The following is a 230,686-nucleotide window of genomic DNA, read 5'->3' as shown; positions in this document are numbered from 1 at the left end:
GGAAGAACCCGACGTCACGGTATCAGCTAACTCAATGAAATTAGACTCACCCGAGTTGTAAAAAATCATATCTTCAGATAAACGCGACAGATGAAGCATGGAGATAGACGCAACAGAGAGCAGCTCCATCACATGATCACGATCTGAGACCGAATCCAAACTGTTTCTGGTGGCACGACGGAAGCCAAGGTTATGAGCAAGTTGCTCACGATCCATTGGATAAGCCGTACCCGCCAATGCACCAGAACCGAGCGGACAGGTATCTAAACGTGTAATGGCATCGCTCAAACGAGAATAATCACGCTCAAACATTTCAACATACGCAAGACACCAATGCGCAAAGGTGACTGGTTGAGCACGCTGTAAATGCGTGTAACCTGGTAAAACGGTTCCTTGGTGAGCTTGAGCTACCGAAACCAACTGACTTTGTAGTTTGTCTAATGTAAGTAGTAATTGATGGCCTTGCTGTCGACACCACAGTTTTAAGTCGGTTGCGACTTGGTCATTACGAGAACGTCCTGTGTGCAGCTTCTTACCTAAGTCACCCACCTTGCCGATAAGTTGCTGTTCCACCCAGCTGTGAATGTCTTCAGCATCCGATAATAGAATTTGCTCAGGATCTTCCATCACTGCCAATTTCAGTTCATTCAAAGCAAGCTCTAGCTTCTGCTGCTCTTCCTCTGAGATCACATCCACTGAGCGCAATGCTTTTGACCAGGCAATAGAGCCTACGATATCTTGCTCCGCTAAACGGTAATCGAAACGAAGTGAATCGTTGAACTGCTTAAACCGTGTATCTGCTGCTTGACTGAACCGTCCGCCCCATAATGCCATTGTGCTTCTCCTAATTGCTCAATTACGACTACTTACTCAGTGCTTAAAGATGATCTTATTATTTTTTGTTTTCGTTCAAAGCACGGATACGACTGGATAATGAGTAAAGACGAATAAACCCACCAGCATGACTTTGGTCATACACTTCGTCTTCGCCGAACGTGGCAAACTCTTCTGAATATAGACTGTTATCAGAACGCTTTTGAACAACCGTTGCCTGACCTTTATAAAGCTTCACCACCACTTCACCATTCACGTCTTTGGCTAATTCCGCAGAAGCCGCCAAAATAGAATTACATAGTGGTGTAAACCAACGACCATCATACACAAGGTGCGATGCCTTCAGCCCCAACTCTTCACGGAACTCATAAGCACTTTTATCCAGAACCAATTGCTCAACGGCACGCAATGCTTCCATCATGATCGCACCCCCAGGTGTTTCATAACAGCCACGAGACTTCATGCCCACTAACCGGTTTTCTACGATATCAATACGACCAACACCGTGTTTCGCACCTTTTTCATTGAGATAAACAAGCGCGTTGTATGGCGTCATGGTCTCACCGTCAACGGCAACGATTTCTCCATTTTCAACTTTCAAACTAACCAGCTCAGATTCATTCGGCGCTTGCTCCGGATCCACGGTCCATGCCCAGCAATCTTCGTTTGGTGCATTCCAAGTATCTTCCAGAACGCCACCTTCTGTTGAGATGTGCCACGCATTTGCATCACGAGAATAAATTTTTGTGAGTGATGCTGTACAAGGAATATTGCGCTCAGCAAGGTAATCTAAGCACTCTTCACGGCTAACCAAGTCCCACTCACGCCAAGGCGCAATCACATGAAGATCAGGGGCAAGAGCGGCAAACGCACCTTCAAAACGAACTTGATCGTTCCCTTTACCCGTACACCCATGACACAAGGCATCGGCACCCACTTCACGGGCACATTCCACCTGAGCCTTTGCAATAATAGGACGCGCCATTGAAGTGCCTAATAGGTATTTACCTTCGTACAATGCCCCAGTTTTTAGTGTAGGAAAGATATAATCGGCAACCATTTCTTCTTTTAAATCGGCGATGTAACAAGAAGAAGCACCCGAGGCGATGGCTTTTTCTTCGATGCCTTCTAATTCCTCTGCCCCCTGACCCACGTCGGCAACAAACGCCACTACTTCACAATCATAGTTTTCTTTTAACCAAGGAATGATCACGGATGTATCCAGACCGCCAGAATAGGCAACTACCACTTTATTTACGTTAACTTTGCTCATTGAACTTCTCCTGTGTCCGCTCCGACGGTCTCTTTCCGCGCGGGCATAAATCTATTTATTATTAAAACTTGTCATCAACTTAAACTAAAAACTGAGTTCCGATACTGCTACCAGAAAACAATGCACTCAGCTTTTCTGGGTATCGCCATGTCGCCACTTCAATCGGGCGACCTAAAGCGTTGGCCGCATCCAGCGCCGCTCTTACTTTGACGATCATGCCGTCAGTAATCACACCGCCTTTAATTAATTCTTCAGCTTGGCTGCCATCTAGGCTTGGTAATAATTTGCCTTTACCATCGAGCACACCACTCACGTCCGACAGTAAGACCAACTCCGCATCGAGCGCCGCGGCAACCGCGACGGCAGCTTGATCGGCGTTCACGTTCATCATCTGGCCTTCATCTGTTAACCCGATTGAGCTGATGATTGGCACCGCACCAGTTGCGAGGATTGCTTGAAGTAGACTAGAGTTACCTGGTGTGGCACTGCCCACCGCACCAAGCTCTGGGTCAAGTTCAGTTACTTTACATAGGCCGCCATCAGCAAGGCTTAGACCAATGGCATTTACACCATTTTTGATCGCTTCACCCTGCAACATTTTATTAGCCGTCCCCGCTAGAGCACCGGCAATAAAAGGAATTTGCTCATAAGGCGTAACACGTAAGCCCTCTTTTTTTACGGTTTCGAGCTGCATCTTTGTCATCAGCTCATCCACTAAGTACCCACCACCATGAACAATTACCAATGGACGCTGTGCCGACTGCTGGTACTGACTAACAGCGCCAAAAAATTTACCTAATGTTTCAGTGCAAGACAGAGCTGCACCACCTAATTTCACTACCAAAGGAAGCTTACTCATCAGATTCTCCTTACCTTACACTAAAGCCGTTAATACAGGAAAGCCGTACCGTATATTTATGCATTGCATTGCTTGGCTAGAAGCGCCTTTCAAAAGATTGTCGATGGCCGATACCACAATCAGGTGTTCACCCTTCACTTTCCAGCCAATATCACAAAATGGCGTTTGAACTACATTTTGAAGCGAAGGCATGGTCTCTACTGAGAGGCGCACTGCGGATGCATCGGTATAACTGCTCTCAAAGGCTTGCTGTACCTGTTCTTGAGTCACACCCGCCGCTAATTTCGTGGTAATCGTGGCTAAGATGCCACGCTTGAAGTTGCCAAGGTGAGGCGTAAAAATCACATCACAACCTAAATGCGCGGCAATTTCTGGCTGATGACGATGGTTGAATACACCGTATGGCTGCAAGCTCACTTCACAAAAACTATTGGTAACTGAAGCTTTACGGCCAGCACCAGAAACACCACTGGTTGCATTAATAACAGGCCATTGATTTAAGTCTAATAATTGATTATCCACTAACGGCTTTAAAGCCAGTTGTGAAGCGGTAGGATAACAGCCAGGAACCGCAATCAGTTGTGCTTCTGCTATCTGTTTTTCATTCCATTCAGCAAGGCCATACACAGCTTTATCTAACCAATTGCTGTGCTGGTGCTCAAAACCGTAAAACTCATCATAAAATCCGTCGGTCTGAACTCTGAATGCCCCGGATAAATCAAACACAACACAGTCATTTTCAAGAAAAGTTGGCGCTAGGTCATGGCTAACTTCATGAGCTGTAGCCAGCAATATAATGTCACTTTGCTTCGCCACTAACTCCACATCCACAAGAGGCTGCAAAGGTAAATCAACCAGCCCCTTTAGGTTGCCATGCAACTCACTGATCGCTTTCCCCGCATCAAGGCTGTTGGCCGAAACGAACAAACCTGATAGCGTAAGCTCTGGATGTTTATTCACCATGATGGCTAACTCTGCGCCGGTGTAACCGCTAGCACCGATGATTGTCGTCTTTAACATAGTCTTTCCGTATTTTTTTGAATTTGATTTATTCTTTGAAGATGACTGCTAGTCATTACTCGTTAGCAGTGGTATTTGAATGTGCAGAGGGCCTGCACCAAGCGAATTAGATGCGGCGTCGTCGGAGAGAATATAAAGCTATGTGCTTCGCTTGGTTCATGATGAGAAATCCTTTACTTCATTTATCTATAAAATGATTAGCTATTACGACAAATCAATATATATTAGATTTTTATGCATTAATTATGCGTTAATATGTGTTTTACAGAGTAATAGAGCCTCTGTCAACAGTAGATGTGAGATAAAATGAAAATTCCAGGTTTTATAGATGTATATAAAGGTCTGATCTCGACCTCCTCTATCAGCTCCACTGACAGCAGCTGGGATCAAAGCAATGAACAAGTAATCAGTAAACTGGCTCAATGGTTTACTGATCTGGGTTTTGAAGTCGAAATAGAACAAGTGGAAGGCGGTAAACAAAACCTCGTTGCCAAGATAGGCAGTGGTGAAGGCGGTTTATTACTGGCAGGCCACACCGACACCGTTCCTTTTGATGAGGGTCGCTGGAACTATGACCCACTGTCTCTCAGCGAAGATAATAATCGTTTTTATGGTCTAGGCACTGCCGATATGAAAGGTTTTTTTGCCTTTATATTAGAAGCCGTTAAAAAGGTGGACTGGAGCAAACAGAAAAGGCCACTATATGTTCTAGCCACTTGTGATGAAGAAACCACCATGCTGGGCGCTCGTCACTTTACAGCCAATACACTGATTCAACCGGATTATTGCATTATTGGTGAGCCCACTAGCCTAGTGCCTATCCGAGGCCATAAAGGTCATGTTGCGAATGCCATTAGAATTACCGGAAAGTCAGGTCATTCATCGGATCCTGCTCATGGCGTGAATGCACTGGAAATAATGAATCAAGTGATGTTTGCGTTGATTGGATTAAAAGACAAACTCATCAAACAGTATCATCACCCAGGGTTTTCGATTCCCTACCCAACTTTAAACCTTGGTCACATTCATGGTGGTGATAGCCCTAATCGTATTTGTGGCTGCTGTGAACTGCACTACGATGTGCGCCCATTACCGGGCATTAGTTTAGATGGGTTAGACAATCTATTAAGAGAAGCTCTTAAAGAAGTAGAAGCGCAATGGCCTGGCCGTATTGAGATATCGTCGCTGCATACCCCAATTCCAGGCTATGAATGCAACACGGATAGCCCAATAATTACCGGCGTTGAAGACATTTGTCAGCGTAATACCGAAACTGTTAACTACTGTACTGAAGCGCCTTTTTTACAACAGTTATGCCCCACATTGGTACTTGGTCCAGGCTCCATTGAACAAGCTCATCAACCCGATGAATTCCTTGCTTTTGAGTTTATTGATCCTACTGTTGATATTCTCAGTAAGCTAATGAATAAATACTGTTTTTAGAATAAATAACACTCAAAGATCATAGTAAATTAGGTGCCTTTCACCATAATGTCATTTAACGATGACAAACATATTTGGACACAATATTCTGAAACTTATTTTCACCATAAGCAGTTCACAAGAAGAAGATTCAGGGTATTGTGGTTTTGTTTCATAACAAACAACTAGATTTGACGTAGAGGCAACAATTTCGATAGATTATTGGTCTGCGTAAGCACATTGGATGTAGTAAATTTACGATATGGGATGCGATTATGAATGAAAAATACGCCGCTTTGAAGAGCAACGTTAGTATGCTGGGCCGACTGCTTGGCAATACCATCCGCGATGCTCATGGCGAGCCATTATTAGAAAAAGTTGAAACCATTCGTAAACTGTCAAAAGCAGCACGTGGCGGCAGCAAAGAAGATCGGGACTTGCTTATCGAGGAAGTGAAAAACCTTCCAGATGATCAGCTAGCTCCTGTAGCCCGCGCTTTTAGTCAGTTCCTCAACTTAACAAACATGGCAGAGCAGTATCATACAATCTCTCGTCACTGTGAAGAGCACGTTTGCCAACCAGATGCCATCAGCTCACTTTTCTCAAAACTGACTCAAAACAACGTAAGTAAGCTCGATACAGCGCAAGCAATCCGTGATCTAAATATTGAATTAGTACTGACCGCACACCCAACAGAAATTGCGCGTCGCACCATGATCCATAAGCTAGTTCAAATCAACAAATGTTTATCTAGCCTAGAGCTTACCGATCTCTCTTATTCTGAGCGTCAAAAAACAGAGCGCCGTCTAGAGCAATTGATTGCCCAAGCATGGCATTCAGATGTAATCCGTAAACAACGACCGACCCCGCTTGATGAAGCGAAATGGGGCTTTGCCGTTGTAGAAAACTCATTGTGGAAAGGGGTTCCTGAGTTCTTACGTGATTTTGATGACAAACTAAAAACCCACGTTGGTGAAGGCCTACCAATTGACGCGAAGCCTGTTCACTTTTCTTCATGGATGGGGGGCGACCGTGACGGTAACCCGTTTGTAACCTCTACCATTACTCGTGAAGTGTTATTACTGTCTCGCTGGAAAGCAGCCGATCTTTACCTAAACGACATTCAAGAGCTGATCAGCGAACTGTCGATGGTGAAATGCAATGACACCGTACGTGCACTGGCAGGCGATGAACACGAACCATACCGCGCGATCTTGAAAGGCGTTCGTACTCTTCTAGACAACACACTTGAAGAGTTAGGTGGGCAAATGAAAGGCAAACCCGCCTCCAATGCTGAAATCCTAACGTCGGTGGATCAACTGTGGGAACCTCTACTTGCTTGTTACCAGTCGCTGCATGAATGTGGAATGGGTATCATCGCAGATGGCTCACTACTTGACTCACTGCGCCGTGTTAAATCTTTTGGCGTACACCTTGTTCGCTTGGACATTCGTCAAGAAAGCACACGTCACTCGAATGTCCTGTCTGAACTCACCCGCTACTTAGGCATCGGTGATTACGATCAGTGGAGCGAGCAAGATAAGATTTCTTTCCTCGTCAACGAACTCAGCTCAAAACGCCCGCTGCTTCCTCGCGACTGGGAACCGTCTGCGGAAGTAAAAGAAGTTTTAGACACCTGTAAAGTTGTCGCTGAGCAACCACGTGAAGCGTTAGGCTCTTACGTGATTTCAATGGCACGCACCGCATCTGATGTCCTTGCGGTTCACCTGTTATTACAAGAGTCAGGCTGTAAGTTCCGCATGGATGTTTGTCCATTGTTTGAAACTCTGGATGATCTGAATAATTCAGAAACCGTGATCAAACAGCTACTGGATATTGACTGGTACCGTGGGTTCATTCAAAACTTCCAAATGGTCATGATCGGTTATTCTGATTCAGCCAAAGATGCTGGCGTAATGGCAGCAGGTTGGGCTCAGTACCGAGCGATGGAAGCACTCGTTGAAGTCTGTGAAGAAGCCAATGTTGAACTCACTCTGTTCCATGGCCGTGGTGGTACCATTGGTCGTGGTGGTGCACCTGCGCATGCCGCTCTATTGTCTCAGCCACCAAAAAGCTTAAAAGGCGGTCTACGAGTCACTGAACAAGGTGAAATGATCCGCTTTAAACTTGGCCTACCTGACGTTGCGGTAAACAGCTTCAATTTATACGCAAGCGCCATTCTAGAAGCGAACCTACTGCCACCACCAAAGCCAAAACAAGATTGGCGTAATCTGATGGAAAGCTTATCGGACGTTTCTTGTGACGCTTACCGTAATATCGTTCGTGGCGAAGAAGATTTCGTTCCTTATTTCCGTGCAGCAACACCGGAACTTGAGCTGGGTAAACTGCCTCTGGGTTCACGTCCTTCAAAACGCAATCCAAAAGGTGGAGTCGAGAGCCTACGAGCCATCCCATGGATTTTCTCTTGGAGTCAGAACCGCTTAGTACTTCCTGCTTGGTTAGGTGCTGGTGAAGCTATTCAACATTCTGTAGATAACGGCCACCAACAACTGTTAGAAGAGATGTGCCGTGAATGGCCATTTTTCTCAACTCGTTTGGGTATGCTAGAGATGGTATACACAAAAACCAACGTTGGGATCTCTGAATACTACGACCAGCGCTTAACGGATAAATCACTGTGGCCACTGGGCGATCGTCTACGTTCTCAGCTACAAAAAGACATTAAAACTGTCCTCAACGTTGAAAATAACGATCATCTAATGGAACGTGACCCATGGGGTTCTGAGTCTATTCGATTGCGTAATATCTATGTTGAGCCATTGAATATGCTGCAGGCAGAGCTATTGTATCGTACCCGTCAGCATGAAGAGCTTGCACCTGAAATGGAAGAAGCTTTGATGGTTACCATCGCTGGAATTGCAGCAGGAATGCGTAATACCGGATAAAGCAGTAGATTATACTACAAATAATCAAAAAAGCCGCTGATGCGGCTTTTTTATTGGAATGAGTTCGCTTAATATGAGATTTATCAATTTTTATCACCTAAATTAAGCTCTATTCTACAATTTGCTTATAAATTGATATATCCTATTAATATCAGCTGGCGCATAAAAACGTATTATCAGTAACAAATCTCATATATATCACTATAAAAGTGCGATACAGCACTGTGATTGCGGCTTTGGATTTGTAGTTTGTCTGGTAATGCTAGGTGATCATAACAGTGTAGGCATGCTAGGTGCTGAACCAACGCAATAACAAATAAGTGACAAAGAGCACGAAGGTCGCGTTTAACTGGTTATGTTTTTAATTTTTATTATATATACGATTGGATAGAAGAAATGTCACTACCACATGTCATTTTAACCGTGCTTAGCACACGCGACGCAACTGGTTACGATATAACTAAAGAATTTTCATACAGCATTGGCTACTTCTGGAAAGCAAGCCATCAGCAAGTGTATCGTGAACTAAATAAGATGGCCAAAAATGGCCTAGTTACCTGTGTACTAGAACCTCAAGAAGGCAAGCCTGATCGTAAGGTATATTCCATTACCGAGTTAGGCCGAGAAGCTTTATTTGGCTGGTTCCAAGAATCCACACAGCACCCAACAATTCGTGATGAGTTCTCAGCTAAATTATTAGTTTGTGGTGTTCACAATTCAGAGCCAATGCAACAACAGCTGGCTGCTCTTATTGAAGAATCTCATGCAATGATGGCTCACTATCATGAATTAGAGAAAGTGCATTTTTCTAACTACAAAACATTAGATCGTCAAGCTCGCTTAGATCGTCTAACGCTACGTCGTGGCATCCACAGCCGCCAAGCGTGGATTGATTGGGCTGAAGAAGTACTAGCAGAACTCAAAGAGATCGATGGCCCAGAAAGCAGCGTAGCTCTTTAAAACTAAATTTTACAGCTGTAAAAAATAACAAAGCCGCAGTATGACTACTGCGGCTTTTTTGTTGTAAGAATAAAGCGAGCATACTGCTTTTGCCTTACTCCCCTGATGGACGTACACCAAGAGTATGACAAAGTGCGTAAGTATGTTCTGCACGGTTCAGGGTGTAAAAATGGAAATCCTTCACTCCTTCACGGCTTAATACACGAACCATATCAATCGCTTGACTCGCACCAACCATTTGACGAGTTACTGGATCGTCGTCTAGCCCTTCAAACTGCTGCGACATCCACCCAGGGATCTTAACGTTATTCATGTTGGCAAAACGAGAAGCTTGCTTAAAGTTAGAAACAGGCAAAATGCCAGGAATAATTTCAACATCAATACCTGCCGCCACACAACGGTCACGGAAGCGCAGATAGCTTTCTACGTCAAAGAAAAACTGAGTAATGGCACGGTTTGCCCCTGCATCCACTTTACGTTTTAAGTTGAGTAAATCCGCTTGAGCACTTTTAGCTTCTGGGTGAACTTCAGGGAAAGCCGCAACGGAAATATCAAAATCATGTTGAGACTTTAGTAATTCAACCAAATCAGATGCATACATCTCTGGTGTACCGCCACCAGGTGGAATATCACCACGTAGGGCAACGATGTCTTTAATACCGTTCGCCCAATAGTCGTTAGCAATACCAATCAGTTCTGAGCGGCTCGCATCAATACACGTTAAGTGAGGAGCTGCAACCAACCCCGTTTGATCTTTGATCTCTTTAATAATGGAGTGAGTACGGTCACGCTCACCAGAATTGGCACCATAAGTAACCGATACAAATTTAGGCTTTAGTGTTTTTAAACGGTGAATGGAATTCCACAAGGTTTCTTCCATTTTTTCAGAACTTGGCGGGAAAAATTCAAAAGAAACATTGATGTTACCATCTAGCTCTGCGATGTTTTGATTAAGCGCATCCAGCTGGCTTGCGTGTGAATATCCCATACCTACTCTCCCTGTGGCAACGCCACTAAAACCCTACATTCAATTCCAAGACATCCATTTAGACGTCTATATGTCTACAGGATGTATTTTATGCTATTCAATGTCAAGCTATCGAACATGAATTTTTCTCAAGTTAATGATGAAAGGAATTCAAACAAAAAAGCAGTACCTAATAGCACTGCTTTTCATCAATAATTGTAGTGTAGAATCTGTTAAAGCAAGCTAGCAACTCGATTTAAATCCGACTGTATCGCACCAGCTGTTACTTCTTTACCTGCACCAGGTCCACGTATGACCAATGGATTATCACGATACCAACGGCTTTCAATCGCAAAGATATTATCGCAAGGTAATAAATTCGCTAGAGGATGCTCCTCAGGTAGCGCTTCTACCCCTACTGTGGCTGAACCGTCTTTCGATAAACGAGCAATATAACGTAGTACCTTGCCTTCCGTTTTCGCCTTAGCAAGCCTCTCTGCTAGTTGTTCGTTCAGCTCTTTACCCTGCTCAAGGAAATCGTCTAGGCTAACCTGCTCTAATGCAGCAGGAACCAAAGACTCTACTTTCACTTGCTCAGGTTCGATCGCTAAACCAGCTTCACGAGCAATGATCACCAATTTGCGCATCACATCAGAGCCACTTAAATCTTCTCGAGGATCAGGCTCAGTGAGACCTTGTTGCCACGCCAGATCAACAAGCTGAGTAAATGGCAGATCACCATTATATTGCTGGAATAACCACGACAACGTCCCTGAGAAAATACCGGATAACGACATAATCTCATCGCCACTCTCACGCAAATCTCTTACGGTATGGTTAATTGGCAGCCCTGCCCCTACAGTAGCATTATAGAGCCAATAACGGCCTGTTTTCGTAAAGGCGTCCTGAACCTTGTGGTACTCCTTACTTGCCGCCGAGCCTGCCACTTTATTTGCTGAAATTAAATGCAAACCATGTTCAGCAATGTCACTGTACTGAGCAGCTAATTCAGCACTTGCCGTTACATCAAGTAATACCACATCATCATAACCGTCCTGGCTTGATAGTTCTGCAAGCCACTCATTAGGTTCATGTTCGACAGCTTCTTCATTAAAGTTTGCTAGCGCCTGTTGTGGATCAATACCATTCGAATCTAACCAGTAGCGTTGACTGTCCATCACCGCAATCAGAGAAAAACTCATCCCATGACGCTTTTCCAGCTCTTCACGCTCTTTTGCAAAAAGCTCCAGCCAGCTGCTCCCGATATTCCCTTTGCCACATAATGCAATACCCACCCGCTTTTGCGCTTGGAACAAACTGCTGTGAATAGCTGAGACTAAATCTGCAGTATCGGTTTGACGTAAAATCGCGACTAAGCTCAGTTCAGACTCTGATTCAGACACAAACTCCACTGGGCGATTTTTCAGCTGATGGTAAAATCCATGGCAATGAATCGGGTTATTCACCACACCAGCACCGACAGCCGCGACCATCGAATAACCTTCTTTTAATTTAATTTCGGCACTAATGGCTGCGTCTTGCAACAATGACAACGCACAATTCACCACCTCAGAAGTATAAGCTAATAAAATGCAGCCTTGATCGGCTTGGGCCTCTAGAGCTAATGGCTGTAGTTGAGCACGTGTTAATAGTCGCTGCACGTCTGTTTGGATACGCTCAAAGTCATGACCTTTGCCAAAGTCGAGTTTAATCAAAAGCACATCATCTAATGAGGTAATGATTTTAGCACCACGGCCAGACGCTAATACACGTTCAATGCGCGTCGAACCAGACTCGGGTTGATAGCTGCAACGCAAACTTAAATCCAACACACTCTGAGCAACTGGCTGTAAAGTGCGGCTGTGTAACACAGGGGCAGCTAAACGTGCGAGTTCACTCGCTTCATCTAACCGCAGTAAAGGAAGCAAACAGGCATCACTGACTTTACGTGGATCAGCACTGTACACACCCGCGACATCACTCCAGATAGTGACACGGGAAACTTCGGCTAAAGCACCAATCACAGTGGCAGAATAATCAGAACCATTACGGCCAAGTAAGACCGTCTCGCCCGCTTGGTTACGTGCCATAAACCCAGTAATAACCACTCGATGATGAGAGTGCTGTACTAAAGCTTCTTTCAGCAATGGCCACGAACGTGAACGATCAACCTCTGGCTGAGCCGCACGTTCTGCACGTAAAAAATCACGAGAGTCCATGGATACAGCTGGTAAGCTCGAATGATTCAACAAAGCAGAAAGCAAACGGGCAGACCATACTTCACCATGACCAAGAACATCGGAGCGAGTAACTTCATCCAGCGGTGATGTCAGATTAGAGAGCGTCGCTAATTCCTCATGGAGCAAGGTAACTAAAGGCTCTGCTTTTTCTGCTGGTAATAGATCTTCAATGAGCTCTTGCTGATACTGACGTAATGACTGCAAGCACTCATGGGCTAGACGGCCGTCTTTTTTCAGTAAATCCATCCACTCAATAATGCGGTTGGTGGTATTACCCGCTGCGGATACCACAACCAAGTCATCATCGTGGGAATACTCAGTTAAGATGGAAATAACACGACGATAGCACTCTGGGTTTGCTAGGCTACTGCCACCAAATTTATGTAACTGACGCAAAGCTTCAGAGGATGGGTTTACATGCAACGCTGACTGAGTCATTTACGCCACCTCCGCCGCTTTAGCAAAGGCTTGTTCTAAATCCGCGATCAGATCACGGCTGTCCTCAAGACCTACCGATAAACGTAATAAGGTTGGCGCAAGGCCAGCTTCAGCTTGAGCTTCATCAGACATGGCACGGTGTGTCATGGAACCCGGATGAGCAATTAAACTTTCCACTCCACCTAATGATTCCGCTAGCGAGAAGTGCTTTAACTCTGTCACTAACACTTTCAGCTGCTCCAGGCTACCTGCAAGTTCAAAACTTAACATGGCACCAAACCCCGCTTGTTGGCGCTTCGCTATCTCATGCCCTGGGTGCTCCGGTAAACTTGGGTGGTAAATGGTACCAACTAGAGGTTGATTTTGTAGGCACTTAAGTACGGCCATTGCGTTTTCTTCATGAATGCGCATTCTTGCGGACAGTGTGCGAATACCACGCAGTGTCAGATAACTATCAAACGCAGTACCCGTTGAACCTATGCAGTTCCCCCACCACGCGAAATCTTCTGCATGTTCTTGAGTTTTTGCAATTAAGACACCTCCAACAACATCGGAATGGCCATTAATGTACTTTGTAGTGGAGTGCAGGACAAAATCAGCCCCTAGTAATAATGGCTGCTGTAGAACAGGGGAAAGGAACGTATTATCCACCGCAACTAAAGCACCCACTAACTTGGCTTGCTGGCAAATTGCTTCAATATCCACCACACGCACTAGCGGGTTTGACGGTGTTTCTAACAGAATCAACTTAGGTTTCAGTGCAAGTACTTCAGCCAAAGCTTCTGGATTGGATTGATCCACAAACTTGACTTGAAAATCGCCTTTACGCGCACGAGTATCAAATAAGCGATACGTGCCACCATAACAATCGTGAGGAGCAACGATCAGATCATCTGGGCCAAGTAACGCAGAAACCATCAAGTTCAATGCCGCCATACCGCAATTAGTGACAACTGCCCCCGCACCTTGCTCAAGATCAGACAATGCTTTTTCCAATTGAGCACGTGTTGGGTTACCAGAACGTGCATAATCATATTGAGGTACATCACCAAATTCAGGAAAACTATAATTGGTAGATAAATAAATAGGTGGCACTACGGCATTGTGTTGTGAGTCAGATTCGATACCAGTACGAACTGCGATAGTAGCGGGTTTCCTGTCGCTCATAATTTCCCTTCCTTATTCTCAAGCAGTGACTTAAGCTTGATGACATACAATTAGCCTCACTTTAAACCCCTCGAAACAAGACGTCAACACTTCTAGACGTCTATATGTCTTTGCTTATGGCGGTAAATCCCGCTAAAATCCACCTTCATCAATGTGGATAATCTATCGTGACTTGCGGTGAGTTATCCAGATTGGAAAGATACCCATTAATTGAAGCTCAAAAGGTGAAGCATGGCAGACTGGAACGGCGAATATATCAGCCCGTACGCCGAGCATGGTAAAAAAAGCGAACAAGTAAAAAAAATCACAGTATCGATCCCGCTTAAAGTGCTGAAAGTACTCACTGATGAGCGTACTCGCCGTCAGGTGAATAACTTACGTCATGCCACAAACAGTGAGCTATTATGTGAAGCTTTTTTGCATGCCTACACAGGTCAGCCATTACCTACTGACGAAGACATGCGTAAAGACCGCCCTGATGATATTCCAGCAGAAGCAAAAGCATTAATGACCGCAATGGGCATCGAATTTGAAGCCTTTGCAGACGAAGAAGAAGAAAAATAACCGTCTTAGTCACGCTTGCTGATAAAGAATACATACAAAAAAACCGCATCCTAGAATGCGGTTTTTTTATAAAGCAATACATGAGCTAATGATTAGCTTTCCATGTAGTTTTTTGGCATCTCGATGCGAGCAACACCTGAGTCCACAGCAGCTTGTGCGACGGCTTTAGCCACACGTGGTAATAAGCGTGGATCCATTGGTTTTGGAATAATGTATTCCATACCAAACTCTAGCTTATCAACACCTGCCGCTTCAAGAACAGCCGCTGGTACTTCTTCTTTCGCTAATTGGCGAATAGACTCAACCGCTGCTAACTTCATTTCATCATTAATTTCGCTTGCTCGTACATCTAGTGCGCCACGGAAAATGAATGGGAAACAAATAACATTATTAACCTGGTTTGGATAATCAGAACGGCCAGTACCCATAATTAAATCTTTACGAACTTCGTGTGCAAGTTCAGGTTTAATTTCTGGATCTGGGTTTGAACATGCAAACACGACTGGTTTATCAGCCATTAGTGCCAACGCTTCAGCCGGTAATAAATCTGGGCCAGAAACACCAAGGAAGATATCAGCGCCTTCGATCACATCTTCTAATGTGCGCTTATCAGTGTTATTTGCAAATTTTTGTTTGTGCTCATTGATGTCTTCACGACGAGTGTGGATCACACCTTTACGATCCAACATATAGATTTTTTCACGCTGAGCGCCACACTTAATCAATAGTTCCATACAGGCAACTGCCGCTGCACCAGCACCTAAACATACAATTACAGACTCTTTTAAGTCTTTTCCTTGCAGTTCAAGCGCATTCAGCATACCTGCTGCAGTGACAATAGCAGTACCATGCTGATCATCATGGAATACAGGCACGTCACAACGTTCAATCAAGCGACGCTCAATTTCAAAACAATCTGGTGCTTTGATGTCTTCTAAATTGATACCACCAAAGGTATCAGCAATGTTCGCAACCGTGTCAACAAACTCATCAATCGTACGGTGCTTAACCTCAATATCAATAGAGTCTAAGCCAGCAAAACGTTTAAACAGCAATGATTTGCCTTCCATTACTGGTTTAGATGCTAATGGGCCTAAGTTACCTAAACCTAGGATAGCGGTACCATTCGAAATCACCGCAACCATGTTGCCTTTCGCGGTGTACTTGTAAACGTTTTCTGCATTTTGTGCAATTTCACGTACCGGCTCAGCCACACCCGGGCTGTATGCTAGTGCAAGATCTTCGACCGTATCAGCAGGCTTAGTCAGCTCTACTGAAATCTTTCCTGGAGTTGGGTACGCATGATAATGAAGGGCTTGTTGACGAAAATCTTCAGACATAGTGGTTTAATCCTGAATGCAAAGGGTGTTCAGTTGGGTAAGGTACAAAATAATAGTTGATGTGCGTCGAAGATCCTAGCTCAGTATTACTGGTCAAGCCAATGTATTTTCGAGGGATGTAGCAAAAAAATTCAGATGGGGAAAATATGAGAATTGAAAAAACAAAAAGGGGTGCGATTGCACCCCTTTTTTTGGAATTCTTGGCAGAATTATTTTTTGCCCAGCATACCAAAACGCTTGTTGAAACGGTCAACACGACCACCAGTATCAACGATACGTTGCTTACCAGTGTAGAATGGGTGACATTTGTCACATACGTCTAGGTTGATTGTTTCTTTACCTAGAGTTGAGTTGAACTCAAACGTGTTACCACAAGAACATTTTGCAGCAACTGATTTGTATTCTGGGTGAATACCTACTTTCATGGGAAAACCTCTGGTTTAGGCCGTGTCGCCATCCGATTCTTAGCCGAACACCACACGTGATTTAAAATAGAATTACTAAAATCAAAAATTACACTTTAGTAAGGCGCAGTATAGTAATGAAACATGCCTCTCGGATCAACCAATCTGATACTTTTTTCGCCACTTTGCTGCAACTATTTTTCCCATGTAGACTACCTGCTCTGATCACAGGTTATTAAAGTCTGGTTATATGTCGTATTCTATTGCCCGCGTTGCTCTTCCGGTTCCACTCGATAAGTGTTTTGATTATAAAATAAAACCTGAACAGGCCCCGGTTATTGGCGGGCGAGTCAAAGTACCTTTTGGCCGTCAACAACTCATTGGCATTGTTACCGAGCTGACTGAGCACTCTGACTTTCCAATTAACCAACTTAAACCTCTGACTCAAGTTTTGGACCTACACCCCCTATGGCCAACCAACTTATATAAGCTGTTAAAGTGGAGCAGTGATTTTTACCAGTACCCTTTAGGTGATGTGCTCGCTAATGCCATGCCTACTTGGCTTAGAAAAGGCAAAGAGGCCAATTTTGCTACCTTAAAAGAGTGGCAACTTACCGAGCAAGGTAAAGAACAAAATATCCAGTCTTTAACTCGTGCTCCTAAACAGGCCAAAGTATTAACCTTACTGCGTAATGGTGCTCGCGCTCACGAAGAATTACTGGCTGAAGAAATCAGCAGTACCACTTTAAAAGCAGTTCAAGAAAAAGGCTGGATTGTAGAACAACAGCAACAAAAAAAAGCCACGTTTTGGCAACGTACTTTTGAAGTTCAGGAAGAAAAACCGCAATTAAATGCCGAGCAAGCTATTGCTGTGGCTACGGTAAACTCCAACCCTAATTTTGCGTGTTATTTATTAGATGGCGTTACGGGCTCAGGAAAAACAGAAGTCTACCTCAACCTGCTTGAACCAGTGCTAAAAGCGGGTAAACAAGCTTTAATCCTTGTCCCTGAAATTGGTTTAACGCCTCAAACCATTAATCGCTTTAAACGTCGATTTAATATACCCGTTGATGTGATCCATTCAGGCTTAAACGACACCGAACGTCTTCATTCATGGCTATCTGCACGAGATAATCACGCTGGTATCATCATTGGTACGCGCTCCGCGCTCTTCACCCCCTTTACTAAACTGGGCATTATTATTGTTGATGAAGAACACGACGCTTCTTATAAACAACAAGACAGCCTGCGTTACCATGCACGTGACTTAGCTGTAATGCGTGCGAATAATGAAAATATTCCGATTATTTTAGGCTCAGCAACACCAGCCCTAGAAACCCTTCATAATGCTCAAACGGGTAAATATCACCACTTGCAACTCACCTCGCGAGCTGGGGTTGCGGTAGCGGCTCGTCATGGTGTGCTCGATGTTAAAGGCTTATATCTAGAAGGTGGGCTCTCTGCCCCTATGATCGCTCAAATGCGCAAACACCTAGAAGCGGGCAATCAGGTCATGTTGTTCTTAAACCGCCGAGGCTACTCGCCAGCATTAATGTGTCATGAGTGTGGCTGGCTGGCCGAATGTACCCGCTGCGATGCCTATTATACGTTTCATCAAAGCAGTGGCGAAATCCGTTGTCATCACTGTGGCTCACAACAACCCGTTTTGCATCAATGCATGGGCTGTGGCTCAACACAGCTGATCTCTGTTGGCGTCGGCACAGAACAACTCGAAACCTTGCTGCAACAGCTCTTTCCTGAATACAAAACCATTCGAATCGATCGAGACAGCACTCGCCGAAAAGGCACTCTAGAAAACTACCTTGAAGCCATCAAAAAAGGCGAGTATCAAATCTTAATTGGTACTCAAATGCTGGCTAAAGGGCATCACTTCCCCAATGTCACCCTAGTTGGGCTCATTGATGTCGACAGTTCACTGTTCAGCAGCGATTTTCGAGCTCCAGAGCGCCTGGCTCAGTTATTCATTCAAGTTGCTGGCCGCGCTGGCCGAGCAAGCAAACCTGGCGAAGTGATCTTACAAACTCACCACCCTGAACACAGCCTATTACAAGGGTTAATCCATAAAGGCTACGACTACTTTGCCCAGAGTGCCCTCATCGAAAGAAAGCAGGCTCTCTTGCCTCCGTTTACGTATTTAACCCTGATTCGGGCGGAAGCCAATAATGATCAAATGGTGGAAGAGTTCTTAAGGCAAGTCCGAGGGATTTTTGAAACCAACCCTGTGTATGATGAACACACCCCAGTACTTGGACCTATTCCAGCACCGTTGGCACGACGTGCCGGGAAATACCGTTGGCAGTTACTTTTACAGGCCCCAAACCGCCGCATCATGCAAACCCTGTTACGCAGCGCTAAGCCCGCCATTTTATTGTTACCACTAGCAAAAAAAGTACGTTGGTCACTGGATATCGAGCCTCAGGACTTAAGCTAATGGCCAAAAAAAAGTATCAATGTGAGAGAAATCCCACTTTTAATGTAATTTTTGTTAAATCGACCGTATTTTATCCTTAATTTAACGCATAAAATATCTGCTCTGATTATGACGTTATCGTTTGCTTATTCTCAAAACTAATAACAAGAGAGAACACAAAAAAGAGGAATTTATACTATGGCGACAATGAAGGATGTTGCCCAGCTGGCAGGTGTATCGACGGCAACCGTATCGCGCGCGTTAATGAACCCTGAAAAAGTATCCGCTTCTACCCGTAAAAGAGTAGAAGATGCAGTACTCGAAGCTGGCTATTCACCAAACTCATTAGCCCGCAACCTACGCCGCAATGAATCGAAGACCATCGTTACTATTGTTCCTGACATCTGTGATCCTTACTTCTCGGAGATCATCCGTGGTATAGAAGAAGCAGCCAAAGAAAACGGCTACTTAGTTCTACTCGGTAACAGTAGCCAACAGCATCAAACTGAGAGTTCCTTAGTTAACCTTGTTTTCACGAAACAAGCTGATGGCATGTTGCTGCTAGGCACCGATTTACCATTTGATGTCAGTAAACCTGAGCAAAAGAACCTGCCACCATTGGTAATGGCCTGTGAATACGCACCAGAACTTGAATTGCCTACGGTTCATATTGATAACCTCACAGCCACATTTGAAGCGGTTAACTACCTAACCCAAATGGGGCATCAGCGTGTGGCACAAATATCAGGCCCTGACACCGCCGCTCTGTGCCAGTTCCGTCATCAAGGCTATCAACAAGCAATGCGACGTGCTGGAATTACTGTTAACCCTAATTATATTGTCAATGGTGACTTCAGTTTTGAAGGCGGTGCCAAAGCCATTACCAGCCTGATGTCATTAGCTGAGCCACCAACAGCCGTGTTTTGTCATAATGACATCATGGCAATTGGTGCGATGCAACAAGCCAAGCGTTTAGGTCTACGCATTCCTCAAGACTTATCCATTGTGGGATTTGATGACATCCAATTTGCTCACTACTGCGAACCAGCTTTAACAACGGTGTCCCAGCCTCGCTATGAGATTGGCCGCCAAGCCATGTTAATGCTACTGGAGCTGCTAAAAGGCAAAGAAGTCCGTGCCGGATCTCGTTTGTTAGACGCTAAATTGATGATTCGCGACAGTGCTGCACCACCACGCAGCTAGTCCATCGCCACTCCTACTTCACTTTTCATATTAAATGAGATTTGTAACAAACAATTTTGCGCTAAGACTAGCCAGACTTAGCGCAACTGATTTACCATATCGTTTTCCAAAAACTCATTTAAAGAACTATCGTGGCCACTAAAGATTACGTTAAACGCGGTCGCAGTCCGAAAAAGCCGACCCAAAAGAAAAATTATCAAGACAAAAAATCGAGCCAAATGCCATGGAAAGCAGGTGCCGTTGCCCTTCTTCTCATGGGTGTATTTGGTTATGGTCTCTTTTTTCTAAGTAATGAGCCGGCACCAGAGCCTGTGCAGCCTGTCGAAGTCACTCCCGTCACTGTGCCTGAAAAGCCCAAAAAGACCGATCCGCTGCCTCCCCTCCCTGAAGAAAAATGGGAGTACATGAAAGAGCTGCCGGACAAAGAAATTAAGGTAGAAGCAAAAGAGCAAAAAGCCCCTGAAATCCCTTACATCATGCAATGTGGCGCTTACAAAACACGTGCTCAAGCTGAAGAACGTAAAATGGACATTGCTTTTCAAGGGTTAAGTAGTGAAATCCGTAAAAAGGCCAATAGTAGCTGGTATCGAGTGGTACTGGGCCCCTACCCATATAAACGCCAAGCTGAAAAAGATCGCCACAAACTTCAGCGCGCTAAAATTGAACCTTGTGCCATCTGGAAAGACAGCTAAGTGCTTCAATAAAAGTAACATATAGAAAAAGCAGGGTCTGAAAAGGCTCTGCTTTTTTGTCACAAAGATTCACGCTTTTTCTCTTATTTTCCTATCATCTGTGTAGGAGATGGAGTTGAAAAACTCTCAGCCGCCCCCAGATAGTAAGTAATATCGGTTCTGGCAAACGTGCCAGAGTGACAAAAGAGGTTTAACCCGTGACTACAATCGTATCTGTACGCCGCAACGGTAAAGTCGTTATTGCTGGCGATGGCCAAGTATCACTTGGTAACACGGTAATGAAAGGCAATGCTCGTAAAGTTCGTCGCCTATATAACAATAAAGTACTAGCAGGTTTTGCTGGCGGTACTGCCGATGCCTTCACTCTATTTGAGCGTTTTGAGCGTAAACTTGAAATGCACCAAGGCCATTTAACCAAAGCTGCCGTCGAGCTGGCCAAAGACTGGCGCAGTGACCGCGCACTTCGAAAACTGGAAGCCTTACTGGCTGTGGCCGATGAAACCGCGTCTCTTATTATTACTGGTAACGGTGATGTGGTTCAGCCTGAGCACGATTTGATCGCCATTGGCTCTGGCGGCAATTTTGCACAAGCTGCTGCAACCGCATTATTAGAAAATACCGAGCTTGACGCTCGCACTATCGCAGAAAAATCACTTAACATTGCCGGTGATATCTGTGTATTTACCAACCATCAGCATACTGTCGAAGAACTTGACAGCAACGCTAAGCAATAGGATGCCACTATGTCTGAAATGACTCCTCGCGAAATTGTTCATGAACTTGACAGCCACATCATCGGTCAAGACAAAGCTAAGCGTGCCGTGGCGATTGCTCTGCGTAACCGCTGGCGTCGTATGCAGCTGCAACCAGAGCTGCGTGCCGAAGTAACACCAAAAAACATCCTAATGATTGGTCCAACGGGTGTGGGTAAAACAGAAATTGCTCGCCGCCTTGCAAAACTGGCAAACGCCCCCTTTATCAAAGTCGAAGCAACCAAGTTCACGGAAGTGGGCTACGTTGGTAAAGAAGTGGAAACCATCATTCGCGATCTGACTGATGCAGCGATTAAAATGACGCACCAGCAAGCGATGGAAAAAGTGCAGTTCCGCGCAGAAGAGCTGGCTGAAGATCGTATTTTAGATACGCTATTGCCACCAGCTCGCGATGCTTGGGGTCAAAATGAAGCGGGTGAAGAAAACTCAAATACTCGCCAAACTTTCCGTAAAAAGCTACGCGAAGGTAAGCTAGACGACAAAGAGATTGAAATTGATGTAGCAGCCCCACAAATGGGCGTGGAAATCATGGCTCCTCCAGGCATGGAAGAGATGACCAACCAGCTACAAGGCATGTTCCAGAACCTTGCCGGTAACACCAGCAAAAAGCGTAAGATGAAAATCAAAGATGCGCTGAAAGCCGTTACCGAAGAAGAAGCTTCTAAACTGGTTAACCAAGAAGAGCTAAAAGAACAAGCAATCTTCAACGTTGAGAACAACGGTATTGTTTTCATCGATGAAATCGACAAAATCTGTAAACGTGGCGAAAGCTCAGGCCCAGATGTGTCTCGTGAAGGGGTACAACGCGATTTACTTCCTCTTGTGGAAGGTAGCACGGTATCCACTAAGCACGGTATGGTAAAAACAGATCACATCTTGTTTATTGCCTCTGGTGCATTCCAAGTTGCAAAACCATCGGATCTAATTCCTGAATTACAAGGCCGTTTACCAATTCGTGTCGAGCTAGAGCCATTAACTAGCCACGACTTCAAACGTATCCTGACTGAGCCTAATGCTTCTCTAACTGAGCAATACATGGCGCTAATGGCGACTGAAGAAGTCAGTGTTGATTTTTCAGACGATGGTATTAATCAGATCGCCGAAGCTGCATGGCAAGTAAATGAAACAACCGAAAACATCGGTGCTCGTCGCCTTCACACTGTTATGGAACGTTTAATGGAAGAAATTTCCTTTGACGCCACAGACAAGGCAGGCAGCACATTAACTGTCGATGCCGCTTACGTGAAATCGCGTCTAGGTGAATTAGTTGAAGATGAAGATCTAAGCCGCTTCATTCTATAACCTTGTTCATGACCGAACTTAAAGGGCTCAAAGTGCTTTAAGTTCGGTACATTTACCCCGATGAGATCAAAGCTTCCTTCATTTCTTTCAATTCCTCTTGATTCATATTTGCTGTCCTCCTGCTAAACAGGAATAATGATTTTATAGTCCTTCACTCAAAAGGCCTGAAATGAAATCAGCTTCACTTTCTATTTGGCTTGATGCCGCACGACCAAAAACACTACCTCTGGCTCTCGCCTCCATCGTTACTGGCAGCGCTCTCGCTTACTGGCAAGGCCATTTTTCGCTCTCCATTGCCATCATGGCACTCATTACTGCCATTTTACTGCAAATATTATCCAACCTTGCTAATGATTATGGTGATGCAATAAAAGGCACAGACAATGACGAACGCCTTGGCCCCACAAGAGCGATTCAATCTGGCTTAGTCTCTAGCCAAGCCATGAAAACCGCCATGGTCATCAATATTTCACTGACCATCATCAGTGGTTTAACACTCATAGCTCTTTCATTTACCAGCACCGCAGACATCATCAGTTTCATTGGCCTTGGTTTATTGGCGATCGTAGCCGCCATTGCCTATACCGTAGGCAACAAACCCTACGGCTATCGAGGACTCGGCGATTTATCCGTCTTAATCTTTTTTGGCTGGTTAGGTGTGGCGGGTAGCTACTATCTTCATACAGGCCAACTGGATCTTGCGATTCTTCTGCCTGCTACAGCCTGTGGCCTACTTGCGGTGGGTGTACTAAACATCAACAACTTAAGAGATATAGACAACGATCAGGCATGCGGAAAAATGACACTGATTGTTCGCATGGGGCCAACTTGGGGGCGAAAATATCATCTATCCCTGCTCTTTGGTTCCATGCTGTGTTTGAGCGTATTTATTAGTGGTCAATTTACTTCACCACTGGCTTGGCTCTTTTTGATCGCCAGCCCTTTATTACTCAAACACGCCATCGCTGTATACAACGCCCCTGATGGCCAAGCAATCCGCCCAATGATGCCTGTGATTGTTCAATGTGCACTATTAACTAACTTATTGTTTGCTATAGGGCTAATATTAGGCTGATACCCAATAGTAACGACTTACTCAATATTGTTTTTGGTCATTGCATTGCCATATCAGCTGGTTATACTTTCATCATGCTAAAAACAGTAGCACCCAATTTTTCGCCACAGAAGAGTTAGAATATGGAATACAACACCTCAGAGCTATGCGATGTTTATTTTGATCAGGTTGATGTTATAGAACCAATGTTCAGCACTTTTGGTGGTCGGCCTTCTTTTGCAGGCAAGATAACGACAATCAAATGTTTTGAAGACAACGGCTTAATTGCCTCAACGCTGGAAGAAGATGGTGAAGGCCGTGTACTTCTGATTGATGGTGGTGGGTCGCTGCGCCGTGCTCTTATTGACGCTGACTTGGCAACACTCGCAGAAGAAAATAATTGGGAAGGTTTGGTGGTTTACGGCTGTGTACGTGAAGTCGATGTCTTAGAAGAGTTAGATTTAGGCATCCAAGCCTTAGCTTCAACCCCAGCAGGGTCAACACAGAAAAGCATTGGTGACATCGATGTTGCTGTCAATTTTGGCGGTGTGACCTTTTTAGCAGAAGACTATATTTACGCCGATACAACTGGCGTGATTTTGTCACAAGAACCACTTCTGGTGGGTGATGAAACTGAGCAAGATTAACGCTTAACTGCTCAGTAAATTCGTATTATCTTCACATAAAAAAACAGAGCCATTTGGCTCTGTTCTATTATTCTACGTCGTCCATTTTACCTAAAAGGTTACGAACGCGAGCTTGCCATGCTTCGTGATCAGTACGTAGCTGCTGGTTTTGCTCTTCTAAGTCAGTGCGGCTGCTTTTTAATTCTGCAGACTCAGCAGAAAGTTGCTCGTTTTGCTCTTTCAGCTCTTCAACTTCCATTTGTAACAGTGAAATGGTATCTACTGCCATTTGCACTTTAGCTTCTAGCTTTTCTAATACTTCTAAAGACATCTCGGCCACCTGTTATTAATTACGGACTCAGTATAGTTTTCATCACTACACCCCTTCAAGCCCTATTCTACCTAGCCTGAGCAAGACTATCACTCACTTGTTGTTATATCTGTATCATTTGAACAAAAATCAATCAGCGTTCACATTATCTCGCTCAACTACCTAAAGTTAGCTTGCTATAAGCACAATTTTCCCTCTCTCAAAAGTAAGAAAAATCGTTCTTTTTCACTTTGATAACAGGTGAAATAAACCTATCCATTTTTGCGTAATTTTTCATTTAACAAACCTAAAAAATGGGATCTCATCCTATTTTACATCCTTGTTTTACATGATAGTTTAAAGGCTGATCGTATCTCTCTTGGAGAAATCCAAGACTTTGCTTTATTGGCAATCCGACCTAAATTCAGGTCGGATTTTTTATATCTGTCATATCGTAGTCACGCCTTCCTATTTTCCTTAACAATATTGCATAGCTACTGACTTTATCCTCCATCGCACTGTCTTCCCCAAACAAAAGGCAAACGTTTACTATTTTATTATGATAGAATTTGCGCCGAATTTTTGAAGCTACTTTTTTGTTTGGAGCAAGCATGAAACGCGATTTAGCAATGGCCTTTTCCCGTGTCACTGAAGGGGCAGCACTAGCAGGTTATAAATGGTTAGGCCGTGGTGATAAAAATGCCGCAGATGCCGCTGCTGTTGAAGTAATGCGAATCTTGCTAAATAAAACCGAGATTGAAGGTGAGATTGTTATTGGTGAAGGTGAGATCGACGACGCACCAATGCTGTACATTGGTGAAAACGTTGGTGTTGGCGGTGATGCAGTTGATATTGCTGTAGATCCAATCGAAGGCACACGCATGACAGCCATGGGACAATCTAACGCGCTAGCCGTACTCGCTGCGGGTGAAAAAGGCAGCTTTCTAAAAGCCCCAGATATGTACATGGAAAAGTTAGTCGTCGGTCCTGGTGCAAAAGGCAGTATTGACCTGACTCTTCCACTGGAAGAAAACTTAAAGAACATCGCTAAAGCACTAGGAAAAACACTGGATACTCTGGTTGTCACCACCCTAGCAAAGCCTCGCCACGATGCCGTGATAGCTCAAATGCAAGCCATGGGAATACGTGTGTTTGCTGTGCCAGATGGCGATGTTGCCGCATCAATTCTCACATCGATGCCTGACAGTGAAGTGGATGTCATGTACTGCATTGGCGGAGCACCGGAAGGCGTAGTGTCTGCTGCCGTTATCCGCGCACTGGACGGTGACATGCAAGGCCGACTTCTCCCTCGCCATGAAGTAAAAGGTGACACAGAAGAAAACCGCACCCATGGCGAACTAGAACTAAAACGCTGCGCTGAAATGGGCGTTGAAGCCAATAAAGTATTAACCATGTCAGACATGGCACGCAGTGATGATGTGGTGTTTGCCGCAACAGGTATTACCAAAGGTGATCTACTGGAAGGCATTACTCGCCAAGGTGACATCGCGACAACAGAAACTCTGTTGATCCGTGGTCGCTGCCGCACTATTCGCCGAGTGAAGTCCATTCACTACCTAGAACGTAAAGATCCTGAAGTGCGCGACATCGTATTATAAGCTCTTTTGCCTTAATCATTTACCCAAAGCACAGCGCCTCTGCTGTGCTTTTTTGTTGACCCTTCTAATATTTCCAGTCGAATTTATTTAATTGATTAAGTAAACCCGTTGCTTTATTTACTAAGCTGACTACATAATTAAATAGTTGAAGTAGTGATGGGTATGTAATGAAAACGATTGACCGTATTCTGTATAAGCTAAAACGCGAAGGGGCAACCACAGCGAAAACGCTATCAGAAGATCTGAACATGACGACCATGGGAGTTCGCCAGCATCTGCAAGGATTAGAAGAAGATGGCTTGGTAGATTTTCACGACATTAAGGCCAAAGTCGGTAGACCAACAAGACATTGGACGCTGACAAAACTCGGTCACGGCCGATTCACCGATGGTCACGGTGAACTCACCATCAACTTTATTGACTCAGTACAAACTTTATTTGGAGAAGAAGGTCTAAATAAAGTAGTAACCCGCCGAGAAGAACTTACACTTAACCAATACCAAGCGGAATTGTCTGGCAGCAGTAACCTCAAAGAAAAATTGGAAACCCTCACTCTGTTACGAGAAAAAGAAGGCTACATGGCCGAACTCACCCACACAGAGCAAGGCTACGTACTCATCGAAAACCACTGCCCGATCTGTAATGCAGCAAAACGTTGCCCCGCTTTATGCAAGTCTGAATTAAACATCTTTCAACAATTATTGGGTGACACACACAGTGTAGAGCGCACTGAACACATCGTCGAAGGTCAACGTCGTTGTGCTTACCTAATTCAGGAGAATGCAATAGGAGAGTAAAATGGCAAATTGGATCCCTGCGCAAGTACTTGAAAATAGACATTGGAATCAAGACTTATTCAGTTTAAAACTGCGTGCTGATATTGAACCCTTTACAGCTGGGCAGTTTACTAAGCTGGGTTTGGAAATGGATGGAAAGGTGATCCAACGGGCATACTCTTTTGTCAACGGCCCAAATAGCGATATAGAAATTTATGCCACCCGGGTGGCCGATGGGCTGCTTTCCCCCAAACTACATCAACTGGAACCTGGCAATCAGATCCTAATTAATGCCACAGCCTCTGGTTATTTCACTCTCAATGAAGTACCTGAAGGCGAACACCTCTGGCTCCTAAGCTCCGGTACTGCACTTGGCGCCTTTCTTTCCATCTTAACCAGCCCTGATATTTGGCAACGCTTTCGCAAAGTTGTATTGGTTCATGCAGTGCGATTCAGCTCCGATCTAAGTTATCAAGCGGAGATCGAACAGATCAAAAAACAGCACCCCGATCAGCTCATCGTTCAGCCCTTTGTCAGCCGTGAGCCTGCGCCAAATACCTTAACTGGCCGCATTCCTCATGCCTTAGATGATGGGCTACTTGAGCGCAGTGTTGGGCTAACTATCTCACAACAAAGCCAGTTTATGTTGTGTGGTAATCCCGATATGGTGCGCGATACCCGTGCGGCCTTAGAACGTAAAGGTTTGAAGAAGAACCTACGTAAAGAGCCAGGCCATATCACCATGGAAAACTACTGGTGATAGATTAAATACTAAACCTCTCCTATTGCCATTTTTTGATCTACGCTTACAAAGAGTCAATGAATTGACTCCTTGTAAGCTGTTAAAGGAGATCAAAATGGCGATCCGGATCATAGAGCAACATTTACCCCCTTTTGATGAACTCAAACGGTTGGCAGAAGAATCCCCAGAAAAACTTGAAGCGCTTAGAAAAGAAATGAGCGATGAAATGATCAATCACGCACGGGAAGAGATGCAACCACGATTACGGGCGCAGCAAAGCCATATTGATCGGGTGATCAGCCGTTGTAAAAATGCCAATCACATTAATGTGGTATTAATGCAAGAGCTCAGTAAGCAGGTCGTGAAATTCTCAGATGCCATCCACAACCCACTCGACTGCTACCAAGAGGCAGATGTTACTCCCTTCCCATGCCGTTATCACAGTCAGGGGTAATCAATACGACTGAAGCTAAGATGTCGTAAAACTCAGTTCTTAAAAGCTAATTCTTAAAACTTAGTCCTTTACGACAGCTTCGCCATACTGGTTCGCTTCCGGCTTCCCTTTCAAAAAGCCACATTCAATCAAGATCCATGCTCCACACACTAGGGCCACTAACGACACAGCAGACTCAAGGCTTGTCGGCTGATACGTCATGCCCATAGGCGCAGAAGTAGGAACCAAGACACGACCAGCAAAAAGCGGCACATTCAATAATAGCCACCAGCTTGATTTATTACGATCATGCCAACGTTTTGCTTGTACTGCCATGTCTGGGTACATTAGCGCTAACGCAGCCAGAATCGACAATACTTTTGCACCGCCGCCCGCCATGTTGGCCAACGCCATCGCACCAGCTAACACGGCATAATAAATCAGTATCCACAACCAATAACGAGAGCGATTAATTCGGCCACTAAACGAGAACAACCATTGCTTCTTTGTCATACTACTTTCCAATTAAAACGATTATCCAAAGTGTACCAAGTTACCTATAGGCTCATACTGAATAAATGCCATTAATTAGTGACTTTAAGGAAGCAATCTTTATCCATGTCTCTGATGTTCACTGTTAAGCTGTCTATGTTACTGGCTTGCTCTGTTAGAACTGCCATTAAACGACGACTCAAATCCCGCTTCTGCTCAGCCGTTCTACCCGATAACAATTGAAAATCAATATGGATAAAATCGGCGTCATTGCCCTTCTCCCCAATCAACCAAGAGTGGTAACGATGCCCACGAGATTTCACAGAGTCCACATCAAATAATCCACACTCTAATACGCTCTGATGCAAATCCTCTAATAAACCTTCAATGTTGACACGTTCACCAACAGAGTTGGAATATTCCATTACTAAATTAGGCATAACATTCCCTCGAATTAAGACTGCCCTACCATACCGAAAGCTGCGGATGAGATGAAATTACAATGATGATTTTTTATCCGAGATCACTACCTTACTGAAAATGCTGGCTCAAATATGGAAGATTCCGATTTTTCTAACACTTAGGGTTCCCTTTTTTGACTGAAAAAGGTACAACCAGACACAATAATGATTTCGAACACGAAAAAAGCAGCTACAATCTGTTATATTTTTACGTAATCTCGCTAATTTATTTACATTAATTTGAATTGGAGAAAATCCTATGCGTCATCCTGTAGTTATGGGTAACTGGAAACTAAACGGCAGCAAAGAAATGGTTACAGCACTTCTGAACGGCCTAAACGCTGAACTTGAAGGTGTAAACGGTGTTGACGTTGCAGTTGCTCCACCAGCGCTGTACATCGACCTTGCTGAGCGTTTAATCGCTGAAGGCGGTAACAAGATCATTCTTGGTGCTCAAAACACGGACGTAAACAACAGCGGTGCATTCACTGGCGATATGTCTCCAGCAATGCTAAAAGACTTCGGTGCTTCTCACATCATCATTGGTCACTCTGAGCGTCGTGAATACCACGCTGAGTCTGACGAGTTTGTAGCTAAGAAATTTGCATTCCTAAAAGAGAACGGCCTAACACCTGTTCTGTGTATCGGTGAATCTGAAGCTCAAAACGAAGCTGGTGAAACTGAAGCAGTATGTGCTCGTCAAATCGATGCAGTGATCAAAACTCAAGGTGTTGAAGCACTTGAAGGCGCTATCATCGCTTACGAACCAATCTGGGCTATCGGTACAGGTAAAGCAGCAACAGCTGAAGATGCACAGCGCATCCACGCTTCTATCCGTGCTCACATTGCAGAGCAAAGCGAAGAAGTAGCGAAAAAAGTTGTGATCCAATACGGCGGTTCTGTTAAACCAGAAAACGCAGCATCATACTTCGCACAACCAGACATCGATGGTGCTCTAGTTGGTGGTGCAGCTCTAGATCCTAAAGGTTTCGCAGCGATCGCGAAAGCAGCAGCAGAAGCGAAAGCTTAATTTCAATATAGAGCCAAGGGTTCTCCGTTGAAATGATTGCAAAGGTCAACTTAGGTTGGCCTTTTTTGTTGTCACCGTTTAAGTATTCTTTACAAACAAACATAAAAAAGGCCAATCCGAAGATCAGCCTCTTATCAAAATTTATATTCTAGACATCAAGCTTAGAATAATTGCTCAGCCATTTTGTATAACTCAGTTTTCACCGGACGACGCATGTTTTCAATAGCATCAATGATGTCATGGTGAACCATTTGCTCATTTTGAATACCAACACAACGACCACCTTCACCTTCAATCAGAAGCTGAACCGCGTAGTTACCCATGCGAGACGCAAGAATACGGTCAAATGCTGTTGGCTGACCACCACGTTGAATGTGACCTAGAACCGTCGCACGCGTTTCACGACCGGTTTCCGCTTCAATGAATTTAGCCAGTTCATTCACATCTGTCATAAGCTCAGTAATGGCAATAATGGCGTGTTTTTTACCTTTTGCCATGCCCGCTTGAATTCCCTCCAGCAGTGCTTTTTTATCTAAGCCCACTTCAGGAGTAATAATGTACTCACAACCACCCGCAATCGCAGACATTAGAGTTAGATCACCACAATGACGACCCATCACTTCAACAATAGAAATACGTTGGTGTGAAGAAGAAGTATCACGTAAACGGTCAATAGCATCAATCACAGTATTCAATGCTGTTAGGTAACCAATCGTGTAATCAGTACCTGCTACATCGTTATCGATTGTGCCAGGTAGACCAATACATGGGTACCCCATTTCAGTCAGTTTTTTCGCACCCATATACGAACCGTCACCACCAATCACAACCAGTGCTTCGATGCCGTGTTTTTTCAAGTTTTCGATCGCTTTTTCACGAACTTCAACTTCTTTAAACTCTGGGAAACGTGCTGAACCTAAGAAAGTACCGCCTTTGTTGATCACATCAGATACACTTGAACGATCTAACTTCTCAATACGATCTTCAACTAAACCTAAGTAGCCGTCGTAAACGCCGAACACTTCTAAGCCTTCAGACAATGCTGTGCGAACAACACCACGCACTGCTGCATTCATACCAGGTGCATCGCCGCCACTAGTTAAAACACCGATCTTCTTAATCATGGTTACCCTCTGAGTATTGGGAATTGACAATATCAAATCCGTTGTGAGTGTCAGGTTCCCCCTCCCGACCGCAATCTAGACCACCTAAACTGCCCCACTAAAACTGTAACTTTCTTACTTATGTAGGAGTATTACAATTTTGCTAAAAAACTTTGTTGATTCATATCACAATCGACAGCGACTTTCGCCTTTTTGTCGAAAAAAACACCAAAAAACACATTTCTGTTATTTTTTGTTACAAGTTCAGCTGATCTTTCTCCGAGTTTAACACGACCGAGATGGGATCTTGATGAATTATAATGTCGGAGCTGGGAAATGCGTGTAATAAAGCCACTTCAACTTCATCCGCAATGCGATGTGATTCAATAAGACGCAGCTGATCGTCTAATTCTAAGTGTAATTGAATAAAGCGAACTGGCCCGGCTTGCCGAGTACGTAATTGATGCACACCCAAAACCCCATCAATCGCAACAGCTGTTGAGCGGATTTGTTCCAGTTCATGATCTGGTAATTGACGATCCAGTAACAATTGAACCGCGTCATACGCCATTGTAAAAGCACTATAAAGAATATAAATACCAATCAATATGGCAAAAATAGCATCCGCTTGCATCCAACCATACCAGCTCAGCATCAACGCCACCATAATGGCCCCGTTCATTAATATATCGGATTGATAATGCAAAGCGTCAGCGGCAATGGCCTGACTGCCCGTCTTTTTCACCACCCATTTTTGAACAATCACCAAAAGAGTCGTTAGCACCAACGCAAATACACTGACAGCGACACCATATTGTGGCTCAACCACATCTTGCGGCCGAAACAAACGCTCAACACCGTTTAATAATAAAAAGCACGCCGAGCCAGAAATAAACGTCGCTTGAGCCAAAGCCGCTAATGACTCAGCTTTACCATGTCCAAACGTGTGCTCTTTATCCGCAGGTTGCAGCGCATAACGTACCACAAATAAATTCGTCACCGACGCGGCCATGTCCAATAAAGAATCGACAAGAGAGGCTAATAAACTCACAGATCCGGTATGCCACCATGTGGCTAGCTTAGCCAGCATCAAAATGGTCGCAATCACCGTGGCAAGCCAAGCCGCCATAGTAACTAAATGTGCGTATTGCTTTGTCATTAACTCACTACAATTCAAACAAAAGTTACTTTGAGTATAGCGAGCAAAAATGACAATAAATAAACGAAAGAAAAGAAGCTTAGAAATAAGAAAGGCCAGCATCACTGCCAGCCTTGTTAGGTTCTAAATCAGCCCTTAGCTATCTTTACTGTTTCTTTCTGCCATTTTCGCTTGGCACGCCGCCAGCTTTTCTGATTTTAAATTTTGTAACTCGGCTTTTTGTTCCGGTGTTAACACACTCAGCATCTGGTGGCGCTTTTCAGCCATTGCCACACGGTGTTCAACCTGCTGATTTGCCATTTGCTGCGCTAAATCTCGTACTGCGGCTTCATCAAAATTTTCAGCCAACAATAAGCTTTCCATCTGAGCACGTTGTTCCATCATTTCTGGCTTATGCTCACCGCGGTTAGCTTTCATTTCCGCTTTATCGGCTTTACGAAGTTCTTTTAATTCCGCTTTTTGTTCATCTGATAAGTTAAGCTGGCGGAAAATATGCTTACCACCTTGCATGCCACACATGCCACCACGCTTATCTTTACCACCGTGATGGCCACCATTATCACCAAACGCAAGCGCAGAAGCTGAACCAAGAGCTAGAGGAAGAGCAATAGCGCAAAGTAGAGTTTTTTTGAATGTATTCATAATCGTATTCTCCAGAATTAGATAGCAAACTTAATGTCTTCATTGCCCTGATTGGCAGCGATGAGTTTAGAATAGCGAGCCCTAAGTAAAGCGGTGTATTGAAAGCGTAAAGCAACGTAAAGCTATAATATTCTCATGGTATTCACTCTATCCATTCGCGATACTTACCCTGTCTACCTAACCGGAAACTCCCATATCAATAACCAGAGGCACAGTGATGGCAAAGATTTTATTAGTTGATGATGATGTTGAGCTAACTGCTCTGCTGAAAGATATTTTAGATATGGAAGGCTTTGAAGTAACCGAAGCCAATGATGGAGAAGCCGGGTTAGCAGCGGTCTCCGATGACATCGACCTCATCTTATTAGACGTTATGATGCCAAGAATGAATGGCATGGATATGCTGCGTAAATTACGTGAAAACCACCATACCCCCGTACTGATGTTAACGGCCAAGGGTGAAGAGATCGATCGTGTGATTGGTTTGGAGCTCGGCGCAGACGACTACTTACCAAAACCCTTTAGCGACCGCGAACTATTGGCTCGCATCCGCGCCATCCTACGTCGAACCGGCTCAACCACACAGGAAAACAATTCTGACAGCTTAACCTATCAAGACATTGAAGTGTTCCCAGGCAGACAAGAAGTGTACTGCAATAAGCAGCTGCTAGATTTAACCAGTACCGAAATCGCTTTATTGAGCTATTTTGTGCAAAACCCAGGGAAAGTTGTATCCAAAGAAGATCTCAGCCTCGATGTATTAGGAAAAAGGCTGGCTCCCTTTGATCGTGCCATTGATATGCACGTCTCTAACTTGCGTAAAAAACTCCCAGAAAAAAGTGATGGTAAACCACGTATAAAAACCCTACGTGGCCGAGGTTACTTATTTGTTGAGGAGGCCTAATGCGCCGACTTCGTTTTTTCTCAAGCTTATATGGCCGAATCTTTGCCATATTTTGGTTGACCTTATTACTGGTTTTACTCGCGGTGTTGGCCGCACCACACTTTGATCCTAGAGCTCAGCACACCATCGCACCAGAACACATTGCGCGCATGAAAGAAGCTGCGAACTCTATTTCAGAGCAATACCAAGGGCCGGGGGATATTTACCAAAAAGTTCAGCAGATTACGGAGCACAGCCACAAGAAAAAAGGCATGTTTAAGCTCTACTTTACCAGCAAAAAAGGTGAGCTTCTCAATAGCCAAGAACGTAACCGCAGTAAGGCGCTGCGCAACTTTATTACCGTCTCAGACGATCCCGTGCAGCCAAAACAAAAACTCTATGGCCGCTGGATGATGGCTGGGCCATTTGAAGTCAGACTGGCAGAGCAAGATGTTCTAATGTACGTCGGTCGACTATGGCGAGAGCCACCACCGTTTTTGATTAAGATTTTAGACAGGCCGTTCCAATTACTACTAGTAACCATGCTGGTGAGTACTCCCTTACTATTATGGCTAGCCTGGGCACTGAGCCAACCTGCCCGTCGGTTGCAACAAGCCGCGACTCGGGTTGCGCAAGGTCAGTTTGAAACAGACCCCAACTTAGAAAAAGGCACCAGTGAGTTTCGTCATGCTGGAGCCAGCTTTAATCAAATGGTGCAAGCACTGAACACCATGATTTCAGGTCAGCAACGATTACTGTCAGACATCTCGCATGAACTCAGATCCCCACTCACTCGACTGCGCATGGCAACCGCCCTTGCCACTCGCAAGCAAGGAGAAAGCAGCGAGCTTAGCCGTATTGATACTGAAGCTGAGCGATTAGAAAAAATGATTTCTGAGCTGCTAGAGCTATCGCGCATGCAAATCAATAGCCATCAAGACAGGCAAAAAATCGATGCCCATACCTTATGGTTTAACATTCTGGACGATGCTCAGTTTGAAGCTGAGCAATCAGGGAAAAAGCTCAGTTATTCCGAGCCAAAAACGTGGCCACTAATGGGTAACCCTAATCTACTCATGAGTGCGGTAGAAAATGTGATCCGTAATGCCATTCGCTACGGTAATGATCGCATCGAAGTAAACTTTAGTGAGCTTAATAACCAGTTAACCATCAGTGTTGATGACAACGGTGAAGGCGTGCCAGAAAGTGAACTAGAAGATATTTTCAGGCCTTTTTACCGTGTATCGACAGCTCGTGACCGAAGCAGTGGCGGCACAGGACTTGGCTTAGCCATTACTGAAAATGCCATTAGGCAACACAGTGGCACCATCGCAGCGTCAAAAAGCCCGCTCGGAGGGCTAAAAATGACCATCACTCTGCCTTTAAGCAACGATTAGTACGCTATCTTTTACATGATATGAATCACAAAAGAGCTCCGATTTGCATTGGTGGGCTCTTTTTTATGCACTGAATCCAAACCCCTGGATAAGACATGGTTGATATTGATAATTATTATCAATTAATATTGATGAAAACAGGGAGAACATCATGACACATACTTTTCCAGAACTACCTTATGCGTATGACGCACTAGAGCCTTATATTGATGCCAAAACAATGGAAGTGCATTACGGTAAACACCATCGCACTTACTACGATAAATTCATGACGTCGATTGCAGGCAGTGAACTAGAAACACAGTCGCTTGAAACCATTTTTTCATCCATTTCTACTCAACCACCAGCAGTACGAAACAATGGCGGCGGCTACTATAACCACATTCTGTATTGGCAGTGCATGTCGCCAAATGGCGGGGGCCATCCAACAGGCATGTTAGCCGAAGCCATCAACACTCACTTTGGTGACTTTGATAGCTTCAAACAAGCGTTCAGCGATGCGGCCGTCAATACTTTCGGCTCAGGCTTCGCGTGGCTTGTTGTAGTTGAAGGCCGCTTAGAAATCGCGTCAACAAGCAACCAAGATAACCCGCTCATGGACGTCAGCGCTGTGCAAGGCCAACCTATTTTGGCACTGGATGTATGGGAGCACGCTTACTACATCAGCTACCAGAACCGTCGCCCTGATTATATTGATGCTTGGTGGAACGTGGTAGATTGGGATGCCGTGGCTGATAACTTCCACAACGCCTTAAACTGATCCATGATCATTCGCTGAGATCCAAACCGATCTCAGCGAGCCTCTGCAATTTATAATGACTTGGGTATAATAGCGCCACCATACTTACCAAGATGATGATTATGTTTGATATTGCCCTATACGAGCCAGAGATTGCACCTAATACCGGTAACATTATCCGCCTATCGGCCAACTGTGGTGCGAGACTTCACTTAATTGAACCATTAGGATTTGATTTAGAAGAAAAGAAGCTGCGCCGAGCTGGATTGGACTATCATGATCTCACCCATGTAAAACGCCATAAAGATTTTGCATCATTTCTTCAATACGTCGAAGGACGCCGTATTTTCGCCTGCACAACCAAAACAACAGGCCATCATACAGACGCTAAGTTTGAACAAGGTGATGTACTGCTGTTTGGCCCAGAAACCCGTGGCCTGCCAGCAGACTTAATTGAAAGCTTACCAATGGAACAACGCATTCGTATTCCAATGATGCCAGACAGCCGCAGCCTGAATTTATCAAATGCAGTGGCTATTATTTCGTTTGAAGCATGGCGACAAATGGGTTTTAACGGCGCGGTATAAAAAGATCTTAAGCAGAGCAACAAACTCGTGCTCTGCTTCTTGAGCGGTTAAAACATACCTAATTGGTCATTTTAAATCCCATCGCCGCCAATGAAGGTTTGGGATCGCCCGTTAAACTGCTGGTCCATATCAAGCGATGGCTTATCAGTACTAGGACGACCAACAATTTTTGCTGGCACACCAGCTACTGTTGTATGCGGAGGAACAGCTTGAAGCACCACAGAGCACGAACCAATTTTCGCTCCCTCTCCTACTTCAATGTTTCCTAAAATTTTCGCACCGGCTCCAATCATGACACCTTCTCGGATCTTAGGGTGACGATCGCCGCACTCTTTACCCGTACCACCTAAAGTCACGTCTTGTAAGATGGAAACATCATCTTCAACCACCGCCGTTTCACCGATCACAATACCTGTTGCGTGATCAAACATGATCCCTTTACCTATCTTTGCAGCAGGGTGCACATCCACGTGGCAGGCCACTGAGATTTGATTCTGAAAATAGGTTGCTAAGGCAATACGTCCTTGCTTCCACAGCCAGTTTGCGACCCGATAACCTTGTAGGGCGTGATAGCCTTTAAGATACAGTAAAGGAATAGAGTACATCGCCACCGCAGGATCTCGATTCACTGTCGCACAAATATCACATGCCGCTGAATCCGTAATCGAACAATCCGATCCAAACGCTTCTTCAACAATTTCACGGACGGCCATAGCTGGCATAGAAGCAGTGGCTAATTTATTCGCGAGAATATAACTCAGCGCCGCAGCTAAGGTATCGTGCTTGATGATAGTAGCGTGGTAAAAACTGGCTAACATAGGCTCTTGTTCAGATTGCTCTCTCGCTTCCCGAACAATGGCTTGCCAGACTTTATGTTTTCGGCATTCCTTCACTGTCAGTAATCCTTGTTATCTCTTCATTGCTTATGTTTTATTATTTTAATCATTCGACACGAACCCAAATTCCGTCTGGGATATTATCGCTCTTTATAATCTACTCTGAATTATTGATAAAAACAAAAATGCGGACTCATCGCCCGCATTTTTAATATCAATCCACAACACAATTTACACTGATTCGTCTTTTTTATCGCGAGCCAATAAATCTTGTGCCGCTAAACGCACGTCTTTATCTTGATACAGTACTTGATAAATTTGCTCAACAATCGGCATTTCCACGCCCATACGCTCAGCTAATAACCACACTTCTTTGGTGTTACGGTAACCTTCAACTACCTGACCAATTTCCGTTTGTGCTGTATCAACATCTTTGCCCTGACCAAGCGCCAAACCAAAACGGCGATTACGAGATTGGTTATCAGTACACGTCAGCACCAAATCACCAAGACCAGCCATCCCCATAAAGGTTTCCGTTTGTGCACCAAGCGCGGCACCTAAACGGCACATTTCAGCAAGACCACGAGTAATGAGTGCCGTTCTTGCATTAGCACCAAAACCAATACCGTCAGACATACCCGCACCAATCGCAATAACGTTTTTAACCGCACCGCCCAACTGCATGCCCGTAAAGTCATTATTGGCATACACGCGGAACGTTTTGCTGCAATGGATTTTATCTTGCAGATCGCGCACAAACTGACTATCTGGAGAAGCAACAGAAATGGCTGTCGGCATACCTGAAGCCAGCTCTTTAGCAAACGTAGGTCCAGAAAGAACAGCTAACGAATATTGCTCACCCAACGCTTCTTTTGCCACTTCTTTTAGCAAGCGACCTGTTTCAGGCTCTAACCCCTTGGTTGCCCAACAGATACGAGAATCTGAACGAAGAAAAGGCTTTACATTTGTAAGCACTTCACCAAATACATGGCTTGGCACTACCACCAATAAATCTTGGCTTGCTTGAACCGCTTGCTCCAGATCAGAGGTCATGATTAAAGAAGGCGGAAAATCAATACCAGGTAAAAACGCTTCATTAGAACGATCGCTCTCAAGCTTGTTCATATGCTCTGGCTCATGGCCCCAAAGAAGCACCTTAGCACCATTACGCGCCAATGAAATCGCTAAAGAGGTGCCATAAGAGCCAGCACCTAATACCGTCATGGTAATGTCAGAATAGTCTGCGTGAGTGGTCATAAATACTCGTTATTCGCTTATCGGTAGCAACCTAGCAATTACGCTTCTGGCTGTGCTTCACCGTTTTCTTGAGTTTGGTTTTGTAGGTAGTTCATGAACAAAGCATCAAAGTTAACTGGCGCAAGGTTCAGTTGTGGGAACGTACCTTTAACAACTAGGCTAGAAATTGTTTCACGTGCGTATGGGAATAGGATGTTCGGGCAGAATGCACCTAGGCAATGCGCAAGTTGTGGTGCTTCCATGTTACCAACTGTGAAGATACCACCTTGTTGAACTTCACATAGGAATGCCGTTTCTTCTTCGTTTTTCACTGTTACTGTTAGACGAAGAACCACTTCGTAAACACCTTCGCCCAGTTCACGACTTTGCGTGTCTAGATCCAGCTTAACATCTGGGTTCCACTCTTTTTGGAACATGTTTGGTGAGTTCGGTGCTTCGAAAGACACGTCTTTAAGAAAGATACGTTGAATTGCAAAGTTCTGTTGGTTCTCTTGAGTTGCTGCTTCAGCCATAACGCTAAAATCCTTGTAATTAGAGTAAATTAATTGGCTACAGGTTAGCTTAGCTAATAAAACCTGCATGGGTGATCACCTGATTACGTGTAGGAAATCACACCAAATCCGATTGTTCGCTGACTTTTTATTCGTTTACTTCTAGTGTGGCGTTATTTTTTCTTACCACGAACCAAAGGCATATTGGCTTCATTCCAAGACACTAGGCCATTTTTAAGAAGGTTTACGTTTTCAAAGCCCGCTTTGTTTAGCAGGTTAGCACTCTCTTGCGCTGTCTGGCCTGTCTTACATACTACGATAATTGGGGTTGCTTTGCTTTTTTCAAGCTCACCGAACTTTTCTTCTTTAATTTCACTTGGCAAAATGTGAACTGCGCCCGCAATATGCCCACCTTTGAATTCATCTTTGCTGCGAATATCAACCACAATGCCATCTTCACGATTCATTAACTGAGTCGTTTCTGCTGGAGTGATCTCTTTGTAACCAGCCGTTTTTTGCTTAACGATGGACATAATCAAAGCAGCTAAAATACCAACCCAAACTAAAGAAAGAATCGGGTTCTGTGTAAAAAACTCAATGTACTGTTGCATATCTTCCGCTCTATACGCTATGGCCTAAAATAAAGGATTCTGAGTATACCGAAGCACGTTGGCAAGTACAGCGACAAAAGGTAATAACCCGCCTTGCTTCACTCTGTTTTCGCCTCAAAAAAAGCCATATTCCTGCTAAGAATCACATTCAAGACCACACAAAACACCAGTTGGTAGTAAACTTTAAACAGTTTGTTAAGTCTATTTTTGTAAAAAGGTAACAAACAGTTGCTCACTTTGTTTGATCTTACCCTACTGTTTAAGCTAAAAAGTGTAGTAAAATTACGCTAATTTAGATTTTTGATTACTATTTGATTTGACGAGAGGTCACACTATGTCAGCTAAGAAGCCTATGGCTCTAGTGATTCTTGACGGTTACGGTCACCGTGAAGACAACCAAGACAATGCAATTGCAAATGCAAAAACACCAGTAATGGATGGCTTAATTGCTAACAATCCAAATACGCTAATTTCAGCGTCTGGTATGGATGTTGGTTTACCTGATGGTCAAATGGGTAACTCCGAAGTAGGTCACACAAACATTGGTGCTGGTCGTGTTGTATACCAAGACTTAACTCGCATCACGAAATCTATCGCTGATGGTGAATTCCAACAAACTGAAGTGCTTGTTGCTGCCATGGACAAAGCCATCAACGCTGGCAAAGCGGTTCACATCATGGGCCTTATGTCACCAGGTGGCGTTCACTCTCATGAAGATCACATCTATGCTGCTGTTGAAATGGCAGCTGAGCGCGGCGCGGAAAAAATCTACCTACACTGCTTCCTAGACGGCCGTGACACGCCACCACGCAGCGCGGAAAACTCACTGCAACGCTTCCAAGATCTCTTTGCTAAATTAGGCAAAGGTCGTGTGGCTTCTCTTATCGGCCGCTACTACGCAATGGATCGCGATAACAACTGGGATCGCGTACAAAAATCTTACGAATTATTAACCGAAGCAAAAGCAGAATTTACGTTTGATACTGCCGTTGCTGGCCTTGAAGCTGCGTACTCTCGTGATGAAAACGATGAGTTTGTTCAAGCCACTGCAATCCAAGCAGAAGGCCAAGAATCTGCAGCGGTCGTTGATGGCGATGCGGTGATTTTCATGAACTACCGTGCTGACCGTGCTCGTGAAATCACTCGTGCTTTCGTAACTGACTTCGCAGGTTTTGAGCGTAACGTATTCCCAGCCGTTGATTTTGTGATGCTGACTCAATACGCAGCAGACATTCCTCTTCTGTGTGCCTTCCCACCTGCATCTTTAGAGAACACGTACGGTGAGTGGCTATCTAAAGAAGGTAAAACGCAGTTACGCATCTCTGAAACAGAAAAATACGCACACGTTACTTTCTTCTTCAATGGCGGTATTGAAGACGAATTCGAAGGTGAAGAGCGTCAACTAGTAGCGTCTCCAAAAGTAGCAACTTACGATCTACAACCTGAAATGAGCGCACCAGAGTTAACTGAAAAACTGGTTGCTGCCATCAAATCTGGTAAGTACGACACCATTGTTTGTAACTACCCGAATGGCGATATGGTTGGCCACACAGGTGTTTACGAGGCAGCAGTTAAAGCGTGTGAAGCCCTCGATGAGTGCATCGGTAAAGTCGTTGATGCCATTAACGAAGTTGACGGCCAACTGCTGATCACAGCGGATCACGGTAACGCAGAAATGATGATCAACCCTGAGACGGGTGGCGTTCACACTGCACATACTAACCTTCCTGTTCCTCTGATTTATGTAGGTAACAAAGAGTTAGAATTAAAAGAAGGCGGTAAGCTGTCTGATTTAGCACCAACCATGCTTGAGCTAACAGATACGAAAATCCCTGCAGAGATGACTGGTCAGGTGCTGTTCAATCTGAAATAATCTTCCCCTATGCGGGATACGATTATAAACCTACCAAGTTCTATCCGCGCCAGTGCCAAACGCACTGGCGCTTTGTTATGCCTTCTATTTGCAACCGTCCACAACCCAAGTTATGCAGCAGATGCAGAGCTCAGCGGTGTAAAACAAGAAATTTCACGTCAACAAGATCAGCTAAGCAGTAAAAAGAAACAACTAAATAAATTGCAAGGTGATCTAAAAAAACAAGAGCTGGCGATTTCGTCCACAGCCAAACAAATCCGCACCGCAGAAGCAAACCTACGTAATGTCAACGCAACGATCTCGGATCTTCAACAACAACAACAAGAATTAGAGCAACAACGTTTAGGGCAACTTGAACTACTAAAAGAGTTACTAACAACCCACTACCTCACCCAACGCAATAACAACTTGGCAAATGTTCTAAGTGGGAACGATGTAACCACAATGGAGAGAATGAACCAGTATTCTGGTCATCTAGCCAAAGCACGAGTCGCTATTGTTGCAGAGCTAGACTCCTTAACTGAACAATTAAAAGAAAAAGAACAAAGTCTTACTCACAAGAAATCAGAACAAAATGCTCTACTTGCCAAACGTAAAAAAGAAAAAAATAAGCTATTAACAGCTCAGAGTAAACGTAAAAAAACCGTCTCAAGCATTAAGAAAAACATCTCTGATGATAATTCCTACCTAAATGAATTACAGCAAAATGAAAAACGCTTAAAAACAGAAATTGCAAAAGCAGCCAAAATCCCGGCAGTACAAAAAGTGCCAATGGATGGGCTAGGAAAAAGAAAAGGCAAGTTGATCTGGCCACTCTCAGGCAAAACACTGCACAACTTTGGCACTAAGCAAACAGGCCGTTTAACCTGGAAAGGGATGGTGTTAAGCAGTGATTATGGAAAACCCGTAAAAGCGGTTTATTCTGGAAAAGTAGTGTTCGCAGATTATTTGCGAGGTTATGGCCTGTTGTTGCTTATTGACCACGGAAAAGGCGACATGACACTCTATGGTTACAACCAAAGCCTCATGAAACAAGAAGGTGAGCTAGTGCAAGCAGGTGAAACCATTGCATTGGCAGGTGATACTGGCGGACAAGATCAACCCTCACTGTACTTTGAGATCAGAAGAAACAGTAAAGCTCAAAACCCCAAAAAGTGGTTGAGGAAGTAATATCATCAGCCTTCTTGGAAGGCCATTTTGCAATGGCCTTCCAAAACACCATAATTCCTTCAATAATTCTAAATCTAGACGGTGGCATTTTGAGAAATCAATAAGAAAGAAGAGCATAGCTTTCCTTGCTCTTTAACCTGCCTTAGCTGAAGTATCTTGGCAAATTTCAGAAGCTTGTTTTCCTGCTTCTTTCCAAACTAAATCGCCTATTCCATCACTAGGGTTAAAACCAGTTGGCGTATCTAATAAAATACTCCTAATTTCTTCATGATCAAACTCATGACAAGCTTGATCTAACCTAGCTAAAACTTCTTCATATTCTTCATAAGATAAAAAGCTCTCATTGGCAGTCATAATTCGTTCGTGAGCTGTTTTTCCTACATTGTCTCCAATCAATAGCTCTTCAAACAGCTTCTCACCTGGGCGTAAACCTGTACATTGGATTTCAATATCACCATGAGGATTATCTTCAGACTTTACTTCCAAACCAGATAACTGAATGAGATTTTCAGCTAAATCGATAATTCTAACAGGCTCCCCCATATCCAATACAAAAACATCACCACCTTTACCCATAGCACCAGCCTGTATAACTAACTGCGCGGCTTCAGGTATTGTCATGAAATAGCGGATAATATCTGGGTGAGTGACTGTAATTGGTCCACCTTCTGCAATTTGGCGTTTAAATAATGGTATCACCGAGCCAGATGATCCTAGCACATTACCAAATCGAACCATGCAAAAGCGAGTTGCAGTATTTTCCGCTGCTAATGCTTGCAAGGCCAACTCAGCCATTCGTTTGGTTGTCCCCATTACATTTGTTGGCCGTACTGCTTTATCTGTAGAGATAAGAACAAAAGACTCAACTCCTGCTTCAATAGCAGCCTGAGCTGTATAATAAGTTCCGTAAATGTTATTACGAACACCTTCAACAACATTATACTCAACTAAAGGCACATGTTTGTAAGCAGCAGCATGATACAAGGTTTGTATTTGAAAGCTTTGCATAACCGCAGTTAGTCGATGTTTACGTTGTACAGATCCTAAAAGAGGAACGATTTCTATATCCAAATCGTTTTGAATAACATATTCAGATAACTCTTTATCTATTTGGTAAAGACCATATTCAGATAACTCAAACAATACTAGCTTTTTAGGTTGTTGATTGACAATCTGCCGACATAATTCGGAACCAATAGAGCCTCCTGCTCCAGTGACCATGACAACTTTATCTCGAATATTCGCTTCCATCAAAACCTGCTGAGGAGCAACCGAGTCTCGCCCCAACAAATCTTCGATCGGAACATCACGTAGTTCATCAATACTGGCATTACCACTGACAATATCACTCATACTCGGGACTGTAAGTACTTCAACAGGAAAAGGAACTAAACTATCAATAATTTGTTTTCGTTCAGCCCTACTAGCGCTTGGTAAAGCAAGTAAAACCTTATGAACATTACGCTTGTGAATAATCCCTTCTAGCTTATTAGGAGAATAAACTGACAGACCTTGAATAATAGTACTTTTTAAGGTTGGATCACTATCTATAAATGCTTGAACCTTATATGCTTCACTATGCCTGAGCGCAAGCGCAAGCTGCCTACCGGAACTTCCTGCACCATAAATAATAACTGACTCCATTCCCTTTGCATAAGATTTTGCCACTAAAACTCGAACAATTAATCGTGAGCCGCCACATAATAAGCATAAAAAAGCACCATAGATAATAGGTACTGTACGAGGCACATTAGCACTAAAGTAATACGACAGTAGAGCAACTGAAACCGCTGAAATTAACGCTCCAAGTGATACAACAAATAGCGCATGGAAAGTTAAGTATCGTAGTATTGCCCGATATAGGCCTAGACGAGTAAATACAAGTAAGGAAATAGTTAAAGTACCAGAAAATACATACCAACTTTCTTGATCATTAAAGGGTTCCATATTACCCAACCGAACCCAGTAAGCGATCCAGAATGCAATGGAGATAAAAAGTGTATCTATTGCCAGGCTAATCAGGCGTTTATAAATACGAGGAAGAGACCAAAAAAAATTTAGATGTTCCATAACTACTTCTATAATTAGCGAAAGTTAGTACTTTTAGTTTTAAAATATTAACATTCCCACCAACAAGATTCACATTAGCAAATCTGAGAACCTTCTTTTTTGAAAAAAGGAGTACATAGTGAAAATACAATAAACCTATTTACTCTTCACTGCATCACCAGAGCCACTGCCCGTAGCTGTCATGACTATATACTTGAAATAGTTTTTCAAATTTAATGTATCAATCATTTTCTTATCCGTTCTAGCTAGTAACTTAGGGGTAGACATATCTATATTTTGTACTTGGGACAAGCCAGTAATACCAGGTAAAACACCATATACACCTAATGCATCACGCTCTTTAATTAGCTCCTCTTGATTAAAAAGATTTGGACGAGGACCGACTAAACTCATTTCCCCTTTCAACACATTAACCAGTTGTGGCAACTCATCTATTTTTGTTTTACGAAGGAAAGTGCCTAGTTTTGTAATCGAAGAGTTACTTGCTAGATGACTAGCCACAGATTCTGTTTCCACTTTCATTGTTCGAAACTTTATCAACTTAAATGAGCGTTTATTTCTACCAACTCGATTCTGAACAAAAATAGGAGAACCAGTATCGAAGAAACCTAAAATTACTGTTATAAGTAAAATAGGCCATAGAAATAATAAGCCTAAAAAAGCGATACAAAAATCTAAAATACGAATCATTTTTTACTCACTGAAATATAAGACATGGCTTGCTCCATTGTATATGGCGCTCTCCACCCTAGCACCTCTTGCGTGCAAGAAGAATCAACTTCTAAATTACCAACTAATTGCTCAATCATTGTAGACTTACCCACCACCTTCGCGGCAAACCGCATCACTGCAACAGGTACTGGCAACTGAGTAATATTTTTACCTAAGCCTTTCGCAACAGCATTAGTAAACGTTTTAATAGATACAGACCCACCACTATCCGACGCTAAAAAAGTACGACCAGCAGCATCTGGATGTTTCGAACAAACAATAAGTAAATCAGCAAGGTTCTGTACTGCTATGAAGTTGCGTTTATTATTCACTATTCCAAATGGCAGACACGGAACCTTTTTTATTAAGTTAGATAACAAACCAAAATTACCCGGAGCATTAGCTCCATAAACTAAAGTAGGGCGAATAATTACTAACTGCATCCCAGTATCACGTGATATTTCCTTCAACCCAAGCTCCGCAGAGTACTTTGATTCTGCATATATATTATGAGGACTTGGGGAAGATTTAGAGGAAAATGGTGCATTAGTAGAGGGACCATTAACACCAATAGAACTTACAAATACAAAGCGCTTAACTCCAGCTTTGGCGGCTTCTCTTGCAAGATGTAGCGTACCATCGACATTAACTCTCTGATAATCTAATTTACCATATACATTAGAGTGAGCTAACCCCGCTAAGTGAATAATTGAACCAACATTTTCAAATGCACCGATCCAAGACGTTTTCCCATCCAGTTTATCAATTTGGAAAGCAGAATTAAAAAGAGCTAATTTACCACTACGAACTACTGGCTTTAGTAAGGTAGAACACTTTAAAACCTCTCGACCAACAAAACCACTGGCTCCTGTCACTAATGTTATGCTTTCCATAGAGTCAAACGCCTAATTGAAATAAGAGTTAATGCTATTGAAAAGTATATTTTTTCATTACACTTTCTTCGACAACGGGCCCCCATACATGCTAATTTAAGTAAACTAAAAGAGTCCCCTTTTTTTATCATCTGAATAGGTAGATCATTCTGTTCTAAAAAATCGGCCTGTTCTAAGACCTTAGAGAAAGCATCTCCTCTAAGAACCTTTTTAACTCTAGATACAATAGCCTTAAAGCCAGTATTTGCCCCGACTTCATTACTCTCATGTTGTCTATATAGCATTAACGGTTCAGAACCAATATACCAATTATATCCATTTGAACGGGCAAAGCTGTAACAAAACCAGTCATGCAACCACAGAGAATCTAACTCAAGTATTTTATTACTTAAGGCCTTTTTAATATCTAATGCCAAAGATTTTGTAAGTACAAATGTGCAGCCTGGGCCTGCAGATTCAAACAAATAGTCAAATTCAGATTGAGGAGAATCTTTAGCAATGAGTAGCTTTTTACCATCCTCCCAGAAAGCAGTTACATTGCCAGAATATGCATCAGCACCATTCTTTAACATCAATTGAATCGAACTATGAATCTTATTTTCCAACCAAATATCATCTTGGTCAGCAAAACTTACATAATCATATTTAGAAAAATCAACATCTAACAGTAAACGAAAAAAGTTTCGTCCTGCACTACCAAAACATTGTCCATAAGCCAGCATATGAATATTCGAATATCTATTCGTATATTCTTGAACTATCTCTAATGATTTATCCGTTGAACGGTCTAAACTAATATAAAGATCAATGTCTACATCCGACTGCGCTAAGATAGAATCAAATTGATCTTTTATATGAGCCTCGCCATTATAAGCAGCCAGTAGAATACAAACCTTCATCACAACTTAGGAGCCATATGTAAGCTAACACCACACGAGTCTTTTTCGGAAAGAGTTGGGGCTTGAGTGAATGGCCATTCAACTCCGATACTACTATCATCCCAAGCAATTGATACTTCGGCACTTGAGTTATAATAATCTGTACACTTATATACAAATTCAGCTTCATCACTGGTTACATAAAAACCATGAGCAAAACCTTCTGGCACCCAAAGTTGCCGCTTATTATCTGCCGAAAGAAATTCACCAACCCATTGGCCGTAAGTCGGCGAGTTTTTCCTTATATCAACGGCTACATCAAACACTTCACCAGAGATAACACGAACCAGTTTTCCTTGGGTGTTTTCTGTTTGATAATGCAGCCCCCGCAAAATTCCTTTTTTTGATTTTGAATGGTTATCTTGTACAAAAGATGTTGGCTTACCCGTTACAAGCTCTTCAAACTTCTTTTGCTGCCAGGTTTCCATAAAAAAGCCACGTTCATCACCAAACACTGTTGGTTCTATAATTTTTACAGCAGGAATTCTTGTATCTATCACTTTCATATTATCGTCCTGTATAAGCTTTAATATTTTCTAATGCTGCCTGCCAGTCACTCGCTTTTATCGAAAAAGCTCTACTAATTTTATCCATATCTAGCTTTGAGTTACTCGGACGCTTGGCGGGAGTTGGGTATTGAGCAGTCCCGATACTAATTAATTTGGGGGGAAGATTGATAACATTATGCTTTTCTGCTGCGCCAAAAATAGCTTGCGCGAATTCAAACCAACTCACGTATGGAAAACCAGAGAAATGGTAAACACCATACTCCACACTACCTTCTGCCACCACCGCTTCAGCGATCTGTATTAGAGCTGCAGCAATGTCTCCCGCGTACGTCGGACCACCACACTGATCACCGACAATGCTAAGTTCATTTCTATCTGTCCCCAAACGCAACATGGTTTTGACAAAATTATTACCATTCTCTCCAAAGACCCAAGCAGTACGAAGAATAATATGCTGCTCACAGTTTTCTATAACTGCTAATTCACCTGCAAGCTTACTTTCACCATAAACTCCTTGTGGGCTTGTTATATCACTTTCGTAATATTCTCCAACTTTATTACCTTCAAACACATAATCTGTTGAAATATGCAGGATAGCTGCACCTACTTCTTGCGCTGCACTTGCAAGATATTTAGGTCCATCTCTATTTATTGCATAAGAAAGCTCAACTTCACTTTCCGCTTTATCGACAGCTGTATAGGCTGCAGCATTGATAATAATTTCAGGCTGAAACTCATGCACCATAGAGCGCACTGCCTCTTGGTCTGTGATATCTAAATGCTGTTTATCAAGAGACAATACTGTCGTATTTACTCTCTTCGATAATTGAGTAACAAGACAGTGGCCAACCTGACCATTGCAACCAGTAATCAATACACGCATTAGTTAACAGCCTTCTTTTGACGCTCATTCACAAGACGATTCAAGTACTGACCATATTCATTTTTCATCATTGGCTTTGCAAGTGCTAATACATCTTCGTCACTTAACCAACCATTGCGCCAAGCAATCTCTTCTAAACAAGCAACCTTTAAGCCCTGTACATTTTCAATGGTTTGCACAAAAGAAGATGCCTCATGGAGACTTTCATGAGTACCAGTATCCAACCAAGCAAAACCACGCCCTAATAATTCAACACTTAGAGAACCCAGCTCAAGGTACATTTCATTAAGTGTAGTAATCTCAAGCTCTCCACGATGAGAGGGCTTAACTCTTTTTGCCAATTCAACAACACGATTATCGTAAAAATAGAGACCTGTCACTGCATAATTAGACTTAGGCTTTTCCGGCTTTTCTTCTATCGAGATTGCCTTCATGCGGCTATCAAACTCCACTACGCCGAAGCGCTCCGGATCTTTTACTTGATAACCAAAAACTGTAGCGCCAGATTCACGGGATGCCGCATTCTTTAATGTCTGTGAAAAAGACTGCCCATAAAAGATATTATCGCCTAACACTAAGCAAACGGAGTCATTACCAATAAACTCCTCCCCAATAAGAAAAGCTTGTGCTAAACCATCAGGACTGGGTTGAATAGCATATTCAAGGTTAATACCAAAATCGGAACCATCACCTAGCAAGCGCTTAAACCCTTCATTATCTTCAGGTGTAGTGATAATTAAAATGTCTTTAATACCGGCAAGCATCAATGTTGAGATAGGATAAAACACCATTGGTTTATCATAAATAGGTAACAGCTGCTTTGATACTCCACGTGTTAATGGGTATAAGCGTGTACCAGAGCCGCCAGCCAAAACAATCCCTTTCATTATTTGACGCCCTCATTTGATACACCCAAGCGCTCACCGGCATAAGAACCATCTAAGACACGTGACCACCATTGCTTATTTTCCAAATACCATTTAACAGTTTTACGAATGCCCGATTCAAAAGTTTCCTCTGGTTTCCAGCCTAATTCACGCTCGATTTTTGACGCGTCGATTGCATAACGAACATCATGCCCTGGACGATCTGCTACATAGGTAATTAAGTCTTGATAATAGGCAATACCTTCGGGTTTATTAGGCACTAACTCCTCGAGCAATGAACAAATTGTCTTAACAACATCAATATTGGCTTTTTCATTATGACCTCCAATATTGTAGGTTTCCCCAACTTCACCCTCCGTCACTACCTTATATAAAGCCCGGGCATGATCTTCCACATATAACCAATCTCGGATTTGCATACCATTACCATAGACAGGTAACTGCTTGCCATCTAAAGCATTAAGAATCATTAACGGGATAAGTTTCTCAGGAAAATGATAAGGCCCATAGTTATTTGAGCAATTAGTTACAATCGTCGGAAAGCCGTAAGTCCGTTGCCAAGCACGTACTAAATGATCACTTGAGGCCTTAGAAGCTGAGTATGGACTTGATGGCTCGTATGACGTTGTCTCTGTAAATAAATCATCCGTACCTTCTAAGTCACCATAAACTTCATCTGTTGAAATGTGATGGAAACGAAAAAGCTTTTTTTTATCTTCCGCTAAGGAACTCCAATAAAAGCGTGCCGATTCTAAAAGGGTATAGGTGCCTACAATATTAGTTTCAATAAACGCAGCAGGGCCATCAATAGAACGGTCAACATGGGATTCAGCTGCCAAGTGCATAACAACATCAGGCTTATGTACGGAAAAGACCCGATCCAGCTCTGAACGATTACAAATATCAACATGTTCAAAAATGTAACGTGAATTAGAATCTATTTCTGTAAGAGACTCAAGGTTTCCTGCGTACGTTAAGCTATCGACATTGACAACTGAATCACTAGTACTATTAATAATATGACGAATGACAGCAGAGCCTATAAACCCTGCACCACCTGTTACTAATACTTTCATCGATTTACTCTACTCAATATTTGATAATTAAACCATGATCGCTAAAAGGTCATTTGTCTTAGCTTCCATTAGTCTAGAATTTTGTTTTACTTCGAGATTTAAGCGTAATAGCGGCTCAGTATTAGACTTACGCAAATTGAAGCGCCACTCGCCCATATCTAGGCTAATACCATCGGTATAATCAATATCTAAAGCTTGTTCCTCATAGATAGATAATACTTTTTCTATCACTGCATCTGCATCTTTGACTTTTCGGTTAATCTCTCCTGGTGATGGATAGGCAGCCATACGAACTTTAACCAGTTCCGACAATTTTACTTTTTTAACAGAAAGCAATTCGGTCACTAGCAGCCACGGGATCATTCCTGAGTCACAATACGCAAAATCACGGAAATAGTGGTGAGCACTCATTTCTCCGCCATACACTGCATCTTCTTGACGCATACGCTCTTTGATGAATGCATGGCCCGTTTTCGACATAATAGGTACGCCACCAGCAGCTTTAACTATATCAATGGTATTCCAGCTTAAACGAGGATCATGGATAATTTTTGCGCCTTTATGCTTCTGAAGAAAGGCTTCAGCTAGCAAGCCTACGATATAATATCCTTCGATAAATTCGCCGTTCTCATCAAATAAGAAACAACGGTCAAAATCGCCATCCCAAGCTATCCCCATATCTGCCTTGTATTCAATAACAGCTTTTGCCGTATCACTTCGACACTCTGGTAATAATGGGTTTGGGATACCATTAGGGAAGTTACCATCTGCCTCATGGTGAACCTTAATAAATTCAATCGGAATATTAAGTGCTTGAAAACGAGTTTCAATTTCATCAATCACGTGACCTGCTGCACCATTACCCGAATTCACCACCAATTTCATTGGCTGAATATTATCAGGCGCAATATAGGTCATTAAATGATCCACATAAGCAGTAAGATTCGATTTTTGGTTTAAGGTTCCACGAACTGTAATATCAGGGAAGTCATTTTCCTCCGCCAAACGCTGAATCTCACGTAGCCCTGTATCACCACTAATTGGCTTGGATTCCTCACGAACTAACTTCATACCATTGTAATCCATTGGATTATGGCTAGCCGTTACTTCAATGCCACCATCAAGCTCAAGATCTTTGGTGGCAAAATAGATTTCTTCGGTACCTGTCACGCCAATATCAATAACGTTCACACCAGAATCCATTAAACCTGTAGCTACAGCTGACTTAAGCTCTTCTGAAGTTAAACGAACATCCCCACCCACAACTACCGTTTTAGATTGATCAGCTTCCGGTGATAGATGTAAACCAAATGCACGACCTATACGATACGCAATATCAACATTCAACTCTGTGCCTAGCTGACCACGAATATCATAAGCTTTAAAACACGTTAATTTTGTCATGTTATACTCTTACTTATCATCCAAGCGACCGTAACGGTCTTCAAAACGCACAATATCATCTTCACCTAAGTAGCTCCCCGTCTGAACCTCAATCATCTCCAATGGGATTTTCCCTGGATTTTCAAGAGCATGAATAGTGCCAAGTGGAATATATGTTGACTGATCTTCTGTAACTAAAATCGTTTCTTCGCCATTGGTCACTTTTGCTGTGCCTGATACGACAATCCAGTGTTCAGAACGATGATGGTGCATTTGGATAGACAACTTTTCACCCGGCTTCACCGTAATTCGCTTCACTTGATCTCGTTCACCAACATCAATCGAATCATATTTACCCCAAGGACGGTAGACTTCACGATGCAACTTATGCTCACTACGATCACTCTGTTTTAAGTGATTCACAACGGTTTTAACATCTTGCACTCGAGATTTATCAGCAACCAATACTGCGTCTTTAGTCTCTACAACAATCAAGTTATCTACACCAACGGTTGCAATCAATTTGTTGTCTGCATGTAAGTAGTTCCCTGTCGAGTTCACCGCAATCACATCGCCTTTGGTTACATTATCATCATTGTCTTTTTCAGATACTTCCCAAAGCGCTGACCACGATCCTACATCACTCCAACCTGCATTCATTGGAACCACTGTCGCGTGTTGCGTTTTTTCCATTACTGCGTAATCAATCGAATCATCTGGACACATTTCAAATTGCACTTTATCAACACGCACAAAGTCCATATCTGCTTGTGCACCCGAGAGTGCCTTTTCACATGCGGCTAAAATATCAGGACGATGCAACTTAAGTTCTGCAAGATATTGCGACGCTTTAAACATAAACATACCACTATTCCAGTAGTAATCACCTGAGATAAGATAAGACTCAGCAGTAGTTAAATCAGGCTTTTCGACAAAACTGTCCACCTTAAAGCCTAACTCACCGCCTTCTTGCTGCTCACCGCTTTTGATGTAACCATAGCCAGTTTCCGGTGCTGTCGGAACGATCCCAAACGTCACTAACTGCCCCGCTTCAGCATAGGGTAAGGCCTGCGCTACAGATGCTTCAAACTCAGTCACATCTTCAATTAGATGATCAGCCGCTAATACAAGCAAAATAGGATCCGAACCGTCAGCTTCCTTCAAGGTTTGAAGGGCAGCCAAAGCAATAGCTGGAGCGGTATTACGGCCAACTGGCTCTAAAATAATACCGGAATGAGAGAAGCCAGCTAATCGTACTTGCTCAGCGGCAATAAAGCGATGTTCTTCATTACAAATCAGCATCGGAGCCTGATGCTCAATACCAGAAAGGCGAGCAAAAGTCTGTTGTAACATCGACAGGTCATTGGCAATTGTCAAAAACTGCTTTGGGTATAGCTCACGAGATAAAGGCCATAAACGACTGCCTGTTCCGCCAGCCATAATAATTGGGTGTATCATATTAATTCCGTTATTGTTATCTTCTAAACGTACATTTATTAGCCTTGAAAATACCATTTTGTATGTATGTGTACATTAGAAGATTCAAGAAGAGTGGCTTGCTCAAACCACTGATAAGTATCATGTTGTTCATTCATGGGCAATAATAAGTCATTTTCGCTCACAACCAAATGGTAAGCGATAGCCACATAATGTGTACCAAAAGCATCACCAAAAACATTATCATCATAAAGGTGCGTATACGGCCCTTTTAACTCAGCTTGCTTAATAGAATAACTTTTGCCTAATTCATTCAGTGTCAGACGTTTAAAAGCTTGCTCTATTGTCTCACCCTTTTGAATCCGGCCACCAGGCACAAACCAGTATCCCTGAGCAGGCTTATTAAGGCGCTTACCCAACAAAACTTGCCCTTGTTCATTTTCTACCATCAAATCAATAGAAACTAAAGGCGCACTTGCAATCACCGTTGAGAACGTGCTTCGCTCTAAAAACATAAAATGCTCAAGTAAACGATATAAAATGAAAAAAGGTGTACTGTCCTTGCACACCTCTTAAACTAGGCAAGAATTACTTTCTGAAGTTATTTTGGTTTTCTAGAAACCATTGGTAAGTATCTCTCAGACCATTTTCTAAAGTAATCGATGCTGACCACCCTAATCTAGCTAAACGTGATACGTCCATCAGTTTACGTGGTGTACCATCTGGCTTAGTCGTATCAAAAACAACTTCTCCTTGATACCCAACGACTTTTGCGACAGTTTCTACTAATTCACGAATAGTACAATCAACACCTGTGCCAACATTAATGTGGCTCAACATCGGTTGAGTGTTCGCTTGATAGAGATCCTGCGATAAATTCATAACGTGAATACTAGCCGCCGCCATGTCATCCACATGTAGAAACTCACGCATAGGCTTACCCGTTCCCCACGCGACTACTTGCGGCTGTTTTTCCAACTTAGCTTCATGAAAACGGCGGATTAAAGCTGGAATGACATGCGAATTTTCAGGGTGAAAATTGTCGTTCTCACCATACAAATTAGTAGGCATCACAGAACGATAATTACGACCGTACTGGCGGTTGTATGATTCACACATCTTAATCCCGGCAATCTTAGCAATCGCATAAGGCTCATTGGTTTCTTCTAGTATCCCCGTTAATAGTGACTGTTCAGTCATAGGCTGCTCTGCAAACTTAGGGTAGATGCATGAAGATCCTAAAAACAGCAAATCCTGAACACCGGATATATGAGCCGCGTGAATTATATTATTCTGAATAGTCAAGTTCTCATAGATAAACTCAGCAGGATAGGTGTTATTCGCAACAATCCCCCCTACCTTAGCAGCAGCTAGATAAACTTGATCAATACTATTATCAAAAAAGAAATCAGATACGGCTTGAGTATCCAACAAATTCAATTCATCACGATTGCGAGTGATCACTTCAATACCAGGCTCAACAGAAAGCTGCCTGACAATTGCAGAACCTACCATACCACGGTGGCCAGCAACAAATACACGTTTTAGCGTAGTAGACATAACTGTTTAGCTCTCTAAAGAAATAGAAACGTCGAAACCACTCTCTTTAAGTAACGCGTGCTGCTTAGCCTTTTCAAAATCACAGCGAACCATTTCCGCACACATTTCTTCCACAGTAATTTCTGGCTCCCAACCCAGCTTAGCTTTTGCTTTAGAGGGGTCCCCTAACAAAGTTTCCACTTCAGCAGGGCGGAAATAACGAGGATCCACTCGAACAACCACATCGCCAACATTCAACGCTTGAGCACTCTCACCCGTGATAGATTTTACAGTAGCAATTTCATCAACACCCTCACCAGAAAATTCCAGTTCAATTCCTAACTCTTTCGCCGTCATACGAACAAACTCACGAACTGAAATTTGCTTACCCGTGGCAATAACAAAATCATCGGCTACTTCTTGCTGAAGCATCATCCACTGCATACGAACATAATCTTTCGCATGCCCCCAGTCACGAAGCGCATCCATATTACCAAGATACAGACAAGTCTCTAAACCTTGAGAAATATTAGCAATAGCACGGGTAATTTTACGAGTTACGAATGTTTCACCGCGGCGAGGTGATTCATGATTAAATAAAATACCATTACATGCATACATACCATAAGATTCACGGTAATTCACCACAATCCAGTACGCATACATTTTCGCGACCGCATAAGGAGAGCGAGGGTGAAAAGGCGTCGTTTCACGCTGAGGGATTTCTTGCACTTCACCATACAACTCTGACGTAGAGGCTTGATAAAACCTGGTTTTTTTCTCCATCCCTAGAAAACGAATAGCCTCTAATAAGCGTAAAGTACCAATTGCATCCACATCTGCCGTGTATTCTGGACACTCAAAGGAGACTGCAACATGGGACTGAGCGCCCAAATTATAAACTTCATCCGGTTGCACTTCTTTCAAGATGCGCGTTAGATTAGAAGTATCTGTTAGGTCACCATAATGGAGAAAGAAATTAGGATTATCTTCATGGCGATCTTGGTAGATATGATCTACACGCTCCGTATTGAAAGAAGAAGAGCGGCGCTTAATACCGTGAACCTCGTAACCTTTCTCTAAAAGAAACTCAGCTAAGTAAGAGCCATCTTGGCCAGTAACACCTGTGATTAGCGCAATTTTACGATTCATTAAATATCCCATTAAATCAATAGATTTCTAAAAAGAAATAACTTATAGCGATGTTTCAGATTAAGTAGAGTTAGAAAGGTGGTTGTCTAACGGAGACTAAGCACTGGCTATAACAATATATTTTTACCACTTTCATTACTTAGGAGCCCTTCAAAAGAGCTTGTCTTTACTATAGTTAATATGCGTTATCTTTACCTAAAATCAGATTGTAACATATAAATACAAACAAAAAAAAAAGCAATATATCAAATTGATAAAGGCTAAGCTCTCTTCAAAACCTTTGTTATAATTATTCGTCGTACGTACTTTAAATACATATAAGGCCACAAAAATGCAAAATCCATAAAACTGATTTGTTTACGCATTAATGCATCTCGCAAATTTAGTAATTCACCAGAGAACATTTTTGATAAGTTAGCTGATAAACCTGATTCACCGAAATGCCTTTTACCACCACCAGTTATAACTAAATCTTGATTCAAAACATAGATCTTATAGCTCTCTAATATCCTTAACCATAAATCCCCATCTTCCCCATACTTCCTTCTTTCATCAAATTTATTATCATGTAAAACTTTAGATGACATCAAAACTGTTGAAGTTTGCGGATACCATTTAATTAATAACTGTTTAGCGTTTAGCGTAAATAATTTTTCTTCTTTCTTATCAAAATATGGGTAAATTTCGCCATTTCGATTACACCCAATAAAACTAATGTCAGCATTTTTTTTTATTTCATCCATTTGCTTTTCAAGCTTTAAAGGTAACCAAACATCATCAGAATCTAACAGTGCAACCCATTCTCCCTTTGCCTGCTTTATTCCAGCATTTCTGGCAGACGAAACACCGGAATTTTCCTGATTTATTAAATTAATAATCACATTTTTAGATGTATTATGACGAATGTAATCTTTAACTACCTGTTCGGACTGGTCTATAGAACCATCATTAACAATGATTACCTCTAAAGGACCTTGATACGTTTGTTTCAAGACTGAATCTAGCGCAGAAGATATTGTGCTCTCTGCATTATACATTGGTACTACTATAGAAACTTCTATGTCAGTTATATTATTAATCATAATCAAATATTTATCTTAAATTTAACATATTGTCCGATATGTATATTAGATAGAACTTCCTTACCTTATATAAATTAAAAACAAAATATCAATAATTTACTTTATCTTCCCTATCATATTCTAATCCAGTCTTTTGGTGTTAAGTCCTTAGTATCATTTCCTCTTATCCAAACTTTAGGAGCGATCACTAATTTATCTTCATTTGAATTAAGAAAAGCTCCCCACCAACTAAAGCTGCTATTTGCAAGAATATTACTGTTGCACATACTCATTAATTGCATATCACGATAAGAAAGCTCACCACTATTCCAATCAACAAATTTAACGTTATCGAAAGTTAAATTTTCTCTGCACCAATCTATATCATTTGAAAAAACGATAAAAATTGGATTTTTTATTTTTTTTTCTACTTCTAAGATAGCTTTCTCATAATATTCTATAGAGCACAATCCCCCTAACGATTTATGATTTGAGTAATCTCCCCTTCGAACGTGAATAGAAACAGTCCTAGCCTTATTATCTTCTAAAAAAGAATTCATAGACTTATTTTCAAATTCATTAAAAGGTGGAAAATTAAATGTGTCTTTGACTATATTTTCTATAGAATAAAAATATTTATAGCTTTGCCAATAGCCAAGATAGTAATTACTATCTCCTGCATTACCATATAGTTCAGGGTTAAAACTAAATTGATTTTCTTTTAATTCAATGATCTCACTTTTTTTTCTAGGGAGTAGTCTTCTCATTATTCTAGAATATAAACTATAACCCACTTGTGATAAGCTGCTAACTTCTTTCCGACTTGAGTAATCTGGAGATACATTAAAAATTTTTTCTAACTCAAAGCCATTATGGAACTCTTCAGAATCAAACCATGAAAGATCAACTTTAACATCTTCATTTTTATACTTTTCCTTTAATGACAAATAAAAAGCAAATTGGAACATTTGATTTCCTAATCCACTATTTATATTAACTATTTTCATTCTATCACCTCCCAATAGTTTATATTCACTCATGTTGAATATTTCCAGAGTATTCCCTTTTATCTATTATTGATAAATTAAAATCATTCTAAAAATATAATTTACTTGTTTTTTCTTTAAATAAAGCTCCATTACAAATAAAAAATGAAACTATTATCATCATAGGAATTATACCAATGACGGACTCTAAAAAAGGATTTGAGGCAGAAACTAGAAGTACAGACAAATGTACATAAAAGAGAATTTGTAATGATATATTTTTTCGATACTGGAAACAGATGTAAAATGGGAATAGTATAAAAAAAGTAACCATAAATATCATCCCTATAATTCCATACACAATAAACCAGTAGATAAAGACATTTTCAAGCATTGAGTCAACACGCCCTTCTATCGATATAGATTGCCCTAATCCTTGCCCCCAAATGCTTATATTGTCAAATACAAAGAGAAATTGATTTAATTTAACTTCAATCGAAACACTTTTTTCTAGCAAAAAGTTGTCATACAAACTTATAAAATAATCGTAATATATAAAAAATATAGCGAAAATAACAAAAATAAGGATACTTCTAAAATATTTATACCTTAGGCTCATTACAATTAAATAAGAAAATATAATTCCAAATGTAATAGAAGAAAGAATATTGAAAAACAATAAAGAATGAACTAAAATTTTAACTTTTCTACTTTTATTTTCTACATAAAGAAACACTAGAGGAAATAAAAACAAATATAAGTCAAGAATACGGTACTGGCCAAACAGCTCATGAACAACTAAATCCATCCCATTTAGAATATAATTTGAAAACAATCCTCCTAATAAATTCATATTTAAGCTAATCATCCCAACAATAATTAGCTTAACTACGAAGACCTTTGACATGCTATATAACAAACGCTCCAAAGGGGTAGATTCTAGTATTCTTATCAAGCCAAATATCAACACAAAATATATAAGGTACCGAGTATTATTAGCCAAATAAGAAGGGTTAACGCTACTAAAAACCAAAGGAGACAATGTATAGATAAGTATAAATATATATAATATCAATACATAAAAAACGCCTTTTAAGTTATTTAGTAAAACAATAGATAACAGTGATGATATAATAACAAAAGGACGTGTTATTATAACCCAATCTGAAGGGAGAAGGTTCGTAAAAACAATAACAGAAAACATTGCAAGAAACGAATAATAATATAAATCCGTTAATTGCAATGTCATTATATTAGGCCCTTTATGTCTCCGAGCTAAAGGAACTATCACCGCATTCTATCTTCAATCATATTTACATACGACACTAAATGTTCAACATTATGGCCTAGTAATTTTTTTATTTTAATTTTAAGCCTGTTAAGCTTAATCTCAACTTTAATAAACTTATCAAAATCTAGGTTATACTTTGAAAAATAATAACGTGTACTTAATAACCATTCATTAAATCTCAAGTCATCAACCACTGTTGTATGCCCTTCTAGGTGAATAATTGGTTTATTGAAAATCCTTACTTTACCACCAAGCCGTTTAGTTAAATCTGGTTCTTCATTACATAAAAATATTTTCTCATCAAACATCCCTGCTTCAATAAAATCATTCTTCCTAACTACAAAGTCTGCTCCCCATGGAAAAATAAGCTTTGATAGCATACTAAATTTTAACACAAAAAAGTAAAGTAGCTTTAATGGGATAATGAAATAAAAATAGTTATATTCAGGAAATAGTGCAAATGAATTATTTACTTTACCGTCTCTTCCAACTAACTTGAAACCAGCTGCAGTGAGAGTTTCATCCTCAAATTTATCAAGGATGTATGAAAATACAGGCTCAACTAAAATAGTATCAGCATTTAAAATTAAAAGTAGCTCTCCATTAGAAGCTTTAACACCAATGTTATTACCTTGCCCAAAGCCACCATTTTTTGGGTTATGAATTAATTTTATATCTAAATCTAACTTTAAGTCACTTACAAAATCGTTAATTTCAAAGACCGGAGAGTTATCTACGATTAAAACCTCCAAACCACTTCCAATATCATTATATTTTTCAATTGAATTAAGACATTCTTCAATAACTTCAATGCTATTGTACGTCACAATTATTATTGATAATTTTTTATTCATACTTCCTCCTCCCTTAATAAATGTTTTTTATCAGACAGGATATAATTTTCTAGTTTTTTATACATTATTTGGTTATCAATCGGAACTTTATTGTAGTCAATTATTTTTTTAGAGAATCTATCATAGTCAAACTCTCTTCCTATATAAAACCTTTCTCCACCCAACTCCAAATCATCCGAGTAGCTATCAAGCAAAACGAAATCATGATATAAAACCTTATTGACCATTTCTTTTTGGTTCTTACCTAAAAGCTCTAAACTTTCTATACCTGTTCTCATTAGTTCTTCATACAGGTCTTTACTTCCCGGCTCAACAGTAAAGCCAAAACCACTATATGGAGGTTGAGCGGCTAATACTACTGGCTTACCTTTATAAGCAAATTCTTGCCCAATAGTTCCACCACATGTAACAACCACATCAAAATAATTTAATATTGTTAAATTATGAACATCTTCTTTTAATAAAAGATGCTCACAGTCCAGATCTTTTAGAATTTTATTAATAACACCTTTTTCATTATAAAGATCAGCTGAAGGGTGTTCTTTGATTAAAAAGTTAACCTTTTTATTTTTCTTTAAATTTTTAATAGTATTCACTAGCCAATGCTTGTAATCATCATAGATCATACCTGGGTATGAATGAGGAGCATCACAAAATATATGGCTCATAACAACCACAATCGGAAGATCTTTATTTAATCCATATTGCTTTATTATATCAAGTTTATTGTAGACGGTTTTATCATTTGAAAATGCCTTTAACACATCATGATGCTCTAAAGATGCACCAAACCTCTTTGAGAAATAAGACTCAAGATAATTATCAATAAAATTATTATCTAGAGATTTTAAAACTGCCATATCCGGTTTTCTATCATGGTTTTCAAAATCACCTTTATCTATATATCTACACATAGAAAAACCATTCAAGTTAATTGGAGTAATACACTCTATATTATTATGTCTGGCTAATTCAAATAGTAAACCACATCTATAGACATTATCACCTAAAACAATAACTTTTACTTTTTCATTTTCTATAATTTTTTTAAAAAAATAAAAGTAACAAATTTCCAGAAGAAGTATCTTTCTTACTGGAAGTGTCATTTTATTTATCTCGGGTATATATAACGCTTTTAATATAGCATCATATATATGATGCCCTACTTTATACCCATCGATCTCTAAATTGAGTAGGTCTTTTTTGTTTCTTATAGAAATCATAGTTTTTAGGATAGGTACAACACTTATCGCTGATGATTTAAAGAAAGAAAAGAGATCACCTACAACCGTATCATTCATTGAATTTATCAATGAAAATCTTTCTTTTTTACCTCTCAGGCCCGTTATACAAATAGGCTTTAAACTTTTTTGCTTGGCAATTGTTAAAGCAGTTTTTGATATCCCATATATCATCTCAGGCTCTGAGTAAAACATCTCATATAAAAGACAACCATTATCATCATCTTTTTTATTAACGTCCGACCAGAATAATCTATTTGATTCAACCATCTTAAGAAACAGATTACTCATCATTAATTACATCTCCACTATTTAGAAGTTTTTTAAATTCAACAGATGTTTTTGAAAGCTCATCAAAGTCACCAGAATCTACAATTGAGCCATTTTTAAATACAAATATTTTATCGCAATCTTTCACTGTCGTGAGTCTATGTGCAATTGTCAGAACGGTGTGATCCTGTTTATCATTAAGGTATTTTATAAACTGACGCTCTGTATTATTATCAAGTGCACTAGTAGCTTCATCTAACAATAGAATATTCTTATTCGCGTATAAACTCCTAGCAATTGCCAATCTTTGTTTTTGACCACCAGACAAGTTACTCCCATTTTCACCAACCATAGGATTCCCATTACCAGTAATAAGTTCTTTTAATTGTGCACCCTCAATAGCTTCCTTTAATAGTTCTTTATTTTCATTTTCACTAAAAAATAAAATATTACTTTTAAAACTTCCATCAAGTATAAAGAAATCTTGTGAAACCACACCAACTAACTTAGTAACATTGACATTTTCTAAAGTTTTAAATTCATTCTGATCAATAGTGATTACTCCACTAGAAGGGGATGTTAAACCTAGAATAAGATCAAATAAAGTACTTTTACCACTTCCCGACTGACCAACAAATCCATATTTTTTATTCTTTTCAATTTTAAAACTTAAGTCATTCAAAGTATTAATATCATTACCCGGATATTTGTATGATATACCTCTAAATTCGATTTCTTTTTTAAAGTCATTTACAGTGCTTTCATATTCATATTTATCACCTATATCCAAAAATAATTTCTTAAATTTTTCTGACTCACTGCCAAAATATCTTATCTGAGCTAATGCCCCGAGTAATTTTGTAAGACAAGGAATAGTTCTCAAACCTACAAAAGCAAAGATGATTAAGTTCTGCATGACTGAGGCAATAGGAATATCCATAAAAAAGACATAAAAAAGATACAATATAATTCCTAGTGCCGTGATAGATTCTAAAACAACTTTAGGGACATATATAATAGTACCAAACTTTGCGTATATATTTACGTATGGATTTGCTTTTTTTTCATACTCATCAATTACATTTTTCAATACATCATTATTACGAATTTCTCGGTAACCATTGAGAGCTTCTGTAGCAGACTTGGTAATATCATGCATGACATCATCTCGTTGCTGCCCATAAAGAGATATATTTTTTGTAACTGATTTAAATAACCAACCAATAATTAAAATAGAGAATATTAAATATGTAACATTGACAATACCAATATAAAATGAAAGAAATACAATAATAGAAATTAAAACAAAGGTTTCTGTGAAAAGCTGTAAGATATTAAATGTACATAGAGATAAATAAGCACTGCTGCTTACAATATCTTTCAAATAATTTGAAGTATCTTTATTTTTAAATTCCGAAAACTTTAAAGACATGCTATGTGACAATATATCTACTGACAAATCCTTAAACATTTCATTAACAAAAATCTGCTGCTTAAATATAATTAGTAGTGTTGATACTGCTTTAATTATATAAAATGTCACTAGGCCAATAAGCATAAGAAATATAGCACTATATTCCCCCTTTAAGTTTAATAACTCATTAATGATAACAATGTACTTATTATTATTAAACTCACTTGGTTCAGATAGAGCATTTATTACAGGAATCAATATCCCTAAGCCTATCAATTCGAGCATCGAAAGAATAAACATTAATACTACAAGAGATACAAATTCTCTTTTTTTATTAATCAATAGAATTGAAAAAACATTTTTTACTATTTCTAACACTAGTAGATCCTTTTAAATAAAAATTTAATTTTTATTTATTTTGGGGAGTTTATATCTCTTTTAAAATTTATTCTTATATAAATAAAGAATTAAGATAAAGGCATTTCTTTAAATTTAATGGAGCTAAAATACTTTTATAACCATAAAAATTGAAAATTCATCATGAAAGTGATAGATTCCTTTCATGATGATATATAATTTATGATTTATCAAAATAAAAAATGATTAAATTTATACTATAATATTTTATAGCTTAGTAAATTAACCTTTTAATGCTTAAGTCAAAGGCTGTATTAATAAGAGCATACTATTATTAATTGCTAACAACACTCCTTAGGTGTTATGCTCTTTAACATACTGAAGAGTTCTTTCATAATCTTCAATATAGTCCATCTCAGCCCAAAATATTCCCTTTATATCCTCAATATAAATAAGATTTTCGTTGGGAACATTATTGTATATAACATTCTCCCACCATAAGTCATTTTCTTCTTTCAATTCAACTAAATCTATTAAGCTTTCCTTGAATGAGTTTATCATACTACCACTTAAAAGCCCGACTCCAACATACTCTCCTGTCGTCTCTTCTATTGATAAATCTTTTCCGTATTTTAAAAGATGATTACCTTCATAGTTAAAACGGTAATCTGCATCGATGATTCGACTGCTATCTGCTAATAATATGCTGTTATTAGATTTATTCTTGTTGTCAATTAATCTCGACAATGCTTTTTCTTCAAAAAATAAATCTGCATTTAAAATAATAACATCAACTTTAGTGTCTAATTCTTTCCTAGCAAACCAAAGAGAAGCAATAGAATTAGTAACTCTATAAAATGGGTTTTTATAAAACTTAATATTTTCATCTAACTGATCAATTATCAGTTCCGACTTATAGCCAACTACTACAGAAATATCCTCAACGCCAAACTTCCTTAATAGCTGACATGTTCTTTCAATAAGAGTTTGCCCATTAACTTCAAGTAAGCATTTCGGTTTTCCATCAATATGTCTTGATATACGACTACCAACCCCAGCTGCCATTAATATTGCTTTCATATTTCCATACCTTTAGTAATGCTTTCGAGTTCTCTAACTAAAATATCTATATCTTTTTTAGTTTGATTTCCCATATGAGAAACCCTGAAAATCTTGCTTTCTAATTCCCCTCCAGAGGGCGCTACAAATATGTTTTTCTCATTGAGCCTATCAACAATATCACGTGCATTTAGCCCATTCCCAACAGCAACGGAAGTCATCGCATTCGGCATACTGTTGGAATATTCGCTAAATGGAAGATTTTTACTCACCAGTTGCTCACGGAAATATAAAGCTAATTCTTTAGCTCTTTTTATATAATAGACATTTCCATTTTTAGACCAAGAATCAAAAAATGCATCCAATTGCAACATGACATTAATTGATGGTGTGAATGGCATCTGCCCTCTTTTCATATCATTTAGATATAATGAAAAATCAAAATATAGCGGAACTTTATTATTTATATTGATGCGTTTTATCATTTTTTCACTTAAAATAATAAAAGACATACCCGGATGTAGACCAAATGCTTTATGAGAACTTACAATCAAACAATCAATATTATCACGACTAATATCAATCTCATCAGTAATAGCCATACTTATAGCATCAACAATAAAACTACATTGACTCTTCTTACAAAGAGATCCTATTTCTTCTAAGTTATATAAGACACCAGTTGTCGTTTCGTGCCCGTTGACAATTACATTATCAATACCCTCAAAATTCAGGCCTTTAGGTAAACTAGCATCCCCAGAAACAAGATTAACACTTTGGGTGTTTTTTTCATGCCTATTTAATATGTCAATGAATCTTTGCGAAAAGCCGCCACCATTTATAACTAAATTTTGGTGATCTCCCTTTACTAAATTAAGTATAGAGGCTTCCATTGCTGCTGTACCAGTAGCACTAAGAAAGATAATATCTGAGTTAGCTCCAGCATTAAACATTGATAGCATAGACTGCTTGCATTTTAACGTGAGTTCTGAAAAATCCTTAGTTCTAAAATATGGAAGCTCTTGATTCAGTACATTTATAACGGAATCTTCCATAGGTACAGGCCCAGGGGTAAAGTTATAAAACTTCTTATTCATTTATTTTTTCCAAATCAAAGCAATCATCTTTCCAATCACCTTTATATGTTTTAGGTGTTTTCCAGTCAGGTCCATACCTAACTACTAACCATTCTTCTATATGGCCTGGAATAAAGTAATCATGATTATCATAATTAAAAATACTCAAATCATTAAAATATTTTTCATCTTGTGCTCTTAAAAAACCCTGCTCTGAAAAATTTTCATACTTTTTCCCATTTTTATACCAGAACAATATATCAAATATAATATTTTCGTCATTATAAAAAACAACTTGTTGTGTTAATCCAAAATTAGTAGCAATTCTTCCAATAGAATAACCATTTTTTTTGAATTCATTTTTTATTTTATTTATTTCTTTTTCATTAACATCAAAAACATCAACATCGATATCATTATCATGAGCAATAAAAGCCCCCTCTCTATATAGGCCAAGCACAGTACCATCCGTTAGCCGGTATTTTAAATCAAGTTTTGACAATATATCACAGCAATTATTCATCACACGATAAGCCCCCTTTGGTAGTGGCTTATTAATATCAAACTTAAAATAGTGGTATTCATTGAATTTATTGCTAAATAAGCATTTTATATTAAATATAACTTTATGTATTATTCTTTTTATCATTAAACACACCTGATTTATATTATATCGTATAACAAAATTTTATTGTAAAGTATATTCTTAGTTAATTTTCTTTTCCTTTCCGAGGAAGAAACTAAACTTATAATTCAATATAAAAATCACAATAGGTAAAACAGTAATACAAAGGATAAAAGATTGTATAGTTTTTCCAATTTCACTTGAATAGTTAATACCAATCTTTGGTAGTAGCCCCATGAATAATGAAATTATAATAGTATGGGTACCTAAAATAATTAAGGAATTCTGGCCAAAAAATGATAGCACAGAAGATTTTTTGATAAAGTTTGATAATGATATTACCATACACACACCAATAACGCCTTGGATGTATAGCATGAGCAAGTTCCCATACTCTCTATGAGACATATTCACTAGCTCTGAATATTCGATTAAGAATAATGATATTCCAAGAAAGACCAAAAATGATATAAGCCCAAATGAATTATCACTTAAAGTATGTTTTTTTGTCACATTTCCCATATGATAAAATAATAATGCTACAAACGCGACATCAGCACTAATAGGGAGGTATATATACGGGTAGAAGCTCATCTGATAACCAATTAGAACAACTATTACTATTATAAGCTCTACATATCTTCTAGGTGTTTTCCTATATATCAGATTATAAATATTTTCTAAAAAAAACAAGCAAGGTAAGAACCATAAAGTTATATTAAACATCCACTTATCATAACCATTTGCGTAAAAAATCCCAACCCATTTATTGATTGAGTCATCTGTTGTAATATTTATTGAATGACTAAAATAACCAATGAAAAAATATAAAGATAAAGACGTAATTGCGAAGAAAAAATATGGCTTAATTAATGTATTAAATCTAGTTTTAATTAATTCGTTTGTGCTTCTTTCTTTATAGAACAAGCCTGACATATAGAAAAATAGTGGGATATGAAATGAATATAACCATTTATGTAGAGGCGTACCAGATATAAAACAATGCGATATTATTATACATATAATCCCAATTCCTTTTGCTATATCAACTTTTTCTACCCTCATCCTATTCCCTTCCTTGTATAGTAATAGAATAACCGCATAAAATATATACGGTTATTCCCTTCCTTGCATGGTAATAAAATAACCACATAAGATATATGTGGTTATTTTATAAAGTCCGTATTATCTAACTGGAATATTGTTTTTTCTAAGCGCTTTGTTGCAATCTTGAGGCGTGTAATCAGTAAAGTGAAAAATACTAGCTACCCCAACTCCTGAAACTTTAGTTTCTGCAATAAGAGCTGCATCTGAAGGTGAGCTTATACCACCAGCATATATTACAGGAATTGATACGATATCTGAAATGTATTCAGCAAGAGCAACACTTCCCCCTTGCATCATTCCATCTCTGCTAACATTATTAATTATTAATTCCCCTGCACCTAAACTTTCTACAGTCTGCATCCAATTAGATAAACTTAAGTCGTGAATTATTTCTCCACGACTATATATTAAAAAGTCACCATCCTGTTCTACAACATCAATAGATATAGTGATACATTGTGACCCAAATATGGCTGAAGATTCTTTAATAAAGTCTGGGTTATCTATAGCATAAGAATTAATAGCTACCTTATCCGCTCCTTTAACTAAAAGCCCTTGAATATCTTCAATTGTTTTTATGCCACCACCAACAGTTAGCGGCATAAAGCAATCTTGTGCAATTTCAGCGATAGTAAATTTATCTATCGCTCGACCTTGCTTCGATGCATCAATATCTAAAAGAATTAATTCATCAACATTTCTCGTATTATATGTTCTTGCAACCGTAATAGGGCTTCCAAGATTACGTCGTTGTTCGAAATTTATGGTTTTAAGGACCGAAAAACCATCTAATAATACCATAGGGATTATGCGTTTTCTTAACATAATTCGATAAAATTCCGTATAAACTTCAGCCCTACAGACTGACTTTTTTCAGGGTGAAATTGAGTACCATGCACATTCTTTTTGTTCACATACGCAACTATATTTTCACCATAATCTGTATAAGCTACATTAACATCTTGTGTATCATTAATTCTCATTGAATAACTATGCACAAAATAAAAGCAACTATTTTCTTCGATATCATTAAATAGACGTAAAGTTCCAAAATCAACATCATTCCAACCCATATGGGGAACAATGAGGGTATTATTCATACTGTCTATTTTTTTTACCACAGCATCAATATAACCTAGTCCTGGAGAAAGATATCCTTCATCACCTGACTTCGCTAATAATTGCATACCAACGCAGATTCCTAATATGGGAATTTCATCTTCAACAACATATTTATTTAAAGCATCAGCAAAACCAGAGTTAAAAATTCTTTCTGACGCAGCAGAGAAACCACCAACTCCAGGTAAAATGATTTTACTCGCTCCCAAAAGTTGTTCAGGCTCTGTAACTAACTCATAATCAAAGCCTAAATGAGAAATAGCTTTAGTTATGCTACCTATATTTCCAACTTTTAAATCAATAACTTTCAGCATACCTAATTTACTCTGGGAAGAATTTCCTAACCAAATTACCTTTCGAGTCTTTAATCAACTCACCTGTTTCTTCATCTCGTGCGAACAACATCTTGTTAGTAAAACGATCTAAGTTATCAAAGAACTCTTTTTCTGAAATATCTAAATATTCTAAAAAGTCAGGTACATACTTCATAGGTACTTGGCCTTCACTTGACTCTTTCAGCGCTTTAATACCTTCTTCACGAGTCATACGACCAGCTCGGATTTCTATACAAATTTGATCAGTTGCGCGTCCATACCCATATTTAATAAACTTCATATAATCATGTAAACCACCGATATACTTACAATCAAGGTTTTCAATATCATTATATGCACCCTCTACAGGTCCATCAGGGTTCTTATTCCACCCTAGACTACAACAAAGATCTACATTTCGTTTAGAGTCCCATTTTTCAAAGTATCCTAGAAATAGTCCAGTTACACCAACACGCCTAACATCTTCATCTGAAGGGTAAATTAGTGTTTTAATTGTATTTAATTCAACCCCATCATGAACAACATCAGAAAGCCTATGCCCACTCATCTGAAATTGTTCAAGCCAATTTCTATCTAAATAATTATTATCTTTTTTAGTCGCAGGGCCGCCGTATTCAAATTGGGAGTTTTCCCCCCAAATAAGCAAAGGAATATTATAATTTACAGCAACACGTACTGGCGCTGTAAATATTCCAATATGCTCAGGCCAACAGCAGTCACCAAGCTTAAAAAAACCAATACGGACAAGCTCTTTATAGTTCTTTCTATTTCCTGATATTTGTATGAGATCGAACCCTTGATCTCGTAAAAAGTTAAGGTTTTTTAGGCCAACTTCGGTAAGCTCACAAGGTGTATGAGTGACACATAATGGATTCATACCATACTTATCACGCATTGTAATTGCCTGATAACAACTATCTTTTCCGCCACTTACTGGAATAATACAATCGTATTGACTGCCATCTTTACTTCTGTATTTTTCTAATAGCGCCTCAAATTCTTTTTCTCTGGATGACCAATCTATATCATTATGTTTTTCATCAGCAGAATAACACGCATCACAAATACCATCTTTAAATACTTGTTCAGGCCGAGTCGTTGGCATAATACATTTTTTACAATACTGCATAATAATAACCTTCTATTTAATAGAGCTTAGCGCTAAAGCTGTGCCTTTTACTAAATCAATTTTCGCTTTTTTACCTAGTACGTCTTCATAGTACTTTGGAGCTAAACCAAAGCCAGGCCGGATACTTCGGATATTTTCAGAAGTTAGTACTTCACCAGCTCGAATATCTTTCACTACATACAATGAACGACGAAATTTCACATTTCCTTTTTCTGCTTCTGTTCGTTCATAATTAACCTTCCCCATCGCTTGCCAAGCAGTTTTCGAATCTTTGCAAAGTGCTTTAAGCTCATGAGGCTCAAGTGAAAAACTATCATCAGCGCCACCACCATTACGATCCATTGTCACATGCTTTTCAATCAAGCATGCTCCCAATGCCACAGATGCTATCGCTGTTGCATTGTCGATAGTATGGTCAGATAGTCCAGAAAGTACACCAAAGCGCTCCGAAATATCAACAATTGTCTTCAAATTATACTGTTCAGCTGGAGCTGGATAACCGCTCACGCAATGCAATACAACTAGCTCTTGACAACCATTTTCTCTGGCGGTTGTAACAGCTTCTAAAATTTCTTCCTCATTAGCCATCCCCGTTGAGATAATCATTGGTTTACCAGTTTGAGCAACACGTTTTATTAAAGGTAAGTCAATTACTTCAAAGGAAGCTATTTTATAAGCAGGAGCATCAAGATCTTCTAATAATTCAACAGCCGAGAAATCAAAAGGTGAACTAAATATTGTAATATCTAATTCTTTTGCTTTTTCAAATAATGGTTTATGCCACTCCCAAGGCATATGTGCCCCTTTATACAACTCATACAAAGTTTGACCATCCCAAAGGCCACCGTGAATCTGAAATTCTTCAGAATCACAATCCATTGTGATCGTTTCATGTGTATAGGTCTGTAACTTAATTGCATCAGCTCCAGCCTTTTTGGCTTCTTCCATTATTTGGAATGCACGATTGATATCGCCATTATGATTAGCCGATAACTCAGCGATAATATACGGTGGAAATTCCGGACCGATTTTGCGGCCTTCAATGGTAATAAATGGCTTCATTTTTGCCTCAATAAATTGGTTTTCGAACGTAATTTTCGTCATCGACTTGTTGGTAGCAAGCTTTCTGGAAAAGCCTGTGAGAAGCGACATTAGCCTTTAAAACTGTTGCATGTAAAGTGACATCTGGATGAATTGCATCTATTGCTTTAAGAGCTTTAAACGCAATACCTTTGCCATAGCTATTTGGGTCAATAAATATTGAAACTAGATAATGTCCCGATCTTACTCTATCTAAACGCACTGACCCCAACTTATAGCCATTTGCTTTATCCATAACCATATAAAAGTAGTCAGAAGCAGATTGCAGCTTTTTAGACATCCACTTTTGGTGCTCCTGCCACGTAGGAATTGCGGGAGTTAGTGCGTGTTTTCTAGTTTCTGGATGACATTGCCAATCATAAACTTGCTTTATATCTTGTGATGAAGCTCTTTGCAGAGCAACATTATCTAATTCATAAGCAAAAAGATTTTCAATTTCATAAACAACCCTTCTTACGCCTCGCCCATCACACAGAGTAAGATTAGCCTTTTTGAAAGTTTCCCAACACTTTAACGTAGTCTCATATCCTTTAAGGAGATCTTTGGCAATTCTACAAATATCGACTTTTATTGACGCACCATGCTCGACAAGTTGCTCACAAATCATCTTTTGATTGTCTGCAAGAGGGACAATTAAGTTAGGTAATCCTAAACAAGCACGCTCCCAACTCGTCGTACCTGGCGCTCCAATTGCTATATCATGACTCAACATTAAGCTTGCCATATCAGATACAAACTCTATATGAGTGACATTCCCCCGTTTTTCGCACCAAGCTGTGACTTTTTGAAAATGGGGAGCTCTTGGCGACAGCAAGACCGTGAACTTTGCCTCAATTTGATTATGTAAGGCTTCTAGCACCTTTAGAGTAGCATTAGGTGAATCTATCCCGCCCATCGACACGAGTACGTTAGGTACATCACTCGTGAATGTTCTTGAAATTGCCCGTTCTCTTTTATTAGAGAAACTATGCTGTAATAAAGCATAGCTACTCCCAGTTAATACTCGTGCAAATGATTTTCGATAATCTAACTCCGAACGACCTAAAGTTTGATCTAGAATTAAGTCAGCCTTGTGATATCTCGCTAAATCATCAATGGCGAACAATCGACAGTTAAGAGATTTTATAATAGTGCTTTGCCACTCTTGCCCAATAGCATAATGATCCGTAATGACAAGATCAGCATGGGTTATCGTTTTGAGAAAATCCCTTGCATCTTCAGACACACTCTTCTGAAGCCAAGATACATAATCAATATCAGTTGCAGGCTCTATTACTGTTTTCGGTTCTGGGAGAGTGACAACATCGAAGCCTCGTTTACCAATAAAGGAGCGCATATCACCTTTTAGCGGTGTACACGCAAAGAGTATGTCATAACCCTTACGTTTCAGTTCATCAGCAAGAACTAAACATCTCATGACATGACCGCTGCCAATCAATAGAGACGAGTCGACACGGAAAACAACCTTCATGGTTTACCTTCACTATATTATTGAACAAGCTTCAAAGCAGAAAATAAGGATTCTGCTAATTCCCAATCTTCAGGCGTATCAATATCCTGAACTCGTTTTCGCGGTAGAAGTACCGCTTTAGAGTGTGGTGAGAATATAGAAAGTTTCTTCAAAAATGCGTCTCTCTGCCCCCAGTAAAACTGACCAGCATCATGATAAGCTTCTTCAAGATCTTGAGACCTGACCTGCTCATTTTCTGGAGAAAACATAGATACTGAACCATGTTCATTCAGTTTAATGGCTCTCTGAATTGGAAACGGAAAAGAGGTAGCACTAAAAGCAAACTGAACATCACCCCCTTTAAGTAATTGATAGCCTTTTTGAAGATCTTCGGGCAAAACAAATGGAGCGGTCGCATATAAACAACAAACAACTTCGACATCCCACCCTTCAGTTTCACACCAACGAATCGCGTGCTCCATAACATCCATGGTAGTTGCATAATCATCTGATATTTCAGCGGGACGTAAAAAAGGCACTTCCGCACCGTGCTCTTTTGCTACATTCGCAATTTCAACATCATCTGTAGAGACAATAATTTTGTCAAAACACCCCGATGCAGCCGCAGCCTCGATCGAGTACGCTATCATGGGTTTACCATGAAACAGCTTAATGTTTTTTCTGAGGATGCGTTTACTACCACCACGAGCGGGGATAACTACGATGTTCATTAACCACCCCGAAGAATGTCAGTAAGCGTTTGAACTACTTTATCTTGCTGTTCTTCACTCATGCCATGAAACATAGGAAGTGAAATGGCCTCGCGATAATAGTGCTCAGATTCAGGGAAGTCCCCTTCAACAAATCCCATGTCTTGATAGTATGGCTGAGTGTGAACTGGGATGTAATGAAGGTTTACTCCAATGCCTCGTTCACGTAGCGCATCAAACACTTGGCTGTGCGTCAAATCAATCTCATCTAATCGTAAACGAATCACAAACAGGTGAAGCCCAGAATATGTATTTGGTAACTGATATGGTAAGACCAAAGGCAAATCAGCAAGCTTCTCGTTATATCCATCAGCAAGCTTATGGCGAGCAGCCACAAAATTCTCAAGGCGCTTCATTTGACTTACGCCTAAGGCTGCTTGTAACTCAGTCATTCGGTAGTTAAAACCTAAATCAACTTGCTGATAGTACCAACCACCATGAGATTCCCCACGCATTAATTCAGGATCTCGTGTAACGCCATGACTACGCAATAAAGCCATTTTATCGGCAAGCGCTTTTTGGTTCGTTAACGCTGCACCGCCTTCAGCCGTTGTCACTATTTTCACAGGGTGAAAACTAAACACGGTGATGTCTGAATGTTCGCAATTCCCTATCGGTTGGCTCTGATATCGCCCACCAATCGCATGCGAAGCATCTTCAATGACTTTAAAGCCGTACTCCTTTGCTAGCTTGCCAATGGCAGCCATATCGCATGGTTGACCACACAAGTGCACAGGGACAACAATTTTAGGTAGCTTATTCTCTGCTTTTGCTTTAATTAACTTATCTTCAAGGCGCTTCGGACACATATTGTATGTGTCTGAATCAATATCAACGAAGTCTACTTGAGCTCCACAATATAAACCACAGTTAGCTGATGCTACAAAAGTAATTGGAGAGGTCCACAGCCAATCTCCCTGCCCTAACCCCAAAGCGAGACAAGCAATGTGTAACGCAGATGTCGCACTATTAACAGCAAATGCATGGTTAGCACCAGTGTGCTCAACAAGCGCCTTCTCAAAAGCAGGAACCTGAGGCCCCTGAGTTAAAAAATCCGAGTTTAAAACATCAAGAACACTCTCGATGTCTTGCTGACTGATATCTTGCTTACCGTAAGGAATCACGATTCTTCTCACACTGTAAAGTTTGGATCTACGTGCTCTTTAATAAGCTCACGTAAGCTTTCAATAGTTTCCCACTCCGTATTTGTACCTGAGTTGTACTTAAACCCAAATGGTACTTTCTCCGCTTTGTGATGTTCCATATACTCAGATTCAGTATAAGTAAATGATACTGAAGGCAAAATAGCGTAATAATGGCCTAAGTCAATAGTATTCAAAGAATCAGTATCAGTGATCATTTCTTCATGCAACTTCTCACCTGGGCGAATACCAACGACTTTAGTTTCACAATCTGGAGCCACTGCTTTAGCAATATCTAAAATTTTGTACGACGGAATCTTAGGAACGAAGATTTCTCCACCTAGATGGTTTTCAAGCGCGTACATCACCATGTTTACACCATCTTGCAAAGATATATTAAAGCGTGTCATTTCTTCATGGGTGATAGGTAATACGCCCTCTTTTTTCTTATTCATAAAGAAAGGAATTACCGAGCCACGAGACCCCATTACGTTACCATAACGTACAACACTAAAACGAATATCTTTAGAACCCTTAATATTATTCGCTGCAGTAAATAGCTTATCTGATGCCAATTTTGTAGCACCATATAAATTTATCGGTGCACAAGCTTTATCTGTGGAAAGAGCAACTACATCTTTTACACCACATGCTAATGCTGCACTAATTACATTTTCGGCACCATCTACATTCGTACGAATACATTCTGTTGGGTTATATTCAGCGGTATCAACTTGCTTGATAGCTGCAGCGTGAATTATCACATCTACGCCTTCACAAGCTTGTATCATGCGATTACGGTCGCGTACATCACCGATAAAAAAGCGTAATTGAGGATAATCTTTGTGCGGATATTGCTGTTTTATCTCAAACTGCTTTAGCTCATCACGAGAAAAAATAATGATTTTTTTTACTTCAGAGTAGCGCTCAAGGATTGTTTTAATGAACTGCTTACCAAATGAACCGGTTCCACCTGTTATTAATACCGTTTTATTGTTTAGCATATATTATCCAGTCAAGTTTATTTCATTTCTCATTTAAATAGCATATGAAGCTAATTTGAGACACATCATATATATTTTAAGGTAGTCGATTTCTCTAGCTACCTTATTAAGGTTAAATTCTATTTCATAAAAATCTTGTCTTTATCTCGAAGTAGTGACTCTATTTTTCTTTTCGAAACACAAACCTTAATAACACAATCGCTATACTAATAAATCCACCTAGCAACGATGCAACAACACACATCAATGCTCGTTTAGGGCCCTCTTTTTCCTCAGGAACGACTGCAGGATCAATTATTTTAAAAGCAAACTCACTCTCAACTTCAGCTAACATTAAGTTCTTCGTTTGTTCTTCTATTAATTGAAAAAATACGGACCTCATATCTGAAACATTTGTTTTTTCTAATTGTTGCTCTAAGTAACCAATATTTCTCTTGGTCTCATTAAGCGATTTATCCTTCATCCAAGCATTTAAATCCCTAACTAACAATTCAGCCCATTGCTGCGCTACCACAGGGGAAAAATGTGTAATTGATAGAGTTACTAGACCACTGTCTTTAGATTCTTTAGTCTTTAATATTTTTTTGAACGCTTTATAAGCTTCCCAATCACTTGGATTAGCCAACTTTCCAGATTTAACAGGACGTACCCATACTTTCTTATCTACATCATACAGCTCTGAATTAATAATCAAACCAGACTGTTGATTCCATTCACGACTTGCCATCAACGGTACAAGCAAATCATGCTTCGCAATAAAAGCATTCACAAACTGCCGAGAGTTAAGGACTGCTAACGCCATATCTTTGTTATCTGTACCACCACTACCTAAGTTGATTCCCGCTAATGAAGCTAAACCTCCAAATTGTGCAGCCATGGCAGCCATACCACCTTTACCACTGTCACTAGAAGATGCCAACACTACATCAGCTTTATAAGTATTAGGCAGTGAAAGAGAGTAAAATACACTAGAAATAGAAAATATAGATGTAATAACAATTATTAGCCACTTACCTTTCCATAATGCAGAAATTAATTCACGTAAGTTAATTTCACCATAGGAAGAATGAGAGTAATATAAAGCTTGGGGTTGATTCAAATCTTGATAAGGTTTTTGATTCATAATTTATTCTAAGGAGTAAACATAAAAAGAGTTAAAAGAAAATAAGAGCAGAGCTAAAGCTCATACTCTTATTACCTATTGCTATTAATCTTTCACCGCACTCCACGCAATACCTATCTGGTATAAAATCTGTGTTGCTGAAGTTAAGGCACTTAAGCCATCAAGGTAATCAGTATCGATTGGAACAATAATTGTGTCACCAGGTTCTAATGGCTTACTGTTACGACTAAACCAAAAAGAGTTGTTAGGCAACATCACAGAACCATCAGCACGAATAACATAAACCCGATCAGTGTCAGCTTGTTTTTTAGTACCACCTGCACTATTAATATAATCTTCTACTGTCATACTATCACTAAATATATGACTAGATGCAAACTGTACTTCCCCCATAACCGAGATGACTTTATTTAATGATGGAATATATAACTTATCACCATTTTCCAGCATTAAGTCGGCTTTATCATTTCCCTTAAGAATCTCGGGCAAATTAAGAACCATACGCCCTAAAGCTTGAGCACTTGCTAATTCATCTGCCACATCCATTGCCTCTACAGGGCTACTAGCATAGGATGCCGATGATGTCTGACGACGTAGAGCTAAACTTGCAATCTCCTGTTTAAGTTGCATATTTAGCATTTTTAGACGTTGCTCTTCTTGTAAACGTAATTTTACTCGACTAAATACAGCTCCTTTAGGGTAAGCAAACTCAGTTAAACCACCAGCTCGCTGAATTACATCATCAATAGTTTCACCACGCTGGAATGTATAAGTACCGGGAAATACAACTTCACCTTGTAATTCAACTTTTTGTTCATCACGCCACTGAGGCTTAGTAAACACATGCAATCTATCTTTAGACACTAAAGATAGATTGGCACCTTCTTTATCATTTAAGATATTATCTAATGAAATGTTTTTATGATTAAGACGTAATTTACCACCATCAAAACCTGCACGAGTTAACTCAGCTACAGTAATATGTGCTGACTCAACTAACCCTCCTGCAGCAACAATCAAGTCTTGAATATCACCATTATCAACCAGTGGATAAATCCCTGGATACTTAACAGCACCAGTCACTTCTACAATTTGAACAGCCTTACCTAAACTCGCTTGTGCTTTTAAGCGCTCTATAAGAGGGGCTAATAACTTTTCTCTACTATTTCTTCTAACTAGCTCTGTTGTCGCAACATCTTCAAGCTGACCTAATTTTAATTTACTAACTTCATTCGTTTCTTCAACGAGAGCCCCTGTTGCATTATCATAACGCTCTCGCTCATCAACTACTGAATTACCATGCTCTAAGCGTAGCTTTTCCATTTGAGCTTGCTGAGTTTCTTGCTCTTTTTTCAACTCTTTTGCTGAATTTGCTTTGTCACCCAACCAATACTCTTGGTCAAAACCATTATTAAATACAAATAACTGGTCACCTTTTTCTAGAGTCAAGTTATCTTTTGAGCTATTTCTAGTAATAGCAGTACCCAAATTAAACTGAAGCACTTTAATTTCACGATTAACCCCAATTTCGCGAACAACTAAAGCATAGTTTAAGTCCGCATTTGGCATTAAGTCTGTATTGACTGATGTGATTACATCACTAATTTTCATTCCTGGAACAAACTGGTAAGCCCCTTGCCTAACAACTGAGCCTCGAACTGCTACAGCATTGCTAATCAGATTCGAACGCTGATTAACACGAATTTCATCTCCATCTTTAATAATAAAGTTATGTCCAGCTTGAGTTGATAAGTCCACCGACTTGATCACAACCCCTTTATCCGTCAAACGACGAACTGTCACTTGCTGGAGATAAGCATCCGCATCGGTTCCACCTGCATTTGCAACCAATTGCCCTAATGTAGACGTACCTTTTAATTCATAAATTGCAGAACGCTTAACCGCTCCGTCAATGATAACTTCTGCACCTTTTGTTGGTACAAATAAAGTATCACCAGGTAATAAGCGAAGATCGCTTTGCGTATCCCCCTTTAACAGAAGTTGATACATATCAACCTCTTTAATCAGTCGACCATTACGCTTTAACTGTACTTTACGAAGACTACCTGATTCTTGGATACCACCAGCAGCAATCAATGCTTGCGTTACTGTAGTCAGTCCATTGACATTGTACGCACCTGGCTGAGCCATTTCGCCAACAATATAGATTTGCATCGTACGCATGCTGCCCATAGATACATCTACGTCTATACCTATAATTTTTTGCTTAATCGTTTTAATTAAGCTATCCCGCAATTGTGAGAACGTTTGACCTGCGACATTAATGGGTCCGAGCTGAGGGTAATTAATCACACCTTCTCGATTAATTACAAGTGAATGCTGCGAGCTCTCTTTTCCATATACTTGTACTTTAATCTCATCACCAGGAGCGACTACATAATCATTCGGTACAGGTAAATCATCTATTGGAGTAAAGCTCGTAGGCTTTCCTGAAAAAACATCATACCCAAATGCCTGTAACTCTTTTACCTCTCTAGGTACCTCACTACTAATGCTTCTTTCTTCATAAGAGTTAACCCTTTCTGGTGGAGTTGTTGGTTTTTTTTCCTGCTTTGAAGCTGAAGGTGACCCAGTTAAAACGCTAATATCAACACCATATTGTTTAGCAAGCATCTCTTGTTGGGATTTAGGAAGGGCTTGAAACTGCTGAATTTGAGCTGGTGTTGGATTGAACGCCTGTACTGAATAAGAGATAAGCACGCCTATAGTAGCAAGCGCAATTGTGGATAACTGAATTCGTTTTGCCATGAGGGTTAATGTTCACTTATTATAAATCAAAAATGAAATACAGAACGGCTATGCTTATAAGGCTCTGTATTCTGTATTCTGTATTCTGTCTAGAATCTCAAATCGTATCCTATCCAAAATTGACTATTGCTTTCTTTAAGAGCTGATACTTTTCCTATTCCAAAGTTCAACTTTCCTTGCTGAAACGGCATGGTGTAGTTTGCTTGTAAAACGTCATATTCGGATACCCCTGTAATAACATTTTCTTCATAATTCGCCCCGATAAGACTTAAGTTATGATCATTACTAAATTGAAGATATAACGATGCCGATACACTATTTCCGAATAAATAACTATTACTACTCTTTCCTGAATGATTTGCTGGATATTGAGCACCCGCATTTGGCCACTGATTAAGCTGCCACTCATCAGTTATAGTTTGTTTTTCTAAAGCAAGCCGTAGAGATTGCCTTGAAAAAGACCACTGCCCATCCCAGCCAATCAGCCTGGCACCGAGTTCACTACTTTTATCAGTACTTGCAAATTCACCATAAACACCATGATAAATTTTACTCTCTGAGGATAATGTTATCGAAGGTAAACTCACACGAACGTCACCACTTAGTTGCTGTTCACCATCACGAAAGCGATTTGTATCAGACCAAGCCTGATAGCTTATCCCTAAAGACAATATATTTAGAGGTCTCGCAACCAACCTACTACTCCATTGAGAATCACTAGTGCGACTGTCTAATTTTGCAATAAAGGTTTCTACATTCCAGTACCCCAGAAAAATATTGTCTCCACCTTGATAGCTCGCTCCCAGAGATGGTAATGGTCGGCTTGTTTGGCTTAAAGTTAAATTATGCTGCCAACCTTGCCCCCACCAACGATCTAACGCACCGACAGTCAATAACCAACTACCTGCATTAAGAGTCAGATAGCTACCATCCCAATTCAACTGCTCTGTGTCTTCAGTGTGTTTATCTAGCTGCTTACTATAATTACTTGAAAGGCGAAAAGAAAAGTCATCATCAAGATGCTCATAACTACTATATAAGCCCCATTCATCTTTATTGCTGTTACCATAACCACTATCTAAAGGAATACGGTTTCCGTATACTGCTTTAAAACGCTTATTTCCACGGTTAAGTTCGGCATTCGAAAGGGCATGACGTAAATGATAGTAAGCTTGTTTTTCAGATTCCGATAATGCCTCTAAATTAATGGCTTTTAGCTCATCAGAGAAAGCAGACCAACGTAGAGGATAATGATTGATTGGTGCGGTGATAAGACCAGCGTCTGAGAGAAGCTGAAGATCAGAGCGAAGGTACGCATCATCAGCCTCTAACCAAGGCGATGAATGAACTGTAGCCGAAGCGACAAATAACAGCCAAGCTGAGTATGGCAAAGTCCTTTGCAACACAATACACCCGAAATAATAAAGCGGAGAGAGGAAAGTGCAAATTTCACATGCTACCGCCCAGAGGTTATGTACGCATCCCCATAGCGCTAGAAATTCATTTGACTAAAACAGAGCATGGACTATACGTTTTTTTTATTCGCATGTTAAGCCTTCTATACGACATATTTCAGGTACAAAGCACCTACCTGTTTATAGTACCTGAAATTCATCATTTTAACTATATTAACAATTTACTTTCACTTATTACCCGCTTAAACTTTAGTTGGGTATCTTTTACCCTACATCGATGTGAAAATTTTAAAAGGATTCAACATGAAAAAGACTGCAATTGCTCTAGTAATGGCAATGTTTGCTACTTCTGCAATAGCTGCAACGGAAGGCTCTGCTAGCTCAACATCTGCAGCTTCTGGTGGCGCTTCTGGCTCAGCTGCTGGTACTGCTGGTGCTTCTACCGCGGCAGCTGGTGCAGCAACGACTACTGCGGTAGCTGTTGGTGCAGCAGCGGCTGTCGCTGTAGTTGCTGTTGCTGATTCAGGTTCAAATGACAGCACAAGTAGCACTTCAAATACTAACTAATCACAATACTGTTTAGTTAGTACTTCAAAGCAACCGCTCTCGCGGTTGTTTTTTTATACAAGCCTCATTGCCTGCTTGAATGTTTACCCCTTACATCATTCATTACAAGCCACTGTAACCAATTAGTCCTTTTGTGGAAATTTCATGTTCACTTCTAAAATAATACCTATTTTACTCTCCCTCATTCTGATGGGATGCACTCAAAAAGTTTCTGATGTTAATGCCACGATTCATGAAGCAATATTTGGCTTTGATGATATAAAAGTGACTAAAGCCACAATCAATGACTCCCCCTACGCTAGTAGTTATGTTCGTATTGGCAATGGACCACAAATTTTCATGGTGTTAGCCCTTGTCGAAAATGGGCAACAAAAATGGTTATCATCCGATAAGGCAATGCTTGTGACTGAAAACGGTAGGATTGTAAAGACACTAGCTCTTCCACAAGATAATCTCGCCAAAATCAGTACAAAAAATAGCACCAACCCGGATTTCCTTTCCCAGCTGACACCACAAACCGATCTCAAAGCATACATAGCCAATAATGATGCTAAAGCATGGAAAACAACTTTTGACTGGATGCCAAATTACCGTTACGGCTACCAAGCAAATATTACATGGGCCTATCAATACGAACAATTGGTCAAGTCTGAAGCATGGGAAAAGCAAGCTCACTATATTATAGAAACAGTCTATTTCCCCTCTTTAAATGAACAGTATCAAAACCACTTTTGGTTAGATGTCAAGACCAATCAAGTAGTAAGAAGCATCCAATACCTAGGTCCTGGAATGGATAGAATCGAAATGACTATTTTAAAACCGTATGGCGAATAAGCGACACCACAGGCATCTACGCAGTCTTTTAATCTACATAATTTAAGTCGAATTCACATTATGAAAAAACGGATATTGGCTACCTTTATTAAGGTGAGCATCAGCCTACTAACACTACCATCAATATCTACACAGGCGACACAACAGCACCTCGATGTACTATTAGTTAACCAGAAACTAAAGCTAGAATATCCAGCGCCAGCACGATTAGAACAGGTGGTATCAGATATTCATAGTAATACTCAAAGTTCACTTTACTGGTTAGGCACACAATTATTTGATGAATCAAAACAACATACGATCGATACAAAAAAACAATATGTTTTAGAACAGCTATCACAGCTAAAAGCCCAAGAACCAGAATTAATTGAAAGCATCAAAAAGCTAGAATCTCAGTTGCTTTTGGCGGAGTTTAAAGATCGTCAGTTTATTTCATTGGATCACGATGTCATACGTATTTCAGAAAAAGCAAACCCTTTACTCAAAGGCAATTTTTCCTTTTACCTAGAAACTAGACCAGAAACGATTTCAATCACTGGACTAACAAAAAAGAGCTTACAAGTCCCATTTATAGAACATGGTCAAGTTTCTGACTACCTAGTTCTTGAAGAAGTAAAAGAAAATTTACTTTCAGAAGCTAACAACAGCTTTGTCTATATAATTCAACCAGATGGTAACATTATCGAAGTTCCATACACATACTGGAATAAGCAGTCATTCTTTTTAGCTCCTGGGAGCATAATCTTTATAGGTTTTAATTCCCTAACTCAGAACTTTTCTAAATTAAATGCTCAAATTGCCCAGTTACTGCGTCATAAGGTGAATTTATAATGTCTATTCGCACCACAGACTCTAAGCCACTCTTTAAATTCTCATTAATAACAAGCCTAATAGCCTACTCACTCTCTGCTCACAGTAACGAATTTAACGACGTAAGCCTAGCGCCTTCACAAACCGACTTTGGAGGCGTTGGTCTAATGCAAATGCCCTCAGGGCGTATGGCTCCTGAGGGTGCATTTAATTTGGGTGGCACCTTGAATAATGAATACCAGATGTATTCAATTTCCTTACAGCTACTTCCTTGGTTTGAAAGCACCATTAGATATACTAACGTTCAAGACTTGCTCTATAGTGATGATCCAAGTTTCAGTGGCTCAAATAAGCTTTCAGATAAAGGGATTGATTTTAAAATTCGACTATTAGAAGAAAGCTATTGGATTCCAGAAACTTCTGTTGGCTTTCGAGATTTTGGCGGAACAGGTATTTTTGATGGTGAATTTGTTGCAGCTACCAAGCGTTTCAACAATCTAGACTTTACCTTAGGCATAGGCTGGGGCTATATCGGCCAAAGTGGAAATATAACAAACCCATTTTGTAAGGTTTCGGATAAATTCTGCTCTCGACAAGATGGCTTTAAAGGTTCAGGAGGTGGCGTAGATTTTGAGCGCTGGTTTGCGGGCCCTTCAGCTATCTTTGGTGGTATTGAGTACCAAACACCATATCAGCCACTACGGCTGAAAGTAGAATATGATGGTAATGATTACTCTAGCGATTGGCCACAAATTAGAGCAGGTCAAGATATGACTCAGCATACCCCTTGGAATGTAGGCTTACTCTACAGACTGGGGAATTGGGGGGATATCAAGGCAAGCTACCAACGTGGTGATACATTAACCCTTGGTCTTAACCTTACGACTAACTTCAACCAAATGAAAGCCATCTGGAGAGATGAAAAGAAGCCGGAATATAAACCAGAACCAGCTCAACATACTGCATATGTGGATTGGGATAAAGTAGCGCATGATATTGAAAAAAACGCAGGTTATAAAGATGTCACTGTTCACACTAATAATAGTGAAATAACAATAACTGGTAAGCAGATAAAATATCGTGACCGGAATGAGGCTCATGAGCGAGCTGCCACAGTACTTGCTAACTCGCTCCCAAGCTATATTAAACAATACCGTATTATTGAAATTAACCAAGGACTAGAAACAACCGAAACGGCCATTGATGCAGATAAATTTAAGCAAATTGCTAATCAAGAATATATCAATGCACGGATGATTGATGCAACGAGTATTTCTGAGCCTCAAGCACCTTCAGGCCAAGAAGTTGCCAATAAAAAAGAACGCTGGGATTACAGTATATCACCGACTTTATCTCAATCTTTTGGCAGTGCCGAAAACTTCTATCTCTACAGTATTGGGTTAAATACCGCAAGTAATTACTGGTTATCTAACAACTTAGAAATTAGTGGTTCTATTTACTTCAACCTTGCTGATAACTATGACGAATTTAACTATATTATCTCCTCTAACGGAGCAAGTGCTGGAACGCCTCGTGTAAGAAGTCTATTCCGATCTTATGTACATGATAACCCCGTTCGCATGAACCATTTACAACTAACTTGGTTCGAACAATTAAGTGAAGAGTTTTATGCTCAAGCGTATGGCGGCTATTTGGAAATGATGTTTGGTGGTATCGGTTCAGAAATCTTATATCGTCCAATGAATACCAACTGGGCGGTAGGCCTTGATATGAACATAGTCAAACAGCGTGATCCTGATAGTTGGTTTAACTTTTTTGAAGAAGACTTTCAACGAAGTGAAGAAGATGGCCGCATCTATCAAGTACTCACACAAGGAATGACAGGCCACTTAACTGGTTACTACATGCCTCAGTGGGGCTTTTTAGAAAGTACATTATTAAAAGTCAGTGCAGGCCAGTTCTTAGGAGGAGATAAAGGCGCTCGCTTTGATTTTTCTAAACAGTTTAAATCTGGTGTAATTGCAGGGGCTTATGCAAGCTTTACTAATCTAAGTGCAGAGGAGTACGGTGAAGGAAGTTATACGAAAGGTTTCTACGTTTCAATTCCGTTCGACATCATGACCGTTAAACCAAGTGCCAACCGAGCTCAAATTAATTGGCAACCGTTAACACGTGATGGTGGGCAAATGCTAGGAAAGCAAAACCATTTATTTGAAATAACTGATTCACGCTCCCCTTGGTATGGCCGCCCTAACCAAGTCAAATAATCATAGTGACTTGGAGGGAATGACACTTTCCCTCCAAATCCTTCGCCTAAGAAGTTAAGTTTTGCTGGTAATGGCGCTCTAGATCCAATATTTGCGAGCGCCCTTCTTTCGTCGCAATAGTCCGAAACACATTCAGCATTTGAATAACCCCCTGATAAATAACACTCTCGGTTACTTTAGTATTCGGGGACATTGCCGTTTGATAACTGATCCAGCAAGAAGAGACCAACTTTAATGTATTGGTCATAGCCTCAATTTCATCATCGGCCAATTCAATCAAACCTGAAGATCTAAAATTGAACATAATCGTAATCAAGTTTTCATGTAAATGCTGTTGAGCTTTTAAGTACTTTTTTTGAAGTTCTTCATCACGACTTAAAATATCCGGTAAATTCGCATAGAAAAACCGATAGTTCCACATAAGCATAAAAATAGAATCAAGATAGTCAATCATCACCTCAGGACGAGCATCTCTCTCGCCAGTTGGTTGAAATCGAGTTGCTAGATCTTGTGCATACAAATCAAAAATGCATTGGATAATCTCTTCTTTGTTTCGAAAGTGATAGTAAAGATTACCAGGGCTAATATCTAAATGAGCTGCTATATGATTGGTTGTGACGTTTCTTTCACCTTCTTGGTTAAAAAGTTCTAACGCCGCATGAATGATTCTGTCCCGAGTTTTCATGTCTATCTATCACCGTTTATGCAATGAATATTCAGTGTACCTGAAATATGATCCTCCTGCGAGTTCATCCATTATTGTGAACTCGATGAGGCAACGCTTTCCTGATACAATCACTAAACGCTTAATAAGACTAGGTACAAACAATGATTATCGTAACTGGCGGTGCTGGAATGATTGGTAGCAATCTTATCAAAGCACTCAATGATTCAGGTATTAATGACATTCTAGTTGTTGATAACTTAAAAAATGGCAAGAAGTTTAGCAACCTTGTAGATTTAGACATCACTGACTACATGGATAAAGAGGACTTTCTGACTCAAATCATGGCTGGTGATGATTTTGGTCCTATTGAAGCGGTTTTCCATCAAGGTGCATGTTCAGCGACCACAGAGTGGGATGGTAAATACATGATGCTCAACAACTATGAGTACTCAAAAGAGCTACTTCATTACTGTTTAGAGCGTGAAATTCCCTTCTTATACGCCTCTTCTGCTGCAACTTATGGTGGTCGTGATCATGACTTCATCGAAGAACGTGAGTATGAAGGCGCACTCAATGTCTACGGTTATTCCAAACAACAGTTTGATAACTATGTACGACGCCTACAACAAGATGCGGAAGATCATGGTGAAACCCTTTCCCAGATCACAGGTTTCCGATACTTTAACGTTTACGGACCACGTGAAAATCACAAAGGCAGCATGGCCTCTGTCGCTTTTCATTTAAATACTCAAATCAATAACGGTGAGAACGTAAAACTCTTTGAAGGTAGTGATACTTTCAAGCGTGATTTTGTCTATGTTGGCGATGTATGTAAAATGAACCTATGGTTCTGGAAAAACAGCAAGTCGGGTATTTTTAACTGCGGCACTGGTAATGCAGAACCTTTTAAAGAGGTCGCAGATGCAGTGCTGAAGTTCCACGGCAAAGGCAAGATAGAAGAGATCCCATTCCCAGAGCATTTGAAAGGCGCATATCAAACCTTTACGCAAGCTGATTTAACAAAAGTTCGCGCTGCTGGCTATAAAGAAGGCTTCAAATCTGTTGCTGAAGGCGTAGCCGAGTACATGGCGCATCTAAATAAATAATACGCAAGAAACTAGGCAGAGCGTTACACTCTGCCTATATAACCATACTCTTACGCAGCCTAAGCGGTAGCTTCATTTAATACTTCAGTAATTAAAACAATTATGGCCAAACAAAATATCTTACATATCTGTTTATCACATGGTTGGGGGGGGCTAGAAATGTACCCTCTGCGTATTGGAAAAGAGTTCCTCAACCAAGGCTACAATGTATATGGGTTGTGCCTAGCAAACTCCCGAGTTGCTGAAGGCATGAAAGAAGCAAAAATCGATACGTTTGAAGTAGAAAATAAAAACAACCTGCTTCTACAACTTCCTAAACTCAACCGCTGGCTAAAAGAGAATCGTGTTGATGTGATTCATTGCCATAAGTCAGGTGATGTTGTTGTTGCAGCCCTTCTAGATGTTTTGAGTTCCCGTAAAATCATTTTTACTGAACATATGGGAGTCACTCGCCCTAAAAAAGATCTCTATCATCGCTGGGTTTACTCGCATGTGGATCAAGTTCTTTCTATTAGTGATGAAACCTATAAACGAAATGTTAACGCTCTTCCCGTTCCACTAAATAAAATTCAACGACTGTGGCTGGGTACAGAAATGTATACGCCGATTGAATCAAAAGAAGAAATAAAGGCCATAAAAAAAGAACTCTCAGTTCCTGTTGATGCAGACGTTGTGGGTGTCACTGGCCGTATCGCACGCGGGAAGGGGCAAGGCGAACTTCTAGATGCTTTTATTTCTCTGGAACACAAATACCCTAACCTCCACCTATTAATTGTTGGTGGTCTCACGGTAAAACAAGGCTCTGAAGATGAATTTGTTGCACAGCTCCAAGCAACAGTAAAAGAACACAATTTAGAAAACAGGGTACATTTTTCAGGTTTTAGATCCGATACTAAAAGAATGTATGCTGCGATGGACATTGTATGTTTGCCATGTCATCACGAAGCGTTTGGCTTAACCGTGATCGAAGCGATGGCAGCAAAAAAAGCCATCGTGGGAGCCAATACTGGTGCTTTACCAGAGATCCTAGAAGACACGGCTCAGCTATGTAGTCCGCTGTTACCAAACGAGATCGCAGGTGCTATTGAGTTTTATCTAAACAACCCTCAAGCTCGTCAAAAAGCTGCCGAAAAAGCATATGCTAGAGCAACAGATGAGTTTTCAATGCAGACTCACATCAATAAGTTATCATCTATTTATTCAATAATTAGTAATGACTGAGGTCCAGTAATGTTCTCTTTATTAAAACTTCGCTTAAGGAATAAAATCAGAGTAAAGAAGCATAATACAATGTCTATAAGCCCTCACTCAAAAGTAAAAAACTGCAAGATACTCATTAAGGGGAGGAACTGCCACCTAATTATTGATGAAGGTGTCAATATCAGAGGTTCCTTTATCGAAATAGATGGTGTTGATTGTACAGTTCATATATCTAAAAACTGTATTATTGGCGAAAGTTGCTATCTATCTGCTCGAGAAAGAAATACCTCATTAACTTTAGGTGAGGGTTGCATGCTATCTCGCAATATAAAAGTCATGACCAGTGACGGACATGATATCTTAAAAAATGGCCAACGGATCAACCCTGCAAGATCAATTACTATAGGAAATAATGTATGGCTAGCAGATAATGTCACCATACTCAAAGGAGTCAATGTAGGTGATGGTTCTATCGTAGGGATAAACTCAACCTTAACGAAATCTATTGATAAAACTTCTATCGCGGTAGGTAACCCTGCAAAAGTTGTATCTAAAGAGTGCACATGGGCACATCAGCTTTCTTTCTGACATCACATAAAAAGAGTATTTCCTGTGTTCTTTCAAAAAACTGACTTCCCGATCCACAAATATATATATGGTTTATTACTTACTTTAGTCATCTCCACAGCTGTATCTAAAACAGGCATGAACCTTCTGAGTCCCATTTTAACAATCTACTCATTATCCTTTTATTTCAGTCATAAGAAGTCCCTACCTCCAGTAATAAGTACTTTATTTATTACCTGCTTCTCTATCTACGCTTTGGGCACTATAGGCAGCTACTTTGGTCACACTGATATCAATGATGTCATAGAATTTGCAAGAAAAAATACGTTTCTATTGATACTCCCTTTACTTGCTGCTTTTCTTTCTAATAAACAAAATCGAAATATAGCTTGCTATTCATTTCTAGCTGCCTGTACGTTTTCAGCTCTATATGGAATATACATATTTTCAATTACCAATAACTTCGATATAAACATAAGGGTGAATGGCTTTTTAGAATACTCTAGACATACCAATGTCATGTTATGTGGTATCGCTATAGGATTATCATATCTAACCGTACAAACACTTAATCAAAAAGCAAAAGCCGCTATAGTAACTTCTATACTACTTTGCCTTCTCAGTATGGTCATTTCAGGCACTAGGGCTGGATATCTTTGTCTGGCGATAATGATACCCGTGGTATTATGCGTACAGTACCGCCGCTATATCCCTCATGTCGCAGTCTCCTTTACCGTTTTATTCTTGTTATTATCTGTAATACTTCCCCAACAAGTACAACACGTAACCAGCCGTATCACTTCTATTGGAGATACTGAAAAACATATATCTAATATGGCTCGAATAACTATGTGGAAAGGTGGAGTTGCATACATTGAAAGCCAATCTGAAAACAGTTTCTCTAAATTTTTGTTCGGTTCAGGAATGGAAAACTCTGAAGCCTCATACCACAATTACCTCGATACGCTTACTAAAGTAGAAAAGAAAGCCTACCAGGGTGTTGACGGGAGGTTCTACGGCGGCTCAGATTTCCACAATTCGCCTTTAGATCTAACTATAAAATCAGGGGTTATCTATTCCATAATTTTCATTATTGGCTTAATCATAATTAGCTTCTTTAGCCTCAAGAAAGATTACCAAAGTGATCCTTCAACTAGGGCAATATTTTATTACTTAGTCGCTTTTTATCCACTTGTTATGTTCTATACCATGTTCCAAGATTATTCGATGATAGCCACATCCGTCGCATTAGCTCTGATCTTAGGTCGCTACATAGAACTATCCCAATCCCCTAAACAAGTGCAATAATTAGAAAATATTGTCCGCCGGAGTTAGTGGCATAACACCCATACTGCTAACTCTGGTATAGTTTCTCACCTAACTTGAATAACTGAATGCCACAATGAAAATCCTAATTATTGGGCCATCTTGGGTCGGTGATATGGTGATGTCACAGTGTTTATACATCACCATCAAACAGCAATACCCTGAAGCAATAATTGATGTTATGGCTCCTGGTTGGTGTAAACCTATTTTGGAACGAATGCCCGAGGTCAATCGAGCAATTGAAATGCCTCTGGGACACGGCCAATTTAACTTGGGGCAGCGCTATCAGTTAGGAAAATCGTTGAGAGCCGAAAAATATGATCACGCTTATGTTCTGCCTAATTCAGCAAAATCAGCGCTTATTCCTTGGTTTGCAAAAGTTCCACAGCGTACAGGTTGGAAAGGTGAGATGCGCTATGGTCTATTGAATGACTTACGAAATAATAAAAAATCGTTCCAATACATGATTGAACGTTATATCGCTTTAGCCCATCCGAAAAAAGAAATGACGGGATCTGGTTGTTTAGGTGACTTAGAAAATCTCCCCTACCCAACGTTATACATTGACCAAGAACAACAAGCTAAGGCACTCAAGAAGTTTGGGCTTGAGCTTGATAGAGATGTGATAGGTTTATGCCCTGGCGCTGAATTTGGCCCAGCCAAACGCTGGCCAGATCAACACTATGCAACAATAGCTAATGAAATGATCAATAAAGGCCACCAAATTTGGCTATTTGGTTCAGCTAAAGATCGAGAAGTAACAGAGAAAATTAAGCTTGCTGTCGAAAGCAATAATCAACAACATGTGTTCAATTTAGCGGGTGACACTAACTTAATTGAAGCAGTGGATTTATTAGCTGCATGTCATACTGTAGTAAGTAATGACTCAGGGTTAATGCATGTGTCTGCAGCGGTAGGTTGTAATATTGTCGCGGTCTATGGCTCAAGCTCGCCTAAATACACTCCGCCATTAAGTAAAAATGTCAGCATAGTGCATACAGACATTGATTGCCGACCATGCTTTAAACGTGAGTGTCCTTTTGAACATACAAACTGCTTAGTTGAACTACAACCTGAAAAAGTACTAGAACATCTGAATCGTTATCTATCAGAAAATAGAAATTAAGGATACTAACGCATGTATAACATGAAGCACCTGTGGTTTGAAAAAGGTGCCTACGCAAACAAACGCGCCCGACACTTTGTCGCTAATGATTTAGAACCTAATAAAATCCAACGTATAGCGGTGATCCGTCATGCAGCGTTAGGTGATCAAGTGATCACAAGACCCTTTCTTATTGAACTGAGAAAATTTTTTCCAAACGCTACCATTACACTAAGTGTAATTTCTAACTATCAGTATGGTATGCCATCTGATCTTGCCGATCGTGTGCATGTAACCCATGGCTCTGATAAGAAAAAAGACATCACTTTCAGCCAAAAGATAAATAATTTCAAAGAGCTAGGTGATCAAGATATTATCTTTGATTTAGCCGCGACTAACCGCTCTTATTGGCTGACAAAACTCACGAAAGCCAAACTAAAAATTGGTTTTCCTTATCGACCTCTGGTTTCCAAATTACTGTATGACATTTGTGTCTTGCGCTCAGACTTCACAGCTGAAGTAGAAACCATGCTGAACATGCTGCGTATTTTAGGGCACAACCCAGAGCAGCCACTGGACTTTGCTTACCCAGATCACAGACAGCTCCATAACAAGAACTCTCCTTATATTGTGTACTTTAATGGTGCCTCACAAGAACGTAAAATGTATCCATTTGATAAGATGCGTGACACGCTAATTCAAGCGAGTACAGAGCTTCCAGAATATCGTCACATTTATTTAGAGGGCATCAACGATAATGAAAAAGCCTCTTTTCTAGGTGATTTAAGTACTCATAAGAATATTGAAATCCAAGCATCAATGCCCTTAGAAGACCTAAGTACCTACTTAGCGAAAGCCACTGCTGTTGTATGTACGGATACTGGAATACGAAACTTTGCTATTTCCACCCATACACCAACCATCGGTATTTTTTACGCAACGGTACCATTTCGATATACACCGAAAGTAGGTAATCATCATATTGTCATGACACCTGACGCAAAAATCCCCTCGCCCGAACAAGTAGTTACAACAATCATTAGAGCAATTAAGGATAACTAGTGAAAAAGCTCATCATTGATTTAGATAGCACCATCACACTTGGTGATACAAACGACTATAAAAATGTTTCACCTAACTTAGCCCTAATAGCTCAAATGCACGAATATAAAAAACAAGGCTTTGAATTGGTGATTAGTACCGCACGTAACATGCGAACTCACAAGGGTAATGTAGGAAAAATTAACGTACATACTCTACCAATCATCTTAGAGTGGCTTGAAAAACATAATGTCCCTTATGATGAAGTCTTAGTCGGTAAACCTTGGTGTGGACATGAGGGTTTCTATATTGATGATAGAGCAGTGCGACCAAGTGAGTTTACTCGTCTTTCTTTTGAAGAAATTACTGCCATGTTACAAGCTGAAAAAGAAAAGATAGCTAAAACATGTTCTTAATTGCCTCTGCTGCTTATTGCAGTTCTGAGCTGCAATCTGAATTTGGTTTACTGCCCCCCGCCTTTTTGCCCCTAGGTAATAAAAGGCTTTTTCAACATCAAATCAGCAGAGTTCCGGCAGGTAAAAAAATATTTTTATCACTACCAGACTCTTACCAAGTGGCAGAGCATGATAAAGCTTGGCTAGAAGAACACGACGTGACACTACTTTTTTTACCAGAGCAATTATCACTGGGTGAATCTTTAGTTGCTGCTTTCAATCTAATGGATAGCAGCAAAAGTAATGATTTAACACTATTATTTGGTGATACGTTACTACTGGATAATCCCACACAAAAAAACTGCCTTGCTATTAGTCATGTTGAAGACAATTATCGTTGGGCTGTGATCAACCACAACCACAGTGAATGGGTAAGCGAAAGCAGTACAACATCAGAAAATAGTAACAGTATGGTGGTCAATGGCTATTTCAATTTCTGCCAGCCTTCTGCATTAATAAAAGCTCTTATCTCTTCACGTTGGAACTTTATTCAGGGGCTTAATCTATACCACCAGTCTGTTGGCTTAACAGAAGTGAAAGTCGATGATTGGCTCGATTTTGGCCATGTCCATACCTACTTTCATTCAAAAGCCAAATTCACAACCCAGCGCGCCTTTAATGAGTTGGCCATCACGCCAGAGCAGGTTTTCAAATCAGGTAGCGATAGACAAAAAATCGCGGCAGAGTCCTATTGGTTTAATTCTGTCCCAGCTCCTATACGCCGATTCCTACCACAATTACTTGGCCATGGCTGTAATAGCGGAAAACATCACTACCAACTCGAATACCTGCACCACACCGCGCTAAACGAGCTATTTGTTTTTGGTGAACTCCCTGTTGGAATTTGGAAAAATATTCTAACCAGCTGCTTCTGTTTTATTGATGCTTGCCAGAACCATTTATCACCCGAAGACGCAAAATATTCGACTTTAAATAGCTTATTTAATAAAAAAACAAACTCTCGACTTGATGATTTTTGCGCAAAAAAAGCTCTCGATAGAGCTAAAAAATGGGCATTTAATGGCACCAAAGAGTATTCCATTAATGATTTATTAAAACTTAGCCAAAGCAACTTACCAAATGAATCACACACAATCTCCGTCGTACATGGTGATTTCTGCTTTAGTAACATTTTATTTGATTTTCGTACTTCAACCATAAAAACCATAGATCCAAGAGGGCTGACATCAGCTGGAGAGATCTCTATTTATGGTGATATTCAATATGATATTGCCAAACTAAGTCATTCCGTCGTTGGGCTTTATGACTGGATCATCGCAGGTTATTACCAATTAGAACACAGCAACTATCGGCTAAACTTGACACTTCCGAGTCAAGATCAACATGACAAAATCCAAGCTATTTTTTATCAACTAGTAAAAGAAAAGTATCAGCTAGAGCCACACCACCTCCTTGCAATGCAAATTCAGCTGTTCTTATCTATGTTGCCACTGCATGATGATGATAATACTAGGCAATTTGCGCTACTTGCTAATGCGTTTAGACTTGCCCAACAACTACAAGGACAACAAGTATGATCGTAATACCAATGGCTGGCATGAGCTCCCGTTTTTTCAAAGCTGGTTACACATTGCCGAAGTACCAGTTAGAAGCACATGGAAAAACCTTATTTGAGCATGCAGTAGGAAGCTTTGAGCATTATTTTGATAGCCTTCCATTTCTCTTCATTGTTAGAGATGCTCTCGGTACACCCGCGTTTGTCGAACAAATGGCGAAAAAAATCGGTATTAAGCAATACCATCTAGTAACATTAGAAAATGAAACCCGTGGCCAAGCTGAAACTGTAACGGAAGGCTTAAAAAACCTCGATAGTTATCAAGGCCCTATCACTATTTTTAATATTGATACTTTCCGTCCAGGCTTCGTATTGCCTGATCATACGAAAAGCTGCGATGGCTACCTAGAAGTGTTCCAAGGCAGTGGGGATAACTGGTCGTTCGTATTACCAGAAAACAAACAGACAACCAAGATTACCGAGACAGCGGAAAAAAGAGCAATTTCAGATCTATGCTGTACAGGGCTGTACCATTTTCACAATGCAAAAGACTACTTAGAGGCTTATCAGCATTACTTAGAAAGGCCTGAACTCTGGGAAAAAGGAGAGCTGTATGTGGCACCTTTATATAATCACCTAATCAAAAAGGGGAAAAATATTCATTATCATCAAATCTCTCGAGAAGACGTGATCTTTTGTGGAGTTCCAAGTGAATATGAGGAGTTCAAGAGGAAACCATTAAAATAAAAATGAACTAAAAAACTCAATAAATTATTATATACAGCATCGGTTAAGCTAAAATTTGAGATAGTAACAATGGAGACTCATATACTTAGCTTCATTTGTGTAGCCTAACTATAGCTCACACCTTATTACTGACAACCTAATAATCAAGAATAACCAATGAAATTAGAAGTAATCCTTGGTGCATACAATGACAGTGATGTACTAAATGTAGTCTTACAGGGATATATGAATCAAAATGATAGTGACTTTTCTATCTGTATTGCTGATGATGGTTCAGGGCCTGAAATAAGAAAACTTGTAGAAAAGTTCTCTAATTTAGGACTCGATATCCGTCACGTGTGGCAAGAAGATGATGGTTTTAGAAAAAGCATTATTTTAAATAAAGCCATTGCAACAAGCCAAGCTGATCGTATTATTTTTTCTGATGGAGATTGTATCCCTAACCCGTACTTTATTCATGACCATCGTGTACTAGCTCATCCGAGTAAGATAACTGCTGGGCCAAGAGTCATGCTAAATAAAAAACTTACCGATGACTTGAAGAATGGCAGTAAAGAAATTTCATATTTATATAATACATTTAAACTTCTTTTCCTTTCTCTATTTAAGCAACTATCTAAACCAGAGCAAATTTTTCGCTTTCCAAGCTTAATTCTTCCTCTAACAAAAAAAATAAAAAGAATAGGACCTTATGGGGCCAACATGGCTATAAGTCGTGAAGCTCTTCTTAAAGTAAATGGCTTTGATGAAGACTACCTAGGTTGGGGTGGTGAAGATACTGACTTAGTTATTAGGCTTAATATGCTTGGGATAAAATCCGATGGTTACATAGGTAGAGCAGCTTTATATCATATGTATCACCCAAGTAGAGCTGTTGACGACGGTGATAAAGAGAGAGCTACACTCAAAAAAAATAAAGAAGAAAATAGGGTTTTATCCTGTACTAATGGATTAGATAAATACCTAACCTGATATAAAAAGTATGAGCAGCTACCTAATTCACATATATAGGTAGTTGCACACACTTGCCCTTCCTCCCCCAATCCAAGATACTGCTCATATCACTTTTAACTTCCCTATTAATTTATGTTCTATCGAGCCCTGTATTCGTGTTTACTTACTCTCATTGCCCCTTTTTTTCTCTATGGTCTCTATAAGAAAAAAGAAGGTAAACCAGCCTTTGGTTCTCGGTGGAAAGAACATTTTGGCATCACACCAACCTTACCTCCAAGTGAGACACAACCTCTATGGATTCATGCAGTGTCCGTCGGTGAAGTCATCGCAGCGATTCCGATCATCAGGGCCATAAAACAACAAGCACCCGAGCAACAAATTCTAGTAACAACCACAACCAGTACAGGCGCAGAGCAAGTAAACAAACTCGGTGACTTGGTCGAACATCGCTACATGCCCCTCGACTTTGGTTTTTCTGTTAAAGGCTTTCTTAAAGCCACTAACCCAGCTCAAATGCTAATCATGGAAACTGAACTTTGGCCAAACACCCTAAATACAGTAGCAAAAGCAAATATTCCAATTACCGTGATGAATGCTAGATTGTCTGAGAGATCATGTCAGCGCTATGCCAAACTCAAGAGCATTTTTCATCTATTATCAGACAACCTAAATCAAGTGCTTTGCCAACATGAAGATGACGCAGAACGATTCATTCGTTTAGGTATGTCAAAAGGCAAAGTGCATGTCACCGGCTCTGTAAAATTTGATATCGAAGTGAACACTGGCATCAAAGAAAAAGGGGAGGAATTAAGACAACAGCTGGGATCTGAGCGGCCGATTTGGATAGCTGCCAGTACCCACCAAGGGGAAGATGAGCAAATACTGCAAGCGCATCAAAAACTCCTAAAAACGTCTCCTGATGCTCTTTTAATTTTAGTGCCTCGCCACCCGGAGAGGTTTAAACCTATGGCAGCACTTTGTCAGAATGAAGGCTTTCGCGTTATCACTCGAACAAGCAACATGGCGATTCAATCAAATACGCAAGTTTACCTCGGTGATACCATGGGAGAAATGCTGATTTTAATCCAAGCTGCTGACATCTGTTTTATGGGTGGTAGCTTAATTGGCAATAAAGTCGGGGGACATAATTTACTGGAACCGGCCGCATTAGGTAAACCCACCATTACTGGTCCAAGCTACTTCAATTTTGCTGATATCACCAAACAGCTGCTCGATGTTAACGCAACATCCGTTTGCCAAAACAGCGATGAGCTTACCGGCCAACTGCATGAATTATTTGAAAATCCGGATCAAATAAAGCAACAAGGTAAATCAGCTCTTGCTGTGGTGGAACAAAACAAAGGGGCAATAGCCAATACGTTAACGTTCATTCTTTAATGAAGTCGCAGCATATTGAAAAACGCTAGCTCTGATTGTTATAACCAGCCATCAGAGCTTGCCAATCTTGTTCTTGCCACTGAATCTGCCGCTTACCTACTTCTTTAACAAAAGAACGTTTTAAGCGAGCTAGATTCTCTTTTTTCCAACTATCACCACTCTGTTTACCGCACTTATCAAAATCTATCAGCCAAACAGTTTCCTTATCATCCAGTAAGATATTATGACTGTTCAGATCGGTGTGGCATACCTGTAAATCATGCATTTTTCGTATCTGCTGGCCGATCGCGTTATATACCGATGTGGGTAAACTCTGTTGCTGTAAAATCGCAACTAAATCCTTAGCATTAGCGACTTTTTCAGAAAGCAGATCTGCTTGGTAGCTCATGGCCTTTTTCACTGCTTTAGCCGCAATAGGACGAGGGACATTGACCCCAGATACGCTCAGTTCCTGTAATAACTCAAACTCTTGATAGCTTCTCGTTTTCTTCCAACCCAAAAAAAGATAGTGATCATCCACCAAACGGCCAAATAGCCCACCACGACGATAATGTCTCAACGCCGCTTCCAATACTTGAGTTTTTACGAACCAAGTCGTTCCTCGGCCTGTCGCAGAACCAATCACCTTACCGCTCTTCTGCCAATACTCAGGTTCAAAACAGCATTCCGCTGGCTCTTTCAGTAACGCTTTGTTATACCAGATACGCTCATTCTTATTCTTGATTGTTTTCATGAGTACTCACAATAAATATCTAAGGTGCTCTCTACACTAAGAGAGCATTTTACATTCATACCCCTCAACTGCATAATCCATGTTGTTTTTCCATTAATGACAACGGCATGCCATGGCTTTATTTTCTACTGCACCACACTCTCTTTGTATTTTACGCCTCTCTGCCATTGGTGACGTTTGCCATGCCATTGCTGCCGTACAAGCCATTCAAAAACAGTGGCCAACCACAAAAATCACTTGGATTGCAGGTAAAGTGGAAGCGCAGCTACTACAAGACCTGCCCAATATTGAGCTGATCACTTTTGATAAAAAAGCAGGCTTCAGTGGCATGAAAGCCGTTTGGGCACAATTAAAAGGTCGACGTTTTGATGCCCTTTTACACATGCAACTAGCACTTAGAGCAAGCCTATTAACTTTAGGCATCAAAGCCGACTACAAAATAGGTTTTAACCGAAAACGCGCCAAAGAAGGGCAATGGCTGTTTACAAACAAAAAAATTCCAGACACTCAATCGCATCATGTACTGGACAGCTTTTTCTCATTTATTGAGTATTTAGGTGTACAAAAAACGCCACCGCAATGGCACATTCCTCTCTCTCAATCAGAATTAAACTTTGCCTATGAATACATCCCGCACGGGCAAAAAACCTTAGTTATCTCACCCGCTGCAAGTAAAGATGAGCGTAACTGGTTAACATCACGCTATGCGCAGTTAGCTGACGCCGCTATCGAGCAAGGCTATAACGTACTTTTATGTGGCTCTCCCGCAGAAAGAGAAATCAAGCTAGGGCAAGAAATCACTAAGTTAATGAAAAATAAAGCCGTTAACTTGATTGGAAAAACAACCCTAAAGCAACTGACAGCCTTACTTCACCACGCTCAAGTGGTCGTCGCCCCAGATTCTGGGCCAGCACACTTAGCAACAACCCAAGGTACACCTGTCATCGGTTTATATGGTCATAGTAACCCTAAACGTACAGGACCATATTTAAGCTTAGATCGTGTTGTCAGCGTGTATGAGCAACATGTTCAAGAACAACATAACAAACCACTGAGCGAACTTCCTTGGAGTACAAGAGTAAAAGGAGAGCACGTAATGAAAGACATTCAATTAGAACAAGTGCTCAATCAGCTTAGTCGAATCAACTAACCTAATTTCGGACAATATTATGCCAACCCCTAAACCAACTCTTGCTGTGGCGTTAATCGTAAAAAACGAAGCCAAAAACCTAAAAGCTTGTTTAGAGACCGTAAAAGACTGGGTCGATGAAATCGTTATTTTAGACTCGGGAAGTCATGATGAAACGGAGCAAGTGGCTCGCCAGTACACCAACAAGTTTTTTGTCAATGAAGAGTGGCCTGGGTTTGGTCCTCAGCGCCGCTTAGCACAAAGCTATGTCGAATCAGACTTTGTTTTATGGCTAGATGCCGATGAGCGAGTGACTCCAGAGCTAAAACAGAGTATTGAAAACACATTATTAGCACCGCAAGAAAATACTGCCTACACCATTTCTCGGCTAAGTTGGGTGTTTGGTCGTTACATTCGTCATTGTGGTTGGTATCCAGATCGGGTGGTACGCCTGTACCCGACTAAACTCACTCAGTATGATGATGCCCTTGTGCATGAGAAGGTCGAATTATCGAAAGAGATTGCCGTCAAACCACTGCAAGGGGATGCTATTCACTATACCTACAATGATTTGCATCATTACCTAGTTAAATCAGCCGGATACGCAAAAGCATGGGCTGAGCAAAGAGAAAAACGCGGTAAAAAAAGCAGTATCAGCCAAGGCATTGTACATGCGTTAGCCTGCTTCATTAAAATGTACATTATCAAAGCAGGCTTCTTAGATGGCAAACAAGGCTTTTTACTGTCTCTGCTTTCTGCTCACTCTACTTTTGTGAAATACGCTGATTTATGGATCAAGACCAGCACTGAGCCAGCCAAGGATTAATCGTTTCTGCCGCCTTATCAATGTCGATAAGGCTCATGTCCACTTCACTTTCTTTACCAGCTGGCGGGCAAAACGCAATGTGCCTGCCTTCCGAGTTTATTGGTAACCAACGAAGCGGTGTAGACGAACGTTTATTCGGAAAAAAACCAACCGTAGGCACATCTGCGGCTGCTGCAATGTGCAATGGCCCTGTAGACCCCGCCATGAATGCATCTGCGCAGGCAATAGAGCACGCAAAATCAGCTAACCCTTCATTTTTATCATACACAACCGCAGTTTTGCCTTTTTGTACTATTAGCTGATGTAGTTGCTTCGCCTGCTCTTCTTCGCCGGGGCCAGCCGTTAAGACACATTCGAAATCCTGATCAATGGAGCCAATCAAATCTGAATATTGATCTAATGATAAGTTATTGGCAGATCCACCACTTCCAGCGTGAACAAAAACCCAAGGTTTGGATAACGATAAACCTAAAGCTTCTGACAACTTTTGTTTTTGCTCTACTTTCTGTTCAAAATTGAAGACCAAGTAAGGCGTTTTTGGTTCAACAACCTCAATTTTTTGCTCAATTAAGAAGGCACGTATCAAATCCAAATTATACTGATACTCTGGCTTTTCTGACCGAGAGCGACGCTGTTTCACTCGTCGGTTATATAACACTTGGGCAAGCTTAGTTGCTGGTGCCAAACGATATGGGATCCCAGCTTTCCACACCAGTTTTGCATTGTAGGTCGTCGAAAAAAGGTTGATGGAGGCATCAAAATATTGCTGCTTAATATCCTGCACAAGCTGATCTTGTGCTGCTTTATTGCCTTTTTTCGTCGGATCAAGCATGACTTCATCAATCCAAGGGCAAAGCTTAGCTAATGCCGCAGTATAACTGGGAACAAGAGCAGTAATATGGCAATCAGGGATCGAGGCTTTTAACATGGCAAAGCTTGGCCAAGCCAGCATAAAGTCGCCAATCTTATCATTACGGATCACCAATATTTTTTTCATTAATCATACCTTTCTGGGTCGAAAACACCCTCATAATACTGGATCCACGCCAATTCGCTAGCTCCGCATCACAATTTCCCTTTATTGATAAAGGTGTTTCAAAGTAAATTTTGATAACATAAAAACATCGAGAGAGTAACCGAGGCCGCGCTGTGTCAAAATCAACACACACCCGGGTAATTTACCCTGGTACTTTTGATCCCATTACCAATGGGCATAGTGATCTTATCGAGCGTGCAGCCAAAATGTTTGATCAGGTTATCGTTGGTATCGCCGCCAGCCCAAGCAAAAAGCCCATGTTCGACTTAGAGCACCGAGTGCGTTTAGTGAAAGAAGTGACCAAGCACCTTGATAATGTCGACATTGTCGGTTTCTCAGGTCTTCTGGTCGATTTTGCCAAACAATACAATGCTAACATTCTTGTCCGTGGTTTACGCGCAGTCTCGGATTTTGAGTACGAATTCCAGCTAGCAAACATGAATCGTCGTTTAATGCCAGAGCTTGAAAGTGTGTTCTTAACCCCAGCAGAAGAAAACTCATTTATCTCCTCGACAATCGTTAAAGAAGTAGCTCTGCACAACGGTGACGTCAGTAAATTTGTCCATCCTCTTGTTGCCACAGAGCTTCAGAAAAAACATACCTAGCCCATAAAGGAACTCATACTGATGCCGCTACAACCTAATAACAACAGAGTGGCCAGTACATTTTAAACACTTCTATTTTTGCTTGCTATATAGAGTGTTTAACAGGAAAAAACATGAAAGCATTTGTATTAACCCTAAAAGGCTGCGATGAGCGCCAACAGCTCACCACAGACATATTACACAGCGCAAGCGTCGACTTTGAGTTTTTATACGGCGTTGATGGAAGAAAAGGAGAACACCCTCTTCTTAAACGTTACAACGATAAAGAGTTTCAATTTAATTGTGGAAGACCAGCCGCTCTAGGAGAAATTGGCTGTTACGCCAGCCACTATTTAGCATGGCAGAAATGCGTAGAATTAAATGAACCCATATTAGTTTTTGAAGATGATCTTTCGATAGAAGATGGATTTCATTCTTCAATTGACTACTGCTCAGAGCTTATAAAAAAACATGGTTTCATTAGAATGGAGAGCACTGAAACTAACAACAAATACTATACAGTTAACAAATCTGATCACTTTTCTCTTATAAAGTATTTGAAAGTTCCACAATGCGCTACCTGTTACGCCATCTCTCCGCAAGTTGCCAAAACCTTCATTAAACACAGTCAAAGCTTTAACTATCCTGTCGATGTATTTATCCGTAACACTTGGATTCACCACCAGCCTATTTTTGCAGTACAACCTGCTCTCCTTTACGGTGGTGAACTGGAGTCTGTAATTGGGGACCGCCATCGAACGGGACGAAAAAACTATGTTGTAGCTGTAATGAAAATAGTGCGGAAAATACGTTCTATGATCATGAATGGCATTAGAAACCTTATCCATTACCCATCTTGGCCAATAGCAAAATAATCAAAAAAGGCTGCACACCATGCAGCCTTCCTATCTCTAATATTCAATATTAATCAGGTAAAAACTGACAATGAGCACAAAAGACCGTTGCCCGTTGGCCTATTTTTTCTTCTTCCAAAAGTGAGCCGCACTCAGGGCATGGCTGATTTTTTTTACCATACACTTTAAGCTCTTGGGCAAAATAGCCCGGCTTACCATCTGCTTGAGTAAAATCTTTAAGGGTTGTGCCACCTTGCTTAATGGCTATCGTTAATACTTTTTTTATTTCATCTAAAAGTACACTCAATTGCGTTTTTGAAAGCTTGCCCGCAGGTGTTTTTGGGTGGATTTTGGCACTAAATAAAGATTCGTTCGCATAAATGTTGCCCACACCAACAACAACGTGATTATCCATAATAAATTGCTTCACCACGACGCGCTTTCCTTTCGCTCGCTCAGCAAAGTACTCAAGATTAAAATCATCGCTCAATGGCTCAGGGCCAAGCTTACTCAGCACATCATGGGATTGCCCAGCTTCACACCATAACCATGCCCCAAAGCGACGAGGGTCGTTGTAACGAAGGGTAGTACCACTAACCAGCTCAAGGTCAACGTGATCATGCTTATCTGGAGACTCACGCATCGGTAATACCCGCAAGCTACCTGACATTCCTAAATGAACAATCGCAGACCCGCTTTCCGTTTCAATCAACAAGTACTTTGCCCGGCGAGAAACTCCGGTGATCTTCTGACCAACCAACCGTTGTAACTCTTCAGGAATAGGCCAACGTAGCTTAGGCTGACGAACATGAATCGCTTTAATCGTTTGTCCAACTAAATGAGGGGTGATCCCCATTCGACTTACTTCAACTTCCGGTAATTCTGGCATGGCTCTTATCGATAACTAAGACTTAAGGGGAAAAAGATAATCTTTATCCACTGACACAGCAAGCCACTCCCCTTGCCAATTTTGCATTAGCCAAAACTGAGGCATTTGGTAAATTGTCAAACGGGCAGGCTCCTCAACATCATCGAACCAAGCTTCAACCGTATTGGGAAGAGGGAGCTGAGGTTTTAACAAAGCCATTGTGTCTAAGTCCACAGGGGTTCCCATTAATGAAGTCCAACGCAATAAAAGTTCATCAGCGTCGACATATAATGGCTGATCTGAAATCCAAACGCCGCTACTTTTATCTAAGCTAAAGTCAGCAAAGTGAATTTGATTCAATGGCGTGGATTCTGGCAGAAGATATAATAAAGCGAAATCAGGCTCAGAAGAGAGATGCTGCCTGATCACCTGAGGTAATTGAATAACACCAATAAAAACGATAATCGAAATAATCAGTGTGTTATTCCATCCTTTACGAGATAACTTCATCAAATCCTTCTTTAAACCAATAGCAATACATCTATCTCTATGGTAGCAAGGCTTGAAAGTTTAAGCGAAAACTTATCTTCGTATTAAATTACAGGTATAAAAAAACCCAGCACAGGCTGGGTTTTTTAAGAAACAATGAACCAATTACTTGATTTTAGCTTCTTTGTACATAACGTGCTGGCGAACAACTGGATCATATTTTTTGATCTCCATTTTGCCTGGCATGTTACGTTTGTTTTTGTCGGTAGTGTAGAAGTGACCAGTACCAGCAGATGATACTAATTTGATCTTCTCACGAATGCCTTTAGCCATTCTCTAAATCCTCTTAAACGTTCTCGCCACGGGCGCGGATATCAACAAGAACAGCATCGATGCCTTTCTTATCAATAATACGCATACCTTTAGCGGTAAGACGAAGTTTAACGAAACGCTTTTCGCTTTCTACCCAGAAACGATGAGTTTGTAGGTTCGGCAGAAAACGACGCTTGGTGGCATTTTTTGCGTGTGAGCGGTTGTTACCAACTGCAGGACGCTTACCAGTTACTTGGCATACTCGGGACATTGCTGTCTTCTCCAAATCGTTTCAGCTCGATATCACCTTGGTGGCACTACACCACAATGGAAATTTTTCTCTTAAAAATCCCATTTCAAGGCTATCAAAGGTCGCGCATTATACTAAGTAGAACCCCATTCCTCAAGCCCGAAGCAATCCTTTTTCATGGATTTTTTGATCTTTTTTTCGTCGAAATCAAATCCAGCCTCGTTCTGCGAAGGAAACTATCTCACCATCACCGATGATAAAATGGTCTAAAACTCGAATATCGACCAAGGCAAGGGCGTCTGAAATTCGCCGTGTAATACTTCTGTCCGCTTGGCTTGGTTCGGCAACCCCAGACGGGTGGTTGTGAGCTAAAATTAGAGCGGCTGCATTCACTTCCAGTGAGCGTCGCACCACTTCCCGAGGGTACACACTGGCAGCATCAATCGTGCCTTCAAATAACACTTCATCACTCATCACTCTGTTTTGATTATCCAAATACAGCACATAAAACGCCTCTCGTCGCCTATCTCGCAGCACAGAAGTTAGATAACGTTTGGTGTGCTCAGGGCTGGTTAATGCATCTTCTTTTTGTATCACCTCAGCCAAATACCGTTGTGTCATTTCCACCACCGCCTGCAATTGCGCGTATTTTGCTTCCCCTAACCCTTTATGGCGACAGAATTGACTTTTACTCGCCCCAAGCAGCCCCCGTAACGAGCCAAATTCCTCGACCAAATAATCAGCAAGTTCAATAGCATTCATTCCTTTAATACCCGTTCGCAAGAAGATGGCCAATAGTTCAGCATCAGACAATGCTTGCGCCCCTTTCATTAACAGCTTTTCACGTGGTCGAGATTCTAATGGTAGATTTTTTACAGTCATCGCAGGCCCTAAATTCTTGTGTTCTCCTATCACAACGCCTTTAAGAGCACAGAACAACACCAATAAAAAAGCCTGCGAATGGTTTCTCATAACAATACGTTGCACACACTTTTTACACCTTATCTTGAGGCAGAGCTCCCACTCAATTGATGCGACTCAGGTTTGTAAAATACCGTTTTATGCTATCGTGTAGCGCAAACTTTGGAGGCGGATACAGATGCAGACACTCGCAGGAAAAAAAATTTTATTAGGGATTGGTGGCGGTATCGCTGCTTACAAATGTGCAGATTTAACGCGTCGGTTAATTGAGCGTGGTGCACAAGTACAGGTTGTCATGACCAACGCAGCCAAAGAGTTTATTACCCCTTTAACCATGCAAGCCGTATCGGGTCGGCCCGTCTCTGACAGCTTGTTAGACCCGGCCGCTGAAGCATCAATGGGCCACATTGAACTGGCCAAATGGGCAGATCTTATTTTATTAGCCCCAGCAACCGCCGATCTCATCGCTCGCATGGCGGCGGGAATGGGCAATGATTTACTGACTACACTGATTCTTGCTACAGACGCACCAGTTGCTGTGGCTCCAGCCATGAACCAACAAATGTTTCGTAATGTGGCAACACAAGACAATCTCGCAACACTAGAACGACGTAATCTGATGATTTGGGGCCCGGCTTCGGGTGAGCAAGCGTGTGGCGATGTAGGCCCGGGCCGCATGTTAGAGCCGATGGAGCTGGTATCACACTGTGAACAGTTCTTTGCGCCAAAGTCTTTACAAGGTGTTTCTCTGCTTTTAACCGCAGGGCCAACCAGAGAAGCTTTAGATCCTGTTCGCTACATCACTAATCACAGTTCAGGGAAAATGGGTTACGCCATTGCCAAAGCCGCAGCTCAGCAAGGGGCTAAAGTAACTTTAGTTAGCGGCCCTGTTAATTTAGCCACACCGGAAGGAGTTCAGCGAATCAATGTCGACAGTGCAGAACAAATGCATCAAGCTGTAATGGCACACGCACCACAACACCATATCTTCGTAGCCTGTGCTGCCGTTGCCGACTTTAAACCAGCCACCATCGCAGATCAAAAAATGAAAAAGATCCCGGGCTCGGATGAAATGATAATCAAAATGGTGAAAAACCCTGATATCGTCGCCTCCGTAGCCGGAATGACAGAGCAGCGCCCGTTTACAGTAGGTTTTGCCGCTGAAACACAAGAGGTCGAACAATACGCGCGCGGTAAGCTAGAGCGCAAAAACTTGGATCTCATCTGCGCCAATGACGTATCAGAGCAAGGACAAGGGTTTAACTCCGACTCCAACGCCCTACACCTATTCTGGCCAAATGGTGATAAAAAGCTGCCTCTGACGTCCAAAGAGTCATTAGGCAGTCAGTTAATGAATGAAATTATCGCACTCTATAACGCAAAATAAGTGCCCCCATAATGTCACGAGCTTGTTTCATAATATGTGATAGCAAGCTCTCAGAATCTTTCAGCAATGATTATTAGCCCTCATAAATACCAAGCAGAGGTTTTCACGCCTACAGCTTGTCGCTAGAATGCTCACGTTTTGCTGTACGTGCAGCCGTTGTTATTAGAAGGAACCGCAATTCATGTCTGGCACTAGAAAACCTAACCGCCGTGAAGAAATCCTACAAGCACTGGCAATGATGCTTGAATCAAATGAAGGAGCATCACGCATTACCACAGCTAAATTGGCCAAACAGGTCGGTGTTTCTGAAGCCGCACTGTACCGTCACTTCCCAAGCAAAGCGCGTATGTTTGAAGGCTTAATTGAGTTTATTGAAGACTCATTAATGTCTCGTATAAACCGAATTTTAGACGATGAAAAAGACACCTTAAATCGCATAAAAATGGTGCTCCAACTATTATTGGTATTTGCAGAGCGTAATCCTGGCTTAACACGCATCATGACAGGTCACGCACTGATGTTTGAAAACGAGCGTCTGCGTGATCGCATTAATCAATTATTTGAAAAGATTGAAACACAATTTCGACAGGTGCTGCGTGAACGTAAATTACGTGAAGGAAAATCCTTTCCTGTGGATGAACGCATCTTAGCTTCTCAGCTACTGGGGCAAATTGAAGGCAGTTTCTGCCGCTTTGTACGTTCTGATTTTAAATACAAACCAACAGACAACTTTGATGAGTACTGGGCACTGTTAAACGCTCAGATCAATTAATACCGATATCTATGAAAAAAAATCAAATTCCAACCTTTTCTAAGCAGCTGCTGCACCCTAAATATTGGCCTGTATGGGCCGGGTTTGGCCTACTGTTTTTCCTTAATACCGTGCTGTCTTATAAAGCACAGCTTCGCCTTGGCCGTGGATTAGGGATGCTTGCCCTTAAATTAGCCCCAAGCAGAGCTCATATTGCAAGGCGAAACTTAGAGCTGAGCTTCCCTGAGATGCCCGCAGAAGAGGTAGAAGCGCTTGTTATCGAAAACTTTAAAAATGCGGGCCTTGCCATTTTTGAAACGGGCATGGCATGGTTTTGGCCAGATTGGCGTATCCAAAAGCATTTTACCTTAACAAATACTGAGGAAGTGCTGGAGTTTGAACGCAATAAAAAAGGCGTGCTAGTGGTTTGTGTCCATACTTTAAACCTAGAGCTCACAGCCCGTGCTTTTAGCCTATTTGCCCCTGGAGCAGGCGTGTACCGTCCACACAGCAACCCGGCCTATGACTTTATTCAATACTGGGGACGAACACGTGGTGGCAATACTCTACTTGATCGCCGAGACATGAAAGGCATGCTACGAGTGCTAAAACAAGGCAAGCGTTTATGGTACCTACCCGATCATGATTACGGCCACCATAACTCTGTGTTTGTTCCATTCTTTGCGGTTGAAGAAGCCTGTACCACCACAGGCACCAGCTTTCTAGTGGATTTAAGTCGCTGCGCCATCGTAACCGCTTCTGGTTACCGAGATGAACAAGGTAACTATGAACTATTAATTGATGATGCGATCCATGAAAACTTTCCGAGAAAGCAGCCAGAAGCAGCGGCAGCTTACATGAACAAAGCCATCGAAAAAGTCATTCTACGAGGCATGGGGCAATACATGTGGCTTCATAAGCGATTTAAATCTCGCCCTCACGGCATAGAAAGAAATGCTCTCTACTAACAATATCCAACAAAAAAGCGGCTACTCAGCCGCTTTTTTATTACCGAATATTGAACCACAACGTCAGTGATTAAATGCCGAACTCAGCACGATACGCTTTTACCGCTTCAAGGTGTTGCTGCTGATCGCCTTGCTCTTCAAGATACGTCACCACATCAGTAAGGCTTACGATAGAAACCACAGAGCACCCAAAATCACGCTCAACTTCTTGAATCGCTGACAGCTCCGCTTTGCCTTTCTCCTGACGGTCAATCGCCACCAGTACACCAGCCAAATCAGCACCACACGCTTTAATGATTTCCATGGATTCACGAATCGCCGTACCAGCAGTGATCACATCATCCACCAACATAATACGCCCTTCTAGTGGGCTACCCACCAAACTACCACCTTCACCGTGTGTTTTCGCTTCTTTGCGATTAAAACAATATGGCGTGTCAACATCATGGTGATCCGCTAACGCAACCGCCGTTGTTGTGGCAATAGGGATCCCTTTGTATGCGGGGCCAAATAGCACATCGTAATCAATACCAGCATCCACTAATGCTTCTGCATAAAAGCGACCTAAGCGAGCCAAATCACGGCCAGTATTAAATAGGCCTGCGTTAAAAAAATAAGGGCTCTTACGTCCAGACTTCAAAGTAAACTCACCAAATTTCAGCACGCCTTTCTCTAGGGCGAATTCAATGAACTGACGTTGATACGCTTTCATGTGTTTTCCTCTTTTTGTCTTACTGAGTAAATAATCGCACAAAAAATCTTACGAACTTTCTGTACTCCATGCTCTAAGCTAACTTTTAGCCAAAAAAAACGGCTCCAATAGGAACCGTTTAAAATCATTAATTTTCCAGCGACGCTTTCTGGATGACGTTAATATCACTGATGCCTTGTTTGGCCAGTGCTAACATATCCAACAACTCTTCATGACTGAATGGTGCACCTTCTGCTGTGCCCTGTACTTCAATCATTTTGCCATCTTCCGTCATCACAACGTTCATGTCGGTTTCTGCTGCAGAATCTTCAAGATAATCCAGGTCGCACACTGCATTACCTTCATAGATACCCACAGAAACAGCCGCAATGTGGCCTAGCATCGGGTTCTTTTTCAACTTGCCATTAGCCAATAAATGGTTGATAGCATCGGCTAACGCCACACTTGCACCTGTAATAGAAGCGGTGCGCGTACCACCATCAGCTTGAATGACATCACAATCCACAGTGATCATCTGCTCGCCCAGTACTTCTAAATCAACCGCGGCACGTAAGCTACGAGCAATTAGACGTTGAATTTCCATCGTACGACCGCCTTGCTTACCACTGGCCGCTTCACGACGATTACGGGTATGAGTCGCACGAGGTAGCATGCCATACTCAGCGGTTACCCAACCTTTACCTTTTCCTTTTAACCAGCGAGGTACATTTTCTTCTACGCTCGCCGTACAAATCACTTTGGTGTTACCAAACTCGACTAAAACAGAGCCTTCAGCATGGGCTGTAAAGTTGCGAGTGATGGTGATAGGACGGACTTGGTTGGCTGTTCTTCCGCTTGGACGCATCAAATTCTACCTTTATCTGGACATTAACACGCGATTATATCGACTCTGTCGCCTTGGTGCTATTGGTTTCGGTCGGCGCGGCGCGTATAATTGCGCCAATCATAATTTAAGGACCACTTGCCAATGATTTATAGCATGACCGCTTATGCCCGCCGCGAAGTAAAAGGCGATTGGGGTACCGCTGTATGGGAAATCCGTTCAGTAAACCAACGTTACCTAGAAACTTACTTTCGCATGCCAGAGCAATTTCGAGGCTTAGAGCCTGTGCTGCGCGAGCGTTTTCGTAAGCGCCTTGCTCGCGGTAAAGTGGAATGTCATCTGCGTTTTGAAGCGAATCCAAACGCAAAAGGCGAGCTAAAAATCAACGAAGACTTAGCAAAGCAAGTGATCCATGCTGCACGCTGGGTAAAAGAAGTCTCAGGTGAAGGCAACATCAACCCATTCCAGGTTCTGCAATGGCAAGGTGTAATGGAAGCACCAGAGCAAGACTTTGATGCCATCAATAAAGAGCTATTAACCGAATTCGATTTAGCTGTAGATGATTTCATCGCCGCTCGCGCTCGTGAAGGCGACAACATGAAAGCTCTGATTGAGCAACGTCTATCTGCCATTACTGATGAAGCGGTTAAGGTTCGTGCCCGTATGCCAGAAATCCTAGAATGGCAACGTGAGCGCTTAACCACGAAATTTGAAGAAGCCAAAATTGAGCTGGATGCAACTCGTGTTGAGCAAGAGCTCATCTTACTGGCGCAAAAAGTGGATGTGGCAGAAGAGCTGGATCGCTTAGATTCTCACGTAAAAGAAACCACTAACATCTTGAAAAAAGGTGGGGCTGTGGGTCGTCGTTTGGATTTCATGATGCAAGAATTCAATCGTGAATCAAACACGCTAGCTTCAAAATCCATCAGTACTGACATCACCGCTTCTGGTGTCGAGCTAAAAGTATTGATCGAACAAATGCGTGAGCAAATCCAAAATATCGAATAATCTCAAGCCATAGAGATCATTCAACCCAATACAATCGCAGTGGCTTTGGTCACTGCGATTTTTAGCTATAATTCAGACAGTCTTACCCATGAAGATCCTTTCATCCTCATATTTGGCGATAAAAAGATCAATCCATGTGGTGTGGCTAATTTAATTTGGCGCAAGATCGTGCTAATCTTCGCCTCCCTAAATTTCCAAGACATCACATCAAATACGTTATTTATTTCTATCAATAACCATGATGACGTCTCTACCTAAACGGAAACGGCAATGAGCAAAGGTACTCTTTACATTGTTTCTGCCCCAAGCGGTGCAGGTAAGTCTAGTTTAATTTCAGCTCTGCTGGAAACGAACCCAACCTACGCGATGAAGGTTTCTGTTTCGCATACCACTCGTGGCATGCGCCCAGGCGAAGAAGATGGTGTTCATTACCACTTCATTAGCAAAGAGAAATTCGAAGAGCTCATGGAGCAAAACGTTTTTCTTGAGCATGCTGAGGTATTCGGAAACTATTACGGAACATCTCAAGTCTGGATTGAAGAAAACCTAAATAAAGGTATCGATGTATTCCTAGACATTGATTGGCAAGGTGCTCGCCAAATTCGCAAGCAAATGCCACAAGCGAAAAGCTTATTTATTTTACCGCCTTCAAAAGAAGAGCTTGAGCGTCGTTTGAACACTCGAGGTCAAGACAGCGAAGCGGTAATTGCAAAACGCATGGATGAAGCTCGCTCTGAAATCTCACACTACAATGAGTATGATTACGTTATTGTGAATGATGATTTTGATGCCGCTCTAATGGACTTTAAAGCCATTATCCGTGCAGAAAGATTGAATCAAGATAAGCAATCTTCAAAACACAGCAGCATGTTAGCTGCACTACTGGCAGAATAAGTAATAGCAAAACCATAAATTTAGTGGTATTGATAACGCAATTCTGTACAATTTTACGTCATAATTTAACTTACTTTATTGGAGTCCTTCATGGCACGCGTAACCGTTCAAGACGCTGTTGAGAAAATTGGCAACCGCTTCGACCTAGTTTTAATTGCAGCTCGCCGCGCTCGTCAAATCCAAACTGGTGGTAAAGATGCACTAGTGCCAGAAGAGAATGATAAACAAACTGTTATCGCTCTTCGTGAGATCGAAGAAGGTCTAATCACTAAAGATGTGCTAGATGCTCGTGAGCGTCAAGAACAGCAAGAGCAAGAAGCTGCAGAATTAGCAGCAGTTAGCTCTATTGCTCATAACCGTTAATCTAAACCTATTCGGGTCAAAGTTTGTATCTATTCGATAGTCTTAAAGATGTCGCAAACCAGTACCTAGCAGAGTCTCACATTGAGGCTCTGCGTCAGGCTTATCTGGTCGCAAGGGATGCCCACGAAGGACAAACTCGCTCCAGTGGTGAACCCTATATTATCCACCCCGTTGCCGTAGCACGTATCCTCGCTGAAATGCATTTGGATCATGAAACGTTAATGGCGGCCCTACTTCATGATGTTATTGAAGATACCGAAGTCACTAAAGAAGACCTAGAGCAGCGTTTTGGCGCGACTGTAGCGGAATTAGTTGACGGTGTCTCCAAGCTGGACAAGCTAAAGTTCCGCGATCGTAAAGAAGCTCAAGCGGAAAACTTCCGCAAAATGATCATGGCCATGGTGCATGACATTCGAGTGATTCTGATCAAGCTTGCCGACCGTACTCATAATATGCGTACCCTTGGGGCTCTTCGCCCTGATAAACGTCGCCGTATTGCGAAAGAAACTCTCGAGATTTTCTCGCCACTGGCGCACCGTTTAGGTATTCATAATATTAAAACAGAGCTGGAAGAGCTGGGTTTTGAAGCCCTCTACCCTAACCGTGCTCGTGTTTTAAAAGAAGTGGTGAAATCTGCTCGTGGTAACCGTAAAGAGATGATCCAAAAAATCCATTCGGAGATTGAAGGTCGCCTTGAAGAAGCGGGCATCGACGCTCAGGTACTTGGACGCGAGAAAAACTTGTTTTCCATCTACAACAAGATGAAAGGCAAAGAACAACGTTTCCACACCATCATGGATATTTACGCATTTCGAGTAATCGTGAAAGATTTCGATACTTGTTATCGCGTTATGGGTCAGGTTCACAACTTGTACAAACCCCGCCCGGGTCGTGTAAAAGATTATATTGCCGTTCCTAAAGCCAATGGTTACCAGTCATTACATACCTCAATGGTTGGCCCACACGGTGTTCCTGTTGAAGTACAAATTCGTACCGACGACATGGATCAAATGGCAGATAAAGGGGTGGCTGCTCACTGGTCTTATAAAGACAACGGTGAACGTTCTGGCACTACCGCACAAATTCGTGCACAGCGCTGGATGCAAAGCCTACTTGAACTTCAACAAAGCGCGGGTAGCTCCTTTGAATTTATCGAGAACGTAAAATCTGATCTCTTCCCTGATGAGATTTACGTTTTCACACCAAAAGGCCGCATTATTGAGCTGCCAGTGGGTGCAACCGCCGTAGACTTTGCTTACGCGGTTCACTCCGATGTGGGGAATACATGTGTTGGTGCACGTATTAATCGCCAACCATACCCACTGAGTAAAGCGCTCAAAAATGGCCAAACGGTTGAAATCATCAGTGCACCTGGTGCAAGGCCAAACGCAGCATGGCTAAACTATGTCGTGACAGCACGTGCCCGCACCCGTGTTCGCCAAGTTCTAAAAACCATGCGCCGAGAAGATTCCATCATTCTTGGCCGCCGTTTATTGAACCACGCATTAGGCGAGCACAGTATTGATGACATTGCAGAAGACAACATCAACCATGTGCTAACTGATTTACGTCTTGAAGATAAAGATGAGCTGCTGGCTTCCATAGGCCTTGGCGAACTCATGAGTATTGTTATCGCAAGACGTTTATTAGGTGATGCCGATGAATTAACAGAACAAGCAAGCTCTGATGTGCCTCCAGGTAAGAAACTCCCGATCCGCGGTGCCGAAGGGATCTTGCTAACGTTTGCAAATTGTTGTCACCCTATTCCTGGCGATCACATCATCGCTCATGTTAGTCCGGGCCGAGGCCTTGTGGTTCACATGGATGATTGCGCCAATGTTCGTGGCTATCAGAAAGAACCTGATAAATACATGGCGGTGGAATGGGCGGATGAATTTGAGCAAGAGTTCTTAACTGAACTTCAAGTGGACATTAAAAACCACCAAGGTGCCCTGGCTGATCTGACAAGCGTCATCGCTAGCACAGGCTCAAACATTCATGGTTTAGCGACCGAAGAAAAAGATGGCCGTTTGTATACCGTTACGGTTCAACTGACCACTCGCGATCGCATCCATATGGCTGAAATCATGCGTAGGATCCGTGTGATGCCACAGATCCTCAAAGTCAGCCGACGTCGCAACTAATCGACCACCACTTCTAAAAAATGCGCTCACTTAACCCTGAGCGCATTTTCTTTTTGACCATTATCGACATATTTCTATTATGAATTACGAACGTTATCAGCGAATTATTTCTGTACTGACCGCTCGTCAGACGGATCTCACCTTGTGCTTAGAAGAAGTACACAAACCCAACAATGTCTCTGCCATTATTCGCACTGCCGATGCCACGGGTGTTCATAAAATTCATGCGGTTTGGCCAACCAAAGCTATGCAAACCCTCAGTCATACCTCAGCTGGCGCACGCAACTGGGTTGAAGTGGATACCCATAAAAATATTGACGGTGCTATTGGCCATCTCAAAGCACAGGGCATGCAAGTACTGGCAACGAACCTGTCTGATACTGCGGTAGATTTTCGAGAAATCGATTACACCAAACCTACCGCCATCATTCTTGGCAGTGAAAAAACAGGCATCAGCCCCAAAGCGCTATCAATGGCCGATCAAGACATCATCATCCCGATGGTAGGTATGGTACAGTCTTTAAATGTCTCTGTAGCCAGTGCATTAATTTTGTATGAAGCTCAACGCCAACGCCAACTGGCTGGCATGTACAATAACGACACCACTTCACTGCCAGATGATGTCGTCAATCGCATTTTATTTGAACGCGGCCACCCTGTATTAGCCAAAGTCGCCAAGCGCAAAGGGTTACCTTTCCCAGAGCTGGATAATCAAGGTCAAATCGTGGCTAATGATGCATGGTGGGCAGAAATGCAGGCAACCCAAGACGAGTAACCCTGACAAGGATAGAGCATGCAATCACAACTTCTCTCTGCAGTCCCTCTCACTTCGCTTTCAGGCATTGGTGCCAAAGTTGCCGAAAAGCTGGAAAAGATTGGGCTCCGCACAGTACAAGATCTCCTTTTTCATCTGCCGCTGCGCTACGAAGACCGCACCCGGATATGGCCAATGGTGAAGCTCCATGCCGGACTGTTTGCTGCCGTGCAAGGAAAAGTGATGTCATGCGATACTCTATTTGGTAAACGCAAAATGCTAACGGTAAAAATCAGCGACGGTAAAGGCTTCGTTACCTTGCGCTTTTTTAACTTTAATGCCGGAATGAAAAACAATTTCAGCGAAGGCCGTTTAGTGCATGCATATGGTGAAATAAAGCGGGGGTATGGTGGTCTAGAAATAGTGCATCCTGATTACCAGTTCTTTAGTCCAACTCAACCCGCAGACACCGAACAAACACTAACCCCGGTGTATCCCACCACCGAAGGGCTTCGCCAGACCACGTTACGTAACATCACAGATCAGGCATTGGCTCTGCTGGATAAAGCGGCGGTCACTGAGCTGCTGCCAGATGGTCTATACAACAAACAGACCACCCTGCCCCAAGCGTTACACACCATTCATCGCCCAGAGCCGACCATCGATCTTTCCTTATTTGATGAAGGAAAACACCCCGCTCAGCAACGCTTGATCATTGAAGAATTATTGGCTCAAAACTTATCCATGTTAGCAGTGCGCAGCAAAGGGCAAAAAGACAATGCCTTTCCACTCAAAGCGGTGAGTGGCTTAAAAGACAAACTGCTCGCACAACTGCCTTTTTCTCCCACGAATGCTCAAAACCGAGTCGTCGCAGAAATAGAAACAGATTTAGCAAAACCACACCCAATGATGCGACTCGTACAAGGAGATGTAGGTTCAGGTAAAACCTTAGTCGCTGCCATGGCCGCCGTCAGAGCCATTGAACATGGTTATCAAGTGGCTTTAATGGCCCCTACTGAGTTACTGGCTGAGCAGCACACCATTAACTTTGCCCAGTGGCTTGAGCCCATGGACATTCAGGTTGGTTGGTTAGCAGGCAAGCTAACAGGCAAAGCCAAAGAAAAAGAGTTAGCTAAAATTGCCAGTGGTGAAGCAAAGATGGTGGTCGGCACCCACGCTCTATTCCAAGAGCATGTCCACTTCCATAACTTAGCGTTAGTGATCATTGATGAGCAGCACCGCTTTGGTGTTCATCAACGCTTAGAGTTACGTGAGAAAGGGGCTAAGCAAGGCGCTTACCCTCACCAACTGATCATGACCGCCACCCCAATCCCACGGACCTTAGCCATGACGGCATACGCTGACTTAGAAACATCCGTCATTGATGAGCTGCCTCCTGGCCGAACACCAATCCAAACTATCGCCATTCCAGATACTCGCCGAAAAGACATTGTTGATCGCGTCCGTTCTGCTTGCTTGAATGAAGGCCGCCAGGCGTATTGGGTATGTACACTGATCGACGAATCAGAGGTCCTTGAAGCGCAAGCCGCCGCCGACACCGCAGAAGAACTGAAGCTCCAATTGCCTGAGCTAAAAATCGGACTAGTCCATGGCCGTATGAAATCCGCAGAAAAACAAGCCATCATGCAACAGTTTAAAGCGGGAGAGTTGCACCTGCTGGTGGCAACAACGGTTATTGAAGTGGGTGTAGATGTCCCCAACTCCAGCTTAATGATCATCGAAAACCCAGAGCGATTAGGGTTAGCTCAGCTCCACCAGCTTAGAGGGCGTGTTGGCCGAGGCTCCGTGGCCAGCCACTGCGTCTTACTCTATCACGCTCCGCTCTCTAAAACGGCTCAGAAACGACTCGGTGTTCTTCGCGAAAGTAACGATGGCTTTGTGATCGCCCAAAAAGACTTAGAAATTCGCGGTCCAGGTGAGCTACTTGGCACCAAACAAACCGGATTGGCGGAATTTAAAATCGCTGATTTAGTACGTGACCAGCGCTTGATACCTGAAGTGCAACGCATCGCACGCCATATTCACGATAACTACCCTCAAAATGCCCGTGCAATTATTGAACGCTGGTTAGGTGAGCGAGACGTATACTCAAACGCTTAGATCATTCCCTTTCTCAGGCAAATTTTGCCTGAGTTTTCTTCTTTTCTACCAATTAACTAAAGCCCTTCCACAACGAATAGCAAACGTTTGCTATTTTCAGAAAAATAACTACAATATCGCGAATCTGAGACCAGCTTCAAAGCAGACTGGTAACCCCCACGACTGAAATAGGTTCTGATTAACAGCAATCACAGATTGAAGCCTATTTCTCTTTGTTTTCCCATTCAGCGAAAACAAAGTTGTAGTACCCATCAACAGGAAAATTTGGTCATGACCGCTAAAAATGAGACTAGCGTTACCCCTCGTCGATCTGAACTCGTGTACCGCTTAGACGATCGCCCTCCGCTACCACAAACACTTTTTGCCGCCACTCAGCATTTATTGGCGATGTTTGTTGCCGTCATCACGCCCTCTCTTATTATCTGCCAAGCGCTGGGAGTGCCTGCTGCAGATACCAATACCATCATTAGCATGTCTCTGTTTGCTTCTGGTATTTCTTCGTTTATTCAAATTCGAACCATTGGCCCAATTGGCTCAGGTTTGTTGTCTGTGCAAGGAACCAGTTTTAACTTTTTGGGCCCAATTATTGGTGCAGGCTTATCACTCAAAGCCGGAGGAGCAGATGTGGCCACCATGATGGCCGCCATTTTTGGCACAATTCTCGTTGCATCAACCGCTGAAATCGCGCTATCTCGCGTACTGCAATACGCTCAGCGCATTATTACCCCACTGGTTTCTGGCATTGTGGTGACCTTAATTGGTCTAACGCTCATTCAAGTAGGATTGGTTTCAATGGGTGGCGGCTACGCAGCACTCAATGATGGTACGTTTGGACGCTTAGATAATTTAGCACTCGCAGGCACGGTACTGGGCTTGATTGTCATGTTAAACCGAGCTTCAAACCCATACATACGTGTGGCCTCCATTGTGATTGCCATGACCGCAGGCTACTTTCTAGCATGGGTTCTAGGCATAGTGGACACACCCACACAAGCAGACACAGCATTCATGGCATTACCAGTTCCAATGCAGTTTGGGCTGAGTTTTGACTGGTCTTTATTCATTCCTTTGGTGCTTATCTTTTTGATCACCGCCCTTGAAGCCATTGGCGATATTACGGCGACCTCCGAAGTATCAGAGCAACCCGTCAAAGGCCCGGAGTATATGAAACGAATTAAAGGCGGAGTACTGGCCGACGGCCTAAACTCAGCCCTTGCTGCTGCTTTTAACAGCTTTCCTAATTCAACGTTTAGCCAAAACAATGGCGTGATTTTACTCACCGGTGTTGCTAGCCGCTATGTAGGCTATTTCATTGCAGGCATGCTAGTGTTGCTTGGTTTATTCCCAGGTGTCGCCAGCTTTGTTCAAATGATTCCGGAGCCTGTTCTTGGCGGGGCTACCATTGTTATGTTCGGAACCATTGCTGCTGCGGGGGTTCGTATTATTTCCCGCGTAGAGTTGGACCGCCGCGCCATTTTAATCATGGCTTTGTCATTTTCAATGGGCCTTGGCATCGCTCAAAAACCAGAGATTTTGCAGTTCATGCCAGAGTTCATCAAAAGCATTTTCTCTTCAGGTGTGGCAGCCGGTGGCATTACCGCGATCATCTTAAATCTCGTCTTGCCAGAAACCCTGACCGCTGACGAGCAATAATAAAAAGGAGTGTGATGACAACCATCACACTCCTCATTGTTTTATCAGTTTATTTTTATTTTCTTTTCATCGGGAAGTTTAGCTGAACTTTCAGCCCCCCCTCACTTCGATTACGAAGGGACAACGAACCACGGTGCTGATCCACGATTCGTTTTACAATCGCAAGCCCTAGTCCCGTACCTTCACTGCCCCGAGCACTGTCGCCACGGGTAAAAGGTTCAAATACCGACTTCATCTGATCTTCGGCAATGCCCGGCCCATTATCTTCCACGCACACCCAAGCCACCGTATGATCCGCACTGGCTCCTGTTGACATTTTTATCCAGCCATTCCCATAGCGTACAGAGTTCACCACTAAGTTTGCGACGGCACGTTTAACCGCCACAGAGTTACCATGGACATCACGAGGTAATGGTGAGAAATCCGTTTCAATTTCACGCTCATATCCTCCTTCCGCTGCCGCCACTTCACCAGCAATGGTATTTAAATCAGCGCCATCAAAGTTTTGCTCGGTGATCGGTTTAAGGTAATCCATGAATTGATTAATGATCTCATTACACTCTTCCGTGTCTTTAATCATGCTTTCTGCTAAATAGTCGTCTTCTGGCGACATCATCTCCGTTGCTAAGCGGATTCGGGTTAACGGAGTTCGTAAATCATGACTCACACCCGCCATCAACAAAGCTCTATCTGCCTCTAATTGCTGAATATCATCGGACATCTGATTAAAGGCTTGGGTCACCGCTCGGATTTCTGAGGCTCCTTTTTCAGGTAATGGTGGTGGGATCTCCCCTTTACCTACTTTACGAGCCGCCTGCTCAAGCGCAACCAAAGGACGATTTTGTAAGCGAATAAACAGCCAGCCCCCCGCGATCACCATCAAGGCAATGATCAAACTATTCCGAAATAAAGGAGAGAAGTCTTCCTCTTGAAGCTCAGATAAAGGCACCCGCATCAAAAAGCCTGGCATGGCTTCGCTCTTCATCCACAACACGTAGCTATCCGCACCTAAAATCAGTCTAACCTCTGTGGGCGAATCAAGCGCATGGCTCATTTCCTCACTTAAAAAATCAATGCTTCGTGCTTGTACGTACTCCTTACTGATCTCTTCTTCTTTCGAATGCAAGCTCACACCAAGCTGTTCAAGCAACTGACGCCTTAGCGGTTGATCCAAATGAACTTTATTGCCATCCGCCATTTCCACATCTTCCACCAGCATCAACCTCACTTCATAAGCCAAAATCCGGTTAAATTGTTGCAAGCTCGGTAGAAGGGCATAATTCAAAACCGCGAGATAAGAAAGTACTTGGCTAGCAATCAATAAGGTTGCGAGTAAAAAAAGAGTTCGAGCAAAGGTACTACGAGGAGAAAGGCGCATAAATAATCCGCTGTCAGTGTAAGTTAGAGAAGAGAAAACAAAAAAGCTTGGGCAACAGATAACCCAAGCTTTATGTCAGAGTGATTTAAACATCTTTTCCGTCAGGGACAAAGACATAACCTAGCCCCCATACGGTTTGAATGTATCTTGGTTTGCTTGGGTCTTCTTCAACCATCCGGCGTAAACGAGAAATTTGAACATCAATGGAACGCTCCATTGCTGAGTATTCACGCCCGCGTGCCATGTTCATTAACTTATCACGCGACATAGGCTCTCGCATGTGAGTCACCAAGGCTTTTAATACCGCAAATTCACCCGATGTCAGTGGCATTGGCTCTTCGTTACGGAACATTTCACGCGTGCCTAAGTTCAACTTAAACTCACCAAACTCAACCAATTTGTCTTCCGTACTCGGTGCACCTGGCGCTTCAATGGTTTGGCGGCGCAATACTGCACGAATACGCGCTAACAGCTCACGTGGGTTAAATGGTTTAGGTAAGTAATCATCGGCCCCAACTTCAAGGCCAACAATCCGATCCACTTCATCACCCTTTGCGGTCAGCATTAAGATTGGCAGCATATTGTTAGCATTACGCAAGCGGCGGCAAATAGATAAGCCATCTTCACCTGGTAACATCAAATCTAATACCATCAAGTGAAACGTTTCACGTGATAGTAGACGATCCATCTGCTCACTATTGGCAACACTACGTACCTGAAAACCTTGCTCAGAAAGATAGCGATCTAACAACGAACGTAGACGCATGTCATCATCTACCACCAGAATTTTAAAATTGTCCTGCATCTTTCACCTAACCTCATAAAAAGTGATGAGTTTACTTATCCCCAGTGTACTCGGAACAGCTAAAAAAGGTATCAGCAGTTGTATAAAATGCAGATACGAAATTGTTACCGTTTATGTCTTATACACTCTCAATTTACCTCACACTATGGTGATAAGTGTAGAGAAATCAGCATAATTTTTGCTATTTTATTACTGAAGAAAACAACCCAATACAAAAATAAAAACCTTAACACTGAGCATAGTGTTCTCAATCCAAAAAATCCTCTCTTCGATTAAATCTAATCAAACTACCCAAAAAGCAATATCGACAAAGCAAACAATAAATTAGGTTCTCATATTTAAAGTAACAACTAGCTAAATAAAAAACTTAATGATTCTACCTAGATAGGTGATAAAATAAAGAAACAACTTATTAATACATACAAGACATAAATGAAACAGAGGGTTTATAACTTACAAACAAATCAATAAAGAACATCTCGAAATGTGAATTGTGTGGATATATATAAAATGAAAATTTTTGTAATCAGCTTGCTCAGAACACAAAATCGCAGAACATCAATCAAAGAACAGCTCGATAATCAAAATATAAAGTTCGAGTTTTTCGATGCTATTGATGGGCATAAAGAACCTAATCACCCTCTGTTTGCGAATTATAACTATACGAAGCGACTGTGGTTCAGCAATGGCCGCATGCCCTCAAAAGGTGAGTTAGGGTGTTATGCTAGCCACTACCTACTTTGGAAAAAGTGCATAAAGATGAATCAACCTATCCTAATCATTGAGGATGACGTTAGAGTATCAAGGTCATTAAAAGAGTTTCTGATTGATATTGAAAAACAAACTCTGAAATACGGTTTTCTAAGATTAGAGCCTAAAACGGACAGGTGCAATTTATATAACGTTGAAAAAAAACAAAAATATAAAATTGATTTCATGGATAATAATTTCGGTGGAACCTTATCTTATTCAATATCCCCCGAAACAGCCAGAAAGCTCATTAATGGCTCCCGCCGATGGTGTATGCCTGTAGACAACTATATTGGTTCTGTTTACATACATAAGGTCTATTCTTACCTATTTTCTCCTTCTATTGTATCCAATCCTCATGAATTTGAGACAACAATACAACTAGGCCAAGAAGAAAATGCTGCTACTTACAGAAAACCCACTCGAGAATTATACTCTTTATATAGAAGGGTAAGATTAAAAATAACTAATACAATTATAATTAAGAAAAAAATCCATGAGTAGAAACATACTATATAGACTCGAAAAAATATTTATTTTAAGTCCTATAATTTGGACTTTTTCTATTTTATTTAATGTTCCTGATGCTAAGCATATCTTATCTCGAATAACTATTGCTGCTGCTGTTTATTGTGCGTTTAGATTTTATCCAGAGTGGAAAGAAAAAATAAAAACTGGCGAATTTAAAATAATATCTTTAAGTCTATTTTTTCCTATATTATATTTTTTAATAATGCACTATATAAATGGTGGTAACATTGATATTTCTCGGACAATGTTTAATTGCTATTTATACCTTTTATTCTTACCTATAAAAAAAATAAAACGTAGTGATATTGCTATTATCTTTATAATATCAGGGATATGTAGCGGGATAAGCACTATATATTATATATTTTTATTAGATGAGATAAGAATGGGGTGGAAAACAATAAATCCAATCCCATATTCATACTATTCTGGATTAGTTATTATTTTTAGTATTTCATTTTTCGTTAGTTATTATTTAAAACAAAAACCTAAAAATAAGCTCCTATTACTAAGTTTAACATTCTCTATTCTAGGTTCTCTCATTAGCATTATTTATAGTGAAACAAGATCAACATGGATAGCACTTTTATTAATACTTTTTTTATCTATAATTAAATATAATATATCAAAAAAAACATTCATTATTATTCCATTACTGCTGACTCCACTACTTTTAACTGACTCGGTTAAAAGTAGATATGAAAAAACTCTACATGAAATTCAACGTATTCAATCTGAAGACTTCAACTCTTCAATAGGAATTCGTCTGAAGTTGTGGGAAACAGGCCTATCCTACTTCAAAGATAACCCTCTCATTGGTATGTCTAATTCTGAAGAGCTATCAAAAACACAGCTCGCATATAACTCTAAAGAAATATCTAGCACCATCTACGCTTTCCTTTACCATTCAAACTCAAATTACCATAATCAATATCTACAGGTATTAGTTAAGAGTGGCTTTTTAGGTTTAGTAGTCCTAATAATATACATATCATCAATTTACTTAGTTAGTATTAAAAATAAAAACCTATCATTAATAATATTAACATATACGTCTATTGTGATATTTTTTGATTCAATCTTATTATATAACCATGTTGTTTATTTATATACATTAACATTGATCTTAATTTCATGCTTAAACACAAGTCAACCATTAAATATTGAGGGCAGTTACAATGAAAAATAAAATAGCCATCCAATTATTTGGTCACTTAAGAAGCTTCCGAGATTGTGAATATTATTTCAAAAAAAATCTCATTGATTTATATGACTGTGATATTTTTATCCACACCTGGAGGACAGAAGAGCATTCAGACAAAACTTGGCATAATTTCAACAGGGAATATTCTAGAATAGAAACAGATATAGAGGAGGTAAAAAACACTTATTTTCCCAAAAGAGTATATGTTGAAGACAACTCTATTATCTATCAAGGAGGTTTTTTTAATGAAAGAAATAACATCACCTTGCGTGGAATTAAATCCATGCTGCATTCAAAAAATGAAGTAAATAAACTAAGATTAGAGTACCAAAAAGAGAATAAAATTAAGTATGATTTTGTTATTGTATTAAGACCAGATGTACTATTACTTCAACCTTTGATACTTGATAAATATCTTAATGAATTTAAGTTCAGTGAGAATGCATCCATACACTTTTCTAGTGGTAATCACCAACATTACCAAGAAACAAAGTCAATTTTTACTCCTCTCGCATCTGACCTTTTTTACTTTGCAAAACCTTCAACTATAGATAAATTAACATCCGCAATTGATGAGTTTGAACGGTTTTATAAAGATTTTACAACTGTAAACCCTGGAGGCATAAGTAGCCCAGAAGGGTCTTTTATTGAACGAGCTTACCAGAAAGGTGTTATACCACGTATGTACACCTTTACATATGTGGTAAAAAGAACTTCAGGATCAAACCATTTACTGGTCGGTTTTGAACACCTAGATAAGCACCAAGATTGTATTGAGATCCCTAAAGAATTTTTACCTAAGGAAAAAAAATCCTCGATAGGTAAAACTCTACTATCACTGTTAAGTTTAAAATTGCTCAATAAAACTAAAAAACAGATTATCAGAACAAAAAGGCAATTAGATAACCTAAATTCAACGATTGATTTATTAAAAATAGAAAAATCAAAGAAGAACTAAATCCTTTTCACTATCAAGATTACATAATGAAAACCAATCTCATCACCCGTGAAGGTTACGAAAAATTAAAAAAAGAGCTCGATTTCTTATGGCGAGAAGAACGACCAGAAGTCACGAAAAAGGTCACTTGGGCAGCAAGTCTTGGTGATCGCAGCGAAAATGCGGATTATCAATACAATAAGAAGCGCTTAAGAGAAATTGATCGCCGAGTACGTTACCTACGTAAACGTATCGAGCTCGTCAAAGTGGTGGACTACTCTCCTCAACAAGAAGGCAAGGTCTTTTTTGGGGCTTGGGTCGAAATTGAAAACGATGAAGGCGATGAAAAGAAGTTTCGTATCGTTGGGCCTGATGAAATATATGGTGGAGTGAAAGATCACATCTCCATTGATTCCCCTATGGCTCGGGCATTACTTAAAAAAGAGGTGGATGATGAATTTGTTGTTCCAACGCCTGAAGGGCCAAAAGAGTGGTTTGTAAATTCAATTAATTATCCAAAAGGCTAATGGCCAATGCCCTAGTTTGCCATTCTCTCAGCCGGGAGAAGGCAAACTAAGGCATTACAAGAATATTACTGTACTTTAGTTAACAAGCCGTAAGCACTTAGTGGCAAAGTAAGGCTATCACCATGAAGATCTTTTATTTCCGTGCTATGTAAAACAGTCATCTCAGCCTCATCATCTGCATTTTTAATCGCACCAACCATGATTGTATGCTCTGTCTTAAACGCATTTAAAAAGTCATCGCGTGCAAACTCATCTTGACCTTTAACGTATTGCTCACAACGCTCCATTTCAGCTGGAGTCATGGTTCCTTTAAACTCAACGATAGAAGGGCCATAACCGTGTGGAGATGTTCCTGTCACAACACACTGAGGCTGCTTTTGACTATCTAGAATAGACGCCGTCATCACCATCTTAGTGCCCGTTTCATCGAGTTCAAAGTCATACGTATTATATTTCAATGGTTGTGACAGTGACTCTTCAGCCTGCCATTGCACTTTACTTCCCTTTTCAGGCAAAACGTCCGCTAATACTGCACTACTTAAACGATGAAATAATAAAGTGCTGCTGTTAATATCAACGGCTTTTATTTTCAGCACACTTTGAGGATCAGATAATTTCAACTCTTTCTCATCAAGAATGTCGCGCTCTAATTGCTCCTTTTGAGTAGCGTTCATACTCTGTAACCAACCAGCTCCCATTTCAGTAGATACCATTGTTCCAGACCCACAATATGCATCTGCATAACAATAACTCATATCTATATCATGAGTATTATTCGCTACTTTTGTATTCACCCAGTAAGAGCCCGGATATTGCTTACCATCGTCAGAGTCTTCAAATGTGTGTCCCACTAAACGATTCTCACCTTTTCTAGTATCGCTTACGACCATAGCCACACCAACATAGTTGCCCTCACCTCCACTTCTGGAAATATCATTATCACCATCAGCTAAAGTCGTGAAGTAAATGCCTTCTGGGTACACCTCTTTTTGGATTGGTGGAGTGGTGCCTTTACTCTTACCAACTCCAGCGTCGCCACCACCGGAACCGCCACAACCACCTAATGCTAAAGATGAGATAAGAGTTGCTGCTAAAAGTCGGGTCATGGCTAAAATCCTATATGATAAAGAAAAAATAACGTCGCTATCCTCTCGATAAAAAACAACGTTTCAATGTGGATAGAAAGATTAAATTTAGCCGCTATCTTTAGTCAAAAAACAAATCATCTCGAATACTTAAAGTTGTTTAATAAATATTTATATTAATGATTTAAAAGAAATAAACAGTTCAAAAAAAGACCATTAATGTCAGCTCCTCAACCGAGGACTGACGCACTTTTAAAATAGGTAGGACAGCACCTAACACCGTGCGACAGCACATTACATGACGACACTAGAAATTAATCCCCCAAGCCCCCATCTACTGTGCATACACTTGAACAAAACAAACAAAAGAGATCCCACGGATGAGCCAGGCAATCAGCAATACCATTGCTCAAGAACTTAACGTTCGCCCAGAACAAGTGGCGGCGGCCGTCACCCTGATCGACGACGGAAACACCGTTCCTTTCATTGCGCGTTACCGAAAAGAGGTGACCGGTGGATTAGACGATACCCAGCTTCGAACATTAGATAGCCGTCTGGGTTATTTACGTGAATTGGATGACCGTCGTCAGGTGATCTTAAAATCCATCTGCGACCAAGAAAAACTTACACCAGCACTCGAAAGCGACATTCTTGCTGCCGATAGCAAAACACGCTTGGAAGATTTATACCTGCCTTATAAACCGAAGCGTCGTACAAAAGGTCAGATTGCGATTGAAGCCGGGCTAGAGCCATTAACTGATATCTTATGGACTCAACCGGATACCGATCCCAACAGTGAAGCTGAAAAATACGTAAACGACGATAAAGGTGTAGCAGACATAAAAGCAGCACTCGATGGTGCTCGCTCTATCATGATTGAGCGTATGGCTGAAGACGCAGGGCTGCTGGAAAAAATCCGTCACCACCTAACAACCAATGCCGAGCTAAGCGCACGTATGGTTGATGGCCATGAGCAAAGCGGTGAAAAGTTCAAAGACTATTTTGAGCACAATGAAGCGTTAAGCAAGGTTCCTTCACACCGTGCATTAGCCATGTTCCGTGGCCGTAATGAAGGACACTTACAAATCTCGTTAAACGCAGATCCAAATCAAGAAGAAGGCTCTCGTAGCTCATACTGCGAAGTGATTATTGCCGATCATTATGGAGTGACCTTAGGTACTAAAGCAGCCGATACATGGCGTAAGCAAGTCATTAGCTGGGCATGGCGCATTAAAATTCTCATGCATATGGAAACGGAGTTGATGGGTGGCTTAAAAGAAAAAGCAGAGCTTGAAGCCATCAATGTTTTCGCAACGAACTTAAAAGACCTACTGATGGCAGCCCCTGCGGGTCTAAAAACCACCTTAGGTCTTGATCCTGGTTTACGTACTGGCACCAAAGTCGCGGTCGTTGACGCTACAGGCAAATTACTTGCAACCGATACTATTTACCCTAATCAGCCTCATAATCAAATCGCTAAGTCCGCTCACGTGCTCGAAACCCTCATTCGTACTCATAACGTTGACTTAATTGCAATTGGTAATGGTACTGCTTCTCGCGAAACAGACAGCTTTGTGGGTGATATACTGAAAAAAGCTGATCTTAATATTCAAAAAATCATTGTGAGTGAAGCAGGGGCATCGGTTTATTCAGCTTCAGAGCTTGCGGCTAATGAATTCCCAGAGCTGGATGTCTCGCTACGTGGTGCCGTATCCATTGCTCGTCGTTTACAAGATCCATTGGCTGAGCTAGTTAAGATTGATCCTAAATCCATCGGTGTAGGCCAGTATCAGCATGATGTAAGCCAGAGCCTGCTAGCCAAACAACTGGATGGTGTCGTCGAAGACTGTGTAAATGCTGTTGGTGTAGATGTAAATACCGCGTCCCCTGCTTTATTGACTCGTGTAGCAGGTTTGAGCAATACCATCGCCCAAAATATTGTGGCGTATCGCAATGAAAATGGCCGCTTCGAAGCCCGAACGACACTGAAAAAAGTGGCACGCTTAGGGCCAAAAGCGTTTGAACAATGTGCAGGTTTCCTACGCATTATGGATGGTAAAAATCCACTGGATAGCTCAGCGGTTCACCCTGAAGCCTACCCACTCGTCAAAGACATTGCCGCTAAAAATGGTAAAGCCATGGATGCCGTCATTGGTAACAGTGATTTTTTACGTAGCCTTAGCGCACCTGACTACACTAATGATCACTTTGGTTTACCAACCGTTACTGACATCATCAAAGAGCTGGACAAACCAGGCCGAGATCCTCGTCCTGAATTTAAAACAGCAACTTTTGCTGAAGGAGTTGATAAGATTTCCGATCTCGAAGTGGGTATGGTGCTAGAAGGCGTGGTATCAAATGTCGCTAATTTTGGTGCCTTTGTTGATGTTGGTGTTCACCAAGATGGATTAGTGCATATTTCAGCATTGACGGATAAATTTGTCTCAGATCCGCGTGAAGTGGTAAAAGCAGGCGACATTGTCAAAGTAAAAGTCATGGAAGTGGATGTACAGCGCAAACGCATTGCACTTTCAATGCGCCTCAATGATGCTCCGGGACAAGATAACCGAGCACAGCGCCCGTCTCAGCCACGCCAAAACACTGATCGTAAATCCCACAGCCATCACTCAAACAAACCACAGCGTAATAACGACCGCAATAACAACATAGGTGGTGGCGCAATGGGTGGTGCTTTCGCTGCAGCATTTGCCAAAGCGAAAAAATAACCATTAAAAATAGAACAAGCCGTGCGTAGTCAAGAGCGCACGGCTTTTTAGATGATAATAAGAATTTCTGAAGGCATATTAGGCACCGCTGCCTGATCATAATGGTAGCTGATCACCGTACGTCGGCGCTCCATTTCCCCAAGCTCTTCAAGCTTATCTAAAATCTCCTGGGGAATCTTAAATCGCATGGTGTAACCTTTACCTTGGTCACGGCTAAAGGTATCAATCGATAACGCCTGTGCCAATCGGCTCAAATCATCATCTTTACCATAAATAGGATGCTCGCCCTGTGTTTGCTCATCTTCTAGAATTGCATAATCAGGGTTTTCTGATGGATCCCAAGACGGCTTTTTCAGCTGCTTTTCTTCGGTGCTCACCACTCGTTCACGCTCAGTGGCATTCAACTGAGTTGGCGGGATCACTTGTTCTCGCACACGGTTATCTCTCGCCACTTGCTCTGTAGGTATATTTACAGATGGCGCAATAATCGGGGCGCTGACACTTGTTGGAGAGAAGATCATAATCTGTACCTATCCACTCCTTATTATTCCATTGGCCACACCGCTTTCATTCCTTAAAAGCACTCTCTTTATTATGGCTGCTATTCGTCACTGAGCAAGGTTTGTTGACTAATAGCGGCCTTTACTCACGCTTACTTATTGTACAACAGAGTGACTATTTATAAAGCCTTTTAATTGATGGCAAAACGCCTCAAAGTCAGAAATAAACGGCGCATGCGAAGCACCATGAAACGTCACTTTTTCAGAATGTGGCGCATAATGGTCCATATCTGTGGCGACCTTTGCAGGCACTAACCCATCCAAACGACCATACATTCTCAGCATAGGCATAGTAAGCATAGAAAGAGAATCACGTAAATCGACATCAGCCAACATCGTTAAGCCCGCCATAAGTGCATTGGGATCCGGTAATGGGCGAGAGAATACTGCTTCTTTTAGCATCTTCACATCTTTACGTGCTGTGGGGCTGCCCATGGCTTGCAAGGCCATAAAACGTTCAACCGTAAGTTGGAAGTCATCAACCAACTGCTGGCTAAAATCGCTCAGTACTTGTGGTTTTATCCCACGCCAACGCCCTTCCGCAGCAAACTTGGGGGAACTTGCTACCGTCACCAACTGACTCACACGCTCAGGGGCTTGCAAGGCAATTTGAGTTGCTACTAAGCCCCCTAAAGACCACCCTAACCACACCGCTTTATCTGGCGCATTTTTGAGCAGTTCATTCGCCATGTCATCCAAAGTATAGGCTTCAACCTCTTTACTGTGACCATAGCCTGGCAGATCAACGACATGAACACGGTATTGATCTTTCAACTCATTCAAGAGCTGCTGCCACACCGCACCATTCATTCCCCAGCCATGAATGAGAACCAGATCCGAACCTTGCCCTTCGGTTTGCCAAAACACTTGAGATGTCATTTACACTGCCTTTTTTCATCCGTGGAGCTAGGATGTTAGCCCGATTATTACGAAGATCAATCAGAACTTGGGTCAGACCACTGTGTCAATTATGCCGCCTGCCTATCTCAGAGCTATCAGCACAAACCTTCTTGATGCCTGAACCCATTTGGTGCTCATCATGCTTAGCACACTTTCAGCCAACCCCTCGCTGCCAGCGATGTGGCATTGCAACACTTCACGATGTAGAACAATGTGGATCATGTTTAAGTCAACCACCACCTTGGCACCGATTATACTGTTTAGGTGACTATCAATATCCTTTTAACCAACTCATTCATCAGTTGAAATACCAAGGCCAATTTTGGCTTGCAACGGATATAGCAAACCAGCTTGCTGTGCAGATCAGCGAGCCAGCTCCGCTTATTACTCCCGTACCACTGCACTATTATCGTCGCTGGTCACGTGGCTTTAACCAAAGTGCCGCCTTAGCAACCCCTCTTGCTAAGCAACTACAAAGCCAGTATCACCCCACTTTATTCCGGCGAACCAGACATACCCTCGCTCAAAAAGGGCTCAACCGTGAAGCTCGCCAAACCAATCTCAAAACCGCATTCACATTAACCGCACCACCAAACACAGAGCATGTTGCCATCGTCGATGATGTTGTCACAACAGGCAGTACCGTGGCTTTATTGGCTCAATTATTACTTGATAGTGGGGTGAAAAATATTGATATTTACTGTGTATGTCGGACTCCTGAGCCATCCTGATCATGTCGATATCACCTTTATTTCTGAACCAGAGGTGATCAGAGTGTGAGCAAAAAAGGTGATCACCTAGCTCATCAGGGGTAGAATAGGTCAAAACTTACCAAATAAGTCAGGTATTGAGCGTGTCTACTATTACTATTACTGAAAGTGCTCAAACGCACTTTGCAAAACTTCTTGAGCAACAACCGGAAGGCACTAGCATCCGTGTATTTGTTGTAAACCCTGGTACTCAAAACGCGGAGTGTGGTGTGTCTTACTGCCCACCTGAAGCTGTAGAAGCGACTGATACTGAAATGAAGTACGACAGCCTAACTGCATACGTTGATGAGCTGAGTCTACCTTTTCTTGATGAAGCTGAGATCGACTTTGTTACCGATAAAATGGGTTCTCAATTAACCCTAAAAGCGCCGAACGCTAAATTACGTAAAGTATCTGATGATGCGCCTTTAATGGAGCGTGTTGATTACGTGATTCAAACCCAAGTAAACCCGCAGCTAGCAGGCCATGGCGGTAACGTAAGCTTGGTAGAAATCACAGACGATGGCACAGCTATTCTTCAGTTTGGTGGTGGTTGTAACGGTTGTTCGATGGTAGATGTCACGCTAAAAGAAGGCATTGAGAAAGAGCTGCTGGTTCAGTTTGAAGGCGAGCTTAGCGCAGTAAAAGACATTACTGAACATGATCGTGGCGAGCATTCCTATTACTAGGCCATAGTTTGCTAATAGAGAATACAGAGTGATACACCACTCTGTATTCTTCGCTGATTATGAGTCTAACTTGAGAATTTTACGCCATTTCAGCTCTTCATCACCCAAGACAATAAAGTTTGGGTTTTCCAACGTTTCACGCTCATTATAAGAAAGAGGCACCAATTCAGTGGTAAGAATACGGCCTCCCGCTTCTTGAACAATGCACTGTGTTGCCGCTGTATCCCATTCACCAGTTGGGCCTAAACGTAAATAACAATCCACAGTACCCTCTGCTACCAAGCACGCTTTAAGCGCAGCTGATCCCAACGGTACCAAATCGTAGTTCCATTCTGAGCTCATGCGGTCGGTGATGTTATTAATATTCTGACGACGACTAATCGCAATCGCAATAGAGCCCTGATCGGTTTCGTGCTTATGAGTGCTTATTTGGACACTTTCCCCCATATCAGGAATTTTCCATGCTCCCTCACCTTCATAGGCATAATAAGTCACCCCAGATACTGGGCCATACACCACTCCCATCACCGGGCGGTTGTTTTCCACTAATGCAATAATGGTTGCAAAGTCGCCACTACGAGCAATAAACTCCTGAGTTCCATCAAGCGGATCCACTAACCAGTAGCGCTCCCACTGTGAACGTTGCGACAACTCAATATCAGCATCTTCTTCGGAAAGAACAGGGATGTCAGGGGTCAGTTCAGATAACCGTTCCATGATCAATTTATGAGCGGCTAGATCAGCGCTCGTGACAGGCGTACTATCGGATTTAGTGAATTCTTCAAACTCACCATTTTGATATATATCTAAAATCAGCTGGCCGGATGATCGAGCGATCTCGATAACTGCAGGCAACAGGTGGGAAAGTGATGCCATAATATCTACTCCTTAGACGCTATCTTTCATTAATAATTTCTGAGCCAACAACAACGCGGTAATGCTACGAGCTTCCGCAAAATCAAGATGTGTCAGTAAATCATCAGCCTGAGCAAGTGGCCAACGTACTAACTCTAATGGCTCAGGCTCATCTCCTTCTAAACGCTCTGGATACAAACCTTGCGCAACAAACAAAGTCATGCGGCTAGAGAAGTATGATGGTGCCAGTACCACTTCTTTAAGTGGTATTAATGTATCGGCACCAAACCCGATTTCTTCTTTTAATTCTCGATTGGCCGCTTCCATTGGCGTTTCCCCTGGATCAATTAACCCTTTAGGAAAGCCAAGCTCATAACTTTCTGTGCCTGCCGCGTATTCACGCACCAGTAATAAATCGCCTTGCTCTGTAACCGGGACAATCAACACGGCATGACGCCCACTTGGCTTCATACGCTCATACGTTCGCTCAACACCATTTGAGAAACGCAGATCCAACGACTCAATCTTAAATAATCTCGATTGCGCAATGACTTCCTTAGCAAGGATCTCTGGCTTTTTTAATTTACTCATCTGCTTAATCTTCCTTTTATTCAAGCGGAGTCACCATTGATTAGCACTCATTGCGCCCGCTAACGAAGTTATAGTCGCCCTGACTGGGTAATCTTATATTGCCCTTTTGGATCCGGATTGCCTAACCATTTCAGCTGTGAGTTTAAACCTGCTGGAAATTCAGCCCCTGGTTTAAACCAACCCGATACGGAATAGCGCATATTCGGCGTCAAACCAACTTCAAATTCGCTACTCAGAGCTTCAGAATTCTGCTTGCTTTGTACACTCAGCTGGTTATCAGTGCAATTGACATCAGCAATGACTGGGCCAGGATTGATGTTCCCTAAAGGCGAAATAACTTGCGCACCTGACCATACGAGCTCTCCATCGGCAACCTGACACCATGGAGCAACAAAACGATACTGAGCTAACGTAAGCTCTAACTGCCCTTGAGCACTCACAGGCACTGGCATTTTCGCAAGCCCTAACAGCTTATCCGCAGGGGCAGACAACAACAAATCTCGGCCATAAGGTCCATTCATGTCATAACCAATCACCCCCTTGCCTCGTAAGTTTAGGTCACTACCACGGCCAAACCGGACCTTAAATTCCACTTTCCCCGTAAATAGAGACGCTAATTGCAATTCCCACGATACTTGACCAGCATTGTGCTGCTGCCAACTGACCTGCTCCGCTTTACCTTGCCATGGTGTCCCCGATACCCCTTTTAACGATAACTGAGGTACTTTTGGTACCTGCTCCAATACCCATTTAATAGGAAGATGAGCCAATAAACTAACCGAAAAAAACAGCGTAAATACCGCGCCGATTAACAACTTAAACTTCATGTAATTAACCTCGGCTTAACTGCAGGCGGTTCACTTCAACCATGCCTTCAACATCAGTTTTATTCATATCAATAAACTCAACCTGAATGCCATGATTGTCTCGCAAGAAAGCTAACCAATTAATTAAGCTATTAAATGGTAAAGGCTTTACCCACACTTGCATCATGTCATCACGTGGCTGCATACGTATCAGCTCAATTTTAAAACGTCGGGTACTCGTTGGGATCACACGGTTTAACGCTTGATCAGCATTGACTGGAGCATTGCCCGAAGATCGCAAAGTGGTAATGTCATCCGCTTTGTCTTTTACCCAGTTCAGAAGCTGACGTTCACTCACAATTCGGTTTTCAGCCAAAATCGACTTGTCTGATAATGGCTGCCACACTCCCCAGTACAACACGGCAATAAATAATGAAATACCACCGCCAAGCACTAACCTTTGTTCACGGCCTGTTAAACCATTCCACCACGAAATCATGATTTCCTCCGTAATACAAACACACCGTAAACCTTGTCTTCATTTTTATTCAGCTGGCCTTGCTCTACATTAAAGTTTTCCGACAAGCTACTGCGCATTTTTTCAAATGGTTGGAAATCATCACTGCTGGCTTGAATTCTTAATTCACCACGATTGCTGTCATACTTTAGGCCATTAATGGCGATTTGAGGAACGTGCTTTAAATGAGGCTGTAATTCAGACAACCAATTTAAAAGACCAGTGCCAGAATCCCCCCCTTGCAGGCGGGTTTCTTCTGTGCGCATTTGTGATTTTAAATAACTGACAGTTGGAATCTTACGCTTGTTTGGAAACACTTCGCGGAAAATGCGCTCACTTTCAGAGCGTAACTCTTTGCCTTGCTGCTCCAACGCTTGAATCGACATGATATGCTGAGCCACTAACACCGTGAGCACTAAACAGGCAGCAACGGCGGATTTTTGCCACACTTTCCAATGTTTCAACCACGACGATTGCGGACGGTATTCGCCAGAAAGTAAATTCACTTTACTTAACTGTGCACCTTTGGCCAGCAACTGCATCACCAACTCTGGCGGTTCTTGCTGCCATTGCCCTGGAAGCGGCGTGTCTGAAATACTTGGTGCAGGAGAAAAACTGCGGATAATCTGCAGCTGATCCGTTTCCTCGGACTTATCATCTTCACCATCCGATTCACTTTCTTCCTCTTCGCTAACTTGCGTGCTCGCCTTTGCTAATAACGATGTTAACCAAGGCGCTAGCCAAGCTTCTTCCGCACTCACACCAGCATAGGGACCAGAACGGACCAACCATTGCGAACCTAACTGTGCGGTTACGATGTCTTTTTCTTGCCATGGCAACGCTAAGCTATCAGGCAGCACTTTTTTGATCGTAAGCCCTGCTTGCTGGCACGCTTCAAGCCACCCTTCAAAACGGCGTTTATCCACCACACTCACATGAGCGATACTTCCTTCCTGCTTGAGTAAAGAAATGTGTAAATCGTCCACATCTTGTGCCAATTCATCTTCCAACAGGAAGGGCAACATATTCTGTAGCTGACGAGAGGCCCCTGGTGGGACTTCAACTTGAGTCAACAATGCATCGCTAGTTGGAATAAGCACATACACAGGGCGCTGATCCGCATAGCTTGTTAAATCACCCAGTTGCTCTGCGCTGGTGAGCTCTCCCGATGCAATGACTTCCTCTTGGCTTGTTGACCATACAAGCCATTGCACTGGTTCTGAAAGCTGGCTACTGAACCTTATTGTCAGAAACTCGCTCACTGATTCCTCCATAACGGCGACGCACTACCGTCACCTCTTTTTTGTCTTTGCTGTATAACAGGGCTCGAACCCTGACGCGTGATGGCTCCACAAAAATCTGAGCATCCAACTCAAAATATTGGCTGTCTATGGCCAGATAGGCTTTTGCTTTGTCTTTAACTGTTTTATCAATGGCTGAAATAGCCGATTCTGCAAGAAAATCATTCACGGTTGCCCAACCATCATAGGGTCTGTCTTCTAATATGGCTTTTGCATTACTTAATGCCAGTGATGGTGAAAATAGAGCAACCAAAATAGGCGCTTGATCCACCGTTAAGGTATTTACATTCAAATACCAATCTGAGGTCGGCAATGCACAAACATACGGTTTTATCTTGTCAAAGATTTCTCCTGACACACCGTTGATGGCACGTATTTCACTGCTGTCCGCTAACCAAGCATTTGGTGGTAAATAAGCAGGCTGATACGACTCATAGGTACTGTCTTCCACCCCCATCATTGAACCAGTTTGTGTATTTGGATCAACGTATTCCCAACTCGAATCGGCAATCACTTCGGTCAAATAGTTATCAACGCCTTCTTCTTCTAATAAACGTTGCCAAAATTGCACCAAAAATGGCCGCTGACTGACATCAGGGTTAGCTTTAATGGCCGATAATGCATTGATATTAAAACAGGCTTGGCGATCGTACACAGAACCAATCGCTTCACCATAATCCAAAGGATAAGCTTGCTCTTCCGTTGCCCATGCTTGGTTTAAATTTACGGTTTTGCTGTCTTCTAAGCTTTGCTCGATGGCCACTTTTGCTAAAGCCTCCACCCCCAAACTGTACCAATACGCTTGCTGGTGATTCACCTGATTTTCAGCACGATGAAAATGAACAAACAACCTTTCAGACATTTGTGCGGCTACTGCGGTCATTAAGGCAAGCAATAGCAACACAACAATAAGCGCAACACCTTTCTGTTTTTTCAAGGAGGATAAATAACGCGCCTTCATTATGATTGCCCCTGCGAATCGCTACTGCCTTTGTCACTTTCTGCTTTTGGCACAATAACTTCAAGCGTATTTTCAGCCACTAAATAAATCCGCTCAATGTCACCATAATCTTTAAAAGTGATGGTCATGCCGACTGCTCTGGGTAGCTTCATGGCCTGATCCCAAGCTTCACTCCATTTTTTACCATCGTAAAAACGAAACTTCAGAGCTTCCACCTCATCAATCACTGGAGTAATAATTGGCTTATCCCCTGTCACCGTATCTGGATAGCGCCACCATACTCGCTCAAGCTGGCCTTCTATGACTCGATAGCCCACTTTATTAAGCTCGCCCCTTGGATAAAGCTGTTGAGGGTTTTGCCACCCTAAACGCACAAACATTATGGCCTGTGACTCTGAATCCAATAAATACTCTTCGGCATACAATAATTTCTTCGCGGCCTCCTCCCCATTGGATCGGAATTGACGAGCCGCCATTTGGCGAAAATCGTTATCCATAAAAACTAAGGCACGTTGCAGTTGTTGAACCCGAGCAGAACGTTCATTAGATTGGATGTTGCTGCGCTGAACCTGATTCAAGACCTGATACGCTGACATGCTTAATGTGGCAAACACTGCAATGGCTACCATCACCTCAATCAGTGTGAAACCTTTGATGGATGAGGGGGAACGTTTATGGCGCAACATAGCTTCTCACCGTTAATAAGGTATTCTTATGATCTTTATCTGTCGCAACACTGACATCGACCGCGCGCAATAAGTTACTGCTGGTTTTAATTGGCTCCACTTTCCAATACCACGTTTGATTCGCAAGCTCAGTTTTGCCTTTTTTGGTGGTAGTAGGAGCAGGAGCTAACATGACCAATGCCATTTGGTTATCGACAACCATGGCAGCCAAGGTTTTTTCTTCAAGAAAGCTTAACGTGGAGATATGCTGGGTCACAGAGCGCATAACACTTAATGCAGCGGTAGCAAAAATGGCTAAGGCCACCAATACTTCCAATAAGGTCATCCCTTGATTACTTCGCTTCATCGTCATCTCCTGGTTGAAGCAATCGAATCAAGCCATTTTCCTGAGCCTGAACTTTCCAAGCTTCTTGATCTGAACGCCCCAAACGGCTGGGATTACGTACATCAAATACAAGGGTAAACGGTGAAATGTCACCGCTAGAAAGCACCATGATTTGTGGCGGTTTCACTTTTTTCTTATCTTCAAATTCAGCAAACATGTCTTCATCAAACAAGCTGCCTGGTTTAAATAAACGATCTTTGTCTTGCCAAGCACCACCACCAAGTTCTAATTCGATGCTTATATCTTCTTCTAGCGCCACTTCGGTAAAAAAGCGACCTTGCTCAACCTTCTTCCACCCACTGGCTTCGAGTTTAAGAAACTGGTAACGACGCTGATTTTCATCAACCCTAACGCCGTAATCAATGCCATTGAGCAAGGCTTCTTCATTTAGCAATTGCACTAATTGATGAAAACGTAGGGCCTGCTTCTCAACCTGATCAGACTTACTTTCCGGCAAGCTTACTATCACAGCAATGGCGCTCATAGACAGTAAAACCAACACCAGCATTATCTCTATCAGGGTAAAACCTGCCCCACGTCGAATATTCATGACTTATTGATAGTCCTGCATATTCCAGTTACCGATATCAGCACTTGCACCTTCGCCGCCTTCTTGGCCATCAGCACCTAATGTAAAGATATCAATCGTGCCGTTATCACCCGGGCTTAGGTATTGGTAATCATTACCCCATGGGTCTTTTGGCAGGCGCTTAATGTAACCATCATTACGGTAATTACGAGGCTCAGGGCTAGAACTTGGTTTTGAAACCAATGCATCTAAACCTTGATCTGTAGTTGGGTACACGCTGTTATCTAGCTTGTACATATCCAACGCATTTTCCAGAGCAACAATGTCTGTTACCGCTTTTTGCTGATCGGCTTTTTCTTTGTTACCAAGTAGGTTTGGTACAACTAAGCTCGCCAGCACCCCTAAAATCACAATAACAACCATCACTTCTAACAGAGTAAAACCACCCTGCTTACGCGATTTATTTAGCTTTGTTTGTACCTTTTGCATGAAAGATTCACCTCTGAAAAAACATGTCACTCATCTGTGATTAATTTGCCGAGTAAGACATTAACCAACCATGTTGTTAAGCGCAATAATAGGCATTAACGTTGCTACTACGATGAAAAGTACAATACCTGCCATAGCAACAATTAATAAGGGTTCAAAAATCCCTAACGCCATGTTCACCAAAGACTCAAAATCACGGTCTTGGTTATCTGCCGCTCGGGTTAACATTTGCTCAAGTTCACCACTGCGTTCGCCACTGGCAATCATGTGCAGCATCATAGGAGGAAACAGTTTCGTTTGATCTAAAGACGCCTTTAAACTTGCCCCTTCACGTACACGATCAGATGCCGCTAGCACTTGCTGCTTTACCCATTGATTGCTCATTACGTCTGCCGCGACTTTCATACCATCCAATAAAGGAATCGCGCTGGAAGTACAAATAGAGAGCGTACGTGCAAAGCGAGAGGTATTCAGACCACGAGCAACTTTTCCGATCACAGGTAAAGACAGTATTTTTCGATCCCAGTTCAATCGAAAAGCAGGGCGCTGCAATGCCATTTTCAACATCATAAACAGGCCAATGATCAGAGCAACCACCACAAGCCCCCAATTTTGGACAAAATTACTGGCAGCTAATAGCACTTCTGTGACAGGGGGTAAGCCCTGCCCCATGTGAACAAACTGTTCCACAATTTTCGGTACTACTGTTGCCAACAAAAATGCCACCACACTAACCGCAATGAGAGTCAGCATGATAGGGTAAATCATGGCTTGCTGAAGTTTGCTGCGCATCTGTTGGCGATTTTCACTGTAATCAGCCAAGCGGTTTAACACCGTATCAAGATGGCCTGATTTCTCCCCAGCAGATACCATGGCACAAAACAATTCATCAAAAATATGAGGGTACTCAGCAAGGCTATCGGACAAGGTATAACCTTCCACAACCCGAGAGCGAACTCCCATGATCATATTACGAATACGAGGTTTATCACTTTGCTCAGCAACCGCTTTTAAACATTCTTCCAGCGGCATAGAAGCTTGCACCAAAGTAGAAAGCTGACGCGTCAACAAAGCCAGCTCGTTAGTGCTGATACCACGTTTAAAACTTAATGTACTGCTGGATTTTTTACGCTCTTTCGCTTTAGTTTCAATCACCTCTACAGGGATTAAACCTTGCTCTTTTAAACGTTGGCGTACCTGACGAGCATTATCTCCTTCCTGTACCCCTTTTTTCTGTTTGCCTTTCGCATCCAGTGCTTTGTATTCAAATGCCGCCATGAAATTAGCCTTCCTTCGTCACTCGCATCACTTCTTCAAGCGTGGTAATGCCTTGTCTGACTTTAATAAAGCCATCTTCCCGAATGCTTGGCGTGCTTTCACGAACCTGCTTTTCAATCGCCTGTTCGCCCGCTTCACTGTGGATCAGCTCTTGCACTTGATCATCCACCAGCAACAATTCATGAATACCAGTACGACCGCGATAACCTTTGTTATTACATGCCTCACACCCAGATGGTTTATACAGAGTTAACGACTCTTCTGGCGCCATTCCAAACAGTTTTTTCTGCTGAGCATCGGCTTCATATGGCTGACGACAATCTTGGCATAAAGTACGTACAAGACGCTGGGCCAACACACCCAGTAGCGAAGAAGAAATTAAGAACGGCTCAATCCCCATATCGCGCAGACGAGTAATGGCACCCACAGCGGTATTGGTGTGTAACGTTGACATCACTAAGTGACCCGTTAAAGAAGCCTGCACGGCAATTTGTGCCGTTTCTAAATCACGGATCTCACCAATCATTACGACATCAGGGTCTTGACGTAAGATGGCACGTAACCCCCGTGCAAACGTCATGTCTACTTTCGGGTTAACTTGCGTTTGGCCTATTCCATCAATATCGAATTCAATCGGATCTTCAACAGTCAGGATATTGCTTTCGTTGCTGTTAAGTTCCTGAAGCCCCGCGTACAAGGTTGTGGATTTACCAGAACCCGTGGGGCCAGTTACCAAAATGATGCCATGAGGACGGCCAATAATATGACGGAAATTATCGTGGTTGGTTGGTGACATCCCTAAACTATGCAAGTCGAGACGCGTGGCATTTTTGTCTAATAAACGCATTACCACCCGCTCACCATGAGAAGAAGGCATGGTCGACACACGCACATCCACCGCACGACCACCGATCCGCAACGAAATTCGGCCATCTTGCGGTACACGTTTTTCTGCAATGTCCAATTTCGCCATAACCTTCACACGCGACACCAGCAACGGTGCCAATTTACGGCTAGGCTGCAATACATCACGCAGAACACCATCAACACGGAATCGAATGGACAAGACTTTCTCGAAGGTCTCGATGTGAATATCCGATGCCCCTTCTTTGATCGCTTCCCCTAACATGGCATTGATCAGTTTGATGATTGGCGCATCATCTTCAGATTCTAATAAATCTTCGTTTTCAGGCAGTTCTTCGGCTAACGAGAAGAAATCATCATTATCAGAGCCTAAGTCTTCCATTAATTGGCGCGCTTCCGACGAATCACGCTGATACGCTTCGGTAAGCTTTGCTTCGAAATCACCGCTTGTCAGCTGCACCAACATAAAGGCACTGCCGCACACACGACGAATTTCCGCCAATGTTGGCGCTGATAACGCATTCACGTAATACAGCACCCACGACTCTGTATTGATGGAGCGCTCACCTTCTTGAATCGGCTCCAGCACCACTTGATATCGCTTAGCGAACGCAAACGGCAACCGATAGGTAAACGAGGTGTCCATTAAGGCGATATCACTCATTACTTGCTCTCCAGTTGCTCAAGGAAAGCACGAATCTCTGGTGAATGCTGTGAAAACTCTTCACCAAATTCTGGCAGAACTGGAATACCTGAATCAGGCAATAATTTCAGCCCCTGATCGGCTTTAAATAACTGCTCAGCACGAATGTAATTGTACTTACGCTGACTGATGCCGTCTGCCGTCACGCCATCACGAATGATAGTTGGCTTGATGAAGATCATCAGATTTTTCTTCTCAACCTGAGTACTGGTTGATTTAAATAAATGACCTAAGAACGGAATGTCACCCAATAATGGAATTTTTGACTCACTCTCAAGGGCGCGCTCATCAACTAAGCCGCCCAGAGCTAGCATTTGGCCATCTTGTATGATCACGGAAGTATTTAGCTGGCGTTTTGCAAAACGAACGTCCACCGCACCATTAGCGCCCAATACGTTAGAAACTTCTTGTTCAATCTCTAGCTGAACGGAATCACCCTCGTTAATTTGAGGCACCACTTTCAGCTTGATACCCACTTCTTTACGCTCAACAGTATTAAATGGGTTGTCGTTATTAGAGCCTGTAGAGGAACCTGTTAGAACCGGAACTTCTTCACCTACGATGAATGATGCTTCGCCATTATCCATAACGGTAATACTCGGCGACGACAGGATGTTGGAATTTGAGTCACTGGCAACAGCACTGATCAGCGCCGTCCAGTCACCCATAACAAGGCTCAATGCAGCGCCATTCACACCGCCTAGAGCTGATGCTAAAGTTGAGTAATCACCTTGCTTCGTTGTTTCTTCATAATACTTAATCGCACCTGTCGAACTATCACGAATTGGCGTTTTCTCTGTTGTATCTTTTGCTTCTTCCAAGCCAACCATCACTTGGCCAATTGGCGTACCAGTATTGCTATACTGGATTACAGCGCCCGTTTCCAGAGAGCCCCACTGAACGCCTAGGTTCACACCATCGCTCTCAGCCATCTCAACAATTAATGCCTCAATCAGAACCTGAGCACGACGAATATCAAGCTGAGCGATCACATCTTCCAATGCACGCATGATATCTGGCGGCGCAGTCACAACGAGGGCATTCGTATCTGGGTGGGCTGCAATCATTACTTCGCCACGCTGAGCAGACGCTTTTTTACTTGCTCCTTGCTTCTCAGCCTGAAGGTTATCTGATACCCCTTTTAGTACATCCACCAATTCTTCCGCTTTTGCGTATTTCAAATACACAACGCGGTTGTTGCCTTTAGTCGCCATTTCAATATCAAGCTGCTGAATCAGGCGCTTCAAACGCTGACGCACTTTAGGATCACCTGAAATCAAAATGGAATTAGTGCGCTCATCCGCCACCAATTTCGGTTTTAAGAATGCAGGTACATTTTTGGTGTCAGTGCTCTTATTTAGTGCTTCAACAATACGAACCATTTCCGCCGCAGAAGCATTACTGAGATCGACAACCTCAATTTCTTTATCACCCGCTTGGTCTACACGTTCAATGATTTCAGCAAGACGGTTTACCACCGCAGCACGACCCGTGATCATAATGATGTTAGCAGGGTCGTAGTGAACAACATTACCTGCACCCGCATTATCGTTTAACTGACGCAGTAAAGGGGAAAGTTCACGAACAGAGACATTACGTACAGCCACAACACGAGTGATCACCGCATCGCCTTTCACGGCTTCTTTATCCCCGACAACAGGAATAGCAGAGGTTTTGGCGTCTTTATCTTTGATGATTTTTAAAACGCCAGACTCCATTTCAACCACAGCAAACCCGTAGACTTCTAATACATTTAAGAAGAATTGGTAGTATTGCTCATCGTTTAATAGATCGTAGCTACGTACATCGACCTTACCACGCACCGCAGGGTCAACAATGATGGTCTTTTCTAAATTTCGACCAACAATGTTAATAAATTCTTGAATATCCGTGCCCTTAAAACTCGCACTGAACTCGTTGGCGGCAGCAGATGTCCACAATAGCCCACCCGCTAACAACAAGGCACCTTTGCCCATCCATTTTTTCACAAAAAACTCCTGATTTCGCTTTGGCTTATTGATGTTATCGGAGAGGTTAGAACCCAATATAGACATCGTGCAGCTGGCCGTTTCTTTCAACGGTCAAATTTAATTCGGTTAACTCTGGTAAGGTTTTCCAGATTTTGCCCATCTCAGCCGGGTTGGTAAGATCAGCGCCATTCAAACTGATGGCAACATCGCCAGCTTCCAGCCCAACCGCTTCAAACAACTGACGGTTTTTACCTGGGCTAACGCGATAACCAACAATATTGCCGTCTCGACTTACTTGAGACAAACGGATGTATTTCATCACTGATTGAGGGTTTTCAGTGATTTCTTTACGAATCTGACTCAGCTCTTGTTCATCACCAGATGACAAGCCACTGTTATTACCTGCAATCGTACTTTGTACTTGTGTTGCAGGTTTATTTACTTGTTGAACCTGTTTGCTGTATTTCGTGCCTTCCAGCATCAAGGTTTCATCACGGCCATTGTTTTCAATGATCACGCGATCATAAAACACCGCTTTTAAGGTCGCCCGAGTGCCTTCAACAGTTTCGCCTACCCCGTACGTATTTTGTTTACCTCGGTTGGCAATTACCGCTAAGCTTTTCGCGCTGTCACTGCTGGCCACTACACCGGCCAAGAGTAAATTTAATTTTGTTTGTGGGGCTTCTTGTACCACTACTTTAGGCTGGACTTGCTTTTTTTCTGGTGAATATACGCCAAACACATTCGCTTGCAATACACCTGAAATATTGTCTTTTTCAGCTTTAGACGCACTCACAACGTGACGGGTAGGTTGCCAAGGTTCTACCGCAGACGCTGGTGAGAAAAATGCCCAAACCAATTTGCCTAATACCCAAGCAAACCAAGCCACTAATATTAACACTGTTACTTGGCTTAACTTCTGTTGCGAGACGGAAAGTCTTCCCAGCGTTGTCATCATATTCACTTTCGCAACCATTGCTATCCATTCACCGTTGTGATCATTGTTTTCTGAACTGGTTAGAATACCTGTTCCGGGTCATTTTATAAGTTATTAATCGTGATCTTGCACGAATAAGCAAGTCAAGATCACGAAATTTATTCATTTAGGCTATTGTTACGCCAAACAAATTCTTTTACTGGATCGGAAATTCATTGCTGCGCTTGAATTTTCATCACCTCACCACCATTTTATGCTTTATATCACAGAGCATGATACATCTGATGATAACCATTTGACTTGGAAAGACACCATGAGTTCACAACAGAAAAAATCAGATAATCAAGTAAGGCTTGATAAATGGCTCTGGGCGGCTCGATTTTATAAAACCCGCTCCATTGCTCGCAGTATGGTTGATGGCGGTAAGGTCCATTATAATGGCCAACGCTCGAAGCCAAGTAAGGCGGTCGAAGTGGGCGCAGAAATACGCTTACGCCAAGGCAGTAACGAAGAAATCACTATCATCATAGAGAAAATATCGTCACAACGACGTGGTGCACCGGAAGCCCAAACTCTTTATACAGAAACGCCCGACAGCGTAACTCAAAGAGAAAAAAACAGCCAGATGAGAAAGCTCAATGCACTGCAAAGCCCAAGTCCGGAAAAACGTCCTGATAAAAAGCAGCGACGCGATATAATGAAGTTTAAACATCAATAACCATTTGCTGGAGCACTCCCCATGGCAAACAATACTTTGCACCGCTATCTATTTGAAAACTTATCCGTTCGTGGTGAGTTGGTGCAACTAGACGAAACCTATCAACAAATTATTTCCAGCAAGGAATACCCAGTAGCGGTACAAAACCTACTTGGTGAATTATTGGTGGCAACCACATTACTGACAGCAACACTAAAGTTTGAAGGATCTATTACCCTTCAACTGCAAGGCGACGGCCCTGTATCTTTGGTTGTCATCAATGGCGATCACGATCAAAAAGTACGTGGTGTAGCTCGTTGGGATGGCGACATTGCTGACGATGCCACTGTGCATGACATGATGGGCAAAGGTCACCTTGTGATCACTATTTCACCAAAAGAAGGTGAGCGTTACCAAGGTGTTGTTGGCCTTGAAGGTGATAACTTGGCTCAGTGCCTAGAAGCCTACTTTGAGCGTTCTGAGCAACTAAGAACTCGTCTGTGGTTCCGCTTGGGTGAGTTTGAAGGCAAACCACACGCGGCAGGTATGTTACTGCAAGTCATGCCAGACGGCACAGGCACTGAAAATGATTTTGATCATTTAGAGCAGCTAACCGACACAGTAAAAAATGAAGAGCTATTCGGCTTATCTGCTAACGATGTACTTTACCGATTGTACAACCAAGAGACAGTACAACTGTTTGAACCACAAGCCGTTGAGTTCTTCTGTGGCTGTTCTCGTGAGCGCAGTGGCGCTGCAATTGTTACCGTATCCCGCTCTGAAATTGATGACATGATCAAGCACGACGGTAAGGTCTCTTTGCACTGTGATTATTGTGGTACTTCTTACGATTTCGACAGTGTTGATGTCGCTCAACTCTTTGAAGAAGCGACAAAAGATTCAAATACTCTACATTAATTCACCGTTTGTAATAAGACGGTAAATTTGTCTATTTAGCCAGCGATCTGCTGGCTATTTTTTTGCTACCTCTAGCACGTTTTTCGCCCTTTTGTGATACGCAACACATCACTTAATTTTGAACAAGTATTAATCTTCCAGACCTAGCGCAATCGTTTAACATGAGGATAAAATAATAGGTGCCCATTAACGTGACCAAGATGGAAAAACAACTACTACTTTGTGGTTATTTTATGATTGACATCCCTGAATTACCCCATTCAGGTTGTTAGCATGGTCGACAGTAAAACTACATCTTACCCCTAAGGAGCACCTATGAGCGTCATGAACGTAGAAGAAAAAAAGGTTGCACATAATAATAAAAATATCGATCTGTCTAACTATGGTCTTAGTCATGTAAAAGCTATTCTTCGTAACCCTACCTACGAAGAGCTTTTTCACGAAGAGACTCGCGCAGACCTAGAAGGCTATGAAAGAGGTGTGGTAACGGAGCTGGGTTCAGTCGCCGTTGACACTGGCATTTTCACTGGCCGCTCACCAAAAGATAAATACATCGTTAAAGATGACACCACACGCGATACATTGTGGTGGTCTGATCAAGGAAAAAACGATAACAAACCAATTACTCAAGAAGTATGGACTGATCTTAAGTCTCTAGTGACTGAGCAATTATCTGGTAAACGCCTGTATGTTATTGATGGCTTTTGTGGTGCAAACCCAGACACACGTTTAAGTGTGCGCATTATCACTGAGGTTGCATGGCAAGCGCATTTCGTTAAAAACATGTTCATTCGCCCGACAGAAGAAGAGTTGGCCTCTTTTGAGCCAGATTTTGTCGTCATGAACGGTGCAAAAACCACAAACCCAAATTGGAAAGAACAAGGCTTAAACTCTGAAAACTTTGTTGCTTTCAACCTGACCGAGCGCATTCAAATTATCGGTGGTACTTGGTACGGCGGTGAAATGAAAAAAGGTATGTTCGCGGTCATGAACTACCTACTGCCACTCAAAGGCATCGCATCCATGCACTGTTCCGCTAACGTGGGTGAAGACGGTGATGTGGCTATCTTCTTTGGCTTATCTGGTACTGGTAAAACAACCCTATCTACCGATCCTAAGCGTAAGCTGATTGGTGATGATGAACACGGTTGGGATGATGACGGTATCTTCAACTTTGAAGGCGGTTGTTATGCCAAAACCATTCGCCTGTCTAAAGAAGCGGAACCAGATATCTACAACGCCATCCGTCGTGATGCCCTGCTAGAAAACGTTACGGTTCATAACAATGGCTCTATCGATTTTGATGATGGTTCGAAAACGGAAAATACCCGTGTTTCTTACCCGCTGTATCACATCGATAACATTGTGAAGCCAATCTCTAAAGGTGGTCATGCGAAGAAAGTGATCTTCCTGACAGCAGATGCGTTTGGGGTTTTACCTCCCGTGTCTAAATTAACGCCAGAGCAAACCAAATACCACTTCTTATCTGGCTTCACTGCAAAACTAGCGGGTACTGAGCGTGGTATTACTGAGCCAACCCCAACCTTCTCTGCAGCGTTTGGTGCCGCCTTCTTAACTCTGCACCCAACACAATACGCGGAAGTTCTGGTGAAACGCATGGAAGCTGCTGGTGCAGAAGCTTATCTTGTGAATACAGGCTGGAACGGCACTGGTAAACGTATCTCCATCCAAGATACCCGTGGCATCATTGATGCGATCCTTGATGGCTCAATTGATAAAGTAGAAACCAAGCAGGTTCCTGTCTTTAATCTAGAAGTACCAACCGAGCTACCAGGTGTGGATACGGGCATTCTCGACCCTCGTGATACGTATACCGATCCACTACAGTGGGACAGCAAAGCGGAAGATCTAGCCAACCGCTTTATCAAGAACTTTGCTCAATACACGGATAACGACGAAGGTAAATCTCTGGTTGCCGCAGGTCCGCAGCTCGATTAAGAAAACATATCGCCTTAATTTAAGTTGAAACCTCAAGCCCTTCATATCGAAGGGCTTTTTTAGACATAAACCATATTTATTATGCTCATGCTCTTGAATGAACTCTTAATTTAAGCCACTCTGAAAGTGTACTCGCCTTCTTCTCGTTCACTTCCGAGTACTGCCTTCAAGGAGTGAAGCATAATGAAAATGCTCAGTAAATTTTTGCTCTTGATTCTTTGTCTACTGTCAGTGGCATTTGTTAGTATCATCACTTTACTGCACACGCGTTATGCTCAGCCAATATTGGCTTACACGCTGAATTCCGTATCCCAATACCCTATACACTTTCGCCAAATCGATTACAGCCTAAAACAACCACTCTATTTTCGTTTTCATGATCTCAGCATTGGACACATTCAACCCGAACCATTAATGATCGGCCAAGCGGATGTGTGGTTTTCAACCTCTCTGCTTTCAGATAAAAAACTTACGATAGAGAACTTATTACTAGACAGCCTAAGCCTTCAACATGGTATTCCAGATTTAACAGTAATGAATGGCTTAGACGTACAACGCCTAGCCATCAATGCACTCGACTTTGCCAGTGATGGCCTAATCCTACGTAATGCACAAATTCAACTTGATAATTGGAAACCAAATCAACAAAGTGCTTTCAATTTCCAAGGCCAAATACAATTTTCTGCCGAGCAGCTTTATTGGCAGGGGGAAGCATTTGATCATGTTGTCATTGACGGAGAAATTGAGACAGATATCGCTCGACTCTATGGCATTTCTTTTGACTGGAAAAACAGCCAAATCTCAGCACAAGCGGAATGGACAGAATTAGAAGGGTGGCGACTACCTCAACTTACGGTGTCAGATTTAAATCTAACTACGGAAGAAATGAGATACATCACTCCCCATTTATCTTGGTTAGAAGAACTCAACCAAATCATCACGATTGAACGTTTTGATGCCCTGAATGCCAATATAGAACTGCCCGAAATCAACATTAATAACCTGAACTTAGCCATCACTAATCTCACATGGCCAAGTACGCTTTGGCAGCAAAAAAAGACCACTCTCTCTTTCAGCGCAGACAGTGCCAGTATCGATAATATTGTCTTTGAAAGCCCACTGGCGGACTTAAGGTTTACCCCAAACCAAATATCAGCGCACGACTTATCTTTCTCCACCCTAGGTGGCTTTGTAAGCCTAGCAGGGCACTGGCAACCAAAGAAACTGCAACTAGACACCCTTACAGTCAACCGTATTAAATGGCTATTAAAACCCAATTGGCAACAAACCCTTCAGCTTTATTTAGCGCCCCTTCAACAAGTTGAAATCGATAAACTGAGCATAAAACACAGCCAATTGATCGATACTGAAAGCAGCACGCCTTTTCAGATGACAGGCCTTAATGTACACGGTCGTCAGCTCAGCCTACGACATCAAGAACAATGGGGATTATGGCAAGGAAAGCTCCATGCCAGCGTACAAAATGCCAGTTTAAATTACGTATTAACTAATCAAGCCATCGTAGAAATGGCCAGTATGAATGGCGAATGGACCATTGACCAAGCCTTATTCCCACTAGAACAAGGAATATTAGAAGTAAACGGTAAGCTCAATCTGAGTGAGCCGAGCCAACCTTGGCAGCTGACTCTCACTGGTGATGGGATCCCCACTGACTTAGTGTTTAATTGGCTCAACGCTCAGCAACTCAAGTACCCACTGCCTATCACGGGGTTAACGGAAGTCTCTTTATCTGCTCAGGGTTTATTGGGCAATCGAGACAGCTTTAATTACAGCTTGGAAGGCGAATTGCAACTACAACCTAGAGACATGGCGACACCATTAAATGCCGAGCAACTGTGGCACTACCAAGAATCTTATGTTCATACACGTCCATCTAACTCAACCAAGCAAGCCATCAACCCATTGGAGATCAGCCCAATCAAAATCACCGCAGATCGTGGCCGGTTAACACTACAACCAATCACGTTTTTAGGAGAAGATTTTAAAGCCAGTTTGGAAGGAAGCTGGGACTTGGCGACTTCTGCCTCAAAAAAGATTGATTACCAATTTACTCAAGGTTGTAACCAAATCACCCGCTCTTGGTTAGGTAGTAACTACACCACAGAATCCACCACTGATTGTGATTGAGCTTCTACTGTGGCCGTTTTGACTTTGGATGGCAGCAACACATAGGTTCCGGTAAATTCCGCCGCCGCTTGATCACCGCTATAGATAGTCACCGTCATCTGCACACGAGCACGGCGACCTCCAACTAAGCGGTCTAGGTCGCCACTTAAGCTATCCAATGACACTACCGCGCGTGGGCTACAAGTAATGGGCTCTCGATAGCGGATATGACTGTCTGCCAGTACAATGTCGCCAGTGACATCGCGCTCTTTCATCATCAGCCATACTAGCCCCCAACCCGCTAATGTAGCCATGGTGAAAATACTGCCAGCAAACATCGTGTTATGCGGGTTTAAGTTGGCGTTTAAGACGGCACTCACTTCAAAACGATAGCCAGTGTATTGGGTAATACGCACGCCCATTTTATCACTGATCGGAATCTGACTTTGCCAACGCTCTTGAAGCTCACTGCACCATTCCGGCCTTCTTAATACGTCTGCCATCGGATTTAACTGTTTCAACATTTGCTGATGACGAGTCGGCCCTCGTTCTTCACTCAGCTCTCCTTGGCTCACAAAATCATTGCGCTCATAAAAAGGAATCGCATCTTCACGGGCATTACAGACCAATCTTTTTGCCCCTTCTTGACGAGCGTACGACTCTAATGCCATCAACACCAACGCACCAATGCCTTTACTGCGATAATGCGGGGCCACTGCCATATAACGGATCTGGCCATCGTGTTCCGGCGTTAAATACAAACGCCCGGCTGCAATTGGCTCCCCTTTACCGTCTACAATCATCCGGTGCTGACTCACATCATCATACGCATCACGTTCAGAGCCTTCCGGCTGATGCCACGGTTCACGCAGCATCTTCCAACGAAAATGATAATACTGCTTAAATTGCGCTTCTGTGGTCGGTGTAATTAAACGAAACATGAAATCCCTCTCACCCTATATTCATCCATAAGGTTGTTAACCGAGTTAAACCTGTAGCCAGAAAGTCACAGGGCCATCGTTCACCAGCGATACTTTCATATCTGCCGCAAAACGACCAGTGCCCGTATTCACCCCTTTGCTCTGGCATCGCTTAGCAAAATACTCATACAGACGTTCAGCGTCTGCTGGGTTTGCACCTTGTGAAAAACCAGGGCGTGTGCCTTTGTTCGTCTCGGCGGCTAATGTAAATTGAGAAACAACCAACACACTACCATCAATCTGTTGCACATTCAGGTTCATTTTTCCGTCTGCATCACTAAAAACACGATAACCCAATACCCGTTCCACTAGGCGATTTGCTTTGGCTTCATCATCGCCTTTTTCTACGCCCAGTAAAATCAACAATCCAGGACCAATCTCACCCGTAATTTCGCCATCCACTTTAACGGATGCTTCACTGACTCGTTGAATTAGTGCTATCACTACTGTTATTTCCTTTTTGCTCAGTTAATACATGAAGAGACGATGTGCTTTCTGCCATCACCTCAGTGTGAATAGATTGCAACTGATATGCTGGGTCCCACTGTGCACGCTCACCTAAACCGGCGGTAATTTCAGCGCCAAGCAACACAATACACCAACATAAGTACACCCACACAAACAAAATCGGCACTGCGGCGAGCGCGCCATAAATCATTTGATAAGACGGGAACTGGGTAATGTATAAAGCAAACCCTTTTTTACTGAGTTCAAACAATAACCCAGCAACGAGTGCCCCACACAACGCATGGCGAAAGTAGATTTTTTTATTTGGAACCAGAATATACAGCCCAAGAAAGGCACTGAATGAAAGAATGATCGGCAGCCAACCCAGTAATTGAGTATACAGTCCCGTCACGGCTTCGCTTTCAATCAGTTTTAACGACGTAAGATAAGAGGTCGCGGCAATACTGGTCCCCACCAACAATGGCCCTAATGTCAGTACCATCCAATACATGGAAAAAGAAAACACTGCCCGGCGCTTTTCTTGCACTCGCCAAATGTAGTTTAAACTCTTATCAATGGCTGAAATCAGCATAACGGCGGCAACAAATAAAAATGCCCCACCCACTGCTGTCATTTTGCCAGTATTGGCCACAAACTCATTCAACGCGCCTTTTACCGCATCGCCCGCTGCGGGCACAAAATTTTGAATAACAAACTCTTGGATCACAATGCCAACCCCAGAGAATGCCGGAAACCCGGAAAGTGCCGTCAGCAATACCGTGACCAAAGGCACCAACGATAACAACGTGATGTACGCCATGTAGCCCGCACTCACCGTGAGTCGGTCATGACTGATCCGCGCGGCTAAGTGATGAAAAAAATTCAAAATTAATAATACAAAAGGAGGTAGTTTCAACTTGTATCTGTGAGCTGTGTCCGCCATAGTTCCCAACTATTCTTCTAATCATCCGTCTATTTTACGCAAAAGGAGGGCTAATGCCTTATTTGCTCGTATTACTTCTCAGCCTTACAACCTTAGCAGGCTGTCAATCCGCCTACTACTCAGCAATGGAAAAAGTTGGCTATCACAAGCGCGATATTATGGTGACTCGCGTGGAAGACGCCAAAGAATCTCAGCAAGAAGCTCAACAAGAATTCACCAGTGCACTAGAAGCACTTAGCGCACTCACAGATTTCCAAGGCGGTGAATTAGAAGCGATCTACAACCAAGTCAACGACAAATACCAAGACAGCGAAAAAGCCGCGGAAGAGGTTCGTGAGCGTATTAGCGCGATTGAAGACGTTTCTGATGCGTTATTTGATGAGTGGCAACAAGAGCTGTCTCTTTATACCAGTAAAAACTTAAAACAAGCCAGCCAAAAAAAGCTGATTGAGACTCAAGCGTCTTATCAAAAAATGCTCACGGCCATGAAAAAAGCCGAGCAGAAAATGACGCCCGTGCTCAATACTCTTCGTGATAATAGCCTGTATTTAAAGCATAACTTAAATGCCAGTGCCATTGGCTCTCTACAAGGTGAATTCAATGCCCTAGAGCGTGATATTGAACGTGCTATTCGTGATATGACCGCCGCGATTGCAGAGTCTGAGAAATTTATTTCTCAACTAAAATCAAAATAATCCGTCTTTCTCGTAAGCATTAAAAAAACCCTTCAGAGCTCACTGCTTTGAAGGGTTTTATTTTGCTTATTGATGAGCCGTTATCGACTCAATCAACAATGCATTATTTTGCAGCACGACCTGCACGTTTACGATCGTTCTCTGTAAGGTGACGCTTACGGATACGAATGTTTTCAGGTGTTACTTCTACTAGCTCGTCGTCATCGATGAACTCAAGTGCTTGCTCAAGCGTGTACTTGATTGCTGGAGAAAGAACCTGCGCATCATCCGTACCAGACGCACGAACGTTAGTTAGCTGCTTACCTTTCAGACAGTTTACTGTCAGATCGTTAGAACGGTTATGAATACCGATCACCTGACCTTCGTATACTTCGTCCGCGTGCTCTGCAAACAGACGGCCACGATCTTGTAGGTTAAACAGTGCGTAAGTCAGTGCTTTACCAGTTGCGTTAGAAATTAGAACACCGTTATTACGTTGACCGATCTCACCGCCTTTGTGTGGACCGTAGTGATCAAACGTATGGTAAAGAAGACCAGAACCTGATGTCAGTGTCATGAACTCAGTTTGGAAACCGATAAGACCACGAGAAGGCATCATGAAGTCCATACGAACACGGCCTTTACCGTCTGGTGCCATGTCAGTCAGCTCACCTTTACGTAGGCCGATGTTTTCCATGATACCGCCTTGATGCTCTTCAATCACATCAATCGTTACGGTTTCGAACGGTTCCATTAGCTGACCATCTTCTTCTTTGATGATTACTTCTGGACGAGATACAGCAAGCTCGAAGCCTTCACGACGCATGTTTTCGATCAGGATAGAAAGGTGAAGTTCACCACGGCCTGATACGCGGAATTTGTCTGGATCGTCAGTTTGTTCAACACGTAGTGCTACGTTGTGAACCAATTCTTTTTCTAGACGCTCAAGGATGTTACGTGAAGTAACGAATTTACCTTCTTTACCAGCAAACGGAGACGTGTTTACTTGGAAAGTCATGGTTACTGTTGGTTCATCAACAGACAGTGGCGTCATCGCTTCAACATTGTTTACATCACAGATGGTGTCAGAGATTTTCAGCTCACCAAGACCTGTAATTGCAATGATGTCACCCGCATTTGCTTGATCAACTTCGTGACGGTCAAGACCTAGGTAACCTAGAACCGTACCGACTTTACCGTTACGTTTTTTACCGTCAGCGCTAACGATAGTTACTTGCTGGTTTGGTTTTACGCTACCACGAGTTACACGAGCAACACCGATAACACCAACATAAGAGTTGTAGTCAAGTTGAGAAACCTGCATCTGTAGAGCACCCTCTACATCAACTTTTGGTGGTTCAACCGTATCAACAACTGCTTGGAACAACGGTTCCATGTTTTCGCCAGTTGTGTCTTCTTCTTGAGAAGCCCAGCCGTTAAGAGCAGAAGCATAAACAACTTTAAAGTCTAGCTGTTCGTCAGTTGCACCTAGGTTATCAAATAGATCAAACACTTGGTCCATAACCCACTCAGGACGTGCGCCTGGGCGGTCAATCTTGTTGATTACAACGATTGGCTTAAGGCCGTGTGCGAATGCTTTTTGCGTTACGAAACGCGTTTGTGGCATTGGGCCGTCAACGGCATCAACGATAAGAAGAACAGAATCAACCATAGACATGATACGCTCAACTTCACCACCGAAATCGGCGTGTCCTGGGGTATCTACGATGTTGATGCGGTAATCATTCCAGTTAATTGCTGTGTTTTTAGCAAGGATGGTAATACCACGCTCTTTCTCGATATCGTTCGAGTCCATCACGCGCTCTTCAGCTTCGCCACGAGATTCAAGCGTACCTGATTGTTGTAGCAGCTTATCAACTAATGTGGTTTTACCGTGGTCAACGTGCGCGATAATCGCGATATTTCTTAGTTTATCAATCTGTGGAGTAGACATGGATTCAAATTCACTCAGAGCGTGTAGCTACCACCATTGGAGCTACTTGGTTTAAAAACGGTCAATAATTTAACAGATTTTAGGGCAAAACCCACGAAATATGTGATTTAAACCACAAGTATTTTTCGCATTTGTCACTAAACCGCGTCTAAATCTCGCCAAGCCCCTAACAAATGCCCCATTTACCGATAACAATGGGGCGTTTATTGCAAGCACACAAAAATAGGCAAAACGATTATTCACCTCCCTTGTCATTGTAGTCTATCCTCATTGAGGAAACTCACTGCACCAAAGTGGGTCAAGGTTTATTTGCATTAAAAATAAACATTAATGACGTTATTAACACTTAATAACAAAGAGTTATAAAGAAAACCCAATTTATTCATTCAATATTTATGCATTTCTAGATTGACAAGATGCGTAATTGATCGCTGAATAGGAGCAGTGAAAATACAGTAAGCCAGTTTGAATAACTTTTTATGCACCAAAATAGTGCATAAAAGATCATTAATGGTGCAGCGTGGTCTTGCACCAGAGGCTAAAATTGGCTAAAACACTGTATTTAAAGGATTAATAAATTTGGCATAGTTTTAGCTTTAGACAAAGTACAGCGAGAGCTACGCATATTCAGCACAATTTAACACCGGAGGTTATACCGAATGTCTGTAGAAAACGTTTTAGCGTTAATCCAAGAAAACGAAGTAAAATTTGTTGATCTACGCTTTACCGATACCAAAGGTAAAGAGCAACACATCTCTCTTCCTGCTCACCAAGTTGATGCCGACTTCTTCGAAGAAGGCAAAATGTTCGATGGCTCCTCTGTAGCTGGTTGGAAAGGCATTAACGAATCAGACATGGTAATGATGCCTGACGCGGCAAGTGCGGTACTTGACCCATTCACAGAAGACGCAACATTAAACATCCGTTGTGACATTCTTGAACCAACAACAATGCAAGGTTACGACCGTGACCCACGCTCTATCGCAAAGCGTGCTGAAGAATACCTACGTTCTACAGGTATTGCCGACACCGTTCTTATTGGTCCTGAGCCAGAATTCTTCCTATTTGACGATGTTAAGTTCAACACTGACATGTCAGGCTCTTTCTACAAAATTGATGACGTAGAAGCAACATGGAACACAGGTTCCGATTTCGAAGGCGGTAACAAAGGCCACCGTCCTGGTGTTAAAGGCGGTTACTTCCCAGTAGCACCAGTTGATTCATCTCAAGACATCCGTTCTGCAATGTGTCTGGTTATGGAAGAGATGGGCTTAGTTGTTGAAGCGCACCACCATGAAGTAGCAACGGCGGGTCAAAACGAAATCGCTACTCGCTTCAACACCCTAACAACCAAAGCAGATGAAACTCAAATCTACAAATACGTGGTTCATAACGTGGCTCACGCATTTGGTAAAACAGCAACCTTCATGCCGAAACCACTTGTAGGTGACAACGGCTCTGGTATGCACGTTCACCAATCACTAGCAAAAGACGGTGTTAACCTGTTTGCTGGTGACAAATACGGTGGTCTGTCTGATCTAGCACTTTACTATATCGGTGGTGTAATCAAGCATGCTCGTGCAATCAACGCATTTGCTAACCCATCAACGAACTCATACAAGCGTCTGGTTCCTGGCTTCGAAGCACCTGTAATGCTTGCGTACTCTGCACGTAACCGTTCTGCTTCTATCCGTATCCCTGTGGTACCAAGCCCGAAAGCACGCCGTATTGAGCTACGTTTCGGTGATCCAGCAGCAAACCCATACCTAGCTTTCTCTGCAATGCTAATGGCTGGTCTTGACGGTATTAAGAACAAGATCCACCCAGGTGAAGCGATGGATAAAGATCTATACGACTTACCAGCAGAAGAAGCGGCAGAGATCCCAACAGTTGCAGAATCTCTACAACAAGCTCTAGTTGAGCTGGATGCAGACCGTGAGTTCCTAACCGCTGGCGGCGTATTCTCTGATGATTTCATCGATTCTTACATCGCACTGAAATCTCAAGATGTTGAGAAAATCAACATGACAACTCACCCACTTGAGTTTGAACTTTACTACTCTGTATAAGATCTAGATGGTCTGTATAGACTGAAAAGTCCACATATTTAATTAGGCTCGCCTCGCAGGTGGGCCTTTTTTATCGCTATCCTAAGCAAATTCCCACTACCATAAAGAACCCTGCCTAAAATACTGGGTCTGCCATGCCTTATTTATTCGTGTTATGCACACTACTATTACTCTCACCTAATGCCGTCGCCAATAAAATTTACACTTGGTTAGACGCTGACAATGTCCGCCATTTCAGTGATTCACCACCAGCAGAACATATTCCAAAAGATGAACTTACCATGCCTGAGTTACCCAGCATGACGCCAGTAGCGCCCCCAGCACACAACGCATCAGCCAATGTAATGAACAACGACGCACGACCCGCTTCAGTGCCTCTAGCGCCACAAAAAGTCACATTCACCAATATCACCAACCAACAAACCATTAGAAGCAACCAAGGCAACATCACCATAAAAGCAGAGCTGGCTCGTAAGGCACAAATCGGTGAGCAATTACAATTGCTGCTGAATAACTCCCCTTACAATGCCCCACAAACGCAAACACAATGGCAGCTCAAAAACATTGACCGCGGAACTCATACACTTCAAATTCAAGTAGTTAATAGCGGCAAGGTAATTGCATTATCTGATCCGATGACCGTGCACCTCCACCGTGCATCACGCAATAACCGTGGTTAATTCATGATAATCGGCACCAAAAAACAAACTATCCAATTGAAAATAAATAGAATTGTTTTTGACAGCGTTCAAGCGAGTAAACAATAGAAAATCCTCGCACCAAATTCATGCACTGTTATTGCAAACCAAGGTACACTTAATGCACCAATGTAGTGCAAAAGCCAAGGACGATGCCAGTGACGAATGATCTCACCACCACATTAATGAACCACTTAGTCACCGCCACCCTCTTACTGGATGAAGATTTGGTGATCCGCTATGCCAACCCTGCGACCGAACAACTTTTTTCACAAAGTGCGCGTAGACTGGAAAATGTGACTCTCACAACCTTGGTACAACACAGCTCCTTTGAGCTAGGGTTACTCACTCAGCCACTAAACAGCGGCCAAAGCATAACAGACAGTGACGTTACCATTGTGATTGATAACCGCCCTATCATGGTAGAGCTCACCGTCAGCCCTGTGCCTTGGCAAAACCAATTAATGCTGCTGATTGAACTTCGCCAAATCGATAAACAACGTCGCTTAAGCCAAGAGCTCAACCAAAATGCACAACAGCAAGCAGCCAAAGTCTTAGTCAGAGGGCTGGCCCATGAAATCAAAAACCCACTCGGTGGCCTACGTGGTGCCGCGCAGTTATTAGAGAAAATGCTGCCAGAACCATCGTTAAAGGAATACACCCAAATCATTATTGAGCAAGCGGATCGGCTGCGAAATTTAGTCGATCGCTTATTAGGCCCACAACGGCCAGGGCATAAAGAACAGCAAAACATTCATATTGTGTTAGAAAAAGTGCGCCAATTGGTGGAGCTTGATACTGGTAAGGATATTCGTTTAGTTCGAGACTATGATCCAAGTTTGCCTGACTTTATGATGGATGCAGAGCAACTAGAGCAAGCCCTCTTAAACATCGTCAGTAACGCGGCTCAAATATTACAAAAACAAAGTGATGGCCAGATCATCATTAAAACACGCACCGATTACCAGACCAACATCAATGGCCACCGTTATCGTCTTGCCGCCAAGATCGACATTATTGATAACGGCCCAGGCATTCCACAGCATATTCAAGATACTTTATTTTATCCGATGGTCAGTGCCCGCGAAGGAGGAACCGGCCTTGGTTTGTCCATCGCTCGTAACTTAGTGGATCAGCACCAAGGAAAAATAGAGGTACACAGTTGGCCTGGTCACACCGCCTTCACCATATATTTACCAATTAAATAAGAATAAATTCCACATTTGCTAGGGGGAAGACATTATGAGCAAAGGACTAATTTGGGTAGTTGATGATGACAGCTCTATCCGCTGGGTAATGGAAAAAACCCTGACTTCCGCGAAAATGCAATGTGACACTTTTGCCGATGGCGACAGCGTTTTGCTTGCTCTAGAACGCAACATACCAGATGTGTTGGTGTCTGATATTCGCATGCCGGGCATGGATGGTTTAACCCTATTAAAAACCATTCAAGAAACCTACCCGGAGCTGCCCGTGATCATCATGACGGCCCACTCCGATTTAGATGCCGCCGTCAGTGCTTACCAAAAAGGTGCCTTTGAATACCTACCGAAACCGTTTGATATTGATGAAGCTCTTACATTGGTTGAGCGAGCCTTAACCCACAGCCAAGAGCAGAAGAAAAAACAACCAAATAAAGACAGCAATGGTGGCACAGCCCCAGAGATCATTGGGGAAGCTCCTGCCATGCAAGAAGTTTTTCGAGCCATTGGTCGCCTATCTCGCTCCTCCATTTCTGTCTTAATTAACGGCGAATCGGGAACAGGTAAAGAACTGGTCGCTCATGCCTTGCACCGCCATAGCCCACGCTCAAAAAACGAATTCATCGCATTGAACATGGCCGCCATCCCCAAAGATTTAATCGAGTCTGAATTGTTTGGCCATGAAAAAGGCGCGTTTACGGGAGCCAACAGCATAAGACAAGGCCGATTTGAACAAGCCAATGGCGGCACTCTGTTTTTGGATGAAATCGGTGACATGCCATTAGACATTCAAACTCGCTTACTGCGCGTACTGGCAGATGGTCAATTTTATCGTGTTGGTGGCCATTCCCCAGTAAAAGTTGATGTGCGTATCATTGCTGCTACCCACCAAAACCTTGAACAACTGGCCGCTGATGGCGATTTTCGTGAAGATTTATTCCATCGCCTCAACGTGATCCGAGTGCACATCCCTTCACTGCGAGAACGTCGTCAAGACATCGCTCAACTGACTATGCACTTTTTAAAACGCGCTTCTAAAGAGTTAGACATAGAGGCAAAAGTCCTTCACCCAGATACCATCACAAAGCTGACCGAACTGCCTTGGCCAGGTAACGTCCGACAGTTAGAAAACACCTGCCGCTGGCTAACGGTCATGGCCAGTGGCCAAGAAGTGCTTCCTTCTGACTTGCCCACTGAATTACTCGAAGAAACACCACCAGAAACAACTAACGGCACTAGTTCATGGAAAGATGGGCTCGCCAACTGGGCACAACAGGCGTTATCAGCAGGACAAAATGACTTGTTGGCCGATGCACAACCCGAGTTTGAGCGTATCTTATTAGAAACCGCACTTAACCATACGCATGGTCACAAACAAGAAGCTGCGCGATTACTGGGCTGGGGGCGTAATACCCTGACGAGAAAATTAAAAGAGCTCAACATAGATGTTCATTAGTGAGATAACTGTTATTATTTCTAGCATGAATAATTTTTAACCATTACACTAAACGGAATGCAATTCCCATTGGATTAAGTTGTTATTCGTGTGAAAAAATACAAACAATTATCGCTCAGAACTGCCGTCATGCTGCCTTTCTCTTTGGTTTTGTTACTAACCATAGGCGTCATCGCGTTCATTCAAAGCACCAGCTACGAAAAAATGGTAAAAGAAGTCAGTCATAAGCTACTGGCTGCTTTTACCAAAAACGTCAGCAATGATCTAAAGTTATTCTTAGATGAACCCTTTAAAGCTAACCTGACCCTAAGCGATACCATTCAACGTTACCAACTTTACCAACCACACGATCTTTCTCAGCTAGACCCATATTTCGAAGGTAGCCTCACCAATCTGTACCACGATTTAGAACAAATGAATGTCATTGGTTTTGGTGGTATCAACGGCGAATTTATTGGCTTTCGCCGCGAGACAAATCAAGGGCTATCGTTGATGTTGCAAGACAGCCGTACCGATAACAACTTAATCATTTATCGCGGCAAAGAGATCAGCGATGACATTCGCTCCGTCATTGAGAACTACGATCCACGCGTTCGCCCTTGGTATACACCCGCTGCAGAAACCTTAAAACCGTCATGGTCCCCCATTTACGCCAACGCAGACGAACGCAAAGAAACCACCTTATCAGCCATTAACCCGGTTTTAAAAAACAACCAGCTACTCGGGGTGGTTGTCACGGATGTAAAGCTCAACAACTTCAATAAATTCTTAATTCAAGAAAAAGAGCTCACGACTGGTTCCATCTACATCATCGACCCAGAGCAGCGATTGGTAGCCCATTCCGATTTAGGCAGTGTCGTCTCCCTTGGCACGCCGAACAGCCCTAGAGGCAGTCGGCTTCTTGCCAACGAAAGCCCAAACCCAGTGATTCGCCAAAGCGCAAAAGAGGTGGGATCACTTAATTTAGAAGCCTTAGCACAAGCACACAGTTTCGTCTTTAATACCGATGATGATCGCTACTTTAACCAAGTCACCCGCTATCAAGATCGTTATGGCTTAGAGTGGTACATCGTCGTTTCTATCTCTGAGGGGGATTTACTCGGCTACCTTCCTCAGCAACAGCAAACAGGTCTATTTTTAGGGCTCATCATCGGAGTCATTGGGCTAGTGGTTGGTCTTATTGTCATCAACCGCATTATCCAGCCTATTTTTACCACGGCCAATGCAGCAAAAAGCCTCGCCAGTGGTGATTGGAAATATGCCATTCAAGATAAAGGCACCATTTATGAAACCAGCATGCTGATGGATGCCTTTAGCGACATGACCCAAAAGCTGCAATCCTCCTTTCAGGCATTAAGAGATCAGATTTTATACGACTCTCTGACACAGCTTCATAGCAGGCAAGGCCTAATTGAAGCCGTAAATATTGATGCAAGCACCACACAACATCGAGGGCTAATCTTAATTGGTGTCAAAGCATTCCGGGATGTGAACGACAGCCTAGGCCACTTACATGGCGATCAACTGCTCATTGCGATAGCCCAGCGTCTAAGGCATCACTTTTCTCAGCAGGTCATTTTAGCCCGTGTCAGCGGCGATGAATTTGCAATCTATTTACATACGGTTCATGACACCTCAGACATGCTTCAAAAGGCACAAGAGTTACACGCCATGTTCAACACCCCATTTACCACCCAAGGAGAAGAAGTGTTACTTAAAGTCTCCATCGGTACAATGGAGGGCAATTTAGCCACTTCCAGCATCTCTGAGTGGCTTCGTAATGCCAGCATTGCCTTAAGCCAGGCCAAACACTCTCCGCAAGGTATTGTGCTTTACCACCCAGACATGGCCTTAGCTTCCGAGATGAAAACCCGCCTAACCACAGAACTGGGTTATGCCATAGACAATCAAGAGTTTGTCCCTTTTTATCAGCCAGTGATTAATTTAGAAACTGGACAGATTAAAGGGGCAGAAGCCTTAATCCGTTGGTTTAGCCCACAACGAGGCATGGTTTCCCCTGCCGATTTTATCCCTATTGCTGAAGACAACGGCATGATCATCGACATCGGTCGCTTTATTCTCAATCAAGCGTGTAAAGACACCGCTCAGCGTATTCAAAAGGGTGAATGGGCACCTGATTTTCATATCAATGTGAATTTATCCGTCTGCCAACTGACCCGAGATAATTTTATTGATGAGCTCAAGCACACCCTCACTACGACTCAGCTGCCAGCCAAGAACCTAACGCTTGAAATCACGGAGTCACGCCTTGTCAATCACGACTCACACACCATTAAGACCATCAAAAAGATCCGTCGCCTTGGTGTGCGAATCGCCATTGATGATTTTGGAACGGGCTACTCTTCATTGGCTTATTTGCACCAACTGCCTTTTGACTGTCTAAAGATCGATCGCTCATTTGTCGCACCTCTCACCAAAGAGACATTAGAAACGTCGGTGATCGTGGCCATCATCAACATGACCAAGGGCTTTAACATCGATATTGTGGCAGAGGGTGTTGAAACTGCCGAGCAAGCACAGTTACTGGCCTCTTTGGGCTGCCCATCCGCTCAAGGGTACTTGTACAGCAGACCCGTTCCGATTGAAGAATGGCCAACAGATTTAGTAAACGTAAGCTCATAATTTAACAAATAATGGCTTTTCCCTCGTTCACTATACTGACACTGGCAGGCTTAGCTCGTATACTGAGCCACCATTTTCTGTACTTGCCTTTTGGGGAGACCTCAACATGATCACGAAAAACCTACCGCTAACGGATCTACACCGCCACCTTGATGGCAATATTCGCATCGAAACCATTTTAGATCTTGGCAAAAAATTTGGTCTTGCCCTACCCGCTTACGACGTTGAAGCACTGCGCCCACACGTTCAAATTGTGGAAGCAGAGCCAAGCTTAGTGGCTTTCTTATCCAAACTGGATTGGGGTGTGGCAGTACTGGGCGACTTAGACGCATGTCGTCGTGTAGCTTATGAAAATGTTGAAGATGCGAAAAACGCACAACTTGATTATGCTGAGCTGCGTTTCTCCCCTTACTACATGGCAATGAAACATAAGCTGCCAGTAGCGGGTGTAGTAGAAGCGGTAGTTGATGGTGTTGAGGCAGGTGTTCGTGATTTCGGTGTAAAAACGAACCTAATTGGTATCATGAGCCGCACATTTGGTACTGACGCTTGCCAACAAGAGCTGGATGGCATCTTAACTCAAAAAGACAAAATTGTGGCTGTTGACCTAGCTGGTGACGAACTTGGCCAGCCAGGTGATCGCTTTATCTCTCACTTTAAACAAGTGCGTGATGCAGGCATGAATATCACAGTTCACGCTGGTGAAGCCGCGGGGCCTGAAAGCATGTGGCAAGCAATTCAAGAACTAGGCGCAACACGTATTGGTCATGGTGTGAAAGCGATTCACGATCCTAAATTGATGGATTACCTAGCAGAAAACAAGATTGGTATCGAATCTTGTATTACATCCAACATTCAAACCAGCACTGTAGCTTCTATTACTGAGCACCCAGTAAAACAGTTCCTTGATCACGGTATCTTAGCGTGTCTAAATACCGATGACCCAGCGGTTGAGGGCATTGATCTGCCATACGAATACGAAGTAGCCGCACCACAAGCAGGCCTAAGCCAAGAGCAAATCAAACAAGCTCAAATTAATGGTTTAGAACTGGCGTTCCTATCGGAAGCAGAAAAAGAAGCACTACGCGTTACTGCAGCACAACGCGGTTAATCGCTTTTACTACTACGATACACACCATATCGTATTAGATATCGCATAAAGAAAACGGGGCTGTAGATGATTCGACAGCCCCGTTTTTATATTCAGTCCCGCTCTAACATGTGTTTACACATAGGGGACTTAATAATGAAAAACTTAAATAACGCGAGAGAACTGTTGTTGACGGGCACGATCTCGCAAATATTTGTCAAAACACATGCAAATGTTACGGATCAACAAGCGACCACGCAAGCTCACTTCGATGATACCGTCTTCAATCGTCACTAGCTCATCATCAACAAACGTTTGGATCAGCTCTAAGTCTTCAGCAAAGTATTCCGTGAAAGTTAACTTAAACTCAGATTCAATTTGCTTTGTATCTAACTTAAAGTTACAAATCAGCTGCTTAATCACTTCGCGGCGCAGTAAATCGTCGCTGTCTAAAGAAACCCCTTTCCATAACGCATGACGCTGCTCGTTCACCTGAGCGTAGTATTTTTTCAGCTCTTTTTGGTTCTGTGCGTAGCTGTCACCAATCATGGAAATCGCCGACACCCCAAAACCTAATAAATCACACTCACCTTGAGTAGTGTAACCTTGGAAGTTGCGGTGCAGCACACCATTACGCTGTGCAATTGCCAGTTCGTCATCTGGCAAGGCAAAGTGATCCATGCCGATGAATTGATATCCAGCCCCAGTTAAGGTCGCGATGGTGTCTTGCAAAATCGCCAGCTTCTCATCGGCCTTCGGTAAGTCTTCATCTTTAATTTTACGCTGCGCCGCAAACAAGGTAGGCATATGCGCGTAGTTAAAGACAGACAAACGACCCGGCTTCATTTTCAGCACTTGTTCTAGGGTTTCAGCAAACAAAGCTTTTGTCTGCTTGGGTAGCCCATAAATCAGATCAAGATTGGTTGAACGGAAACCCAGCTCTTTGGCTCTGGCCACCATGGCTACGATGAATTCTTCATCTTGCTCACGGTTAACCAACTTTTGAACTTCTTTATTAAAGTCTTGAACGCCAATGCTTAAACGGTTGAACCCTTCACTGCGCAAGTGATCAAGAATATCCAACTCAATCTCACGTGGATCCACTTCAATGCTGATTTCAGCGTCAGCTTCGAAGCTAAACTCGTCACGCAGAAGCCCCATTAAACGGCTAATTTGTTCAGCAGATAAAAACGTCGGTGTACCGCCGCCAAAATGCAGTTGCGTCACACGACGGTGACCCAATAGCGCTGCACGCTGACGAATCTCATGTTCAAGCACATCTAAATAATCATCGGCTTTATGCTGATGACGCGTGATCACCTTATTACAACCACAGTAATAACAAAGCTTGTGACAGAAAGGGATATGAACATACAAAGACAGCGGGCGTTCAGGGTACTGAGTGCAAGCCATATCGAACTCTGCTGGCGTATACGCCTCATGAAACTCTAATGCAGTTGGATATGAGGTGTACCTTGGCCCTGAGTAATTGTATTTCTCAATAATGGCCTGATCCCAAACAATTTGTTCGTTCGACATGACTTACTTCCACTAACGGTAACGATATTGATATAAAGACTATTTTGCCATAAGCCCTACTTTTAGTAGACCTTTAACTTTTCATGACCATGATAAGTGTTGGCTAGATCATCTTTATTGGTATCGTGGTGTTTAACGGTTTAATCTGATTTTGCAGAACTTCCAGCTCCTGCTTAATCGCATCGTGCAATTTCGCTTCTGCTTTCATTCTGTCGTAATCAAACTTCATACGCTCTTTTTTACCTAGCTCTTTACGTGCTTCACTGCGCGGCATGTCTTTCACCACGTCGTACAGCTCTTGCATTGCCGGATAAGTCGCAGCAAAATCAATGCGCTCCTCGCCCTGCACGTAATCCAAAATGCAGTAAATGCGAATCGTCGCTTCCGACAAATCACACTGCCCCTGAATACCAGCCAGACAGATCGTATCAACGCTTTCAAAAATGTTGGCGTTTCTTTTTGCGATCGCAAGTGCTTGCTGCTGCTGTTGCAACTCCGTTTGCTTTTTCAGCTTTAAGAGTAGATGAGCAGCGTAACTCGCAAGCCCAACAATAATCAGACCACCAATGGTGGCCAGCACTGCGGTTGTCGACATGGCTTACTCCTTAAAGTCATCCATATCAAGGTCGCTAAACTGCGCCAACAAATCATCGTCTGTTTTTGCTTTTGAAGGCTTAGCAGAAGCAACAATCACCTCTTCAGGCTCTTCCTCTTCCAACAAACCAAGTTGATTCATCAATTGTTCAATGCGATCCAATTTCTCATCAACGTAGTTTTGCAGACCAGCCCCTAAGTTCTCGCCATTTTCTAAACGATCCAGCAACACATTCAGTTGGGTATCATTTTCTAATTGCGCTAACTCTTGCTCTGCAGATAAACGGCGCTCTTTTTTCGCCGCAGCTGTACCTGGTTTCGCTTTTGGTGCCACGATCAATGGAATTGGCTTCTTGCTGCCTAAACGTGGGTCTTTCTTTTGACCTTGAGTTTGCTGCTTTTTCGCACTACCTTCAGAGTGACGAGCACCCGCTTTTAACCCTTTACGTTTCTTCTCTTTTTTACGCAGTCGAGCATCTACATCAGACTGAGTACGATTACGTGTTACATTTTCTGTTGGTGCCGCGGCACCAGGCTTACGTGACTTTTTCTTACGAGTCATTACTGGGTCTTCCTCAGTAAAATTACATCATTACCAATAAATTCTATGGCAAGCTCATGCTCTTTGGCCAAATACAAAAAGGTTTCTCGGCTAAAGAAGCTCACATGGGTTGCGTCATTTTTATAGTGCCATGTTGAAAACGCATCAACATCCCTGGCCAATTTTGTCATGATCCCAAGCCAACCACCGGGTTTCACAAGGCTGAGTAACAACTCCCACTCTTTACTCGGCGTATAAAAATGTTCGATGGCTTCTGTGCACGTCACAAAATCATACTGCTTGGATAACACACGTTCATCTGGCGCATAATACACATCGTACAATGCCACCTGATGACCTGCTTCCTCTATCATTAAGGATAGTGTCGGACCGGGGCCACAACCAAAATCTAACCCTTCTAAATTCGGTTGTGCTAAACGCGCTAACAGCGGCTCAGACATCCGAGAAAGAAAACGGCGATAACCTTGATCTTGAGGGTCATTTTCATGTTGATCATAGTGGGCTTTTTCAGTGCCTGAATCGAGCCTATCATTAGGATCCACAAAGATTAGCCAACACTGCTCACAGCGATAATATCGACGACGTTTATCTTGGAAAAAATCACTTGTTTGTTGATGGTGACACAGTGGGCACAGATGCATTGCAGTTCTCGTTTATCAGCCAAATTATCAAGATGAAAACATGGATGCGCAACATAGCAGAAAGCAGCGCCTGAGTGGAGCTTTATTAAGCAGAATCACCGAAAAGAAGGGAATAAAAAAGAAAAACGACAGGCCGAAACCTGTCGTGATAGAAAGAACCAGTAACTGGTTATAATCTTGTAGAGTCTATCCTTAACCGCTGGAAACATCCCGGTTACAAGAATCCATTTGTTATTTGTGCTTTCCATGCCGAAATTTACGTTTGTCATCATCCTGATGATTTTTAGCAATCCGTCTCGACATTCCGTGTTCTTGCAGTTAATCCGTAACTGGCCTTTCCTTAAGGCGAAGTATCATCCAGATACCGAACTTAACCATCCGTGTTGATACCCCGTTCCTCGAAGTACCTTCATTCTTTGCCAACCTCTTGTCGACACAGACTAATTTACGCTTTTTATAAGCAGAAACAACACACGTAAATTTTTAAATAATCAAAAATAACAAGAAGAAAGCCTAACCATTTGAAAACAATGACATCTAAAAATTCTACCCCCGTTTTTTCATCTTAAATCAAGCAAAGCAATAGCGGATCTCTTACAACATTACGAGAAAACACAATATCCGCACACCATTAGTAAAACAGCTGGCCCTGCTTTATTTTCTTTAGGGCATAAAAAAGCAGCCAACTTGAATCAAGCTGGCTGCTTATGATTGATTTAAGAGTTGGGCTCTCTTAGTGCAAACCACCAACATATTGGGATAATGCAGAAATTTCAGCGTCAGTCAGTTTGGCAGAAATATTACGCATCATGGCGTTCATGTCGTTAGCACGATCACCTGAACGGAATTTTTCTAGCTGAATTTTAATGTAATCAGCATGTTGACCTGAAATTTTAGGGAAACCAGAAAGCTCAGTACCGTTACCACGAGGACCATGACAAGCAATACATGCGGTAATACCACGCTCAGAATCACCAGCACGGTATAACTTTTGGCCTAACTCAACCGACTCTTCAGATGTAGTGTTATCTGAAATAGGCAGTGTTGAGAAGTAAGCAGCTAAATCCGCAGCATCCTGATCAGACAATGGCATTGCCATTCCCCCCATGACAGGATCCACACGACCTTGTTTACCACCACTTGTCATACCCAGTTTGAATTCCTTGATTTGTTTTTCAAGGTAACCTGCATGTTGACCAGCAAGCTTAGGGTATTGTGTTAGTAAACTGTTTCCATCTGTACCGTGACATGCGGCACACGTTGCGGCTTTCGCTTTACCAGCTTCCGCATCTCCTTGGGCCCAGGCTGAGCAGCTGGCAAGGAGAGTCAATATCAGCGCTAATTTCTTCATGACATTCCATTTATAATTATCAAGCTTCCAGTACCGAATAAACCAGACGGTGTCCGACAATGATTTTTACCGCCGTCATCCACTACAGTTTATTCCGACACTTAAAGCAGTATAGAGCCTTTCTGACTAAGCTACTGTGAAGCAGTCGTGCAAATTTTAGCCATAACCAATAGGAAACAGCTATTTCTATAGTGATAGTAAAATAATTACGGGACACAGCCTAAGTTACGACATGGTACAATGAGCGACCTTAAGCCGAGCACGGTTATTTTACACAATTTCACATAAAAGTAATCAGCCGACTACACTAAGTCGAGACGGAGTTAACAGTGAGCAAAACAATTCACTATCAAAACACGCATTTCATAACAAGTGCACCAGATATTCGCCATATGCCGGCTGACGAAGGGATTGAAGTCGCCTTTGCTGGACGTTCTAACGCGGGTAAGTCAAGCGCACTAAATCGCCTGACAAATCAACGTAGTTTAGCAAAAACCAGTAAAACACCAGGTCGTACTCAGCTCATCAACTTATTCCAGGTTGATGAAAACTGCCACATTGTGGATTTACCAGGTTATGGCTTTGCCCAAGTACCGGTTGAAATGAAGCTAAAGTGGCAAAAGTCTTTGGGCGAATACCTACAAAAACGTGAGAGCTTAAAGGGACTCGTGGTGCTAATGGACATCCGCCACCCAATGAAAGATCTCGACCAACAGCTGATCTACTGGGCCGTCGACAGCGGTCTGCCAGTGCAAGTACTGTTAACCAAAGCAGATAAGCTCAAAAGTGGTGCTCGTAAAGCACAGCTTCTAAAAATTCGTGAAGAATCAAAGTCTTTTGGTGGTGATGTGCAAGTTGACGTGTTCTCATCATTAAAAGGCATGGGGGTTGATCAACTTCGCCGTAAGCTCGATTCTTGGTTTGCACCAGCATTTGAAGAATTAGAATTGGATGAAGAAGACGCAGCTGCCGACAATAACGACGCCTCTTAACGTCGCGCCACTCCCTTTATGGCCAGTATGCTGTTCAACAAGGCATATTGGCTTATAAAAGTCCCCACCACGAGGTGGGGCAACGGGAGAGAAATAGGAGGTTTATTATTGTTATAAGTTCAAAGAATCAACGATTTCTTCACAGAACGCAAGTTTTTTAATCAGTTTAGTGCGATTCCCCACACTCTAATCCCTTTTACTTCCTAGTTCTTTTACCCATAAATTTTCTTTTTTACCCATTAACTCCAGTAATTCCATTCAAACTTGTTTTTTACAAAGAATTAATAAAATCACAGTATGTAAGAAAAATTACAAATAGGTGGTAATCATTCAAAAGAGTAAAAGTGACAGGTAAAAAAATACCGACCTGGATTGGGTCGGTAAAATATTCGAATTTTGCTAATACACAAACCTAATGAATTAGGGTGAATCACAAAAGATGAACAAGAAGCTGCTGCTATTATACTCAATCAACGCTCAAATTAAAGTATTTACTCTAATTTATATGTAAGAAAGAATGTCTCACAGAGCACAAAAAAGAAACAACATCCGCTAGGGAAATGAAATTAAAGCGTTCGATGGAATAATTGACGGCTTATAAGAAGAGAAAAATTTTCTTTGCCACAAGAAAAAACGCCCCGGCCAAAAATGACCAGGGCGGCTGAATCAGCCAAATCCAATAACGTGAAACAAAAGGTCTGAAAGATAGAACATCTTACCTCTGTACCCTACGCAGATAAATGTACAACAATTGCTCAGATAAGAAAAGTCTTTTATGTAATTTTTTTTCACAAAATGATGTAAAAGTACATGTTGTTGTTGATTTATCCCACTTTATTTGATTAAAAAAAAAGCCAGCATGTGCGCTGGCTTAAATTTTATCTACAAACTGGTAAGCTAATTACTTAATGAGCTTGATCCCAGTTGTCTCCGTGTCCACTTTCTGCGATTAATGGCACATCCAGTGTGGCTGCCGATTCCATCAATTTTTGTACTTTTGTTTCAATTTCCGATAACGCTGACTCTTCCACTTCCAGTACCAATTCATCGTGTACCTGCATAAGAAGGCGCACTTTGCCCTGCCCATACTCTTGAATCCATTCATCCACAATCAACATCGCTTTTTTAATAATGTCTGCCGCCGTTCCTTGCATAGGTGCATTAATAGCCGCACGCTCTGCTGCTTTGCGACGCATACCATTACGAGATTTGATTTCAGGTAAATACAAACGACGACCAAATAAGGTTTCAACATAACCCTGCTCAGTTGCTTGCAAGCGGGTATTTTCCATGTACTTCATCACGCCTGGATAACGTTCAAAATACAAATCCATGTATTGCTGAGCTTCACCGCGAGCAATGCCAATTTGTTTTGCTAAGCCAAACGCACTCATGCCGTAAATTAAGCCAAAGTTAATGGCTTTGGCACGGCGACGCTGCTCAGAAGTAACCTCTTCAATAGCCACACCCATGACTTCCGCAGCGGTGGCCGAGTGAATGTCTTTACCTTGTGAGAAAGCATCTAACAACGCCTGATCACCCGACAGGTGGGCCATAATACGTAATTCGATTTGAGAGTAATCCACTGCAAGGATTTTCCAACCGTGTGGGGCAATAAACGCTTGGCGAATACGACGGCCTTGCTCATTACGAATTGGAATATTCTGTAAGTTTGGATCCGTCGACGATAAACGCCCTGTCGCCGTGACGGCTTGATGATACGAAGTGTGCACACGCCCTGTCGATGGGTTGATCATCTTAGGTAATTTATCCGTATAAGTGGATTTCAACTTCGCTAAACCACGGTACTCCAAAATCAGCTTTGGCAATGGGTAATCCAGCGCCAACTCTTGCAGCACTTCTTCGTTGGTTGATGGCGCGCCTGATGGGGTCTTCTTAATAACTGGCAACCCCATTTTTTCAAACAATACGGCTTGAAGCTGTTTTGGCGAACTTAAATTAAATTCTTGCTCTGCGATTTCAAACACTTGTTTTTCAAGTTCATCCAAGCGCTGCGCAATTTCTACCGACTGAGCAGACAACTGCATGTCATCCACTAACACGCCCGTACGCTCGATTCTTGACAGCACTGGCACCAATGGCAATTCAATCTCTTCAAAAACAGATTTCAGTTTTTCATCAGCTTGAACTTTTTCATTCAAGTAGTTGTGCAAACGAAGAGTAATATCCGCATCTTCTGCTGCATAAGGGCCCGCTTGCTCTAAATCAATTTGGTTAAACGTCAGCTGCTTTTTGCCTTTACCTGCAATTTCTTCGAAACTGATGTTTTTATGCTGTAAATAACGCAGTGCTAAGCTGTCCATATCATGTCGGCCGCTCACGCTGTTAAACACGTAAGACTCCAGCATGGTGTCGAACTTAATGCCTTTCATCTCAATGTCGTAACGCGCAAGAATACTGGCATCAAACTTTAAGTTTTGCCCCACTTTAGCTCTATTGTCATCTTCTAGCAGCGGTTTTAATTGCTCTAGCACCCAATCACGATCTAACTGCTCTGGTGCATCTAAATAATCATGAGCGACAGGTACATACGCGGCTTTACCTTCTTCTACGGCAAAAGAAAGACCAACCAAGTTCGCAGTCATGTAATCCAAACCATCGGTTTCAGTATCAAACGCGACGACATCTGCGCTGTTGAGTTTATCAAGCCATGTGGCAAAACTGTCTTTATCCAGAACCGTTTCATACCCACTGCGATCAACCATAATGGCTTTAGAAATTGGCTCATCTGCTTGGCTGGATGACGCTGCTTTTTCATCCGCAACAATCTTGCCATCACCACCATCCAGAAGCTCACTTAACCAACGTTTAAACGCCATTTTACCGAACCACTGAATCAACTCATCGGTGTTTGGTTCTGATTTGATCAATTGATCTGGCGCTTGATCAAGCTCAACATCTAATTTGATCGTGGCTAACTGGTAAGAAAGGTACGCTTCTTCTTTATTATCCGTTAGCTTTTTCGCCATGGTTTTTGAACCACGGAAACCCAGCGGGGCAATATCATCAAGGTTGTCATACAGAGCGTCTAAGCCACCAATACCTTGTAATAGCGCCTTCGCCGTTTTCTCACCCACTCCCGGAACACCAGGAATGTTATCCACTTTATCTCCCATTAGCGCGAGGTAGTCGATAATCAGCTCAGGTCCGATACCAAACTTTTCTACAACACCAGCAGGATCCATTACCACGTTTGTCATGGTATTGATCAGAGTGACATTTTCATCCACCAGCTGAGCCATGTCTTTATCACCTGTACTGATCAATACAGGCATTCCTTGCTTTGATGCTTGCGTCGCTAACGTACCGATAACATCATCGGCCTCAACACCAGAAATAGAGATCAAAGGTAAGCCCATCGCTTTAATGATCGCGTGTAGTGGTTCAACTTGACTGCGCAGATCATCCGGCATAGATGGGCGATTCGCTTTATACTCAGGGTACATGTCATCACGAAACGTTTTCCCTTTCGCATCAAAAATAACCGCAATACGCTCTGTCGCGACTTGTTTTAGCAATGCGCGCAGCATGTTCACTACGCCATACACAGCGCCAGTCGGCTCACCGTCGGCATTAGTTAAATTTGGGGAAGCGTGATAAGCACGATAAAGGTAAGACGAACCATCAATAAGAATCAGTGGGTTTTCAGGGATGCTTGCCATGGTGTTTGGTAATCCAGAAATGAAAGAGATCTGGTAAGGATGCCACGACATCTTGATTCTGTTAACTCCTATCCGCGATCTCGATCTATTTGTTTTGCCTTTTGTTTATCTCGATCTGTGGATAAGTTTGTTAGTACTTATTTTTGAGGAAAATATCAATTGTTAACAAAATGATCTGAAAACAGTTTTAGATCATTAAAAACAACAAGATAACTATCAACAGAGCATTGGATCTTAGATCCGAAAATGATCATACGCTGTGGAAAAGATTCCTATCTGTCATATTTTGATTCCACTTTATTGCATATATACATTTAGCTGCTAATGAGGGAACAAACTTATAAGTGTGTAGTTGCATCTTTCAAAGAGCAGATTGAGGAGAAAGGAAAAGGCTAAAAAGAAAAAAGCGGCGCTTTTAATAAAAACGCCGCTCAGCAGAAAAATACAAGATAATTAACTATGTCATTTGCCGTTAATCACCCTGCTAGTAGCTGATTTACACTGGAAGCAATGTGAGCAATGTCGTGCCTTCAAAGAGTGCAGAGTAAAACAGCTTGATGTCTGTCTCCCTGAGTGCAAGTTAATAATAACCATTCTCAGTTGTATTGCAACATCTAAATGAGAATTTATTTCATTTAATTAAAATAAAAACACAAGCAACTGAAAAATAAACAATTTTAAATTCAGAAAAAGAAAGTTTTATGACTATAAAAGAAAAAAGCGACATCTAATCGTATAGATGTCGCCTAGCAAATAAGACAAAATGATTAGCAATTAAGGTTTGCGTCTAATCACTTTGCTATAGCTGAATTACACTGGAAGCAATGTGAGCAATGTCATGTCAGTTAGAAAGCAGAACCAACCAAATAGGTGTTGGTCAACTCCTGAAAGACGAGTTAATAATAACTATTCTCATTTAAATTGCAACACCTAAATGATATAAATTCTCAACTAGATGCTAATCTGTTTTATAAAGTTAAGTCGATTATCTTCAATATTTTCTTTTTGTTCTATTGATTCAATTAGATAACCATTTCTTAATAATAGGCGTAGCATCGCAGGAAAACAGTTACGCGATTTAACACGAACAGCACTATAACCTTGCTCTTGAACCCACAACTCTTGAGCCTCTAGTAAAGCCTGCGCGACTCCATGATTTCGTCCTTGTGGTGCAACACCGCCCAACCAGCTGTAAAATGTGCTGCTATCAAGTTGGTAGCCAATCTTAACACCAAGTGGGATCTCCCCTTGCGTGGCCATCAATATGAGACTATTGCGATCCTTCAATCGGGCTTGGATCGACTCAACACTTTCACCTCGGGCAAACTCAGGGATCAACCGAATGACTTCCAGTGCCTCTTTCACAGACGCTTGTTTGATTTCCACCACACTTTACTCCTACAAAAAAGCCGGCAGACACGCCGGCTTTTGACGATAAAAATAAAACCTCTACACACTCACTTGCTGAGTATGTACTCCTTCTCGTACCGCCGTTAAACGCTTTACTAAGAAGTTCAGCAATACACCATACATTGGCACAAATAGGCCAAGGCTAATTACAAGTTTAAAACCATAATCAACCAGTGCGATCTCTGTCCAATGCTCCGCCATAAATGCATCACTGCTTTGGTAAAACGCAATAGAGAAAAAGGCTAAAGTATCTAGCGCATTACCAAACAAAGTGGAGCACGTTGGGGCAACCCACCACTGTTTTGTTTGGCGTAAGCGGTTAAACACATGCACATCTAAAATTTGACCTAACAAATAAGCCATGAAACTGGCGATCGCGATGCGGGCAACAAACAAGTTAAATTCACTCACTTGCCCAAAGCCTTGGAAGTGCCCTTCATAAAAGAGCACCGACAGCAAGTAAGACACCGCTAATGCTGGCAACATCACTAACCCGATGATCTTTCTTGCCATACCCGCCCCAAAGATACGGACAGTAAGATCAGTAGCGAGAAAAATAAACGGGAAAGTAAACGCCCCCCAAGTGGTATGCAGACCAAAAATGGTAAATGGGATTTGAACTAGATAATTGCTTGATGCAATGATAACCAGATGAAATAAAACAAGAAAAAATAAAGCATTGCGCTTTTGCGCAGGGGAAAACGTACTCATAGCGTACCTTTTTGTCATTGGGGGCGAGGGAACCCAAATAATTCTTCTTGTGGCTTTTTCAACACCTCAAGAAGTCCGAAGGCAGCGATTATACCTTAACCACTTTGTTGCGCAACAAAACCTTTGCACTGCTTGCAGCAATTTTTGTGATCAAAAACCACGCTTAAATAATTGCGCCAAATAGGCTAATTCTTCCGCTGATTCATGTGCCGCTAAGCTTTCGATCCATACTGCATTGGAGTAATGTTCGGCCCGTAACATTAAACGGCAGCCTTCAAAATCGATCATCCAACTGTGCAAATCCGCATCCAACTGCTGCTCCACGACGGTAGCATCCAACAGACGAAGTAGCTTTTTTCCCAACTCAGGAAATGAATCAAAATCAAACGATGGTGTGGTGATCACCAACCGTCCCTGTTCAGGAGAAAACTCTGCTAATCCAAATTCTTTCATGGCAATTCCTTTGATTATTTGATGATACCGCTAAAGGTGTAAGTTTCTGTTGCAAGCCGTAATCATACATAAATGCTGTCTAGCTTTAGAAATAACAACATGGTCTTATGTGCCGGCCTGTTAGAGCATGATCGCCCCTAGGTCATCTGACAAGCATGGTGCTATCACCATATACGCAAGCTGTTTCTTGCGAATCATACCCAGTATGTTTTCTCGCATAGCGCCGGACTTATTGTCCGGTTTTTTTCTTTATAACACTCGATAATGTCTTTTACCGAGTCAGGTTAAAATTGCCCACCCGTTAAATGCTCTTGGATCAAATCTAAGAATGGATCGGCGTATTTTTCCAACTTACGTTGCCCTACCCCGTTAACCGCCAACATTTCACCCGCCGATGTCGGTAGCACTTCTGCCATATCTATTAAGGTGGCGTCGTTGAAGACCACGTATGGTGGAATATCGTCTTCATCGGCAATGGCTTTTCTTAACTTGCGTAACTTAGCAAACAGCTTTTTATCGTAGTGACGACTTGATAGTTTATCGGACTTCGCCGAGCGTGCCGTCATGTCTAAACGAGGCACAGCCAGCTCCAGCGGTAGCTCACCCCGTAATAAAGGACGCGCTTCTTCGGTTAGCTGCAAGGTCGAACTGCGGACAATGTTCTGATTTAAAAAACCAGAGTGGATAAGTTGACGAATGATGCTGACCCAGTATTCATGGCTGTGCTCTTGCCCTAAACCATACGTCGATAGTTTATCGTGGCCATGTTCACGAATACGGGCGGTATTCATGCCTCGCAACACTTCCACTACATAACCAATACCAAAACTTTGATTCACTCGGTAGACACACGACAACGCTTTTTGCGCCGCCTCTGTCCCATCAAAACGTTTAGGAGGATCCAAACAAATGTCACAGTTGCCGCAAGTTTCTTTTCTAAATTCACCAAAGTAATTCAATAACACCTGACGACGACACGTTTGCGCTTCAGCAAACGCACTCATGGCGCTCAACTTATGGGCTTCCACTTGTTTTTGTGGCCCTTCGTCTTTTTCATCCAACATACGACGAAGCCAAGCTATGTCCGCCGGATCGTACAACATTACCGCTTCAGCAGGCAGACCATCACGCCCCGCTCGACCGGTTTCTTGATAATAAGATTCAATGTTACGCGGAATATCAAAGTGCACCACAAAGCGCACATTGGGTTTGTTGATCCCCATGCCAAAAGCCACGGTGGCAACCACAATTTGAATGTCATCACGCTGAAAGGCTTCTTGAACATAAGCGCGCTCATCATTCGGTAGCCCAGCATGGTAGGCCGCTGCTCGAATGTGGTTATTGCATAATTTTTCAGTCAGTTGCTCGACTTTTTTGCGGCTACCACAATAGATAATGCCGCACTGGCCACGCTGACCTTCCAAGAAACGAACAACCTGAGCAATAGGCTTATGTTTTTCAATTAAGGTGTAACGAATGTTTGGACGATCGAAACTGCTTAAATGTACATGGGGCTCAGCCAAGGCCAAACGAGAGATAATATCGGTACGTGTGGCATCATCGGCGGTGGCCGTTAACGCCATGACAGGCACATTCGGGAAAAACTGTTTCAGCTGCCCAAGCGAGGCGTATTCAGGGCGAAAGTCATGACCCCACTGTGAGATACAATGCGCTTCATCCACCGCAATCATGCTTAAGTTCACCCCATGCAATCGCTCAATAAAGTCACGCATCAACACTCGCTCTGGCGATACGTAAATCATTTTAAGCTGCCCCATGTGCATGCGATTCAGCACAGACATCAGCTCGTCACGTTCCATGGTGGAATTTAGGCACTCCGCTGCAACCCCGTTGGCTTTCAGCTGATCCACTTGGTCTTTCATCAACGAAATCAAAGGGGAAATCACCAAGGTCAGCCCTTCCCGTACAAGCGCAGGGATCTGATAACACAAAGACTTCCCGCCACCGGTTGGCATGATCACCAAGCTATCTTGGCCCTCAATGGCGGTATTGATCACTTCGTCTTGCCCAGCCCGAAATTCTTGATAGCCAAACACATCTCGTAAGACTTGTTCGCTACGGGATAAAGCGGTTTCTGGCTGTTCAACAACTTGGCTAGACATGATTGTACTCTGTGCTCATTTTGGGCTGGCTATTTTAGCTGGCTAAAGGCGTGACTCCAATAAGAATCGAACAATCACGCATCGCTTTTTAAAACTCACAATATGTAAGGCTCAATAACCACTGCTGCAATTAGAACAAAATACTCATACACTCAAGTAGTAATAGAGAACTCACTATTTAATGGATTTATACCAGCATTGCCCTCTATACTGGCTGAACTTTACTCGCTGACTGCTGATGCGCCCCATTTTCTTCACTCCCTTTCGCACAGCCATAAACATGAAGACTGACCATAATTATGACTAACGAACAACAACGTACTCGTCAGGGTATTTTATTCGCTCTTGGTGCCTACACCATGTGGGGGATCGCCCCGATTTATTTCAAAGCGCTGCAAGAGGTAGCGCCATTTGAGATCTTAAGCCATCGTGTAATTTGGTCTTTCTTTTTCCTCGCTGGGCTAATTTTTCTTAATAAAGGCTGGCGTACCGTCGCTAAAACATTTACTTCCAAACAAAAAATGCTCTATCTGGTGAGCACATCCTTACTTGTGGGTACCAACTGGCTGATTTTTATTTGGGCGGTCAATTTCAACCACATGTTAGATGCCAGTTTGGGGTATTACATTAACCCACTGATCAACGTGGTATTGGGGATGATTTTCTTAGGGGAAAGATTACGTAAAATACAGTGGCTAGCGGTGGCCTGTGCTGGCATTGGAGTGCTAGTACAGCTGATCACATTTGGCTCTATTCCCGTTGTGGCACTGGCGCTGGCATTCACTTTTGGCTTTTATGGGTTGTTACGCAAAAAAGTGAACTTGGATGCCCAAACCGGGTTGTTCATAGAAACCTGCGTCATGTTACCCATTGCAGCCATTTATTTACTGTTTATCGCTCAGAGCCCAACCTCAGATTTTGCTGCCAACCCAACACAACTGAATATCTTGCTGATCGCCGCTGGCATTGTAACCACCTTACCACTGCTGTGTTTTACAGGAGCAGCAACGAGGCTGAAACTCTCAACGCTTGGCTTTTTCCAATACATTGGCCCTAGTTTAATGTTTCTGTTAGCCGTGGTCATTTACGACGAAGCCTTCACGTTAGATAAAGGCATCACCTTTGCGTTTATTTGGGGCGCATTACTTATTTTTACCTTTGATGCATTTACCCATAGCCGCAAAAACCGTAAGCAAACTCGGTTGGCTTTGGAAACAGAATAAAGCCAAATATGATATAAAACACACATTTTTTAACTCAATAAATAGACGAGTATTTTCTCTGCTGTCACTCTCTTGCCATAACAATAAGGAGTACATGATGCAAAGAAATACCCTCAAAAGGAAAATCACCCCACTGTGCTGGTTCATCGCGAGCCAGCTGGCTTTTGTTTCAGCCGCAAATGCCAGTCAAACCACAGACAATGTCGCCCCTGAGCATGCCACGGGGCTAGAACAAAAAAATTTGGTCACCGCCAAAGAGTGGATGGTCTCTGCGGCCAACCCACAAGCCAGCCAAGTAGGGGCCGATATTCTTCAGCAAGGCGGCAGTGCCATTGACGCTATGGTCGCTGTACAGCTGGTGCTGGGGTTGGTGGAACCTCAATCATCTGGCATTGGTGGTGGTGCATTTCTGGTGTACTGGGATGAAAAAAACAAACGCCTAACCAGCTATGATGGCCGCGAAACCGCCCCACGCGATGTAACTCCAACCCTATTCCAAAATGAAAAAGGCGAGCCATTAAAATTCTTTGATGCCGTTGTCGGTGGCCGCTCAGTTGGTACTCCGGGAACCATCAAACTGCTTTGGGATACTCATCAAAAATATGGCAAACTCGATTGGAAAAAAATCATCGAGCCTGCCATTCGCATTGCTGAAAGCGGCTTTGCCATCAGCCCACGATTAGCCGCTTTGATCGAAAAAGACCAACAGCGCTTAACCACATTCCCAACCACCAAAGCGTATTTTTTACACAGCGATGGTAGTCCGAAAAAAGCTGGTGAGATCTTAAAAAACCCAGAATACGCCGCCACATTGCAAGCCATTGCCGATCAAGGAGAGCAAGCCTTTTATAGCGGTGATATTGCTAAAGACATCGTCAAAACCGTGCAACAAGCCAGCAATCCAGGCGTCCTGAGTTTGCATGATTTTACTAGCTACCGAACCATCGAGCGCGAACCTGTGTGCTCTGAATATCAGCAATTTGATGTATGTGGCATGGGGCCCCCAAGCTCTGGTGCACTTACCCTCAACCAAATTCTGTCCATCACCAGCCACTTTGATCTGGCCAAATTAGGGGCAGATAACCCACAAAGCTGGCAGATCATCGGCGAAGCTTCTCGTTTGGCCTTTGCTGACCGTGGTCGTTATATAGCAGACAGTGATTTTGTGCCGATGCCAACAGAAGGCCTACTGGATCCCGATTACTTAAAACAGCGTGCAGCACTCATTAAACCAAACCTAGCACTTACCGCAGTCAGTCCAGGTGAGCCACCATGGTCATACGCCATGACGCTGGCCAATGATGAATCCATCGAGCTGCCTTCCACCAGCCACTTCAGCATTGTGGACAAAGAAGGTAACGTGGTTTCCATCACCGCCAGTATCGAAAATGCCTTTGGCTCTCGCCTGATGGTGCGCGGATTTATGCTCAATAATGAGTTAACGGATTTTTCTTTCCGTACTCATAATAATGGCATTCCAATCGCCAACCGCATTGAGCCGGGTAAACGTCCTCGTTCTTCCATGGCACCCACCATCATGATGAAAGACGATGAGCCCTATATGGCCATTGGTTCTCCAGGTGGTAGCCGTATCATCGGGTACGTCGCAAAAACCATCATTGCGCACACCCAGTGGGACATGGATATCCAGCAAGCGGTCAACCAACCTCATCTGATCAACCGTTTTGGTGCTTTCGATGTCGAAGCCGGAACATCGGCGGTGAACTATCAGCAACCACTCGAAAAAATGGGCTATAAAGTAAATGTACGCGATTTAAACTCAGGCGTTCATGCGATTCGAATTACCGATGACGGCCTAGAAGGCGCCGCCGATCCACGCCGTGAAGGCCGCGCGATTGGCCAATAAAAACCGGTAGATTTACAGATAAAAAAATGGGCTCACTGCGAGCCCATTTTTTATTCAATCCATGCTTTAAAAAACTATAACGCTTCTAATTTTGCGTATTGAGTCACCAACCACTTAATGCCTTCACCATTAAACGCCACCTGAACTCGGCCTTGTGGACCACTGCCTTCAAAGTTGATGATGGTGCCTTCGCCAAAAATAGCATGCTGAACACGCTGACCTAAGTTAAAGCCCGTTTCATTAAAGTTGTCTTTGACCGCTTGCTGGCTAAAACGGCCAGAGCTAGCAGGTCGGCTAACTTGTGCTTTCATGCGTACTTCTTCAACACAGTTCTCCGGCAGCTCACGAATAAAACGCGATGGTTTGTGGTACTTATCTTGGCCATACAAACGACGCATTTCCGCATAAGTGATATACAGTTTTTCCATCGCTCGTGTCATACCTACGTAGCAAAGACGACGCTCTTCTTCGAGACGACCCGCTTCTTCCGCCGACATTTGGCTTGGGAACATGCCTTCTTCCACACCCACCATAAACACAATCGGGAACTCCAACCCTTTTGCACTGTGCAGTGTCATGAGCTGAACCGCATCATCAAATTCGTCGGCTTGGCCTTCACCAGCTTCCAAGGCCGCATGAGATAAGAAAGCCGACAGCAAGGTCATGTCTTCGGCTTCTTCTGGCTTTTCAAACTGGCGGGTCGCGGTCACCAACTCTTCCAAGTTTTCGATGCGAGCTTTGGATTTCTCCCCTTTTTCTTGCTCGTACATGGCAAACAAACCCGAGCTTTTAATCACCTGATCCGTCTGTTCATGCAATGGCAGCTCTGCCGTGTCATCTTCCAGTGCATTAATCAATTCCACAAAACGGCTTAATGCCCCCGCTGCTCGGCCAGCTAGGACTTTTTCATCCAATAAGGCGATACTGGTTTCCCATAACGTCGCCCCACGATCACGGGCCGCAAAGCGAATGGTTTCTAACGTTTTATCACCAAGCCCACGGGTTGGGGTATTCACCACACGCTCAAACGACGCATCATCATTGCGGTTAGCCATTAAACGTAAATAACCCAACGCATCTTTGATCTCTTGGCGTTCGAAGAATCGCATGCCGCCATAAATGCGATATGGCAAACCACCTTGGATTAAGGCTTCTTCCAATACACGAGATTGCGCATTGTTACGATACAGCATAGCCGTGTCTTTCAGCGCGCCGCCTTTGGCTTGCCACTCTTTGATCTTATTCACCGTGAAACGCGCTTCATCCAAATCATTAAACGCGGAATACACCGAGATCAACTCACCTTCACCGCCATCGGTCCACAGTTCTTTGCCCATTCGATCGGTGTTGTTCACGATCAACTCGTTGGCCGCATTCAAAATGTTGCCCGTCGAGCGGTAATTTTGCTCTAATCGAATGGTACGCGCCTCTTGGAACTCGTCCAAAAAGCGTTGAATATTTTCAATTTTTGCACCGCGCCAGCCATAAATAGACTGGTCATCATCACCCACGATCATCACTTTACAATCTGGGCCAGCCATCATTCTCAGCCACGCGTATTGGATGTTGTTGGTGTCTTGGAACTCATCCACCAAAATGTGTTTAAAGCGTGCTTGGTAATGTTCACGAATGTGTTTTTTATCACGCAGCAATTCATGACAACGCAGTAATATTTCAGCAAAATCCACTAAACCAGCACGATCACACGCTTCTTGGTACGCGCTGTATACCTGCAACCACGTTTTCGTAATGGGATCGTTAAAGGTTTCGATGTCATTCGGGCGCAGACCTTCGTCTTTTTTACCATTAATGAACCAAGCCGCCTGACGGGGTGGCCAGTGTTTCTCATCGAGGTTTTGCGCTTTGATCAGACGCTTTAATAAACGCAGCTGATCATCGGAGTCAATAATGTGGAAGTCTTCAGGCAGCTTCGCATCCAGATAGTGCGCACGTAAAATACGGTGGCAGATACCGTGGAAAGTACCATTCCACATCCCAGAGGTGCTGCCTTCCATTAATTCTTGAATACGACCACGCATTTCAGACGCCGCCTTGTTGGTAAAGGTTACCGACATAATGGAAAACGGCGAGGCTTGTTCTACCTGCATTAACCAGGCTATTCGATGAACAAGTACTCGTGTTTTGCCACTTCCCGCCCCCGCTAGCACAAGCAGATTTTCAAGAGAGGCACCAACCGCTTCACGTTGTTTGTCATTCAGACCATCGAGTAAAAAAGAAACGTCCATCAAATCACACTGGTTATTTATACATTGATTTGATTATACCAGCTTAAACTCAGAATGCTTGTTTCGGTTAAATTTCTCACAATGGCAAAGCTTGCCTACACTCAATAGTGCTGTAATTACATAAATAGATTGATGAATTTTTTTCACTATTTATGAAATGAATTCTGATGTAACTCGTTCTTATATGGCAAGAGGCGTTTACATTCAGTTAACAAATCTAATAAATAAGCAAACACAACTAAGCCATTACCAGAAAGCTCGCACACATAACGCGGCACTCAACCATCAAGAGGAACGAATGATGAAAAAAGCAAATTTAGCGATTGCAACGGCAGTAACGGGACTTTTAGCACTGGGCGGCACTGCACTTACCGCAACAGAAGCACACGCTGCTTCTAAAGAAAAATGCTATGGCGTGGCAAAAGCGGGCAAAAATGACTGTGCAACAAAAAGTAGCTCATGCGCTGGCACATCCAAAGTCGATGGCCAGAAAGACGCCTTCATGATGGTGCCAAAAGGTCTATGTGCTCGTCTTGCTGGCGGCAGCACACAATCGTCTTAATTCCACTTACTTTTGATGGGCTCTGCGTCTATGACTACTTCTTACCATTCAGCCGTGGGCGTGGGGCTTCGTCACCCACACATACCTTATTTTTTAAATGAGACACCATCACTATCGTGGTTAGAAATCCACAGCGAAAATTATTTTGAACCTCATTCACCGTCTTATCAGGCCTTACGAAACCTTGCTCAGCGCTATGAGATCAGCTGTCATGGTATTGGGTTATCACTCGGCTCCGTTGATCCTATTAACCAACGGCATGTTCAAAAGCTCAAGACGCTCATTCATGACATTGAACCCATTTTCGTCTCCGATCATCTCAGCTGGAGCTCGGTTAATGGGCAATATTTTAATGATTTATTGCCACTGCCTTATACCGAAGAAGCCTTGAATATTTTCTGCCGTAACCTCGACCAAGTTCAGCATCAATTAGACCGACAACTCCTGATTGAAAACCCTTCTAGCTACTTACGTTTTGAACATTCCACCATTCCTGAGTGGGAGTTTTTATCTGAAGTACAACGTCGTACCGACTGCCGCCTACTGCTCGATTTTAACAATATTCATGTATCGGCATTCAATCATGGTTTTAGTGCTCACGATTATGTCGCTGCCATCAACCCACTAGTGGTGGATGAAATCCATTTGGCGGGCTTCACCATAAAAGAAGTGGAACAAGGTGAAATCTGGCTAGATACCCACAGCAAACCTGTTACCCCTGAAGTCTGGCAACTCTACCAAAACTGGGTGACTCAACATGGCCCAAGGCGCACGCTTATTGAGTGGGATTCAGACATTCCAGAGCCCGAAGTTCTCCTAAATGAAGCGCTAAAAGCCAGTAGGATACTCACGAATTTGCGGCCTCATAAGGAGTGCGTATGAGCCAATCATCTCCCCCTTCACTGGCTCAATTGCAGCAGCAGTTTTCACAATCACTGCATTATCAAGAAGCCCAGTGCCATGTAGTCGAAAATACGTTCCAATCAGACGAACTTCTGCAGCTGTATCGCAATAATTTTATCATCAGCCTAATCGAAGTATTGGCAGCCACTTACCCTTGTATTCAGGCCTTAGTGGGAGAGGAATGTTTTGAGCAAGTGGCTCGACAGCATGTGCTTAGCACGCCACTTCAACAGGGAGATGTCACCCATTACGGAGAAGGGTTTGATACTACCTTACAGGCAATTCCTCAACTCATTGAAGCGGTTCCTTATCTGGTCGATCTCGCTAAACTAGAATGGTTAGTCGATCGGGCTTCTTTACAAACGCCATCACCATCTCGATTTCCCATCGAACAATTGGTCACACTTTCACCTCACCAATATCAGGATTTACAGCTGCATGTTCACCCTTATGTGCTGACCTTTGGTTCTGTTTACCCTATTGCGTCTATTTGGAATATGGTCAACAACGATTCCGTTGAAGCCCTAGATTTAAACCAGCCAGAATGGATGATCGTTTTGCCATCACACACCCAACAAACGGTCATCCCAACAACTAAAGCTGGAGTAGACTTAATTACTCATAGCCAAGCCAGGCAGCCATTAGGCAGTGCCACCGAAGCCATGCTAGACCCTTTGGTTACATTGGTTGAACAACACATTTTTTCCCATTTTAGCGGCATCGAGGAGGCATGACATGCAAGCTTTACTCAATCAATACGACCGACTTATTGAAAAACTCAACCAACTCTTCGTGCCTTTGCTCCTGCTCTTTTGCCGATTATGGGTCGCGTGGGTCTTTTTTAAATCGGGGATGGTGAAGTACTCCAGCTGGGATAGCACCTTATATTTGTTTGAGTATGAATACCAAGTGCCAATTTTACCTTGGGAGATGGCCGCCTATCTGGGTACGGCTGCCGAGCTGATTTTGCCTATTTTTATTGCATTGGGGTTATTCACTCGCCCTATGGCAGCTGTGCTGTTTGTATTTAATATTGTGGCGGTGGTGTCTTACCCTTTGTTATGGGAAAAAGGGTTTTACGATCACCAATTATGGGGCTTGATGATCCTCATTAATATTGTATGGGGAGCTGGTCCCCTTTCTGTCGATAGGTTCATACGAAAGAAAGTCGATTCATAATCGCCAAGCTTGGTCTCATTCTCAAACAAAAAAGCCCCAGTACAACGACTGGGGCTTTTTCATGAAACAGCAAAAATGACTAACTTGCTAACTCAACGGCTTTTTTCGCCAATGCGGTAATGCCATCCCAATCGCCTTTCGCGATCAGATCAACAGGCAGCATCCATGAACCGCCGACCGTCGCAACACAAGATAACGACGTATATTGGTCAATATTGCTTGGGCTAATACCACCCGTTGGACAGAATTGGACTTGCGGCAATGGCGCAGCGATAGCTTTTAATGCCTTAGCACCACCAAATGAGTCTGCTGGGAAAAACTTCAAATGATCATAGCCCAGCTCTAATGCTCGCATCACTTCTGATGGCGTCGCCACACCTGGGATGAGAGGAATATCGGCTGTTTTTGCGTGTGCTAATAACGTTGGCGTATGGCCCGGAGAAATCACAAATTTCGCACCAGCGGCAACCGCTTGATCGTATTGAACAGGGTTAATCACCGTACCCGCACCAACCAATGCACTTGGCATGGCTTCGTGGATCGCTTTAATTGCATCTAATGCCGCTTCCGTTCGTAGTGTTACTTCAAAAACGTTGATCCCACCAGCAGCCAGTGCTTTAGCCATTGGGACCGCATCTTCAACCTTATTAATCACCATAACAGGCACTACAGGTGAAGCACGAAATACATCAGCAGGAGACAAGTTCCAACTCATTAATTTTCCTTTTTCGTCATCAAATCAGAGTCAATAGCTCTGACAAGCAATTAATTTCTATATCTGGAAGTGAAGTAACACGTCGTTCTTTATGTAATTGTCTTTGTTGGTCGTTAAACCAACACGCCTGAAAACCATTCTGTTTTGAGCCCATGACATCAGTACGAACATGATCCCCAACATGCAAAATATTTTCAGGGGGTATCGCTAATTTAGCAGCACTTTTTTCGAACATATCCGCATGAGGCTTTGCGAGGCCATCACGACCGGACATAAATATATGACGAAAATAGTGTGCGACACCAATCTTTTCTGCGTCCACGTTACCGTTCGTCAGTGCTACTAATGGCACTTTTTGAGACAGTTTAGCCAATACTTGGTGAGACAATTCAGGGACATCCACCTGATTTCTCAGTGATAATGCATGAGCTAAGCCTAATTCAGCAGCCTGCTTCGCACTCTCTTTCTTATAACCACAAGCGATAAAACCAGCCTCTAATTGTCTAAAACGCCATAAAGTAACATCATGTTTTAACGCAGGATTTTGCTCAGCTTGCTGTATTTTCACCGCAAGCCAATCTTGTGCGGTCATCGTGCGAGTAGCAGGGTAATGATGGTGCAACCAAACCAACAGTTCAGATTCTAAACGACGGATCACAGGACGGTTATCGTATAGTGTATCATCCAAATCAAAGCTCATGGCGAGGATTGGTTTTAAGCAGCGATAAAAATGCATAAAGCGATAACCTCCAGTTAACTGTGTTCAGTGAAGAGCACGTACAATTTACTCTTTATTATTTCGTTTCGCACGAGGGTGAGCTTGGTCGTAAGCCTGTGCAAGGTGCTGAAAATCGAGATGGGTATAGATTTGAGTGGTTGAAATGTTTTCATGCCCCAACAGCTCTTGCACCGCACGTAAGTTACCACTGGATTCTAAAACATGAGTGGCAAAAGAGTGACGCAATTTATGCGGGCTAATGTGACTGGCTACAGATTGTTTATGCCCCCACTCAGCCATGCGCTTTTGTACATTACGATGAGAAATACGCTGACCACGTTGCGAAACAAACAAAGCAGGCTCACTGCTATGTGCCAACTCGCCACGAACTTTCAGCCAGCGCCCTAACCACTCTTTCGCTTGACCAGAAAAAGGGGTTTTACGCTCTTTGTCCCCTTTACCGATGACTCGGACTTCACCGTGACTTAAGTTTATATCTCGAACATCAATACTGATCAGCTCCGCCAAACGCAGCCCGGCTCCATACATAAGTTCCATGATGGCACGATCACGAATCGACAACGGATCATCTTCATTCACATCGAGTAGCTGACCCATTTCATCAACATCAATGTTTTTAGGTAAAGGTCGAGATTTTCTTGGGGCCGAAACCCCTTTGGCCGGGTTTGCTAACAGCTCACCACGCAGAACCAAAAAGTCAAAAAAGCTACGTAAAGAAGAGAGGCGCGTAGAAGTGCTGCTCGGTTTGAGTCCATCACGTTTGGCTTTACCCACCAATTGACGAACCCAGCTGGCGTCCACGTCTTTCCAGTCAGTAACGCCCAACTCAACAAAATGTTCAGCAACCGTGGTCAGTTGCCGTTGATAGTTGCGTTGGGTGTGCAAACTTAATCCTCGCTCACTACGAAGGTATTCATAAAAACGCTCTAGCGGTTTCGTGAGCGACGAGGGCAATGAAGGATTACTCATCACACAACTCAACGTCAGGGGATAACTGCCAGACTGCCAACAAGTGGTTCAATACACTCACCACTTGCTGCAAAAAGAGCGTATCCATACTTGGTTGAAAGTGTCCGCCGTCTTGACTGGCAAATGCCAATAACCCAACTGGTGCAGCTTCTCCCAATGGCAGAATCGCAAACGAGCCTAAATCAGGCGCATCCGTAAATAAAGCATCACGATCAATCTGACGTAAGCGACCTAAATACACCGATTTCCCGTTTAAGTGAGAACGAGAAAAGCTGTTAAACCCCTCACGATTGAGTGAATGCTTCGGATGCGTCAGTTCAAACAAACGGATGCACGAGGTTAAATTTAACTCCGCCGCCATTTCTTCAACCACCAGCGCTGCCTGTTCCACGTTTTTACTCGATAACAAGTCACCTTGCACACGAGACAATAAATAAAAAGTGCGATCATTACGGGCTGCAATCGACATCAATTGCGTGATTTCATCTTCTAATTCACTGATGCGTGTTCTTAAGCGCCCGAGCTGAATTTCAACCAAAGACACCGCCCCTTTTTCTTGGTGCGGTATCCGTAATTGCGTTAACAGCTCTGGCTGGCGTTCAAAAAAATCAGGGTGATCACGTAAATAATCCGTGATCACCTCATCCGTTAGCTGAGTCAGTTGTGGCTCACTCAGTTGGGTTACATTGGTCATATTGTTAGTTGTCCATCAAACACATGGCTTGCGGGTCCAGTCATGTACAGCGGTTTGCCTGGCCCTGCCCAGCGAATCAGCAAATCTCCGCCCGGTAAGCTCACGGTCACTTCATTATCCAGTATGCCTTGGTTGATCCCCACAGCAACAGCTCCACAAGCACCACTTCCACAAGCTTGTGTTTCTCCTGCTCCACGTTCGTACACACGTAACTTCACGGCTTGGCGAGACAACAGCTGCATAAAACCTGCGTTCACTCGCTCCGGAAAACGTTCGTGTGATTCAATCAAGGGGCCAAGGGTGTCTATATCTGCATTCTCAACATCATCCACCACCGTAACGCAGTGCGGGTTGCCCATGCTTACCGCACCACAAAACAAGGTTTGCTCGTTGGCACGCATAATATAGGTTTTTTCAGTCTGCTTAGCACGGAAGGGGATTTTATGAGGTTCAAACTCAGGAACCCCCATGTTCACCGTGATGTCATCATTGTCTTCAATCTTGAGCACCATTTTGCCATTTTTGGTGCTCACCGCAATGCTGTACTTGTTGGTCAGTCCTTTCATGCGAACAAAACGCGCAAAACAACGCGCGCCATTACCACACTGCTCCACCTCACTGCCATCGGCATTAAAAATCCGGTAATGAAAATCGGATTCTGGATCGTAAGGCGGTTCAACAACCAACAGCTGATCAAAACCAATACCACGATGACGATCCGCCAAGCGACGGATCAAATCAGGTGAAAAAAAGATATTTTGGGTTATGCAGTCAACCACCATAAAGTCGTTGCCCAAACCGTGCATTTTTGAAAAATGAAAGTGCATCGTTCTTCTTTACCCTACTCTGGTAACAAACTCTCGTGCTGCCATAACTCTTCCAGCTTTTCACGCTTGCGAACCAGGTGTGATTGACTGCCATCAACCATAACTTCGGCTGCACGGCAGCGAGTGTTGTAGTTCGAGGACATAACAAAACCATAGGCCCCTGCGGAACGTACCGCCAGCAGATCATTTTGCTCTAGGACTAAAGCGCGATCTTTACCTAAGAAATCCCCAGTTTCACAGACAGGGCCAACCAGATCGTATTTTTTCGCTTCCCCTTCACGAGGTACCACAGGGACAATGTCTTGCCATGCTTGATATAACGCCGGGCGCATTAAATCATTCATCGCCGCATCAATAATGGCAAAGTTTTTATGTTCAGTGTGCTTTAAAAATTCCACTTTCGTCAGCAGAACACCTGCATTGGCAGCAATGGCACGGCCAGGTTCAAAAATAAGTTCAAGATCAGAGCGATTATCTAAACGAGACAGTAACGCCTTCACATAATCCGATGGCTGTGGTGGTAATTCATCGCGATACACCACCCCTAAACCACCACCCACATCAAGGTGGCGAATATTAATGCCTTCGTCTTTTAAACTATCCACTAGGGCTAACAAACGATCCGTGGCATCAATGAACGGCGAAATGTCCGTTAACTGAGAGCCAATGTGGCAATCAATCCCTTGTACATCGAGATTCGGCAAGCTATGCGCAAAGCGATACACTTCTGGCGCACGGTCAAAAGCGATACCAAATTTGTTATCCAACAACCCCGTAGAAATATAAGGGTGCGTTTTGGCATCCACGTCTGGGTTAATACGTAAAGAGATTGGCGCAACCACGCCCAACTCACCCGACACCTTGTTTAAACGTTCCAGCTCAGGCTCAGATTCTACGTTGAAGCACTTAATGCCCAGCTCTAATGCTCGGCGCATTTCTTGTTCTGTTTTTCCGACACCAGAAAATACAATCTTCGCGGGATCACCTCCAGCAGCAATCACACGTTCCAGCTCACCACCAGACACAATATCAAACCCAGCACCAATTCGAGCCAGTGCATTCAATACACCTAAGTTCGAATTGGCTTTCACGGCGTAACACACTAAATGCGGGTGTTCACCCACCGCCGAATCAAACGCATTCCAATGACGCTCTAATGTCGCACGAGAATACACATACAACGGTGTGCCATATTGTTGTGCCAATTGAGTGAGAGTGACGTCTTCAGCCCATAGCTGACCATCATCCTTATAGTTAAAGTAATCCAATGTCGGGTCTTCCTTGTCTTAAATTTATGGTGTTTGTTCGTTTTGTTGTGGTTCTTCAGGCATGTACAGCGGCCCTTTCTGACCACAACCTACTAGCGTTAGCGAGCCTAGTAAAAGTAAAGCCATGAATCGTGTCTTCATATCTCTATTCGTGATTATCTTATCAATGCCCTCTATAATCGCACCACAAACAGGAAAAGCAATAGGATGCTATCGGATGAATGATACTGAATTTCACCAATTGGTTGATCAACAGCTAACAACCATCGAAGAACTCATCGATGATTCAGGCGCAGACATCGATTATGAAGTGACGGGTAACGTCATGACACTCGAATTTGAGAATCGCAGCCAAATCATTATTAACCGCCAAGAACCAATGCACGAGATCTGGTTAGCATCAAAGTCAGGAGGGTTTCACTTTAAATACAACGACTCTGAGTGGATTTGCTCTAAAACAGGCTCAGAGCTGGTTGCATTAGTGAAAACGGAATGCGAGAAGCACGCCGATGAAGAGATCGAATGGGAATAGCACTTTATAACGCCCTATGATCCCAAAAGAGCGCCTAAAGTAAGGGCGCTCTTTTTATATCGGTGGATTTTATATAAGTTGCATTAGCTTGCGAGGTTGATCCCCGATGCATGACCAGCCGGCGGCTTTTTCATGGTTTGCTGATTACTGCGATACGGCACCACACAAGGTTCACCCTGCTCAGAATGCAAGATGTCGTAGAACTGTGGCAAGTTGAAATTAATAAAGTTAGCACTGTAGCTAAACTTGTCTTGGTTTGAAGTGTAAAAACGATTAACCCCATGCACCATTTCATCTTTGTCACCGCTGCATTGGCGGTACACTTCCACTCGATTGGTTTCATCGAGAATGTAAATATTAAAGCCGTTATCGCAATCTTCAAAGAAGAACTGAATAAGACCTTCGCTGGCATAAGAATCCACAATGGCTGGCGGATGCGGTTCATGAGTATCTCCCAACACCATCACCGGGGATCCATTCAACTTATTGGTCGAAATGCTGCGATAGAAATCCACTGAGTTTTCCAGCTTTTGAACCGACACACCACGGCGCTCAAAAAACAAACCAAACATCTGCTCACCAATACGAATGGCTTTAAAACGGCGACGCTTCTCTTGTTCTATCGGCTTTAAGCGCAGCTCTATACACTCTGCCAATAGCTGATAAACGAGGTTACGGATCATGCCGCGCATGTGCTCGCTATAACAAAAAACATCCACCGATTCTGGCGGCAGCGCATCTTGGTGCATTTTTCCTAACACAGTTTTCAACGCGTCTAGCATGGCGCATTCACCAGAAAAATGCAGCGTTCTGACTTCATTCCACGAGTTTCGATATACCAGATCAACGCTGCCTACTAAGCATTCCTGATCTTTACCAAAACTAAAAACATCCGTGCTCTTAAAATCAAATCGAACAGCTTTACTTTTTAGCTCAGCGGTTGGGTCGTTTTCCAAGTTAATGAACATCGACAACTGACGAATTTCACACGGACTAGATAACGCCTGCAAACTTGGCCTTGGGCGACGAATAGAAAAGGTATTTCGAATGTCACTGACCATTTGATAAAACTTATCAATATTCAAGTCCGCATCACGCACCACCGCATCTAAACGAGTTGATTCCGTTAACAAGCCATTAAAAAAAGCCCATGCCACCAACTTACTTAAATAACGGTTATGTTCTAACGACGGTTGCCCGAGAATGTGCTTGGCTTCCAGCGGTTGCTTATACAAATACCAACCCGATTTATTGGTTCGCCCTTCTGGCACCTGAATAAACGTCAGATCCGATTCGTGTAAATCCGGCGAGATCTGCGGATTAAGAAGCGTAACTTTACCTGGTAATTCTTCAAACGCCGCATAGAGTTTACGCGCAAGAATACTGATGTCTTCTGGGCTAATGGCGGATGTAATGTCATTACGGCGCGCAAAACGGATTAAGTTGCGATAACTTAACATTAATGCATCAAGCAGCTCATTGTGCGCCACTTTCACCTGCTCAACTTTCCAGTTACGGCGATTGTCTAATTCACGCAGTACACTGTCGGACCACCCCCACTGCGAGGTCAATTCTGTCAACGTATCACGACGCCACTGCACCGAACCTAATCCCGGCTCACGCGTGAGCTTTTCATGGGTTTTTAAATAAAAGCAGCGACGGACCAAATCTAGACGGCGATGGTCATCAATGCGTTCTAAGTAACGCGTGACTTTTTCTAGCATCAAATAGTACGCGTCCATGCCATACAGACTTGGGTCTTCGGCAAAAAAACGACGTTTACTGTCAATACTTAATAATTGAGTGTGGGGATATTCCCAAGAATAGGCTTCCAGAAGAATGGCTTTTAAAACCGATTTATACGGCGAGTCGATACTTTTGTATAACTGCCATAAGCTTGAGCCAAAATACTCTTCCGCAGGGATGCGATTCAGCTGACCAAAATCAATCCAGTGCTCACAGTTAATATGGCCATCTTGGCAAAGCTGTTTTACGTACTGATCGTAGCACTCTTCCATTTCTGGCGGTACTAACTGCCACAATAACCGATGACCAGCCAAACGAACCGCAGAACGATAGAACTCATCCAGTAGCAACAAATGCTGAGAAGAGCCGCAGTTATCTCCGGTCATCTTTTCCGAAAAATTATCACGGAAGCGATTTTCATCAATAAGGAAGAAGTTGGCTTCTACCCCTTGGCTCATGGCCCAATCAGAAATCAAAGAACATTTTGATTCAAGATGATGGCGTTCCTCTCCACCCATTTGGGCCGACACACAAACCCAAATATCAAGATCACTCGATAAGCTCTGACCAATGGAAGACGTACTGCCCATGGTGTAGAGACCAAAAATATGAGGAACAGGAGAAGAGACAAGTGAATCACCTGTCGTGAGGGCGGTGTCATCAATAAACTGCCGCTGGTGTTCATTTAACGCAAAATCACAGATCCCGTAAGGCACCTCTTGCTCAAGGTAGCCCGGAATGGAGGGATGATTATAATGAAGCAACACAGGCAACATATGAAAGACACGTTGCGCTTGAGTATCCATTACCGCCAGCGCTCTTTCGATACGCTGCTCGTTTAGGGCATCAAGCCTGCTTATTAGTTTCTTGATATAGATTTGCAAATTTCTTATCCAAGAACACCGATACTCAACTAGTTAAAAAGGCGTGCAAATCGCATAAAACATCAGCGACCAACAGATCAAAACGTGATCAATGTAACACTTTAACTAGTAACCGTAAAGTTTGTATTACTATCCTTTGCACTAAAAAAGACTTTCCCTAATGCACACTATATTCTCAGTTACTATTAACTTGTCATTACAGTTGCAACGTATTGATGTTGTAACAATATTGATAAGATAAGCAGTAGACTAACACATTCATTGTGACACAAGTCACATTTTCTAGCCACACATTTAGTAATAAAGCAGTTTCATCACCGAGGTGAGATCTGATAGTTACTCGATAGCAATAAGCAGTGGTACGATTAGTCTGTTTTAGAGCCTTTTTATATGGAACCCAATATGTCACAACAAGCCCCTGTCAGAATCGCCACACGTAAAAGCCCACTTGCGTTATGGCAAGCCAATTTTGTCAAAGATGCTCTCGAAGCGGCACACCCAGGCTTGGTGGTAGAACTGGTTACAATGGTAACAAAAGGCGACATCATTTTAGATACTCCTTTAGCCAAAGTAGGCGGAAAAGGGTTATTTGTAAAAGAGCTCGAAGTCGCCATGTTAGAAGGACGCGCCGACTTAGCGGTGCATTCCATGAAAGATGTACCTGTTGAATTCCCAGAGGGCCTAGGTTTAGTTACCATCTGTGAACGTGAAGACCCACGTGACGCGTTTGTATCGAACACCTACAACAGCATTGATGAACTGCCACAAGGTGCTGTAGTTGGCACTTGCAGTTTACGCCGTCAATGTCAGTTAAAAGAACAACGCCCAGATCTCGTGATTAAAGATTTACGTGGCAACGTTGGCACACGCCTTCAAAAGCTAGATAACGGGGATTACGATGCCATTATCTTAGCCTGTGCAGGTCTTATCCGTTTAGGACTTGGCGATCGCATTCGCAGCTCAATTGAACCTGAAGTCTCTTTGCCTGCCGTAGGCCAAGGCGCTGTGGGTATTGAATGCCGCACTGACGATACACGCATTCGAGCACTTCTAGATACCCTAAATCACCCTGAAACGGCATCACGTGTATTGTGTGAGCGCGCCATGAATAACCGCCTTGAAGGTGGTTGCCAAGTGCCAATTGGTAGCTACTCACTCATTGATGGTGATGAAATTTGGCTGCGGGCACTGGTTGGTGAGCCAGACGGTTCAAAAATCGTTCGTGGTGAAATTAAAGGCCCAGTCGCCGATGCAGAAAAGCTGGGAACGACCTTAGCTGATCAATTACTGGCTGATGGCGCTAAAGACATTTTGAAGAAGTTATACGACAACGCGTAATGACGATTTTGGTCACCCGCCCAGAGCCAGATGGAACTGCTCTTTGCCATGCCCTACAACAACAGGGCATGACTGCTATTGCACAACCTCTCCTCAACATTGAAGCAGGTGCACAACTGCCTCTTCTTGCCAAAATGCTCCAAACCCTTCAATCTGGTGATTATATTATCGCCGTTAGTGCTCGTTCGGTTGAATATGCTCACCAACAACTGGCATCATGTGGTTTGTCTTGGCCTGAAGGCATAAATTATGTTGCCGTTGGTCAAAAAACGGCTCATTCCCTCGAGCAATCGACATTACAGGCGGTACACTATCCAACACACAGTGATAGTGAACATTTACTGAAACACCCGATTTTGCACTCCGTGGCTGGTAAAAACGTTCTCATTTTACGTGGCAACGGTGGGCGAGAACTGATTTACGATACTTTGCAGCAACGTAATGCCAACGTAGAGTATTGTGAAACCTATCGCCGCCAATGGTTAACACTGGATGGTGAACAACTTGTTTTAGACTGGCGTCGCCGCAATGTTAATACCATTGTGATCACCAGCTCTGAGCAATTGCAATATTTAACCGACTTGATTCCAGTTCAACATACTAACTGGCTCTACAGCTGCCGCCTGTTAGTACCAAGTCGTAGAATCGCAAACCGAGCGACTGAACTTGGTTTTTCATTAATTTCAACGGTTGGTAGCGCCGCAAACGCCGCTTTGCTCTCAACTTTGAGCGACCTGAAGCATGATGGGACTTTCGAATGACTAGCAAAAAAACGAATAGAAACACGTCTAAAAACGAAAATAGCAAATCTGCACCAGAACAAGAGCAGATAGACAACGCCGAAACTTCACAACCAGTAGACGCTAAAAAAGTGGATACCGAGAAAGCGGCACCACAATCAACCCCCACAGATAAAACAGAAAAGCAGCCACAAGCCGCTTCTCAACCAGAGCCTGTAAAACAGCAAGCTACTGAACCAGCTCAAAAACAGAGTAATACACTCGGTGCTGTAGCAATTGCGTTAGTTGTCGCACTGAGCGGCGGCCTGTATTTCCAAGGCTACCAGCAAACCCAGCAGTACAATCTGCAACTTGCCAACCAAAATGCGCAAATCACGAACCTAGAGCAAAAAGTCAACTTGCTGCAAAACTCAACGGCTTCTGAAATCAAATCAAGCCGCCAAGAAACACTGAGTCAAGTGGATCAAATCAGCCAAAAAACACAAGTGCTGCTTGAACAACAAGATAAGAGCATTGAAAGCCTGCAATTGGCACTAGCCGAGTTAAAAGGCCGTCGACCAAACGACTGGCTACTGGCTGAATCTGACTACTTTGTGAAAATGGCAGGGCGTAAACTGTGGCTAGAGCATGATGTAGTAAGTGCAACTAAGCTAATGGAAACCGCAGATCAGCGCATTGCTGCGTTAAACGATCCAAGCTTAGTCCCCCTTCGTAAAGCCATGGCCGATGACATCATCAAACTACGAGCTGTACCACTCATTGATCGTGATGGCTTAGTACTTCGATTAACCAGCTTACAAGAAAAGATTGCAAGCCTTCCACTTTCACACGCGATTTTACCAGAAGCTGAAATCGAAGCTGAAGCAGTAGTCTCAAGCGACATTAATCAGTGGCAAGAGAACTTAATGACCTCATTAAAAGACTTCTCTGGCAACTTCATTACTTACCGTAAGCGTGATGGAAACGTAACGCCATTATTAACCCCAAAACAGCACTTCTACTTACAAGAAAACCTAAAAGCAAAAATCGAAACAGCGATCAAAGCGGTTTATCGTGAGCAAGGCGATGTGTATGTCTCATCGCTGGAAGCTGCAAAAGAATGGTCAACTCAGTTCTTTAACCAAGAAGACAAAAAAGTACAAAGCTTCATTAATAGCCTAGATAGCTTGGCCACACAAACGATTGAAGTGGAGTACCCTGTTAAGCTTAATACGCAACCAATCATTGCTGATGTTATTTCCGAGCGCCTACGTCGTGAAGTTACGAGCATCATTACAGAGGAGGATAAAGCATGATCCGCCTACTTCTTCTTGTTATCGCGCTGATTGCTGGCTTAGTGGTTGGTCCTGATTTTGCGGGCCACCAAGGTTACGTACTTATTTCAGCGGCCAATCAGACCATTGAAATGAGCTTAACCACGCTTATCATCGCCATTGCCGCATTGATCGGTGCGCTTTTCTTACTTGAGCTGATCATCAAACGTATTTTCTCTGTTGGCAGCGCAACTCGTGGCTGGTTCTCAGGCCGTAAAGTACGTAAAGCTCGCTTAAACACGTCACAAGGTCTTGTAAAATTAGTGGAAGGTGACTGGCGTCAAGCTGAAAAGTTAGTCGTAAAAGGTGCAACCCACAGTGATTCGCCGCTTCTCAACTACCTAGCAGCGGCAGAAGCAGCTCAAGGCCGTGGTGAAACTGTACAGCGCGACAATTACCTAAAACTGGCCTCAGAGCAAGATGGGGGTAACTTAGCGGTAGCACTGACTTGCGCCAAGCTGCAAATTCGCCAAGAGCAATACGAGCAAGCGCTGGCCACACTGCAAGACATTAAGCAACAGCACCCACACAACCCGGTCTTACTTGAGCTACTGAAAACCACCTACTTAAAGCTGGGTGACTGGCAGCCACTTCGTACTCTGCTTCCACAATTGGTGAAAGCTGACATGATTGACCAAGTAGAAGCGGCACGTTTAGAAGAAAAAACCGAATGTGGATTAATGGAACGCATTGCTGGTCAACAAGGCAGCGAAGGGTTAGTTAATCACTGGCGCTCACTGCCTCGTAAGAGCCGCCAGCGCAACGTATTAATCGCATGTTTTGCTAAACAGCTAATCACTCGTAAAGCTGATAGCGAAGCCTATGGCGTCCTTCGTGAGGCGGTGAAGAAACAATCTGATGATCGCTTAGTCATTCTGTTCCCAGAGCTAAACCTACCGGATTACCACCCAGCCATCGTATTATTATCTGATGTGTTGCGCTACGATGAAAACAACCCTGTGACTCACAGTGCCATCGCTCAACTTTACATGCGTGACAACAAATGGGCTGAAGCTCAAGAGCATTTTGAAAAAGCCCTAGATATTCGTCCAGATATTTCTGATTACGCGTACTTGGCCGATGTGCTCGATAAACTGGATCAAAAACAAGCCGCAGCAGATATTTCTCGCCAAGCCCTGACTTTGCTACCGAGTAATTAATCAACAACCGTCAAAACCAATAAGCAACTGAATTAATAGGCGTTACTTTCGAGTAACGCCTTTTTTCGCTCAAAAATAATGCGATTTCAGTCACAAAATATTTCAAGTGTTGCAGAATGTTACCAAGGTTGAGAAAACCTTTCTGTCGCATTGTTCTCTCTGCGCAAAATCTGTTCAATAAGACTCCCAATAACATTATTATTAAAAGTAGTCAGCCTTATGGATATGCTTCCTTGGATCTTAGTTTCTGGCATGATCGTTTCAGTTATTACTGCTCTTATGACAGCAGTACTAATCAGCCAGTATAAGTAATCTTTTACAGCCCCCTCGAAACGACAAAGCGCAGCTCTAGGCTGCGCTTTTTTATTCTTCATTAACTATTATGGCTTAAATAAAAGCAAACGCATCGGCATGAATGTGATGACGCTCTGCTCCTTTCTGCTCAGTAAACTGCTCACGTGCCGCACCAGCCATTTCAAAGCGACCCGCAATATAAATATCGTACGCGCTAAGACTGATAAAATCGTCCATCACCGCTTCCAGCACATTACCCACTTTACCTGACCACTGCTCTGGCGCTTCTTCAACCACAGGAACAAACGTCACGTTAGCGTATTGGCTTGCAATGTTGTCTAACTCTTCTTTGGCATACAATTGGCAATCATCACGACCACCCCAGTATAAGAACACAGGCTTAGTCACATTTTGACTAATACAGTGATCCAAAATACTGCGTACATAACTAAAACCAGTACCGCCCGCAATCAATAGGATAGGGTTTTCAGTTCCTTCACGCACCCAGGCTTCACCATGAGGCGCATCAATGGCAATATCACCATCTTCAGCTTGAGCTTTCTTCATTGCTTCAACCACTTCTAAAGCATATGAATTGTGCTCAGCAGCCCCGATATGAAGTTCTAATTCACCTTCATGACGACATGGGCTACTCGCAATAGAAAATGGGCGTTTGTCTTTTTCACCCATTTCTACCATAAGGTACTGACCCGCTTTAAAAGCGACCGGCGTTTCTGGGTGAAGTAAAATTTGGTAAGTATTACAAGCCAAAGGCTCGATAGACTTCACTTTACATTTAATAGTCATGTTATTCCTCTCGCTAACCTCTATTCAACAAAGGTCAGGACTAAATTACTTTCTGCAAATGCTTGGCAAGCGAAAATCCAACCTTGCTGTTGCTCTTTCTCTGTGAGCATTGGTTCAAGGTGGTAACTCACTTGCCCTTCTAACTTTTTACACATACACATTGCGCATGCACCAACTTGGCAACGGTTTGGAAAATAAATATTGTTGTTGAGCGCTGCATCCAACACCGTTTGCCCTTCTTGTACCTCAAAGGTGATATTTTCTGGGTATAAAGCTACTTGATAGCTCATAAAATCCCTAACGATTCCCAGATACTATCAATTTTTTCTACCACCTTAGGATCTTTTGTAATTGGAACCCCCCATTCTCTTCGGCACTCTTGACCTTGAACCTTATTGGTCGCATCCAGACCCATTCTTGATGGCTCAGACTCATTAGTTAAGAATAGAGTATCTCTGGCTGGGTCCATTCTCGTCGTCACCGCCCAGATAATGTCGTTCCAATCACGCACGTTAACGTCACCATCACACACGATGACAGACCTATTGTCGGCAAACTGAGACCAAACCCCATCCATGAGCTTCTTCGCCTGATGAGCTTCTGTCTTATCAATCGAAATCACCACCATACTCGAGTTTTCATTTTGTAAATGAACATCGATAATTTCAGGGAATCGTTGCTTTAATTCAGTGAGCCTGCCTTCAATGTCATCCGCATTCAATGGTTCTGCCGCCACGCTTGGAGACAGCTCCAACTCTGCATCCCACTTTTTCGTGATGTCTAAGCCCATTTTGGAGCCTAACCCCACAACTGGAGAAGCAAAGTCCAAAGAGTCGATAGGAGTGCTCTCGATCATCAGTGTATCGCGCACGGGTTCCATTTGAGCCGACATCGCCGCCGTGACTTCAGACCAATCCCGCGCATTGACGTTTTCATCACACACCAATACAAACTTGGTGTACATGAATTGACGTAAGAAAGACCATACCCCCATCATCACGCGCTTGGCATGACCAGGGTATTGCTTCTTCATTGTCACCACAGCCATTCGATACGAACAACCTTCTGGTGGTAAGTAAAAATCGACAATTTCAGGGAACTGCTTTTGTAAAATCGGCACAAACACTTCATTAAGTGCAACCCCCAGCACCGCTGGCTCATCTGGCGGACGACCAGTGTACGTGCTGTGATAAATAGGGTTCTGACGCATGGTCATGTGCGTAACGGTAAACACATGATGACGTTCAACTTCGTTGTAATATCCTGTGTGATCACCGTATGGGCCTTCATCCGCAAACTCAGTAGGATCAATATAGCCCTCAAGTACAATCTCCGCACTGGCAGGTACTTCAAGATCGTTACTCACTGATTTAACCACTTCGGTTTTACTGCCACGTAGCAAACCCGCAAACGCGTATTCCGACAAAGTATCGGGCACTGGGGTCACCGCACCTAAAATCGTTGCAGGGTCAGCTCCAAAAGCCACAGACACTGGGAAAGGTTTACCCGGATTGGTTTCCATCCACTCACGAAGGTCTAGCGCACCACCACGGTGAGCCAACCAACGCATAATGACTTTATTTTTACTTAATTTTTGCTGACGGTAGATACCTAAATTTTGACGCTTCTTATTCGGCCCTTTTGTCACAGTAAGGCCCCAAGTAAGCAGAGGCGCAACATCATCAGACCAGCAGCTCATGACAGGAACTTTGTCCAAATCCACATCATCACCCTGCCACACCACTTGCTGGCATGGCGCTTTGCGCAGTCGCTTTACAGGCATATTTAAGACTTGCTTAAACACAGGCAGCTTATCTATCGCATCTTTAAAGCCTTTTGGCGGCTCTGGCTCTTTTAAATACGCCAGTAACTTGCCCACTTCACGAAGCTCTTTTACGTCTTCACGACCCATCCCCATTGCGACTCGCTCAGGAGTACCAAAAAGGTTGGTTAGCACTGGCATGTCATAGCCTATGGGATTTTCAAACAACAAAGCAGGACCGTGTGCTCGTAATGTACGATCACTGATTTCGGTCATTTCGTAATGAGGGTCGACGGGATGTGCGATTCGCTTTAGCTGACCAACTTGCTCTAAATGGTCAATAAAGTCACGTAAATCATTGTATTTCATTGGCCTCTACCGGCTTGCTAAATTCCGGCATATTATAACGATTTGTTAATAGCAATCACATAAAATCACAACGTCAATCATTGCGAAATGTGTGATAAACCCGCTTTCACATTATTCTGACGCACGGTATCACGCTCACCCAATAACTGTTGTAACCAACCTGCATGACCGGATCTTGCCAATTGAGTCGCCACAATGCTGCCATCATCAACGTGATTCAGTTTCACCAATAAAAACTCTCTCACATTATCAGGGAGCGGGTGTAACTGAGCCAAATACCCTAGCGCCTGCACTTTCAAAGATGGATTTTGAGTCGCAGCAATCACTTGTTCTGTTGCGAACAATTCCGGCGCAAGATTCGCAAGCCGCTGTAGTTCAGACAAACTGTGTTGATCAGCCCGCATTTGCCACAGCACTTTATACAGCTGTGGGTCTTGGCTCACTTTGGCCAATTTCACCATCACTTTGGTTGAAGGTAGCCAAGCAGACACAGCATGCTGAGTGACTTGATCCACCAGCGCTTGCAACGCTTCAGGAGATAAACTATCCAGCTCATTTAGCAAGATTTCTTGCTTTACATTGAGATCATGCACGGAACCACTAAGCCAATCAGACAGCTTAAGTTCCTGACGCTCTGAGCTTAAAATGAAATCCAATACTTGTTGGTCCTTTTCCCAGCGATGCAACAAACGCTGAGCAACCGCTGGGTAGTTAAAAGCCACTTTCGTGATCACATAACCATCTCCCTGCTCAGACACCTGATACGTAGGACGACGCTCTAATTGCTGCTGTAACCACTTGGCAAGCACTGGTGTTAGTGCAACATTATTTTGTTCTAAATGTTGAATAACCAAGAAACGAGCAGCTTCTTGTTGGGGTAAAGAAAGGCGGTTTAGTGAAAAGTTCAGAGCATCCACATCATTCGTAAGGGCTGAATGATATAAGTCCTCCACCCTTTGATTCAGTTGCTCATCTTGTAGCAATGCCGAAACACGTTTTGGCTGTAGCTCCGTCGCAAATACAGAGCCCACCATCAAAGTCGAAGACAGAAGCAGTGATACCAACAATCCTTGTTGCATATTAACCTTCCAGTAACATTCATACTACATATGATGCTATTGATAATAATGGAAGGCAATAAAAAACGCCGCTTTTTACAGCGGCATTTTAGGATTTGTGACACTAAGGCAATTTATTGGCGACGCATCGCATCAAAGAATTCGTTGTTCGTTTTTGTCATTGCTAACTTATCGATCAAAAATTCCATGGCATCGGTTTCGCCCATTGGGTGGACAATCTTACGTAGAATCCACATTTTCTGTAACTCATCTGCTTTAGTCAGCAACTCTTCACGACGAGTACCAGAGCGGTTGAAATCAATCGCAGGGAAAACACGTTTTTCAGCAATCTTACGGTTTAGGTGCAGTTCCATGTTACCTGTACCTTTAAACTCTTCGTAGATCACTTCGTCCATCTTAGAACCTGTATCAACAAGCGCGGTTGCGATGATGGTTAGACTGCCACCTTCTTCAACGTTACGTGCCGCACCAAAGAAACGCTTAGGACGATGTAGGGCGTTCGCATCCACACCACCTGTCAGTACTTTACCTGATGATGGGATCACGGTGTTGTATGCACGAGCCAAACGTGTAATGGAATCTAATAAGATCACCACGTCTTTTTTGTGCTCAACCAAGCGTTTTGCTTTTTCGATAACCATCTCTGCAACTTGAACGTGGCGAGAAGCTGGCTCATCAAACGTAGAAGCCACTACTTCACCTTTAACTAGGCGTTGCATTTCCGTTACTTCTTCCGGACGCTCATCGATCAGCAATACCATCAACTCACAATCAGGGTGATTATGAGCAATACTTTGTGCAATGTTCTGTAGCAACATGGTTTTACCCGCTTTTGGCGGAGCAACAATCAGACCACGCTGACCTTTACCAATCGGAGACGCTAAATCTAATACACGCGCGGTAATGTCTTCGGTAGAACCATTACCACGTTCCATACGTAGGCGATCATTAGCGTGTAAAGGAGTAAGGTTTTCGAAAAGGATTTTGTTGCGGGCATTATCAGGACGGTCATGGTTAACAGAGTTAACTTTTAGCAGGGCAAAATAGCGCTCACCGTCTTTTGGTGGACGAATCTTCCCGGCAATGCTGTCACCCGTTCGCAAGTTAAAGCGGCGAATTTGACTTGGGGAAACATAAATATCATCAGGGCCAGCTAAGTATGAACTGTCTGCACTGCGAAGGAAACCGAAGCCATCTTGCAGAATTTCTAGAACACCATCACCAAAAATGTCTTCACCACTTTTAGCGTGCTGCTTTAATGTAGAAAAGATGATGTCCTGTTTTCTTAGTCGAGCCAAGTTTTCCAGGCCCATACTTTCGCCAAGTGCAACAAGCTCAGACACGGGTCTGTTCTTTAATTCAGTAAGATTCATAGTGGTGGGTATCTTGTTAGTCAAAATTGGGATCTGTTTAGGTTAATTAAGAATAGAAATGACCATCAGATAGGTCAAAATTCGCTCAAGGAATGAACAACTGTATGATTTACGTGCAACACGTTATCACTAAATCCTAAATGAGTCTAGCTTAGAAAAAGCTAAACCGCGTATAACACAGATTATACACGGTTTAATAGCAAACTGGGTATAATACTCAGTGGCTATTATAGGTTTGCGTCTAAAAACTCTTTAAGTTGAGTTTTAGATAACGCACCTACTTTCGTTGCCGCTACGCCGCCATCTTTAAAAAGAAGCAGTGTTGGGATTCCACGAATACCAAATTTCGGTGGAGTACCAGCATTTTGGTCAATGTTTAGCTTACCAATAGTCAGTTTGCCTTCGTACTCGTCAGCAATTTCATCCAAAATCGGTGCAATCATTTTACAAGGGCCACACCATTCTGCCCAGAAATCTACAAGTACAGGGCCAGCTGCATTAATTACGTCGCTTTCAAAGCTATCGTCAGTTAGCTGCACAATCTTGTCGCTCATCGTCCACTCCAATGTCTGATTTTAGTCACTGATTTCATATTAACCAGTAAATCGATGCCCTATTTGAATTGATTCAGTTTCGTATTGCAACCCTAAGCTGATATTCTATAGCGATGAAAAAGACGCATATCACAGAGCAAAAGTTTGCCGATCTGAATTTACAGCCTCAGATCATTGAAGGTTTAAGCGGAAAAGGGTTCGAATTTTGTACCCCAATCCAAGCCTTGGCATTGCCGGTCATGCTCACCGGCCAAGACATCGCAGGCCAGGCCCAAACGGGTACTGGTAAGACGCTTGCGTTCCTTACTGCTACTTTTAACCACCTACTAACGACAGAAGTTCCTGCCGATCGTCGCAAGAACCAACCTCGTGCCATCATTATGGCGCCAACACGTGAATTGGCGATCCAAATTTATAATGATGCGGAACCACTGATCAAAAGTACGGGCTTAAAAGCGGGCCTTGCTTACGGCGGTGAAGGTTACGACAAACAAAAAGAAGCGCTAGAAAACGGTATTGATGTCCTGATTGGCACCACGGGCCGCATCATCGATTTCTACAAACAGCGCTTAATCGACTTCCGTTCTATTCAAGCGGTTGTACTTGATGAAGCGGATCGCATGTTCGATTTGGGCTTTATTAAAGACATTCGTTTCTTGTTCCGACGCATGCCTGAGCCAAAAGCACGTTTAAACATGTTGTTCTCTGCAACCTTGTCATACCGTGTACAAGAGCTGGCTTTTGAACACATGAACAACCCAGAGCACTTAGTGGTTGAACCGGATCAAAAAACAGGTCACCGCATCCAAGAAGAACTGTTTTACCCATCAAACACCGACAAAATGCCACTGCTTCAAACTCTCATTGAAGAAGATTGGCCAGAGCGTGCGATTGTGTTTGCTAACACGAAGCACAAATGTGAATCGGTATGGGGTCACTTAGCCGCTGACGGACACCGTGTGGGCCTACTGACTGGTGATGTGCCACAGAAGAAACGCGTTCGCATTCTAGAGCAATTCACACAAGGCGAAGTGGATATCCTGGTTGCCACCGACGTTGCGGCTCGTGGATTGCATATTCCTCAGGTAACACACGTATTTAACTACGATTTACCAGACGATGCTGAAGACTATGTTCACCGTATTGGCCGTACTGGCCGTGCTGGTGCAAGTGGCCACTCCATTAGCTTTGCTTGTGAAGAGTACGCCATTAACCTACCTGCGATTGAAGAATACATTGATCACGCGGTACCGGTTTCTGAATACGATACGACAGCTCTGATCCAAGATTTACCTGCGCCACTGCGTTTACAACGTCGCCAGCCAACGAACAATCGCCGTTCAAACAATGGTAATCAGCGTCAAGGACAACGCCAAGGCAATCGTAAACACAACAACCGTCAGCGTCAGCCGCGTCGTCAATCACAACAATAATAAGGACGTTATGAATACACCAGCAACTTCACCTATGTATGCCGCCATTGACCTTGGGTCTAACAGTTTTCACATGCTTGTCGTCCGTCATGTTGACGGTAGTGTGCAAACAATGGCTAAAATTAAGCGCAAAGTCCGCTTAGCAGCAGGCTTAGATAAACATAATCGTTTAAGCCATGACGCCATGCAACGTGGGTGGGATTGTCTGAGTCTATTTGCTGAGCGTCTGCAAGATTTCCCGGTTAGTCACATCCGCATTGTGGGCACGGCGACACTGCGAACCGCGACCAACGTTGAGGAATTTCTAAGTAAAGCAAACCAAATCCTTGGACACGACATTGAAGTGATCCCAGGTGAAGAAGAAGCTCGAACCATTTACCAAGGGGTATCACATACCTCTGGTGGTTGTGGCTCACGTCTTGTGGTCGATATTGGTGGCGCAAGTACAGAGCTCATCATCGGTGAAGGTTTTGATGCAAAAGCCCTGACCAGTCTGAAAATGGGCTGCGTAACTTGGCTCGAAGGTTATTTTAAAGATCGTCAACTGACTCAAACAAACTTTGATGCTGCGATCCAAGGTGCTAAAAACACGCTTCAACCTATCCTCAAGCAATATTTAGATCTCGGTTGGAATGTGTGTGTCGGTGCCAGCGGTACCGTGCAAGCACTGCAAGAAATTATGGTCGCCCAAGGCATGGATGAAGTGATCACCCATGCAAAACTGAAGCGACTGCAGCATCAAGCCATGCAATATGATCACTTAGAAGAGCTGGATATTGAAGGGTTAACTTTAGAACGCGTTTTAGTTTTCCCAAGTGGGCTTTCTATTCTTATTGCCATTTTTGAGTCATTAAATATTGATTCGATGACACTGGCAGGCGGCGCTCTACGTGAAGGTTTAGTGTATGAAATGATGGATGAAATGCGCCATGATGATATTTGTCAACGCACCATCAATAGCCTACAAGCGCGTTACCAACTTGATCGCCAATACGGCCATCAAGTTGCTGATACCTGTTTGGAAATCGTAAAGCAATGCGGTGCAGCAAACTGGTTACCCGAGCCTCAAGCTGAAGTATTACTCACCAGTGCAGCACAACTGCATGAAATTGGAATGAGTATTAGCTTTAAAGGAGACGGTGAACACGCTGCCTATTTAGTTCGTAGTTTAGAACTGCCTGGATTTACTCGTGCTCAAAAACAGCTATTAGCAGAAATGCTACGTCGCTATCGTGAACAACTGAGTAACATCACCGAACAACACGCACTCTCAGATCAAAGTGCTCGCCGTTTATTACGAGTGCTTCGTCTTGCAGTGGTGTTATGTCATCGCCGTAACAGCGCGGTATTACCTAAGCTCAACATTACCGCCACTGACGATCAAATCACACTTCACCTCAATAGCGCTTGGTTAGACAACAACCCTCTAACCAAAGCTGAGCTCGAATTAGAAGCCAATCGCCAAACCGATCTTGGTTGGCCGCTGGTCATTCAACTGTCCTAGTTTGTGATTCTCTACGGTTTTTATTAACCAGTAGTAAAAAAGGCGATACAGCATGTGCTCTATCGCCTTTTTCTTATCTCAAAATAGAGTGTTCAAAAGCTGTAATTACTCTTGCTCTGCACCTTCAGTAATACTGGCTTGTGCTTGAGCATTTTCTTCTGCTAACCATTCTGCAACGTCTTTTGCAAAATACGTCAAAATACCATCCGCACCAGCACGCTTAAAACACAACAGAGACTCAAGAACCGTTTCACGCTCTTTTAACCAACCGTTTTGAATCGCCGCTTTATGCATCGCGTATTCACCAGACACTTGGTAAGCAAACGTCGGTACTTTCAGTTCAGTCTTCACTCGACGAACAATATCTAGGTATGGCATACCCGGCTTCACCATCACCATGTCAGCGCCTTCACTGATGTCCATCGCCACTTCATGGATAGCTTCATCACTGTTCGCCGGATCCATCTGGTAGTTTTTCTTATCACCACCTTTTAAGTTGGATGCTGAGCCGACGGCATCACGGAATGGGCCATAGTAATGGGAGGCGTACTTCGCAGAATAAGCCATGATTTGGGTATTAATGTGACCCGCTTCTTCTAACGCTTCACGAATACGAGCGATACGACCGTCCATCATATCCGATGGTGCCACAACATCAGCACCCGCTTCAGCATGAGACAAAGCTTGTTGGATCAGCACTTCCGTTGTCTCATCATTTAGGACATACCCATCTTCATCGATGATACCATCTTGACCATGCGTCGTGAATGGGTCTAAGGCGATGTCAGTGATCACCCCCATTGCCGGCACATGTTCTTTTAATTCACGAACAGCACGCTGCACTAAACCTTCAGGGTTATGCGCTTCAGCAGCACATAGGCTTTTTGCGTCTTGTGATACCACAGGGAACAACGCAATGGCTGGTACACCTAACTTCGATAGGTAATCCGCTTCTAATAACATTAAGTCGATAGAAAGGCGTTCAACACCCGGCATAGACTCAACTTCTTCACGGCGATTTTTTCCCATTAGAACAAACATTGGGTAGATCAAATCGCTCGCGGTTAATTGGTTCTCCGCCATCAAACGACGACTGAAATCATGTTTACGCATACGACGCATGCGGCGAGCAGGAAAAACGCCTTGAATGGATACAGACACAGTACCCTCCTTGTCTAGTTAGTTTTTGTTATCTAAGTGAAATCATACCACCGTCAGTGTTTGCCGACAGAATGAATACGCCAAAATGCCCGATTAGTCTCACCTTACCGCTTCTAGAGCCTAGTCATCTTGCCAGTAACTGATGGTATACTTAATCGATAAAATCGTAACCTTACTTCCCATCAATAGACTGATAAGCAGACATCATGATAGACACGCACGCTCATATATATGCCAAAGAATTTGATCAAGACCGAGATGAAGTTGTAAAACGTGCGTTAGCACAAGGTATCGACCGTATTTTACTGCCCAATATCGATCTTGAGTCTATCGAGCCTATGCTACAAACCGAAGCGGCCTACCCTGACGTTTGTCGCTCTATGATGGGGCTGCACCCATGTTATGTAAATCAAGATGTGGATAAAACCTTAGCAAAAATTTACGAGCAATTTTCAACGCACAACTTCATCGCCGTCGGTGAGATTGGCATTGATCTCTACTGGGATAAAACCTATCAAGCCGAACAAGAAAAGGCATTAGTCACCCAGTTAAATTGGGCAAAAGAAATGGCACTGCCCGTTGTCATCCATACGCGAGATTCCATTCAAGAAGTACTGGCGATTTTAGAAAAAGAACAAAACGGCGATCTAACGGGCCTATTCCATTGCTTTGGCGGCTCAGTAGAAGAAGCTAAAGCCATTAACGACTTGGGTTTTCACCTTGGCCTCGGCGGCGTAAGCACCTTTAAAAATGGTGGGATGGACAAAGTGATCCCACACCTGGATTTAAGTAAAGTAGTACTGGAAACAGACTGCCCTTATTTGGCTCCAGTACCTCATAGAGGCAAACGTAACGAGCCTGCATACACTCAATTGGTGGCAAAACGTGTGGCGGAGTTACGTGACATGACCATCGAAGAAGTGGATGCCCTCACCACCAGCAATGCCGAAACCTTGTTTAAACTGTAAAAGCCCTCGTTGCCTACGCACTGTACATACAAAAAGAGCCGACATCATGTCAGCTCTTTTTTATCATGCTAAGTGTTATTCCAGCTCATCTTCTTCACGATCTTTTCGCACATAAAAGCGCGTAAAGAACAAACCGACCTCAAACAACAAACACATTGGGATGGCCAATAGCGTTTGTGAGATCAGATCAGGTGGTGTTAATAACATCCCCACCACAAACGCTGCCACAATAATGTATGGGCGTTTTGCACGTAAGCTTTGTGGATCCGTCGCTCCTGTCCAACACAACAAGATGATCGCCACGGGTATTTCAAACGCGATGCCAAATGCCATAAACAGCGCTAAAACAAAATCGAGGTAACTGGCAATATCGGTAGCAACTTGTACACCATCTGGAGCAATTGAGGTAAAAAAGCTGAACACTAATGGAAATACGACAAAATAGGCAAACGCCACACCGCAGTAAAACAGTAAAGAGCTTGAAGCCAATAATGGCATCACTAAGCGACGTTCATGCTTGTACAAACCCGGCGCAACAAATGCCCAAATTTGATAAAGAATGACAGGTACTGCGACAAAAACAGACGTGACCAGTGTCAATTTAATAGGGGTAAAAAAAGGTGAGGCAACATCTGTTGCGATCATAGTCGCCCCTTCAGGCAACCGCTCAACCAGTGGTGACGACAAGAACTCGTAAATGTCGTTGGCAAACCACACTAGGCCAAGGAAAACGACCATCACGGCTAACATTGCACGCAGCAGCCTATTGCGCAGTTCAATCAAATGACTGAACAGCGGCTGAGTTTGTTCAACTGATGACATAATTATTCTGCTTTTTCCTGCTTAGAGGCGGCGGATGTCGAGCCACTATCGGCAGCCGATTCAGGTTTAGCGTATGGATGCTGAACCTCTTTTGCTGCTTGTTTCAGCTCTTCAACCGACTTTTGCAAATCAGGAGATAAGTCTTGCATACCCATCTGTTCGGCTTTTTTGAGGTTCTCTTGCAGCTCTTGGATCTTGAGCTCTTGAGATAACTCATCTTTTACGTTGTTCGCCATGCCACGTGCCGCACCAATAAAGCGCGACACGGAGCGAATAGCTACAGGTAAACGTTCTGGCCCTAAGACCACTAACCCGACGACAGATATCAGTACCAGCTCCCAGAAACCGATATCAAACACGAATTAAACCTGCTCTTTGTTTTTTTGGCTTTCTTGAACGTTTTCACCTTTTTGTTGCTCTAGGTTTTTTGGTTCAAAATCTGCATCTTTAGCGTCCGATTTTTTCGCCGCTGTGTTGTCGTCAGTAACTGCTTTTTTAAAGCCTTTTACTGCTGAGCCTAAATCACCGCCGATGCCACGTAGCTTTTTTGTTCCAAATAACAGCACAATAATTAAAGCAATAATTAAAAGTTGCCAAATACTAATACCACCCATGCTTGTTTTACCTCAGCTTATTTCGGGTTAAAAAAGGAGCTAATCTTAGCCCGCTAACCTTACCGTTTATTGACGGTAAGCACGCCAGCTAAATAGCCAAAACGTGACTCCTGCAACAGCGCAGGCTGCAGAAAGTTGTTCAGTATAACTATTAAGAAGTATGGCAGAACATACCACTAAGGTCGCCCCAATACCAAACAAGAGCTTGCCTGTTGCTTGTTGGCGCTTACTCGCTCTATATCCTTCGTAAAGTGTATCCATTCTTTGGTTTAATACCTTGCCCTGGCGCAAACTGTCATAAACTAATTCTGGCAGCTCGGGAAGTTTTTCAGCCCAAAATGGCGCACGATCTTTTACCGCATTAATCACGGCTTGCGGACCCACTTGCTGCGCCATCCAGTCTTCCAAAAATGGCTTAGCGGTATCCCATAAGTCCAGTTGTGGGTATAACTGACGACCTAACCCTTCGACATAAAGTAACGTCTTTTGCAGCAGCACTAACTGAGGCTGCACTTCCATATTGAAGCGTCGGGCAGTATTAAACAGGTTAAGCAAAACATGGCCAAACGAAATATCGCACAATGGCTTAGCAAAAATCGGCTCACACACGGTACGAATCGCAAACTCAAAGTCTTCAATATTAGTGTCGTGCGGTACCCACCCTGAATCCACATGCAGCTCTGCCACACGGCGATAATCCCGGTGGAAAAACGCCAGCAGATTCTCTGCCAAATAGCGTTTATCGTCTTTGTTCAACGTACCCACGATGCCACAATCCAGCCCTATCCACTGTGGATTATCTGGATTTTTCGGGCACACAAACACATTGCCAGGGTGCATGTCAGCATGGAAGAAACTGTCGCGAAACACTTGGGTGAAAAAGACTGTCACACCACGTTCAGCCAGCAACTTCATGTTAGTGCCGTTTGCTTTCAGCCCTTCGATATCTGAAACTTGAATCCCGTAGATACGCTCCGATACCATCAAGGTTTCCGAGCTGAGATCGCTGATCACCTCCGGCACGTACAGTTCTTCACTGTTTTCGAAGTTGCGACGCAGCTGAATGGCGTTAGCCGCTTCTCGCATTAGGTTCAGCTCATCAAGCAATGTTTTTTCGTATTCACGCACCACTTCAACGGGCTTTAAGCGCCTCGCTTCTGGCAACAACTTGGCCACAATACGAGCCATGCGGTACATCAGTTTAATGTCCGCTTTTATCACCGGTAAAATATCGGGGCGAATAACTTTAAGAACGACTTCACGGCCATTTTCTTTCAACTTTGCGGTATGAACTTGCGCAATAGAAGCTGAGGCCAATGGCACAATGTCAAAATCTGTAAACCAGTTCTCTAGTGGACCACCCAAAGCCGCTTCCATTTGATTTTTGGCTAATTGACCATCAAATGATTCCACTTGGTCTTGCAACAAAGCCAATTGATCGGCAATTAACGGCGGGAACAAATCGCGACGGGTAGACATCATTTGACCAAACTTGATCCACACAGGACCAAGCTCTTGCAATGCCAAACGTAAACGTTCACCAAGTGGTTTTTCTGGGTAGCGGTTTTTAACCCAAAAGAGTCCTTTGCGCAGAGTTTTAGGCACTTGAGTAAAGGCTTGTTCCGGTAGCAACTCGTCTAAACCATATTCAAGTTGCACTTTGGTGATGTGATACAGACGTTTCATTTCTGCCGGGGTCATGTGCGCTCCAACAGGCGGTTTAAGCGGGCTTCTAAACGAGAGACTCCACTGTTTAAGTCATCAACTTGATCACAAAAATGGGCAATTTCTAATGGCGCAGGGGCCAATTTCCACTCTTCAGTGATCACTTCAGCCAAATGCGTCTGGTGTTTTTGAGCGCGTCCTTGCAACCAAGACAGGCCACCTTTTACACCACTCACCACAGTATGAGCCACCACATCACCAGTGTATTTGGATAGCTGCTCTTCAATATCAGGTTTTAAGCCACTGAGTAACGAAGAAAATTGCTGCGCAAGTTGGATATCTCCTTCCAACACCAATTGATCCGATTTAATCAGCTGCGTTAGATTAGCTTGCTCTCGCAGTTCAGGCAGCACAGATAAATTCAATGCAAGGTAACAATCGGGTTCACCTTCGTATTGAGAAAGCACATCAATCTGATGGCTAAATATAAAGATCAGATCTTTTTTTAACTCTTTCAGGTGGATCTTAATCACTTTGCCTTTTAAACGAGTCAATCGGCGCGTGTTTTCCGGATCGTCTTGCAACAGCTTATTAATCGCTGTTTCAACAACACCTGTAACAAATGGGTCTAAAGGCATATTGTCCTCAGAATTTATAACCGCGGTGAAGAGCCACAATACCACCCGTTAAGTTGTAGTATTTCGTTTGCTCAAAGCCAGCGTTTTCCATCATGCCCTTCAGTGTCTCTTGATCTGGGTGCATCCGAATAGACTCGGCTAAATAACGGTAACTTTCTGCGTCATTCGCAATCAACTGACCCATTTTTGGCAATAAATGGAAAGAGTACGCGTCGTACACTTTTGATAACGGCTCAAGAACTGGTTTTGAAAACTCAAGCACCAATAAGCGACCACCCGGCTTTAACACACGGAACATAGAACGCAATGCTTTGTCTTTATCCGTCACATTACGCAGACCAAAAGCAATGGTAATACAGTCGAAGTGATCATCAGGGAAAGGCAGTTCTTCCGCATTGGCCTGTACGTAATTTACATTGCCCACAATGCCCATATCACGCAGCTTATCGCGACCGACATTCAGCATGGAGTTGTTGATGTCTGCCAAAATCACTTGGCCTTCATCGCCCACAATGCGAGAAAATTTCGCGGTCAAATCACCAGTGCCGCCGGCTAAATCCAGTACACGATGACCAGGACGAACTCCACTGCAATCAATCGTAAAACGCTTCCACACACGGTGAATACCACCCGACATTAAATCGTTCATGATGTCGTACTTTGCGGCAACCGAGTGAAAAACTTCCGCAACTTTTGCTACTTTTTCTTCTTTGGCTACGGTTTGAAAACCAAAATGAGTTGTATTTTGTTCTTGCACTGAAGCGCCCTGAGATGAGTTTACTGTTGAATCCGTCATGTATTTTCCCCTAAAGAATAGAGCACCACTTCAAACAAATGATGATGTATTTCGCTCAACCAAGCAAAATTGACCATCACCAGTCTGAAGCGGTACTGTGCTTAGTTTACTTTATCGGCCTCACTAGCACCAAATGTTTGCACTGCCTCATTGTCAAAAGCTTGCTCTATGGCAGATCGGCTAATGTCTCGTTTTACCTCTACACCAAGTTCTTTAAAGCTTTCGGCTTGGCGAATTAAATTACCCCGCCCAGACACCAGTTTATTCATGGCCCCTTGGTAACTTTGGTTGGCTTTATCTAATGCCCCGCCCATCGCTTCCATGTCATTCATGAATAAACGCATTTTGTCGTACAGTTTACTGGCTCGTTCTGCAATCACTTTGGCATTTTGATTCTGGCGTTCATTTCGCCACAAATTATTAATGGTACGAAGCGCTACCAGTAAGGTGGTTGGGCTCACAATAATAATGTTTTGTTCCATAGCATCACTGATCAAGCTTGGGTCTGCCTCAACAGCCACTTGGAAAGCCGGCTCTACCGGAATAAACATCAACACGTAATCTAAACTACGAATGCCATGTAACTGATGATAATCTTTTCTCCCTAGCCCACGCAGATGTGCACGAATGGCAGTCAGGTGATCATCTAACGCGATTTCACGCTCGTTAAACGTTTCTCCGTTAAAATAACGTTCATAGGCAACCAAGGCCATTTTGGCATCCACCACCACGTCTTTTTGTTGCGGTAAATGCACCACCACATCAGGTTGATAACGCTTACCTTCATCATTTTCTAAGTTAACTTGCGTATGATATTCATGCCCTTCACGCAAACCCGACTCTTGCAACACGCGCGCCAGTACCACCTCCCCCCAGTTGCCTTGCTGCTTATTATCTCCTTTCAGGGCCTGGGTTAAGTTCACCGCTTCTTGCGTCATCCTTTCGTTTAACTGCTGCAAACTGCGAATTTCGTGCACTAAGGTATGACGCTCTTTGGCTTCAAAACCAAAACTGTCGTTCACCTGCTTTTTAAAACCTTCCAGCTGCTCTTTAAGCGGTGATAACAATCCTTCTAAACTCACCTTATTTTGTTCATCGACAGTTTTCGATTTATGTTCAAAAAGCTGATTTGCCAGGCTTTCAAACTGCACTTTTAAACGTTGCTCTGCATTTTCTAACAACACAATCTTTTCTTGGGCTGAACGTCGCTCTTCTTGGCTACGCGCTTCTTGTTCACGCAAATCAGCTTCTAACTCCGCCGTCCCACGACGCGATTCTTCCAGCTGCTGTGTTAAATAAACGCGCTCTTTTTGCAGTGCTTCAAAATGACGCATCTTTTCTACCGCAGCCATGAGCCGCCCATGCATTTGACGAAGTTCCATGGCCATTTTGTCGCGTTCAATATCCAGTTCATCCAGCTCATTGTTTTTCTCATCAAGCTGCATTTGCAATTGCTGCAAGTGGCTTTGTGCTAATTTTTTTTCCGACGCCAATTGCTGCTCTAACAACGCTGTTTGCTGTTGGTAACGGCTTTTAAACCACACACTGCAACAACCAAGACTGATAACACCGCCCGACACCGCTGCCAACACTACATGACTGTATTCAGCCAACCACTGGATCATGCTCTACAACCTAACTTTCAAATGCTCATTGGGATTATGAAGCTAGGCTATTCGGATACTGGATCAATGTCCAGTTTTCGCTGTACGGTTACCTATATAGACTGAGTGCCTTTTCTCTTAGTTGAAGTTACTGCCATGGATGAACGTCGTGCTATCGGCTTTGGTATTGCTGCAGTATTACTGTGGTCTACCGTTGCTACCGCTTTTAAAATTACGCTTGAATATTTAACCCCAATTCAGATGTTAACTGCTGCTAGTTTTGTATCAGCATTAGCCTTGGCAGGGGTAGCCACTTACCAGAAAAAAATTAAGTTACTAATACCCACGTTTCTTGCCAACCCTGGTTATTATTTTTTGTTAGGCTGCATTAATCCATTGGCTTATTACCTTATTTTATTTAAGGCTTATGAATTATTACCCGCCTCTCAGGCTCAACCTCTGAACTACAGTTGGGCGATCACCCTGACCTTAATGGCCGCCGTTTTTCTTGGTCAAAAAATCAGAAAACAGGATTGGGTAGCTTGCACATTAGGTTATTTTGGTGTGGTGGTCATTGCCACAAAAGGGGATGTCATGGCGCTGCAATTTGACAGCCCAATGGGGGTAGCCTTGGCATTGCTATCGACATTGTTGTGGGCCATGTACTGGATCCTAAATGCAAAGAATAAGGCCGATCCAATTCTTGGCTTATTATTAGGCTTTTTGGTGGCGCTGCCTTTTGCATTCGGTATAAGCCTTTACGAAGGCGCTGGCTGGAGCCATATTCCATGGCAAGGATGGCTAGCCGTTAGCTATGTGGGTCTGTTCGAAATGGGAATTACTTTTGTATTATGGTTAAGTGCACTCAAGTTGACCCAAAATACAGCCCGTATCAGTAATCTTATTTTTGCCTCCCCATTTATTTCTTTACTGCTACTGGCCACTATTATTGGAGAAACCATTCACAGCTCAACACTAATAGGGCTAGTACTCATTGTTATTGGGTTAATTATTCAGCAGATTGCATTTACGACCAAAAATAATGGGACAAATAAAAAGCCCCACACAGAAATATAATCCGCTGATTAATATATGCATCAGTAAGGGAGGAGACTCCCTTATTAATTATTTCGTATTCGTTAAATATTCACGCAGCTCGTCGGCACTAAAACCATCTTTTGCTATTTCGGCTGCTAATTCAGATATACGCTCACCTTTGCGTTCTTCAATTACTTTCTGGAACTGAAATACAAAGTCTCGTAAATAATTAATAGGAACCTGTCTTGCGGCACTGCGAATACGTTCTTCGCTTTGATTGCCTAATTCCGTCAATAATTTGCCAAACATCAGTTTTTCTGGCGAATCTTCCATCTGTTCTAAGATGCGCGCCATTTCAATCGTGGATAACGACATAGGTAATACATGCCTTAATATAACAAGTATAAATGAGGTTGATACCGAACGGCTCATCATCTGCACAAGTCAGATAATTATTCAATTCAGCATAAGTTCGTTTGAATGTTAAATATACTACTGAATTCCTAAAACGGAAATAAAAAAAGCCAGTAAAATACAATACTGGCCTTTTAAATAACTATTTCCGTCGCAAAATGTTAGTTCACTTTAACGGGGGCATGCCATTGTTTACCCAAACGAGACCAAAGAATCAGCAAGCCTGGTAATAAAAGCCACATTTGTAAGGTTAAAAGCAGTGAAGGAGCGAGCTCTAATCTTTGCATTGTGCCAACAATGACTCCTGCACCACTCATTTGAAATAACCCTAATAATGCCGCCGCAGTCCCAGCGCGATCACCAAACGGTGCTAACGCCTTTCCTGCCGCCGATCCCAGTACCCACGCAAAACCAACTGACGAGAGAAAGATCGGAACCATGAAAGCCCAGGCTTGCTGAATTTCACTCAGGGCCAGCATCAATCCTCCAGCGAGAACCAACACGGATAACCCTAAATTAAGCGCACTACGTGTGCCAAATTTATCCATGTACTTTGGCGCTAGCATACAAGCTGCAATGTTAAAAATCGCATTCACACCAAACCACATAGTAAAGTCACTCATGCTTAGACCTAGTTTCCCCATCAGTAATGCCGGAGCAGAGGTCACATAAGCAAGGATCACGGCCATCGCTAACATGCACAGCGTGGCGTGGAATAAAAAGACAGGGTGTTTCAATACCGAAAAATAACGACTTGGGCTGATTAATCGGCCTGAACTTTGCGTGTGCTCAGGGCGTGTTTCTTTAAAGAACACCGCAATAAACAGAAAAGCAATCACTGCAAACCCGGCCATAAAGCTGAAGTTTGAACGCCAACCGAACTCATGGGTTAACCAACTGCCAAGAATCGGAGCGAGGGCAGGGATAAAACAAATCGCACCATTTAGATAGCTAATCATCTTCCCGCTTTTCTCAGCGCCAAAGCTGTCACGTACCGCCGCAAAGGCCGCCACTGAGGTTGCACAAGCACCAAGACCTTGCAGTAAACGCGCCAGCAAAAGCATATCGATTTGTGCCGCGCTCCAAGCAAATAGAGCACTGAAGCCATAAATAAGAATACCGCCTAACGCAATTGGTCGACGACCATAGCGATCCGCCAGTGGGCCTGCGAATAGCTGTCCAACACCCATGCTAAACATGAACCAGGTAATACTGTCTTGCGCCCACGCCATTTCGACCCCAAAATCGGTGGCCATCATGGGTAAGGCGGGTAAGTAAATATCAATGGCCAATGGGCTAAACAGCACGAGTAGCACCATCAAGGCTATCAATCGTCTGTCTGTTGACATGGTTTGTGTTGGTATTGTTTGTGCGCTGTTCATGGTTCACCCCTACTTCAATCGCTGTAGTGTATTCGATTCGTGATATGAACAGAAATGCTTTATATTGAGGTTAGAATTTCCATATAGGAATATCTCTATGTTTTTTGAAAAACTGACTAAAATAGATTTAAATTTACTGATCTGCCTGCACGTTTTGTTAGAAGAGTGTAACGTCACGTACACAGCCAACCGACTGCACCTCAGCCAGTCTGCGGTCAGTAAAAACTTGGCCAAATTACGAGAGCAATTTAACGATCCTCTTTTTACTCGTACCGCCTATGGCTTAAAACCGACCCCACGCGCCGAAAAGTTAAAACTCAAATTGCAGCCTTTATTGCAAGACTTAGAAGCCTTTACCCGCCCTGAAAACTTCATTCCAGAAACCAGCGATCGCCGTTTTAAAATGGCGTTAGTAGAGAGTACTTACCCGCTGATCTTGCCCCATTTTTTAACAGAGCTGTTTACCAAAGCCCCCCAAGTGACCTTAGATACCCACTCTTGGGACAGGCACACTTTTGAGCATCTGCAAAATGGCAAACTCGATTTAGGGATCACAGGCAAAGACATTAACTTTAATGATGCCCAGCTCACCATGATGCCTCCCAAAGACATCTGCTTTCAAGAAATATATCGAGACATGCAAATGTGTGTGGTGAGAAAGAATCATCCTGTTCTCAAGAAACCTTGGACACTCGATACCTATTTAAAAGAGCGTCATATTCAAGTTCGCTGTGATGGTAACGAAAGATGGCTACTTGATTACAAACTGGCAGAAGTAGGACTAGAACGAGATATTGCGGTATTGGTTCCTGATTTTAACAGTGCTGCCAGTTTATGTACCCACAGTGACTTAGTGTTCACGGCACCCAGCCATTATATTCATTTAATGGCCAAGCAACTGGATATGGCCGTTTTGTCTCTGCCAACAGAATTACCCCCGATGGCCTATACCCTTTTTTGGCACCAACACCAACAGGATGATCCTGCAAATAGCTGGCTGAGGAATATCATAATTAGCCACTGTAAGGATTTATCAAACAGTACAATTGCAGCGTATCCGTAAACAAGATAGCTTATAGAAAATTTACCGTCCACCAGACTAAGGGCGGAGTAACCACAAGGAAATCACAGATGCATGAAGTCACTTCTCAGCGTGTTGAGCAACTTCGCCAATGGCTAGTCGCCAACCAATATGATGCCCTCTTGATCCCTCATGAAGATGAATATCTTGGTGAGTATATCCCAGCACATAATGAGCGTTTGTTGTGGGCAACAGGCTTTACTGGATCAGCAGGTATGGCCGTGATCACCCAAGATAATGCCGCGATGTTTGTGGATGGCCGCTACGTTGTTCAAGTACGTAAAGAAGTCCCTGGTGACGTATTTGAATACCGCCACCTCATTGAAGAACCTGCCATTCAATGGGTTCAAGGTACCCTAGCACAGGGCAGTAAAGTTGCCGTTGATCCCCGCCTGCACAGCGCGGCGTGGTTAACAAAAGCCACAGCGGAAACAGAGGGTAAATTAGAGCTAGTTTCTCTGACAGCCAATCCAATTGATTCCTTATGGGCCGATCGTCCAGAGCCATTACTGACCGATGCCCGCCTAATGGGGCTAGAGCTTGTTGGGCAATCGAGCGCTGATAAACGTGCGTTGATTGCCGCGAAACTGAAAGAGCAACAAGCAGAAGCCGTACTACTTACTCAACCAGATAGCATTTGCTGGCTGTTAAACATCCGCGGCTTAGACGTACCATGTTTCCCTGTTCTGCTTTCTCATGCCATCGTCCACTCAGATGAAAGCGTCGATTTTTACCTAGACCCAAGCCGCCTACCTGCTGATTTTATTGATCACGTCGGGCGAGGCGTTCGTGTCCATAAACCCGATGCACTGGAAGCAGGCTTAAACAGTTTAGCCGAGCAAACGGTATTAGTAGATCCAACAACCAGCAACGCATGGGCAAGCTTAGTATTACACTCTGCTGGTGCTCATATTGTGGAATCTGCAGACCCATGTTTTCTGCCAAAAGCAGCCAAAAATGCCATTGAAATTGCGGGCATGAAAGCCTGCCATATCCGCGATGGTGCGGCAGTCAGCAAATTCTTAGCCTGGCTAGACAGCGAAGTGGCCGCTGGCAACCTGCATGACGAAGCCACCTTGTCAGACAAGCTCCTAAGCTTCCGCCAACAAGATGAAACCCTAGCCGACCTAAGTTTCGATACTATTTCGGCAGCGGCTGGCAATGCAGCCATGTGTCACTACAACCACATGAACCAACCAGAACCAGGTAAACTCGAACTGGGCAATTTGTACTTAGTGGATTCTGGCGGTCAGTACCCAGACGGTACTACAGACATCACCCGCACCATTGCGATTGGTGAAGCCAATGACGATCTTAAACAGCAATTTACCTTAGTGCTAAAAGGCCATATTGCATTAGCAACCGCTCGATTCCCGAAAGGCACGTGCGGCCATCAGCTGGATGTTTTAGCTCGCCAGCACTTATGGGCAAATGGCTACGATTATGATCATGGCACAGGCCACGGTGTCGGCCACTTCTTAAGTGTTCATGAAGGGCCACAACGCATTGCTAAAGTAGCAAACAACACAGCGCTATTGGCAGGCATGGTGTTATCTAACGAGCCAGGCTATTACCGGGCAGACGCGTTTGGTATTCGTATTGAAAACCTAGAGCTTGTTGTTGATGTCGAAACACAAGGTGATTTCAATGTCCTTGGTTTTGAATCACTAACACGTGCACCAATCGACAAACGTTTAATCAACACCAACATGCTGACTCGCCCTGAGCTGGCTTGGCTGAATGACTACCACCAAAAAGTATGGGATGAAGTGAGCCCATTATTAGAAGGTGATGATCTCGAATGGTTACTCCAAGCAACATCCGCACTAGCGCATTCATAATCCAGTAAGCAGTTGTTACTGGCAGCGGGTCATCTTCACTCATAAAAAACGCCGCATGTATTCCCATGCGGCGTTTTATTTTCCATTTCTATCCTACTAAGTCGTATCAGACATAAATCGATGTTGATGCACTGTTTCACGTGAAACACAGCACTCTGGACTAAATATTCTTCAACTCTGTATTCAATTACCCAGAATACGCCGGATGCCAGTCTTTCCAAACCGCCTCAAAGCCACGTTGTTTGACAGCCTGAGCGACTCCTTGTGCAGAGCGTTCATCGCTAATAGCAAACTGCTCCAACTCAGGCTCACCATTCGCGTAACCACCAGGTTGAGTTTTCGAAGCTGCTGACATACTCGTGATACCAAGCGGTAACACATTGTCTCTAAACTGCGCGGATTCGCGAGTCGACAACGACAATTCCACTTCAGGGTTCAGTAAGCGATACGCACAAATCAGCTGAACCAACTGCCGATCTGACATCACCGATTTTGGTTGTAAACCACCCTCACAAGGGCGTAAACGCGGGAACGAAATAGAGTAACGGGTTTTCCAATAGGTTCGTTCTAAATAATCCAGATGCGCTGCCACATAAAAACAATCGGTACGCCACTCATCCAAGCCAATCAACGCCCCTATTCCTATCTTATCAATCCCGGCTTTCGCCAATCGGTCAGGGGTTTCTAAACGGTATTCAAAATCGGTTTTATTACCACGTAAGTGATGCTCTGCGTAAGTCGATGGATGATAAGTTTCTTGATACACCATCACCGCATCGAGCCCCAACCCTTTCAGTTCCGCATAGTCTTGCTGATCCAAAGGCTGAACTTCCATCGCCAGATAACTGAACTGCTTTTTAATTTCAGGGACAGTCTGGCGAAAGTACTTCATTCCGACTTTGGTTTCATGCTCCCCAGTAACCAACAGCACACTATCAAACTGCATCTTTTTAATGGCTGCCGTTTCCGCACTGATCTCATCTAACGTTAATGTCCGGCGCTTAATGCGATTTTCCATGGAAAAGCCACAATAGGTGCAAGCATTCGCACACAAATTAGAAAGATAAAGCGGGATATAAAAAGAGATCGTATGGCCAAATCGTTTACGAGTCAGAACCGCAGATTGCTGTGCCATTTGCTCTAAGTACGCATCCGCAGCCGGAGAGATTAACGCTTTAAAATCTTCCAAATCACGCTTAGGTTTTGATAAAGCCCGCTCTACATCGGATGCCGTTTTACTGTAAATCGACAGTTTAACGTCATCCCAATCAAGCCGTTGCCACTCCTGAACAAAACTCATAATAACCTCTACTCATTTAGGAAAGAGGTTAATGGGCTGGATGCAATCGCGTGATTCACGGTGCCAGCTAAACCAGCTTCGTATGCCATTCGACCCGCTTCAACGGCCAACTTAAACGCTTTGCCCATTGCAATAGGATCGGCAGCCGCGGCGATGGCAGTATTAACCAATACGGCATCAGCACCTAACTCCATCGCCTCAGCGGCATGAGATGGTGCACCAATCCCGGCATCAACCACCACAGGTACTTTGGCCTGATCGATAATGATTTCTAAAAAGTCTCGTGAAGCTAACCCTTTATTAGAACCAATTGGCGCTCCTAACGGCATTACCGCAGCACAACCCACTTCTTCTAAATGTTTACATAACACCGGATCAGCATGGCAATAAGGCAAAACGATAAAGCCTTGATCCACTAAACTTTCTGCGGCCTTCAGCGTTTCTATAGGATCTGGCATCAAGTACTTCGGATCAGGGTGAATTTCTAGCTTCAACCAATTAGTGCCCAGCGCTTCGCGTGCCAGCTGCGCGGCAAAAATAGCTTCTTGCGCATTTTTAGCCCCAGAGGTATTGGGCAATAGATTCACACCTGCGGCAATTAATGGCGCTAGAATATCATCATCTTGGTTATCAATATCGACACGCTTAAGTGCCATGGTGACCAACTCAGATTCAGACGCAATGATGGAATTGGTCATTTTATCTCGACTCGCAAATTTACCCGTGCCGGTAAAAAGTCGTGATTGAAAGGTTTTTCCTGCAATAGTTAACATGCCTTACCCCCCTGCAATAGCTTGAAATAAGGCAATACGATCACCGTCATTCAAATCGGTTATTTCCCACTGGCTGCGAGCAATAATGGCATCATTCAGTGCAATGGCACTTGCTGCTAATGGTAGGTTCAGTTGCTCTAGCAATGCATACACACTGTTTCCATTTTCGAGCACAACTGGTTTTTCATTCACCCATACTTGCATGAGCTTTTCTCCTAAAGAACCGGGCTGACGCTGCATTTCTTTTTTATCTAACTTTGCCCACATTGAGTAAAACAGAGAATAAAAAGCAAACCGCCCGGTATATCAAACCACGCCTAACTGCCACACACAGAGCAATTAGGATCTTGTTTGATTGATAATTTTTGCCACTGATTCGTTAAACCATCAAAGTGATGCAAATACCCAAAAGTTTGCTCTTTCACCCCAGCCAATAACTTAATGGCTTCTAATGCCTGCAAATTTCCCACCGTTCCCACCACTGGCCCCATCACTCCTGATGTTGAACAATTTTGTGCTTCAGAATCACTAGTATTCGGAAATACACAGTGGTAACAGGGGCTATCTGGCTGACGAAAATCAAAAGGCATTAGCTGACCTTGCCAACCAATGGCGGCACCAGAAATAAGTGGCTTTTGAGCGTGGACACAAGCGGCATTCACCGCCTGACGAGTAGCCATGTTGTCTGAACAATCAAGCACAACATCCGACATCATGACTTCCATTTTCAGTTGCTGCTCGGCTAAACGGGCTTGAAGTGGCCTGACTCGAATTAAAGGATTCAACGCACTAAGCTGCTCTGCCGCCGCTTTGGCTTTGTTGACCTTTTCATCTGACTGGCGGTAGACAACTTGCCGCTGTAGGTTCGAACTGTCCACCACATCATCATCGGCGATCACCAACGTTCCCACTCCAGCACCAGCTAAATACAAACCCGCTGCTGAGCCTAAACCTCCAGCACCAACAATCAACACAGACGCCTTCTTCAGCTGATGCTGGCCAGGCTCCGAGACTTGTGGAAGCATAATTTGACGGCTATAACGAACAAACTCTTTATCAGTCAATGTGCTCGACATCAGTAACACCTTTTTTTGCCATAAACTCAGAAGTCTGAATATTATCACTTGGTGTTTGCTTCATGATCTGATGAAACGCATGAATAACAGATTGCGGGTTCTCCGCTTCTGTTACTGCTCGCACAACGGCTAAACTAGAAACACCTGTGTCCCACACAGCTTGCGCTCGTGATAAATCAATCCCGCCTATCGCCACCGTCGGAGTATCTCCCGCCAACTTCTGATAACAAGCCAATCGATTTAACCCTTGAGGTTTTGATGGCATTTGTTTTGTCGTTGTCGGAAAAATATGGCCTAGCGCGATGTAGCTTGGCTGAATTTTTCGAGCACGCAAAATTTCATAATAACCATGAGTAGACAGCCCTAACCGCAGTCCTTTATCTGCAATTAAAGCCAAATCTGCGACTTCTAAATCTTCCTGACCAAGATGTACCCCATAAGCGCTGTGCTTAATGGCCAGCTGCCAATAATCATTGATATAAACTTGAGCTTGGTGACGTTTTCCCGCAACAATAGCACGCTGAATTTGATCTTCTAAGGTCGGATCACCCGGGTTCTTCATACGAAGCTGAACCGTAGTTACTCCCATATCCAACAATTGCTCGACCCAATCTGCACTATCCACCACCGGGTAAAGGCTTAACTTTTTACCGTCCGTTGGAGCAAAGTGAGATGGAAAATGAATACCACTGTGCCACCCAATGCGATTCGCTAACTCACTTCCTGCAAGCACTGGCAATGGGAATTGCTCAACATCTACTGGCCATGTTTCACGTGAAACACATTCAGTCGCATTGAGGGAGTTTACAGATATCGTTGTTTCACGTGGAACAACAGCACGCGCTAAAGTAATGGCATCCTCAAGTAAGAAATCCATTGCTAACGCAGACAAAAACATGGCTCGTTGACGATCTTTATGGTTGTTACTATCAAAATAAATAGCGCGAGCTTCACCTTCATGATGCCAAACATCAACAAAACCATCGCCAGCCTGCACTCCGAGTAACACTAAGTGAGGGTTGGCAATAACGTCTTGCTGAGCTTGAGTAACGGAAAGTGACGGACTCGCTTCCAATACCACAATATCGAATGTTCCAAGCAATGCGGTTTCTGTCGCTTGAAACCATACCTTAAACTGCTTATCGGTTAGGTGTATGTCAATTTGATCCGTTGAGCTGACACCCAGCTCAACAGATTCACCTACCCCGTAAGTTCGGGCAGAAGAAAGTAATGGCTCAATATGACTTAACAACCACTGATGTGGAACTGGTAAGTGCAATGAGTTCATTAACTCTCTCCAACAGCCGAATGGTACAGCTCAGATCCCGACGCTTTAAACTCTTCCGATTTTTGATGCATGCCTTCTAGTGGATCATCTAACATTTTAATTTCGATGGCTTGATCGGCGGCCACTTGCTCAGTGTCTTTGGCGTATTCACGCACTTCTTGAGAAATTTTCATTGAGCAGAATTTAGGTCCACACATTGAACAGAAGTGAGCTACCTTTCCAGACTCTTGCGGTAAAGTTTCATCATGAAAAGCACGCGCAGTTTCAGGGTCTAGGCCGAGATTAAATTGGTCTTCCCAGCGGAATTCAAAACGTGCTTTCGATAACGCATTATCACGAATTTGTGCCCCTGGGTGACCTTTGGCTAAGTCCGCGGCATGAGCTGCCAACTTATAGGTGATTAAGCCCGTTTTCACATCCTCTTTATTTGGTAACCCTAAGTGCTCTTTTGGCGTTACGTAACAAAGCATTGCACAGCCATACCAACCAATCATTGCAGCACCGATCCCAGAGGTAATGTGATCATAGCCAGGTGCAATATCCGTCGTTAATGGGCCAAGTGTATAAAATGGCGCTTCATGACAATGCTCAAGTTGCTCATCCATGTTTTCTTTGATCATGTGCATTGGAATGTGACCAGGGCCTTCGATGATCACCTGCACATCGTATTCCCATGCCACTTTGGTGAGTTCGCCTAATGTACGTAACTCCGCAAATTGTGCTTCGTCGTTCGCATCGGCAATAGAGCCAGGGCGCAGACCATCTCCAAGAGAAAGAGCAACATCGTATTTCGCACAAATCTCACAGATTTCACGGAAGTGAGTGTAGAGAAAGCTTTCTTGGTGATGAGCCAAACACCATTTAGCAATAATAGAACCGCCGCGAGAAACAATACCCGTTACACGTTTGGCCGTCATTGGTACATAGCGTAATAACAAACCAGCATGGATAGTGAAGTAATCCACGCCTTGCTCAGCTTGCTCAATTAACGTATCACGCATGACTTCCCATGTTAGGTTTTCAGCAACGCCGTTCACCTTTTCAAGCGCTTGATACATAGGTACGGTACCAATCGGCACAGGACTATTACGCATGATCCACTCACGAGTTTCGTGAATATTACGGCCTGTCGATAAATCCATCACGGTATCGCCACCCCAGCGAGTAGACCAGACTAGTTTCTCAACTTCTTCTTCAATGGACGAACTCACTGAAGAGTTACCAATGTTGGCATTCACCTTCACCAAAAAATTACGGCCAATGATCATTGGTTCTGATTCTGGGTGGTTAATGTTTGACGGAATAATCGCGCGACCCTCTGCAACTTCTTTTCGCACAAACTCAGGAGTGATTTCTTTTGGTAGATTAGCACCAAAGTTATGACCAGGATGTTGGAAGTTCAGGGTTTCATCGGCATATTGCTGGCGACCCATGTTTTCACGAATCGCGATGTATTCCATTTCTGGAGTAATAATGCCTTTGCGCGCGTAATGCAGTTGAGTAACACATTGCCCTTCTTTTGCACGACGAATCGTAGGTAGGTTGCCATAACGTAACTCATCGAGTGTTTCATCATCCAAACGCTCTTGAGTGTACGCCGAGCTGACTCCATCCAAATATTCAGTATCACCACGCTCTTCGATCCAGCGCTCACGAAGTTTTGGTAAACCTTCATAAATATCAATATCGTAATCAGGATCTGTGTATACACCCGACGTATCATAAACCTGAATTGGCTCATTGGGCTCAAACACTGGGTTTTCTTTCGTACCACCAATTAGGCTTGGTGAAAGTGAAATTTCACGCATAGGTACACGAAGATCAGGGCGGCTACCTTCAATATACGCTTTCGTAGAGTTTGGGTATGGTTGAACAGATAGTGAATCAATAAACTGTTTTGCTTCCAGTCTCGCTTGTTTGCGATTCGACATAGCATTTTTCCTATAGTTAATATTTATTGGGGAAAATGCTTGGCGGATTATAATGCTACAAGAGGCGTAAGGGGATCCCTTAGCACAGATAGATCTAGATCAGATCTATGGTTTCTCTCGTTCCCTTCGCAGGTATTAGCCTGAATCAGGTTCAACGGATCCCGCAAATGCGGTCTCAGCCTTATGGCACTCCGACAAGTATCGTGTCGGAGTATATGCAAAAGGAATCTAAAAGAAAAGAGGGAAAATGTGTAAATGTTAAGATTTGGTGATCAACTGAAAACCAATCCAGGTGGCAAAAATACACACCACGACATTTAATACAACATTCAATCCCATTTTCATAAACTCCCCTTGCTGTAGTAAAGAAACATTATCCATTGAAAAGGTTGAGAATGTTGTAAGGGCACCTAAAAAGCCTAGGCCGATGATCTGGCGCCAAGGAGCAGAAGCAATCACGCCTTGCTCAATGGCAGCAGCTAATATTCCCATTAATAATGAACCAAGAATATTTACAGTTAATGTTCCATAAGGAAAGCCTCGACCGAAAACCGCAGCACACCATTCTGAAATCAAATACCGAGAACAAGCTCCTACAGCTCCTCCCATCGCAATAAAACCTAGTGTGATCGCCTGATTCATACATATTCTCAGTTAACTGGTGACAAAGTGTGAGGATACGGATAAATCCTACAGATGAAAATGAGCAAGAATAAAAAATAAAAGACTACAGATGAAAACATTTACGCTAACAGTAAATCACAAGGGAAAAAACGAGGGGTAGCAGCACAACATTGAAAGTACCACTTTATGTTTTTGTAGAAAGAGAATTTTAAAAACACTAGAAAGCAAAAAGGCCTTAGCATTTCTGCTAAGGCCTTCTTTAATATGGCAGGGGTGGAGAGATTCGAACTCCCAACACGCGGATTTGGAATCCGCTGCTCTGCCAATTGGAGCTACACCCCTACGAACTGGTAGCTATTCTATACAGATAATTCAGAATTACTAGAGTGATTGTCTATTTTTTCAAATTTAAATCATCTAAGTGCTTATTTATTAAGCATTAGTGGTAATTCTTAAGGTATAGAAAGCAAAAAACCCGCTTAAGAAGCGGGTTTCTTTAATTTAAAGCCTGGCGATGTCCTACTCTCACATGGGGAAGCCCCACACTACCATCGGCGCTATTGCGTTTCACTTCTGAGTTCGGCAAGGAGTCAGGTGG

At 42.7% G+C, this 230,686-nt stretch carries 214 protein-coding genes, 1 tRNA gene, 1 pseudogene and 1 riboswitch (1 of these 217 cut by a window edge); of the genes and pseudogenes, 87 read left to right on the top strand and 129 right to left on the bottom strand.

The window, feature by feature from the left end:
• The 4 genes from argH to argC form a co-directional block, all read right to left on the bottom strand.
• On the bottom strand, nt 1-834 hold the 5' end (the start) of the coding sequence (gene argH, locus MHO82_RS08545) for an argininosuccinate lyase (RefSeq protein WP_239183456.1). The gene continues 1,041 nt to the left of window position 1, outside the view; 834 of the gene's 1,875 nt are visible here — the first part of the coding sequence; the start codon lies at nt 832-834; the stop codon falls past the left edge of the window.
• A gap of 58 nt (nt 835-892) precedes the next feature.
• Nucleotides 893-2,107, bottom strand: coding sequence for an argininosuccinate synthase (locus MHO82_RS08540; protein WP_239183455.1), 1,215 nt, complete (start codon nt 2,105-2,107; stop codon nt 893-895).
• 79 nt (nt 2,108-2,186) lie between these two features.
• Complete coding sequence (argB, locus tag MHO82_RS08535) at nt 2,187-2,966, bottom strand: acetylglutamate kinase (protein WP_239183454.1); 780 nt, start codon at nt 2,964-2,966, stop codon at nt 2,187-2,189.
• 15 nt (nt 2,967-2,981) lie between these two features.
• Nucleotides 2,982-3,986, bottom strand: a complete 1,005-nt coding sequence (argC, locus tag MHO82_RS08530) for an N-acetyl-gamma-glutamyl-phosphate reductase (protein WP_239183453.1) — start codon at nt 3,984-3,986, stop codon at nt 2,982-2,984.
• Nucleotides 3,987-4,292: 306 nt separating this feature from the next.
• Here argC and argE point away from each other — a divergent pair, with 306 nt between their 5' ends.
• From argE to MHO82_RS08515, 3 genes are all read left to right on the top strand, one after another.
• Complete coding sequence (gene argE / locus MHO82_RS08525; RefSeq protein ID WP_239183452.1) at nt 4,293-5,429, top strand: acetylornithine deacetylase; 1,137 nt, start codon at nt 4,293-4,295, stop codon at nt 5,427-5,429.
• A 254-nt stretch (nt 5,430-5,683) separates the two neighbouring features.
• Nucleotides 5,684-8,314 (top strand): phosphoenolpyruvate carboxylase, encoded by a 2,631-nt coding sequence (ppc, locus tag MHO82_RS08520; protein WP_239183451.1) that lies wholly within the window; start codon nt 5,684-5,686, stop codon nt 8,312-8,314.
• A gap of 396 nt (nt 8,315-8,710) precedes the next feature.
• Nucleotides 8,711-9,274 (top strand): PadR family transcriptional regulator, encoded by a 564-nt coding sequence (locus MHO82_RS08515; protein WP_239183450.1) that lies wholly within the window; start codon nt 8,711-8,713, stop codon nt 9,272-9,274.
• 94 nt (nt 9,275-9,368) lie between these two features.
• On the opposite strand, the gene metF is transcribed toward MHO82_RS08515, so the two are convergent.
• The 3 genes from metF to MHO82_RS08500 all read right to left on the bottom strand — a co-directional run bounded on the left by metF (nt 9,369) and on the right by MHO82_RS08500 (nt 14,086).
• Nucleotides 9,369-10,262 (bottom strand): methylenetetrahydrofolate reductase, encoded by an 894-nt coding sequence (metF, locus tag MHO82_RS08510; RefSeq protein ID WP_239183449.1) that lies wholly within the window; start codon nt 10,260-10,262, stop codon nt 9,369-9,371.
• A gap of 212 nt (nt 10,263-10,474) precedes the next feature.
• Nucleotides 10,475-12,919 (bottom strand): bifunctional aspartate kinase/homoserine dehydrogenase II, encoded by a 2,445-nt coding sequence (locus MHO82_RS08505; protein ID WP_239183448.1) that lies wholly within the window; start codon nt 12,917-12,919, stop codon nt 10,475-10,477.
• Nucleotides 12,920-14,086: an O-succinylhomoserine (thiol)-lyase gene (locus MHO82_RS08500; RefSeq protein WP_239183447.1), complete on the bottom strand. Its 1,167-nt coding sequence runs from the start codon at nt 14,084-14,086 to the stop codon at nt 12,920-12,922.
• Between the two features lie 231 nt (nt 14,087-14,317).
• On the opposite strand from MHO82_RS08500, the gene metJ reads away from it, so the two are divergent.
• Nucleotides 14,318-14,650 (top strand): met regulon transcriptional regulator MetJ, encoded by a 333-nt coding sequence (metJ, locus tag MHO82_RS08495; protein WP_239183446.1) that lies wholly within the window; start codon nt 14,318-14,320, stop codon nt 14,648-14,650.
• A 92-nt stretch (nt 14,651-14,742) separates the two neighbouring features.
• On the opposite strand, the gene MHO82_RS08490 is transcribed toward metJ, so the two are convergent.
• Together MHO82_RS08490 and rpmE are read right to left on the bottom strand one after the other, a co-directional pair.
• Nucleotides 14,743-15,990: a malic enzyme-like NAD(P)-binding protein gene (locus MHO82_RS08490; RefSeq protein WP_239183445.1), complete on the bottom strand. Its 1,248-nt coding sequence runs from the start codon at nt 15,988-15,990 to the stop codon at nt 14,743-14,745.
• A gap of 209 nt (nt 15,991-16,199) precedes the next feature.
• Complete coding sequence (rpmE, locus tag MHO82_RS08485; protein WP_239183444.1) at nt 16,200-16,415, bottom strand: 50S ribosomal protein L31; 216 nt, start codon at nt 16,413-16,415, stop codon at nt 16,200-16,202.
• A gap of 229 nt (nt 16,416-16,644) precedes the next feature.
• Between rpmE and priA the strand changes: the two genes are divergently transcribed.
• The 7 genes from priA to rraA all read left to right on the top strand — a co-directional run bounded on the left by priA (nt 16,645) and on the right by rraA (nt 24,496).
• Nucleotides 16,645-18,846, top strand: coding sequence for a primosomal protein N' (priA, locus tag MHO82_RS08480; RefSeq protein WP_239183443.1), 2,202 nt, complete (start codon nt 16,645-16,647; stop codon nt 18,844-18,846).
• Between the two features lie 177 nt (nt 18,847-19,023).
• Nucleotides 19,024-20,028: a DNA-binding transcriptional regulator CytR gene (cytR, locus tag MHO82_RS08475; RefSeq protein ID WP_239183442.1), complete on the top strand. Its 1,005-nt coding sequence runs from the start codon at nt 19,024-19,026 to the stop codon at nt 20,026-20,028.
• A gap of 131 nt (nt 20,029-20,159) precedes the next feature.
• Nucleotides 20,160-20,720 carry an SPOR domain-containing protein gene (locus MHO82_RS08470; protein ID WP_239183441.1) on the top strand — a complete coding sequence of 187 codons (561 nt, stop codon included), beginning with the start codon at nt 20,160-20,162 and terminating at the stop codon, nt 20,718-20,720.
• A 197-nt stretch (nt 20,721-20,917) separates the two neighbouring features.
• Nucleotides 20,918-21,454 (top strand): ATP-dependent protease subunit HslV, encoded by a 537-nt coding sequence (hslV, locus tag MHO82_RS08465; RefSeq protein WP_239183440.1) that lies wholly within the window; start codon nt 20,918-20,920, stop codon nt 21,452-21,454.
• Nucleotides 21,455-21,463: 9 nt separating this feature from the next.
• The gene (gene hslU, locus MHO82_RS08460; RefSeq protein ID WP_239183439.1) at nt 21,464-22,795 is read left to right on the top strand and encodes an HslU--HslV peptidase ATPase subunit; all 1,332 of its coding nucleotides are present in this window, start codon (nt 21,464-21,466) and stop codon (nt 22,793-22,795) included.
• 169 nt (nt 22,796-22,964) lie between these two features.
• Nucleotides 22,965-23,870: a 1,4-dihydroxy-2-naphthoate polyprenyltransferase gene (locus tag MHO82_RS08455; protein WP_239183438.1), complete on the top strand. Its 906-nt coding sequence runs from the start codon at nt 22,965-22,967 to the stop codon at nt 23,868-23,870.
• A gap of 122 nt (nt 23,871-23,992) precedes the next feature.
• Nucleotides 23,993-24,496 (top strand): ribonuclease E activity regulator RraA, encoded by a 504-nt coding sequence (gene rraA, locus MHO82_RS08450; RefSeq protein ID WP_239183437.1) that lies wholly within the window; start codon nt 23,993-23,995, stop codon nt 24,494-24,496.
• A 67-nt stretch (nt 24,497-24,563) separates the two neighbouring features.
• On the opposite strand, the gene zapB is transcribed toward rraA, so the two are convergent.
• Nucleotides 24,564-24,806: a cell division protein ZapB gene (zapB, locus tag MHO82_RS08445; RefSeq protein ID WP_239183436.1), complete on the bottom strand. Its 243-nt coding sequence runs from the start codon at nt 24,804-24,806 to the stop codon at nt 24,564-24,566.
• A gap of 590 nt (nt 24,807-25,396) precedes the next feature.
• Between zapB and glpX the strand changes: the two genes are divergently transcribed.
• The 4 genes from glpX (at nt 25,397) to MHO82_RS08425 (ending at nt 28,376) form a co-directional block, all read left to right on the top strand.
• The gene (glpX, locus tag MHO82_RS08440; RefSeq protein WP_239183435.1) at nt 25,397-26,404 is read left to right on the top strand and encodes a class II fructose-bisphosphatase; all 1,008 of its coding nucleotides are present in this window, start codon (nt 25,397-25,399) and stop codon (nt 26,402-26,404) included.
• Between the two features lie 167 nt (nt 26,405-26,571).
• Entirely contained in the window at nt 26,572-27,201 is a 630-nt protein-coding gene (locus MHO82_RS08435; protein WP_239183434.1) for a metalloregulator ArsR/SmtB family transcription factor, read from the top strand.
• Nucleotide 27,202: 1 nt separating this feature from the next.
• Entirely contained in the window at nt 27,203-27,940 is a 738-nt protein-coding gene (locus tag MHO82_RS08430) for a ferredoxin--NADP reductase (RefSeq protein WP_239183433.1), read from the top strand.
• Between the two features lie 97 nt (nt 27,941-28,037).
• Nucleotides 28,038-28,376 (top strand): DUF3135 domain-containing protein, encoded by a 339-nt coding sequence (locus MHO82_RS08425; RefSeq protein WP_239183432.1) that lies wholly within the window; start codon nt 28,038-28,040, stop codon nt 28,374-28,376.
• 60 nt (nt 28,377-28,436) lie between these two features.
• On the opposite strand, the gene MHO82_RS08420 is transcribed toward MHO82_RS08425, so the two are convergent.
• Together MHO82_RS08420 and MHO82_RS08415 are read right to left on the bottom strand one after the other, a co-directional pair.
• Nucleotides 28,437-28,868, bottom strand: a complete 432-nt coding sequence (locus MHO82_RS08420) for a DUF805 domain-containing protein (RefSeq protein WP_239183431.1) — start codon at nt 28,866-28,868, stop codon at nt 28,437-28,439.
• A 71-nt stretch (nt 28,869-28,939) separates the two neighbouring features.
• A complete protein-coding gene (locus tag MHO82_RS08415; RefSeq protein ID WP_239183430.1) occupies nt 28,940-29,287 on the bottom strand; it encodes a 5-carboxymethyl-2-hydroxymuconate Delta-isomerase in 348 nt (115 codons plus the stop codon).
• Between the two features lie 280 nt (nt 29,288-29,567).
• Between MHO82_RS08415 and tpiA the strand changes: the two genes are divergently transcribed.
• On the top strand, nt 29,568-30,338 hold the full coding sequence (gene tpiA, locus MHO82_RS08410; protein ID WP_239183429.1) for a triose-phosphate isomerase: 771 nt from the start codon (nt 29,568-29,570) through the stop codon (nt 30,336-30,338).
• A gap of 161 nt (nt 30,339-30,499) precedes the next feature.
• Here tpiA and pfkA read toward each other — a convergent pair whose 3' ends face one another.
• The 3 genes from pfkA to MHO82_RS08395 all read right to left on the bottom strand — a co-directional run bounded on the left by pfkA (nt 30,500) and on the right by MHO82_RS08395 (nt 33,242).
• Nucleotides 30,500-31,462, bottom strand: coding sequence for a 6-phosphofructokinase (gene pfkA / locus MHO82_RS08405; RefSeq protein WP_239183428.1), 963 nt, complete (start codon nt 31,460-31,462; stop codon nt 30,500-30,502).
• 235 nt (nt 31,463-31,697) lie between these two features.
• On the bottom strand, nt 31,698-32,600 hold the full coding sequence (gene fieF, locus MHO82_RS08400; protein WP_239183427.1) for a CDF family cation-efflux transporter FieF: 903 nt from the start codon (nt 32,598-32,600) through the stop codon (nt 31,698-31,700).
• 135 nt (nt 32,601-32,735) lie between these two features.
• Complete coding sequence (locus MHO82_RS08395) at nt 32,736-33,242, bottom strand: CpxP family protein (RefSeq protein ID WP_239183426.1); 507 nt, start codon at nt 33,240-33,242, stop codon at nt 32,736-32,738.
• A gap of 217 nt (nt 33,243-33,459) precedes the next feature.
• Between MHO82_RS08395 and MHO82_RS08390 the strand changes: the two genes are divergently transcribed.
• The 4 genes from MHO82_RS08390 to trmL all read left to right on the top strand — a co-directional run bounded on the left by MHO82_RS08390 (nt 33,460) and on the right by trmL (nt 36,848).
• Nucleotides 33,460-34,146 carry a response regulator gene (locus tag MHO82_RS08390; protein WP_239183425.1) on the top strand — a complete coding sequence of 229 codons (687 nt, stop codon included), beginning with the start codon at nt 33,460-33,462 and terminating at the stop codon, nt 34,144-34,146.
• Nucleotides 34,146-35,522: an envelope stress sensor histidine kinase CpxA gene (gene cpxA / locus MHO82_RS08385; RefSeq protein WP_239183424.1), complete on the top strand. Its 1,377-nt coding sequence runs from the start codon at nt 34,146-34,148 to the stop codon at nt 35,520-35,522. Before MHO82_RS08390 ends, cpxA begins: the two co-directional genes overlap by 1 nt.
• Before the next feature lie 151 nt (nt 35,523-35,673).
• Nucleotides 35,674-36,282, top strand: a complete 609-nt coding sequence (locus MHO82_RS08380) for a superoxide dismutase (protein WP_239183423.1) — start codon at nt 35,674-35,676, stop codon at nt 36,280-36,282.
• A 101-nt stretch (nt 36,283-36,383) separates the two neighbouring features.
• On the top strand, nt 36,384-36,848 hold the full coding sequence (gene trmL / locus MHO82_RS08375; protein WP_239183422.1) for a tRNA (uridine(34)/cytosine(34)/5-carboxymethylaminomethyluridine(34)-2'-O)-methyltransferase TrmL: 465 nt from the start codon (nt 36,384-36,386) through the stop codon (nt 36,846-36,848).
• A gap of 71 nt (nt 36,849-36,919) precedes the next feature.
• On the opposite strand, the gene cysE is transcribed toward trmL, so the two are convergent.
• The 4 genes from cysE to MHO82_RS08355 all read right to left on the bottom strand — a co-directional run bounded on the left by cysE (nt 36,920) and on the right by MHO82_RS08355 (nt 40,043).
• On the bottom strand, nt 36,920-37,741 hold the full coding sequence (gene cysE, locus MHO82_RS08370) for a serine O-acetyltransferase (RefSeq protein ID WP_239183421.1): 822 nt from the start codon (nt 37,739-37,741) through the stop codon (nt 36,920-36,922).
• A gap of 174 nt (nt 37,742-37,915) precedes the next feature.
• Entirely contained in the window at nt 37,916-38,941 is a 1,026-nt protein-coding gene (gene gpsA / locus MHO82_RS08365) for an NAD(P)H-dependent glycerol-3-phosphate dehydrogenase (protein WP_239183420.1), read from the bottom strand.
• A gap of 38 nt (nt 38,942-38,979) precedes the next feature.
• Nucleotides 38,980-39,453 carry a protein-export chaperone SecB gene (gene secB / locus MHO82_RS08360; protein ID WP_239183419.1) on the bottom strand — a complete coding sequence of 158 codons (474 nt, stop codon included), beginning with the start codon at nt 39,451-39,453 and terminating at the stop codon, nt 38,980-38,982.
• A gap of 152 nt (nt 39,454-39,605) precedes the next feature.
• Nucleotides 39,606-40,043 carry a rhodanese-like domain-containing protein gene (locus tag MHO82_RS08355; RefSeq protein ID WP_239183418.1) on the bottom strand — a complete coding sequence of 146 codons (438 nt, stop codon included), beginning with the start codon at nt 40,041-40,043 and terminating at the stop codon, nt 39,606-39,608.
• Between the two features lie 334 nt (nt 40,044-40,377).
• Here MHO82_RS08355 and gpmM point away from each other — a divergent pair, with 334 nt between their 5' ends.
• Together gpmM and MHO82_RS08345 are read left to right on the top strand one after the other, a co-directional pair.
• Nucleotides 40,378-41,916 carry a 2,3-bisphosphoglycerate-independent phosphoglycerate mutase gene (gpmM, locus tag MHO82_RS08350; RefSeq protein ID WP_239183417.1) on the top strand — a complete coding sequence of 513 codons (1,539 nt, stop codon included), beginning with the start codon at nt 40,378-40,380 and terminating at the stop codon, nt 41,914-41,916.
• Between the two features lie 9 nt (nt 41,917-41,925).
• A complete protein-coding gene (locus tag MHO82_RS08345) occupies nt 41,926-43,086 on the top strand; it encodes a peptidoglycan DD-metalloendopeptidase family protein (RefSeq protein WP_239183416.1) in 1,161 nt (386 codons plus the stop codon).
• A gap of 132 nt (nt 43,087-43,218) precedes the next feature.
• On the opposite strand, the gene MHO82_RS08340 is transcribed toward MHO82_RS08345, so the two are convergent.
• The 34 genes from MHO82_RS08340 to MHO82_RS08175 all read right to left on the bottom strand — a co-directional run bounded on the left by MHO82_RS08340 (nt 43,219) and on the right by MHO82_RS08175 (nt 81,253).
• Nucleotides 43,219-45,156, bottom strand: coding sequence for a nucleoside-diphosphate sugar epimerase/dehydratase (locus tag MHO82_RS08340; protein ID WP_239183415.1), 1,938 nt, complete (start codon nt 45,154-45,156; stop codon nt 43,219-43,221).
• A 135-nt stretch (nt 45,157-45,291) separates the two neighbouring features.
• Nucleotides 45,292-45,846: a sugar transferase gene (locus MHO82_RS08335; RefSeq protein ID WP_239183414.1), complete on the bottom strand. Its 555-nt coding sequence runs from the start codon at nt 45,844-45,846 to the stop codon at nt 45,292-45,294.
• On the bottom strand, nt 45,843-46,760 hold the full coding sequence (locus MHO82_RS08330; protein WP_239183413.1) for an NAD-dependent epimerase/dehydratase family protein: 918 nt from the start codon (nt 46,758-46,760) through the stop codon (nt 45,843-45,845). Before MHO82_RS08330 ends, MHO82_RS08335 begins: the two co-directional genes overlap by 4 nt.
• Nucleotides 46,748-47,659 (bottom strand): glycosyltransferase, encoded by a 912-nt coding sequence (locus tag MHO82_RS08325; protein WP_239183412.1) that lies wholly within the window; start codon nt 47,657-47,659, stop codon nt 46,748-46,750. Before MHO82_RS08325 ends, MHO82_RS08330 begins: the two co-directional genes overlap by 13 nt.
• Nucleotides 47,659-48,204: a dTDP-4-dehydrorhamnose 3,5-epimerase gene (rfbC, locus tag MHO82_RS08320; protein ID WP_239183411.1), complete on the bottom strand. Its 546-nt coding sequence runs from the start codon at nt 48,202-48,204 to the stop codon at nt 47,659-47,661. The genes MHO82_RS08325 and rfbC overlap by 1 nt, the downstream gene beginning before the upstream one ends.
• Nucleotide 48,205: 1 nt before the next feature.
• A complete protein-coding gene (gene rfbD, locus MHO82_RS08315; RefSeq protein WP_239183410.1) occupies nt 48,206-49,090 on the bottom strand; it encodes a dTDP-4-dehydrorhamnose reductase in 885 nt (294 codons plus the stop codon).
• Nucleotides 49,090-49,977 (bottom strand): glucose-1-phosphate thymidylyltransferase RfbA, encoded by an 888-nt coding sequence (gene rfbA / locus MHO82_RS08310; RefSeq protein ID WP_239183409.1) that lies wholly within the window; start codon nt 49,975-49,977, stop codon nt 49,090-49,092. Before rfbA ends, rfbD begins: the two co-directional genes overlap by 1 nt.
• Nucleotides 49,977-51,053 carry a dTDP-glucose 4,6-dehydratase gene (rfbB, locus tag MHO82_RS08305; RefSeq protein ID WP_239183408.1) on the bottom strand — a complete coding sequence of 359 codons (1,077 nt, stop codon included), beginning with the start codon at nt 51,051-51,053 and terminating at the stop codon, nt 49,977-49,979. The genes rfbA and rfbB overlap by 1 nt, the downstream gene beginning before the upstream one ends.
• A gap of 27 nt (nt 51,054-51,080) precedes the next feature.
• Nucleotides 51,081-52,457, bottom strand: coding sequence for a phosphomannomutase CpsG (locus MHO82_RS08300; RefSeq protein WP_239183407.1), 1,377 nt, complete (start codon nt 52,455-52,457; stop codon nt 51,081-51,083).
• A gap of 9 nt (nt 52,458-52,466) precedes the next feature.
• Complete coding sequence (locus MHO82_RS08295; protein ID WP_239183406.1) at nt 52,467-53,894, bottom strand: mannose-1-phosphate guanylyltransferase/mannose-6-phosphate isomerase; 1,428 nt, start codon at nt 53,892-53,894, stop codon at nt 52,467-52,469.
• A 38-nt stretch (nt 53,895-53,932) separates the two neighbouring features.
• Entirely contained in the window at nt 53,933-54,388 is a 456-nt protein-coding gene (locus tag MHO82_RS08290) for a GDP-mannose mannosyl hydrolase (RefSeq protein ID WP_239183405.1), read from the bottom strand.
• A gap of 73 nt (nt 54,389-54,461) precedes the next feature.
• The gene (locus MHO82_RS08285) at nt 54,462-55,433 is read right to left on the bottom strand and encodes a GDP-L-fucose synthase (protein ID WP_239183404.1); all 972 of its coding nucleotides are present in this window, start codon (nt 55,431-55,433) and stop codon (nt 54,462-54,464) included.
• A gap of 6 nt (nt 55,434-55,439) precedes the next feature.
• Nucleotides 55,440-56,564 carry a GDP-mannose 4,6-dehydratase gene (gmd, locus tag MHO82_RS08280; RefSeq protein ID WP_239183403.1) on the bottom strand — a complete coding sequence of 375 codons (1,125 nt, stop codon included), beginning with the start codon at nt 56,562-56,564 and terminating at the stop codon, nt 55,440-55,442.
• Nucleotides 56,565-56,824: 260 nt separating this feature from the next.
• A complete protein-coding gene (locus MHO82_RS08275) occupies nt 56,825-57,646 on the bottom strand; it encodes a glycosyltransferase family 2 protein (RefSeq protein WP_275440550.1) in 822 nt (273 codons plus the stop codon).
• A 113-nt stretch (nt 57,647-57,759) separates the two neighbouring features.
• Nucleotides 57,760-58,632: an alpha-1,2-fucosyltransferase gene (locus tag MHO82_RS08270; RefSeq protein WP_239183401.1), complete on the bottom strand. Its 873-nt coding sequence runs from the start codon at nt 58,630-58,632 to the stop codon at nt 57,760-57,762.
• A gap of 88 nt (nt 58,633-58,720) precedes the next feature.
• Nucleotides 58,721-59,860 carry a hypothetical protein gene (locus MHO82_RS08265; protein WP_239183400.1) on the bottom strand — a complete coding sequence of 380 codons (1,140 nt, stop codon included), beginning with the start codon at nt 59,858-59,860 and terminating at the stop codon, nt 58,721-58,723.
• A 38-nt stretch (nt 59,861-59,898) separates the two neighbouring features.
• Entirely contained in the window at nt 59,899-60,756 is an 858-nt protein-coding gene (locus MHO82_RS08260) for a glycosyltransferase (protein WP_239183399.1), read from the bottom strand.
• Entirely contained in the window at nt 60,753-62,291 is a 1,539-nt protein-coding gene (locus MHO82_RS08255; RefSeq protein ID WP_239183398.1) for a hypothetical protein, read from the bottom strand. The genes MHO82_RS08260 and MHO82_RS08255 overlap by 4 nt, the downstream gene beginning before the upstream one ends.
• Complete coding sequence (locus MHO82_RS08250; protein WP_239183397.1) at nt 62,281-64,059, bottom strand: ABC transporter ATP-binding protein; 1,779 nt, start codon at nt 64,057-64,059, stop codon at nt 62,281-62,283. The genes MHO82_RS08255 and MHO82_RS08250 overlap by 11 nt, the downstream gene beginning before the upstream one ends.
• 333 nt (nt 64,060-64,392) lie before the next feature.
• A complete protein-coding gene (locus MHO82_RS08245; protein WP_239183396.1) occupies nt 64,393-65,118 on the bottom strand; it encodes a phosphocholine cytidylyltransferase family protein in 726 nt (241 codons plus the stop codon).
• On the bottom strand, nt 65,115-66,194 hold the full coding sequence (locus tag MHO82_RS08240; protein WP_239183395.1) for an aminotransferase class V-fold PLP-dependent enzyme: 1,080 nt from the start codon (nt 66,192-66,194) through the stop codon (nt 65,115-65,117). Before MHO82_RS08240 ends, MHO82_RS08245 begins: the two co-directional genes overlap by 4 nt.
• Nucleotides 66,187-66,822: a hypothetical protein gene (locus MHO82_RS08235; protein WP_239183394.1), complete on the bottom strand. Its 636-nt coding sequence runs from the start codon at nt 66,820-66,822 to the stop codon at nt 66,187-66,189. Before MHO82_RS08235 ends, MHO82_RS08240 begins: the two co-directional genes overlap by 8 nt.
• A 57-nt stretch (nt 66,823-66,879) precedes the next feature.
• Nucleotides 66,880-67,863, bottom strand: coding sequence for an acyltransferase family protein (locus tag MHO82_RS08230; RefSeq protein WP_239183393.1), 984 nt, complete (start codon nt 67,861-67,863; stop codon nt 66,880-66,882).
• A gap of 120 nt (nt 67,864-67,983) precedes the next feature.
• A complete protein-coding gene (locus MHO82_RS08225; RefSeq protein ID WP_239183392.1) occupies nt 67,984-68,730 on the bottom strand; it encodes an imidazole glycerol phosphate synthase cyclase subunit in 747 nt (248 codons plus the stop codon).
• Nucleotides 68,724-69,338: an imidazole glycerol phosphate synthase subunit HisH gene (gene hisH / locus MHO82_RS08220; RefSeq protein ID WP_239183391.1), complete on the bottom strand. Its 615-nt coding sequence runs from the start codon at nt 69,336-69,338 to the stop codon at nt 68,724-68,726. Before hisH ends, MHO82_RS08225 begins: the two co-directional genes overlap by 7 nt.
• 7 nt (nt 69,339-69,345) lie before the next feature.
• Entirely contained in the window at nt 69,346-70,488 is a 1,143-nt protein-coding gene (locus tag MHO82_RS08215; RefSeq protein WP_239183390.1) for an N-acetyl sugar amidotransferase, read from the bottom strand.
• Nucleotides 70,489-70,500: 12 nt separating this feature from the next.
• Complete coding sequence (pseI, locus tag MHO82_RS08210; protein WP_239183389.1) at nt 70,501-71,550, bottom strand: pseudaminic acid synthase; 1,050 nt, start codon at nt 71,548-71,550, stop codon at nt 70,501-70,503.
• A gap of 7 nt (nt 71,551-71,557) precedes the next feature.
• Nucleotides 71,558-73,060 carry a UDP-2,4-diacetamido-2,4,6-trideoxy-beta-L-altropyranose hydrolase gene (pseG, locus tag MHO82_RS08205; RefSeq protein WP_239183388.1) on the bottom strand — a complete coding sequence of 501 codons (1,503 nt, stop codon included), beginning with the start codon at nt 73,058-73,060 and terminating at the stop codon, nt 71,558-71,560.
• A gap of 17 nt (nt 73,061-73,077) precedes the next feature.
• Entirely contained in the window at nt 73,078-73,770 is a 693-nt protein-coding gene (pseF, locus tag MHO82_RS08200) for a pseudaminic acid cytidylyltransferase (protein WP_239183387.1), read from the bottom strand.
• Nucleotides 73,770-74,945 (bottom strand): UDP-4-amino-4,6-dideoxy-N-acetyl-beta-L-altrosamine transaminase, encoded by a 1,176-nt coding sequence (gene pseC / locus MHO82_RS08195; protein ID WP_239183386.1) that lies wholly within the window; start codon nt 74,943-74,945, stop codon nt 73,770-73,772. The genes pseF and pseC overlap by 1 nt, the downstream gene beginning before the upstream one ends.
• Nucleotides 74,942-75,955: a UDP-N-acetylglucosamine 4,6-dehydratase (inverting) gene (pseB, locus tag MHO82_RS08190; protein ID WP_239183385.1), complete on the bottom strand. Its 1,014-nt coding sequence runs from the start codon at nt 75,953-75,955 to the stop codon at nt 74,942-74,944. Before pseB ends, pseC begins: the two co-directional genes overlap by 4 nt.
• Before the next feature lie 160 nt (nt 75,956-76,115).
• Nucleotides 76,116-77,078 carry a Wzz/FepE/Etk N-terminal domain-containing protein gene (locus MHO82_RS08185; RefSeq protein WP_239183384.1) on the bottom strand — a complete coding sequence of 321 codons (963 nt, stop codon included), beginning with the start codon at nt 77,076-77,078 and terminating at the stop codon, nt 76,116-76,118.
• Between the two features lie 84 nt (nt 77,079-77,162).
• Nucleotides 77,163-79,847 carry an SLBB domain-containing protein gene (locus MHO82_RS08180; protein WP_239183383.1) on the bottom strand — a complete coding sequence of 895 codons (2,685 nt, stop codon included), beginning with the start codon at nt 79,845-79,847 and terminating at the stop codon, nt 77,163-77,165.
• A gap of 89 nt (nt 79,848-79,936) precedes the next feature.
• Nucleotides 79,937-81,253: a capsule assembly Wzi family protein gene (locus MHO82_RS08175; protein ID WP_239183382.1), complete on the bottom strand. Its 1,317-nt coding sequence runs from the start codon at nt 81,251-81,253 to the stop codon at nt 79,937-79,939.
• A gap of 312 nt (nt 81,254-81,565) precedes the next feature.
• Between MHO82_RS08175 and MHO82_RS08170 the strand changes: the two genes are divergently transcribed.
• The 4 genes from MHO82_RS08170 (at nt 81,566) to MHO82_RS08155 (ending at nt 85,701) form a co-directional block, all read left to right on the top strand.
• Nucleotides 81,566-81,829: a hypothetical protein gene (locus MHO82_RS08170; protein ID WP_239183381.1), complete on the top strand. Its 264-nt coding sequence runs from the start codon at nt 81,566-81,568 to the stop codon at nt 81,827-81,829.
• Between the two features lie 144 nt (nt 81,830-81,973).
• Nucleotides 81,974-82,663 (top strand): YjbF family lipoprotein, encoded by a 690-nt coding sequence (locus MHO82_RS08165; RefSeq protein WP_239183380.1) that lies wholly within the window; start codon nt 81,974-81,976, stop codon nt 82,661-82,663.
• Between the two features lie 60 nt (nt 82,664-82,723).
• Nucleotides 82,724-83,494: a capsule biosynthesis GfcC D2 domain-containing protein gene (locus MHO82_RS08160; RefSeq protein WP_239183379.1), complete on the top strand. Its 771-nt coding sequence runs from the start codon at nt 82,724-82,726 to the stop codon at nt 83,492-83,494.
• A complete protein-coding gene (locus tag MHO82_RS08155) occupies nt 83,494-85,701 on the top strand; it encodes a YjbH domain-containing protein (protein WP_239183378.1) in 2,208 nt (735 codons plus the stop codon). The genes MHO82_RS08160 and MHO82_RS08155 overlap by 1 nt, the downstream gene beginning before the upstream one ends.
• A 46-nt stretch (nt 85,702-85,747) precedes the next feature.
• On the opposite strand, the gene MHO82_RS08150 is transcribed toward MHO82_RS08155, so the two are convergent.
• The gene (locus MHO82_RS08150) at nt 85,748-86,386 is read right to left on the bottom strand and encodes a TetR/AcrR family transcriptional regulator (protein ID WP_239183377.1); all 639 of its coding nucleotides are present in this window, start codon (nt 86,384-86,386) and stop codon (nt 85,748-85,750) included.
• Between the two features lie 143 nt (nt 86,387-86,529).
• Between MHO82_RS08150 and rfaD the strand changes: the two genes are divergently transcribed.
• From rfaD to waaA, 11 genes are all read left to right on the top strand, one after another.
• A complete protein-coding gene (gene rfaD, locus MHO82_RS08145) occupies nt 86,530-87,474 on the top strand; it encodes an ADP-glyceromanno-heptose 6-epimerase (RefSeq protein ID WP_239183376.1) in 945 nt (314 codons plus the stop codon).
• A gap of 102 nt (nt 87,475-87,576) precedes the next feature.
• Nucleotides 87,577-88,695, top strand: coding sequence for a glycosyltransferase family 4 protein (locus MHO82_RS08140; RefSeq protein WP_239183375.1), 1,119 nt, complete (start codon nt 87,577-87,579; stop codon nt 88,693-88,695).
• Between the two features lie 9 nt (nt 88,696-88,704).
• Complete coding sequence (locus tag MHO82_RS08135; RefSeq protein WP_239183374.1) at nt 88,705-89,262, top strand: acyltransferase; 558 nt, start codon at nt 88,705-88,707, stop codon at nt 89,260-89,262.
• Nucleotides 89,263-89,286: 24 nt separating this feature from the next.
• Entirely contained in the window at nt 89,287-90,549 is a 1,263-nt protein-coding gene (locus tag MHO82_RS25860; RefSeq protein ID WP_239183373.1) for an O-antigen ligase family protein, read from the top strand.
• 94 nt (nt 90,550-90,643) lie between these two features.
• A complete protein-coding gene (gene waaF / locus MHO82_RS08125; RefSeq protein WP_239183372.1) occupies nt 90,644-91,693 on the top strand; it encodes a lipopolysaccharide heptosyltransferase II in 1,050 nt (349 codons plus the stop codon).
• 21 nt (nt 91,694-91,714) lie between these two features.
• The gene (locus MHO82_RS08120) at nt 91,715-92,734 is read left to right on the top strand and encodes a glycosyltransferase family 9 protein (RefSeq protein ID WP_239183509.1); all 1,020 of its coding nucleotides are present in this window, start codon (nt 91,715-91,717) and stop codon (nt 92,732-92,734) included.
• The gene (locus tag MHO82_RS08115) at nt 92,734-93,129 is read left to right on the top strand and encodes a capsular biosynthesis protein (RefSeq protein WP_239183371.1); all 396 of its coding nucleotides are present in this window, start codon (nt 92,734-92,736) and stop codon (nt 93,127-93,129) included. Before MHO82_RS08120 ends, MHO82_RS08115 begins: the two co-directional genes overlap by 1 nt.
• Nucleotides 93,120-94,706, top strand: coding sequence for a capsular biosynthesis protein (locus MHO82_RS08110; protein ID WP_239183370.1), 1,587 nt, complete (start codon nt 93,120-93,122; stop codon nt 94,704-94,706). The genes MHO82_RS08115 and MHO82_RS08110 overlap by 10 nt, the downstream gene beginning before the upstream one ends.
• Entirely contained in the window at nt 94,703-95,431 is a 729-nt protein-coding gene (locus MHO82_RS08105) for a glycosyltransferase family 2 protein (RefSeq protein WP_239183369.1), read from the top strand. The genes MHO82_RS08110 and MHO82_RS08105 overlap by 4 nt, the downstream gene beginning before the upstream one ends.
• A gap of 156 nt (nt 95,432-95,587) precedes the next feature.
• Complete coding sequence (locus MHO82_RS08100; protein WP_239183368.1) at nt 95,588-96,403, top strand: galactosyltransferase-related protein; 816 nt, start codon at nt 95,588-95,590, stop codon at nt 96,401-96,403.
• 114 nt (nt 96,404-96,517) lie between these two features.
• Complete coding sequence (waaA, locus tag MHO82_RS08095; protein WP_239183367.1) at nt 96,518-97,783, top strand: lipid IV(A) 3-deoxy-D-manno-octulosonic acid transferase; 1,266 nt, start codon at nt 96,518-96,520, stop codon at nt 97,781-97,783.
• A gap of 25 nt (nt 97,784-97,808) precedes the next feature.
• Here the strand turns inward: waaA and MHO82_RS08090 are convergent, their stop codons facing one another.
• On the bottom strand, nt 97,809-98,516 hold the full coding sequence (locus MHO82_RS08090) for a 3-deoxy-D-manno-octulosonic acid kinase (RefSeq protein WP_239183366.1): 708 nt from the start codon (nt 98,514-98,516) through the stop codon (nt 97,809-97,811).
• Nucleotides 98,517-98,628: 112 nt separating this feature from the next.
• Here MHO82_RS08090 and MHO82_RS08085 point away from each other — a divergent pair, with 112 nt between their 5' ends.
• Nucleotides 98,629-99,666 (top strand): glycosyltransferase family 9 protein, encoded by a 1,038-nt coding sequence (locus MHO82_RS08085; protein ID WP_239183365.1) that lies wholly within the window; start codon nt 98,629-98,631, stop codon nt 99,664-99,666.
• A 19-nt stretch (nt 99,667-99,685) separates the two neighbouring features.
• Nucleotides 99,686-100,471: a glycosyltransferase family 2 protein gene (locus MHO82_RS08080; RefSeq protein WP_239183364.1), complete on the top strand. Its 786-nt coding sequence runs from the start codon at nt 99,686-99,688 to the stop codon at nt 100,469-100,471.
• Here MHO82_RS08080 and MHO82_RS08075 read toward each other — a convergent pair.
• Entirely contained in the window at nt 100,440-101,468 is a 1,029-nt protein-coding gene (locus tag MHO82_RS08075; protein WP_239183363.1) for a glycosyltransferase family 9 protein, read from the bottom strand. The genes MHO82_RS08080 and MHO82_RS08075 overlap by 32 nt on opposite strands.
• A 152-nt stretch (nt 101,469-101,620) precedes the next feature.
• Here MHO82_RS08075 and coaD point away from each other — a divergent pair, with 152 nt between their 5' ends.
• Nucleotides 101,621-102,112: a pantetheine-phosphate adenylyltransferase gene (coaD, locus tag MHO82_RS08070; protein WP_239183362.1), complete on the top strand. Its 492-nt coding sequence runs from the start codon at nt 101,621-101,623 to the stop codon at nt 102,110-102,112.
• A gap of 113 nt (nt 102,113-102,225) precedes the next feature.
• Complete coding sequence (locus tag MHO82_RS08065; RefSeq protein ID WP_239183361.1) at nt 102,226-102,966, top strand: glycosyltransferase family 25 protein; 741 nt, start codon at nt 102,226-102,228, stop codon at nt 102,964-102,966.
• Nucleotides 102,967-103,015: 49 nt separating this feature from the next.
• Here MHO82_RS08065 and mutM read toward each other — a convergent pair whose 3' ends face one another.
• The 5 genes from mutM to radC form a co-directional block, all read right to left on the bottom strand.
• Complete coding sequence (mutM, locus tag MHO82_RS08060; protein ID WP_239183360.1) at nt 103,016-103,834, bottom strand: bifunctional DNA-formamidopyrimidine glycosylase/DNA-(apurinic or apyrimidinic site) lyase; 819 nt, start codon at nt 103,832-103,834, stop codon at nt 103,016-103,018.
• 15 nt (nt 103,835-103,849) lie between these two features.
• Nucleotides 103,850-104,323, bottom strand: coding sequence for a hypothetical protein (locus MHO82_RS08055; protein ID WP_239183359.1), 474 nt, complete (start codon nt 104,321-104,323; stop codon nt 103,850-103,852).
• Nucleotides 104,324-104,467: 144 nt separating this feature from the next.
• Nucleotides 104,468-104,635 (bottom strand): 50S ribosomal protein L33, encoded by a 168-nt coding sequence (gene rpmG / locus MHO82_RS08050; RefSeq protein ID WP_237467707.1) that lies wholly within the window; start codon nt 104,633-104,635, stop codon nt 104,468-104,470.
• A 13-nt stretch (nt 104,636-104,648) separates the two neighbouring features.
• On the bottom strand, nt 104,649-104,885 hold the full coding sequence (rpmB, locus tag MHO82_RS08045; protein ID WP_239183358.1) for a 50S ribosomal protein L28: 237 nt from the start codon (nt 104,883-104,885) through the stop codon (nt 104,649-104,651).
• Between the two features lie 186 nt (nt 104,886-105,071).
• On the bottom strand, nt 105,072-105,746 hold the full coding sequence (gene radC, locus MHO82_RS08040) for a DNA repair protein RadC (protein ID WP_239183357.1): 675 nt from the start codon (nt 105,744-105,746) through the stop codon (nt 105,072-105,074).
• 217 nt (nt 105,747-105,963) lie between these two features.
• On the opposite strand from radC, the gene coaBC reads away from it, so the two are divergent.
• The 3 genes from coaBC to lpxL all read left to right on the top strand — a co-directional run bounded on the left by coaBC (nt 105,964) and on the right by lpxL (nt 108,891).
• Nucleotides 105,964-107,172, top strand: a complete 1,209-nt coding sequence (gene coaBC, locus MHO82_RS08035) for a bifunctional phosphopantothenoylcysteine decarboxylase/phosphopantothenate--cysteine ligase CoaBC (protein ID WP_239183356.1) — start codon at nt 105,964-105,966, stop codon at nt 107,170-107,172.
• A gap of 181 nt (nt 107,173-107,353) precedes the next feature.
• Nucleotides 107,354-107,944 (top strand): nucleoid occlusion factor SlmA, encoded by a 591-nt coding sequence (slmA, locus tag MHO82_RS08030; protein ID WP_239183355.1) that lies wholly within the window; start codon nt 107,354-107,356, stop codon nt 107,942-107,944.
• A gap of 11 nt (nt 107,945-107,955) precedes the next feature.
• Nucleotides 107,956-108,891, top strand: a complete 936-nt coding sequence (lpxL, locus tag MHO82_RS08025) for an LpxL/LpxP family Kdo(2)-lipid IV(A) lauroyl/palmitoleoyl acyltransferase (protein WP_239183354.1) — start codon at nt 107,956-107,958, stop codon at nt 108,889-108,891.
• A 70-nt stretch (nt 108,892-108,961) separates the two neighbouring features.
• Here the strand turns inward: lpxL and pyrE are convergent, their stop codons facing one another.
• Together pyrE and rph are read right to left on the bottom strand one after the other, a co-directional pair.
• On the bottom strand, nt 108,962-109,603 hold the full coding sequence (pyrE, locus tag MHO82_RS08020; RefSeq protein ID WP_239183353.1) for an orotate phosphoribosyltransferase: 642 nt from the start codon (nt 109,601-109,603) through the stop codon (nt 108,962-108,964).
• Between the two features lie 127 nt (nt 109,604-109,730).
• The gene (rph, locus tag MHO82_RS08015) at nt 109,731-110,447 is read right to left on the bottom strand and encodes a ribonuclease PH (RefSeq protein ID WP_239183352.1); all 717 of its coding nucleotides are present in this window, start codon (nt 110,445-110,447) and stop codon (nt 109,731-109,733) included.
• Nucleotides 110,448-110,570: 123 nt separating this feature from the next.
• On the opposite strand from rph, the gene MHO82_RS08010 reads away from it, so the two are divergent.
• From MHO82_RS08010 to MHO82_RS07980, 7 genes are all read left to right on the top strand, one after another.
• A complete protein-coding gene (locus tag MHO82_RS08010) occupies nt 110,571-111,434 on the top strand; it encodes a YicC/YloC family endoribonuclease (RefSeq protein WP_239183351.1) in 864 nt (287 codons plus the stop codon).
• 270 nt (nt 111,435-111,704) lie between these two features.
• Nucleotides 111,705-112,328, top strand: a complete 624-nt coding sequence (gmk, locus tag MHO82_RS08005) for a guanylate kinase (protein ID WP_239183350.1) — start codon at nt 111,705-111,707, stop codon at nt 112,326-112,328.
• 90 nt (nt 112,329-112,418) lie between these two features.
• Nucleotides 112,419-112,691: a DNA-directed RNA polymerase subunit omega gene (gene rpoZ, locus MHO82_RS08000; protein WP_239183349.1), complete on the top strand. Its 273-nt coding sequence runs from the start codon at nt 112,419-112,421 to the stop codon at nt 112,689-112,691.
• A 23-nt stretch (nt 112,692-112,714) separates the two neighbouring features.
• On the top strand, nt 112,715-114,835 hold the full coding sequence (spoT, locus tag MHO82_RS07995; RefSeq protein ID WP_239183348.1) for a bifunctional GTP diphosphokinase/guanosine-3',5'-bis pyrophosphate 3'-pyrophosphohydrolase: 2,121 nt from the start codon (nt 112,715-112,717) through the stop codon (nt 114,833-114,835).
• A gap of 79 nt (nt 114,836-114,914) precedes the next feature.
• A complete protein-coding gene (trmH, locus tag MHO82_RS07990; RefSeq protein ID WP_239183347.1) occupies nt 114,915-115,610 on the top strand; it encodes a tRNA (guanosine(18)-2'-O)-methyltransferase TrmH in 696 nt (231 codons plus the stop codon).
• 18 nt (nt 115,611-115,628) lie between these two features.
• Nucleotides 115,629-117,710 carry an ATP-dependent DNA helicase RecG gene (recG, locus tag MHO82_RS07985; protein WP_239183346.1) on the top strand — a complete coding sequence of 694 codons (2,082 nt, stop codon included), beginning with the start codon at nt 115,629-115,631 and terminating at the stop codon, nt 117,708-117,710.
• A gap of 270 nt (nt 117,711-117,980) precedes the next feature.
• On the top strand, nt 117,981-119,363 hold the full coding sequence (locus tag MHO82_RS07980; RefSeq protein WP_239183345.1) for a uracil-xanthine permease family protein: 1,383 nt from the start codon (nt 117,981-117,983) through the stop codon (nt 119,361-119,363).
• Nucleotides 119,364-119,418: 55 nt separating this feature from the next.
• Here MHO82_RS07980 and envZ read toward each other — a convergent pair whose 3' ends face one another.
• Both envZ and ompR read right to left on the bottom strand, forming a co-directional pair.
• Nucleotides 119,419-120,741 (bottom strand): two-component system sensor histidine kinase EnvZ, encoded by a 1,323-nt coding sequence (gene envZ / locus MHO82_RS07975; RefSeq protein ID WP_239183344.1) that lies wholly within the window; start codon nt 120,739-120,741, stop codon nt 119,419-119,421.
• An 85-nt stretch (nt 120,742-120,826) separates the two neighbouring features.
• Nucleotides 120,827-121,546, bottom strand: a complete 720-nt coding sequence (gene ompR, locus MHO82_RS07970) for a two-component system response regulator OmpR (RefSeq protein ID WP_239183343.1) — start codon at nt 121,544-121,546, stop codon at nt 120,827-120,829.
• Between the two features lie 510 nt (nt 121,547-122,056).
• On the opposite strand from ompR, the gene MHO82_RS07965 reads away from it, so the two are divergent.
• From MHO82_RS07965 to greB, 4 genes are read left to right on the top strand one after another with little or no spacing between them, the layout of a single operon-like run.
• Nucleotides 122,057-122,800 carry a glycosyltransferase family 25 protein gene (locus MHO82_RS07965; RefSeq protein ID WP_239183342.1) on the top strand — a complete coding sequence of 248 codons (744 nt, stop codon included), beginning with the start codon at nt 122,057-122,059 and terminating at the stop codon, nt 122,798-122,800.
• Complete coding sequence (locus tag MHO82_RS07960; RefSeq protein ID WP_239183341.1) at nt 122,793-124,016, top strand: O-antigen ligase family protein; 1,224 nt, start codon at nt 122,793-122,795, stop codon at nt 124,014-124,016. Before MHO82_RS07965 ends, MHO82_RS07960 begins: the two co-directional genes overlap by 8 nt.
• Nucleotides 124,006-124,989: a hypothetical protein gene (locus MHO82_RS07955; protein ID WP_239183340.1), complete on the top strand. Its 984-nt coding sequence runs from the start codon at nt 124,006-124,008 to the stop codon at nt 124,987-124,989. Before MHO82_RS07960 ends, MHO82_RS07955 begins: the two co-directional genes overlap by 11 nt.
• 26 nt (nt 124,990-125,015) lie before the next feature.
• Nucleotides 125,016-125,495 (top strand): transcription elongation factor GreB, encoded by a 480-nt coding sequence (gene greB / locus MHO82_RS07950; RefSeq protein WP_239183339.1) that lies wholly within the window; start codon nt 125,016-125,018, stop codon nt 125,493-125,495.
• Between the two features lie 65 nt (nt 125,496-125,560).
• Here the strand turns inward: greB and MHO82_RS07945 are convergent, their stop codons facing one another.
• On the bottom strand, nt 125,561-126,601 hold the full coding sequence (locus MHO82_RS07945; protein WP_239183338.1) for a hypothetical protein: 1,041 nt from the start codon (nt 126,599-126,601) through the stop codon (nt 125,561-125,563).
• Nucleotides 126,602-126,960: 359 nt separating this feature from the next.
• Here MHO82_RS07945 and MHO82_RS07940 point away from each other — a divergent pair, with 359 nt between their 5' ends.
• Nucleotides 126,961-129,306, top strand: a complete 2,346-nt coding sequence (locus tag MHO82_RS07940; protein ID WP_239183337.1) for a Tex family protein — start codon at nt 126,961-126,963, stop codon at nt 129,304-129,306.
• Nucleotides 129,307-129,353: 47 nt separating this feature from the next.
• On the opposite strand, the gene MHO82_RS07935 is transcribed toward MHO82_RS07940, so the two are convergent.
• Together MHO82_RS07935 and bioH are read right to left on the bottom strand one after the other, a co-directional pair.
• A complete protein-coding gene (locus tag MHO82_RS07935; RefSeq protein WP_239183336.1) occupies nt 129,354-129,827 on the bottom strand; it encodes an ATP-dependent Lon protease in 474 nt (157 codons plus the stop codon).
• Nucleotides 129,828-129,962: 135 nt separating this feature from the next.
• Nucleotides 129,963-130,745 carry a pimeloyl-ACP methyl ester esterase BioH gene (gene bioH / locus MHO82_RS07930; protein ID WP_239183335.1) on the bottom strand — a complete coding sequence of 261 codons (783 nt, stop codon included), beginning with the start codon at nt 130,743-130,745 and terminating at the stop codon, nt 129,963-129,965.
• A gap of 32 nt (nt 130,746-130,777) precedes the next feature.
• Here bioH and MHO82_RS07925 point away from each other — a divergent pair, with 32 nt between their 5' ends.
• Both MHO82_RS07925 and nfuA read left to right on the top strand, forming a co-directional pair.
• Entirely contained in the window at nt 130,778-131,497 is a 720-nt protein-coding gene (locus tag MHO82_RS07925; RefSeq protein ID WP_239183334.1) for a phosphoribosyltransferase family protein, read from the top strand.
• Nucleotides 131,498-131,619: 122 nt separating this feature from the next.
• Nucleotides 131,620-132,204, top strand: a complete 585-nt coding sequence (gene nfuA, locus MHO82_RS07920) for a Fe-S biogenesis protein NfuA (RefSeq protein WP_239183333.1) — start codon at nt 131,620-131,622, stop codon at nt 132,202-132,204.
• Between the two features lie 57 nt (nt 132,205-132,261).
• Here the strand turns inward: nfuA and cysQ are convergent, their stop codons facing one another.
• The 14 genes from cysQ to gspC all read right to left on the bottom strand — a co-directional run bounded on the left by cysQ (nt 132,262) and on the right by gspC (nt 145,115).
• Nucleotides 132,262-133,080: a 3'(2'),5'-bisphosphate nucleotidase CysQ gene (gene cysQ / locus MHO82_RS07915; protein WP_239183332.1), complete on the bottom strand. Its 819-nt coding sequence runs from the start codon at nt 133,078-133,080 to the stop codon at nt 132,262-132,264.
• A 12-nt stretch (nt 133,081-133,092) separates the two neighbouring features.
• Nucleotides 133,093-133,650 (bottom strand): ADP compounds hydrolase NudE, encoded by a 558-nt coding sequence (gene nudE, locus MHO82_RS07910; RefSeq protein WP_239183331.1) that lies wholly within the window; start codon nt 133,648-133,650, stop codon nt 133,093-133,095.
• Between the two features lie 68 nt (nt 133,651-133,718).
• Nucleotides 133,719-134,477 carry a type II secretion system protein N gene (locus MHO82_RS07905; protein WP_239183330.1) on the bottom strand — a complete coding sequence of 253 codons (759 nt, stop codon included), beginning with the start codon at nt 134,475-134,477 and terminating at the stop codon, nt 133,719-133,721.
• 4 nt (nt 134,478-134,481) lie between these two features.
• Nucleotides 134,482-134,955, bottom strand: a complete 474-nt coding sequence (locus tag MHO82_RS07900; protein ID WP_239183329.1) for a type II secretion system protein M — start codon at nt 134,953-134,955, stop codon at nt 134,482-134,484.
• Complete coding sequence (gene gspL / locus MHO82_RS07895; protein WP_239183328.1) at nt 134,952-136,235, bottom strand: type II secretion system protein GspL; 1,284 nt, start codon at nt 136,233-136,235, stop codon at nt 134,952-134,954. Before gspL ends, MHO82_RS07900 begins: the two co-directional genes overlap by 4 nt.
• Nucleotides 136,204-137,235, bottom strand: coding sequence for a type II secretion system minor pseudopilin GspK (gene gspK, locus MHO82_RS07890; RefSeq protein ID WP_239183327.1), 1,032 nt, complete (start codon nt 137,233-137,235; stop codon nt 136,204-136,206). Before gspK ends, gspL begins: the two co-directional genes overlap by 32 nt.
• Nucleotides 137,235-137,921: a type II secretion system minor pseudopilin GspJ gene (gspJ, locus tag MHO82_RS07885; protein WP_239183326.1), complete on the bottom strand. Its 687-nt coding sequence runs from the start codon at nt 137,919-137,921 to the stop codon at nt 137,235-137,237. Before gspJ ends, gspK begins: the two co-directional genes overlap by 1 nt.
• Nucleotides 137,908-138,267 carry a type II secretion system minor pseudopilin GspI gene (gspI, locus tag MHO82_RS07880; protein ID WP_239183325.1) on the bottom strand — a complete coding sequence of 120 codons (360 nt, stop codon included), beginning with the start codon at nt 138,265-138,267 and terminating at the stop codon, nt 137,908-137,910. Before gspI ends, gspJ begins: the two co-directional genes overlap by 14 nt.
• Complete coding sequence (gene gspH, locus MHO82_RS07875; RefSeq protein WP_239183324.1) at nt 138,254-138,856, bottom strand: type II secretion system minor pseudopilin GspH; 603 nt, start codon at nt 138,854-138,856, stop codon at nt 138,254-138,256. Before gspH ends, gspI begins: the two co-directional genes overlap by 14 nt.
• 3 nt (nt 138,857-138,859) lie before the next feature.
• Nucleotides 138,860-139,324 (bottom strand): type II secretion system major pseudopilin GspG, encoded by a 465-nt coding sequence (gene gspG, locus MHO82_RS07870; protein ID WP_239183323.1) that lies wholly within the window; start codon nt 139,322-139,324, stop codon nt 138,860-138,862.
• Nucleotides 139,325-139,384: 60 nt separating this feature from the next.
• Nucleotides 139,385-140,602 carry a type II secretion system inner membrane protein GspF gene (gene gspF, locus MHO82_RS07865; RefSeq protein WP_239183322.1) on the bottom strand — a complete coding sequence of 406 codons (1,218 nt, stop codon included), beginning with the start codon at nt 140,600-140,602 and terminating at the stop codon, nt 139,385-139,387.
• Between the two features lie 4 nt (nt 140,603-140,606).
• Nucleotides 140,607-142,130: a type II secretion system ATPase GspE gene (gspE, locus tag MHO82_RS07860; protein ID WP_239183321.1), complete on the bottom strand. Its 1,524-nt coding sequence runs from the start codon at nt 142,128-142,130 to the stop codon at nt 140,607-140,609.
• Nucleotides 142,130-144,157 carry a type II secretion system secretin GspD gene (gspD, locus tag MHO82_RS07855; protein WP_239183320.1) on the bottom strand — a complete coding sequence of 676 codons (2,028 nt, stop codon included), beginning with the start codon at nt 144,155-144,157 and terminating at the stop codon, nt 142,130-142,132. Before gspD ends, gspE begins: the two co-directional genes overlap by 1 nt.
• A gap of 46 nt (nt 144,158-144,203) precedes the next feature.
• Nucleotides 144,204-145,115, bottom strand: coding sequence for a type II secretion system protein GspC (gene gspC, locus MHO82_RS07850; protein WP_239183319.1), 912 nt, complete (start codon nt 145,113-145,115; stop codon nt 144,204-144,206).
• A gap of 274 nt (nt 145,116-145,389) precedes the next feature.
• On the opposite strand from gspC, the gene hslR reads away from it, so the two are divergent.
• The 4 genes from hslR to MHO82_RS07830 all read left to right on the top strand — a co-directional run bounded on the left by hslR (nt 145,390) and on the right by MHO82_RS07830 (nt 150,798).
• Complete coding sequence (gene hslR, locus MHO82_RS07845) at nt 145,390-145,794, top strand: ribosome-associated heat shock protein Hsp15 (RefSeq protein ID WP_239183318.1); 405 nt, start codon at nt 145,390-145,392, stop codon at nt 145,792-145,794.
• A gap of 21 nt (nt 145,795-145,815) precedes the next feature.
• Nucleotides 145,816-146,691, top strand: coding sequence for an Hsp33 family molecular chaperone HslO (gene hslO, locus MHO82_RS07840; RefSeq protein ID WP_239183317.1), 876 nt, complete (start codon nt 145,816-145,818; stop codon nt 146,689-146,691).
• 315 nt (nt 146,692-147,006) lie between these two features.
• Nucleotides 147,007-148,650 (top strand): phosphoenolpyruvate carboxykinase (ATP), encoded by a 1,644-nt coding sequence (pckA, locus tag MHO82_RS07835; protein WP_239183316.1) that lies wholly within the window; start codon nt 147,007-147,009, stop codon nt 148,648-148,650.
• A 183-nt stretch (nt 148,651-148,833) separates the two neighbouring features.
• On the top strand, nt 148,834-150,798 hold the full coding sequence (locus MHO82_RS07830) for an AsmA family protein (RefSeq protein ID WP_239183315.1): 1,965 nt from the start codon (nt 148,834-148,836) through the stop codon (nt 150,796-150,798).
• On the opposite strand, the gene MHO82_RS07825 is transcribed toward MHO82_RS07830, so the two are convergent.
• From MHO82_RS07825 to MHO82_RS07815, 3 genes are read right to left on the bottom strand one after another with little or no spacing between them, the layout of a single operon-like run.
• A complete protein-coding gene (locus MHO82_RS07825; protein WP_239183314.1) occupies nt 150,765-151,718 on the bottom strand; it encodes a bifunctional GNAT family N-acetyltransferase/hotdog fold thioesterase in 954 nt (317 codons plus the stop codon). The two genes, MHO82_RS07830 and MHO82_RS07825, sit on opposite strands and share 34 nt — an antisense overlap.
• Nucleotides 151,719-151,763: 45 nt before the next feature.
• A complete protein-coding gene (gene dtd / locus MHO82_RS07820; protein WP_239183313.1) occupies nt 151,764-152,201 on the bottom strand; it encodes a D-aminoacyl-tRNA deacylase in 438 nt (145 codons plus the stop codon).
• Nucleotides 152,173-153,147 carry a virulence factor BrkB family protein gene (locus MHO82_RS07815; RefSeq protein WP_239183312.1) on the bottom strand — a complete coding sequence of 325 codons (975 nt, stop codon included), beginning with the start codon at nt 153,145-153,147 and terminating at the stop codon, nt 152,173-152,175. Before MHO82_RS07815 ends, dtd begins: the two co-directional genes overlap by 29 nt.
• 53 nt (nt 153,148-153,200) lie before the next feature.
• Here MHO82_RS07815 and MHO82_RS07810 point away from each other — a divergent pair, with 53 nt between their 5' ends.
• Complete coding sequence (locus tag MHO82_RS07810) at nt 153,201-153,842, top strand: DUF2959 domain-containing protein (protein WP_239183311.1); 642 nt, start codon at nt 153,201-153,203, stop codon at nt 153,840-153,842.
• Between the two features lie 103 nt (nt 153,843-153,945).
• On the opposite strand, the gene typA is transcribed toward MHO82_RS07810, so the two are convergent.
• Nucleotides 153,946-155,775: a translational GTPase TypA gene (gene typA, locus MHO82_RS07805; protein WP_239183310.1), complete on the bottom strand. Its 1,830-nt coding sequence runs from the start codon at nt 155,773-155,775 to the stop codon at nt 153,946-153,948.
• A gap of 659 nt (nt 155,776-156,434) precedes the next feature.
• On the opposite strand from typA, the gene glnA reads away from it, so the two are divergent.
• The 6 genes from glnA (at nt 156,435) to add (ending at nt 164,954) form a co-directional block, all read left to right on the top strand.
• Nucleotides 156,435-157,844: a glutamate--ammonia ligase gene (glnA, locus tag MHO82_RS07800; protein WP_239183309.1), complete on the top strand. Its 1,410-nt coding sequence runs from the start codon at nt 156,435-156,437 to the stop codon at nt 157,842-157,844.
• A 134-nt stretch (nt 157,845-157,978) separates the two neighbouring features.
• Entirely contained in the window at nt 157,979-158,524 is a 546-nt protein-coding gene (locus MHO82_RS07795) for a DUF4124 domain-containing protein (RefSeq protein ID WP_239183308.1), read from the top strand.
• A 170-nt stretch (nt 158,525-158,694) separates the two neighbouring features.
• On the top strand, nt 158,695-159,750 hold the full coding sequence (gene glnL / locus MHO82_RS07790; protein WP_239183307.1) for a nitrogen regulation protein NR(II): 1,056 nt from the start codon (nt 158,695-158,697) through the stop codon (nt 159,748-159,750).
• Nucleotides 159,751-159,784: 34 nt separating this feature from the next.
• Complete coding sequence (glnG, locus tag MHO82_RS07785) at nt 159,785-161,200, top strand: nitrogen regulation protein NR(I) (RefSeq protein WP_239183306.1); 1,416 nt, start codon at nt 159,785-159,787, stop codon at nt 161,198-161,200.
• A 90-nt stretch (nt 161,201-161,290) separates the two neighbouring features.
• Nucleotides 161,291-163,843: an EAL domain-containing protein gene (locus tag MHO82_RS07780; RefSeq protein WP_343299959.1), complete on the top strand. Its 2,553-nt coding sequence runs from the start codon at nt 161,291-161,293 to the stop codon at nt 163,841-163,843.
• Between the two features lie 106 nt (nt 163,844-163,949).
• A complete protein-coding gene (gene add / locus MHO82_RS07775) occupies nt 163,950-164,954 on the top strand; it encodes an adenosine deaminase (RefSeq protein ID WP_239183305.1) in 1,005 nt (334 codons plus the stop codon).
• A 144-nt stretch (nt 164,955-165,098) separates the two neighbouring features.
• On the opposite strand, the gene hemN is transcribed toward add, so the two are convergent.
• The 5 genes from hemN to MHO82_RS07750 all read right to left on the bottom strand — a co-directional run bounded on the left by hemN (nt 165,099) and on the right by MHO82_RS07750 (nt 169,620).
• Entirely contained in the window at nt 165,099-166,472 is a 1,374-nt protein-coding gene (hemN, locus tag MHO82_RS07770; RefSeq protein WP_239183304.1) for an oxygen-independent coproporphyrinogen III oxidase, read from the bottom strand.
• 103 nt (nt 166,473-166,575) lie between these two features.
• Nucleotides 166,576-167,067, bottom strand: coding sequence for a DUF2489 domain-containing protein (locus MHO82_RS07765; RefSeq protein ID WP_239183303.1), 492 nt, complete (start codon nt 167,065-167,067; stop codon nt 166,576-166,578).
• A gap of 3 nt (nt 167,068-167,070) precedes the next feature.
• Nucleotides 167,071-167,628 carry a Der GTPase-activating protein YihI gene (gene yihI / locus MHO82_RS07760; protein ID WP_239183302.1) on the bottom strand — a complete coding sequence of 186 codons (558 nt, stop codon included), beginning with the start codon at nt 167,626-167,628 and terminating at the stop codon, nt 167,071-167,073.
• The gene (locus tag MHO82_RS07755; protein WP_239183301.1) at nt 167,628-168,269 is read right to left on the bottom strand and encodes a class I SAM-dependent methyltransferase; all 642 of its coding nucleotides are present in this window, start codon (nt 168,267-168,269) and stop codon (nt 167,628-167,630) included. The genes yihI and MHO82_RS07755 overlap by 1 nt, the downstream gene beginning before the upstream one ends.
• A 733-nt stretch (nt 168,270-169,002) precedes the next feature.
• Complete coding sequence (locus MHO82_RS07750; protein WP_239183300.1) at nt 169,003-169,620, bottom strand: c-type cytochrome; 618 nt, start codon at nt 169,618-169,620, stop codon at nt 169,003-169,005.
• A 329-nt stretch (nt 169,621-169,949) separates the two neighbouring features.
• On the opposite strand from MHO82_RS07750, the gene yihA reads away from it, so the two are divergent.
• A complete protein-coding gene (gene yihA, locus MHO82_RS07745) occupies nt 169,950-170,612 on the top strand; it encodes a ribosome biogenesis GTP-binding protein YihA/YsxC (RefSeq protein WP_239183299.1) in 663 nt (220 codons plus the stop codon).
• A 905-nt stretch (nt 170,613-171,517) separates the two neighbouring features.
• Here yihA and polA read toward each other — a convergent pair.
• The 5 genes from polA to recQ all read right to left on the bottom strand — a co-directional run bounded on the left by polA (nt 171,518) and on the right by recQ (nt 178,992).
• A complete protein-coding gene (gene polA, locus MHO82_RS07740) occupies nt 171,518-174,295 on the bottom strand; it encodes a DNA polymerase I (RefSeq protein WP_239183505.1) in 2,778 nt (925 codons plus the stop codon).
• Between the two features lie 951 nt (nt 174,296-175,246).
• On the bottom strand, nt 175,247-175,681 hold the full coding sequence (locus MHO82_RS07735) for a GNAT family N-acetyltransferase (protein ID WP_239183504.1): 435 nt from the start codon (nt 175,679-175,681) through the stop codon (nt 175,247-175,249).
• Nucleotides 175,682-175,744: 63 nt separating this feature from the next.
• On the bottom strand, nt 175,745-176,416 hold the full coding sequence (locus MHO82_RS07730; RefSeq protein WP_239183298.1) for a 7-cyano-7-deazaguanine/7-aminomethyl-7-deazaguanine transporter: 672 nt from the start codon (nt 176,414-176,416) through the stop codon (nt 175,745-175,747).
• Nucleotides 176,417-176,566: 150 nt separating this feature from the next.
• Nucleotides 176,567-176,869 (bottom strand): DUF3630 family protein, encoded by a 303-nt coding sequence (locus MHO82_RS07725; RefSeq protein WP_239183297.1) that lies wholly within the window; start codon nt 176,867-176,869, stop codon nt 176,567-176,569.
• A gap of 284 nt (nt 176,870-177,153) precedes the next feature.
• Nucleotides 177,154-178,992 (bottom strand): ATP-dependent DNA helicase RecQ, encoded by a 1,839-nt coding sequence (gene recQ, locus MHO82_RS07720; RefSeq protein WP_239183296.1) that lies wholly within the window; start codon nt 178,990-178,992, stop codon nt 177,154-177,156.
• Between the two features lie 296 nt (nt 178,993-179,288).
• Here recQ and rarD point away from each other — a divergent pair, with 296 nt between their 5' ends.
• Both rarD and ggt read left to right on the top strand, forming a co-directional pair.
• Nucleotides 179,289-180,215, top strand: a complete 927-nt coding sequence (gene rarD / locus MHO82_RS07715) for an EamA family transporter RarD (protein WP_239183503.1) — start codon at nt 179,289-179,291, stop codon at nt 180,213-180,215.
• Between the two features lie 94 nt (nt 180,216-180,309).
• Nucleotides 180,310-182,082, top strand: coding sequence for a gamma-glutamyltransferase (gene ggt / locus MHO82_RS07710; protein ID WP_239183295.1), 1,773 nt, complete (start codon nt 180,310-180,312; stop codon nt 182,080-182,082).
• Between the two features lie 74 nt (nt 182,083-182,156).
• Here the strand turns inward: ggt and uvrD are convergent, their stop codons facing one another.
• Nucleotides 182,157-184,328: a DNA helicase II gene (gene uvrD / locus MHO82_RS07705; RefSeq protein WP_239183294.1), complete on the bottom strand. Its 2,172-nt coding sequence runs from the start codon at nt 184,326-184,328 to the stop codon at nt 182,157-182,159.
• Nucleotides 184,329-184,629: 301 nt separating this feature from the next.
• Here uvrD and MHO82_RS07700 point away from each other — a divergent pair, with 301 nt between their 5' ends.
• From MHO82_RS07700 to MHO82_RS07685, 4 genes are read left to right on the top strand one after another with little or no spacing between them, the layout of a single operon-like run.
• Nucleotides 184,630-184,890, top strand: a complete 261-nt coding sequence (locus MHO82_RS07700; RefSeq protein ID WP_239183293.1) for a DUF2282 domain-containing protein — start codon at nt 184,630-184,632, stop codon at nt 184,888-184,890.
• Nucleotides 184,891-184,920: 30 nt separating this feature from the next.
• Nucleotides 184,921-185,772 carry a DUF692 domain-containing protein gene (locus MHO82_RS07695; RefSeq protein ID WP_239183292.1) on the top strand — a complete coding sequence of 284 codons (852 nt, stop codon included), beginning with the start codon at nt 184,921-184,923 and terminating at the stop codon, nt 185,770-185,772.
• A complete protein-coding gene (locus MHO82_RS07690) occupies nt 185,769-186,527 on the top strand; it encodes a DNA-binding domain-containing protein (RefSeq protein WP_239183291.1) in 759 nt (252 codons plus the stop codon). Before MHO82_RS07695 ends, MHO82_RS07690 begins: the two co-directional genes overlap by 4 nt.
• Before the next feature lies 1 nt (nt 186,528).
• A complete protein-coding gene (locus tag MHO82_RS07685) occupies nt 186,529-186,972 on the top strand; it encodes a DoxX family protein (RefSeq protein ID WP_239183290.1) in 444 nt (147 codons plus the stop codon).
• Nucleotides 186,973-187,051: 79 nt separating this feature from the next.
• Here MHO82_RS07685 and MHO82_RS07680 read toward each other — a convergent pair whose 3' ends face one another.
• From MHO82_RS07680 to MHO82_RS07650, 7 genes and pseudogenes are all read right to left on the bottom strand, one after another.
• Nucleotides 187,052-187,687, bottom strand: coding sequence for a bifunctional 4-hydroxy-2-oxoglutarate aldolase/2-dehydro-3-deoxy-phosphogluconate aldolase (locus tag MHO82_RS07680; protein ID WP_239183289.1), 636 nt, complete (start codon nt 187,685-187,687; stop codon nt 187,052-187,054).
• 19 nt (nt 187,688-187,706) lie between these two features.
• Nucleotides 187,707-188,423, bottom strand: a complete 717-nt coding sequence (gene yigB / locus MHO82_RS07675) for a 5-amino-6-(5-phospho-D-ribitylamino)uracil phosphatase YigB (RefSeq protein ID WP_239183288.1) — start codon at nt 188,421-188,423, stop codon at nt 187,707-187,709.
• A gap of 48 nt (nt 188,424-188,471) precedes the next feature.
• Nucleotides 188,472-189,395 (bottom strand): tyrosine recombinase XerC, encoded by a 924-nt coding sequence (xerC, locus tag MHO82_RS07670; protein WP_239183287.1) that lies wholly within the window; start codon nt 189,393-189,395, stop codon nt 188,472-188,474.
• Entirely contained in the window at nt 189,388-190,089 is a 702-nt protein-coding gene (locus MHO82_RS07665; protein ID WP_239183286.1) for a DUF484 family protein, read from the bottom strand. Before MHO82_RS07665 ends, xerC begins: the two co-directional genes overlap by 8 nt.
• Nucleotides 190,086-190,916, bottom strand: a complete 831-nt coding sequence (dapF, locus tag MHO82_RS07660) for a diaminopimelate epimerase (RefSeq protein WP_239183285.1) — start codon at nt 190,914-190,916, stop codon at nt 190,086-190,088. Before dapF ends, MHO82_RS07665 begins: the two co-directional genes overlap by 4 nt.
• 14 nt (nt 190,917-190,930) lie before the next feature.
• On the bottom strand, nt 190,931-192,184 hold the full coding sequence (gene lysA, locus MHO82_RS07655; protein WP_239183284.1) for a diaminopimelate decarboxylase: 1,254 nt from the start codon (nt 192,182-192,184) through the stop codon (nt 190,931-190,933).
• A gap of 24 nt (nt 192,185-192,208) precedes the next feature.
• Nucleotides 192,209-192,422, bottom strand: a pseudogene (locus MHO82_RS07650) (lipoprotein).
• On the opposite strand from MHO82_RS07650, the gene cyaY reads away from it, so the two are divergent.
• Complete coding sequence (gene cyaY, locus MHO82_RS07645; protein ID WP_239183283.1) at nt 192,402-192,716, top strand: iron donor protein CyaY; 315 nt, start codon at nt 192,402-192,404, stop codon at nt 192,714-192,716. The pseudogene MHO82_RS07650 and the gene cyaY sit on opposite strands and share 21 nt — an antisense overlap.
• Before the next feature lie 83 nt (nt 192,717-192,799).
• On the opposite strand, the gene MHO82_RS07640 is transcribed toward cyaY, so the two are convergent.
• Nucleotides 192,800-195,346, bottom strand: coding sequence for a class I adenylate cyclase (locus tag MHO82_RS07640; protein WP_239183282.1), 2,547 nt, complete (start codon nt 195,344-195,346; stop codon nt 192,800-192,802).
• 402 nt (nt 195,347-195,748) lie between these two features.
• On the opposite strand from MHO82_RS07640, the gene hemC reads away from it, so the two are divergent.
• Genes hemC through MHO82_RS07620 form a run of 4 tightly spaced genes read left to right on the top strand, consistent with a single transcriptional unit; the run spans nt 195,749 to nt 199,897 of the window.
• Nucleotides 195,749-196,684: a hydroxymethylbilane synthase gene (gene hemC, locus MHO82_RS07635; protein WP_239183281.1), complete on the top strand. Its 936-nt coding sequence runs from the start codon at nt 195,749-195,751 to the stop codon at nt 196,682-196,684.
• Nucleotides 196,684-197,445: a uroporphyrinogen-III synthase gene (locus MHO82_RS07630; protein ID WP_239183280.1), complete on the top strand. Its 762-nt coding sequence runs from the start codon at nt 196,684-196,686 to the stop codon at nt 197,443-197,445. Before hemC ends, MHO82_RS07630 begins: the two co-directional genes overlap by 1 nt.
• Nucleotides 197,442-198,719, top strand: coding sequence for a uroporphyrinogen-III C-methyltransferase (locus tag MHO82_RS07625; protein WP_239183279.1), 1,278 nt, complete (start codon nt 197,442-197,444; stop codon nt 198,717-198,719). Before MHO82_RS07630 ends, MHO82_RS07625 begins: the two co-directional genes overlap by 4 nt.
• Nucleotides 198,716-199,897, top strand: coding sequence for a heme biosynthesis HemY N-terminal domain-containing protein (locus MHO82_RS07620; RefSeq protein WP_239183278.1), 1,182 nt, complete (start codon nt 198,716-198,718; stop codon nt 199,895-199,897). The genes MHO82_RS07625 and MHO82_RS07620 overlap by 4 nt, the downstream gene beginning before the upstream one ends.
• Nucleotides 199,898-200,284: 387 nt before the next feature.
• Here MHO82_RS07620 and fre read toward each other — a convergent pair whose 3' ends face one another.
• The 6 genes from fre to trxA form a co-directional block, all read right to left on the bottom strand.
• The gene (gene fre / locus MHO82_RS07615) at nt 200,285-200,998 is read right to left on the bottom strand and encodes an NAD(P)H-flavin reductase (protein WP_239183277.1); all 714 of its coding nucleotides are present in this window, start codon (nt 200,996-200,998) and stop codon (nt 200,285-200,287) included.
• 20 nt (nt 200,999-201,018) lie between these two features.
• Entirely contained in the window at nt 201,019-201,288 is a 270-nt protein-coding gene (locus MHO82_RS07610) for a 2Fe-2S iron-sulfur cluster-binding protein (RefSeq protein ID WP_239183276.1), read from the bottom strand.
• Complete coding sequence (ubiD, locus tag MHO82_RS07605) at nt 201,285-203,129, bottom strand: 4-hydroxy-3-polyprenylbenzoate decarboxylase (protein ID WP_239183275.1); 1,845 nt, start codon at nt 203,127-203,129, stop codon at nt 201,285-201,287. Before ubiD ends, MHO82_RS07610 begins: the two co-directional genes overlap by 4 nt.
• Before the next feature lie 77 nt (nt 203,130-203,206).
• Nucleotides 203,207-204,208, bottom strand: coding sequence for a hypothetical protein (locus MHO82_RS07600; RefSeq protein ID WP_239183274.1), 1,002 nt, complete (start codon nt 204,206-204,208; stop codon nt 203,207-203,209).
• Between the two features lie 113 nt (nt 204,209-204,321).
• Nucleotides 204,322-205,581, bottom strand: a complete 1,260-nt coding sequence (gene rho, locus MHO82_RS07595; protein WP_239183273.1) for a transcription termination factor Rho — start codon at nt 205,579-205,581, stop codon at nt 204,322-204,324.
• A 227-nt stretch (nt 205,582-205,808) separates the two neighbouring features.
• Nucleotides 205,809-206,135, bottom strand: a complete 327-nt coding sequence (gene trxA / locus MHO82_RS07590; RefSeq protein ID WP_239183272.1) for a thioredoxin TrxA — start codon at nt 206,133-206,135, stop codon at nt 205,809-205,811.
• A gap of 113 nt (nt 206,136-206,248) precedes the next feature.
• Between trxA and rhlB the strand changes: the two genes are divergently transcribed.
• The gene (gene rhlB / locus MHO82_RS07585) at nt 206,249-207,568 is read left to right on the top strand and encodes an ATP-dependent RNA helicase RhlB (RefSeq protein ID WP_239183271.1); all 1,320 of its coding nucleotides are present in this window, start codon (nt 206,249-206,251) and stop codon (nt 207,566-207,568) included.
• Between the two features lie 10 nt (nt 207,569-207,578).
• Nucleotides 207,579-209,072, top strand: coding sequence for a guanosine-5'-triphosphate,3'-diphosphate diphosphatase (gene gppA, locus MHO82_RS07580; RefSeq protein WP_239183270.1), 1,494 nt, complete (start codon nt 207,579-207,581; stop codon nt 209,070-209,072).
• Between the two features lie 105 nt (nt 209,073-209,177).
• On the opposite strand, the gene hemB is transcribed toward gppA, so the two are convergent.
• A complete protein-coding gene (hemB, locus tag MHO82_RS07575; RefSeq protein WP_239183269.1) occupies nt 209,178-210,233 on the bottom strand; it encodes a porphobilinogen synthase in 1,056 nt (351 codons plus the stop codon).
• Nucleotides 210,234-210,439: 206 nt separating this feature from the next.
• Between hemB and MHO82_RS07570 the strand changes: the two genes are divergently transcribed.
• The gene (locus tag MHO82_RS07570; RefSeq protein ID WP_239183268.1) at nt 210,440-211,201 is read left to right on the top strand and encodes a TatD family hydrolase; all 762 of its coding nucleotides are present in this window, start codon (nt 210,440-210,442) and stop codon (nt 211,199-211,201) included.
• A gap of 75 nt (nt 211,202-211,276) precedes the next feature.
• Here MHO82_RS07570 and tatC read toward each other — a convergent pair whose 3' ends face one another.
• The 7 genes from tatC to rmuC form a co-directional block, all read right to left on the bottom strand.
• On the bottom strand, nt 211,277-212,023 hold the full coding sequence (tatC, locus tag MHO82_RS07565; protein WP_239183267.1) for a Sec-independent protein translocase subunit TatC: 747 nt from the start codon (nt 212,021-212,023) through the stop codon (nt 211,277-211,279).
• Between the two features lie 2 nt (nt 212,024-212,025).
• Nucleotides 212,026-212,382 carry a Sec-independent protein translocase protein TatB gene (gene tatB / locus MHO82_RS07560; RefSeq protein ID WP_239183266.1) on the bottom strand — a complete coding sequence of 119 codons (357 nt, stop codon included), beginning with the start codon at nt 212,380-212,382 and terminating at the stop codon, nt 212,026-212,028.
• A 3-nt stretch (nt 212,383-212,385) separates the two neighbouring features.
• Nucleotides 212,386-212,637, bottom strand: coding sequence for a Sec-independent protein translocase subunit TatA (gene tatA, locus MHO82_RS07555; protein WP_239183265.1), 252 nt, complete (start codon nt 212,635-212,637; stop codon nt 212,386-212,388).
• Nucleotides 212,638-212,703: 66 nt separating this feature from the next.
• On the bottom strand, nt 212,704-214,338 hold the full coding sequence (gene ubiB / locus MHO82_RS07550) for a ubiquinone biosynthesis regulatory protein kinase UbiB (protein WP_239183264.1): 1,635 nt from the start codon (nt 214,336-214,338) through the stop codon (nt 212,704-212,706).
• A complete protein-coding gene (locus tag MHO82_RS07545; RefSeq protein WP_239183263.1) occupies nt 214,335-214,940 on the bottom strand; it encodes an SCP2 domain-containing protein in 606 nt (201 codons plus the stop codon). Before MHO82_RS07545 ends, ubiB begins: the two co-directional genes overlap by 4 nt.
• 7 nt (nt 214,941-214,947) lie before the next feature.
• Complete coding sequence (ubiE, locus tag MHO82_RS07540; RefSeq protein WP_239183262.1) at nt 214,948-215,736, bottom strand: bifunctional demethylmenaquinone methyltransferase/2-methoxy-6-polyprenyl-1,4-benzoquinol methylase UbiE; 789 nt, start codon at nt 215,734-215,736, stop codon at nt 214,948-214,950.
• Nucleotides 215,737-215,837: 101 nt separating this feature from the next.
• Complete coding sequence (gene rmuC, locus MHO82_RS07535) at nt 215,838-217,358, bottom strand: DNA recombination protein RmuC (protein ID WP_239183502.1); 1,521 nt, start codon at nt 217,356-217,358, stop codon at nt 215,838-215,840.
• Between the two features lie 138 nt (nt 217,359-217,496).
• On the opposite strand from rmuC, the gene MHO82_RS07530 reads away from it, so the two are divergent.
• On the top strand, nt 217,497-218,417 hold the full coding sequence (locus MHO82_RS07530) for a DMT family transporter (protein WP_239183501.1): 921 nt from the start codon (nt 217,497-217,499) through the stop codon (nt 218,415-218,417).
• A 48-nt stretch (nt 218,418-218,465) separates the two neighbouring features.
• On the opposite strand, the gene MHO82_RS07525 is transcribed toward MHO82_RS07530, so the two are convergent.
• Nucleotides 218,466-218,753, bottom strand: coding sequence for a hypothetical protein (locus MHO82_RS07525; RefSeq protein WP_239183261.1), 288 nt, complete (start codon nt 218,751-218,753; stop codon nt 218,466-218,468).
• Between the two features lie 200 nt (nt 218,754-218,953).
• A complete protein-coding gene (locus tag MHO82_RS07520; protein WP_239183260.1) occupies nt 218,954-220,174 on the bottom strand; it encodes a multidrug effflux MFS transporter in 1,221 nt (406 codons plus the stop codon).
• A 97-nt stretch (nt 220,175-220,271) separates the two neighbouring features.
• Here MHO82_RS07520 and MHO82_RS07515 point away from each other — a divergent pair, with 97 nt between their 5' ends.
• On the top strand, nt 220,272-221,237 hold the full coding sequence (locus MHO82_RS07515) for a LysR family transcriptional regulator (RefSeq protein ID WP_239183259.1): 966 nt from the start codon (nt 220,272-220,274) through the stop codon (nt 221,235-221,237).
• A 68-nt stretch (nt 221,238-221,305) separates the two neighbouring features.
• Nucleotides 221,306-223,096, top strand: a complete 1,791-nt coding sequence (locus MHO82_RS07510) for an aminopeptidase P family protein (protein ID WP_239183258.1) — start codon at nt 221,306-221,308, stop codon at nt 223,094-223,096.
• A 187-nt stretch (nt 223,097-223,283) separates the two neighbouring features.
• Here the strand turns inward: MHO82_RS07510 and thiH are convergent, their stop codons facing one another.
• The 8 genes from thiH to MHO82_RS07470 all read right to left on the bottom strand — a co-directional run bounded on the left by thiH (nt 223,284) and on the right by MHO82_RS07470 (nt 230,430).
• Complete coding sequence (gene thiH / locus MHO82_RS07505; protein ID WP_239183257.1) at nt 223,284-224,396, bottom strand: 2-iminoacetate synthase ThiH; 1,113 nt, start codon at nt 224,394-224,396, stop codon at nt 223,284-223,286.
• Between the two features lie 8 nt (nt 224,397-224,404).
• Nucleotides 224,405-225,169, bottom strand: coding sequence for a thiazole synthase (locus MHO82_RS07500; RefSeq protein ID WP_239183256.1), 765 nt, complete (start codon nt 225,167-225,169; stop codon nt 224,405-224,407).
• 3 nt (nt 225,170-225,172) lie between these two features.
• A complete protein-coding gene (gene thiS, locus MHO82_RS07495; protein ID WP_239183255.1) occupies nt 225,173-225,436 on the bottom strand; it encodes a sulfur carrier protein ThiS in 264 nt (87 codons plus the stop codon).
• 50 nt (nt 225,437-225,486) lie between these two features.
• Nucleotides 225,487-226,245 carry a HesA/MoeB/ThiF family protein gene (locus MHO82_RS07490; protein WP_239183254.1) on the bottom strand — a complete coding sequence of 253 codons (759 nt, stop codon included), beginning with the start codon at nt 226,243-226,245 and terminating at the stop codon, nt 225,487-225,489.
• Complete coding sequence (gene thiE / locus MHO82_RS07485) at nt 226,226-227,533, bottom strand: thiamine phosphate synthase (RefSeq protein WP_239183253.1); 1,308 nt, start codon at nt 227,531-227,533, stop codon at nt 226,226-226,228. Before thiE ends, MHO82_RS07490 begins: the two co-directional genes overlap by 20 nt.
• The gene (gene thiC, locus MHO82_RS07480; protein ID WP_239183252.1) at nt 227,533-229,464 is read right to left on the bottom strand and encodes a phosphomethylpyrimidine synthase ThiC; all 1,932 of its coding nucleotides are present in this window, start codon (nt 229,462-229,464) and stop codon (nt 227,533-227,535) included. The genes thiE and thiC overlap by 1 nt, the downstream gene beginning before the upstream one ends.
• Before the next feature lie 104 nt (nt 229,465-229,568).
• Nucleotides 229,569-229,668: riboswitch (TPP riboswitch) on the bottom strand.
• Between the two features lie 54 nt (nt 229,669-229,722).
• Complete coding sequence (gene crcB, locus MHO82_RS07475; protein WP_239183251.1) at nt 229,723-230,106, bottom strand: fluoride efflux transporter CrcB; 384 nt, start codon at nt 230,104-230,106, stop codon at nt 229,723-229,725.
• A 247-nt stretch (nt 230,107-230,353) separates the two neighbouring features.
• Nucleotides 230,354-230,430, bottom strand: a tRNA-Trp gene (locus tag MHO82_RS07470).
• Nucleotides 230,431-230,686 lie beyond the last annotated feature (256 nt).

The organism is Vibrio sp. Of7-15, assembly GCF_022347565.1.
Taxonomy (GTDB): Bacteria; Pseudomonadota; Gammaproteobacteria; order Enterobacterales; family Vibrionaceae; genus NORP241.
The sequence above is the reverse complement of the archived record's forward strand: the minus strand, read 5'-3'. Positions and strand labels throughout refer to the sequence as shown.

Excerpts from the sequence above, each read along its gene's own strand:
- MHO82_RS08540 (WP_239183455.1), bottom strand. The coding sequence starts at position 2,107 with ATGAGCAAAGTTAACGTAAATAAAGTGGTAGTTGCCTATTCTGGCGGT.
- pseF (WP_239183387.1), bottom strand. The coding sequence starts at position 73,770 with ATGAACATCGTAGTTATCCCCGCTCGTGGTGGTAGTAAACGCATCCTC.
- MHO82_RS07680 (WP_239183289.1), bottom strand. The coding sequence starts at position 187,687 with ATGAGTTGGAACTTGTCTCCTGCTGATGTATTTCGTGCTTCACCTGTA.
- nudE (WP_239183331.1), bottom strand. The coding sequence starts at position 133,650 with ATGAGTAAATTAAAAAAGCCAGAGATCCTTGCTAAGGAAGTCATTGCG.
- MHO82_RS08395 (WP_239183426.1), bottom strand. The coding sequence starts at position 33,242 with ATGAATACATTCAAAAAAACTCTACTTTGCGCTATTGCTCTTCCTCTA.
- trmH (WP_239183347.1), top strand. The coding sequence starts at position 114,915 with ATGAATTACGAACGTTATCAGCGAATTATTTCTGTACTGACCGCTCGT.
- secB (WP_239183419.1), bottom strand. The coding sequence starts at position 39,453 with ATGGCTGAAGCAGCAACTCAAGAGAACCAACAGAACTTTGCAATTCAA.
- MHO82_RS08415 (WP_239183430.1), bottom strand. The coding sequence starts at position 29,287 with ATGCCTAATTTAGTAATGGAATATTCCAACTCTGTTGGTGAACGTGTC.
- add (WP_239183305.1), top strand. The coding sequence starts at position 163,950 with ATGATCACGAAAAACCTACCGCTAACGGATCTACACCGCCACCTTGAT.
- MHO82_RS08270 (WP_239183401.1), bottom strand. The coding sequence starts at position 58,632 with ATGAAAATAGTTAATATAAATAGTGGATTAGGAAATCAAATGTTCCAA.
- pyrE (WP_239183353.1), bottom strand. The coding sequence starts at position 109,603 with ATGAAAGCGTATCAACGTCAGTTCATTGAATTCGCCCTAGAGAAAGGC.
- gmd (WP_239183403.1), bottom strand. The coding sequence starts at position 56,564 with ATGAATCGTAAAATTGCGCTAATCACAGGTGTTACTGGCCAAGATGGC.
- rraA (WP_239183437.1), top strand. The coding sequence starts at position 23,993 with ATGGAATACAACACCTCAGAGCTATGCGATGTTTATTTTGATCAGGTT.
- MHO82_RS08325 (WP_239183412.1), bottom strand. The coding sequence starts at position 47,659 with ATGAAGGTTTGTATTCTACTGGCTGCTTATAATGGCGAGGCTCATATA.
- rhlB (WP_239183271.1), top strand. The coding sequence starts at position 206,249 with ATGAAAAAGACGCATATCACAGAGCAAAAGTTTGCCGATCTGAATTTA.
- MHO82_RS07570 (WP_239183268.1), top strand. The coding sequence starts at position 210,440 with ATGATAGACACGCACGCTCATATATATGCCAAAGAATTTGATCAAGAC.
- MHO82_RS07965 (WP_239183342.1), top strand. The coding sequence starts at position 122,057 with ATGAAAATTTTTGTAATCAGCTTGCTCAGAACACAAAATCGCAGAACA.
- MHO82_RS08290 (WP_239183405.1), bottom strand. The coding sequence starts at position 54,388 with ATGTTTTTAGAGCGAAGCACGTTCTCAACGGTGATTGCAAGTGCGCCT.
- trmL (WP_239183422.1), top strand. The coding sequence starts at position 36,384 with ATGTTTGATATTGCCCTATACGAGCCAGAGATTGCACCTAATACCGGT.
- MHO82_RS08215 (WP_239183390.1), bottom strand. The coding sequence starts at position 70,488 with ATGCAGTATTGTAAAAAATGTATTATGCCAACGACTCGGCCTGAACAA.
- hslO (WP_239183317.1), top strand. The coding sequence starts at position 145,816 with ATGGCAAACAATACTTTGCACCGCTATCTATTTGAAAACTTATCCGTT.
- envZ (WP_239183344.1), bottom strand. The coding sequence starts at position 120,741 with ATGCGCCTTTCTCCTCGTAGTACCTTTGCTCGAACTCTTTTTTTACTC.
- rfbA (WP_239183409.1), bottom strand. The coding sequence starts at position 49,977 with ATGAAAGGGATTGTTTTGGCTGGCGGCTCTGGTACACGCTTATACCCA.
- priA (WP_239183443.1), top strand. The coding sequence starts at position 16,645 with ATGTCGTATTCTATTGCCCGCGTTGCTCTTCCGGTTCCACTCGATAAG.
- pckA (WP_239183316.1), top strand. The coding sequence starts at position 147,007 with ATGAGCGTCATGAACGTAGAAGAAAAAAAGGTTGCACATAATAATAAA.
- MHO82_RS08135 (WP_239183374.1), top strand. The coding sequence starts at position 88,705 with ATGTTCTCTTTATTAAAACTTCGCTTAAGGAATAAAATCAGAGTAAAG.
- MHO82_RS07750 (WP_239183300.1), bottom strand. The coding sequence starts at position 169,620 with ATGAAGAAATTAGCGCTGATATTGACTCTCCTTGCCAGCTGCTCAGCC.
- MHO82_RS08170 (WP_239183381.1), top strand. The coding sequence starts at position 81,566 with ATGAAAAAGACTGCAATTGCTCTAGTAATGGCAATGTTTGCTACTTCT.
- MHO82_RS08295 (WP_239183406.1), bottom strand. The coding sequence starts at position 53,894 with ATGATACACCCAATTATTATGGCTGGCGGAACAGGCAGTCGTTTATGG.
- MHO82_RS08085 (WP_239183365.1), top strand. The coding sequence starts at position 98,629 with ATGGCTTTATTTTCTACTGCACCACACTCTCTTTGTATTTTACGCCTC.
- gspF (WP_239183322.1), bottom strand. The coding sequence starts at position 140,602 with ATGGCGGCATTTGAATACAAAGCACTGGATGCGAAAGGCAAACAGAAA.
- MHO82_RS08265 (WP_239183400.1), bottom strand. The coding sequence starts at position 59,860 with ATGACATTGCAATTAACGGATTTATATTATTATTCGTTTCTTGCAATG.
- MHO82_RS07690 (WP_239183291.1), top strand. The coding sequence starts at position 185,769 with ATGAGCCAATCATCTCCCCCTTCACTGGCTCAATTGCAGCAGCAGTTT.
- thiC (WP_239183252.1), bottom strand. The coding sequence starts at position 229,464 with ATGTCGAATCGCAAACAAGCGAGACTGGAAGCAAAACAGTTTATTGAT.
- MHO82_RS07940 (WP_239183337.1), top strand. The coding sequence starts at position 126,961 with ATGAGCCAGGCAATCAGCAATACCATTGCTCAAGAACTTAACGTTCGC.
- rpmB (WP_239183358.1), bottom strand. The coding sequence starts at position 104,885 with ATGTCCCGAGTATGCCAAGTAACTGGTAAGCGTCCTGCAGTTGGTAAC.
- MHO82_RS08110 (WP_239183370.1), top strand. The coding sequence starts at position 93,120 with ATGTTCTTAATTGCCTCTGCTGCTTATTGCAGTTCTGAGCTGCAATCT.
- typA (WP_239183310.1), bottom strand. The coding sequence starts at position 155,775 with ATGTCTACTCCACAGATTGATAAACTAAGAAATATCGCGATTATCGCG.
- coaBC (WP_239183356.1), top strand. The coding sequence starts at position 105,964 with ATGCAGACACTCGCAGGAAAAAAAATTTTATTAGGGATTGGTGGCGGT.
- MHO82_RS08490 (WP_239183445.1), bottom strand. The coding sequence starts at position 15,990 with ATGTCTGAAGATTTTCGTCAACAAGCCCTTCATTATCATGCGTACCCA.
- MHO82_RS08105 (WP_239183369.1), top strand. The coding sequence starts at position 94,703 with ATGATCGTAATACCAATGGCTGGCATGAGCTCCCGTTTTTTCAAAGCT.
- MHO82_RS08340 (WP_239183415.1), bottom strand. The coding sequence starts at position 45,156 with ATGGAACATCTAAATTTTTTTTGGTCTCTTCCTCGTATTTATAAACGC.
- MHO82_RS08080 (WP_239183364.1), top strand. The coding sequence starts at position 99,686 with ATGCCAACCCCTAAACCAACTCTTGCTGTGGCGTTAATCGTAAAAAAC.
- hslR (WP_239183318.1), top strand. The coding sequence starts at position 145,390 with ATGAGTTCACAACAGAAAAAATCAGATAATCAAGTAAGGCTTGATAAA.
- MHO82_RS07925 (WP_239183334.1), top strand. The coding sequence starts at position 130,778 with ATGTTAGCCCGATTATTACGAAGATCAATCAGAACTTGGGTCAGACCA.
- uvrD (WP_239183294.1), bottom strand. The coding sequence starts at position 184,328 with ATGGACGTTTCTTTTTTACTCGATGGTCTGAATGACAAACAACGTGAA.
- MHO82_RS08335 (WP_239183414.1), bottom strand. The coding sequence starts at position 45,846 with ATGATTCGTATTTTAGATTTTTGTATCGCTTTTTTAGGCTTATTATTT.
- hemC (WP_239183281.1), top strand. The coding sequence starts at position 195,749 with ATGTCACAACAAGCCCCTGTCAGAATCGCCACACGTAAAAGCCCACTT.
- MHO82_RS08065 (WP_239183361.1), top strand. The coding sequence starts at position 102,226 with ATGAAAGCATTTGTATTAACCCTAAAAGGCTGCGATGAGCGCCAACAG.
- MHO82_RS08120 (WP_239183509.1), top strand. The coding sequence starts at position 91,715 with ATGAAGCACCTGTGGTTTGAAAAAGGTGCCTACGCAAACAAACGCGCC.
- tatA (WP_239183265.1), bottom strand. The coding sequence starts at position 212,637 with ATGGGTGGTATTAGTATTTGGCAACTTTTAATTATTGCTTTAATTATT.
- pseB (WP_239183385.1), bottom strand. The coding sequence starts at position 75,955 with ATGCTAAACAATAAAACGGTATTAATAACAGGTGGAACCGGTTCATTT.
- MHO82_RS07945 (WP_239183338.1), bottom strand. The coding sequence starts at position 126,601 with ATGACCCGACTTTTAGCAGCAACTCTTATCTCATCTTTAGCATTAGGT.
- cysQ (WP_239183332.1), bottom strand. The coding sequence starts at position 133,080 with ATGGCATCACTTTCCCACCTGTTGCCTGCAGTTATCGAGATCGCTCGA.
- MHO82_RS07755 (WP_239183301.1), bottom strand. The coding sequence starts at position 168,269 with ATGCATCTGTGCCCACTGTGTCACCATCAACAAACAAGTGATTTTTTC.
- MHO82_RS07980 (WP_239183345.1), top strand. The coding sequence starts at position 117,981 with ATGACCGCTAAAAATGAGACTAGCGTTACCCCTCGTCGATCTGAACTC.
- MHO82_RS08275 (WP_275440550.1), bottom strand. The coding sequence starts at position 57,646 with ATGATTAATAATATAACTGACATAGAAGTTTCTATAGTAGTACCAATG.
- MHO82_RS08515 (WP_239183450.1), top strand. The coding sequence starts at position 8,711 with ATGTCACTACCACATGTCATTTTAACCGTGCTTAGCACACGCGACGCA.
- fieF (WP_239183427.1), bottom strand. The coding sequence starts at position 32,600 with ATGACAAAGCAATACGCACATTTAGTTACTATGGCGGCTTGGCTTGCC.
- rpmG (WP_237467707.1), bottom strand. The coding sequence starts at position 104,635 with ATGGCTAAAGGCATTCGTGAGAAGATCAAATTAGTATCATCTGCTGGT.
- gppA (WP_239183270.1), top strand. The coding sequence starts at position 207,579 with ATGAATACACCAGCAACTTCACCTATGTATGCCGCCATTGACCTTGGG.
- MHO82_RS08140 (WP_239183375.1), top strand. The coding sequence starts at position 87,577 with ATGGCCAAACAAAATATCTTACATATCTGTTTATCACATGGTTGGGGG.
- MHO82_RS08100 (WP_239183368.1), top strand. The coding sequence starts at position 95,588 with ATGAAATTAGAAGTAATCCTTGGTGCATACAATGACAGTGATGTACTA.
- MHO82_RS08380 (WP_239183423.1), top strand. The coding sequence starts at position 35,674 with ATGACACATACTTTTCCAGAACTACCTTATGCGTATGACGCACTAGAG.
- ubiD (WP_239183275.1), bottom strand. The coding sequence starts at position 203,129 with ATGAAATACAATGATTTACGTGACTTTATTGACCATTTAGAGCAAGTT.
- rfaD (WP_239183376.1), top strand. The coding sequence starts at position 86,530 with ATGATTATCGTAACTGGCGGTGCTGGAATGATTGGTAGCAATCTTATC.
- MHO82_RS07960 (WP_239183341.1), top strand. The coding sequence starts at position 122,793 with ATGAGTAGAAACATACTATATAGACTCGAAAAAATATTTATTTTAAGT.
- MHO82_RS07905 (WP_239183330.1), bottom strand. The coding sequence starts at position 134,477 with ATGAAGTTTAAGTTGTTAATCGGCGCGGTATTTACGCTGTTTTTTTCG.
- thiS (WP_239183255.1), bottom strand. The coding sequence starts at position 225,436 with ATGTGGGCAAAGTTAGATAAAAAAGAAATGCAGCGTCAGCCCGGTTCT.
- MHO82_RS08225 (WP_239183392.1), bottom strand. The coding sequence starts at position 68,730 with ATGTTAAGAAAACGCATAATCCCTATGGTATTATTAGATGGTTTTTCG.
- recG (WP_239183346.1), top strand. The coding sequence starts at position 115,629 with ATGCAATCACAACTTCTCTCTGCAGTCCCTCTCACTTCGCTTTCAGGC.
- MHO82_RS08455 (WP_239183438.1), top strand. The coding sequence starts at position 22,965 with ATGAAATCAGCTTCACTTTCTATTTGGCTTGATGCCGCACGACCAAAA.
- ppc (WP_239183451.1), top strand. The coding sequence starts at position 5,684 with ATGAATGAAAAATACGCCGCTTTGAAGAGCAACGTTAGTATGCTGGGC.
- argE (WP_239183452.1), top strand. The coding sequence starts at position 4,293 with ATGAAAATTCCAGGTTTTATAGATGTATATAAAGGTCTGATCTCGACC.
- rph (WP_239183352.1), bottom strand. The coding sequence starts at position 110,447 with ATGCGTCCAAGCGGAAGAACAGCCAACCAAGTCCGTCCTATCACCATC.
- MHO82_RS07490 (WP_239183254.1), bottom strand. The coding sequence starts at position 226,245 with ATGTCGAGCACATTGACTGATAAAGAGTTTGTTCGTTATAGCCGTCAA.
- hemN (WP_239183304.1), bottom strand. The coding sequence starts at position 166,472 with ATGTCGAACGAACAAATTGTTTGGGATCAGGCCATTATTGAGAAATAC.
- thiE (WP_239183253.1), bottom strand. The coding sequence starts at position 227,533 with ATGAACTCATTGCACTTACCAGTTCCACATCAGTGGTTGTTAAGTCAT.
- recQ (WP_239183296.1), bottom strand. The coding sequence starts at position 178,992 with ATGTCTAGCCAAGTTGTTGAACAGCCAGAAACCGCTTTATCCCGTAGC.
- MHO82_RS08235 (WP_239183394.1), bottom strand. The coding sequence starts at position 66,822 with ATGATAAAAAGAATAATACATAAAGTTATATTTAATATAAAATGCTTA.
- polA (WP_239183505.1), bottom strand. The coding sequence starts at position 174,295 with ATGGCAAGCATCCCTGAAAACCCACTGATTCTTATTGATGGTTCGTCT.
- yigB (WP_239183288.1), bottom strand. The coding sequence starts at position 188,423 with ATGCATTTTTATCGCTGCTTAAAACCAATCCTCGCCATGAGCTTTGAT.
- MHO82_RS08055 (WP_239183359.1), bottom strand. The coding sequence starts at position 104,323 with ATGAAGTTATCTCGTAAAGGATGGAATAACACACTGATTATTTCGATT.
- MHO82_RS07610 (WP_239183276.1), bottom strand. The coding sequence starts at position 201,288 with ATGAGCTATCAAGTAGCTTTATACCCAGAAAATATCACCTTTGAGGTA.
- glnG (WP_239183306.1), top strand. The coding sequence starts at position 159,785 with ATGAGCAAAGGACTAATTTGGGTAGTTGATGATGACAGCTCTATCCGC.
- lpxL (WP_239183354.1), top strand. The coding sequence starts at position 107,956 with ATGAAAAAAAATCAAATTCCAACCTTTTCTAAGCAGCTGCTGCACCCT.
- radC (WP_239183357.1), bottom strand. The coding sequence starts at position 105,746 with ATGACTGTAAAAAATCTACCATTAGAATCTCGACCACGTGAAAAGCTG.
- MHO82_RS08260 (WP_239183399.1), bottom strand. The coding sequence starts at position 60,756 with ATGAATAAAAAATTATCAATAATAATTGTGACGTACAATAGCATTGAA.
- gspH (WP_239183324.1), bottom strand. The coding sequence starts at position 138,856 with ATGAATATTCGACGTGGGGCAGGTTTTACCCTGATAGAGATAATGCTG.
- crcB (WP_239183251.1), bottom strand. The coding sequence starts at position 230,106 with ATGAATCAGGCGATCACACTAGGTTTTATTGCGATGGGAGGAGCTGTA.
- gspJ (WP_239183326.1), bottom strand. The coding sequence starts at position 137,921 with ATGTTGCGCCATAAACGTTCCCCCTCATCCATCAAAGGTTTCACACTG.
- glnL (WP_239183307.1), top strand. The coding sequence starts at position 158,695 with ATGCCAGTGACGAATGATCTCACCACCACATTAATGAACCACTTAGTC.
- MHO82_RS08390 (WP_239183425.1), top strand. The coding sequence starts at position 33,460 with ATGGCAAAGATTTTATTAGTTGATGATGATGTTGAGCTAACTGCTCTG.
- MHO82_RS08285 (WP_239183404.1), bottom strand. The coding sequence starts at position 55,433 with ATGTCTACTACGCTAAAACGTGTATTTGTTGCTGGCCACCGTGGTATG.
- MHO82_RS08255 (WP_239183398.1), bottom strand. The coding sequence starts at position 62,291 with ATGATGAGTAATCTGTTTCTTAAGATGGTTGAATCAAATAGATTATTC.
- MHO82_RS08420 (WP_239183431.1), bottom strand. The coding sequence starts at position 28,868 with ATGACAAAGAAGCAATGGTTGTTCTCGTTTAGTGGCCGAATTAATCGC.
- gmk (WP_239183350.1), top strand. The coding sequence starts at position 111,705 with ATGAGCAAAGGTACTCTTTACATTGTTTCTGCCCCAAGCGGTGCAGGT.
- MHO82_RS08240 (WP_239183395.1), bottom strand. The coding sequence starts at position 66,194 with ATGAATAAGAAGTTTTATAACTTTACCCCTGGGCCTGTACCTATGGAA.
- tatC (WP_239183267.1), bottom strand. The coding sequence starts at position 212,023 with ATGTCATCAGTTGAACAAACTCAGCCGCTGTTCAGTCATTTGATTGAA.
- MHO82_RS08505 (WP_239183448.1), bottom strand. The coding sequence starts at position 12,919 with ATGACTCAGTCAGCGTTGCATGTAAACCCATCCTCTGAAGCTTTGCGT.
- rfbD (WP_239183410.1), bottom strand. The coding sequence starts at position 49,090 with ATGCGTGTATTGATTACTGGTTGCAATGGTCAGGTTGGCCACTGTCTT.
- MHO82_RS07520 (WP_239183260.1), bottom strand. The coding sequence starts at position 220,174 with ATGAACAGCGCACAAACAATACCAACACAAACCATGTCAACAGACAGA.
- trxA (WP_239183272.1), bottom strand. The coding sequence starts at position 206,135 with ATGAGCGACAAGATTGTGCAGCTAACTGACGATAGCTTTGAAAGCGAC.
- MHO82_RS07620 (WP_239183278.1), top strand. The coding sequence starts at position 198,716 with ATGATCCGCCTACTTCTTCTTGTTATCGCGCTGATTGCTGGCTTAGTG.
- MHO82_RS08160 (WP_239183379.1), top strand. The coding sequence starts at position 82,724 with ATGAAAAAACGGATATTGGCTACCTTTATTAAGGTGAGCATCAGCCTA.
- rfbB (WP_239183408.1), bottom strand. The coding sequence starts at position 51,053 with ATGAAAGTATTAGTAACAGGTGGTGCAGGGTTTATAGGCTCTGCTGTC.
- argB (WP_239183454.1), bottom strand. The coding sequence starts at position 2,966 with ATGAGTAAGCTTCCTTTGGTAGTGAAATTAGGTGGTGCAGCTCTGTCT.
- gspC (WP_239183319.1), bottom strand. The coding sequence starts at position 145,115 with ATGGTTGCGAAAGTGAATATGATGACAACGCTGGGAAGACTTTCCGTC.
- MHO82_RS07530 (WP_239183501.1), top strand. The coding sequence starts at position 217,497 with ATGGATGAACGTCGTGCTATCGGCTTTGGTATTGCTGCAGTATTACTG.
- MHO82_RS08180 (WP_239183383.1), bottom strand. The coding sequence starts at position 79,847 with ATGGCAAAACGAATTCAGTTATCCACAATTGCGCTTGCTACTATAGGC.
- slmA (WP_239183355.1), top strand. The coding sequence starts at position 107,354 with ATGTCTGGCACTAGAAAACCTAACCGCCGTGAAGAAATCCTACAAGCA.
- waaF (WP_239183372.1), top strand. The coding sequence starts at position 90,644 with ATGAAAATCCTAATTATTGGGCCATCTTGGGTCGGTGATATGGTGATG.
- xerC (WP_239183287.1), bottom strand. The coding sequence starts at position 189,395 with ATGAGTAATCCTTCATTGCCCTCGTCGCTCACGAAACCGCTAGAGCGT.
- MHO82_RS08165 (WP_239183380.1), top strand. The coding sequence starts at position 81,974 with ATGTTCACTTCTAAAATAATACCTATTTTACTCTCCCTCATTCTGATG.
- MHO82_RS07525 (WP_239183261.1), bottom strand. The coding sequence starts at position 218,753 with ATGTCGTTATCCACGATTGAAATGGCGCGCATCTTAGAACAGATGGAA.
- MHO82_RS08500 (WP_239183447.1), bottom strand. The coding sequence starts at position 14,086 with ATGAGCGACAGGAAACCCGCTACTATCGCAGTTCGTACTGGTATCGAA.
- tpiA (WP_239183429.1), top strand. The coding sequence starts at position 29,568 with ATGCGTCATCCTGTAGTTATGGGTAACTGGAAACTAAACGGCAGCAAA.
- cytR (WP_239183442.1), top strand. The coding sequence starts at position 19,024 with ATGGCGACAATGAAGGATGTTGCCCAGCTGGCAGGTGTATCGACGGCA.
- MHO82_RS08185 (WP_239183384.1), bottom strand. The coding sequence starts at position 77,078 with ATGAATCAAAAACCTTATCAAGATTTGAATCAACCCCAAGCTTTATAT.
- glnA (WP_239183309.1), top strand. The coding sequence starts at position 156,435 with ATGTCTGTAGAAAACGTTTTAGCGTTAATCCAAGAAAACGAAGTAAAA.
- MHO82_RS07730 (WP_239183298.1), bottom strand. The coding sequence starts at position 176,416 with ATGAGTACGTTTTCCCCTGCGCAAAAGCGCAATGCTTTATTTTTTCTT.
- thiH (WP_239183257.1), bottom strand. The coding sequence starts at position 224,396 with ATGAGTTTTGTTCAGGAGTGGCAACGGCTTGATTGGGATGACGTTAAA.
- MHO82_RS07695 (WP_239183292.1), top strand. The coding sequence starts at position 184,921 with ATGACTACTTCTTACCATTCAGCCGTGGGCGTGGGGCTTCGTCACCCA.
- dapF (WP_239183285.1), bottom strand. The coding sequence starts at position 190,916 with ATGCACTTTCATTTTTCAAAAATGCACGGTTTGGGCAACGACTTTATG.
- MHO82_RS07765 (WP_239183303.1), bottom strand. The coding sequence starts at position 167,067 with ATGTCGACAACCGCAGTGCTGGCCACCATTGGTGGTCTGATTATTGTT.
- MHO82_RS07685 (WP_239183290.1), top strand. The coding sequence starts at position 186,529 with ATGCAAGCTTTACTCAATCAATACGACCGACTTATTGAAAAACTCAAC.
- MHO82_RS07725 (WP_239183297.1), bottom strand. The coding sequence starts at position 176,869 with ATGAAAGAATTTGGATTAGCAGAGTTTTCTCCTGAACAGGGACGGTTG.
- metF (WP_239183449.1), bottom strand. The coding sequence starts at position 10,262 with ATGGGATATTCACACGCAAGCCAGCTGGATGCGCTTAATCAAAACATC.
- MHO82_RS08090 (WP_239183366.1), bottom strand. The coding sequence starts at position 98,516 with ATGAAAACAATCAAGAATAAGAATGAGCGTATCTGGTATAACAAAGCG.
- pfkA (WP_239183428.1), bottom strand. The coding sequence starts at position 31,462 with ATGATTAAGAAGATCGGTGTTTTAACTAGTGGCGGCGATGCACCTGGT.
- MHO82_RS08355 (WP_239183418.1), bottom strand. The coding sequence starts at position 40,043 with ATGCAACAGTACATTGAGTTTTTTACACAGAACCCGATTCTTTCTTTA.
- MHO82_RS07600 (WP_239183274.1), bottom strand. The coding sequence starts at position 204,208 with ATGCAACAAGGATTGTTGGTATCACTGCTTCTGTCTTCGACTTTGATG.
- MHO82_RS07935 (WP_239183336.1), bottom strand. The coding sequence starts at position 129,827 with ATGATCTTCTCTCCAACAAGTGTCAGCGCCCCGATTATTGCGCCATCT.
- MHO82_RS08010 (WP_239183351.1), top strand. The coding sequence starts at position 110,571 with ATGATTTATAGCATGACCGCTTATGCCCGCCGCGAAGTAAAAGGCGAT.
- MHO82_RS08330 (WP_239183413.1), bottom strand. The coding sequence starts at position 46,760 with ATGGAAAGCATAACATTAGTGACAGGAGCCAGTGGTTTTGTTGGTCGA.
- rho (WP_239183273.1), bottom strand. The coding sequence starts at position 205,581 with ATGAATCTTACTGAATTAAAGAACAGACCCGTGTCTGAGCTTGTTGCA.
- cpxA (WP_239183424.1), top strand. The coding sequence starts at position 34,146 with ATGCGCCGACTTCGTTTTTTCTCAAGCTTATATGGCCGAATCTTTGCC.
- ubiE (WP_239183262.1), bottom strand. The coding sequence starts at position 215,736 with ATGACGGATTCAACAGTAAACTCATCTCAGGGCGCTTCAGTGCAAGAA.
- rpmE (WP_239183444.1), bottom strand. The coding sequence starts at position 16,415 with ATGAAAGTAGGTATTCACCCAGAATACAAATCAGTTGCTGCAAAATGT.
- MHO82_RS07630 (WP_239183280.1), top strand. The coding sequence starts at position 196,684 with ATGACGATTTTGGTCACCCGCCCAGAGCCAGATGGAACTGCTCTTTGC.
- MHO82_RS07795 (WP_239183308.1), top strand. The coding sequence starts at position 157,979 with ATGCCTTATTTATTCGTGTTATGCACACTACTATTACTCTCACCTAAT.
- bioH (WP_239183335.1), bottom strand. The coding sequence starts at position 130,745 with ATGACATCTCAAGTGTTTTGGCAAACCGAAGGGCAAGGTTCGGATCTG.
- gpmM (WP_239183417.1), top strand. The coding sequence starts at position 40,378 with ATGTCAGCTAAGAAGCCTATGGCTCTAGTGATTCTTGACGGTTACGGT.
- MHO82_RS08230 (WP_239183393.1), bottom strand. The coding sequence starts at position 67,863 with ATGAGGGTAGAAAAAGTTGATATAGCAAAAGGAATTGGGATTATATGT.
- gpsA (WP_239183420.1), bottom strand. The coding sequence starts at position 38,941 with ATGACCACTCACGCAGACTATTCTGACATTACCATGACGGTATTAGGT.
- cyaY (WP_239183283.1), top strand. The coding sequence starts at position 192,402 with ATGAATGATACTGAATTTCACCAATTGGTTGATCAACAGCTAACAACC.
- MHO82_RS07515 (WP_239183259.1), top strand. The coding sequence starts at position 220,272 with ATGTTTTTTGAAAAACTGACTAAAATAGATTTAAATTTACTGATCTGC.
- pseI (WP_239183389.1), bottom strand. The coding sequence starts at position 71,550 with ATGAAGCCATTTATTACCATTGAAGGCCGCAAAATCGGTCCGGAATTT.
- hslU (WP_239183439.1), top strand. The coding sequence starts at position 21,464 with ATGTCTGAAATGACTCCTCGCGAAATTGTTCATGAACTTGACAGCCAC.
- MHO82_RS07810 (WP_239183311.1), top strand. The coding sequence starts at position 153,201 with ATGCCTTATTTGCTCGTATTACTTCTCAGCCTTACAACCTTAGCAGGC.
- MHO82_RS07700 (WP_239183293.1), top strand. The coding sequence starts at position 184,630 with ATGAAAAAAGCAAATTTAGCGATTGCAACGGCAGTAACGGGACTTTTA.
- ubiB (WP_239183264.1), bottom strand. The coding sequence starts at position 214,338 with ATGACCCCGGCAGAAATGAAACGTCTGTATCACATCACCAAAGTGCAA.
- MHO82_RS07825 (WP_239183314.1), bottom strand. The coding sequence starts at position 151,718 with ATGTTTCGTTTAATTACACCGACCACAGAAGCGCAATTTAAGCAGTAT.
- rpoZ (WP_239183349.1), top strand. The coding sequence starts at position 112,419 with ATGGCACGCGTAACCGTTCAAGACGCTGTTGAGAAAATTGGCAACCGC.
- metJ (WP_239183446.1), top strand. The coding sequence starts at position 14,318 with ATGGCAGACTGGAACGGCGAATATATCAGCCCGTACGCCGAGCATGGT.
- MHO82_RS08435 (WP_239183434.1), top strand. The coding sequence starts at position 26,572 with ATGAAAACGATTGACCGTATTCTGTATAAGCTAAAACGCGAAGGGGCA.
- MHO82_RS07900 (WP_239183329.1), bottom strand. The coding sequence starts at position 134,955 with ATGATTTCGTGGTGGAATGGTTTAACAGGCCGTGAACAAAGGTTAGTG.
- mutM (WP_239183360.1), bottom strand. The coding sequence starts at position 103,834 with ATGCCAGAATTACCGGAAGTTGAAGTAAGTCGAATGGGGATCACCCCT.
- gspG (WP_239183323.1), bottom strand. The coding sequence starts at position 139,324 with ATGCAAAAGGTACAAACAAAGCTAAATAAATCGCGTAAGCAGGGTGGT.
- MHO82_RS08300 (WP_239183407.1), bottom strand. The coding sequence starts at position 52,457 with ATGACAAAATTAACGTGTTTTAAAGCTTATGATATTCGTGGTCAGCTA.
- MHO82_RS07830 (WP_239183315.1), top strand. The coding sequence starts at position 148,834 with ATGAAAATGCTCAGTAAATTTTTGCTCTTGATTCTTTGTCTACTGTCA.
- argC (WP_239183453.1), bottom strand. The coding sequence starts at position 3,986 with ATGTTAAAGACGACAATCATCGGTGCTAGCGGTTACACCGGCGCAGAG.
- ggt (WP_239183295.1), top strand. The coding sequence starts at position 180,310 with ATGATGCAAAGAAATACCCTCAAAAGGAAAATCACCCCACTGTGCTGG.
- hisH (WP_239183391.1), bottom strand. The coding sequence starts at position 69,338 with ATGCTGAAAGTTATTGATTTAAAAGTTGGAAATATAGGTAGCATAACT.
- MHO82_RS08425 (WP_239183432.1), top strand. The coding sequence starts at position 28,038 with ATGGCGATCCGGATCATAGAGCAACATTTACCCCCTTTTGATGAACTC.
- MHO82_RS07815 (WP_239183312.1), bottom strand. The coding sequence starts at position 153,147 with ATGGCGGACACAGCTCACAGATACAAGTTGAAACTACCTCCTTTTGTA.
- MHO82_RS08245 (WP_239183396.1), bottom strand. The coding sequence starts at position 65,118 with ATGAAAGCAATATTAATGGCAGCTGGGGTTGGTAGTCGTATATCAAGA.
- zapB (WP_239183436.1), bottom strand. The coding sequence starts at position 24,806 with ATGTCTTTAGAAGTATTAGAAAAGCTAGAAGCTAAAGTGCAAATGGCA.
- MHO82_RS08155 (WP_239183378.1), top strand. The coding sequence starts at position 83,494 with ATGTCTATTCGCACCACAGACTCTAAGCCACTCTTTAAATTCTCATTA.
- MHO82_RS08075 (WP_239183363.1), bottom strand. The coding sequence starts at position 101,468 with ATGAAAAAAATATTGGTGATCCGTAATGATAAGATTGGCGACTTTATG.
- MHO82_RS07625 (WP_239183279.1), top strand. The coding sequence starts at position 197,442 with ATGACTAGCAAAAAAACGAATAGAAACACGTCTAAAAACGAAAATAGC.
- MHO82_RS08150 (WP_239183377.1), bottom strand. The coding sequence starts at position 86,386 with ATGAAAACTCGGGACAGAATCATTCATGCGGCGTTAGAACTTTTTAAC.
- rfbC (WP_239183411.1), bottom strand. The coding sequence starts at position 48,204 with ATGAAAGTGATAGATACAAGAATTCCTGCTGTAAAAATTATAGAACCA.
- MHO82_RS07545 (WP_239183263.1), bottom strand. The coding sequence starts at position 214,940 with ATGCCTTTAGACCCATTTGTTACAGGTGTTGTTGAAACAGCGATTAAT.
- MHO82_RS07500 (WP_239183256.1), bottom strand. The coding sequence starts at position 225,169 with ATGTTAACTATTGCAGGAAAAACCTTTCAATCACGACTTTTTACCGGC.
- MHO82_RS08345 (WP_239183416.1), top strand. The coding sequence starts at position 41,926 with ATGCGGGATACGATTATAAACCTACCAAGTTCTATCCGCGCCAGTGCC.
- gspK (WP_239183327.1), bottom strand. The coding sequence starts at position 137,235 with ATGAAGGCGCGTTATTTATCCTCCTTGAAAAAACAGAAAGGTGTTGCG.
- glpX (WP_239183435.1), top strand. The coding sequence starts at position 25,397 with ATGAAACGCGATTTAGCAATGGCCTTTTCCCGTGTCACTGAAGGGGCA.
- pseG (WP_239183388.1), bottom strand. The coding sequence starts at position 73,060 with ATGAAGGTTGTTTTCCGTGTCGACTCGTCTCTATTGATTGGCAGCGGT.
- MHO82_RS07665 (WP_239183286.1), bottom strand. The coding sequence starts at position 190,089 with ATGACCAATGTAACCCAACTGAGTGAGCCACAACTGACTCAGCTAACG.
- MHO82_RS08430 (WP_239183433.1), top strand. The coding sequence starts at position 27,203 with ATGGCAAATTGGATCCCTGCGCAAGTACTTGAAAATAGACATTGGAAT.
- gspI (WP_239183325.1), bottom strand. The coding sequence starts at position 138,267 with ATGAAGCGAAGTAATCAAGGGATGACCTTATTGGAAGTATTGGTGGCC.
- fre (WP_239183277.1), bottom strand. The coding sequence starts at position 200,998 with ATGACTATTAAATGTAAAGTGAAGTCTATCGAGCCTTTGGCTTGTAAT.
- MHO82_RS07955 (WP_239183340.1), top strand. The coding sequence starts at position 124,006 with ATGAAAAATAAAATAGCCATCCAATTATTTGGTCACTTAAGAAGCTTC.
- yihI (WP_239183302.1), bottom strand. The coding sequence starts at position 167,628 with ATGACTCGTAAGAAAAAGTCACGTAAGCCTGGTGCCGCGGCACCAACA.
- waaA (WP_239183367.1), top strand. The coding sequence starts at position 96,518 with ATGTTCTATCGAGCCCTGTATTCGTGTTTACTTACTCTCATTGCCCCT.
- ompR (WP_239183343.1), bottom strand. The coding sequence starts at position 121,546 with ATGCAGGACAATTTTAAAATTCTGGTGGTAGATGATGACATGCGTCTA.
- MHO82_RS07510 (WP_239183258.1), top strand. The coding sequence starts at position 221,306 with ATGCATGAAGTCACTTCTCAGCGTGTTGAGCAACTTCGCCAATGGCTA.
- greB (WP_239183339.1), top strand. The coding sequence starts at position 125,016 with ATGAAAACCAATCTCATCACCCGTGAAGGTTACGAAAAATTAAAAAAA.
- gspE (WP_239183321.1), bottom strand. The coding sequence starts at position 142,130 with ATGAGTGATATCGCCTTAATGGACACCTCGTTTACCTATCGGTTGCCG.